Annotated in this window: 206 protein-coding genes and 5 pseudogenes (2 of these 211 only partly in view); 97 read left to right on the top strand and 114 right to left on the bottom strand. The window is 69.3% G+C overall.

All coding sequences use genetic code 11. From position 1 onward, the window contains the following. Positions 1 to 713, bottom strand: the 5' portion of a protein-coding gene (locus OG741_RS03690; protein ID WP_405595086.1) for a PP2C family protein-serine/threonine phosphatase. 409 nt of this gene lie to the left of the window's left edge; only the first 713 of its 1,122 coding nucleotides appear in the window; it begins with the start codon at positions 711 to 713; its stop codon lies beyond the left edge, outside the window. Between the two features lie 367 nt (positions 714 to 1,080). Between OG741_RS03690 and OG741_RS03685 the strand changes: the two genes are divergently transcribed. Beyond that, a complete protein-coding gene (locus OG741_RS03685) occupies positions 1,081 to 1,245 on the top strand; it encodes a hypothetical protein (protein WP_405595083.1) in 165 nt (54 codons plus the stop codon). Positions 1,246 to 2,046: 801 nt separating this feature from the next. Then, positions 2,047 to 3,573 (top strand): SDR family oxidoreductase, encoded by a 1,527-nt coding sequence (locus tag OG741_RS03680; RefSeq protein ID WP_405595081.1) that lies wholly within the window; start codon positions 2,047 to 2,049, stop codon positions 3,571 to 3,573. A gap of 26 nt (positions 3,574 to 3,599) precedes the next feature. Here OG741_RS03680 and OG741_RS03675 read toward each other — a convergent pair whose 3' ends face one another. The 9 genes from OG741_RS03675 to OG741_RS03635 form a co-directional block, all read right to left on the bottom strand. Next, positions 3,600 to 3,917, bottom strand: a complete 318-nt coding sequence (locus OG741_RS03675; protein WP_405595079.1) for an Asp23/Gls24 family envelope stress response protein — start codon at positions 3,915 to 3,917, stop codon at positions 3,600 to 3,602. Positions 3,918 to 3,968: 51 nt separating this feature from the next. Then, positions 3,969 to 4,178, bottom strand: a complete 210-nt coding sequence (locus tag OG741_RS03670; protein WP_405595077.1) for a hypothetical protein — start codon at positions 4,176 to 4,178, stop codon at positions 3,969 to 3,971. Between the two features lie 166 nt (positions 4,179 to 4,344). Further along, positions 4,345 to 4,845: an Asp23/Gls24 family envelope stress response protein gene (locus OG741_RS03665; RefSeq protein WP_405595076.1), complete on the bottom strand. Its 501-nt coding sequence runs from the start codon at positions 4,843 to 4,845 to the stop codon at positions 4,345 to 4,347. 90 nt (positions 4,846 to 4,935) lie between these two features. After that, entirely contained in the window at positions 4,936 to 5,250 is a 315-nt protein-coding gene (locus OG741_RS03660; protein ID WP_405595073.1) for a hypothetical protein, read from the bottom strand. 14 nt (positions 5,251 to 5,264) lie between these two features. Further along, positions 5,265 to 5,696: an Asp23/Gls24 family envelope stress response protein gene (locus tag OG741_RS03655; protein ID WP_405595071.1), complete on the bottom strand. Its 432-nt coding sequence runs from the start codon at positions 5,694 to 5,696 to the stop codon at positions 5,265 to 5,267. Between the two features lie 65 nt (positions 5,697 to 5,761). Then, positions 5,762 to 6,319, bottom strand: a complete 558-nt coding sequence (locus tag OG741_RS03650) for an Asp23/Gls24 family envelope stress response protein (RefSeq protein ID WP_405595069.1) — start codon at positions 6,317 to 6,319, stop codon at positions 5,762 to 5,764. Next, positions 6,310 to 6,900, bottom strand: a complete 591-nt coding sequence (locus OG741_RS03645; protein ID WP_405595067.1) for an RNA polymerase sigma factor — start codon at positions 6,898 to 6,900, stop codon at positions 6,310 to 6,312. Before OG741_RS03645 ends, OG741_RS03650 begins: the two co-directional genes overlap by 10 nt. Before the next feature lie 710 nt (positions 6,901 to 7,610). After that, a complete protein-coding gene (locus OG741_RS03640; RefSeq protein WP_405595064.1) occupies positions 7,611 to 8,684 on the bottom strand; it encodes a fatty acid desaturase family protein in 1,074 nt (357 codons plus the stop codon). 145 nt (positions 8,685 to 8,829) lie between these two features. Next, a complete protein-coding gene (locus OG741_RS03635; protein WP_324978802.1) occupies positions 8,830 to 8,985 on the bottom strand; it encodes a DUF6131 family protein in 156 nt (51 codons plus the stop codon). Positions 8,986 to 9,285: 300 nt separating this feature from the next. Between OG741_RS03635 and OG741_RS03630 the strand changes: the two genes are divergently transcribed. Further along, entirely contained in the window at positions 9,286 to 9,672 is a 387-nt protein-coding gene (locus OG741_RS03630; protein ID WP_405595062.1) for a hypothetical protein, read from the top strand. A gap of 313 nt (positions 9,673 to 9,985) precedes the next feature. Here OG741_RS03630 and OG741_RS03625 read toward each other — a convergent pair whose 3' ends face one another. From OG741_RS03625 to OG741_RS03615, 3 genes are all read right to left on the bottom strand, one after another. Then, positions 9,986 to 10,714 carry an ANTAR domain-containing protein gene (locus OG741_RS03625; protein ID WP_405595060.1) on the bottom strand — a complete coding sequence of 243 codons (729 nt, stop codon included), beginning with the start codon at positions 10,712 to 10,714 and terminating at the stop codon, positions 9,986 to 9,988. A 5-nt stretch (positions 10,715 to 10,719) separates the two neighbouring features. Further along, a complete protein-coding gene (locus OG741_RS03620; RefSeq protein ID WP_405595058.1) occupies positions 10,720 to 11,439 on the bottom strand; it encodes a GAF and ANTAR domain-containing protein in 720 nt (239 codons plus the stop codon). A gap of 283 nt (positions 11,440 to 11,722) precedes the next feature. After that, a complete protein-coding gene (locus tag OG741_RS03615; protein ID WP_405595056.1) occupies positions 11,723 to 12,622 on the bottom strand; it encodes an RNA polymerase sigma factor SigF in 900 nt (299 codons plus the stop codon). Positions 12,623 to 13,393: 771 nt separating this feature from the next. On the opposite strand from OG741_RS03615, the gene OG741_RS03610 reads away from it, so the two are divergent. After that, positions 13,394 to 13,660 carry a hypothetical protein gene (locus OG741_RS03610; protein ID WP_405595053.1) on the top strand — a complete coding sequence of 89 codons (267 nt, stop codon included), beginning with the start codon at positions 13,394 to 13,396 and terminating at the stop codon, positions 13,658 to 13,660. Between the two features lie 225 nt (positions 13,661 to 13,885). Beyond that, entirely contained in the window at positions 13,886 to 14,233 is a 348-nt protein-coding gene (locus OG741_RS03605; RefSeq protein ID WP_405595051.1) for a PRC-barrel domain containing protein, read from the top strand. On the opposite strand, the gene OG741_RS03600 is transcribed toward OG741_RS03605, so the two are convergent. From OG741_RS03600 to OG741_RS03555, 10 genes are all read right to left on the bottom strand, one after another. Next, positions 14,139 to 14,858 carry a diacylglycerol kinase family protein gene (locus tag OG741_RS03600; protein ID WP_405595049.1) on the bottom strand — a complete coding sequence of 240 codons (720 nt, stop codon included), beginning with the start codon at positions 14,856 to 14,858 and terminating at the stop codon, positions 14,139 to 14,141. The two genes, OG741_RS03605 and OG741_RS03600, sit on opposite strands and share 95 nt — an antisense overlap. Then, the gene (locus OG741_RS03595; RefSeq protein WP_405595047.1) at positions 14,846 to 15,172 is read right to left on the bottom strand and encodes a phosphatase PAP2 family protein; all 327 of its coding nucleotides are present in this window, start codon (positions 15,170 to 15,172) and stop codon (positions 14,846 to 14,848) included. Before OG741_RS03595 ends, OG741_RS03600 begins: the two co-directional genes overlap by 13 nt. Before the next feature lie 254 nt (positions 15,173 to 15,426). Next, entirely contained in the window at positions 15,427 to 16,008 is a 582-nt protein-coding gene (locus tag OG741_RS03590; RefSeq protein WP_405595044.1) for a hypothetical protein, read from the bottom strand. Between the two features lie 80 nt (positions 16,009 to 16,088). Beyond that, on the bottom strand, positions 16,089 to 16,514 hold the full coding sequence (locus OG741_RS03585) for an STAS domain-containing protein (protein ID WP_405595042.1): 426 nt from the start codon (positions 16,512 to 16,514) through the stop codon (positions 16,089 to 16,091). A 543-nt stretch (positions 16,515 to 17,057) separates the two neighbouring features. Further along, positions 17,058 to 17,240 (bottom strand): hypothetical protein, encoded by a 183-nt coding sequence (locus OG741_RS03580; protein WP_328678076.1) that lies wholly within the window; start codon positions 17,238 to 17,240, stop codon positions 17,058 to 17,060. Positions 17,241 to 17,486: 246 nt separating this feature from the next. Further along, complete coding sequence (locus OG741_RS03575; protein WP_398511378.1) at positions 17,487 to 17,639, bottom strand: hydrophobic protein; 153 nt, start codon at positions 17,637 to 17,639, stop codon at positions 17,487 to 17,489. Between the two features lie 176 nt (positions 17,640 to 17,815). Further along, positions 17,816 to 18,241, bottom strand: a complete 426-nt coding sequence (locus OG741_RS03570) for a hypothetical protein (RefSeq protein WP_405595039.1) — start codon at positions 18,239 to 18,241, stop codon at positions 17,816 to 17,818. After that, positions 18,238 to 18,858, bottom strand: a complete 621-nt coding sequence (locus OG741_RS03565) for a hypothetical protein (RefSeq protein WP_405595037.1) — start codon at positions 18,856 to 18,858, stop codon at positions 18,238 to 18,240. Before OG741_RS03565 ends, OG741_RS03570 begins: the two co-directional genes overlap by 4 nt. Before the next feature lie 131 nt (positions 18,859 to 18,989). Continuing rightward, the gene (locus OG741_RS03560; RefSeq protein WP_175256302.1) at positions 18,990 to 19,163 is read right to left on the bottom strand and encodes a CsbD family protein; all 174 of its coding nucleotides are present in this window, start codon (positions 19,161 to 19,163) and stop codon (positions 18,990 to 18,992) included. Between the two features lie 118 nt (positions 19,164 to 19,281). After that, entirely contained in the window at positions 19,282 to 19,458 is a 177-nt protein-coding gene (locus OG741_RS03555) for a hydrophobic protein (RefSeq protein ID WP_175256301.1), read from the bottom strand. Positions 19,459 to 20,440: 982 nt separating this feature from the next. Here OG741_RS03555 and OG741_RS03550 point away from each other — a divergent pair. Both OG741_RS03550 and OG741_RS03545 read left to right on the top strand, forming a co-directional pair. After that, positions 20,441 to 20,797 (top strand): PRC-barrel domain-containing protein, encoded by a 357-nt coding sequence (locus OG741_RS03550; RefSeq protein WP_405595035.1) that lies wholly within the window; start codon positions 20,441 to 20,443, stop codon positions 20,795 to 20,797. A gap of 32 nt (positions 20,798 to 20,829) precedes the next feature. Beyond that, complete coding sequence (locus OG741_RS03545) at positions 20,830 to 21,000, top strand: hypothetical protein (protein ID WP_405595032.1); 171 nt, start codon at positions 20,830 to 20,832, stop codon at positions 20,998 to 21,000. 349 nt (positions 21,001 to 21,349) lie between these two features. On the opposite strand, the gene OG741_RS03540 is transcribed toward OG741_RS03545, so the two are convergent. The 3 genes from OG741_RS03540 to OG741_RS03530 form a co-directional block, all read right to left on the bottom strand. Further along, the gene (locus OG741_RS03540) at positions 21,350 to 22,183 is read right to left on the bottom strand and encodes a YhjD/YihY/BrkB family envelope integrity protein (protein ID WP_405595030.1); all 834 of its coding nucleotides are present in this window, start codon (positions 22,181 to 22,183) and stop codon (positions 21,350 to 21,352) included. Between the two features lie 237 nt (positions 22,184 to 22,420). After that, positions 22,421 to 23,872 carry a radical SAM protein gene (locus OG741_RS03535; RefSeq protein WP_405595028.1) on the bottom strand — a complete coding sequence of 484 codons (1,452 nt, stop codon included), beginning with the start codon at positions 23,870 to 23,872 and terminating at the stop codon, positions 22,421 to 22,423. After that, positions 23,872 to 26,487, bottom strand: coding sequence for a glycosyltransferase (locus OG741_RS03530; RefSeq protein ID WP_405595025.1), 2,616 nt, complete (start codon positions 26,485 to 26,487; stop codon positions 23,872 to 23,874). Before OG741_RS03530 ends, OG741_RS03535 begins: the two co-directional genes overlap by 1 nt. Before the next feature lie 251 nt (positions 26,488 to 26,738). Here OG741_RS03530 and OG741_RS03525 point away from each other — a divergent pair, with 251 nt between their 5' ends. From OG741_RS03525 to OG741_RS03515, 3 genes are all read left to right on the top strand, one after another. After that, entirely contained in the window at positions 26,739 to 27,023 is a 285-nt protein-coding gene (locus OG741_RS03525) for a hypothetical protein (protein WP_266485419.1), read from the top strand. A gap of 487 nt (positions 27,024 to 27,510) precedes the next feature. Beyond that, positions 27,511 to 28,866 (top strand): chloride channel protein, encoded by a 1,356-nt coding sequence (locus OG741_RS03520; protein ID WP_405595023.1) that lies wholly within the window; start codon positions 27,511 to 27,513, stop codon positions 28,864 to 28,866. 1,258 nt (positions 28,867 to 30,124) lie between these two features. Further along, positions 30,125 to 30,655 carry a gluconokinase gene (locus OG741_RS03515; protein ID WP_405595021.1) on the top strand — a complete coding sequence of 177 codons (531 nt, stop codon included), beginning with the start codon at positions 30,125 to 30,127 and terminating at the stop codon, positions 30,653 to 30,655. Here the strand turns inward: OG741_RS03515 and OG741_RS03510 are convergent. The 8 genes from OG741_RS03510 to OG741_RS03475 all read right to left on the bottom strand — a co-directional run bounded on the left by OG741_RS03510 (position 30,633) and on the right by OG741_RS03475 (position 40,459). Next, entirely contained in the window at positions 30,633 to 33,032 is a 2,400-nt protein-coding gene (locus OG741_RS03510) for an NB-ARC domain-containing protein (protein ID WP_405605365.1), read from the bottom strand. The two genes, OG741_RS03515 and OG741_RS03510, sit on opposite strands and share 23 nt — an antisense overlap. 97 nt (positions 33,033 to 33,129) lie before the next feature. Next, entirely contained in the window at positions 33,130 to 33,603 is a 474-nt protein-coding gene (locus OG741_RS03505; RefSeq protein ID WP_405595019.1) for a hypothetical protein, read from the bottom strand. A gap of 217 nt (positions 33,604 to 33,820) precedes the next feature. Then, on the bottom strand, positions 33,821 to 35,383 hold the full coding sequence (locus OG741_RS03500) for a SpoIIE family protein phosphatase (protein ID WP_405595017.1): 1,563 nt from the start codon (positions 35,381 to 35,383) through the stop codon (positions 33,821 to 33,823). A 300-nt stretch (positions 35,384 to 35,683) separates the two neighbouring features. Further along, positions 35,684 to 36,145 (bottom strand): ATP-binding protein, encoded by a 462-nt coding sequence (locus tag OG741_RS03495; protein ID WP_405595014.1) that lies wholly within the window; start codon positions 36,143 to 36,145, stop codon positions 35,684 to 35,686. A 388-nt stretch (positions 36,146 to 36,533) separates the two neighbouring features. After that, positions 36,534 to 37,742 (bottom strand): MFS transporter, encoded by a 1,209-nt coding sequence (locus OG741_RS03490; RefSeq protein ID WP_405595012.1) that lies wholly within the window; start codon positions 37,740 to 37,742, stop codon positions 36,534 to 36,536. 534 nt (positions 37,743 to 38,276) lie between these two features. Beyond that, positions 38,277 to 38,507, bottom strand: a complete 231-nt coding sequence (locus OG741_RS03485; RefSeq protein ID WP_405595010.1) for a hypothetical protein — start codon at positions 38,505 to 38,507, stop codon at positions 38,277 to 38,279. Between the two features lie 390 nt (positions 38,508 to 38,897). Continuing rightward, a complete protein-coding gene (locus tag OG741_RS03480) occupies positions 38,898 to 39,308 on the bottom strand; it encodes a VOC family protein (protein ID WP_405595008.1) in 411 nt (136 codons plus the stop codon). Positions 39,309 to 39,481: 173 nt separating this feature from the next. After that, positions 39,482 to 40,459, bottom strand: a complete 978-nt coding sequence (locus OG741_RS03475) for an AraC family transcriptional regulator (protein ID WP_405595006.1) — start codon at positions 40,457 to 40,459, stop codon at positions 39,482 to 39,484. A gap of 313 nt (positions 40,460 to 40,772) precedes the next feature. Here OG741_RS03475 and OG741_RS03470 point away from each other — a divergent pair, with 313 nt between their 5' ends. Next, on the top strand, positions 40,773 to 41,495 hold the full coding sequence (locus OG741_RS03470) for a response regulator transcription factor (RefSeq protein ID WP_405595004.1): 723 nt from the start codon (positions 40,773 to 40,775) through the stop codon (positions 41,493 to 41,495). Here the strand turns inward: OG741_RS03470 and OG741_RS03465 are convergent. After that, positions 41,479 to 42,786 (bottom strand): beta-ketoacyl-[acyl-carrier-protein] synthase family protein, encoded by a 1,308-nt coding sequence (locus OG741_RS03465; RefSeq protein WP_405595002.1) that lies wholly within the window; start codon positions 42,784 to 42,786, stop codon positions 41,479 to 41,481. The two genes, OG741_RS03470 and OG741_RS03465, sit on opposite strands and share 17 nt — an antisense overlap. Positions 42,787 to 42,966: 180 nt before the next feature. Here OG741_RS03465 and OG741_RS03460 point away from each other — a divergent pair, with 180 nt between their 5' ends. From OG741_RS03460 to hypE, 8 genes are all read left to right on the top strand, one after another. Beyond that, positions 42,967 to 44,889: a fatty acyl-AMP ligase gene (locus OG741_RS03460; RefSeq protein WP_405595000.1), complete on the top strand. Its 1,923-nt coding sequence runs from the start codon at positions 42,967 to 42,969 to the stop codon at positions 44,887 to 44,889. Between the two features lie 73 nt (positions 44,890 to 44,962). Continuing rightward, the gene (locus OG741_RS03455) at positions 44,963 to 46,771 is read left to right on the top strand and encodes a fatty acyl-AMP ligase (RefSeq protein WP_405594998.1); all 1,809 of its coding nucleotides are present in this window, start codon (positions 44,963 to 44,965) and stop codon (positions 46,769 to 46,771) included. A 202-nt stretch (positions 46,772 to 46,973) separates the two neighbouring features. Beyond that, a complete protein-coding gene (gene hypA / locus OG741_RS03450) occupies positions 46,974 to 47,369 on the top strand; it encodes a hydrogenase maturation nickel metallochaperone HypA (protein ID WP_405594996.1) in 396 nt (131 codons plus the stop codon). Between the two features lie 3 nt (positions 47,370 to 47,372). After that, positions 47,373 to 48,137, top strand: a complete 765-nt coding sequence (gene hypB, locus OG741_RS03445; RefSeq protein ID WP_405594994.1) for a hydrogenase nickel incorporation protein HypB — start codon at positions 47,373 to 47,375, stop codon at positions 48,135 to 48,137. Then, positions 48,134 to 50,542 carry a carbamoyltransferase HypF gene (gene hypF / locus OG741_RS03440; protein WP_405594992.1) on the top strand — a complete coding sequence of 803 codons (2,409 nt, stop codon included), beginning with the start codon at positions 48,134 to 48,136 and terminating at the stop codon, positions 50,540 to 50,542. The genes hypB and hypF overlap by 4 nt, the downstream gene beginning before the upstream one ends. Positions 50,543 to 50,594: 52 nt before the next feature. Further along, positions 50,595 to 50,918, top strand: a complete 324-nt coding sequence (locus OG741_RS03435; protein ID WP_405594990.1) for a HypC/HybG/HupF family hydrogenase formation chaperone — start codon at positions 50,595 to 50,597, stop codon at positions 50,916 to 50,918. Continuing rightward, positions 50,915 to 52,039, top strand: a complete 1,125-nt coding sequence (gene hypD / locus OG741_RS03430; protein ID WP_405594988.1) for a hydrogenase formation protein HypD — start codon at positions 50,915 to 50,917, stop codon at positions 52,037 to 52,039. Before OG741_RS03435 ends, hypD begins: the two co-directional genes overlap by 4 nt. A 46-nt stretch (positions 52,040 to 52,085) precedes the next feature. Then, positions 52,086 to 53,162 (top strand): hydrogenase expression/formation protein HypE, encoded by a 1,077-nt coding sequence (gene hypE, locus OG741_RS03425; RefSeq protein ID WP_405605363.1) that lies wholly within the window; start codon positions 52,086 to 52,088, stop codon positions 53,160 to 53,162. 39 nt (positions 53,163 to 53,201) lie between these two features. Here the strand turns inward: hypE and OG741_RS03420 are convergent, their stop codons facing one another. Then, positions 53,202 to 53,780 carry a hypothetical protein gene (locus OG741_RS03420; protein ID WP_405594985.1) on the bottom strand — a complete coding sequence of 193 codons (579 nt, stop codon included), beginning with the start codon at positions 53,778 to 53,780 and terminating at the stop codon, positions 53,202 to 53,204. Positions 53,781 to 54,039: 259 nt separating this feature from the next. Here OG741_RS03420 and OG741_RS03415 point away from each other — a divergent pair, with 259 nt between their 5' ends. Then, a complete protein-coding gene (locus tag OG741_RS03415) occupies positions 54,040 to 54,534 on the top strand; it encodes a peptidylprolyl isomerase (protein WP_328681480.1) in 495 nt (164 codons plus the stop codon). Positions 54,535 to 54,678: 144 nt separating this feature from the next. Next, positions 54,679 to 55,824 (top strand): PP2C family protein-serine/threonine phosphatase, encoded by a 1,146-nt coding sequence (locus OG741_RS03410; protein WP_405594983.1) that lies wholly within the window; start codon positions 54,679 to 54,681, stop codon positions 55,822 to 55,824. Here OG741_RS03410 and OG741_RS03405 read toward each other — a convergent pair. Beyond that, complete coding sequence (locus OG741_RS03405; RefSeq protein ID WP_405594981.1) at positions 55,811 to 57,196, bottom strand: aminopeptidase P family protein; 1,386 nt, start codon at positions 57,194 to 57,196, stop codon at positions 55,811 to 55,813. The genes OG741_RS03410 and OG741_RS03405 overlap by 14 nt on opposite strands. Positions 57,197 to 57,383: 187 nt before the next feature. Between OG741_RS03405 and OG741_RS03400 the strand changes: the two genes are divergently transcribed. Together OG741_RS03400 and OG741_RS03395 are read left to right on the top strand one after the other, a co-directional pair. Continuing rightward, positions 57,384 to 59,744 (top strand): collagenase, encoded by a 2,361-nt coding sequence (locus OG741_RS03400; protein WP_405594979.1) that lies wholly within the window; start codon positions 57,384 to 57,386, stop codon positions 59,742 to 59,744. Positions 59,745 to 59,874: 130 nt separating this feature from the next. Beyond that, the gene (locus OG741_RS03395) at positions 59,875 to 60,606 is read left to right on the top strand and encodes a GntR family transcriptional regulator (RefSeq protein WP_405594977.1); all 732 of its coding nucleotides are present in this window, start codon (positions 59,875 to 59,877) and stop codon (positions 60,604 to 60,606) included. 15 nt (positions 60,607 to 60,621) lie between these two features. Here OG741_RS03395 and OG741_RS03390 read toward each other — a convergent pair whose 3' ends face one another. Further along, positions 60,622 to 62,364, bottom strand: a complete 1,743-nt coding sequence (locus OG741_RS03390; RefSeq protein WP_405594976.1) for a phospholipid carrier-dependent glycosyltransferase — start codon at positions 62,362 to 62,364, stop codon at positions 60,622 to 60,624. A 197-nt stretch (positions 62,365 to 62,561) separates the two neighbouring features. On the opposite strand from OG741_RS03390, the gene OG741_RS03385 reads away from it, so the two are divergent. Then, positions 62,562 to 63,170 carry a rhomboid family intramembrane serine protease gene (locus OG741_RS03385; protein ID WP_405594975.1) on the top strand — a complete coding sequence of 203 codons (609 nt, stop codon included), beginning with the start codon at positions 62,562 to 62,564 and terminating at the stop codon, positions 63,168 to 63,170. 51 nt (positions 63,171 to 63,221) lie between these two features. Here OG741_RS03385 and OG741_RS03380 read toward each other — a convergent pair whose 3' ends face one another. Beyond that, positions 63,222 to 63,632: a putative quinol monooxygenase gene (locus OG741_RS03380; protein ID WP_405594973.1), complete on the bottom strand. Its 411-nt coding sequence runs from the start codon at positions 63,630 to 63,632 to the stop codon at positions 63,222 to 63,224. A gap of 173 nt (positions 63,633 to 63,805) precedes the next feature. On the opposite strand from OG741_RS03380, the gene OG741_RS03375 reads away from it, so the two are divergent. From OG741_RS03375 to OG741_RS03365, 3 genes are all read left to right on the top strand, one after another. Continuing rightward, entirely contained in the window at positions 63,806 to 65,335 is a 1,530-nt protein-coding gene (locus OG741_RS03375) for a serine/threonine-protein kinase (protein ID WP_405594970.1), read from the top strand. A 240-nt stretch (positions 65,336 to 65,575) separates the two neighbouring features. Further along, the gene (locus tag OG741_RS03370) at positions 65,576 to 66,355 is read left to right on the top strand and encodes a transglutaminase domain-containing protein (protein ID WP_405594968.1); all 780 of its coding nucleotides are present in this window, start codon (positions 65,576 to 65,578) and stop codon (positions 66,353 to 66,355) included. Next, a complete protein-coding gene (locus OG741_RS03365) occupies positions 66,352 to 67,308 on the top strand; it encodes an aldo/keto reductase family oxidoreductase (protein WP_405594966.1) in 957 nt (318 codons plus the stop codon). The genes OG741_RS03370 and OG741_RS03365 overlap by 4 nt, the downstream gene beginning before the upstream one ends. Positions 67,309 to 67,322: 14 nt before the next feature. Here OG741_RS03365 and paaN read toward each other — a convergent pair whose 3' ends face one another. From paaN to OG741_RS03345, 4 genes are all read right to left on the bottom strand, one after another. Further along, complete coding sequence (gene paaN, locus OG741_RS03360; protein WP_405594964.1) at positions 67,323 to 69,020, bottom strand: phenylacetic acid degradation protein PaaN; 1,698 nt, start codon at positions 69,018 to 69,020, stop codon at positions 67,323 to 67,325. Between the two features lie 6 nt (positions 69,021 to 69,026). After that, positions 69,027 to 70,001, bottom strand: a complete 975-nt coding sequence (locus tag OG741_RS03355) for a hypothetical protein (protein ID WP_405594962.1) — start codon at positions 69,999 to 70,001, stop codon at positions 69,027 to 69,029. Between the two features lie 35 nt (positions 70,002 to 70,036). Continuing rightward, the gene (locus OG741_RS03350) at positions 70,037 to 71,530 is read right to left on the bottom strand and encodes an APC family permease (RefSeq protein ID WP_405594960.1); all 1,494 of its coding nucleotides are present in this window, start codon (positions 71,528 to 71,530) and stop codon (positions 70,037 to 70,039) included. A 247-nt stretch (positions 71,531 to 71,777) separates the two neighbouring features. After that, complete coding sequence (locus OG741_RS03345; RefSeq protein ID WP_405594958.1) at positions 71,778 to 73,667, bottom strand: ABC transporter ATP-binding protein; 1,890 nt, start codon at positions 73,665 to 73,667, stop codon at positions 71,778 to 71,780. 402 nt (positions 73,668 to 74,069) lie between these two features. On the opposite strand from OG741_RS03345, the gene OG741_RS03340 reads away from it, so the two are divergent. After that, positions 74,070 to 76,703: a SpoIIE family protein phosphatase gene (locus tag OG741_RS03340; RefSeq protein ID WP_405594956.1), complete on the top strand. Its 2,634-nt coding sequence runs from the start codon at positions 74,070 to 74,072 to the stop codon at positions 76,701 to 76,703. Positions 76,704 to 76,748: 45 nt separating this feature from the next. Here the strand turns inward: OG741_RS03340 and OG741_RS03335 are convergent, their stop codons facing one another. The 3 genes from OG741_RS03335 to OG741_RS03325 all read right to left on the bottom strand — a co-directional run bounded on the left by OG741_RS03335 (position 76,749) and on the right by OG741_RS03325 (position 79,998). After that, a complete protein-coding gene (locus tag OG741_RS03335; protein ID WP_405594953.1) occupies positions 76,749 to 77,927 on the bottom strand; it encodes a serine hydrolase domain-containing protein in 1,179 nt (392 codons plus the stop codon). 149 nt (positions 77,928 to 78,076) lie between these two features. Further along, positions 78,077 to 78,736: a response regulator transcription factor gene (locus OG741_RS03330; protein ID WP_405594951.1), complete on the bottom strand. Its 660-nt coding sequence runs from the start codon at positions 78,734 to 78,736 to the stop codon at positions 78,077 to 78,079. Continuing rightward, a complete protein-coding gene (locus OG741_RS03325; RefSeq protein ID WP_405594949.1) occupies positions 78,724 to 79,998 on the bottom strand; it encodes a sensor histidine kinase in 1,275 nt (424 codons plus the stop codon). The genes OG741_RS03330 and OG741_RS03325 overlap by 13 nt, the downstream gene beginning before the upstream one ends. A 435-nt stretch (positions 79,999 to 80,433) precedes the next feature. On the opposite strand from OG741_RS03325, the gene OG741_RS03320 reads away from it, so the two are divergent. From OG741_RS03320 to OG741_RS03310, 3 genes are read left to right on the top strand one after another with little or no spacing between them, the layout of a single operon-like run. Continuing rightward, positions 80,434 to 80,679 (top strand): hypothetical protein, encoded by a 246-nt coding sequence (locus tag OG741_RS03320; RefSeq protein WP_405594947.1) that lies wholly within the window; start codon positions 80,434 to 80,436, stop codon positions 80,677 to 80,679. After that, the gene (locus tag OG741_RS03315; RefSeq protein WP_405594945.1) at positions 80,676 to 81,449 is read left to right on the top strand and encodes an ABC transporter ATP-binding protein; all 774 of its coding nucleotides are present in this window, start codon (positions 80,676 to 80,678) and stop codon (positions 81,447 to 81,449) included. Before OG741_RS03320 ends, OG741_RS03315 begins: the two co-directional genes overlap by 4 nt. A gap of 3 nt (positions 81,450 to 81,452) precedes the next feature. After that, positions 81,453 to 83,993: an FtsX-like permease family protein gene (locus tag OG741_RS03310; RefSeq protein WP_405594942.1), complete on the top strand. Its 2,541-nt coding sequence runs from the start codon at positions 81,453 to 81,455 to the stop codon at positions 83,991 to 83,993. Positions 83,994 to 84,039: 46 nt separating this feature from the next. On the opposite strand, the gene OG741_RS03305 is transcribed toward OG741_RS03310, so the two are convergent. The 4 genes from OG741_RS03305 to OG741_RS03290 form a co-directional block, all read right to left on the bottom strand. Then, positions 84,040 to 84,435, bottom strand: a complete 396-nt coding sequence (locus OG741_RS03305; protein WP_405594939.1) for a DUF3592 domain-containing protein — start codon at positions 84,433 to 84,435, stop codon at positions 84,040 to 84,042. 28 nt (positions 84,436 to 84,463) lie between these two features. Then, positions 84,464 to 85,957, bottom strand: coding sequence for an MFS transporter (locus OG741_RS03300; protein ID WP_405594937.1), 1,494 nt, complete (start codon positions 85,955 to 85,957; stop codon positions 84,464 to 84,466). Positions 85,958 to 85,969: 12 nt separating this feature from the next. Next, positions 85,970 to 86,770: an alpha/beta fold hydrolase gene (locus tag OG741_RS03295; protein WP_405594935.1), complete on the bottom strand. Its 801-nt coding sequence runs from the start codon at positions 86,768 to 86,770 to the stop codon at positions 85,970 to 85,972. 87 nt (positions 86,771 to 86,857) lie between these two features. After that, positions 86,858 to 87,316 (bottom strand): cupin domain-containing protein, encoded by a 459-nt coding sequence (locus tag OG741_RS03290; RefSeq protein WP_405594933.1) that lies wholly within the window; start codon positions 87,314 to 87,316, stop codon positions 86,858 to 86,860. 164 nt (positions 87,317 to 87,480) lie between these two features. On the opposite strand from OG741_RS03290, the gene OG741_RS03285 reads away from it, so the two are divergent. Then, positions 87,481 to 88,089 carry a TetR/AcrR family transcriptional regulator gene (locus OG741_RS03285; protein ID WP_405594931.1) on the top strand — a complete coding sequence of 203 codons (609 nt, stop codon included), beginning with the start codon at positions 87,481 to 87,483 and terminating at the stop codon, positions 88,087 to 88,089. 100 nt (positions 88,090 to 88,189) lie between these two features. On the opposite strand, the gene OG741_RS03280 is transcribed toward OG741_RS03285, so the two are convergent. Beyond that, positions 88,190 to 88,594 carry a hypothetical protein gene (locus tag OG741_RS03280; protein WP_405594929.1) on the bottom strand — a complete coding sequence of 135 codons (405 nt, stop codon included), beginning with the start codon at positions 88,592 to 88,594 and terminating at the stop codon, positions 88,190 to 88,192. A gap of 239 nt (positions 88,595 to 88,833) precedes the next feature. On the opposite strand from OG741_RS03280, the gene OG741_RS03275 reads away from it, so the two are divergent. Then, positions 88,834 to 89,529: a L,D-transpeptidase gene (locus OG741_RS03275; RefSeq protein ID WP_405605361.1), complete on the top strand. Its 696-nt coding sequence runs from the start codon at positions 88,834 to 88,836 to the stop codon at positions 89,527 to 89,529. A gap of 281 nt (positions 89,530 to 89,810) precedes the next feature. Further along, positions 89,811 to 90,797: a chitinase gene (locus OG741_RS03270; protein WP_405594927.1), complete on the top strand. Its 987-nt coding sequence runs from the start codon at positions 89,811 to 89,813 to the stop codon at positions 90,795 to 90,797. A 376-nt stretch (positions 90,798 to 91,173) separates the two neighbouring features. Here the strand turns inward: OG741_RS03270 and OG741_RS03265 are convergent, their stop codons facing one another. The 3 genes from OG741_RS03265 to OG741_RS03255 form a co-directional block, all read right to left on the bottom strand. Further along, the gene (locus OG741_RS03265) at positions 91,174 to 91,782 is read right to left on the bottom strand and encodes a GPP34 family phosphoprotein (protein ID WP_405594925.1); all 609 of its coding nucleotides are present in this window, start codon (positions 91,780 to 91,782) and stop codon (positions 91,174 to 91,176) included. Positions 91,783 to 92,221: 439 nt separating this feature from the next. Continuing rightward, positions 92,222 to 93,100, bottom strand: coding sequence for a C40 family peptidase (locus OG741_RS03260; RefSeq protein WP_405594923.1), 879 nt, complete (start codon positions 93,098 to 93,100; stop codon positions 92,222 to 92,224). A 92-nt stretch (positions 93,101 to 93,192) separates the two neighbouring features. Beyond that, entirely contained in the window at positions 93,193 to 93,555 is a 363-nt protein-coding gene (locus tag OG741_RS03255; RefSeq protein ID WP_266485540.1) for a hypothetical protein, read from the bottom strand. A 315-nt stretch (positions 93,556 to 93,870) separates the two neighbouring features. On the opposite strand from OG741_RS03255, the gene OG741_RS03250 reads away from it, so the two are divergent. After that, the gene (locus OG741_RS03250) at positions 93,871 to 95,097 is read left to right on the top strand and encodes a PP2C family protein-serine/threonine phosphatase (protein ID WP_405594921.1); all 1,227 of its coding nucleotides are present in this window, start codon (positions 93,871 to 93,873) and stop codon (positions 95,095 to 95,097) included. A gap of 11 nt (positions 95,098 to 95,108) precedes the next feature. On the opposite strand, the gene OG741_RS03245 is transcribed toward OG741_RS03250, so the two are convergent. From OG741_RS03245 to OG741_RS03235, 3 genes are all read right to left on the bottom strand, one after another. Then, positions 95,109 to 96,230, bottom strand: a complete 1,122-nt coding sequence (locus tag OG741_RS03245) for a glycoside hydrolase family 26 protein (protein WP_405594919.1) — start codon at positions 96,228 to 96,230, stop codon at positions 95,109 to 95,111. After that, entirely contained in the window at positions 96,227 to 97,813 is a 1,587-nt protein-coding gene (locus OG741_RS03240) for a glycosyltransferase family 2 protein (protein ID WP_405594917.1), read from the bottom strand. The genes OG741_RS03245 and OG741_RS03240 overlap by 4 nt, the downstream gene beginning before the upstream one ends. Before the next feature lie 260 nt (positions 97,814 to 98,073). Next, the gene (locus OG741_RS03235) at positions 98,074 to 100,062 is read right to left on the bottom strand and encodes a PQQ-binding-like beta-propeller repeat protein (RefSeq protein ID WP_405594915.1); all 1,989 of its coding nucleotides are present in this window, start codon (positions 100,060 to 100,062) and stop codon (positions 98,074 to 98,076) included. Between the two features lie 248 nt (positions 100,063 to 100,310). Between OG741_RS03235 and polX the strand changes: the two genes are divergently transcribed. Then, on the top strand, positions 100,311 to 102,044 hold the full coding sequence (gene polX / locus OG741_RS03230; RefSeq protein WP_405594912.1) for a DNA polymerase/3'-5' exonuclease PolX: 1,734 nt from the start codon (positions 100,311 to 100,313) through the stop codon (positions 102,042 to 102,044). Between the two features lie 18 nt (positions 102,045 to 102,062). Here the strand turns inward: polX and OG741_RS03225 are convergent, their stop codons facing one another. Then, a complete protein-coding gene (locus OG741_RS03225) occupies positions 102,063 to 102,935 on the bottom strand; it encodes a UbiA family prenyltransferase (protein WP_405594910.1) in 873 nt (290 codons plus the stop codon). A 119-nt stretch (positions 102,936 to 103,054) separates the two neighbouring features. Between OG741_RS03225 and OG741_RS03220 the strand changes: the two genes are divergently transcribed. From OG741_RS03220 to OG741_RS03205, 4 genes are all read left to right on the top strand, one after another. Continuing rightward, complete coding sequence (locus tag OG741_RS03220) at positions 103,055 to 104,110, top strand: type III polyketide synthase (RefSeq protein ID WP_405594908.1); 1,056 nt, start codon at positions 103,055 to 103,057, stop codon at positions 104,108 to 104,110. A 13-nt stretch (positions 104,111 to 104,123) separates the two neighbouring features. Next, positions 104,124 to 104,651, top strand: a complete 528-nt coding sequence (locus OG741_RS03215; RefSeq protein WP_405594906.1) for an isoprenylcysteine carboxyl methyltransferase family protein — start codon at positions 104,124 to 104,126, stop codon at positions 104,649 to 104,651. Then, complete coding sequence (locus tag OG741_RS03210) at positions 104,648 to 105,664, top strand: NAD(P)/FAD-dependent oxidoreductase (protein WP_405594904.1); 1,017 nt, start codon at positions 104,648 to 104,650, stop codon at positions 105,662 to 105,664. The genes OG741_RS03215 and OG741_RS03210 overlap by 4 nt, the downstream gene beginning before the upstream one ends. A 67-nt stretch (positions 105,665 to 105,731) precedes the next feature. Then, the gene (locus OG741_RS03205) at positions 105,732 to 106,496 is read left to right on the top strand and encodes a YqjF family protein (protein ID WP_405594902.1); all 765 of its coding nucleotides are present in this window, start codon (positions 105,732 to 105,734) and stop codon (positions 106,494 to 106,496) included. Between the two features lie 91 nt (positions 106,497 to 106,587). Here the strand turns inward: OG741_RS03205 and OG741_RS03200 are convergent, their stop codons facing one another. Then, complete coding sequence (locus OG741_RS03200) at positions 106,588 to 108,243, bottom strand: IclR family transcriptional regulator C-terminal domain-containing protein (protein WP_405594900.1); 1,656 nt, start codon at positions 108,241 to 108,243, stop codon at positions 106,588 to 106,590. 173 nt (positions 108,244 to 108,416) lie between these two features. Between OG741_RS03200 and OG741_RS03195 the strand changes: the two genes are divergently transcribed. The 6 genes and pseudogenes from OG741_RS03195 to OG741_RS03170 all read left to right on the top strand — a co-directional run bounded on the left by OG741_RS03195 (position 108,417) and on the right by OG741_RS03170 (position 114,309). Continuing rightward, positions 108,417 to 109,172 carry a CoA transferase subunit A gene (locus OG741_RS03195; protein ID WP_405594898.1) on the top strand — a complete coding sequence of 252 codons (756 nt, stop codon included), beginning with the start codon at positions 108,417 to 108,419 and terminating at the stop codon, positions 109,170 to 109,172. Continuing rightward, entirely contained in the window at positions 109,172 to 109,816 is a 645-nt protein-coding gene (locus OG741_RS03190) for a CoA transferase subunit B (RefSeq protein ID WP_405594896.1), read from the top strand. Before OG741_RS03195 ends, OG741_RS03190 begins: the two co-directional genes overlap by 1 nt. A gap of 45 nt (positions 109,817 to 109,861) precedes the next feature. Continuing rightward, the gene (locus OG741_RS03185; protein WP_405594894.1) at positions 109,862 to 111,052 is read left to right on the top strand and encodes a thiolase family protein; all 1,191 of its coding nucleotides are present in this window, start codon (positions 109,862 to 109,864) and stop codon (positions 111,050 to 111,052) included. 101 nt (positions 111,053 to 111,153) lie between these two features. Continuing rightward, positions 111,154 to 112,335: a 4-hydroxybenzoate 3-monooxygenase gene (locus OG741_RS03180; RefSeq protein WP_405594892.1), complete on the top strand. Its 1,182-nt coding sequence runs from the start codon at positions 111,154 to 111,156 to the stop codon at positions 112,333 to 112,335. 81 nt (positions 112,336 to 112,416) lie between these two features. Beyond that, positions 112,417 to 113,770: pseudogene (locus OG741_RS03175) on the top strand (short-chain fatty acyl-CoA regulator family protein). A gap of 317 nt (positions 113,771 to 114,087) precedes the next feature. Continuing rightward, positions 114,088 to 114,309, top strand: a complete 222-nt coding sequence (locus OG741_RS03170; protein WP_405594890.1) for a DUF5999 family protein — start codon at positions 114,088 to 114,090, stop codon at positions 114,307 to 114,309. 32 nt (positions 114,310 to 114,341) lie between these two features. Here OG741_RS03170 and OG741_RS03165 read toward each other — a convergent pair whose 3' ends face one another. The 3 genes from OG741_RS03165 to OG741_RS03155 all read right to left on the bottom strand — a co-directional run bounded on the left by OG741_RS03165 (position 114,342) and on the right by OG741_RS03155 (position 119,134). Continuing rightward, positions 114,342 to 114,488, bottom strand: coding sequence for a hypothetical protein (locus tag OG741_RS03165; RefSeq protein WP_405594888.1), 147 nt, complete (start codon positions 114,486 to 114,488; stop codon positions 114,342 to 114,344). Positions 114,489 to 114,566: 78 nt separating this feature from the next. Beyond that, positions 114,567 to 117,002, bottom strand: a complete 2,436-nt coding sequence (locus OG741_RS03160) for a SpoIIE family protein phosphatase (protein WP_405594886.1) — start codon at positions 117,000 to 117,002, stop codon at positions 114,567 to 114,569. Between the two features lie 2 nt (positions 117,003 to 117,004). Next, positions 117,005 to 119,134, bottom strand: coding sequence for a SpoIIE family protein phosphatase (locus OG741_RS03155; protein ID WP_405594884.1), 2,130 nt, complete (start codon positions 119,132 to 119,134; stop codon positions 117,005 to 117,007). Between the two features lie 266 nt (positions 119,135 to 119,400). Here OG741_RS03155 and OG741_RS03150 point away from each other — a divergent pair, with 266 nt between their 5' ends. Then, a complete protein-coding gene (locus OG741_RS03150; RefSeq protein WP_405594882.1) occupies positions 119,401 to 120,837 on the top strand; it encodes an amidase in 1,437 nt (478 codons plus the stop codon). Positions 120,838 to 121,103: 266 nt separating this feature from the next. On the opposite strand, the gene OG741_RS03145 is transcribed toward OG741_RS03150, so the two are convergent. Beyond that, positions 121,104 to 121,379: an isoamylase early set domain-containing protein gene (locus OG741_RS03145; protein WP_405594880.1), complete on the bottom strand. Its 276-nt coding sequence runs from the start codon at positions 121,377 to 121,379 to the stop codon at positions 121,104 to 121,106. 680 nt (positions 121,380 to 122,059) lie between these two features. On the opposite strand from OG741_RS03145, the gene fusA reads away from it, so the two are divergent. The 3 genes from fusA (at position 122,060) to OG741_RS03130 (ending at position 128,656) form a co-directional block, all read left to right on the top strand. Further along, the gene (fusA, locus tag OG741_RS03140) at positions 122,060 to 124,159 is read left to right on the top strand and encodes an elongation factor G (protein ID WP_405594878.1); all 2,100 of its coding nucleotides are present in this window, start codon (positions 122,060 to 122,062) and stop codon (positions 124,157 to 124,159) included. Between the two features lie 172 nt (positions 124,160 to 124,331). Next, entirely contained in the window at positions 124,332 to 126,263 is a 1,932-nt protein-coding gene (locus OG741_RS03135) for an NAD-binding protein (protein WP_405605359.1), read from the top strand. A 314-nt stretch (positions 126,264 to 126,577) separates the two neighbouring features. Further along, on the top strand, positions 126,578 to 128,656 hold the full coding sequence (locus tag OG741_RS03130; protein WP_405594876.1) for a SpoIIE family protein phosphatase: 2,079 nt from the start codon (positions 126,578 to 126,580) through the stop codon (positions 128,654 to 128,656). A 12-nt stretch (positions 128,657 to 128,668) separates the two neighbouring features. Here OG741_RS03130 and OG741_RS03125 read toward each other — a convergent pair whose 3' ends face one another. Together OG741_RS03125 and OG741_RS03120 are read right to left on the bottom strand one after the other, a co-directional pair. Further along, the gene (locus tag OG741_RS03125; protein WP_266485619.1) at positions 128,669 to 129,289 is read right to left on the bottom strand and encodes an L-threonylcarbamoyladenylate synthase; all 621 of its coding nucleotides are present in this window, start codon (positions 129,287 to 129,289) and stop codon (positions 128,669 to 128,671) included. A gap of 9 nt (positions 129,290 to 129,298) precedes the next feature. After that, positions 129,299 to 129,874 (bottom strand): NAD-dependent epimerase/dehydratase family protein, encoded by a 576-nt coding sequence (locus OG741_RS03120; RefSeq protein WP_405594873.1) that lies wholly within the window; start codon positions 129,872 to 129,874, stop codon positions 129,299 to 129,301. Between the two features lie 6 nt (positions 129,875 to 129,880). Between OG741_RS03120 and OG741_RS03115 the strand changes: the two genes are divergently transcribed. Then, positions 129,881 to 130,405, top strand: coding sequence for a GNAT family N-acetyltransferase (locus OG741_RS03115; RefSeq protein WP_405594871.1), 525 nt, complete (start codon positions 129,881 to 129,883; stop codon positions 130,403 to 130,405). Between the two features lie 36 nt (positions 130,406 to 130,441). Here OG741_RS03115 and OG741_RS03110 read toward each other — a convergent pair whose 3' ends face one another. After that, entirely contained in the window at positions 130,442 to 131,092 is a 651-nt protein-coding gene (locus OG741_RS03110; RefSeq protein ID WP_405594869.1) for a class I SAM-dependent methyltransferase, read from the bottom strand. A 124-nt stretch (positions 131,093 to 131,216) separates the two neighbouring features. On the opposite strand from OG741_RS03110, the gene OG741_RS03105 reads away from it, so the two are divergent. Next, entirely contained in the window at positions 131,217 to 131,792 is a 576-nt protein-coding gene (locus tag OG741_RS03105; RefSeq protein ID WP_405594867.1) for a helix-turn-helix domain-containing protein, read from the top strand. A gap of 206 nt (positions 131,793 to 131,998) precedes the next feature. On the opposite strand, the gene OG741_RS03100 is transcribed toward OG741_RS03105, so the two are convergent. Continuing rightward, a complete protein-coding gene (locus tag OG741_RS03100) occupies positions 131,999 to 133,078 on the bottom strand; it encodes an NAD(P)/FAD-dependent oxidoreductase (protein ID WP_405594865.1) in 1,080 nt (359 codons plus the stop codon). 212 nt (positions 133,079 to 133,290) lie between these two features. Here OG741_RS03100 and bla point away from each other — a divergent pair, with 212 nt between their 5' ends. The 3 genes from bla (at position 133,291) to OG741_RS03085 (ending at position 135,980) form a co-directional block, all read left to right on the top strand. Then, positions 133,291 to 134,211: a class A beta-lactamase gene (gene bla / locus OG741_RS03095; protein WP_405594863.1), complete on the top strand. Its 921-nt coding sequence runs from the start codon at positions 133,291 to 133,293 to the stop codon at positions 134,209 to 134,211. A gap of 61 nt (positions 134,212 to 134,272) precedes the next feature. Further along, positions 134,273 to 134,833, top strand: coding sequence for an HAD domain-containing protein (locus OG741_RS03090; RefSeq protein WP_405594860.1), 561 nt, complete (start codon positions 134,273 to 134,275; stop codon positions 134,831 to 134,833). Positions 134,834 to 135,002: 169 nt separating this feature from the next. Then, the gene (locus OG741_RS03085; protein WP_405594858.1) at positions 135,003 to 135,980 is read left to right on the top strand and encodes a glycosyltransferase family 2 protein; all 978 of its coding nucleotides are present in this window, start codon (positions 135,003 to 135,005) and stop codon (positions 135,978 to 135,980) included. Here the strand turns inward: OG741_RS03085 and OG741_RS03080 are convergent. After that, positions 135,955 to 137,457, bottom strand: a complete 1,503-nt coding sequence (locus tag OG741_RS03080) for a DUF6056 family protein (protein WP_405594856.1) — start codon at positions 137,455 to 137,457, stop codon at positions 135,955 to 135,957. The genes OG741_RS03085 and OG741_RS03080 overlap by 26 nt on opposite strands. A gap of 123 nt (positions 137,458 to 137,580) precedes the next feature. Here OG741_RS03080 and OG741_RS03075 point away from each other — a divergent pair, with 123 nt between their 5' ends. Beyond that, entirely contained in the window at positions 137,581 to 138,474 is an 894-nt protein-coding gene (locus tag OG741_RS03075) for an alpha/beta fold hydrolase (protein ID WP_405594854.1), read from the top strand. On the opposite strand, the gene OG741_RS03070 is transcribed toward OG741_RS03075, so the two are convergent. The 5 genes from OG741_RS03070 to OG741_RS03050 all read right to left on the bottom strand — a co-directional run bounded on the left by OG741_RS03070 (position 138,471) and on the right by OG741_RS03050 (position 144,532). Further along, positions 138,471 to 139,487 (bottom strand): ABC transporter ATP-binding protein, encoded by a 1,017-nt coding sequence (locus OG741_RS03070; protein WP_405594852.1) that lies wholly within the window; start codon positions 139,485 to 139,487, stop codon positions 138,471 to 138,473. The two genes, OG741_RS03075 and OG741_RS03070, sit on opposite strands and share 4 nt — an antisense overlap. Positions 139,488 to 139,513: 26 nt before the next feature. Further along, positions 139,514 to 140,617 (bottom strand): ABC transporter ATP-binding protein, encoded by a 1,104-nt coding sequence (locus tag OG741_RS03065; RefSeq protein ID WP_405594850.1) that lies wholly within the window; start codon positions 140,615 to 140,617, stop codon positions 139,514 to 139,516. Continuing rightward, positions 140,614 to 141,624 (bottom strand): ABC transporter permease, encoded by a 1,011-nt coding sequence (locus OG741_RS03060; RefSeq protein WP_405594848.1) that lies wholly within the window; start codon positions 141,622 to 141,624, stop codon positions 140,614 to 140,616. Before OG741_RS03060 ends, OG741_RS03065 begins: the two co-directional genes overlap by 4 nt. 108 nt (positions 141,625 to 141,732) lie before the next feature. Then, on the bottom strand, positions 141,733 to 143,496 hold the full coding sequence (locus OG741_RS03055) for an ABC transporter substrate-binding protein (protein WP_405594846.1): 1,764 nt from the start codon (positions 143,494 to 143,496) through the stop codon (positions 141,733 to 141,735). A gap of 40 nt (positions 143,497 to 143,536) precedes the next feature. Continuing rightward, on the bottom strand, positions 143,537 to 144,532 hold the full coding sequence (locus OG741_RS03050; RefSeq protein WP_405594844.1) for an ABC transporter permease: 996 nt from the start codon (positions 144,530 to 144,532) through the stop codon (positions 143,537 to 143,539). 360 nt (positions 144,533 to 144,892) lie between these two features. Between OG741_RS03050 and dnaK the strand changes: the two genes are divergently transcribed. Next, positions 144,893 to 146,773 carry a molecular chaperone DnaK gene (gene dnaK, locus OG741_RS03045; RefSeq protein WP_405594842.1) on the top strand — a complete coding sequence of 627 codons (1,881 nt, stop codon included), beginning with the start codon at positions 144,893 to 144,895 and terminating at the stop codon, positions 146,771 to 146,773. 99 nt (positions 146,774 to 146,872) lie between these two features. On the opposite strand, the gene OG741_RS03040 is transcribed toward dnaK, so the two are convergent. From OG741_RS03040 to OG741_RS03030, 3 genes are all read right to left on the bottom strand, one after another. Continuing rightward, positions 146,873 to 148,324 carry an FAD-dependent oxidoreductase gene (locus tag OG741_RS03040; protein ID WP_405594840.1) on the bottom strand — a complete coding sequence of 484 codons (1,452 nt, stop codon included), beginning with the start codon at positions 148,322 to 148,324 and terminating at the stop codon, positions 146,873 to 146,875. Then, positions 148,321 to 149,505, bottom strand: a complete 1,185-nt coding sequence (locus OG741_RS03035) for an MAB_1171c family putative transporter (protein ID WP_405594838.1) — start codon at positions 149,503 to 149,505, stop codon at positions 148,321 to 148,323. Before OG741_RS03035 ends, OG741_RS03040 begins: the two co-directional genes overlap by 4 nt. A gap of 424 nt (positions 149,506 to 149,929) precedes the next feature. Continuing rightward, positions 149,930 to 151,129, bottom strand: coding sequence for an MAB_1171c family putative transporter (locus OG741_RS03030; RefSeq protein WP_405594836.1), 1,200 nt, complete (start codon positions 151,127 to 151,129; stop codon positions 149,930 to 149,932). A gap of 593 nt (positions 151,130 to 151,722) precedes the next feature. Between OG741_RS03030 and OG741_RS03025 the strand changes: the two genes are divergently transcribed. Then, complete coding sequence (locus OG741_RS03025; RefSeq protein WP_405594833.1) at positions 151,723 to 153,471, top strand: S8 family peptidase; 1,749 nt, start codon at positions 151,723 to 151,725, stop codon at positions 153,469 to 153,471. A gap of 103 nt (positions 153,472 to 153,574) precedes the next feature. Here the strand turns inward: OG741_RS03025 and OG741_RS03020 are convergent, their stop codons facing one another. The 3 genes from OG741_RS03020 to OG741_RS03010 form a co-directional block, all read right to left on the bottom strand. Beyond that, complete coding sequence (locus OG741_RS03020; protein ID WP_405594831.1) at positions 153,575 to 154,093, bottom strand: DUF3592 domain-containing protein; 519 nt, start codon at positions 154,091 to 154,093, stop codon at positions 153,575 to 153,577. A gap of 128 nt (positions 154,094 to 154,221) precedes the next feature. Continuing rightward, on the bottom strand, positions 154,222 to 154,644 hold the full coding sequence (locus OG741_RS03015) for a hypothetical protein (protein WP_405594829.1): 423 nt from the start codon (positions 154,642 to 154,644) through the stop codon (positions 154,222 to 154,224). A 74-nt stretch (positions 154,645 to 154,718) separates the two neighbouring features. Next, on the bottom strand, positions 154,719 to 155,348 hold the full coding sequence (locus OG741_RS03010; RefSeq protein ID WP_405594827.1) for a TetR/AcrR family transcriptional regulator: 630 nt from the start codon (positions 155,346 to 155,348) through the stop codon (positions 154,719 to 154,721). A 66-nt stretch (positions 155,349 to 155,414) separates the two neighbouring features. On the opposite strand from OG741_RS03010, the gene OG741_RS03005 reads away from it, so the two are divergent. Then, on the top strand, positions 155,415 to 156,071 hold the full coding sequence (locus OG741_RS03005) for an O-methyltransferase (RefSeq protein WP_405594825.1): 657 nt from the start codon (positions 155,415 to 155,417) through the stop codon (positions 156,069 to 156,071). Here OG741_RS03005 and OG741_RS03000 read toward each other — a convergent pair. The 11 genes from OG741_RS03000 to OG741_RS02950 all read right to left on the bottom strand — a co-directional run bounded on the left by OG741_RS03000 (position 156,055) and on the right by OG741_RS02950 (position 166,996). Next, positions 156,055 to 157,281 (bottom strand): damage-control phosphatase ARMT1 family protein, encoded by a 1,227-nt coding sequence (locus OG741_RS03000; RefSeq protein WP_405594823.1) that lies wholly within the window; start codon positions 157,279 to 157,281, stop codon positions 156,055 to 156,057. The two genes, OG741_RS03005 and OG741_RS03000, sit on opposite strands and share 17 nt — an antisense overlap. Positions 157,282 to 157,432: 151 nt before the next feature. Then, complete coding sequence (locus OG741_RS02995) at positions 157,433 to 158,575, bottom strand: N(5)-(carboxyethyl)ornithine synthase (RefSeq protein WP_405594820.1); 1,143 nt, start codon at positions 158,573 to 158,575, stop codon at positions 157,433 to 157,435. Positions 158,576 to 158,711: 136 nt separating this feature from the next. Further along, positions 158,712 to 159,527, bottom strand: coding sequence for an alpha/beta fold hydrolase (locus OG741_RS02990; RefSeq protein WP_405594818.1), 816 nt, complete (start codon positions 159,525 to 159,527; stop codon positions 158,712 to 158,714). Positions 159,528 to 159,726: 199 nt separating this feature from the next. After that, a complete protein-coding gene (locus OG741_RS02985; RefSeq protein WP_405594816.1) occupies positions 159,727 to 161,232 on the bottom strand; it encodes an AMP-binding protein in 1,506 nt (501 codons plus the stop codon). Continuing rightward, positions 161,229 to 161,654 carry an acyl-CoA thioesterase gene (locus OG741_RS02980; RefSeq protein WP_405594813.1) on the bottom strand — a complete coding sequence of 142 codons (426 nt, stop codon included), beginning with the start codon at positions 161,652 to 161,654 and terminating at the stop codon, positions 161,229 to 161,231. Before OG741_RS02980 ends, OG741_RS02985 begins: the two co-directional genes overlap by 4 nt. Then, positions 161,651 to 161,992: a holo-ACP synthase gene (locus OG741_RS02975; RefSeq protein ID WP_405594810.1), complete on the bottom strand. Its 342-nt coding sequence runs from the start codon at positions 161,990 to 161,992 to the stop codon at positions 161,651 to 161,653. The genes OG741_RS02980 and OG741_RS02975 overlap by 4 nt, the downstream gene beginning before the upstream one ends. After that, entirely contained in the window at positions 161,982 to 162,947 is a 966-nt protein-coding gene (locus tag OG741_RS02970; protein WP_405594808.1) for a hypothetical protein, read from the bottom strand. The genes OG741_RS02975 and OG741_RS02970 overlap by 11 nt, the downstream gene beginning before the upstream one ends. Positions 162,948 to 162,971: 24 nt before the next feature. After that, positions 162,972 to 163,232, bottom strand: a complete 261-nt coding sequence (locus OG741_RS02965; RefSeq protein ID WP_405594805.1) for a hypothetical protein — start codon at positions 163,230 to 163,232, stop codon at positions 162,972 to 162,974. Continuing rightward, positions 163,222 to 163,872, bottom strand: coding sequence for a TIGR03086 family metal-binding protein (locus OG741_RS02960; protein WP_405594803.1), 651 nt, complete (start codon positions 163,870 to 163,872; stop codon positions 163,222 to 163,224). The genes OG741_RS02965 and OG741_RS02960 overlap by 11 nt, the downstream gene beginning before the upstream one ends. A 161-nt stretch (positions 163,873 to 164,033) precedes the next feature. Beyond that, positions 164,034 to 166,301: an aminotransferase class I/II-fold pyridoxal phosphate-dependent enzyme gene (locus tag OG741_RS02955; RefSeq protein WP_405594801.1), complete on the bottom strand. Its 2,268-nt coding sequence runs from the start codon at positions 166,299 to 166,301 to the stop codon at positions 164,034 to 164,036. A 50-nt stretch (positions 166,302 to 166,351) separates the two neighbouring features. Then, complete coding sequence (locus OG741_RS02950; RefSeq protein ID WP_405594799.1) at positions 166,352 to 166,996, bottom strand: TetR/AcrR family transcriptional regulator; 645 nt, start codon at positions 166,994 to 166,996, stop codon at positions 166,352 to 166,354. A gap of 208 nt (positions 166,997 to 167,204) precedes the next feature. On the opposite strand from OG741_RS02950, the gene OG741_RS02945 reads away from it, so the two are divergent. Both OG741_RS02945 and OG741_RS02940 read left to right on the top strand, forming a co-directional pair. Beyond that, positions 167,205 to 168,275, top strand: coding sequence for an alpha-hydroxy acid oxidase (locus tag OG741_RS02945; protein ID WP_405594797.1), 1,071 nt, complete (start codon positions 167,205 to 167,207; stop codon positions 168,273 to 168,275). A gap of 448 nt (positions 168,276 to 168,723) precedes the next feature. Beyond that, positions 168,724 to 170,028: a class I adenylate-forming enzyme family protein gene (locus OG741_RS02940; protein ID WP_405594795.1), complete on the top strand. Its 1,305-nt coding sequence runs from the start codon at positions 168,724 to 168,726 to the stop codon at positions 170,026 to 170,028. Between the two features lie 5 nt (positions 170,029 to 170,033). On the opposite strand, the gene OG741_RS02935 is transcribed toward OG741_RS02940, so the two are convergent. Continuing rightward, entirely contained in the window at positions 170,034 to 170,705 is a 672-nt protein-coding gene (locus OG741_RS02935; RefSeq protein ID WP_405594793.1) for a 4'-phosphopantetheinyl transferase family protein, read from the bottom strand. A gap of 18 nt (positions 170,706 to 170,723) precedes the next feature. Here OG741_RS02935 and OG741_RS02930 point away from each other — a divergent pair, with 18 nt between their 5' ends. The 13 genes from OG741_RS02930 (at position 170,724) to OG741_RS02870 (ending at position 185,759) form a co-directional block, all read left to right on the top strand. Then, positions 170,724 to 170,987: a phosphopantetheine-binding protein gene (locus OG741_RS02930; protein WP_361911779.1), complete on the top strand. Its 264-nt coding sequence runs from the start codon at positions 170,724 to 170,726 to the stop codon at positions 170,985 to 170,987. 182 nt (positions 170,988 to 171,169) lie between these two features. Then, complete coding sequence (locus OG741_RS02925; RefSeq protein WP_405594791.1) at positions 171,170 to 172,819, top strand: class I adenylate-forming enzyme family protein; 1,650 nt, start codon at positions 171,170 to 171,172, stop codon at positions 172,817 to 172,819. Continuing rightward, positions 172,816 to 174,081, top strand: a complete 1,266-nt coding sequence (locus OG741_RS02920; RefSeq protein WP_405594789.1) for a beta-ketoacyl-[acyl-carrier-protein] synthase family protein — start codon at positions 172,816 to 172,818, stop codon at positions 174,079 to 174,081. Before OG741_RS02925 ends, OG741_RS02920 begins: the two co-directional genes overlap by 4 nt. Positions 174,082 to 174,487: 406 nt before the next feature. Further along, entirely contained in the window at positions 174,488 to 175,552 is a 1,065-nt protein-coding gene (gene hppD, locus OG741_RS02915; protein ID WP_405594786.1) for a 4-hydroxyphenylpyruvate dioxygenase, read from the top strand. A gap of 56 nt (positions 175,553 to 175,608) precedes the next feature. After that, positions 175,609 to 176,526, top strand: a complete 918-nt coding sequence (locus tag OG741_RS02910) for a phytanoyl-CoA dioxygenase family protein (RefSeq protein WP_405594784.1) — start codon at positions 175,609 to 175,611, stop codon at positions 176,524 to 176,526. Then, positions 176,526 to 177,422, top strand: a complete 897-nt coding sequence (locus OG741_RS02905; RefSeq protein WP_405594782.1) for a prephenate dehydrogenase — start codon at positions 176,526 to 176,528, stop codon at positions 177,420 to 177,422. Before OG741_RS02910 ends, OG741_RS02905 begins: the two co-directional genes overlap by 1 nt. Positions 177,423 to 177,489: 67 nt before the next feature. Beyond that, the gene (locus tag OG741_RS02900; RefSeq protein WP_405594780.1) at positions 177,490 to 179,463 is read left to right on the top strand and encodes an FAD/NAD(P)-binding protein; all 1,974 of its coding nucleotides are present in this window, start codon (positions 177,490 to 177,492) and stop codon (positions 179,461 to 179,463) included. Positions 179,464 to 179,471: 8 nt separating this feature from the next. Further along, positions 179,472 to 180,911: an adenylosuccinate lyase family protein gene (locus tag OG741_RS02895; protein WP_405594778.1), complete on the top strand. Its 1,440-nt coding sequence runs from the start codon at positions 179,472 to 179,474 to the stop codon at positions 180,909 to 180,911. Further along, positions 180,908 to 181,768, top strand: coding sequence for an alpha/beta hydrolase (locus OG741_RS02890; protein ID WP_405594776.1), 861 nt, complete (start codon positions 180,908 to 180,910; stop codon positions 181,766 to 181,768). The genes OG741_RS02895 and OG741_RS02890 overlap by 4 nt, the downstream gene beginning before the upstream one ends. Positions 181,769 to 181,881: 113 nt before the next feature. Further along, complete coding sequence (locus OG741_RS02885; RefSeq protein WP_405594774.1) at positions 181,882 to 183,318, top strand: DHA2 family efflux MFS transporter permease subunit; 1,437 nt, start codon at positions 181,882 to 181,884, stop codon at positions 183,316 to 183,318. A 93-nt stretch (positions 183,319 to 183,411) separates the two neighbouring features. After that, complete coding sequence (locus OG741_RS02880; protein ID WP_405594772.1) at positions 183,412 to 184,386, top strand: acyl-ACP desaturase; 975 nt, start codon at positions 183,412 to 183,414, stop codon at positions 184,384 to 184,386. A gap of 30 nt (positions 184,387 to 184,416) precedes the next feature. Beyond that, entirely contained in the window at positions 184,417 to 184,848 is a 432-nt protein-coding gene (locus OG741_RS02875) for a PaaI family thioesterase (RefSeq protein WP_405594769.1), read from the top strand. Further along, the gene (locus OG741_RS02870; RefSeq protein ID WP_405594767.1) at positions 184,845 to 185,759 is read left to right on the top strand and encodes a MaoC/PaaZ C-terminal domain-containing protein; all 915 of its coding nucleotides are present in this window, start codon (positions 184,845 to 184,847) and stop codon (positions 185,757 to 185,759) included. The genes OG741_RS02875 and OG741_RS02870 overlap by 4 nt, the downstream gene beginning before the upstream one ends. A 111-nt stretch (positions 185,760 to 185,870) precedes the next feature. Here the strand turns inward: OG741_RS02870 and OG741_RS02865 are convergent, their stop codons facing one another. Genes OG741_RS02865 through OG741_RS02855 form a run of 3 tightly spaced genes read right to left on the bottom strand, consistent with a single transcriptional unit; the run spans position 185,871 to position 187,338 of the window. After that, positions 185,871 to 186,221, bottom strand: coding sequence for a 4Fe-4S dicluster domain-containing protein (locus tag OG741_RS02865; protein WP_405594765.1), 351 nt, complete (start codon positions 186,219 to 186,221; stop codon positions 185,871 to 185,873). Then, positions 186,218 to 187,168 carry a hypothetical protein gene (locus OG741_RS02860; protein ID WP_405594763.1) on the bottom strand — a complete coding sequence of 317 codons (951 nt, stop codon included), beginning with the start codon at positions 187,166 to 187,168 and terminating at the stop codon, positions 186,218 to 186,220. The genes OG741_RS02865 and OG741_RS02860 overlap by 4 nt, the downstream gene beginning before the upstream one ends. Next, entirely contained in the window at positions 187,165 to 187,338 is a 174-nt protein-coding gene (locus tag OG741_RS02855; RefSeq protein ID WP_405594761.1) for a hypothetical protein, read from the bottom strand. The genes OG741_RS02860 and OG741_RS02855 overlap by 4 nt, the downstream gene beginning before the upstream one ends. 148 nt (positions 187,339 to 187,486) lie before the next feature. On the opposite strand from OG741_RS02855, the gene OG741_RS02850 reads away from it, so the two are divergent. Together OG741_RS02850 and fabI are read left to right on the top strand one after the other, a co-directional pair. Next, positions 187,487 to 188,350, top strand: coding sequence for an alpha/beta hydrolase (locus OG741_RS02850; RefSeq protein ID WP_405594759.1), 864 nt, complete (start codon positions 187,487 to 187,489; stop codon positions 188,348 to 188,350). Next, on the top strand, positions 188,347 to 189,126 hold the full coding sequence (gene fabI / locus OG741_RS02845) for an enoyl-ACP reductase FabI (RefSeq protein ID WP_405594757.1): 780 nt from the start codon (positions 188,347 to 188,349) through the stop codon (positions 189,124 to 189,126). The genes OG741_RS02850 and fabI overlap by 4 nt, the downstream gene beginning before the upstream one ends. A 99-nt stretch (positions 189,127 to 189,225) precedes the next feature. On the opposite strand, the gene OG741_RS02840 is transcribed toward fabI, so the two are convergent. Next, positions 189,226 to 189,873 (bottom strand): TetR/AcrR family transcriptional regulator, encoded by a 648-nt coding sequence (locus tag OG741_RS02840; protein ID WP_405594755.1) that lies wholly within the window; start codon positions 189,871 to 189,873, stop codon positions 189,226 to 189,228. Between the two features lie 158 nt (positions 189,874 to 190,031). Further along, the gene (locus OG741_RS02835; RefSeq protein WP_405594754.1) at positions 190,032 to 190,925 is read right to left on the bottom strand and encodes an alpha/beta fold hydrolase; all 894 of its coding nucleotides are present in this window, start codon (positions 190,923 to 190,925) and stop codon (positions 190,032 to 190,034) included. Between the two features lie 111 nt (positions 190,926 to 191,036). Here OG741_RS02835 and OG741_RS02830 point away from each other — a divergent pair, with 111 nt between their 5' ends. The 4 genes from OG741_RS02830 to OG741_RS02815 all read left to right on the top strand — a co-directional run bounded on the left by OG741_RS02830 (position 191,037) and on the right by OG741_RS02815 (position 193,708). Further along, positions 191,037 to 191,489, top strand: a complete 453-nt coding sequence (locus OG741_RS02830; protein ID WP_405594752.1) for a hypothetical protein — start codon at positions 191,037 to 191,039, stop codon at positions 191,487 to 191,489. A 25-nt stretch (positions 191,490 to 191,514) separates the two neighbouring features. Further along, complete coding sequence (locus OG741_RS02825; protein WP_405594750.1) at positions 191,515 to 191,850, top strand: chorismate mutase; 336 nt, start codon at positions 191,515 to 191,517, stop codon at positions 191,848 to 191,850. A gap of 51 nt (positions 191,851 to 191,901) precedes the next feature. Beyond that, positions 191,902 to 193,263, top strand: a complete 1,362-nt coding sequence (locus OG741_RS02820; protein ID WP_405594748.1) for a class II 3-deoxy-7-phosphoheptulonate synthase — start codon at positions 191,902 to 191,904, stop codon at positions 193,261 to 193,263. Between the two features lie 211 nt (positions 193,264 to 193,474). Further along, positions 193,475 to 193,708 carry an Lrp/AsnC family transcriptional regulator gene (locus tag OG741_RS02815; RefSeq protein WP_405594746.1) on the top strand — a complete coding sequence of 78 codons (234 nt, stop codon included), beginning with the start codon at positions 193,475 to 193,477 and terminating at the stop codon, positions 193,706 to 193,708. Between the two features lie 11 nt (positions 193,709 to 193,719). Here OG741_RS02815 and OG741_RS02810 read toward each other — a convergent pair whose 3' ends face one another. The 5 genes from OG741_RS02810 to OG741_RS02790 all read right to left on the bottom strand — a co-directional run bounded on the left by OG741_RS02810 (position 193,720) and on the right by OG741_RS02790 (position 198,227). Then, positions 193,720 to 194,403 (bottom strand): CPBP family intramembrane glutamic endopeptidase, encoded by a 684-nt coding sequence (locus tag OG741_RS02810; protein ID WP_405594744.1) that lies wholly within the window; start codon positions 194,401 to 194,403, stop codon positions 193,720 to 193,722. Positions 194,404 to 194,523: 120 nt separating this feature from the next. Further along, entirely contained in the window at positions 194,524 to 195,462 is a 939-nt protein-coding gene (locus OG741_RS02805; RefSeq protein WP_405594742.1) for a glycoside hydrolase family 16 protein, read from the bottom strand. Between the two features lie 165 nt (positions 195,463 to 195,627). Continuing rightward, positions 195,628 to 195,816: a YbdD/YjiX family protein gene (locus OG741_RS02800; RefSeq protein WP_405594740.1), complete on the bottom strand. Its 189-nt coding sequence runs from the start codon at positions 195,814 to 195,816 to the stop codon at positions 195,628 to 195,630. After that, on the bottom strand, positions 195,813 to 197,933 hold the full coding sequence (locus OG741_RS02795) for a carbon starvation CstA family protein (protein WP_405594738.1): 2,121 nt from the start codon (positions 197,931 to 197,933) through the stop codon (positions 195,813 to 195,815). Before OG741_RS02795 ends, OG741_RS02800 begins: the two co-directional genes overlap by 4 nt. Before the next feature lie 63 nt (positions 197,934 to 197,996). Beyond that, a complete protein-coding gene (locus OG741_RS02790) occupies positions 197,997 to 198,227 on the bottom strand; it encodes a DUF3311 domain-containing protein (RefSeq protein ID WP_405594736.1) in 231 nt (76 codons plus the stop codon). 172 nt (positions 198,228 to 198,399) lie between these two features. On the opposite strand from OG741_RS02790, the gene OG741_RS02785 reads away from it, so the two are divergent. The 5 genes from OG741_RS02785 (at position 198,400) to OG741_RS02765 (ending at position 203,779) form a co-directional block, all read left to right on the top strand. Further along, positions 198,400 to 199,971 carry a sodium:solute symporter gene (locus OG741_RS02785; RefSeq protein ID WP_405594734.1) on the top strand — a complete coding sequence of 524 codons (1,572 nt, stop codon included), beginning with the start codon at positions 198,400 to 198,402 and terminating at the stop codon, positions 199,969 to 199,971. Continuing rightward, entirely contained in the window at positions 199,968 to 200,576 is a 609-nt protein-coding gene (locus tag OG741_RS02780) for a SigE family RNA polymerase sigma factor (RefSeq protein WP_405594732.1), read from the top strand. Before OG741_RS02785 ends, OG741_RS02780 begins: the two co-directional genes overlap by 4 nt. Then, the gene (locus OG741_RS02775) at positions 200,573 to 200,860 is read left to right on the top strand and encodes a hypothetical protein (protein ID WP_405594729.1); all 288 of its coding nucleotides are present in this window, start codon (positions 200,573 to 200,575) and stop codon (positions 200,858 to 200,860) included. The genes OG741_RS02780 and OG741_RS02775 overlap by 4 nt, the downstream gene beginning before the upstream one ends. A 273-nt stretch (positions 200,861 to 201,133) precedes the next feature. After that, the gene (locus OG741_RS02770) at positions 201,134 to 203,014 is read left to right on the top strand and encodes a diguanylate cyclase domain-containing protein (RefSeq protein WP_405594727.1); all 1,881 of its coding nucleotides are present in this window, start codon (positions 201,134 to 201,136) and stop codon (positions 203,012 to 203,014) included. Positions 203,015 to 203,128: 114 nt separating this feature from the next. Next, positions 203,129 to 203,779 (top strand): HAD family hydrolase, encoded by a 651-nt coding sequence (locus OG741_RS02765; protein WP_405594724.1) that lies wholly within the window; start codon positions 203,129 to 203,131, stop codon positions 203,777 to 203,779. Between the two features lie 49 nt (positions 203,780 to 203,828). Here the strand turns inward: OG741_RS02765 and OG741_RS02760 are convergent, their stop codons facing one another. Then, the gene (locus tag OG741_RS02760) at positions 203,829 to 204,185 is read right to left on the bottom strand and encodes a hypothetical protein (RefSeq protein ID WP_405594722.1); all 357 of its coding nucleotides are present in this window, start codon (positions 204,183 to 204,185) and stop codon (positions 203,829 to 203,831) included. A gap of 72 nt (positions 204,186 to 204,257) precedes the next feature. Continuing rightward, complete coding sequence (locus OG741_RS02755) at positions 204,258 to 205,913, bottom strand: LuxR C-terminal-related transcriptional regulator (protein WP_405594719.1); 1,656 nt, start codon at positions 205,911 to 205,913, stop codon at positions 204,258 to 204,260. On the opposite strand from OG741_RS02755, the gene OG741_RS02750 reads away from it, so the two are divergent. Both OG741_RS02750 and OG741_RS02745 read left to right on the top strand, forming a co-directional pair. Continuing rightward, positions 205,914 to 206,186, top strand: coding sequence for a hypothetical protein (locus tag OG741_RS02750; RefSeq protein ID WP_405594717.1), 273 nt, complete (start codon positions 205,914 to 205,916; stop codon positions 206,184 to 206,186). Beyond that, positions 206,183 to 206,569 (top strand): VOC family protein, encoded by a 387-nt coding sequence (locus OG741_RS02745; protein ID WP_405594715.1) that lies wholly within the window; start codon positions 206,183 to 206,185, stop codon positions 206,567 to 206,569. Before OG741_RS02750 ends, OG741_RS02745 begins: the two co-directional genes overlap by 4 nt. A gap of 69 nt (positions 206,570 to 206,638) precedes the next feature. Here OG741_RS02745 and OG741_RS02740 read toward each other — a convergent pair. Next, positions 206,639 to 207,199, bottom strand: a pseudogene (locus OG741_RS02740) (FAD-dependent oxidoreductase); the annotation flags it as partial. Between OG741_RS02740 and OG741_RS02735 the strand changes: the two are divergent. Continuing rightward, positions 207,200 to 207,505: pseudogene (locus tag OG741_RS02735) on the top strand (TetR/AcrR family transcriptional regulator); the annotation flags it as partial. It abuts the pseudogene before it with no gap. 57 nt (positions 207,506 to 207,562) lie between these two features. On the opposite strand, the gene OG741_RS02730 reads toward OG741_RS02735, so the two are convergent. After that, entirely contained in the window at positions 207,563 to 208,033 is a 471-nt protein-coding gene (locus OG741_RS02730; protein WP_405594713.1) for a GNAT family N-acetyltransferase, read from the bottom strand. A 466-nt stretch (positions 208,034 to 208,499) separates the two neighbouring features. On the opposite strand from OG741_RS02730, the pseudogene OG741_RS02725 reads away from it, so the two are divergent. Together OG741_RS02725 and OG741_RS02720 are read left to right on the top strand one after the other, a co-directional pair. Beyond that, positions 208,500 to 208,625: pseudogene (locus OG741_RS02725) on the top strand (IS630 family transposase); the annotation flags it as partial. Positions 208,626 to 208,673: 48 nt separating this feature from the next. After that, complete coding sequence (locus OG741_RS02720; RefSeq protein WP_405594711.1) at positions 208,674 to 209,213, top strand: GNAT family N-acetyltransferase; 540 nt, start codon at positions 208,674 to 208,676, stop codon at positions 209,211 to 209,213. Here OG741_RS02720 and OG741_RS02715 read toward each other — a convergent pair. Continuing rightward, positions 209,198 to 209,323: pseudogene (locus OG741_RS02715) on the bottom strand (IS5/IS1182 family transposase); the annotation flags it as partial. The gene OG741_RS02720 and the pseudogene OG741_RS02715 sit on opposite strands and share 16 nt — an antisense overlap. A gap of 536 nt (positions 209,324 to 209,859) precedes the next feature. Here OG741_RS02715 and OG741_RS02710 point away from each other — a divergent pair. From OG741_RS02710 to OG741_RS02700, 3 genes are all read left to right on the top strand, one after another. After that, positions 209,860 to 210,375, top strand: coding sequence for a GNAT family N-acetyltransferase (locus OG741_RS02710; RefSeq protein WP_405594708.1), 516 nt, complete (start codon positions 209,860 to 209,862; stop codon positions 210,373 to 210,375). A gap of 104 nt (positions 210,376 to 210,479) precedes the next feature. Further along, entirely contained in the window at positions 210,480 to 215,792 is a 5,313-nt protein-coding gene (locus OG741_RS02705) for an SDR family NAD(P)-dependent oxidoreductase (protein WP_405594706.1), read from the top strand. A 111-nt stretch (positions 215,793 to 215,903) separates the two neighbouring features. Next, positions 215,904 to 216,113 (top strand): DUF5988 family protein, encoded by a 210-nt coding sequence (locus OG741_RS02700; protein WP_405594704.1) that lies wholly within the window; start codon positions 215,904 to 215,906, stop codon positions 216,111 to 216,113. A 30-nt stretch (positions 216,114 to 216,143) separates the two neighbouring features. Here the strand turns inward: OG741_RS02700 and OG741_RS02695 are convergent, their stop codons facing one another. Continuing rightward, complete coding sequence (locus OG741_RS02695) at positions 216,144 to 216,341, bottom strand: hypothetical protein (RefSeq protein ID WP_405594702.1); 198 nt, start codon at positions 216,339 to 216,341, stop codon at positions 216,144 to 216,146. A 244-nt stretch (positions 216,342 to 216,585) separates the two neighbouring features. Here OG741_RS02695 and OG741_RS02690 point away from each other — a divergent pair, with 244 nt between their 5' ends. After that, positions 216,586 to 218,052 carry a hypothetical protein gene (locus tag OG741_RS02690; protein WP_405594700.1) on the top strand — a complete coding sequence of 489 codons (1,467 nt, stop codon included), beginning with the start codon at positions 216,586 to 216,588 and terminating at the stop codon, positions 218,050 to 218,052. Positions 218,053 to 218,611: 559 nt separating this feature from the next. On the opposite strand, the gene OG741_RS02685 is transcribed toward OG741_RS02690, so the two are convergent. Genes OG741_RS02685 through OG741_RS02675 form a run of 3 tightly spaced genes read right to left on the bottom strand, consistent with a single transcriptional unit; the run spans position 218,612 to position 222,611 of the window. Next, positions 218,612 to 219,871 (bottom strand): DUF2201 family putative metallopeptidase, encoded by a 1,260-nt coding sequence (locus OG741_RS02685; protein WP_405594698.1) that lies wholly within the window; start codon positions 219,869 to 219,871, stop codon positions 218,612 to 218,614. After that, positions 219,868 to 221,130, bottom strand: coding sequence for an AAA family ATPase (locus tag OG741_RS02680; protein WP_405594696.1), 1,263 nt, complete (start codon positions 221,128 to 221,130; stop codon positions 219,868 to 219,870). Before OG741_RS02680 ends, OG741_RS02685 begins: the two co-directional genes overlap by 4 nt. Positions 221,131 to 221,189: 59 nt before the next feature. Next, positions 221,190 to 222,611 (bottom strand): hypothetical protein, encoded by a 1,422-nt coding sequence (locus OG741_RS02675; protein WP_405594694.1) that lies wholly within the window; start codon positions 222,609 to 222,611, stop codon positions 221,190 to 221,192. 952 nt (positions 222,612 to 223,563) lie between these two features. Here OG741_RS02675 and OG741_RS02670 point away from each other — a divergent pair. Continuing rightward, entirely contained in the window at positions 223,564 to 224,214 is a 651-nt protein-coding gene (locus tag OG741_RS02670; RefSeq protein WP_405594692.1) for a calcium-binding protein, read from the top strand. Between the two features lie 95 nt (positions 224,215 to 224,309). Next, a complete protein-coding gene (locus OG741_RS02665; protein ID WP_405594690.1) occupies positions 224,310 to 225,059 on the top strand; it encodes a calcium-binding protein in 750 nt (249 codons plus the stop codon). 122 nt (positions 225,060 to 225,181) lie between these two features. Here the strand turns inward: OG741_RS02665 and OG741_RS02660 are convergent, their stop codons facing one another. Continuing rightward, positions 225,182 to 226,003 carry an alpha/beta hydrolase gene (locus tag OG741_RS02660; RefSeq protein WP_405594688.1) on the bottom strand — a complete coding sequence of 274 codons (822 nt, stop codon included), beginning with the start codon at positions 226,001 to 226,003 and terminating at the stop codon, positions 225,182 to 225,184. Positions 226,004 to 226,154: 151 nt separating this feature from the next. On the opposite strand from OG741_RS02660, the gene OG741_RS02655 reads away from it, so the two are divergent. Further along, positions 226,155 to 226,433, top strand: coding sequence for an ArsR/SmtB family transcription factor (locus tag OG741_RS02655; RefSeq protein WP_405594686.1), 279 nt, complete (start codon positions 226,155 to 226,157; stop codon positions 226,431 to 226,433). Positions 226,434 to 226,521: 88 nt separating this feature from the next. On the opposite strand, the gene OG741_RS02650 is transcribed toward OG741_RS02655, so the two are convergent. The 3 genes in view from OG741_RS02650 to OG741_RS02640 are tightly spaced (at most 48 nt apart) and all read right to left on the bottom strand, a layout consistent with a single transcriptional unit that may run on beyond the window. Then, positions 226,522 to 227,688: a hypothetical protein gene (locus tag OG741_RS02650; protein WP_405594684.1), complete on the bottom strand. Its 1,167-nt coding sequence runs from the start codon at positions 227,686 to 227,688 to the stop codon at positions 226,522 to 226,524. Next, positions 227,685 to 228,446: a PP2C family serine/threonine-protein phosphatase gene (locus OG741_RS02645; RefSeq protein ID WP_405594681.1), complete on the bottom strand. Its 762-nt coding sequence runs from the start codon at positions 228,444 to 228,446 to the stop codon at positions 227,685 to 227,687. The genes OG741_RS02650 and OG741_RS02645 overlap by 4 nt, the downstream gene beginning before the upstream one ends. A 48-nt stretch (positions 228,447 to 228,494) precedes the next feature. Continuing rightward, positions 228,495 to 228,578: the end of a hypothetical protein gene (locus OG741_RS02640; RefSeq protein WP_266485792.1), read on the bottom strand. 681 nt of this gene lie beyond the right edge of the window; 84 of the gene's 765 nt are visible here — the last part of the coding sequence; the start codon falls outside the window, past its right edge; the stop codon is at positions 228,495 to 228,497.

Here is a 228,578-nt window from a genome sequence, read left to right as displayed (position 1 = left end):
GCGAGAAGAGCGGTGGCAAAGTGCTCCGGCAGGTCCTGGGCGGGGAACGTGGCGCTGTGGCGGGTGATGCTGGTCTCCAGGCGATGGATGATGCCCCTCAGGTCTGGCTCGTCGTACGCGGCCTCCCTGAAGCTGCTGACCACCGCCGCGGCCGCTCCGACCGCGGGCAGGCCCTTGCCGCGTACGTCGCCGATGAGCAGCCGGACCCCGTACGGTGTGTCGGCCGCCTCATAGAAGTCCCCGCCGATCCGGGCCTGCTCTTGGGCCGCCAGATACAGCGACTCGATCTCGATGTCCGCGACGAGGTGCGGCAGGGGGCGTAGCAGCACCTTCTGGGCTGCGTCGGCGACGAGTCGGACGTGGAAGAGTGTCTCCTCCCGCTGGAGTCGGACATGGCTTGCGTATGCGGCCGCCAAGGTGACCGCGACGATCGCAGCCACCGTGTATGGCGTCCCCAGGTCGGTGTAGACGAAGCTGAGGCCGATCATGACCAGCAGGCAGAACGTCCCCAGCAGGATCGTGGGGAGCACAGGCCACATCGCGGCGGCGAGGGCGGGTGCGGCGGGCAGGAGGCGACTGATGGCGATCTCCCTCGGTGTGGAGAACGCCAGGGCGGCGATGAGGACGGTAAGGATCACCGGTGACAGCAGGGCAGGGTCCCACCGGCCGCCGTAGGGAGGACGACGGCGCCGCAGCCGCCCGGGCGTGATCACAATGTGCATCATATCGGGGCGAAGTAGGCCTTTATGTACTCCGAGGTCCGAGCGGCTGGGCTTCGACGTCGGCGATGCGCTTCTTGGCGAATCGGTCCGCAGGAAGCCGTCCGACTCCTCGCCCGCCGCATCCGCGCCCCTCAACGCCACGTGACGAAGAGGCTTTCTATGCTCGGTAAAGCAGAACGTGAGCGGGTACAGACCGCTCCAGCGAGTGATCCGGACACCTTCGACGTGGTCAGTAAAGGCCAGGATCCGGCGCTGTGTCTCGGTGGCTGGCCAGTCGCGTCGGGGCGTGTGGAGGTGACCTCGCACGTGAGTACGTCTACGGATAGCCTGGCGCCGCCGCGATCAACAGGATGGCTTCATGAGTGAGCTCGAGCGTTATCCCCAAGTCCCTGCGGGACCCGCCCGCACCCATCGGCCCGTCCGCAAGGTGATGAAGGCCGTCCTCATCGTGGCGGCCGTAGCGGCTGCGGTCCTGCTGCTCTACTTGGCTCTCTTCATCGGCATCTTCGCCATGGCAAGTTGATCGTTGCACCACCGGCTGCTGATCGAGTGGCTGCCCGACGGCAAGGAGACCGCTGCGGACATTCCCCGCTCTCCAGCCGAAACGACCCATCAGGCCAACAACGCTTCGGGCTGATCGCTGCGGCATCGCCCTCACCTCAAGGCACGCATGGGAGCAAAGCCAGGCTCCCGCTGGCGGCGGCGGCAGGTATGGCCTACCACTCGACACCGTGGCCAGCTATGAGTCGACGTCCGCACATAACTTCGGCTGATGCCCGCCTCGGCGGCCGGCCCGGGCGCCGAGAGGCCGTACGCCTTGCTCGTGGAAGCCCTCGCCTGCACCGGAAAACCGCCGGCCAACTCTCGGACGCATGGTCAACAGGAACCGAACTCGGCTTCGTGGCCTGCTCCGGAGCGAAAACCTGGAACGTCCCCGGGAGCGTGAGGTATCCCGATGGTGGGGGCTGACGGCTGAGGAGCGGGCCCGTCGTGAGCGAGTGCGGTTCGCTGCTGCTGAGGAGGCACGGCCCGCGCAGCGCGATGAGCGGCCGACGTCTCTGACCTGCGCTGATGCAAGCGATCAAGGCTGCGGTTGGCTTATGCGGCGGCGCTGTCGGGCTCGATGCAAGATCGAGGGGACGTACAGGGACGCGGGTGTCGGCAGACGGCGCAGAGCCGCATTCCAGAGACCCTCCGCTCAGCCGACACGTCCCGGTCCCGAGCGCCTACGGAGGGCGGCACCACATCCGCGCTGCCTCACGAGCGAAATCCGTCGACAGAGGCGAGAGTGGCATTGACGTACCCTCGCGGATCGGAGGCTTCCATGAGCGGCCGGGACACGCGAAGCCTGCACTGTCTGGTGACGGGCGCGACGGGGTACATCGGAGGCCGGCTGGTCCCCGAATTGCTGGACGCCGGGTACCGCGTACGGTGCATGGCCCGGTCTCCGGACAAGCTTCGCGACCACCCGTGGGCAAGGCATGCCGAGGCGGTTCGCGGGGATGTGACCGATCCTGATTCGGTCGGGTGCGCTCTGCGCGGTATCGATGTCGCCTACTACCTCGTGCATGCCCTGCGGGCCGGAGACGACTTCGAGGAGACCGACCGGAAGGCCGCCCAGGTGTTTGCCGAGCGGGCCCGCGCTGCGGGCGTACGGCGCATCGTCTACCTGGGCGGGCTGACCCCGGCCGATGTGCCGGAAAGCGGACTGTCGCCCCATCTGCGGTCCCGCGCCGAGGTCGGCGAGATCTTCCTTCGCTCGGCTGTGCCGGCGACCGTGCTCCGCGCCGCGGTCATCATCGGCTCCGGTTCGGCGTCCTTCGAGATGCTGCGCTACCTCACCGAGCGCCTGCCGGTCATGGTCACCCCGAGCTGGATCAGCACCCGCATCCAGCCGATCGGTGTCCGGGACGTGCTGCGGTATCTGGTGGGTAGTGCACGGATGCCCGACGAGGTGAACCGCGCGTTCGACCTCGGCGGGCCCGACATCATGACATACGAGCAGATGATGCAGCGGTACGCGGTTGTGGCCCGCCTGCCCCACCGCTTCATCCTGCGTGTACCGATGCTGACGCCCCGTCTCTCCGGCCTATGGATCGGCCTGATTACTCCCGTTCCCCCCTCCCTCGCGCGGCCGCTGGTCGAGTCGCTGCGGCACGAGGTCATCTGCGGCGAGCACGAGATCGCCCGGTACGTACCCGATCCGCCTGGTGCACCGATCGGCTTCGACCAGGCGCTCACCCTGGCCCTTCGGCGCGTACGCGACGCTCAGGTCGCCACCCGCTGGTCCTCCGCCTCGCTGCCCGGCGCTCCGAGCGATCCACTGCCCTCGGACCCGGACTGGGCCGGAGGCAGTCTCTACGTCGACCGCCGCGCGCTCGCTGTCGACGCCTCACCGAACGCACTGTGGCAGGTCATCGAGGGGATCGGCGGTGACAACGGCTGGTACTCCTTCCCGCTCGCCTGGGCCGTACGAGGCTGGCTCGACCGGCTGGCCGGAGGCACCGGACTCCGCCGTGGCCGCCGGGACGCGGCACGGCTCCGGGTCGGGGACTCGCTGGACTTCTGGCGCGTGGAGGAGATCGAACCGGGCAGGCTGCTGCGGTTGCGTGCAGAGATGCGCCTGCCGGGGCTCGCCTGGCTGGAGATGAACTGCGACCAGGACGAACAAGGCCGGGCGCGCTACCGGCAGCGGGCGCTGTTCCACCCGCACGGTCTGCTCGGGCATGTCTACTGGTGGAGCGTGTCGCCGTTCCATGCGGTCGTGTTCGGCGGTATGGCCCGCAACATCGCGCAGGCCGCAATCCAAGCGGACGCCGCTCATGACGGCCACGGCACGAATCCGGGCTGACTCACCCGTGCGACGGGGTCGGCGTTTCATTGGACTGTCTTGGTGCAGGAGTCCTGAGCGTGCAGCGAAGTTACGGTGATGTCGACGCGGGCCACGGTCAGGCCGGTGAATTCCGCGACGCGGCGCTGCATGTGTGTACGGGCGTCCAGAGTGGCATGGGCGACGGATTGCGGATAGGCGACCGACAGCCGAACGTCGAGAGCGGCTGCACCGTCGCTGACTCTTGCGGTGACACCGACGGAGCCGTCGGCGTGTTCGCCGGTGACGGCGACGCCGAGCATCCGGCCGGCCGTTCCGCCGATGTGCTCGACTTCGGTCAACGCCCGCGCGGCGATGCGTTCCACGTGCGGTCGGAGATCGTTGTACTGCCTCGCTGCGCCGCGCCGGTCTCGGCCTCACCCGGCATGGTGATCGCGCTGTCCATGGAAGTCGCCCCTGTCACGGCCGGTGAGCCGGGCGAGGTCGAGTCTGCCATCGAGGTAGCGCCCCACCAGCAACCCGACCGTCCCGAGAACGAGGACGACGAGGAAGGCGTCGAAACCGCCGAACGCGGCGGCGAGGCCGAGTACGAGACCTGTCAGCAGCCCAATCTGAGTGGACGTCATGTCAATTCTCCTTGGTGCCGTACGTTGTCCTTGCGGTGGTCGTGCGGCGATGAGTCGGGGCGCGCGAGGTCGCACAGATGGCCCTTTCGCTGCACGGAGCTCGTGGTGAGGCACCCTGCGCACCGTGGTGATGCTCGGCGTCCTGCGGCGCGGGGCGTATGGACGGCTACTGGACGCGGTCGCTGGTGCCCAGGTCGTCGCCGTCACTGCCGTCGCCGGGGATGTGTACGTCATTGACGTTGATGTTGACCTCGACGACTTCCAGGCCGGTCATCTGCTCGACGGTGTCGATGACGTTGTTGCGGACGTTCTTGGTCAGCTCGGGTATGGACGAGCCGTACTCGACTACCATCTGCAGATCCACGGCTGTCTGCTTCTGACCGACCTCGACGGAGACGCCCTGTCCGGCGCTGGCGGAGGCTCCGGGGATCCGCCCCTTGACTGCGCCGAACGCCCGTGAGGCTCCGCCGCCCAGGTCGAATACACCGGGCACCTCGCGGGCGGCGACCCCGGCGATCTTCTGGACCACGACGTCGGCGATGCTGGTGGAGCCCTGCCCGGATGCTAGTGCCGGGGAAGCTGCCGTTGTGCTGGTGGCACTCTGGTCTGCGTCACCGGCGGCGAATGTCGAGTGCGGGGCAATATTCGTGGTGGCCGGGTTCGTCATGGTGCTCTCCTCGGGTTTCTGGCTCTGGACGAGGCGGAGCGCGCTCGTCACACCAGAAGGACCCGCTGCGGGGGAGAACGTCACGGCCCCTCAGGCACCGGCGTCACTTGCGTGGTCGAGAGAGGTGAGTGCGGCGGCGTCGATGTCGGTGACGACAAGGCGCAACCAGGCGTCCTCCCACCGAGTCTCTTTCAGCGCCGCGTGCAGGGCGACCTCGGCTTTGCGCAGGATCGGAGGAAGGGGGAGGGCGAGGGCCACGACGCGAATCTCGATGAGTTCGTCTTCGATGCCGACGGCCAGGGTGTCGAGGTTCCACGGCACGCGTGAGCCGATGCGGGTGGTCGACGGGGTCGCCGGCCGCAGGGCGGGGAGCCCGTCCAGGACGGCCAGGAGTGAGTGGGTCATCTCTGTTCTCGGTGTCACCACGCACCAGCCTCGTACGAATCGATGTCCATGATCGACACCGTGACGGCTTGCGGGGTGAGGCCCGTTGCATTGGCGACCGCGCGCGTGATCTCGCGCTGAACGGCCTGGGCCACCACCGCTGCCCGGTCCTGCCCGGAGGTGACCAGGTCGATGGAGACGCGCAGGGTCGATGACACGACTGACCGGTCGAGCGACTGGTCAACGGCGACTCCTACACCCTCGGTCGGGGCTGGGGTGAGGCCGTTGATCTTCTGGCGTGCGGCACGAGCCGCCTGGGAGGCGAGGCCGGTCACACCGGGTTCGAGCCGGACAACGCCTGCGACTCCTGCAGCGGCACGGGCGACGACCGCGGCGATCACGGGCTCGGCGATCACCCATTGGGAGCGGGGAACCCTTGCCTTGTCGTCCGGCACGGTCGTTCTCATAGCGAGCACCATCGTCCTTGTGATTCAGCCCCTCTCAACGGTCTGCTGCCCGATTTCCGGGGTTTTCACTCGTCGTAGAGGTCCTCCACGGCAAGGTCCAGACGCACCAGGGTCATCCCGACCCGTGCTGCAGCGGCTGCCCGGACCCGCTCGCGCACCTCGTCGACAGCGGCGGCGGCGAAGTCGCGGTAGCTGACCGCGAGGCTCATCGACACCTCCACCGCGCCGTCCGTATCCGTGGCGGTGATCTTGCAGCGACGCGCGCGTACACCGTCGACGGAATCGGCGGCGAAACGCAGCACCGCGGCGACCGCTTGTTCGCTGATCCGCACCCCGCCCGGCTCCGAGGTGGGCAGCGCGAGCATGCGGTGACGGCGGACCTCTGCCCGCACCGCGGACATGATCCGACCGGTCAGGCCCAGCGTGGGCCCGATCTCCTCCGAGGCCAACTCGCCGGTCACCTCCCGCAGCACCAGCAGGCTCTGCCGGGCAGCAGAGCAGTACTCACAGTCGGGGTCATGAGTGTCAGCCACGCCGGTGTCGACCCGGTCGAGCCGCTCCCACACCGTCTCGACATCCCGGCCGCAAGGCAGCGTGTAGCCCTGAGCGTCGCTCATCTCCATGGAGCCATCACCTCCGCCAACTGTGCTCGAGCGCGCGCTATGCGTCCACGTACCGCCGTCCGGGTCGTGCCCAGCACCCTTGCGATCTCCTCATAGGAGCGCCCGTGAACCTCCCGCAACAGCCAGCAGGCCCGCTGTTCCGGCGTCAGCCGCCTCAGAGCCACTGCGAGCGCGCTCAGCTGCTCGCTGACCTGCGCCGCCCGCTCAGGCGATCCCGCCGCATCGACGGATTCGCGACTGTCCAGGTCAGCGTCCGCAACGGGTCTGCGTGCCCGGATGATGTTCAGGCACCGGTTGGTCGTCGCCCGATAGAGCCAGCCTACGAATGCGGCGTCTTCCCGTAGCCGCCCCAGCCGCCGCCAGGCGGTGAGGAACACCTCCTGGACCACGTCCTCGGCGTCGCCACGGCTGGAGAGCATACGCAGTGCCAAGCGGTACATCGGCCCCTGATAGCGGCGCACCAGCACCTCGAAGGCGCGCATGTCGCCGTCACGGGCGCGGATCACCAACGTGGCATCGTCCAGCACCACCTCCCGGGCGAGGGCGGCGGGCTGTGAACCGATACCGGCAGGCGATGTCACCTGCGACACCTTCTGGCGCCAGGCATGCTCTCGGGCCCCTTTCTCGGACCTGATGGAACACCGGCCGAACCGCGCCGGGCAGTAGAAGGACACCTCAGCGCCACCGTCGTCACGGCACATCAAGTTTCCGCCGTACACGGCTCCGTTGCAGCGGTCGGCGCCGACGTCCAGTGACGGGCAACCGCGGACTGCCATGGCGGCCCGCCTGGACCAGCGATGAGTGATGGCTCTCGTGCCGAGGCGACGGCCCGTCGTGGCCGGAATCACCGGGCTGCAGATGGCCGGCCCCGCCCGAAGCGAGCAGGGCGATGGCGAGGCTGTTGTTCCGCTTGGACGCGGATTGTCTCCGCCAAGCCCGAGGAGTGGTCCGTGAGTCTCTGACGAGCCGTTGTGGCGGGACTCTCGGTCGGCGTCACGGTCCGACGAGAACGAGCCGCGGGGTCGGACGGCAAGTCCAGAGCGCGGTCGAATGTGCGCGCGGTGATTGGCCACTGGTGCGGCCGGACCGCCGCACACCCCGGCCAAGTCTTCATCCGGTCTGTCGTGACGCCAAGTCGTTCGGTTCACGCCCAGGACCTCGTGGAGCGGATCCGGATGATCGGCTGTGGTCTGGTCGTGCAGCCGGCCCCGTTACTGCAGGGGCAGGCCACGGGAGGCGGGCTGCTCTCTCCACTCGGCCTGCTTCGCAGACTGGAGGCAATGACGAGTATTCAGCTCAGGAGGCCGGATGAGGCATTGGCTGAGCGGTGGCGCGCGTCGCGGATGGGGATACCTGCCTGGTGGAGGCTTGTGAGGGCTTGCCGGTAGGAGGCGATGAGGCCGGTCTCGAGGTAGGGGACGCCCAGTTCCTCGCAGTAGCGGCGGACGATGGGGCGGGCGTCGCGGAGTTGGGGGGTGGGCATGCTGGGGAACAGGTGGTGTTCGATCTGGTGGTTGAGACCGCCCAGCGCGATGTCGGTGAATCGGCCACCGCGCACGTTGCGTGAGGTGAGGACCTGACGGCGGAGGAAGTCGGGGCGGTCTTCGCCGGTCAGAATCGGCATGCCCTTGTGGTTGGGGGCGAAGATGGAGCCGAGGTAGAGGCCGAACAGGCCCTGGTGAACGGCGAGGAAGGCGATGGCCATACCTGGCGGCAGCACGAGGAACAGTGCCGTGAGAAAGAGCGCGAAGTGGGCAAAGAGCAGGGTGCCTTCTTGGGCGCGGTGTTTCAGCGAGCGGCTGGCCAGGGCTTTCACGCCCATCACATGCAGGTTGAAGCCCTCCAGCGTGAGAAGAGGAAAGAAGAGGAAGGCCTGGGAGCGGCCGATGAGTCTGGGAAGGCCCTTGGCGGCGTGGGCCTGCTGCTGGGACCAGACCAGCAGGTCGGGGATCAGATCGGGGTCGAGGGTTTCGTGGTTGGGGTTGGCGTGGTGGCGGGTGTGCTTGTCCTGCCACCAGCCGTAGCCCATCCCGATCCCTGCGTTCCCGGCGATCCGGCCGAACCGCTCGCTGGCCTTGCGAAGCCGGAATACCTGTCGATGAGCCACGTCGTGAGCCAGGAGGGCGACCTGGCCGAAGACCAGGGCGAGCAGGACGGCCACGGCCAGCGTCCACCAGCTGGCCCCGATGAGCACGAAAGCGACCCAGCCGCCCGTGTAGAGCGCGCCCACCGTCGTGATCCGTGCCGTGTAGTAGCCGGGTCGGCGGCCCATCAGCCCCGCGTCGGCGATCTCCTTCGACAGTCTGGCGAAGTCACTGCCGGACGCCTGGGAGGGCGGCGGACGAACGGGAGCGTGCGTTGTCATCGTGACCAGAGTTTCCGTCAGCTGGCGGATGTTGCCCGAGGGGCGGTTCTCGGCGCGACGGAGCAGGACCGATCCATGCTGACATTCGATGCGCGGGGAGGGCATCGCCGAGATGCTCAGGCGTATGCCCTGATGGAAGTTGCGGCTACCAGTAGTGCCGTCGTCCGCCGACCGCGTGTCCTACCGCTCCCAGAATCCACAGCAGAACCCCGATCGCGACCAGGATGATCCCGACGGCCCAGAGAATACCGATGCCGGCCAAGAGACCGATGATGAGAAGAATGACTCCGAGGATGATCATGACGTCCTCCGGTACGGGTGACCCCCTCTCTAATCGCGGGTCCCCGCCTTTTTGCGGGGCAAACCCGGATCGGTGCGTGCGCGTCCCGGCAGCAGCATTTCGATCACGGTCAGTGGGGGCGACCGACCAGCCCTGACGTCCGGCGGGGGCAGTCCGAGGTTGAAGATCGATGAGCACCGCCAGTAACGCCCGTCCGTGGGTCTGATATGACCGCTTCGGGGGTAGGTGGGAGAATTTCCCTACCACCGGCAACGCGTGCGTACCGTGCATGCACCCCCGATAGGACAGGCAGGTGAGGACATGCCCAAGCAGCCGAAGCCGTCCAAGCCCTCGCACGGCGAGGGGCCGAGCCGACACAAGGGCGCTCAGCACGGCTGGTCGCCGGATGTGGACGAGACTCGTCAACAGGAAAACCCGAGCGCCCACCGCTCCTTCCACCCGGATGAATACGCCCCCGCGAAGGGCCCCAGCAGGAAGGTCTCCGAGGAGGAGTCGAAATCCGTCCCCGGTGAAACCGTCGAGAGCACCAGCCGCCGCGGGGAACAGCAGAGCAAGGGCTCTGGCGAGAAGGGTATGCACGACACCGGTCGCAGAGGCCGCTCACAGCGTCCCAGCGGAACCAAGGACGCCTCCGCCTCGACTGGTGTGGATCCCCAGGACCCACCCGGCACGCGCAGTGCCGGCTGAGGTGGCTGACGAAAACGTGAGCCTGTGCGCGCTGCCGACCGGCCTCGGCCTGCTGGCCGACGGTGCAGCAGGCACGGTCGGCCAGCAGGCAGGCCTCCGGGCATTGCGGTCTCTCGCAGTCACCGGCCGAGCAATTGTCAGCACGTCGCCATGCGCCTCGCCAGACGGTAATGGATTTGGGCCTTCGTCGACGATCAACTCGCGCGCCCACACGTCGACGTGAGGCACGGCGGGGCGGTCTCCGATGCCCCGTTGCTGTGCGGGCGAGGGAGGCTTGGCCAAAGCGGCCGGCCATGCCGAGTGGCTTCTCGTTCTACGGGTGCGGGATGTCGTTGGTGTCGAGGGTTTGGTCGATGATTTGGCGTGCGCAGTCCGAGATGCGTAGCTGGTGGGCGCGGGCGTAGGTGCGCAGGGTGGTGAAGGCGATGTCTGGGTTGGTGTTCCAGCGTTCGGCGAGGATGCCTTTTGCTTGTTCGATGAGAACGCGTGTGGTCAGGGCGCGTTGTAGCTGGGCCTTTTCTGCTTGTTCTTGGTCAAGGTCGCGTTGTTGCAGGAGGGCGATGGTGGCGACGTCGGCGAGAGCCTGGGCGAGGGAGGCGTCTTGCGGGCTCAGTGGTTGCAGGCTGGTGTGGAACACGTTCAACGCCCCTACTGCGCGGTTGCGCAGGCGGAGCGGGAAGACGTGGCTGGTACGGAAGCCGCTCCGGCGCGCGCGGGCGGCGAAGGCGGGCCAGGCGCTGGTGGCGTTGGGACTGTTCAGATCAATATTGGTGCGTGCCGTGCCGCTTCGGTAGCACTCCAGGCAGGGGCCTTGGTTGTGCTGGAGAGCGAAGAGTTCCAGAAGGTGTGTTGCCTCGTCGGAGGCCGCGATGGTCTGCATGGTGTCCTTCTCGTTGGCCAGAAGGATGCCGGCGGCTGAGACATCGAGCAGGGTGACGCAGTGTGCGCACAGCTGCTCAAGGAACTCGATGAGGTCGAAGTCATCGATCAGTGAGTCCGCAACTTGGACGAAGACCGCTGACACTTGCTGTTCGCGGGACATGGAAGTCATCCCCTCGTCTCGTCTGGTGCATCGGATTCAGGTCTGTCGCCGTCCAGACGAAGGCGTCGAGACACGATGTCCTCGGCAATATCGATGATGGACCTGTCGTGGCTGTAGGCATAGGCGCGAAGCCGCAGCAGCGCCTGGCCGAGTGAAGTGTTGAGCTGGACACTGAGCATGCCGGTCGCTTGGTGAACGACTGCGCGGTGCAGTTCGCCGTTGGGCTGCTCATCGACCAAGGAATCTACCTGTACTCCGTCACCCCCGAGGAACTGAAGTGTGAGTGCCGCCGCCAGGCCCAGGGCGTCGTCCATCTCCTGTCTGGTCATGGGCCCCGGGGTGGAGCGCAGAGCGGTCAGGACCCCGACGGTGATGCCGCCGAGGGACAAGGGAAGGCAGAACATGGCCTCGATCGGCAGGTGCGCCATGGCGGGGAGCAAAGTGGGCCATCTGCCGGCCCACACCACGGAAACGTCGTGAGCCAGAACGAGCAGGCCAGTGCGGACAGCGTCCGGGCCAGGTCCTTCGCCCAGCATGAACTGAAGGTCTTCGAAGAGCGAGCTTGTCTTGCCGGAAGACCACAACTGCTCCGTGGCGTGCCCCGCGACGGACAGAGACAGCGCCAGGTGATCCATCCCAAGGACGCCGGCGCAATCATCGGAGAGCTGAGGCCTGGCCTCTGCATACAGGAGCCGCAGGATTTCCGTCATTGCGGAACTGATCACTGGTGGCCATCCTCCTCTGCTCCTTGGAGCCGGCGCCGTACCGATGTCCTTGCTGAAGCGGTCAGGGGCCTGCCCCCTTCCCCCGTGTGGCCGACGCCCCCCTCGCCTAGGCCGTGTTTTAGAACTCCCGCCTGGCCCGCGACGCCTGGCACGCACACTCGCTGCGTTGTCGGAGTCATCCAAGTACGTCCAGTACGAGGATGATCCTCCGCCTTGCGATTGCACGCACCAGACGCCGCGAGCCCCGCCCTACGGGCGGACGGCGCTAGTTCTAAAACACGGCCTAGTGGTCGGTGAGCATGCCAGTGCGGAGCTGGGCCAGGATGCGGGTGAGCAGGCGCGAGATGTGCATTTGTGAGCAGCCGAGTTCGTGGCCGATCTCGGACTGGGTCATTTCCTGGCCGAAGCGCAGTTGGATGATGCGGCGATCGCGTTCGTCGAGGTGGGCCAGCAGGGAGGCGAGGGCGTGAAAGTCTTCCACCAGTTCGATGGCGGGGTCGTAGCCCCCGACGGTGTCCACGTACGTGCGACTGCGCTGGTGGGCGAGACCGTCGCTTGTATCGCGGGGTGGGTCGAGGGAGTCGGCGGTGTAGCCATTGGCGGCGACCAGCCCGTCGATGATCTCTTCCACGCTCAGCTGTAACTGCGCGGCGAGTTCCCTGACGGTGGGCTCGCGGCCGAGGTCGCTCTCAAGTTCCTCCTTGGCCCTGGCCAGATCGATACGCAGTTCCTGCAGTCGACGCGGAACATGTACGGCCCAAGTGGTGTCACGGAAGTACCGCTTGATCTCCCCCACGATGCAAGGGATGGCAAAGGAGGTGAACTCGACGCCGCGTGACAGGTCGAACCGGTCGATCGCTTTGATCAGTCCGATGGTGCCCACCTGGACGATGTCGTCCATCTCACCACTCCCGCGGTTTCGGAACCGGCCGGCGGCGAACCGGACCAGGGTCTGGTTCATCTCGATGAGTGTGTTGCGGGCGTATTGGTACTCGTGCGTGCCTTCTTCCAGAAACTGAAGCTGATCGAAGAACAGCTTCGACAGCGCCCGTGCATCGCGCGGTGCGATCTTCGCCACGTCCTCGATCCATGGAAGCGACCTGGTGGACGAAGGAGCCTGAGCCGAGGGACTTGTTGCGGTCAGCGGTACGAGCGTTCCTGTCGACTGCGTGAAGCTGGTCACGTCACTGCCTTTGCCGTTGGGTACTGCAGGGGGCCTCCGTCAAACGAGGGGCGTGCGACGCGTGGCGCAGCACCGGATCAGCCTCGCGTCCACGGGTGCCATGCCTGCCGGCCGAAGTCCGCAATGCGAGAGTGCCAGTGGGTAAATGGGCCTTTTGGAGCGGCCGTTGGGGAGTCCGCTGCCAAGCCGGGCAACGTTCACGGCGGCGTGATCCCGCCTGCCCTGCGCCATGTTTTCACCCCCGCTACGGCCAGATGGTCAGGATCGCCGGGGGCTCGGGCTTGACTTCCAAGCTAGACCCTCGAAGCACAGGATGGCTAGGCGCTCAAAGATCAACTGCGGAGGCAGAAGCCGCGGGGCGTGGCCCGCTGGGCGATCAAACGGGCCGCGGGCGACAAGAGGGCCGGGATACTGCCCGAATGTACTCGCTGCCGTCCTGGCGCCCATACCAAGCCCCGTCGAACCCCGTGGAGACGGATGATGCGTACGGAACGCGGCGTGAGCGCCCCTGTGACTCCGGCCCGTCCCACCGCCCGATGGACCTTGCTCCGCGAGGATCGGATCAGCAGTTCCTTGGCCCGCTAGAGCCGACGGATCTCCGCCCAGCCCTCCACGCATACACCTCGTCGCCTGAGCGGGCCTCAAGTAGACGCCTTCACAAGGCAGTACAAGTCGACGGGGGCGCTATCCGCAACCCTTCGACAGGACTACCCTGTTCAGTGAGGCCCCGGTCCCCGGCAGTGATGACGTGTTCCGTCGCGGGAGGCCGCAGTGTCTGCCTTGTTTCTCCTTCTCTTTCTGGCCCTGTTCGGCCTCGGCTTCCTCGATCCCCTCTGGTGGGTGGCGGCTGCTGTGCTGATCTTCGGGGTCGTTCACTACGGCCGCGGTGGGTACGGACGCGGGAGCCGTGGCAGCGATTCCGACTACGGCGAGTACCGGGACTACCGGGATCGTCAGGACCGCTGGGACCGCCGCTACAGCCGACAGCGCCGGGGCCGCTGGAATCGCCAGGACCGCCGGGACGGCGAACATCAGTGATAGTCCTGGCGCCGTGCCTTGCGCTGCCGTCAGGCGGCGGACCGCCGGTGGCTGCTGGCGGCCTGGCTGTCGCTCCGGAGTGGGGAATCCGCGCGGTGCCGAGTTCCAGGCGTTCGAGGCTCGTTCGGAATGTTTGGTGACATGCGATGGGGGCACTCGGTCGGCGGCAGGGCGGGGAAAGGTATCTGCCCTTCTGTTCTGGTGAGATGTGAGGAGGGGAATTTCGTGAGTGATTTCTGGGGGTACGCTCCGGCCGCCGGCCACAACGCAGGAAATAGCCTGGTCGGCTTCAAGGTAGAAGCCACTGATGGCAGCATCGGAAAGATCGACAGGCATTCCGACGAGGCCGGCTCGGCCTACATTGTGGTCGACACCGGTGTGTGGATCTTCGGCAAGGACGTAATGCTTCCGGCCGGCGTCATCGAGCGCGTGGACGCGTCCGAGCAGAAGGTTTACGTGTCCCGAACGAAGGACGAGATCAAGGACGCGCCGGAGTTCGACAAGGAAAAGCACCTGGGAGACCAGGACTACCACGAGCGTCTGGGCTCCTACTACCAGCACCCGCGTGGCTGACCGCAGTTGCGTGTAACTGCCGCGGTGGCGGCCCGCCCGGAGATCTCGGGGCGGGCCGCCACTGTCGCGAACTCGACTCCCGCCCTTCTGAAACACTAGGTTGAGGTCGGGCAGGATTTCGCCCGTGATTGGATGTCGCATAGCCCGTACGTGCTGGGGCCGGCCGCCCGCACCGCCATCGACGGTGATGCGGCCGAGGTCGACGGTTCCGCCGCAGCCCGCCTCCACGGAGTCGGCGGTGGACTTGAGGGTCGGTAATCCGGAGGTCGGTGGCGAAGTGGTTGAGGGTGCCTGCGGGGAACACCGCCAAGGGCAGGCCGCCTTCAGCGGCCAGGACTGCTGCCGCGTTGACTGTGCCGTCGCCACCGGCGATGCCGAGCGCGCCACCGCGGGCGCCGACGTCCTTGGCTGCCTGGCCGAGCACGAGTTGTAGGTCGCCACCGTCGCAGAGCCGTATGTCCGTCTCTGGCAGGAGGGTCCGCAGTTCGATTTCGGCGGGTACGTCGCTGCCCGCGCCGCTGTTGACGACTGCGATCAGTCCCTGTCCTGCCGGCAGCGCGGGGACGGGGACGTTGGCCTGGCGGTCTCGGCGGGCTCGTCCAGGTGCAGTGGTCACCAGCGGCATGTCGTTGCCGCGATGCCGACGCCGACCGCTACACCGGCGAGTACTTCACCGGGGGAGTGCCCATCGGTGTGAGCGCGGGAGGCGGCGACTCCTGCGGCGATGGGAACGAGGGCAGCTCCCAACCAGGGCGACTCCAGGGTGACGGCGGTAGCGAACGCCGCGGCCGAGGCCGCATGCCCCGACGGGAACTCCCTGGTGATGGGCTGTCGGAGAAACCGGCGGAGGCGAGGACCACTGAGCCGGTGCCGCGCAGGGCGGCGCGACGTGCGCTGCGGTTGCCGGACAGGCCCATGGCGGCCGCCCCGGCCAGCCACAGCAGCATGGGGTGAGCCGAGGCGACGCGTTCGAGGAGCCGCGCGTGGAAGTGCGCCATGCGGGCCGAGTACCCAATGGTGGCGCACACGCGGGCGCCCAGAGGTGAGAGGACGCTTGCCCGACACCCGGCCCCGCCGACCGGCATCGAGGCCACGGCCGCGGGTGCACACATGCACCACGCCGACCCGGGCGCCACGTCGGGCTGCCTGCTTGGCCACGAGCACCCGGAGCCGGGCGGACCGGCCTTGAGCCGTCACCCGGGCCACCGAGTCCAGGCATGGCGAGCGAGTCCGTTCAGTCTCCTGGTCGTTCGTTCCCCGAGGGGAAGAACCAGCGCACGGAACATGGTGGGGCCGGTCGGTCTCCGGACCTCACCGATGTCTCGCCAGCCCCAGGACCGGAAGGCAGCGAGGGACGGATGGTCGGCCTCGTCGACCAGGGTGACACCGAGCAACGCCTGGTGGTCGGTCAGCAGCCTCTGCTGCAGTCGGCGGGCGATGTCATCGCCCTGCTCGTGCGGAGCGACCAGGATCTTGTTGATCGCGAAGACATTGTCGGACTCGGTGAGTTGCTCGATGCTGGGCGGGAGCGCCCCGTCGAACCCGAGCCACCACAAGTCGTCGCTCCGCACGGGAAATCCGAAAGCACATCCCACCAAGGCAGCCGATTCCGCGACGGCCATGGCGAACCCCGGCCTCCGGATGTCGCCACTGAGGCGGTGCAAGAACTCTTCCCGGCTGCGGCTGCGGTGACCTTCACTGGGCCTCAGGTCCGAGGACTCCACGTACAGATCGGCCAGATCCGCACACAGCTCCTCGGCCTGCCAGCGGTTCACGCGGCGTAGCCGCACAGCATCCGTGGCAGACGAATCGGAGCCGTCATCCTTCCGCGGCTGCCTCTGCCGGGACCAGGCCATCACAGCACACCGCCCGAGAGGGCAGGCGTGAGGGGAGCAAGCAGCTGCGGCGGAGCTGGAGCGGTCGGGACGAGTCCGCCCCGGAGAGAAGCCGGCAGGCATCCGAATGGGAGGCCGAGGAGCAGGAAACCGGAGCCAGTGAGGTCGACGAGCCGAGCCACCAGCGGCGGCGGGTAGTGCAGTTGGAGGGATCCACCGGCTGCGGCGGTCTGCTGTGACGCGTGGAGGAAGGCGTTGAGGCCGCTGCAGTCGCAGAAGGTGACAGTGGTGAGGTCGACGTCGATGGTGCGGATACCGCCGCTCAGGCACTTCTCCAGCGATTCGCGCACTATCGGGGCCGTGCCGAAGTCGATCTCACCGGCCAGGGTGAGCAACGACCGGCTCCCTCTGTCGTGCCGGTAGACGTTCAGCTGCGGAATGGGCATAACGCCTCGGTTCAGAAGACCATCCGGGCAGCGGATGCGGCGGTGCCGGACTCCCGGCTCCTCGTGACGCGCTCCCGGCAGGGGGCGTACTTTCGGCGGAGGCAGAGCAAGGGCCGGTCCAACAGCCTGTGCACCAGGACAGGGGACCCACCCAGTTCCCTCCAGGGGATGCGCCGGGCGACCGGACGGAAGACCCGTTCCCCGCAGCCATCTGTGTTGAGCAAAAAACATGCCGCCGGGGTCTAGGACGTCCACACAGCAGCATAGTCCTCAGCCGGTCCAAGAGGGCGGCCTGAAGCCGCCCATTCCCAGAGCCTGGACGGTGCCAAGACGAGGTGCGGGGTGTGCATATCCGTTGCAGTGCACGGTACTTGGACACCCGGCACGAAGTGCGGCCGACGACGGCCGCCCGGGCACGCCAGTCTGCGGAACATCCGAGGAGGTGGCTTCGCATGACGGGAGCGTCACCGACATCGCGCAGATGTCCGCGGGAATGTGTCGCGGGGGTGGAAGGGATAGCGAGTCCTGAAGTCGTAACCTCGCTCAGCGCCGACGTCCGCGGCCCCTGGGGGACCATCCAGACCCCACGCCGCCCGAGTGCACAGCGAGGAGGGCAAGCCCGACAAGCATGAGGCTCGTCGGGCTGAAGATCACCTCGGTCGACGTCTCGGTGACGTGAATGATGAAGGCGATGACGAAGAGCACGGCCGCCGCGAATGCCAGCATCTGACTTCTCCTGCCATTGGACGGCGAACCACACGTGATTCCGGTGGCTGCGCCGCTATCGGTCGTCTTCCCTGCTAAGGGTCAAGCATTCGTGCGAATCATGGACCGGTGGTGCAGACGAGTCCGAGCCCGGTGCGACAACGCTGGAGGCCTGAACGACCGTGCCGACTCGATGTGCGGGCGCATCCTGCGCTTCGCGCTGCCGGTCCGCTGACCTGGCCCGGACGAGCCTCCTGACGTCGGCTTTCACTGGTGGCCGTGGGCGGATCGGCTACCGCCGCGGACGGCGAAGCTGAGGATCCAGATGGCCAGGAGCAGGACCGCGGCGTACCAAAGGATCAGCATCGGGATGCCGAACCCGAGCAGAATCAGTAGGAGAAGAAGAATCCATAACAGCATGGCTGGGCCTCCAGGTGCGGGAATCTCCAGCGTTCCGCGGGGTCCCGGCGAACGGGACGACGAGGACTTCGCCGGATAGTCCGAAGCGTCGTAGCCCTGCGTCGTCGTCAGTCAATGCTGGGCAACGTCTGCTATCAACGGACCAGTAGGACCTGGGAGTTCTGCGCGTCGACCACTCACATGCGCAGCAGCCGCTCGGTGATCTCCCGGTACTGCCGCAGCGCGAGTCGCAGTTCCTCTGTCTCCGCTTTGGTGTCCTGGCCCTGCCAGCTCGCTCGCAGGACGCGCCGCCGTTCGGCGAGTGCCTCGGTGAGGTGGGTGGCGACTTCGTCGAAGGCGCTGTCGGCGTCCTCCACCGCCTGGCGTGGGCTTTCGACGAAGTTGTTGAGGGCCTGCTGGAGTCGGGTGGCCACCTTGTCCTGTGCCCCCTGGGGGAACAACTGCTGCTCCGAGCCCGGGGTGCGGGCGGGGCCTTCGGTGCTGATGACCGGCTCGCGAGGTTGCCGAGCCGGTTCGGTGCGAGGTATGGGCGGGGCGGTCTGCGCAGCGGGAACCGGGTTCTTGGCCTGGGGCTGCTGTGCGTGTTCCGCGTTGTACGTCATCGCGTGTCACTCCCCTTCGTGTGGAGGCGGCCGAGCGTCCACGGTGCGTGGCCTCGGTCGTCACGGGACTTCTGACGGCGTCGGTCCGAGTCGGCCGACTGTTCTGTGATCAGTGCGTCGAAGAGACCTCGGGCCTCGACCATGGCTTCCCGCATCTCTTCCGTGCCGCCCTGGCCACGCACCGCCGTGTGCACCCTGCGGTAGCCCTCGACATGGTCGGCGTGGTGTACCGAGATCGCGGCCGCCTGCTCTTCGAACGGCTCGCCGTCGGGGAAGCCCCGGTCCTTTGCCAGCTGCGCCAACAGCCCGTCGGCCTCGGTGACCGCCTGCTGCGGCGAGTCCACGAACTGCTCCTGGATTGTGGCCCACTGGGCCACGTACTGCTCGCGGGCCTCGGGCGGCAGCGGCTGCTCCGTGAGGGAACCGTGCCGCTTCACTCGCTCGTCGAGTTCCCGCTCTGCCGCCTTGGTGTCGCCGTCGTGGCGGGCGACGACACGGTCGTACTCGGGGCCAAAGTGTCGCTTCAACCCGCGGCCGCCACCGCCCCGGCCGAGTCCGGCGAAGAGGGCGGCGGCCACGACAATGACGGCCACGGTAATGATCACGGCCCTGAACATGGCTGCCCTCTCTGGCTCTCGGCTCGTAAGTCGCTCTGCTGCATTCCCATCAGCCCCTGTCGTTCGTGCCCCGCATCGGTGCCTGCCGGATGATGCCCACGCGACGTGACCACCACCCGGGGCGGTGGTGGTCAGCGCCTGAAGGCGTCCTTGGCCTTGGCGCCGGACTGCTTCAGGTTGCCGACGACTCGGTCGGTCTTCCCTTGCCTCTTCAGCCGCGTGTTGCGGGTGGCTCGGCCAATGCCTTCCGTGATCCAGCCCTTGAGTTCCTGTGCCTTGTTCCTGATCTTCTGTTCGAAGCTCATGACCGTCCTCTACTCGTCTATGGGTGAGGCTTCCGCGCATCCGTCTGGGGTGTGGCTCCCGTGCGTGCTTGACGTACAACTCGCCATTCCCGCGGGTAGGGCGGCGGCCTGGTACGGATTACCCGCGGCTTCGGCCGTATCGACGCCCGCCACGACTGCTGCCGCGGCCGCGCATGGCGAACCCGGCGATCCAGACGACCAGCAGTACTACCGCTACGTACCAGAGGATCTGCATGGTGAAGCCGAACCCGAACAGAGCCAGGATCAGCAGAAGGAGAAGAATCCAGAGCAGCATTGGCTGCGCCTCCACGCGGTCACAGGGACATGTCCTGCGTTCGCGGGGGCTGGGCGAAGCGAAGGTGAAGGCTTTGCCCGGGGAATCCGGAGCACCACAGCCCTACGCCGTCGTTGTCAGTCAACTCCGGTGGCCGACCCCTGTCAACGTGCCAGTGTTACTGGGCAGTTGCGAAGTGGGGTTTGGGGCCTCGGGTGTGAAGGGAGCCTCGGGGGCTTCCGCCGGCTCCTTGGCCGGTGGCAGGACGTGGTCCTCCCACCAGGACAGGCCCATCACTGTGCCGAGCAGGACGAAGGGGACTGCAGCCGGAACGATCAGCGCGTACATGTGTACCGCCAGATGTCGGATACGTGCGATGCCGCGGGCAGCGGAAACGGTGCCCGCTTGGGGCGCATCGAGGCTGCGCCAGGATCACGTAGCGACGGCGACTGGGGAACGGCCACGCTCGTGACGAGGCAGGTTCCGGCATCGATGCGCAAGGTGCGCCCACGAGGGAGCGCGGTAACTTCTCGACGCTGCCGGGGGCCCGGGCCGCACCACACAAGCTAGTCGCCGAGACTTTCCCTGAACAGGCGTCAGGCGGCCATCTGACGCCCGGCAGGGCTGCCTAGCGTCCTACACGCAGGAATCGTCTGGCCGGAGAGTGCCCAGCCCCCGGATGCCATGACCTGTTCCGCTCCGAGGAGCTCGTGCACAGAGGGTCGGTTTCTTCCCCGTCGCCCTTGGGCTCTCCACTTGGCAGGGGAGGCTCGCAGAGGCCAATCCGACGGTCGGGAGCGCAGGGAAGCCCATCCCAGTCTGCCCGGCGCCGGGTGCACGGCTGGACCGGTGCGGCGCCGAGGAGAAGTCACAGGGTGCGCGCTGGTTTCGGGTAGAGGATGGGGGCACACTGAGAAGTGCTGAGGTCACAGGCCCGGGGCGAGGCGCGACCAACGGTCGGCGAGCACGCCCCGAGCGGTCGGGCCTCCGGGAGGGATCCAAGATGATCCACGTGGGCGATATCCGCGAGTGGCGCGGTTACGACGTCACTGACCGCGACGGACACAAGATCGGCATGCTGGAAGCGATCTATGTGGACACCAGCACCGACGAGCCGGCCATGGCGACCGTTCGGACCGGTCTGCCCACCCGGCACCGCCTTGTCTTCGTACCGCTGGACGGCGCGACTATCGGACCCGGCTACGTCAAAGTCGCCCATGACAAGGCGCTGGTGAAGGAATGCCCCTCGATCGGCACGGACGACGTCCTGCCGGCCGAGGAAGAGGAAGCGATCTTCAAGCACTACGGCCTGACCTACCAGCCGGGCACCGGCGGCGAGCGCCAACTCGCCCGGCGCTGAACGCCCGCTCCTACGAAGGAGGCATCCGCGTCATGGTGCTGTTCCTTGTCGTGCTCGTCGTGGCCATAGTGCTGGGCATCATCGGCGTGGCCGTCGAGGGCATGCTCTATCTGCTCTCCATCGGTGTATTGCTCCTCTTGGCCGGGGTGGCGTACCTCGCCGTTCGCTCGGCATTGCGCTCACGCCGACGCTCGGCCCGCTGACGCGCAGGCTCACCACGCTCCCGCCGAGCGCCGACCTCGCCGAGTGCCGCAGGGCGGCCGCGCGCCTCCTGTGCCGGCGCGGCGGCACGGCGGTCGTGCCGACGGGCGGCAGGGCGAAGACCGGTCCGGATGCCGGTTCGTGCTGCCAGGAACGGATATGCGCGGGAGCCTCCATCTACCAGTAGTGCCGTCGTCAGCGGACCGCTTGACCGAGCGATCCCAGGATCCACTGGACGGGCCCGATGACGACCAGAATGAACCCCGATGGTCTACAGGATGGCGATGTCGGCTACGACACCGATGACGAGCCCCTGCCTCGAGCGCGTAGACGTTGACCAGCTCTGAGATCTCACCCTTGCCGTTTCAGTGCATGTGCCGCGCGTGGGATCTCTTCGTGCGCCAGCCGGCCGACCAGGGCACCGCCGAAGACAACGACACCCACACCGACCAGCCAGGACTGGATGACCAGGACGGTTCCGACGGGGCCGTAGGTGATGGTGTTGGATGCGATCAGCGGTGAGAAGACGAGCCGGGAGAAGACCCTCAGGCCGAGCAGCCCGATCACGGTGGCGACCGCGCCGGGAAACAGGGCACGCCAGCGGATCCGCCCGCCGAGCAGGAATCGCTGAGACCACCAGAGGAACAGGAGGGCGCTCAGTGACGCGACGGCCCCACCCGCAAGGGGTTCGCGCCGTAGCGTGGTGGTGGCGGAGACGAAGAGGTATCCGGTGAGGAAGCCGAGCCACACCACATGACGCCACCTGGCCCACCATCGGGCCGGCGGCAGATCCCAGACCTTCTCGTAGCCGGTCTGCACCGCGGCCCCGAAGCTCAGGCCGAACACGGCGAGGGCGGCGATGCCGAAGGCGGTCGTGGTCCGCAGTGCCTGGCCGGGCTGGGTGAACAACTGCTCGACTGCTGCTCTGGAGGCGGTCGACACGCCGAGCCCTTCGCCGAGCCACTGCGCGAACCCCCGCCCGTGCTCGGGATCGGCAGAGGAGACGATGATCAGCAGCGGCACCAGCGTGAGGAGCCCCAGCGCCGCGAAGCCCAGCGCACGCGACCACAGCTCAATCTCTCTGCTCCGCCGCCATCCGCGCCCGACTGGTGAACGGCTGATCACGCGGCGCAGCCGTCCGAACCAGGATGAACGGTCCGCGGCACCGGAAGGCTTCATCGGCATCCCTGTCGACTACCACGACCGGAGCCCTTACCGTGCGAGGGCGCGACGCAGAGGTTCCCAGATAGCCTGGCAGGACAAGGGGCTACCGGGGCTCAGCGGGCTGCGCCTGCCGGTGGGGGCCGTGGGTTCGCGTGAGGGGAAGTGCAGGGGACGCGGGGTGTCGGTGGTGGACCAGCGCCCCCGTCTCGTGTGCCCGTTCGGGGGTGTTTCAGCGGCTGCTGTGTGGTCGTCTGGACGTCAGAGCTCGGTGTTGATGATCGCCTCGATCAGGACTTTGCCCTCCGACGTCATGTTGATCTCCTTGGCCCGGTCGTCCACGGCAGTCAGGCCGCGTTCCTCCAGTGAACGAAATATGTGCCGCCACGGCTCGTCCAGCAGGGACCGTCCGCTGAAGCGCCGCTGGTGGAGCTCGTCTCGCAGTGGCTGGAGGGTCGACAGCGCCATCTTGATCGACCTGGCCTCTTGGGCGTCTTCGGAGAACCGCGTCGCTGACTCCAGCGGAAGTCGGCCGGCCTCCAACGCGGCGGAGTACGTCTTCGGGTTCACCTCGGTGATCGCCTCCGACGTCCGGCAACTGGAACTACCACCCAGTCCGATCGCGACCTCGGCTTCCTGCTTGTCCTGGTCGACCATGATGGACTTCCACTTTTCCGGGCCGAGGCCGTCTCGCGCGAAGTACATGGTGGGATGCTCACGGAAGCCTCCGCGGGTCAGGCCCTCAGTGAGGACCTCGCGCATCTGGTACTGCTCCCCGAGGGACGGCCAGCGATGGCCGGTTTCGGCCAGCTTGCTCCGGTAGGCGGGCAGTTGCCAGGCCGCAGGCTTCATCCCGGACACTCCGGTTCTGGTGTCGCTGAAGGACCTCAGATGCAGCTTGGCGCACACCACGGCCGTGAGATCGTGCTCAGCGACGATGTCGAGGTCCCTGCGGACGCTGTCGACGCTCTGGTCAAGCAGCCCGTACATGAGGTCGATGCTGATCCACTCGAAGCCTACGCGTTGTGCGTTGTCGATGAAGTCCACACACATTTGCGCGGTGTGCTCTCGGCCGCACTGCTGGAGCACCAGGTCGTCGAACGACTGCACCCCGCTGGACAGTTTGGTGCAGCCCAGTTCGGCGAGCAGTTCCAATTTCTCGACGGTGAAGGTGCTCGGATCCCCCTCGAAGCGGATGGCCGTGTCCGGCGTGAAGTTGAAATTCTCGCGATAGAAGTTGATCAATCGGCGGATAGCGCGCGGTGGCAGCAACGATGGAGTGCCGCCGAAGACGTTGAACTCGCCGATCGGCGCGGACCCCAGATGGGGTACCTCACACAGCCACATTTCAGCTTCACGAATGTTCCAGTCGACCCATTGGCCGGCCATCCGTTCGGTGGCGTCCGGCCTTCCCTTGATCAACACCACTGGGTACTGGCAGAACCGGCATCGGTACGCGCAGGTGGGGATGTATGACCACAGGTGGATGGGCGCAGTCGCGGCGAGTTGCGAATTGAGATCGGTCAGGAAGTCCGACGGCGAACAGTCCGGGATGTTGCCAGGGAACACGTGGGCGCCGAAGGGATCCTCCGTCACGTATTCGAGCAGGTGTCGATTCGCTGGGGCAGCCAGCACCTCCAGCACCGAAGGCACCGGATATCGCGGATCAACCTCATACAGAGAGGCCAAAGACTGTCCATTGCTCAGGCTCATCAGAACACCCCTCCATTTCCGAAGTAGTTGTGTGCCTCGCCGGATTCCCTGTCCTCGCAGAAGTACCCGACAAACTCGGAGAACCGCTCGGGCGGCACCTCGCGCAGGCAAGCCGGCAGCGGTGGTGGATAGCCGATGTCCTCACCCACGGTGGCGCGCAGCCTGGCGAACAGCTCGTCGGCGAACTCGAAGTACAACCGGTAGGACGGGGTCTTGTAGGAGTGGATCGGGGCGAAGTCGATCAGCCGCATTTCGTCCTTGATCTCCGCGATCCGGTGACCGAGCCGATGGGCGAGAGAGGGTCCGAAGAACTGGATGACTGCGTCGTTGTCGAGAAGGGAAGGGGTCAGCATGACGGGGAGGATGGTGTTCTTCGGCGTGAAATCCTTGACGGAGAAGTCCCACGCTTGTTGCGCTTCGTCCTCAGTGAGATCTCCCTCACGGTCCAGCGTTGGGTCCTGTACGCGAATGTCCCGCATGACGATGATCCCGTCGGATCCGTAGGCCCGACCGGTGATCACCTCATCGATGGCGTGGTTGACCCTCCGCGGATTGATTTGAACTCGAGACGTGGGAACATAGGTGATCTCCTCCCCGGAGTTGCGAACCCGAATCCCGAAGTCCCAGTCGTCGGAAAGATGGTTCACGAAACGCCCGTCCTGCAGTTGGTAGGCGATCTCGATGCCGCCGACCTTCTCGTAGGCGTCTCTGTCGACCGCAAATCCCTTGCCGTCCGGGAAACCGCCGAACAGCCCGAACGTCACGGCTCGGCAGCGGAGCGTGCGCTGGATGGCCGCCCACAGCCGTGGTCGGCGGGTGAAGTGCTCTGCGGCGTAGTAGTAGTTGCAGACACCGATGGCAGCCTTGCTCGACTCCATAGCGGCGAACAGCTCCCACAACCAATACTCGTCCACCTGGCAGTCAGCGTCGGCCGAGACGATGTAGAACCTCTCCTCGGCGGCGCGGCGCCCGCGTCTTCTACTGCGTACCGACGCGAAGTCCATGCCCTTCTTCCGCGCGCAGGCGACACCCTGCTCGTGTTCCGTGACGACGTGGATCGCCAGATCGGGGTGGTCGGCGGCGAATCGGCGCGCGATCTTCACCGTGTCGTCGGTGGAGTTGTTGTCCACCACCACAATCTCGTACAGCGCCTTGTCGAGCGGTCCATCTGCACCACGCTGTCCGTGGAGTGAGCTCAGCACGGCAGGCAGATTGTCCGCTTCGTTGTAGACCGGCAGTACGACGCTGAGCCGTGTCCGCTCGTCCATCGGGGCCGGGAGCAGCTCGGCCAGCACCTGATCGACACGGGAAGTATCGAACTGTTCCTTGCCGAGCCGGTAGTTGAACTCCGCCGTTTCCTCGCTCCGCTGCTCGTCCAGTACCAACTTGGCCACGCTGTCAACAAATGACTGAGTGGGCAGATCATTTGTGGTGAGTTCCATGACCGGGGCGCGGAAGCCCCTGTCGCCGTACACCGTGTCGTACAGGGCGTAGCGACTCGTGATGTAGGGGACGTGCGAGGCGATCGCCTCCCCAATCGGGTTCCCATAGCTTTCGTAGTCATAGGAGGTGAGGAACGACATCACGTTGGCGTGGGCGAGCAAGTCCCGCACCGAGTATCCGCGCCCGGAGGGACATCCGACATGGGTTTCGTGCGGCGCGAGCCAACCGCCGAAAACGACCCGATCGCGCACTCCGAGCGTCTCGGCGAGACGGATGAGCTTCGCGTGCTCCTCCGGCGATTCTGAGGTGTCGCCGGCAACGAAGAGATAGACGTCCGCGAGGTCCGCGAGCTTGGCCACCAGGTGTATGTCCCGGTCGATCCGCTTCTGCGGGATGATCCTGGTACAACGGGCGATGAGCACGGCATCCTCCGGGATTCCGTGTTCGCGGCGAAAACCGGCGTTGTACTGGTCAACGACTGCCGGCACGTGCGTGAAGCTGTTGGGGAAGACACCGATGTTCTGCAGGCCCGGAATCCACTCAAGAGTCTTGCGCCGCGCCTCCTCGTGCGGCACGACATAGTAGATGTGTGGTGAGTTCACAGGAGCCACAGTGCGCGAGTACGGAAAATCACCGTACTTCTTGATTCCCGGTTCGCTCTGCCACATCAGATCGTGGTCCCGCCACAGCACGAACCGGCCCAGCTTATTCCGCCGCCCGTAGTGCTCGATGGCTCGGTAGAGCGCCTTCGTGTACACGATGTTCTCCGGCAGAGTGCCGTTTTCGACCATCACGAAGGACACGTCGAGGCGTTGCCAGTGCTCCACGATCCGCTGACCCAGCGCCTCGGCGACGGCGTCCACCCGCGGCAGCAACTGCTCGCCCAGGCCGTCCTGAATGTACTCGTGCAGGACGGCGGCAACGAACGATTGGTCGTAGCCCGGGATCTCGTCGATGCCGTCGATCCGGTCGAGTTGAACCCAGTCCGGAAGCAGCGCGGCTTCGTCGGTGTAGGGCCTGAAGAATGAATTCTTGTCAGCTTTGATGTCGTAACCGAGGTCGAGATACGCGCGATAGCCCTGGTCCCGGAACGCTAGCGCGGTCTTCACGAACTCCACCACCACGCCGGAAATCGGAGTGGCGTCGAAGGAGACTCCCCACAGAACGGTCATGGAATCGACGCTCCTGCCCGCTGTCGGACCTTGCGGATTCCTCGACGCTAACGCGCTCGGCGACCGCTGGCGAGGGCACGTCAATGGCCTGCGAGAACGATGGCCCCCTGGGCCGGCTCCGTTGCCGTCTCCCGGCGGGAGCTCGCCTCCTCGGGTGACACCACGGCTGCACGTACCGCCACTTGGGTGGTAAGGCGTCCTGAGCCGTCGGTCGGGATGCGTGGTGGTTCCCTCCGGTGGATGGTGGAGTCATGAACCAGCACCACCATCAGTCCCATGGGACGCTCGAGATCGACACCCGGCTCGTCACGACCGGTGCCGTGCTCACCGCAGCCGGAGCCATGGTGGCGTGCGCCGGCATGGCCATGGCGGCCTTCGCCGTGTTCACGGCAGGTCGGCGCATGATTCGCGACATGGACGTGCCCCCGGCCCAACAGGCGGCCATGAAGTGGCGGCAGGCCAAGGAAGCGTCCCTGGCGGGCATGCGGGCGTGGCAGTCCGCGTCCGACGCCCAGAACGGGTCGCTCGCCCGATAGGTCCGGCGAAGCCGCTCCGCCCACCGGGTCCCGGACCCGGTGGGCGGAGCGATGCCTCCTGTCGGGGACTACGTGCCGACCCGGCGGTAGGGCGGTCGGGTTGCCCGGCCGCGATGCCGCCGGTTCGTGCCGCAGAGCGGGAGGCAACCATGGCGCGTGCGACGCCTCGGAAGATCGCGGGCCACGGGCGCCGGATCGACTGGCTCGTGGATCCCGGCGACCGGCGCCCGACGAGCTGGAGATCTGTCAGCCGGACCGGGACGCCCTCGACTTCGCGAGGGTGTCTCCCTGTCAGACCGGCCGTGACGGGACCGTCCATCCGGTAAATGCCGTGGCTACCCGCTTGGGTGGCTCCGGAGTGCTGGCGTCAGGACTGCGTGCCAGGGTGGAAAAGCGCCGCTCGAAGCCGGTGGCGGGCATTTGGGCATTCGCTGGGAACAACTGGTGAGACCACAGATCAGGTCCGCATCGCGAGGAGGCAGTGCGCATGCCCGTCGCCAAGCCAGGACCGGCGGACGCGTCACCCCAGGATCCACTGACTCTTCTCCGGAGCCGCAGTTATCTGGGGCTTCTGGTGATGGCCGCACTGGTCGGAGTGCCGGTGTCAGCGGCGGCGTTCGGCTTCCTCGCGCTGGTCGGCGAGCTCCAGCCGTGGATCTACACCGATCTGCCCAAGGCGCTGGGGTTCGATGGAACGCCAGTGTGGTGGCCGCTGCCGCTGCTCGCCGTCGGGGGACTGCTGACGGGGCTTGCCGTGCAGTATCTGCCGGGACACGGAGGCCATGAACCGACAGGCGGGTTCAAGAGTGGTGGCACGCCCCGGCCCATCGAACTTCCCGGGATCTTCTTCGCCGCGCTGGCGACTCTCGCCTTCGGTGCGGTCCTCGGACCGGAATCGCCTCTCCTGGCCCTCGGCGGCGGGCTGGCCGTAGCCGCCGTGCGCCTGGTCAAGCGGGACCTTCCGGAGCGGGCGAGCGCGGTGATGGGAGCGGCGGGCAGCTTCGCGGCCATCAGCTCGCTGCTGGGATCGCCACTGCTGGGAGCGTTCCTCCTGATGGAGGCATCGGGGCTCGGCGGGCCGATGCTGGGCGTGGTGTTGGTGCCGGGGCTACTCGCTGCCGGCATAGGTGCGCTCATTTTCGTCGGTCTGGGATCCTGGACGGGCCTGGGCACTTACTCGCTGGCAATCCCGGACGTGCCGAAGGCCACGACCCCGACAGCCGCAGAATTCGGCTGGGCGCTGGTGGTCGGACTGTCAGCCGCCTTCCTGGGCGTGGGAATCCGATGGCTCGCCGTTCGCCTGAAGACGCACGTCGAACGCCGACGCGTGCCGGCCACGGTGGTCCTGGGCCTGGTCGTGGCGGGGCTGGCGATCGGCTATGCGGAGAGCACCGGCAAGCCCGCGACCGACGTGTTGTATTCCGGCCAGGTGGCGCTGAATCCCCTTCTCTCGCAAAACGCTGCGTATTCGGTGGGCACGCTGTTGCTGCTGGTGTTGTTCAAGGGCGTGGCCTACTGCGCATCGCTCAGCAGTTTCCGGGGAGGCCCCATCTTTCCGGCAATGTTCGTGGGAGCGGCGGGCGGCCTCCTGCTCTCCCACGCCCCGGGGCTGTCCCTCACCGCGGGGTTCGCGATGGGCATCGGAGCGATGAGCGCCGCGATGCTGAGACTTCCGTTGGTCTCCGTCCTGCTCGCCACACTGCTGATCGGGTCACAGGGGCTCACCGTGATGCCATTGGTGATCGTCGCTGTCGTGGTCTCGTACGTCGCGACCGCCAGGCTCACACCTCGTCCTGACCCGGAGCCGGGTCGGGAGGAAAAGCCGAGTCTGCAGCACCCCTGAGAGCGCGTCCGGAGCGCTCAGGACGCGAGGAATCGCGAATGCCCTGGAACGGGGAAGGCCGAGTCATGGCGGACCCGTGGTGCTCGGCGCAGCACTGCTCGTGGGCGAGGTGCTGGGACTGCCGGTAGGACTTGCGGAAGGGGGCGCCGTCGGCGAGACCGACTGGCTGGGACGGCCACTGGAGGGACGGGGCGTAGGCCTGGCCTTCACGGGTGGACCGGTGGGGGCTGCGGGAGTTCGGGCAGCCGGGGATTCCCGGTCAGTGGCCGTCGGACGAGGGCGCCGAGTCGCATCACTGTTCCGGTCCCGGGCACTTCCTCTGGCCGGGTGCGTGGCCGGCCGTTCCGGTATACGCGTGGCTCCAGGTGATTCGGTGACGGGGACATCCGGCTCGTCGGAGGATGCCTGTTCCGGGCTCGGCGCTGCCAGTGGTGCGCCGGCGGAGTCCGGAGACAGCAACGATGCAGCGGCGAGGCCGCCGAGCATGGCGAAGGTGGCCGCGGCAAGAGTCCGACCGCCGTACTTCTTCAGTCGCGGCGCAGAGCGGCGCCGGGCTGACGGCGCATCCGCTGAGGGAGCGGGCGACCAGGAAACGTCGGGGGACCCGAAGGAGCCGGGTCCCTCGATGACGAGGGCATCCAGCGCCGCCAGGTCGGATGCCCGTGCACCGCCGCTCCCATCGCTCGGCGTTGCCATGTCGGAGTCGTATGCCCCGCACTCTGGGCATGTCACGGCGCCGTTGAGGGCGCGGCGGCAGGGAAGGCAATAGTCCATGGGTTGACCGCTCAGTACGTGATGCGCAGGACGGAACCGCAGTCGGCCGACCAGGCTGCGGGGCAGCCGGCGGCCGGAAGGCGCCGCTCGGTGTCTTTCGGAAGGACCCTTGGCATGTGCGAACCTCACTCACTCACCGGTCTGCAGGCGGGCACCGGTTACCGAGGTCAACGAGGCTGAGAGAGCCGGCGTTCAATCAGCGGCTGAAACGTGGGCCACGCAACTCCCTTGGAGGTTGCGGCTGGTCACATCAGCGCCATCGGTCCGCCGTCCGGGCCGACAGCCCCGGCCCACTCCGAGTCAACGGCATTCACCTCCGGGGGCTGAACGTCCTCTTCTGCGCGGTGATTCTCTTCGCCGCTGTGATGTACGGAGCAGACTTCGATGGCGGTGTGGACACAGGTATCTGCACAGACGTCCAAAGGACCACGTCAAAGTCTGAGCACTGGCTACCCTTGTGCCCGTCCAAATACAGGGGTGATGCATGGGCAGCGACGGTCGTCCGCAACGCGTCGTGGTGGTCATGGGGGTTGCCGGTTGCGGGAAAAGCACGATCGGTCGGCTGCTCGCCGAGAAGCTGGGTGTCTCCTACGCGGAGGCCGATGACTTCCATCCGCCCGCCAACATCGCGAAGATGGCCGCGGGACAGCCTCTCGACGATGATGATCGGCGCCCCTGGCTGACGGCCATCGCGGGCTGGATCCGGGACCGCGGCAGAGCGGGGGAGGGCGGGGTCGTCTCGTGCTCGGCGCTGAAGCGCCGCTACCGGGACATGCTGTGCGAGGCCGGGTCGCCGGTCTGGTTCCTGCATCTGACCGTGGAGCGCGCACTCGTGGGGGAGCGGGTCGCCGCGCGCGGCGACCACTTCATGCCGGTCTCCCTTGTGGACTCGCAGTTCGAGGCGTTGGAGCCGTTGCAGTCCGACGAGCCGGGCGTGGCGGTCGACGCGTCCGCCACGCCCGAGGAAATCGTGCGGGAAGCCGTCGCGCGCCTCAGTCGCGCCGGAACCGTATGAGCCGTGCCGCGACCTGTTGGCGCGCGGCGGTGGCACCTATCTCGGCGTAGATCTCTGCCGCCATCTCCAGAGCCTGCACGACCATGTCAGGGGTGCTGCCGATCGTCTCCCGGCAGCGGCTGATGCCGTCCCATGCCTTCGCCAGCTCAAGTCGGCTGCCCACCTGCCCGGCCGGCTCGAGGACCGAGTTGAAGTCGGCCAGAGCCTCACGACGGTCACCTGCCTTCTCCAGCAGGATGCCCCTGTGATTGAGCACCTCTACGACTCCGAGCTCGTCGCCGACGTCCCGGTAGCCTTCTCCGGCCGTGTCCAGGTGGCGGAGCGCCGTATCCCTGAGTCGGGCGTCCTGTTGGAGCAGGCCGACATGGAAGAGGGAGACCGCAAGATTCTTGGTGGCGTTGGCGGTGCCGATGCCGTCACTGATGGTGTCGTAGAGCGCCAGCGCCCGCTGGAGCAAGGTTGCTGCGCGGCGGAAGAGGCCTTCGTCGTTGCGCTCGATCCCTACCTCGTTGTGCACGATGCCTTGCTCGTTGAGCGCGTTGGCCTGTCCGAGCTTCTTGTCCTCGGGCGTGATGTGGTCCGGCAGGTCGCCACTGAAGATGACCTCCGCCTCGCTCAGGGCCTTGAGGGCGTCGTCGTGGAGGCGGCGCAGTCGGTTGATGATGCCCAGGTCGTTGAGGGCCACCGCGAGCGCGGGCCGGTCACCGATGCGCCGGGCTGCGTCCGCCGCCGCAGCGTGTCGTTCGGCCGCCTGGTCCCAGGGCCCGTGGCTGCGCAGCGGGCCGGCCATGGCACTGGTGAGTCGGATGGTCCAGCGGTCCAGACAGTCGCTCCACTCCTTGTCCTTGCGCCGGCCCTCGTCCTCCAGTCGCGCGATGTCGAGGCATGCCAGCAGGTGCGTCCGGTGCCGCTGGTACCACGCCAGAGCCTCAGTTCTCGAGGAGGTGACGGGGGCGGTCGTGGTGTTCCCTGCGGTCGGTCCGGGGCGCGACGGGGGCTGGTGCGGTTCGACGCGGGGACGGACGTGGCGGGTCAGCGACGGCTCGGCGCTGGCGGACCTCTCAAGGGCGGTGCGCCAGTAGTGGTCCAGCATCCCGTCGATCGCCTTGTGTGTCGTGGTCGGGCGGACCTTCCCCCTGGCAAAGGGAACGAGCAAGTCGTGCATGGTGTAGCTGACATCGGCGTTGTGGGCCGAAGGCAGGGCGACGATGTCGAGGAGGGACGCGTCGCAGAGGCGCTGGAGGTGGGTGCCGATGCAGGACTCCTTCTTCCTGCGGACGAGCGTGGGTGACAGGTCGGCCAGTGCGGCCGCGGCGCGGACGCTGAAGTCGGATCCGAGTGGATGGAGTCCCAGCAGCCTGAACACCCGCTGTGTGTTCCGTGGCAGATGCCGGTAGGACGCCTCGAAGAGAGCGGAGACCGCCAAGCTCTCCGAGGAGCAGAGGTCGTCCAGGCCTTGGAGAGGGCTCTCGGCCTGGCTGGTCTCGGCCAGTATCCGGTGGAGATCGGCGCTGCTGCCGCGCAGCCGCGCGGCGAGGATTCGGATGGCCAGCGGCAGATGCCCGCACTGCTTGAGCAGACCGGCCAGGGCATCCTGCTCGATGTGGTCGGCGTCCTGGCCGGCCGCGTGGTGGAACATACGCAGGGCGTCGGCTGCCTGCGGCGGCTCGAGGTGCAGCGGGGCGCAGTCCAGGAGGTGGAGCCCGGTCCTGTGACGGGTGGTCACCAAGAGGAGGTGCTTGCCGTCACCCGGTAATACCTGCTGAACGTGGGCGCAGTCCTGGACGTTGTCGAGTACCAGCAGCGTCTGCCGGCCTGACGTCCAGCTGCGCCAGAGTCTGGCGCGTTCGACTTGGCTGGTCGGTATCTGGCTTGCGCTGATTTTGGCCACCTGGCTCAGGAGGGCGGCCAGAGTCTCGGTGGGCGTGGGCCGGGTGTCGGAGTAGCCGCGCAGGTTGAGGAATTCCTTCGGTCCCTGGAAGCGGCCTTTGATTTCGTGCGCGGCGGTCAGGGCGAGAGCGGTCTTGCCCACACCTGCCATGCCCCACAGCACGACGACAGCTACGCCGTGCCTTTCCCGCTCCAACCGGTCCACTTCAGCGCGGATCGAGGCCAGTTCCTGGCTCCTGCCGGTGAAGACCGAGCGGCTGGGAGGGCACGGCAGAAAGTCGTTCGTGAAGAGGGGCTGGGAGCCGGCGCCCCCAGCTTCCGTGCCCTGCCAGTCACCCATTTCCCGAGGCCTTTCTGCAACCCGGTAGTTGACCTCCATGTCGCCGTGCTGTACGAGGAACGACGTGCCGGCCTTGTTCGTCTGGGAGTAGCGCGAACCGGGCACGAGGCTCGGATGGGGGCCGCCGTGCTCGGCCCCGGGAGGCATGTTCACAGCCGACCACCGCGCCCTGTGGCCGGCCCCGACGGCTGTCGCCCGGCGTCCGCCGTGGCGTTGCGCCTCGCGCCGGGAATTGCTCCTTGGTTCACCGGTCACCGCCGCGGTCCGCTCCGGCGCCGGGGGCGCTGCCCCGCGACTGTGACGGGGACACCTGACTCACGTGGATGCTGCCGCCGCCCTGCACAGCGAAGAGCTGACCGCCATCACGGGCGGTGTTGTTCTGCACCCAACTCTGCTGGTGCTGGGGGAGCTCATGGCACACCTCCTCCACCATCGCTCTCAGGTCGTCTTCGGCCTCGGGGTGTTCGCGCAGGAGCGCTGCCAGTCGCCGCCTCCAGGGCCCGACCAACTCCGTGCGGACGCCGTCTGCGTCCTCGTCCTCCTCTACGAGGGCGGCATCACCGCGCAACTGCGCCTCGACGGCGTCCAGCGCGTGGCCGCGGCGATGAAACAGCCGGGCCGCGGCGGCTTGGGCGGACTCCCACGCATTGGTGGCCATCGCCGCGACGATGGTGTGCGCGCCGGCCATCGCCAGGGTCGTCAAGGGATCCGTGTCCAAGGTTTCTCCTTCAATCCGGTTCGGGTGCTCACCGGACAGGACCTGGGCCCGGCGCGTTCACTGGATCTCGCCGAGGGATCCGCCGGTGGCGGGGCATCGCGCTCGACTCCAACATCAACTGCCTGGCCCGGATCCCATGCTGTCCTACAAACGCATCATTCCGGCTGAACTGGCCTAGCGCTGGGCTTGAAGGCAAGTTGTGCAAGAAAGGAAAATCTCAGTCGAAACCGTCTGTAAGTCGATCCATGTCGGACGAATCCTGATCGCGGACGGGAGTCTCCTCGCCTTCTGGACAGGGCCTGGCGCGGGCGATGAGCAGGGCTACGTCGTCGTGATCTCCCGGGTGCCGCAGGCAGCGCAGAAGCATGTCGCAGGTGTCGTCCAGCGAGCGATCGGGGTCGTCGAGGACTTCGAGGAGGGTGTCCAGGCGTGCGTCGATGGGCTGGTCGCGGGTCTCGACCAGCCCATCGGTGTAGAGGACGAGTTGGTCGCCCGACACGACGTCGAGGCGGGTCGTGTCGAAGGGGACGCCACAGCCGCCAAGCGGTGCGCCGGTGGGCAGGTCCAGAAGTTCGCGTTTGCCGTCCGGATGGAAGAGGACGGGCGGCAGGTGCCCCGCGAGGGAGACGTGGCACTGCGCGCTGTGCGGGTCGTAGACGGCGTAGACACAGGTGGCGATGGTGTCCAGGTCCTCGGTGATGTGGTCGAGGTGCTGCAGGACCTGGGCGGGGTCGAGGTCGAGGCCGGCCAGGGTGCGGGTGGCGGTGCGGAGCTGGCCCATGGTGGCGGCAGCGCTGACGCCGCTGCCCATGACGTCTCCGACGACGAGCGCGGTCTTGTCGCCGCCGAGCGCGATCACGTCGAACCAGTCGCCGCCGATCTCGCTGGCTGCCTGCGCGGGCTGGTACCGGGAGGCGACGGCCAGCCCAGGCCTTTGCGGTGGCGGGTGGGGCAGCAGGCTGCGCTGGAGGGTGAGAACGGTGCGGCGTTGTTCTTGGACTGCACGGTGCCGCTCGGTGACGTCCACGCTGGAGGTCACCACCCCCAGCACTTTCCCGTTGGGTGCTTCGAGCCGGTGGAAAGAGATCGACCACGCGTGCTCGTTCTCCGGGTCGGCGGGGGTGCGGCCGACGGTGTACTGGTCCGAGACCGGGGTGCCCGTGGCCAAGACCTCGCGCATCGTCGCTTCAAACGATTCGTCCAAGAAGGGCAGCACGTCATGGACGTGCCGGCCCACATGCTCGGCGGCTGGCACGCCGTTCATCCGCTCCTCCGCCGGGTTGACCGAGACGTACCGAAGGTCGGTGTCCAGTACACCCAGTCCGATCGGCGACTGGGACACCAGTCGGGCGGACAGTGCCAGATCCCGTTCGACCTGCCGTAGCGTTGCCTGATCCGCGGCAAGGCCCAGGGCGTAGTTGTCCCCCTGGTCGTCCTGCAGCCGCATGTTGCGGAACTCCACCAGTCGCGTGCTGCCGTCCTTGTGCCGGACGGGGAAGACGCCGGCCCAGCTGCTGCCCTCTTCAATGACCTGGGCGAACACGCCCAGTACGACCTCCATCTGCTCCTCATGGACCAGCATGTTGCCCGCGTACTGGCCGAGGGCCTCCTCGGCGCTGTAGCCGAACAGGTCCTCGGCCTGCGGGCTCCAGAGATCGATCCTGCCCTCGGCATCGAGTACGACGGCGGCGACGCCCAGCATGTCCAGCAGACCACCTGACGCGACGGAGGCAGACCCAGCCGGTCCCAGGTCGTCCCCGAAGGATCCCGTTGGACTCATCGCAGGCACTCCTTCCGCCCGCCGCCGCAATATTGCTGCCTGCCACGGCTCGGGCCCGCGCGTCGCCCATCGCTCTGGGCTACTCCATGGTCCCCCCGCAGCCGCCGACCACGCACCCCCCAGCTCCGCTGCCCGGGCTACCCGCTGGGCGAGCAGATCGGTGGGCCCGTAGGCGACGGAGGCGCGGCAGGATGCGCGTCCATCAGAGGCTGACCTGGGAAGATGCCCCGCGCGCCTCCACCCTCGGGCGAAGAGGGCAGGGCCGTTGATCGGTACCGCACCTCCGCTGCGCGGACAGAGTCAGCTGGGCCTCTTGTGCTCAAAGTGCATCACCGGGCAGGCGGCGGCCAGACATGCCGCGAGGTCCGAGCTGTCCGCGGAGTGGGCGGCGGGGAAGACCGCCTGGATTTCCTTGCCGTGCGTGTGCATCGGGCGTACGTGCAACGCGCCGCCGGCCTCGCGGGCGAGGCTGTCGACGATCATCAGGCCTCGACCGCAGTCCCGTCCGGGATCGGCCTTGAGCTGTGGGCGCGGCAGGAAGGGGTGGTCGTCATGCACGGCCAGCGCCAGCGTCGTCCCGGTTCTGGTGAGTGTCACCGTGGTCCTGGCCGACTCCGGGACGGCGTGCCGTGCGGCATTGCCGACCAGCTCGGAGATCACGAGCGAAGCCGTGTGCAACCCGTCCTCGTGCAGCCCCCAGTCCCGCAGGACGGCTGTCGCCCTCTTTCGGGCGACCGGGACCTCCGCGGGTACCGCGAGCACGGTGAAGCCGTAGACGCACACAGCGTTGCCCGGCTTTGGGCGAGAGGCCGGGACGCGGTGTGTGTGGGTACGGCGCCGTGCCGCGGACGGATTCAAGACGGTGGTTCGCATGGCGATTCCCGGTGGTTTGCCCGGCAGGGTTACCGGCGGCTGTTGAGTTGCGCCCTCCTGAAGGCGCGGTCTGTGACCAGCGGCCGGCCACGCTGAGTCGACCGCTGCGCACGGTCGGTTCCGCGGGAGCGGAGTGGGAGTGCTACCGACCGATGTTCGACATTGCCGAACCTTAATCGGGTTTCGGTGATGGGACAAGGGTCAGTTCAAGGCATTTGTCTCCACTGGGCAGTCCAGGCGTCGGCTCCCCTCGGGCAGGAGGGCTGGGGCGCCCTGTTTACGCCCCCGTCGGCGGCCGGCGTGCGGCGTACGTTCCCGCGCCCGCGGCCAGCAGCATCACGCAGCCCGTGAAAATCAGCCCGGCCTCGCGCAGCCCGATCCATGTGGCCATGGCGCCGACACCGACCACCGGCAGGGAGATCCCGGCGTAGGCGACGACGAAGAACGCCGAAATGGTGCCGCCTCGTTGCTGTGCCGGGGCCGCGCCGCTGACCAGGGTGAGTGCCGCGCGGAAGGCCAGTCCCTGTCCGCTGCCGCCGCACAGAGCGCCCAGGACGAGCAGCACCAGGGATTCGGCGATCAGCGACGATGCCACCAGCATCAGGCCCACGACGAGGATGCCGCACCCCACGGGGAGCGCGAGGCGCGTGCCGATCCGTTGTGTCAGGGACTGCCCGACGGTCGAGGCCAGGAACACGGAGAACGCCAGCCCGCCCGCGACGGCCAGGTTGTGCACACCCAGCGTCTGCGAGGCGAAGCTCGGTGCGACCGCCGTGAACAGCCCGAGGAGCGCGAAGCCGGCGAACGCCGCCACCGCGGCGGGCGCGAAGACACCCTTCACCTCCGGAGGCACCGTGAGCCCTTGCGGCTTCAGAGGCGGCCATCGCTTCGGCTCCGCCACGGTCTCCGGCAGGAACCAGGTGATGCCACTCGCCACAGCCACCAGCCCCAGGTGGACCCAGAACGGCAGCATCAGCGGCCACGGCGCGTACTCCGCGAGCAGCCCCGAGAGCAGTGGCCCGCAGCCCAGACCACCCATGTTCGCCGCAGTGGCGGCGAACCCGGCTCGCGCCTTCTTGCCGGGAGGGGCGAGCTCGATGATGGCCGCTGTCGCCGCCCCGCTCAGCAGGCCGGCCGCGCCGCCGGACAGCAGTCGTCCCGCGAAGAGCAGAGGCAGACCGCTCTGCAGGAGGAAACATCCCGCACTCGCGGCCGACAAAGCCATGGCGCACAGAAGCACCGGTCTGCGGCCGACCTCGTCGGAGTAGTTCCCCGCCACCAGCAGCACGGTGATGACCGCGACCGCGTAGACGGCGAAGACCACGGTCACCATCAGCTCGGAGAACCCGATCTGTTCCTGGTAGAGCCCGTACAGCGGTGTGGGCAGAGTGGTCCCGGCCATCCCGATGGCGAACACCGCGGCCGCAGCCGGATAGCCCGGTCGCCAACCGCTGACTGCGTTCACTGCTCCCTTGCGAACGATCACGCACGTCACCTTACGAGCGGTGTCACGGTCCGCATCGTTACTCGCGACCCGGCTGGGCGGCCGGGCGCGCGGCGGTCATCGTCCGCGGGTTGCTCCGCGCCGCCGGTGGGCGGGAAGGGGGGAAGCCGGATAGGAGTCGTCTTCCTCCTCGTCCAGTGGCGGCAGTTCGACGGTGTAGCACGGCTGGAGGAACAGTCCCTGATGCTGCGGTGCAGTCGGCGAGCCTGCTGTGTTCTGTATGGGCTGAGCAGGATCGAGGTGGGGAGAGGCAGCAGTCATGTACAACCATCCGGAGTTGAGGGCGGCGCGGACCAAGGCGGAGCTGCCGACCGGTGATGATCGGAATCTGTTTGCTCCGCGTGCGCATGCCCATTAGATCGTATTGGGGGCGGCAGCGGCGGCGATGGCTTCCTGCTCGCGCTCGATGGCGAACTCCGCGCTTTCCCAAAGCCGCCCGTGACCTCACCGCCGCAGCCGCCGTCGGCGCTCTCACCCTCGACATCGGCGAGCGCAGCTCCCGCGCACGATGCCGGGTCAGGCGGCGTCGGTCCGCGCCGCGGTGACCGCCACCGTCGCGTAACGCATCGTGAAGCCGCCCCCCATCGCGTCGATGGCGGCGCCGACACCCTCAAGCACCTCCGCCAGCTTGTCCGACGATAGCTGGGTGAGGGCTCCGAGGGCAGGCATCTGGTCCAGCCACGCGTCCCGGGTGTAGGACCACTCCCAGTCGAATCGCCACTGCTCGGGGTCGCTGAACCCGTCCACCTGTCTGATTCCGCCAGCGGGGCCCTGCTGAACAGCACCTGGTATCCGTCCAGGGTTTGCCGCGCCATCGCCTGGAGGTTGAACGGCGAGTCGGGCATCACCCGCCGGTAGACCGTGGCGAGGGTTTCCGCCAGGTCAGGCGGAAGCTGGAATACGGCCGTGCACATGCTGTTCGCCGACCGGAAAGGCACTCCGCCGGAGGCTGGAGCCGTCCACAAGGTCGTGGCCGCGGTCATCGCCGGGTAAGCGGGATTGTGCAGCTCGGCGGCGGCAGCTCCAGTCCGCCGGTGCCCGTACGCCGGCAGCGGCGGCACGCCCCGCGTGCCCCTAGGGCCTCGCCACAAGTGACGCGCCGACCGCCTCGGGGGAGGCCGGCGCGTCACTGCCCGTTCAGGCCGGCTGCTCGCTGATGTTGACCAGCCAGATGATGCCGAAACGGTCCGTACACATGCCGAAGACGTCGCCCCACATCTGCTTCTCCAGGGGGACCGATACCGTGCCGCCGCCAGACAGCTTGTCCCAGTAGCCGCGCAGTTCGTCGGCGTTGTCTCCGCTCAGGCTCACGGAGATGTTGTTGCCGTACTTGTACTCCATCCCCGGCGGGCTGTCGGCGGCCATGAGCGTGAAGCCACTGTCGGTCTCGAGCATGCTGTGCATGATCTTGTCGGCTCCTGCTTCCTTCTGGCCGAAGTCGCCGAATGTGTTCACCGTCAGGGTGCCGCCGAAGATCCCCTTGTAGAACTCCATGGCTTGCCGGGCGTCGCCGTCGAAGGCGATGTACGGGTTGAGGCGAGAGGGCACGGGGTGTTCCTTTCGTGATGGGGCGTCAGTTCTGGCAGATTAGGCCGCGTGCTGCCGGTCATCGGGGCGACTCCCCGGCAAGTGAACGTCGGCCTGCTGCCGCCCCGCCATTCCGCCCGGTCCCCGCCGCCTTCAGTCTCTGGGACTTGGCTCCGTAGGCGGTCCTGAAATGATCAGAAGCGCCGGGTGGGCACGCCGGTCCGGTAAGCGCCCGGGGTCGCGCCCGTCCACCGGCGGAACGCGCGGATGAATGTCGCTGCATCGGCGTAGCCGAGCCGTGCGGCGATCTGGTCGACTCCGAGTCCGCGGGTGGACAGCATCTCGACAGCGCGAGCGTGCCGCGCTTCGTCCACCAGGCGCCGGTAGGACGTGCCTTCCACAGCCAGACGGCGGTGCAGCGTGCGGGTGGAGACGTACAGCTCGGCTGCGGCAACACCCATGTCGGGGATCCCGTCCGGCCACTGCGTGAGCAGTTCCCGTACCCGCGCTGCGAATCCGGTGTCGGCGCGGCGGGCCAGCAGGAGGTCGCACTCGCGTTCGCATACCTGCATTGTGTGCCGGTCCGCCTGTGGCAGCGACTGATCGAGTGCCGCTGCGAGGGTGACGATCGCGTTGCGCGGCGCCCCGAAGGCGATCGGCGTGTCGGCGAACGCCTCGTACGGTGCGGGCTCTTCAGGTTGTGGGAAGCGCAGGTCCAGCCGGAGGGGTGTGAAGGGCCGGCCCACAATGGTGTCCAGGATGGTGCGGATGTTGGCCATTTCCCGCTCGACGAAGAAGTGCCGGACGGGCTGGGGCACAAGCCCGTCGTCCAGGACGAGGCGGACCTCGTCCCTGTCTTCCTGAAGGTGGATCCCGACCATGGCGAAGGTGAGTTCCAGGTAGCGCAGTCCCACAGCCGCCGCTTCGCGCAGCGTCGGGCTGGCGAGGAGTGCGAAGCCCCACACGCTGTACGTGCGCAGCGGAATCCTGCTGCCGACCTCAAGGCCCAGGCCGGGAGCATCGCCCGTGGCGCGGACCAGGTTCTGAGCCACGACGAGTTCCTGCCAGGCTCGGACATGTGCGGTGTCGTCGGTGAGAGCGTTCCGGTCCACGCCGCTGCCGTCGAGGCAGGCGAGTACGGGCACTCCGTGCTCGACCCCGACGTCGACCATCGCGCGGACGCCAGCGATGCCTCGCTGGAACTGCCGCGGACTGGTGGAGACTTCGGCCGCCGCCGTGTGTCCGGAACGGCCAACAGTATGGCTGCCATTGCCTGAAACCAGCACGACCAATCCCCCTAGCATCGGAAGGGATCGATGCGGCGTATCCCGCCGCAGGCTGCCATTCAGACTATCTGGGACGCGTGTGCGGGCCAGGGCGCGCAGGTGGTATCAGCCATGGTCAGCTGGGGCTCGGCGCATCCCACAGCCATCGCGTGTGCAACCGCTGTACTGGAATTTCCGAATCGCGCAGGCGGAGTGATTGATGGACGAATTCAGCACGGTGGAAGTAATACTGGTCGACAATGAGGATCTTGTGCGCCGGGGATTTCGGCTGGCCCTCGGGGAGGCGCCGGACATCACCGTGATCGCCGATACGAGGGTCGGCGAGGCGGCACTGCGAACGGTCGAACTGCGGCGACCGCAGGTCGTACTCGTCGATGCGGAGTGCGAATTCATTCAGCAACTCGCTCGGCCGGCCCGGGCGTCAGCGGCTGGAATCACGCCCGGAATCATTGTCCTGACCAGTATTGGCCTTGACAGTCATTTGTTCGGGTCGCTCAAGGCCGGTGCGAGCGGGTTTCTGCTCAAGGGCTCAAGCCAGGAGGAACTCACCTCGGCCGTCCGGGCGGTCGCCCGCGGCGCGGCCTTCATCTGCCCCACGATGACCCGGCGGCTGATCGATCGGTTCGAGATCCTCCCGCCGCCGCACGAGCGCTCTCACGCGGCCGCTCTGGCTGCCCTGAGCGGCCGGGAGAGGCAAGTCCTGTGGGGTATCGCCATGGGCAGGTCCAACCAGGAGATCGCCCTCGATCTGCATGTGTCGCCCGCCACCGTGAAGTCCCACGTCTCGCGCATCCTCGCCAAACTCAAGTTGCCGAACCGGATGCACGCGGCGCTGATGGCTCAGCGGAGCGGCCTCGTCCAGTCGCCCCGGCCTCCTGGGCCTCCCGGCCGTCCCGCAGCCGCGGTCAGGCGGGCTTGGTGAACGCGAGGACCACGTTGTGACCGCCGAAACCGAAGGAGTTGGAGATCGCCGCCGTGACCTCGATGCGCCGCGGACGCTTCGTGACGAGCTCCACCTTCACCTCGGGGTCCTTGTCGTCGAGGTTTCTGGTCGCGGGAATCACGTCGGTGAACACACTCAGGGCCGTGAAGATGGCCTCGATCGCGCCGGACCCGCCTATGAGATGGCCCGTTGCCGATTTGGTCGCGGTCACAAGGGCATGCGGTCCGATTGATTCCAGCACTGCCGCTGCTTCGATGCGGTCCCCGACGGGCGTACCGGGAGCGTGCGCGTTGACGTGGACGATGTCCTGCGGGCTGAGGCCACTTGCGCGCAAGGCCCGGCGGATGGCACGGACCTGACCGTCCGTCGAAGGAGCTGTCATGGCGTGCGCGTCGGAGCTCATGCCCGTACCGGCGAGCGTGGCATACGTGCGCGCGTCGCGGGCTCGTGCGGATTCGGCTCGCTCCAGTACGACGACACCGGCGCCCTCGGACATGACGAAGCCGTCGCGGGCACTGTCGAAGGGCCGCGACGCGGCCTGGGGGTTCTCATGCCGGCTGGACAGGGCTCCCATACGGGCGAAGGCCGCCATGGACAGCCGGCCGATGCACGCCTCGGTGCCGCCGGCGACAACGACATCGGCACGCCCCGCACGCAATATGGCGAGCCCCATGGCGATTGCCTCCGCTCCGGAGGCGCAGGCGCTGGTCGGCGCGTGGGCGCCGGCGCGAGCGCCGAGGTCCAGACTCACGGCGGCCGCCGAACCGTTGGGCATCAGCATCGTCACAGCGAACGGCGACACGCGGTCGGGCCCCTTGGTCGAGGAGACATCATGCTGCTCGACCAGCGTCTTTCCTCCGCCGAGGCCGGTGCCGATCACCACGGCCAGCCGCTCCGGCGCCACTTCGGGTGCGCCGGCGTCGGCCCACGCCTGTCGAGCGGCGACCATGGCCATCTGCTGGCAGCGGTCCATGCGCCGCGCCTCGACCCGGCCCAGCACCTCGGTCGGTTCCTGACTCAGCCGGCCTGCCAGCCGTACGGGCAGGTCGCGGGCCCATGGTTCGTCCAGCACGGTGATCGGGGATTCACCGGCCAGCAGCGCCGTCCAGGTGGAGTGGACGTCGGCGCCCAGGGGTGTGGTCATTCCCAGGCCGGTGACCACAACGCCGGTCGTACCGATGACTGTTCCGTTCGGGAGACCGGGGAGAACGGGGAGATCCGGGAGCTTCGGATAACCCGAGAAGTGGTCGTCAGATGCTTCGTAGGACATCACGGTTCCCTTTCTGAAGCCTTCTGGGGAAATGTTCTCCCTTGGACATGGGCCGTTTGTCGTCCACTGCCCTTGGTCATGACGGTAGCCAGTACGAGGCGCTTTCCGTAACGGTCGACGGACGGAACCGTGAGGGCGACCGAAGGCTGAATTTCTGTCCGTCTTCCGGGCTACTGGACAATGGCCTCCGGTAGGGGAGGGACTCCGTCCGACGGCGAATACCCCATATTCCTCAGCCGACTTAGCATCTCTTCGAGTGCAACGGCAAAGGCAACGCCAATGGCCAAGCCGAACAGGAGGACCACGATGTCAGAGGATGCCCTCACAGATTCCCGACCCGAGCCGACGACCTTGGTCGAGCTCTGCAGGTATCGCGCGTCCAGGGAGCCCGATCGACGGATGTTCGCCTTCCTGGAGAACGGCCTCGACGAGTCCGACTCACTCGGCCTCGCCCAACTCGACGCCCGCGCAAGGGCGATCGCCGCGCGTCTGAGCAGGCAGGCCCCGCCGGGCGCTCGCGCCGTGCTGAGTTTCCCGCCGGGCCTGGACTTCGTGTCCGCCTTCTTCGGGTGCCTGTATGCCGGCCTGATCGCCGTGCCCGCTCCTCCGGTGCTGCGCGTCGGCGTCGACGACCGCTATACGCGCTTCCATGCGATCGTCGACAGCTGCCGGCCGGATCTGCTGCTGTCGAACGGGTCCAGGCTCAGCCGTGTCGAGGCGTTGCTGAAGGACATGTCCACATCGCACCGGCCGACCTGTGTGGCGACGGACGAGATAGGTGAGGCGGACGCGGATGGCTGGAACGCCCCCCGGATCGGCCCCGATACGGTGGCCTACCTGCAGTACACCTCCGGTACGACCGGTCCGCCTCGGGGCGTTGTGCTCACCCACGGCAACGTCCTGCACAACCTCTCGCTGATCCTGGCCAACGGTTCCAGTGCCACGGACGACCTCGCACGGCAGCCGCCCGTCGTGTCCTGGCTGCCCGTGTTCCACGACATGGGACTCATCTCCGGAGTTCTGCAGCCGATCTATGTCGGGTACGACGCCGTGCTGATGCCGCCCACGGCGTTCACTCAGCAGCCGGCCAACTGGCTGCGCGCGATATCGGACCGCGGGGCCGGCATCAGTTCGGCACCCGGTTTCGGGTACGAACTGTGCCTGCGGCGGGTGTCGGAGCAGCAGTTGCGTTACGTCGATCTCAGCGGCTGGCGGATCGCGGTGGTCGGGGACGAGCCGGTGCGTGCAGAGATGATCGATCAGTTCAGCGCCATGCTCGCCCCCTTCGGCTTCCGCCGCGAGGCGTTCTTCCCGAGTTACGGGATCGCCGAGTCCACCGTCATGCTGAGCGGCGGGCCGGTGGAGCCCGAACCGGTGATCCGCCGGTTCGACGCGGTGGCGCTGGCGAAAGGCAAGGTGCAGCCGTCCGCGCCCCAGGACGGGGCCCGTCGGCTGGTCGGCCTGGGCCAGTTGCACCCGTCCATGACCATCGCAGTGGTGGATCCGGCCACTGGCGAACCGTGCGCCCCGGACGAGACGGGCGAGATCCTCGCTTCCGGACCGAGTATCGGTACCGCGTACTGGAACGACCCCGAGGAGACCGCAGGTTCGTTCAACGCCGCCGTGCGCGGACACGAGGGCCGCCGGTTCCTGCGCACCGGCAGCCTCGGCTTTCTGGACGGCGGCCAGCTCTTCGTCACCTGCCGGGTGGCCGACCTCATCGTCGTGGAAGGCATGCAGCACTACCCGTACGACATCGAGGCGACCGCGGCAGGAAGCCACGCCGCCATACGGGACGGCTGCTGCTGTGCCTTCGCTGTCGAGGACGGCGGACGCACGCGCCTCGTGGTCCTGGCCGAGATCAACAGCCGATTCCGCCTGGCGGCGGGCCATGCCCCGGACACCCCGCCAGGTGCCCGCGCGATCGTGGGGGCGGATGAGGTCGAAGAAGCCGTCCGGGAGGCCGTGTTCGCAGGCCACGGCCTCCGGGCCGACGACGTTCTCCTCCTCAAGGCCGGTTCGCTGCCCTTCACCACCAGCGGCAAGCTGCAGCGCGCCCAGTGCCGGTCCAGGTACCGGGCGCGGGTGTTCGAGACGGTCTGAATTCGCTCCGTGCAGGAGGCCGCGCATATTGTCCGCCGCCCTCCTTCCTCCTTCCTCCGTTTGGAGTGGTCTCATGCGTACTGATCAACAGCACGGTGTCCGACTGCCCGAGGGGGTGGCCGGCGAGTACGGCGAGCTGCCGACGCTTACCGACCTGTGCCGCGCTCGCGCGGCGGCCGAGCCCGACCGGAAGAGCTTTGTGTTCCTGGGCGACGGGGTCGAGGAATCGGACTCACTCACCCTGGCCGAACTCGACCACCACGCACGGGCGATCGCCGTGACGCTGCGAAAGCAGGTTCCCACCACGCGCGCACGCGCGCTGCTGAGCTACCCGCCCGGACTGGATTTCCACGCCGCCTTCCTGGGCTGCATCTACGCGGGTCTGATCCCGGTCCCGGTGGCTCCGCTCGACGGCACGCGGGGTAACGCCAAGTGGACCCGGGTGGAGTCGATCGCCGCGAGTGCGGAGCCCTCCCTGTTCCTGTCCACCGGCCCGATGCTTGCCGCCGCGGAGCCGGTCCTCACCGGCATCGACGGACTCGCCCGACTCACAGGGGTGGCGACCGACGAGGTCTGCCTCGACCTGGCCCCGCAATGGACCCCGCCGGCGGCCGCCGCCGAGATGGTCGCCTACCTGCAGTACTCCTCGGGATCGACCGGCGTGCCGAAAGGCGTCGCGATCACTCACGGCAATGTGCTGCACAACCTGTCGTTGATATACGACAACACGCGCCGGCCTGCCGACGATGCCGGGCTGCCCCGCCCGTCGTCGGTGTCGTGGCTGCCGCCGCACCACAACATGGGCCTCATCTGCAACGTCCTCGACCCCCTCTTCTCCGGCCGGGACGTCACACTGCTGCCGACGATGACATTCGTACAGCGTCCGCTCACGTGGCTGCGAGCGATCTCCCGGCTCGGACGCGCGGACAGCTGCGCGCCGAACTTCGCCTACGACCTGTGCGTCCGCCGGGTGACCGACACCCAGCGCCGTGAACTCGACCTCAGCCGTTGGGAGATGGCTCTGGTTGGAGGTGAGCCCGTCCGCGCCGACACGCTCGACCGCTTCAGCGCGGCATTCGCAGAGGCCGGCTTCCGCCGCGAGGCGCTGTCCCCCGCGTACGGCCTCGCCGAGGCGACAGTGATGGTCACGGCCTGTCCGGTCGGCAAGGGCCCGGAAGTCCTGCGGGTGGACTCCGAGGCGCTCTCCGCCGGAAAGGTGCGCCCAGCCGCGTCGGCACAGGACAGTCGGGAGCTGGTCGGCTGCGGCCCGATCCATCCGTTGAGCACGGCTATTGCCGTCGACCTGGAGACAGGCAAGCCCTGCGAAGAGGACGAGGTGGGCGAGATCTTCGTGTCCGGCCCGAGCGTCGCGACGGGCTACCTGAACGCTCCCAAGGAGAGTGCCGAGACCTTCATGGGGACCCTTCCCGACCAGCCGGGCGAGCGGTTTCTCTGTACCGGTGACCTCGGATTTCTACACAGCGGGGAGCTGTTCATCACCGGTCGGGCGAAGGACGTCATCATCATCGCCGGTGCCAACCACTACCCGCAGGACATCGAAGCCACCGTTGAGGCCAGCCACCCGGCAGTCCGCGAGTTCGGTACGTGCGCGGTGTCGGTCGACGACGGCGCACACGAGCGGCTCATCGTGCTCGCCGAGACGACGACAGCAGTCGGCGGCGAGAGTGATGAGCCGGTGAACGCCCAGGAGATCAAGCGGGAGATCAGGCGCGCCGTCCATGCCGGTCACCGCATCCAGGTTCACGATGTCGTCCTTCTCAAGCCGGGGACGCTGCCGCTGACGACGACGGGCAAGCTGCAACGGCGCGACAGTCGGGAGCGGTACCTCGGGGGCTCCTTCGAGGCCGCCCTGATCGAGTAGGGACCAGTCGTTGGCGGTGATGTCCGCCGCTGCCCCGAACGGCGTACGCAGCCCGGTCGCGACGGCGCGCCGGGCTCCGGGCCACGTGGTCCCGGCCTGTAATGGATGCCGAACGGCCCCAGCCCTCAGCTTGCACGGGCGGGCGACGCCCACCGGGTCCGGAGCGTTCGGCCGCGGTCGGCCTGTGCCAGGACGGAGAGCGATGCACGAGATGTCCGTCGCGGTGGCTGTCGTCGACCAGGTGGAGCAGGCGGCCGCCGAGGCGGGCGACGTCACCGCCGTGACGTCCGTACGGCTCCACGTCGGCGAGTTGGCCGGAGTGGTCCCCGACGCCCTGTCCTTCTGCTTCGAACTGGCCTGTGCCGGGACCGTCCTGGAAGGTGCCGAGCTGATCACGGAGTTCGTGCCGGGCCGGGCCCGCTGCGCGATGTGCGCGGACGAGTGGGCGGTCGGCATGCCGCCCGAGCTGTGCTGCCCGGTGTGCGGAAAAGCGACCGACGAGCTGCTGTCGGGCCGCGAACTGCAGATCGTCAGCGTGCAGGTGGAGGACGGCCAGGGGCACCGACGCACCCGTGAACCCATTTCCGAGGAGTGCTGAAGCATGTGCCGTGTGGTCGATCTGCAACAGGCGGTCCTCGCCAAGAACGACGCGACCGCGCACGCGCTGCGCGCCGGCCTTGCCGCCCGCGGCACCACGGTTGTCAATCTGCTGTCCAGCCCCGGCAGCGGGAAGACCGCTCTGCTGGAGGGTGAGCTGCTGCGGGCACGGGAGCGGGGAGTACGGGTCGCGGCCCTGACCGCCGACCTCGCCACCGAGAACGACGCCGTGCGGCTGGCCCGTTCAGGCGTCCCGGTCAAGCAGGTGCTGACCGACGGTCTGTGTCACCTGGAGGCCGGGATGCTGGGCGGGCACCTGGAGGGATGGCTGCCCGATGACACCCGGCTGCTGTTCGTGGAGAACGTCGGCAACCTGGTCTGTCCGGCCTCGTACGACCTCGGCGAGACCTTGCGGGTCGTGCTCGCCTCCGTGACGGAAGGGGAGGACAAGCCCCTGAAGTACCCCACCGCCTTCGGTCTGGCGCACCTGGTCGTGGTGACCAAGACCGACATCGCGGAGGCGGTCGAGTTCGACGAGGCGGCGTTCCGGGCGAATGTCGCGCAGGTCAATCCCGGGGTGGAAGTGCTGCTGACGTCGGCGCGGCGGGGCGACGGTGTGGGCGCGCTGCTGGACCGGGCGACGGCGGCGGCCGACGGCGAACCCGTGCACACACCCGTGATGGCCCGTCAGGAGCGGTGCCATCACCACGATCACGGAACGCACACCCCTGCGGCGGCCTCCGCCGCCACGGCGCCGTCCGGCTCGTGAGCGGTCCGCAGCCGCCCGCCGGCGTCGCCGTCGCCGATCAGGCGGTGCAGCGCAGGCGGGTCACCGTCCGGGGCGTGGTGCAGGGCGTCGGGTTCCGGCCGTTCCTGTACACGCTCGCCACCGGGCTCGACCTTGTCGGTCATGTGACCAACACCGGTGAGGGCGTTGTCGCGGAAGTCGAGGGACCGCCCGCCGATGTCGCCCTGTTCTGCGACCGCATCGGCGCGCAGGCGCCGCCTCTCTCGCGCGTCGAGTCCGTCGACCACCATGAGGTCCCCGCCACTGGCGGTGACGCGTTCGTCATTGCCCCCTCCACGACCGGAGGCCCCGCGCGCACCCTGGTCTCGCCGGACATGGCGACCTGCGCCGCCTGTCTCGCCGAGCTGGCCGATCCGGCCGACCGGCGTCACCGCCACCCCTTCATCACCTGCACACACTGCGGCCCCCGCTTCACGATCGTCCGAGGTCTTCCGTACGACCGGGACCACACGACGATGGCCGACTTCCCGATGTGCGCCGACTGCGCCCGGGAGTACGCCGATCCGGCCGACCGCCGCTTTCACGCGCAGCCGGTCGCCTGCCACGCCTGCGGCCCCCGCCTGCGTCTGCTCGCGGGGCAAGCGGATACGGAAGGCTCACCCCGGCCCGCACCCCGGCCCGTTTCCGCCGCGGACCCCGTGGCCGAGGCCCGCAGACTCCTGGCCCAGGGCGCGATCCTCGCGGTGAAGGGGCTCGGCGGATATCACCTCGCCTGCGACGCCTCCAACTCCGGGGCCGTGGCCACATTGCGCAGGCGCAAGGCCCGCGGGAACAAGCCCTTCGCCCTGATGGCCAGGACCGTCGCCGACATCGAGCACCTCGTGCATCTGGGCCTCGAGGAGCGAAGCCTGCTGACGGGCCCGGTCAGGCCCGTCGTCCTGCTGCGGCGGCGCACCGGCGCGGGACTTCCCAGGGTCTCGGAGGAGGTCGCCCCGGGCAGTCCCGATCTCGGCGTGATGCTTCCGTACACACCCGTGCACCATCTGCTTCTCGGCCTGCCCGGCGATACCGGGCCACGGCTGCTCGTGATGACCAGCGGGAACGTGGTGGGGGAGCCGATCGTCACGCAGGACAGCGACGCGCTGACCCGGCTGGCGCACATTGCGGACGCCTGGCTCATGCACGACCGCGGGATCCATGTGCCGTGTGACGACTCCGTTGTGCGGGTGTGCGACGGGGAGGAGCTGATCGTCCGCCGTTCTCGTGGCTACGCCCCGCTGCCCGTCGCACTGCCCGTACCGGTGCCCGCGGCCCTCGCTGTCGGCGGCGACCTCAAGAACGTGTTCTGTCTCGCGGAAGGGCGCAGGGCCTGGCTGTCGGCGCACATCGGGGACATGGACGACCTCGCCACACAGCAGGCCTTCGAGCGCGCCGAGACGCAAATGGAGTCGATCACCGGAGTGCACCCAGAGCTGCTGGGGGCAGACCGGCATCCCGGCTATCGCTCCGGACAGTGGGCCACCCGGCACGCGGCCGGACGGCCGGTCGTACGGGTCCAGCACCATCACGCGCACATCGCCTCCACGATGGCGGAGCACGGACTGGACGGGACGCGCCCGGTCATCGGGGTCGCGTTCGACGGCACTGGCTACGGTGACGACGGGGCGGTGTGGGGCGGGGAGTTCCTGCTCGCGGACTACGACCGGTTCAGCCGCCTCGGACACCTCGCCTACGTCTCCCAGCCGGGCGGCGACGCCGCGGTGCACCGCCCGTACCGCATGGCACTCGCCCATCTGCGCGCAGCAGGCATCGCCTGGTCCCCGGACCTGCCCTGCACCGCCGCTTGCCCGCCCGGTGAACTCCGCGTCCTGGAGCAGCAGTTGGAGCGGAACCTGAATTGTGTGCCCACCTCCAGCATGGGGCGGCTGTTCGACGCTGTGTCCTCGCTCGCGGGCGTCTGCCACCGGTCCGGATACGAAGCTCAGGCAGCCGTCGAGCTGGAGGCGGCCGCCCTGACGGCAGCGGCCGAGGACGACGCGGGCTACGCGTTCGCCGTGCGGCCCGCGGGCGACGGCCGGGCCCCGGCAGCCGCCGACCCCGCTCCCGTTCTGGCAGCGGTCGTCGCCGACGTACGGGCGGGCACATCCCCGGCCCTCGTCGCCGCGCGCTTCCACCGGGCCGTCGCCGGTCTCGTACACACGATGTGCGTCATGGCGCGAGAGGAGCACGGGCCGGACACCGTAGCCCTGACCGGCGGTGTCTTCGCCAACGTCCTGCTCTCCTCGGCGTGCGCGCGGATGCTCCGCGAGGACGGCTTCACCGTCCTGCGCCACCGCCACGTCCCGCCGAACGACGGGGGACTGGCGCTCGGGCAACTGATGGTGGCCGCACACGCCGCCGTGGCCCAGCGGTCGAACAGCGACTGACGATGTGCCCGGTGAGAGCGGGCCACGAAACCCCCACAGCGAGGAGAAGCGCATGTGTCTGGCGGTACCCGGGAGAGTCCTGGACATCGAGGAACGCGACGGCACCCGTATGGCCAACGTCGATTTCGGTGGCGTCGTCAAGGAGGTGTGCCTGGAGTATCTGCCGGACCTCCAGGTCGGCGAGTACGCCATCGTCCACGTCGGGTTCGCACTGCAGCGCCTGGACGAGGAGTCGGCTAAGCAGACGCTGGAGCTCTTCGCCACGCTCGGGATGCTCCAGGAGGAGTTCGGCGATCCGTGGGAGCTCGCGGCACAAGCGGGTGGATCCCCGCTGCCCGTCGCCGGTATCGACACACCCCAGGAGGCACAGAAGTGAAGTACATCGACGAGTTCCAGGACCCGGATCTGGCGCGGCGCCTGCTGGATGACATCCACTCCACCGTGACCAGACCGTGGGCGCTGATGGAGGTCTGCGGGGGACAGACGCACACCATCATCCGGCACGGCATCGACCAACTGTTGCCCGATCAGGTGGAGTTGATCCACGGACCCGGCTGTCCCGTGTGTGTCACCCCGCTGGAAGTGATCGACAAGGCGCTGGAGATCGCCTCCCGTCCGGAGGTGATCTTCTGCTCCTTCGGTGACATGCTCCGCGTGCCGGGCACCGGCCGTGACCTGTTCCAGGTCCGCAGCGAAGGCGGCGATGTACGGGTCGTCTACTCGCCGCTCGACGCCCTGAGGATCGCTCAGCAGAACCCGGACCGGGAGGTGGTGTTCTTCGGCATCGGATTCGAGACGACCGCGCCGCCCAACGCCATGACGGTGTATCAGGCGCGCAGGCTCGGGATCCGGAACTTCAGCCTGCTGGTGTCCCATGTCAGGGTGCCTCCCGCGATCGAGGCGATCATGCAGTCCCCGAGCTGCCGGGTGCAGGCCTTTCTCGCGGCCGGGCACGTGTGCAGCGTGATGGGCGTGTCGGAGTATCCCGAGCTTGCGGAACGGTTCGGTGTCCCGATCGTGGTGACCGGATTCGAGCCCCTGGACATCCTCGAGGGGGTACGCAGGACCGTACGGCAGCTGGAACGCGGCGAGCACACCGTCGACAACGCCTACCCGCGTGCCGTCCGCCCCGAGGGAAACCCCGCCGCCCAGGCCATGCTGGCGGATGTCTTCGAGGTCACCGACCGCGCCTGGCGCGGTATCGGAATCATTCCCGGCAGCGGCTGGCGGCTGTCCACGCGGTACCGGGACTTCGACGCCGAGTACCGCTTCTCGGTCTCCGGCATCCAGACCAGGGAGCCGGCGGAGTGCCGCAGCGGCGAGGTTCTGCAGGGCCTGCTGAAGCCCCATGAGTGCGAGGCCTTCGGCACGCTGTGCACGCCCCGGACCCCGCTCGGCGCCACCATGGTCTCCAGTGAGGGCGCGTGCGCCGCGTACTACCTCTACCGGCGACTGGACATCAAGACCGCATCGCTGGAGGCGAGCCCCGTTGTCTGAGACCACACAAGCGCCCTCGATCGCTACGCCGGTCATCGATACGCCGGTGAACGGTTCGCCGCAGACCACCGAGCTGCCGGATCCCACGGCGTGGACCTGTCCGGCCCCGCTGCGGGACCAGAGCCGGGTGGTGATGGGCCACGGCGGTGGCGGCGCCCTCTCCGCCGAACTCGTCCAGCACATTTTCGCGCCCGCCTTCGGGGGAGAGGTGCTGCGGCAGCTGGGCGATTCCGCGGCGCTCTCACTCGGCGGGGTCCGGCTGGCCTTCTCCACGGATTCCTTCGTGGTGCGGCCGCTGTTCTTCCCCGGCGGCAGTATCGGCGACCTGGCCGTCAACGGCACCGTCAACGACCTTGCCATGAGCGGTGCCCACGCCGCGTATCTCTCCTGCGGGTTCATCCTGGAGGAGGGGGTCGAGCTCTCGGTGGTCTCACGCGTGGCCGGGGCGCTGGGCACCGCCGCACGCACCGCGGGGGTCGAAGTGGTGACCGGTGACACCAAGGTCGTCGAGGCCGGCCACGGCGACGGGATCTACATCAACACCGCCGGGATCGGCATCATCCCGAACGGCGTCGATCTGCGGCCGCAGCGCGTCGTCCCCGGTGATGTGGTGATCGTGAGTGGCGCGATCGGCGTCCATGGCGTCGCGATCATGAGCGTCCGTGAGGGCCTTGAGTTCGGTGTCGAGATCGAGAGCGACTGCGCCGCGCTCGGCGGTCTGGTGCAGACGATGCTCGCTGTCACCCCGGACCTGCACGTGCTGCGCGACCCCACGCGCGGAGGGCTGGCAGCCGCGCTGAACGAGATCGCGGCGGCCTCCGGCGTCGGAGTCGTCATCCAGGAGCGCAGCATTCCTGTCCCGCCACCCGTGGCCAATGCCTGTGCCGTCTTGGGGCTGGATCCGATGTACGTCGCCAACGAGGGCAAGCTCGTGGCGTTCGTCCCGCGCGAGCACGCGGAGCCGGTCCTCGAAGCGATGCGCTCGCACCCTCTGGGCGCTGACGCGACGGTGATCGGCGAAGCCGTGGAGGCGCACCCCGGCATGGTGGTGGCGCGTACCGGACTCGGCGGCACACGGGTGGTGGACCTGCCGATCGGGGAGCAGCTGCCGCGGATCTGCTGACGCCTGTCGGCCGCACGGGGGATGGGCTCCGCGTCGCCGCTATCCCTGGTTGTTGAGGAAGCCGATGGCCAGCGCGCCCCACCAGCAGACCTGGGATATGAGGGCGGTGGCGGCGCCCCACATCAGCGTGCGCGCCGGTGGGGAGGCCGCCGCTGCTCCGGCGATCCGGCGCCGCAGGATCGCGGCCTGCAGGCCGTTGAGGGCGAGGAGCAGTACGAGGGCCAGCTTGATCCGGGTGAGGGGGGAGGCGAGGTCGGGGTGGAGCATGATGCCGCTGGCCACGAGTCCTGCGAGTCCGGCCCAGATCGGGGTGTGCAGGCGCGCCGCGCACCCGACCGCCTCGCCCAGTTCGCACCGGCCGGTGAGCCACAGCAGTCCGTAGTAGTCGGCCACCAGAACGGCTCCGAAGCCGAGAACCAGGGACGCCAGGTGCACGAAGAGGGCCGCTGTGTGCAGGGCGGGGTCGGCGCGCAGGTGCGTGGAGATCCATACGCATGCCGTCCAGCCCAGGCAGATCAGCAGCGCACCCGCGGCCGATGTCCACCAAACCGGCAGGGGGCCGGTGTTGTCCCGGTCGGGCGGGGGGCCGACCGAAGAGATGGAGGGGTGGCTGGACATCGACGGCTCCGAGGACTGAGATCTTACAAGAAATTTAGGTAAGGCTTACCTTGTCTCCATGCTGCAGGTCAATGCGGCCATATCCCTGTCGGATCCACCCGAACATGCCGAGACACGTACAGGTGCCCTCAACTTCCCTGCACGGGACGGCCCTTCGCGATCCTTCGGACCGGCCCAATGGGACTGCAGACGGACGGGATTCTCCGTGTAGGGCGGGTCTGGTGTGCGGTCCGGTGACTGGGGGTGTCAGGATGAAGCCATGAGTAACGTGTTTTTCGACATCACCATCAACGACGAGCCCGCCGGCCGGATCGTCTTCGCGCTGTTCGACGACGTGGTCCCCAAGACCGCGAGGAACTTCCGCGAGCTTGCCACGGGCGAGCACGGCTACGGCTACGAGGGCTCTTCCTTCCACCGCGTCATCCCGGACTTCATGCTCCAGGGCGGTGACTTCACCGCCGGCAACGGCACGGGCGGCAAGAGCATCTACGGCGCGAAGTTCGCCGACGAGAACTTCCAGCTCAAGCACACCAAGCCGGGCCAGCTCTCCATGGCCAACGCGGGCCCGAACACCAACGGCTCGCAGTTCTTCATCACGACCATCGTCACCGACTGGCTGGACAATAAGCACGTCGTCTTCGGCGAGGTCGTCGAGGGCATGGACCTCGTGAAGCGGATCGAGGGCCTGGGCTCCCGCAGCGGTGCCCCCAAGGCGAAGGTCACGATCGCCAAGTCGGGCGTCGTCGAGGGCTGATCCCGACCGCGCGGCGACCGCCGCGCGAGCTCAGGGGCCGGGCGAATCGCCACCGCGGCGGCCGCCCGGCCCCAACCCGAACCCCTTCGGGGTGCAATCGTGGCGGCGTGAGCGCGGAGCCACGGTGCGGTGTATGCAGGACCTATGAGTCATGGACGACTCCGCCGGAGCACTCGCTGGTCATGGGAGCCGGGTCACGCCCTTGTGGCTGTTCCCCTCGCGATGATCGCGATCGTCACGACGGTCGACATCCTGGCTCCCCCCGACGTCCACCTCGGCCCCTTCCTGGTCGCCGCTCCCGCGGTCACCGCGTCCTTCGCGGGGCCTCGGACAACCGCGTTCATCGGTGCGGTCGCCGTCCTGGCTCAGGCAGCGGTCGCGATGGTCCGCACCAGCCTCACCGACCTGAACCACACCTTCCAGATCATCGCGCTGATCCTGATCTCGGTCATCGTGACCTTCTTCGCCTACCTGCGAGAACGGCACGAGAAGGAACTCATCCAGCTCCGCTCCATTGCCGAGGCGGCGCAGCAGGTGGTGCTGCGGCCGCTGCCGCAGCGGATCGGTCCGCTGCGTATCGCCTCCGTCTATCTCGCGGCCGAAGCGGAGGCGCAGATCGGCGGCGACCTGTACGCCGCCGCCCGCACGGCACACGGGACCCGGCTGATCATCGGGGACGTCCGGGGCAAGGGGCTGGAGGCGATCGGGGACGCCGCTCTCCTCCTCGGCGCCTTCCGGGCCGCTGCCCACCGGCAGGCCGACCTGCCGGCGCTGGTGGCCTATCTGGAGGGAACCGTCTCCTCGAACCTGGACGACCCCGGGGCCGATCCCGACGACCCCGACGATCACGGCGAGGCATTCATCACCGCGGCCGTCCTCGACGTCCCGGACAAGGAGTCGACCCTTGACCTGATCAATTGCGGTCACCCCTCGCCCCTCCTGCTGCGCGGTGGGCGGGTCACCGCGCTGGACGTACGCCGTCCGGCACCACCCCTGGGCCTCACCGAATTCATGGACTCCGACGTCGCCCCCGAGGCCTTCGCCTTCGAGCCGGGCGACATCATCCTGCTCTACACGGACGGAGTCATCGAGGCCAGGGACCGGTACGGCACCTTCTACCCCCTTGCGGAGCGGGTGGCTGCGTGGACCGGAGAACATCCTGACGTTCTCCTCAGCCGCCTGTGCCAGGACCTCCTGAGTCACGCCGGCGGAAGCCTGGGCGACGATGCGGCGATGGTGGCCATCGAGCGCATGCCGGGCATGGGGGAGGCGGGAATCAGCCGGCGGTGAGCGTGCCCATCCATTCCTCGATCGCGTCCGGGGTGCGTGGCAGCGCCGCGGACATCAGCCGGGCGCCGGACGCGGTGATGACCAGGTCGTCCTCGATCCGTACGCCGATGCCCCGCAGCTGCGGCGGCAGCGTCTCGTCGTCGGGCTGGAGGTAGAGGCCCGGCTCCACGGTGAGGACCTGGCCCTCCTCCAGTACGCCGTCGAGGTAGGTCTCGGCGCGTGCCTTGGCGCAGTCGTGGACGTCGAGGCCGAGCATATGGCCGCTGCTGCACAGGGTGTAGCGGCGGTGGAGGTCGCCCTCGGGGCTGGTCAGGACGCCCCACTCCGTCAGGCCCTCCGCGATCACCCGCATGCAGGCGCGGTGGAAGTCCCGGAAGCTCGCGCCCGGTTTGAGGGCCGCGATCCCCGCGTCCTGGGCGGCGAGAACCAGTTCGTACACCTGACGCTGCACGTGGGAGAAGCGGCCGGACAGCGGAAGAGTGCGCGTGATGTCCGCGGTGTAGAGCGTGTCGGTCTCCACGCCCGCGTCGAGCAGCAGGAGCTCGGTCGGGTCGAGGGCGCCGTCGTTGCGGATCCAGTGCAGGACGCAGGCGTGCGCACCGGACGCGGCGATGGTGTCGTAGCCGGTGCCGTTGCCCTCGGCGCGGGCCCGCAGACCGAAGACGCCCTCGATGTGGCGTTCGCCGCGCGGATGGGTCAGCGCCCGGGGCAGGGCGCGTACCACGTCCTCGAATCCGGCGGTCGTGTGGTCGACGGCGAGCTGGAGCTGGCCGACCTCCCAGGCGTCCTTGACCAGGCGCAGTTCGGACAGCGCGGTGGCCAGTGCGGTGTCGCTGGAGGCGTCCAGGGCCGGCGGCAGCCGGTCCAGGCCGTCCAGGTGCGCGCAGCGGATTCCGGTGAGGCGTTCGGTCTCCGCGAGGTCGGGACGGCGGCCCACCCAGAATTCGCCGTACCGCCGGTCGCGGTAGAACTCGTCGCCGTCGCGGGGGGAGCGGGGGCGCAGATACAGGACCGCCTCGTGGCCGTGCGGCCCGGACGGTTCGAGGACCAGTGCGTGACCGGGCTGGTCCTCCCCGGTGAGGCCGGTCAGCCAGGCGTAGGCGCTGTACGGGCGGAAGCGGTGGTCGCAGTCGTTGGAGCGCACCTTCAACTGCCCGGCGGGTATCAGCAGTCGCTCGCCCGGGAAGAGCGCGGAGAGCCGGGCGCGGCGGGCCGGTGTGACGGCGTGGGCGGGTACGCGGGTGTCGGCAGGAAGCGGGGTGGCCGCCCAGCCGGTGCGCATGAAGGACGCCAGCTCCGGTGATACGGGCAGGTCATGGCTGCCCGTGCCGGGGCGCGCGGGCAGGTGGGTGAAGCTTTCGTCGGCAGTCACGGGAACTCCTCGAAGACGGACGGGCTCTGAGGGGTTGTCAGTGCAATTTCACATTACTATGTTACGGGTCACATCGTAGACCCTTCGAGCCGGGAAGCGATTCCCGTCCGTGCTCGGTCGGTTCGCGATGACCGCACCGCTGTCACACCGCACAGCCACCTCCCACCTCCCACATCAGGAGTCACCGGTGTCCCAGCTCAGATCCGCGCGCAGACCCCTGCTCGCCGGAGCAATAGCCGTCGCCCTGCTCGCCCCGCTCGGGCAGACCGCCCAAGCCGTGGACAGGGAGTCGGCGACCCTCAAGGCACCCGCCACCTTCGCCGCCCGGCCGGGCCCGGTCGCCACGCCCGCGACCACAGCCGCCGACAACCCCTTCGACGAGGTCGAACACCTTGCCAAGGCGCCCAAGCCCGCCTTCGAACCGGCCTCCGCACCCGGCGGATTGGCGGAAGGCCGCACACCCGGCCGCCAGAGCACGGGCAAGAGCAAGGCTTCTTCGAGCGCCCCGGTCAGCGCCGCCGGAGTCCCCTGCACCCTCGAAGGCATCACGCGCCTCGCGCCGGAGCAGCTCGCCGACTTCCTCGCGGACCCGGCCGTCACCGCCGACGGCTGCCTCCGAGACCTCATCTGGACCTGGGACGCCCGGCTGACGCCGGTGATGTCCGACGCCCACGTCCAGGCCGTCGGCCGCCGGATCTCCTCGCTCGCCGCCGCCCACGACGGCCGCAACAGCACCCACCTGCTGGAGATGTTCACCTATCTCCACGCCGTCGTGTACCACGACTTCTCGCGCCCCGAGATAGACATCACCGACGTCCCGACCACCGAGATCCTCCGGCGCGCCATCTACGACTTCGGCACCGCGGCCCGCACCTTCCAGGTCACGCGGACCAACGCCGAGTCCCTGCGCGAGGCGCTCTACACGGGCAGCGCCCCCGGCCTGCGGCACAGCCAGCTCGGGCTGATCAGAAAGGTCCTCGCCACGATGGACCGCTACCACAAGGGGCAGTACGACAACGCCTCCTGGGGCGGCGCGGCCCTGGCAGCCCTCTCCGTGAACTACCTCGGCATCTACCCGGGCAACCGGGACTCGGCCTTCCACAACGTGGTCACCGAGAACCCCTCGTACCGCGCCTCCTTCCGGGCCTTCGCCGACTACACGCACCTCAAGGGCACCGTCAACGAATGGGTCGCGCGCGACGCCCTCGGTGAATACGGCCGCTTCGGCCAGGTCGACGCCCTGAAGGCGCGGATCGTTCCCGACCTCGGTGCCCTGCTGCCCGTCGCACGCGCCAACTTCGGCGACGGAAGCCGTCCCTGGGCCTCACTCGTGTCGTGGCTCAACTTCTACGAGGCGTGCAAGCCCTACGCCGTGTGCAAGGAGGACATCGAGCGGAAGATCTTCCCGTACACGTACACCTACGACAACGGCGCCATCAAGGTGCGCACCGGTCTCGACCGCGCCACCGTCGACCAGCTCTACTACGCGAGCAAGCAGGTCAGGGCACAATTCCACCGGGTCCTCGGCACCGAGCAGCCGCTGGCCGGCGACACCAACACCTCGCTGTCGATCGTGCTCTACGGATCGCGCGCCGACTACGAGGTCTACCACCCGATCCTGACGGGGATGGGGACCCAGAACGGCGGCATCTACATCGAGCGCGGCGCCACCTTCTACACCTATCAGCGCCGGGTCCCGCAGGACTCCTCGCTCACTCTCGAGGAGCTGTTCCGGCACGAGTACGTCCACTACCTCAACGGCCGCTGGGCCGTGCCCGGTTACTTCGGCGAAGGGCCCTGGTACAGCGGTGACCGGACCACCGCGATGGACGAGGGGACAGCCGAGTTCTTCGACGGCGCCACCCGCGACGACGGGATCAAGGTGCGCAAGTCCCTGGTCCGCGGAATCATCAATGACACCGCGGGCGGCGGCCCCCGCATGACCGTTAACCAGCTGCTGCACGCCACGTACGACGGGGACGGCTTCCGCTTCTACAACTACGCGGGCACCTTCTTCGAGTACCTGTGGACCGAACGCCCCTCCCTGCTCCGCGAGATGTACGGATACCTGCGGGCGGACGACCCCGCGGGCTTCGACGCCTGGCGCACCCGCCTCGGCGGCGACGCGGCGCTGCAGCGGGCGTACGACAGCTTCCTCGACGCGCAGATCGCCAAGGTCGACGACCTGTTCGTGCCCAACACGACCTTCACACCCAACGATCAGCTCAGGGACGCCACTTCGGAAGCCGTACGCCAGGCCTTCGCCACCGCCACGTACGCCGACCCGGTGTGCTCCGAGGGGGGTGAACCCGGCAAACGGCGCTTCACGTGCACCGGGAGGATCACCGCGAATCTCTCCGACGCGGGCAGCCCCGACCGAGTCTTCAAGGACATGTCCGAGACGGTCGACTACTTCATCCTCGACCGGGCGGGGGCGGCGTCGAACAACCTCGCCGACATGAACTGCTCCTTCGGGCCGGTCGACATCTGGAGCAACCGGCAGGCAGGCTCGTCGACATACCGCTGCGAGGGGCCGCTGCGCAGCTGACGCGTCAGCCTCTGGGCGGTCCCGTCGTGGTGCGCACGACGGGGCCGCCCGCACCGAAAGCCCCAGCCCGACCAGGCATTGAAAGGTGACATTGTACGCTGGCACTCCGCATCATCCCGGAGGACATGCCATGGGCGACCTGAAGCAGCGCAACCTGATCACGGCCCAGGAACGGCTGCGCGATCAGGTGGCCCACGCGCTGCGCGCCGCCCTCGTCGCCGGTGAACTGCGTCCCGGCAGCGTCTACTCCGCCCCCGGCCTCGCCGCCGACTTCGGCATCTCCGCAACCCCCGTACGCGAGGCGATGCTCGACCTCGCCCGCGAGGGCCTGGTCGAGCCCGTACGCAACAAAGGCTTCCGGGTCACCGAAGTCAGCGAACGCGATCTCGACCAGTACACCGAACTGCGCGCGCTGATCGAGGTCCCGACCGTCGGCAATGTCACCCGGACCGCGACCGCGGAGCAGCTGGAGGCACTGCGCCCGATCGCCGAGGAGATCGTGACCCAGGCGCGGGAGCACAACCTCATCGGGTATCTGGACGCCGACCGCCGCTTCCACCTCGGACTGCTCGCCCTGGCAGGCAACGACCGTCTCGTCGAGACCGTCGGCGAGCTGCGCAAGCGGTCCCGCCTCTACGGTCTGACCCGGCTCGACGAACGCGGCCAGCTGATCTCCTCCGCCGAGGAACACCTGGAACTTCTGGACCTGATGGTGGCGGGCGACCACGTTGCCGCCGAGGCCTGCATGGCACGCCACCTGGGCCATGTCCGCTCCCTGTGGGCCCAGGCCCGCGACGAGCCGGTCGAACCCCGCACCAAGCGCACCCTCGGCACAGCCGTCATCGGCCGCCAGGCCCGTTGACCGGCACCGACAGGGTCATGGCCGGCGGAAGATCGTGATCGAGTGGCCGACCTCCTCGACCGGCCTGCTGCTGTCGATCAGCGCCTTGAGGCGGCCGCCCGCCTTGGCGATCGAGGAGTCGGACACGACCAGCAGCCCGTGAACCTGGTCCGGGGGCACCGTGCGTGGGTCGGACGCGTCGATGCCGTAGAAGGCAGGCACTCCGCTGCCCTTGTAGACGAGCCAGATCTTCTCCCCCGGATAGCGCTGTCGCAGACGGTCGGCGAGCCTCCCCAGGTCCTGGCCCCAGTCGACGTTGGAGTCGTGCAGACGCAGATGGGTCTTCGACGGGCCGCCGAACGCCTCGTTGGAGTACGGCAGGTAGTACGGGTACGTCCGCAGTGAGGTGACCGCGACGAACAGGACCAACACCGCCGTCACGACGTGTGCCCACCGCCTTCTCAAGGTGACCACGCAGGCCGCCGCGACGGCGAGGAACATCGGCAGGAAGACGGCGTAGCGGACACCGAAGTCGCGGGACCCGCTGAGCGCCGCGGCCAGCAGCACGGCCGGGGGGACAAGCACATACGGTGCCGCGGGCCGCAGCCGGGGCAGCGCCACGACGGCGACAGCACCGGCGAGCCAGAGCGCCAGCATGCCCACGGGGGTCTTGATCAGCAGCGCGGCCGGCAGGTAGTACCAGAGCGAGCCGGCGTAGTGCCTGCCCAGCAGGAAGCCGGTCCACTTCGCGTCCTCGAAGGCGAACTGGACGCGCATGCCGTCCCGGTACGGCTGGGGGAACGGCAGCCAGTCGACGGCAAGTCCCCGTAGCCCGTGGGCGACCGGCACGCCCTCGGGCGCGGCCCAGCGCAGGCGCGGGTCGACGGCGAGATACGTCGCCCACACCACGGCGACCATGACCAGCGCCACCGCGACCGCCGCCGCCACGCCGAGCGCAAGCAGCCGCGCCGTCCCGCGCCTGCCGGTGCCGGGTGTCCGGCGGGCGTACCAGACCGACAGGACGACCAGGAGCAGCAGCACCGGAACCGCGGGCAGCGCGCTCATCTTCGTGGACACCGCCGCGCCGAGCGCCGCCCCGGCGAGCGGGAGATACAGGCGGGGCCGAAGCCGCGCCCGCCAGAGCAACCAGACCGACGTCAGCAGGAAGCCGGCCATGGGTACGTCAAGCGTGGCCAGCGATCCGTGCGCGATGACGTCGGGCGAGAACGCGTACAGGGCGAGCGCTGTCAACCCGCCCACGGAGCCTGTGAGATCACGGGCGAACGCGAGGACGACCAGCCCGAACAGCAGGGTCAGCACGATCACCGGCAGTCGCGCCCACAGCATCACCCGCCAGGGATCGTTGCCCGACTCGTACAGGAGATGCCGCCCGAGCGCCCCTTGGTTGCCGACGAAGGCAGGGTCGAGATGAGGGTGGGCCAATGCGGGTCCGGTCGCGATGATCAGCTTGCCCAGCGGTGGGTGCTCAGGGTTGTACCGCAGGCTGTGCTGCTGTACGTAGACCACCGCCGTGCCCACGTACACGGGCTCGTCGATGGTCGGGGTCTGCTTGACCGCGGTCGTGACCATGGCGAGGGCCATCTGCGCGAGGAGCGCGACCACGGCCAGTGCGAACAGCCACCGCCGGTGGCGCCGCAGGCCGTCGAAGCGGCTCGGCGGTTTCCCGGTGGCCGACGGCGTTCGCGGGTGAGGCACAGCGGGCGGAGCGGCGTGCTCGGCAGCGGCGGGTTCGAGGACCGAGGGTTGATCTTGCGTCATCGGCCGTGTATTCCGGAGAGCGACGTCATGGCCCTACTTTCCCCTATCCACTTCTGTCACCGTGACCCGACGGGTGCGTACCGCATCGCCCTGCGTGGCCCGCGTCCTCACCGGGCCGAAACCGGCCGGAGGTGGAACCGAGCAGGTGCGCCGGTCGTTTCCGGGGTGGATACATACGCACGGTGCAGGGGGCTGCGATGGCAGGCGCGGAAGTCAGCGAGTGGCGCGGGTCGTCCCGGGTCGCGGCCGCGACCAAGCTGATGGTCGGCTGGGTGGCGCTGCTGTGGGCGCTGGAAGCGATCGACGTGGCCACGGGCCATGCCCTCGACTCGTACGGAATCGTGTCGCGCGAGCCGTCCGAACTGGTCGACATCGTCCCGTCCGCCTTCATCCACTTCGGCTTCGGGCATGTCGCGGCCAACAGCCTCCCGCTCCTGGTCTTCGGCTTCCTCGCCGCGCTCGGCGGCATCCGGCGCTTCCTGGCCGTGTCGTTGCTCATCGTTGTGGTGGACGGCCTCGGCGTCTGGCTGATCTCCCCGTCCAACACCAACACGGCAGGGGCTTCGGGCCTGATCTTCGGCCTCTTCGGCTACCTGGTGGTGCGCGGCTTCGTGGACCGCAAGCTGCTGGACGTGGGCGTGGGTCTGCTGATCGGCGCGATCTGGGGCAGCTCGATCCTGCTCGGCATATCCCCGGCGAACACCGAAGTCAGCTGGCAGGGCCACCTCTTCGGCCTGATCGCGGGTGTGGCGGCGGCGTTCGTCTTCCGGCGCCGGGCGGGAAGGCCCAGCCCGGCCGGCGTGTGATGTCCGCAAGATCCGCCTCGGAGCGCGGGCCCGGGTGGGGTGAGGGCGGGGTCAACGGGATGTGTGTCCGGCGATCCGGTTGACGGCATCGGTCCAGTCGACCGGCAGCTCACCGCGGGGCACGGTCCAGCTGATGATGACCGGATCACGCAGCCGTGCGTGGAAGTCCCGCATGATCCGTTCGTGCGGCTGGGCTCCCACGAATGCGTCCAGCGCTGCCTGGTCACGCCAGGCGGAGAGCGTCCAGAAAGTCTTCACAAACGGCTCGGCCCTCAATGACATGCCAAGACACCCGTCGGCCGCGAGGACCTGCCGCCTGATGGACTGAGCGGCCGCGAAGAAGCGGGGAATGTCCCAGGCCCTGCGCAGGATCAGGCGGGATCCGAGGATCAGCACCTCGTCGGGCAGCGGAGCCGCACTTCCGGAGGCGGCCGCCGTGGCGGTCCAGGGCATCGTAGGCATCGCGGTTCCTCCTCAGAATCCGCTGTCCGGCCCGATCGGATCGCGGGCTGTTCCAGCGTGACCCGTTGCCGCGCCCACCGCCTGGCGTGTGAGCCGAACCGGTGTCGCACGCGCGCCCGTGCGCTGCGTACCGTGTGAGCCGACCCGGCGCGCCTTGCCCTAACCTGTCGCCCATGAACACACCGGGGGACCTGGTCGACGGGCGGTTCGAGCTGATCGAGCGGCTCGGGAGCGGGGGCATGGGCACGGTGTGGCGGGCGCGCGACACGGTGCTTCAGCGCGAAGTCGCCCTCAAGGCAGTCCGGTCCGATGTCGGTGTTTCCGAGGCCGCCGGCGAGCGAGTGCTTCGTGAGGCGCGGGCGCTGGCGCGACTCAGTCACCCCCATGTGGTGACGATCCATCAAATCGTGGCGATGGATCCCCACCCGTGGATCGTGATGGAGCTGGTGCCCGGTGTCTCCCTCCACGAAAGGCTCGACCGCGGCCCGCTGACTCCGCAGGAAGCCGCGCGCATCGGACGTCAGGTGCTCTCGGCCCTGCGCGCCGCGCATGCGGCGGGCATCCAGCACCGGGACGTCAAACCCGCCAATGTCCTGCTGCGTCCCGACGGAACCGCCGTGCTCACCGACTTCGGGATCGCCGCACTCCAGGGTTCGACGTCGCTGACGGTCACCGGCGAACTCGTCGGCTCGCCCGAATACATCGCCCCCGAGAGAGTCCGCGGCCGCGACGACGACCCGGCGTCCGACCTCTGGTCGCTGGGGCTCGTGCTGTACGTGGCAGTCGAGGGCGTCAGCCCGCTGCGCCGGACCACGGCGCTGACGACCCTGGCCGCGGTGCTCGACGATCCAGTGCCCCCGCCGACGCGTTCCGGGCCGCTCGCGCCCGTGCTTCAGGCACTGCTCGTACGGGACCCGGCTGCGCGCCCCGACGCGGAACGGCTGGACACGATGCTGGCTCAGGTGGAGTCGGGTGCCGCGCCGCACTGGGCGCAGCCGACGATGACCACTACCGGGCTGCCGCCGATGCCAGGCGGGCCGGTGCCGCCCGTGCCGCCCGTACCGACTCAGCTGGACAGTCCGCGGCCGACCCTTCCGCAACAGCCTCAGCCACTGCCCACCCGGGACGGGCCGCGGAGCCGTACACCGATCCTCCTCGCCGTGATCGCCGCGGCGCTGGCGGTCACCGCGGCGACCGCGCTCGTCCTCACACGGGGCGATCGGGGGGACAACAAGGCGGGCGGCAGCCAGGGTTCGTCCGCGGGTACGTCGTCGTCGGCAGCGACGACAACGGCCCCGGCCTCCACGCCGAAGCCGACGCCCACGCCGACTCCGACGGTTACCCCGGTCACACCGATCACTCCGCCCCCATCAGCAGGCGGCTGGATCGCCCAGCTCTTCTCCGAGCCGGTCGGCTCCGGCACCGTCGCCCGGGACCTGCGGCTCGCCAAGATCCGGCAGTCCGTGCCCGAGGCGGCCTTCGTCCGCAGCGACGACTACGCGTCGCTGCGTCCGGGCTACTGGGTGATCTACGCCCCGGGCCCCTTCGCCGACGGCCGTGCCGCCCTGACCTTCTGCGCAGAACGCGGCAGGACCTCGGCGAACACGTGCATCGGCCGCTATCTGAGTACGAGTTCGGCCGACGCCGGGCTGCTGTGCCGCCCACCGGCGACCAGCCCGGGCGGCCGCTGCACCCGCTCATAGCTGCGGCGAACGGCTCGAGCGAACCGCTCCAGCGCTCTCAGCCGGGGAGTGCGACAGGTCGACCCCGAGCGTGCGCAGGCCGAGTTCGTGCAGATGGCGGGCGGTGTGTCCGGCGCCGCAACCGACATCGGCGACGAGAAGCCTGTCAGGCACCTTGAACAGATGGATCGGCCGACCACTCGATCGCGGAACACCAGGCCACTCACGCACCGGCATCACAAGACTCGTAGCATTCAGGGCATGACAAGCGCTGTGCTGACTCCGTGGTGGCGACACCGGCGACCCGCAACGACCGTTGCTGTCGACGACCTCGGGTCCGCGGACCCCACCCCGATCCTCGACTGGCGTCACCCCCAAGTGCAGCACCTGCTCGCAGCCGCCCGGGAAACCACGCAGCCCGGGGAGCGCGCACTGCTTCAGGCCGCGCACCGGCTCATCAGTGAGACCGTCCGGCCTGTGTACGCGCTCAACGACATACAGCCCGTCTCCCGCACACTGGCGCGAGGCGTCGGTTCCTGCAGCCAGCGGCTGGCCGTGCTCGAAGCGGTCGCCCGCGCGGGCGGCATCTCCACCCGTGTTCGTGGCCTTCTGGTGGACGGTTCGTTCTGGTACTCGCGCTTTCCACGGCTTCGCCGCCTGGTGCCCGACACGGTCCTCCTCGCCTGGCCGGAGTTCCGTACCGGGCAGACCTGGTTGAACGTTTCCGAGCTGTACGCGCCGCTCGACGCGCTGGGTGCCGCCAATCCCCGGGGATTCACCAACACCGGGTCGCAGACACTTTTCGAGGCCCTGGCGTCCACCGCCGTGGACTGGGACGGCTCGACCTGTGGCTCGGACAGCTGCTCGTCCTTCGACCTGTCGGCGCTGGTGCGCGAGGACCTCGGGCGCTTCTCCTCGCGCGACGAGCTCTTCGCCGCGCACGGCCAGACCTTGTGCCCGCCGGCCAGGATCATCGGCGGTGCGCTGCTGGGCCGTCGCGCGGCAGGTGCTGCTGATGCCCGTCGTAAGGTGACCGGGTGACGACGAAGACGGGGACGAGCGGTGGGCGGCTGCTGTACGGGTGCATGGGGCTCGGCGGCAGCTGGGACACCGAGCCTTTCGGCGCGCGGGACATCGCGGAAGCCGAGGCGGCGATCGAGGCGGCGCTGGACAGTGGGATCACTACCTTCGACCACGCCGACATCTACCGGCACGGGAAGGCCGAGGCGGTCTTCGGTGAGGTTCTCGCCCGTACCCCGGGGCTGCGTGAGCGCATCGTCGTCCAGACCAAGTGCGGCATCCGGCTCGCGGACGGTGAGCGGCCCGGCATCTACGACCTGAGTGGGCCGGCCATCGCCCGGCGGGTCGAGGAGAGCCTGGCCCGGTTGCGGACCGATGTCGTCGATGTGCTGCTCCTGCACCGCCCGGATCCCCTGGCAGACCCGGACGACATCGCCGAGGCGCTGATGTCGCTGCACCGGCAGGGTCTTGTGCGACGGTTCGGTGTGTCGAACATGGGCGCCGTGCAGATGGCCCCCCTTCAGGCATGTCTCGATGTCCCCCTGGTCGCCAATCAGCTGGAGATGAGCCTGCAGCGGCGGGACTGGCTCGAAGCCGGTGTCCTCGTGAACACCCCGGAGGCAGCCGCCAACGGCTTTCCGTTCGGGACGGTCGAGTTCTGCAGGGAAAACGGTATTTCGCTGCAGGCGTGGGGCGCACTCGCGCAGGGTCGTTTCACGGGCCGCCAGGAAACGCCGGGCGAGGTCGCGACCGCGCAGCTCATCTCGGCACTGGCCGACAAGAAGGGCACGACGCCGGAGACGATTCTGCTGTGGTGGTTGCAGCGGCATCCGGCCGCGATCGTGCCGGTGGTCGGCAGCGCGCGTCCTGAACGTATCCGCGCCTGCCGTGACGCCGCGCAGCGGGAACCGGATCTCAGCCGCGAGGAATGGTACGAACTCTGGCTCACCGCCCGCGGCGCGCCTCTTCCCTGACGGCGCCACACTTCCTACGCTCCGACGGAGCTCATGTCCCGTACCCGGGCCGCAGGGCGGCGGGCCTGCACGAGGCGGAAGCGGCCGGTGATGAACGACGGGTCCGCAAGCGCGGTTTGAGCACCCGCGGGCGTGCCCGCCTCGCAGAAGTCGCCGTACACCGCCGACTGGTCCACGAAGGCATTCCCGGCGAGGTTCTCCGACAGCTGCACCCCGGCGTCGAGCGCTGCCGCCTCGGCCGCCCCCAGGACCAGCGGGTCCGTCGAGTGGACGGAGGCGTACTGGCCGCCGTGGCCGCGCGCGGTGCGGCGGAAGATGTCCAGGCTCTGCGAGGTCGACTCGGTGGCGATCACGAAGGAGACGGGACCTGCCCACTCGCGTGAGTACACCCTCTCGTCGTGTGCCTCCAGCCGGACGATCAGTGGTGTACGGATGTCCGCCGCCGGATGGTCGGGGTGGCCGACCGGCAGCGATGCGTGCACCACCACTCCGCATCCGGCCGCATGCGCGAGGGAGCTGCGGATACGGTCGCTGCCGATCGCCCCGAGAATCCCCGCCGCACGCCGCGGTTCCGCCAGGAGACGTTTCACGGCGCGGCTCAGGTCGACACTGAACCGCCCTATGGGCTTGTGGCCTTCGTTGGTCGTGATCCCGCGGGACGGCACCAGGATGTTCTGCGGCGCTGTGCAGGTCTGGCCGCTGCACAGCGACAGGGACAGAGCCAGCTCGCGCAGCATGGTGCGGTAGTCGTCGGTGGAGTCCACCAGCACGGTGTTGGCCCCGATCGATGTGGCGAACACGTCGGCCTGGCGGGCGTTGCGCCGCAGCCAGTCGCCGAAACGGGCCGAGCCGGTGAAGTCGATGAGCCGGACCGCGGGGTCGGTGGCGAGTCGGGACGCCAGTTTCTCGCCGGGCTCTTCCGCCGCCAGTGTCACCACGTTGGGATCGTGCCCGGCATTCGCCAGGACGTCCCTGGCGACCTGGACGGTCAGCGCGAGCGGGAGGACCGCCCGGGGGTGCGGCTTGACGATCACCGGATTTCCGGTCACCAGGCTTGCGAAGAGGCCCGGATAGCCGTTCCAGGTGGGGAAGTCGGGGCAGCCGATGAGCAGTGAGACGCCGCGCGGTACCACGGTGCAGGTGCCGTCCATCCCCACTGGGTCGCCCAGCTTGCCTGGCCGCTGCCAGGACAGCTCGGCGGGATTGCGTACAGACTCGGCCAGCGCACGGGCCACGGCCTCAAGTCCCCGGTCCTGCGCCTGCGGACCGCCCGAGCGGTGGGCGGTGGTGTACGCCTGCCCCGTGGTGTGGTGCAGCGCGTGCGCGATCTCATGGCTGCGGTCGTGGAGCCGGCAGAGCATCTCCACGGCGAGCAGGGCCCGGCGCCGCGGTCCTGCCGCCCGCCAGCCCGCCGTCGCCCGCACCGCCGCCTCCACCAACTCGCTTGGTTCGGAACGGAGATAGCGCACGCCCAGGCTGAGGCCGTACGGAGAGCACTCGGTCCCGACCCGTTCACGGGCGCCGGGCTGCCCCAGGCCGAAGTCCTTCCCGAGCATCGACCGGAACACCGCTCCGCCGCTGTGCGCCGCCCCTCTGCGACGGTCGACGGCACCGGCCGGCCCCTCGGTGAACGGAGCGAAACCCGCACCGCTCACCACAGCCTTGACGGCCTGCTCCAGCAGGTTGCCCTCGTCGAAGGAGCCGGTACGCATCAGTGGTCACCCTTTCCGCGGATCCGCGTGCTCCGCGGCCGCTCGGGACGAACGGTCGCGCCAGCGCGCGTACTCCGCTTCCGGCTCGCCCGTGTACGACCACGGCACCCGGGTGGCCCGTCCCTTGAGCAGGTCGAAGACCGTCGCGGCCTCGACGAGAAGTCCTGCATGAGCGAGACCGTGAGCGAGATGGTTGAGGTCGGCGACGTCCTGTGCCGCCTCGACGGGGGACCGGACCGCTATCCAGCGTTCCATGGTCTCCATGAGGTCCCAGCGCTCCCCGGCCCAGTAGCCGACCATCGCGTGCGGGCTGACGCCTTCGTTCTCGGTGCGGTGACGGAACTCCTCGGCGCGGGCGACCTGCGGCATGACCAGCAGCGGGGAGCCGGCCGGGGCATAGACCGCGCAGTCGCGGGCGAAGGCGTAGGCCTGGCCGTGGGAGCCGTGCCAGCGAGCCGTCATGTAGCGCAGAGCCTGATGGTGGGCCTCGCGGTGGTACGGATCGCGGGCCAGCAGTTCCGGCCACCACCGGTTCATCGCCTGGGCGCCGTTCTCGTACAGCCTGCCCAGGGTGATCAGCGACACCCAGGGATGGGGGTCCTGGGGGAAGGCATCGGCGGCGTTGAGACAGATGTGGGCCGTGCGGTCCAGGATGTCCGGGCCCGGGATGGTGCTCGTACGGGCGGCTGCGAAATGCCGCATCACCTCGGTGTCCGCCCGCAGTACGAGGGCGTCCGCGCTGTGCGGCTGCGCGGTCTGCCAGGCTTCGACGATCCGCTTGTCGGCGGCGGTGTGGGCGAGCAGCCGGATGCGGTGACTGCGGCGGTCCCAGTCCCTGTGGGGAGTGGTTGCCAGCAGTTCGTGTGCGCCTTCCCAGCGGCCCATGACCATGTCCTCGCATGCGGCGGACAGGGCCTTGTCGCCGAAGGTCTGGTCGTAATGCGGTGCCGCGGAGCGTCTTCGGTTCCAGGCCAGGGCCATGGCAGGCGTCCTTTGATCAGAAGGCGGAACTGGGGTCAGAAGTCAGTGAGGAGTTCGTCCTGACTCCTGGCCAGGTTGACCGCCTGGGTCTCGCCGGAGTCCGCGCCCCCGAAGGAGTCGTCCATGACGCGCGCCCGGTCGGCGTCGAGACGCCCGCGCTCGAAGTACGGCCGCTGCCTCATCCACGCGGCGAGCATCGGTACGAGCCCCAGGGCGAGGGTGCCGAATCCGATGACCAGCGCTGAGGTGCTCAGGGAGGCCACGGACTCGATCATGATCCAGAGCATGAACAGCGCGCCGGCCAGCGGCCACAGTCCCATGAGGAGGAAGTTGGACACGGAGGCCCGCAGCAGTTTGCGGTGGACGACGACAGCGCCCAGTCCGGCCAGGCTGTAGTAGAAGGTGACGAGGAGACAGACTCCGCTCACGGCGTCCGAGAGCATCGACTCGCCCGGCTCGAGCCGTACGGCCTCGACGATGGCGAGCGTGCCCGATGCCACGGCGATGACGACGGTGGCCAGCCACGGCGTGTGCCGCTTGGCGTGGATACGGCCGAGGACGGGGGGAAGCGTCCTGTCTCGGCCCATGGCGAACAGGGTGCGGCCGGCCTGGATGAGGGCGGTCTCCAGCATGGCGACCGTCGACAGGAGCAGCGCGAGCACCAGCAGGGTGCCGCCCACACCGGGCCAGACCCGCTGGCCGAGCTCGATCAGAATGCCCTCAGGGCTGTGCGACACGGCGTCCGGCGTCATGAGGACATTGACCGCGACGGCGACCAGCGCGAAGAGCAGGAACGCCAGGACCACACCGATGACTCCGCCGAACCCCGATCCGCGTGAGCCGCGCCGGGTCTCCTCGCCGAGATTGCTGGTCACGTCCCAGCCCCAGAACGCGAACGTGGCGATCAGCGCGCCCGTCACGAAGGACTCCTGCCCCTCGAAGTGGCTGAAGCCGAACCAGGAAAAGGAGAACTCCGTCCCGCCGCCGTCGGACAGCAGCGCGGCCAGCGCGAAGCCGATCAGCAGGACCACCTGCACGGCCGTGATGACGGTCAGCGCGCGGGCTCCGATCCGGGCTCCGAACGCCACCACCCCTGCCATCAGGAGGAACCAGCCCGAGCCGACGAGCGCGGCCAGGACCGGGTCACCGACCAGGCTCGGCGCGACGAGTGACAACGTCGCATTGCCGGCGGGCACCGTGCTGGACGCCATGAAGACGGTGCAGGCGACCACGAGCGACCAGCCGCACAGGAACCCGAGGAAGGGGTGCAGCGACCGGGCGACCCAGCTGTACGCGGCTCCCGCATTGGGGTCCACACGGCCGAGTTGCCGGTAGGCCAGGGCGATGCCGATCACGGGTATCGCGCAGTAGAGCAGCGCGGCGGGGCTCGCCACACCGACGGCGGCGATCAGCGCCGGAATCGTTCCGGCGACCGTGTACGCCGGACCGCATCCCGCGACGGCCATGACCACCATGTCCCACGTGCTGAGGGCGTCCGCCCGCAGACCGCCTCCGGTGCCGGATCTCATGCTCAACGGACGTGCCTTTCAAGAGAAACCACCACGGCGCAGCCCACGGCGCCCCCGGGGGAGAGCAGACCCGTCAGGGGCTGACGAAGAGGTCAGGGTGTGTCGATTCAACGACGCAGGGGCCCACGGGCACCCAGAATGTGCGGTTGACCGGCGTGGACTCGGCAGATCCTGCCGAAATGAATGTGAATTTGCAAGACTTCGAGCAGGGGAATATCCACATTCATGCGACATGGTCGCACCGGGGTCAGTGGACGGGGTGCGCCTCCTCCGCTCCCGGGCGCTCGAACTGGGTGCGGTACAGCTCCTCGTAGCGTCCGCCGGCCGTCATGAGTTCGTCGTGGGTTCCGCGCTGGATGATCCGGCCCTCCTCGACGACCAGGATCAGGTCGGCGGCCTGCACGGTCGACAGCCGGTGGGCGATCACCACCGCGGTACGGCCCTCCAGTGCCTCACCCAGGGCTTCCTGCACGGCCGCCTCGGAGGTGGAGTCGAGGTGGGCCGTCGCCTCGTCGAGGATGACGACCCGCTGGCGGGCGAGCAGCAGCCGGGCGATGGTCAGCCGTTGCCGCTCGCCGCCGGAGAGCCGGTAGCCGCGCTCGCCGACGACGGTGTCCAGGCCGTCGGGGAGCGAGGCCACCAGGTCGGCCAGCCGGGACCGGCGCAGAGAGTCCCAGATGTCGTCCTCGGTGGCGTCGGGCCGGGCGAGGAGCAGGTTGGCGCGGACGGACTCGTGGAAGAGATGGCCGTCCTGGGTGACCATGCCGATCGTCTCGCGGATCGAGTCCGAGGTCAGGTCGCGGACGTCGATGCCGTTCAGCCGCACAAAACCGGCATCGGCGTCGTACAGCCTCGGCATGAGCTGCGCGATCGTGGACTTGCCCGCGCCGGATGAGCCGACCAGCGCGACCATCCGGCCGGGTTCTGCGCGGAAGGAGATGTCGCGCAGAACCTCCGTGCCGCCGCGGGAGTCGAGGGTGGCGACCTCTTCGAGGGAGGCGAGGGAGACCTTGTCGGCGGAGGGGTAGCCGAAGCGGACCCCGTCGAACTCCACGGACACGGGCCCCTCCGGCACCCGGCGGGCGTCCGGCTTCTCGGCGATCAGCGGCTTGAGGTCGAGGATCTCGAAGACCCGCTCGAAGCTGACCAGGGCGCTCATCACCTCGACGCGTGCGCCGGCCAGTGCGGTGAGCGGGGCGTAGAGGCGGGCGAGGAGCAGGGCGAGGGCGACGACCGCGCCCGGGTCCAGGCTGCCGCGCAGCGCGTAGTAGCCGCCGAGTCCGTAGACCAGGGCGAGGGCCAGGGCGGACACGAGGGTCAGGGCGGTGATGAAGACCGACTGGGACATGGCGGTACGGATGCCGATGTCGCGCACCCGGCGGGCGCGGGCGGCGAATTCGGCGGACTCGTCGGCCGGGCGTCCGAAAAGTTTGACCAGGGTCGCGCCGGGGGCGGAGAACCGCTCGGTCATCTGGGTGCCCATGGCCGCGTTGTGGTTGGCGGCCTCGCGCTGCAACTTGGCCATGCGGGAGCCCATCCGGCGGGCGGGGACGACGAACACCGGCAGTAGGAGCAGGGCGAGGAGGGTGATCTGCCAGGAGATGCTGAGCATGACGGCCAGCGTCAGCAGCAGGGTGACGAGGTTGGACACGACGCCGGACAGGGTGTTGCTGAAGGCTCGTTGGGCCCCTATGACGTCGTTGTTGAGCCGGCTGACGAGGGCGCCGGTGCGGGTGCGGGTGAAGAAGGCGACCGGCATCCGCTGGACATGGTCGAAGACCGCCGTGCGGAGATCGAGGATCAGCCCCTCGCCGAGGGTGGCCGACAGCCAGCGGGTGAGCAGGCCGAGCGCCGCCTCCGCGATGGCGATGACAGCGATCAGCAGCGCGAGCCGGGTGACCGTGCCGGTGTCCTCGCCCTTGACGATCGTGTCGACGACGCGGCCGGCGAGGACGGGTGTGGCCACGGCAAGCAGCGCGGTGACCACGCTGAGCAGCAGAAAGCGGTAGAGCTGCCGGCGGTGCGGTCGGGCGAAGGCGGCGATGCGGCGCAAGGTGGCCCGGGAGAAGGGCCGTCGCTCCTGTTGGGCGTTCATCGCACTGTGGAGCGATGTCCATGCGGTGACTTCCATGTCCATGCGGTCTCTCCGGATTCTGGTGGGCCGACGCGGTACCCGTCGGCCGGCGTGGCCCGGGGCGCACCCAGAACGCTATGACCTGAACCAAACTTGAGGTCAATGGATTCCTCGGAACGGCCGTGGCTCTGACCGGGCAATCACCCGCCGCGGCGTCGTTGGTCCGGTGGTCGCGGAACATTGCCCGACGTCGTCCGATGTTAGAAATGGGGCATGAAGGGACATTCCCTGCGATCCCGGCTCTCATCGAGCCGTACCTTCGTCGGTCGGCTGCTTCGCGGCCGGGGCGAACGTCCCGTTTCCGGAGGCGAGCGGAGCGCAGGAGCCCGCAGAGCGCCCTCTGCGGCAGAGCATCCGCCGCCGCCCCCGCCTTCCCGACTGGGTCCGCACAGTGCGGCCGGTCAGGTGCTCCTCCTGCAGATTGTGGTCGCGGTACTGCTGATCGCCGGGGCCGTGGTGGCGCTCGTCTTCCAGGCGCGGTTCGACAGTGAGCGGGACGCCGAGAACCGCTCGCTCGCCGCCGCGGAGTCTTTCGCGGACGCACCGGGCACCGCAGCGGCGCTGATTATCCCCATTCGGGCCGACGTGCTGCAGTCCCACGCGGAGGAGGCCCGGCGGGGATCGGGAGTGGACTTCATCGCCGTGATGAGCAGGGACGGTATGCGCTACGCCGACACCGATCGGAGCCTGATCGGCCGGCGTGCCGAGGACATCGAGCGCGCGGCGGCCGGAAGGGCCTTCACGGAGATCTTCGAGGGAGACCCGAACGACGCGGCCCGGGCCGTCGTCCCCGTCATCAACGCGCAGGGCTCCGTCGTCGGCCTGGTGGCCGCCGGCGTACGGATCGAACACGTCGGGAGCGCGGTGGACCGGCAGCTGCCGTGGCTCTTCGGCTGCGCCGGCGCCGCGCTTGCCCTGGCCACAGTGAGCTCCGCGCTGGTGAGCAGGCGGCTGCGACGCCAGACGCACGGTCTCGGCCCCACAGAGATGACCCGGATGTACGAGCACCACGACGCGGTTCTGCACGCCGTGCGGGAAGGCGTGCTCATCATCGGGGGCGACGGCCGGCTGATGCTGGCCAACGACGAGGCGCGCAGGCTCCTCGAACTGCCGCCGGGCGCGGAAGGGCGCCACGTCGCCGACCTCGGCCTCGATGCCGACACGGCGGAGCTGCTTGCCTCGAGTCGTGCCGTGACCGACGAGGTGCACCTGGCCGGGGACCGCCTGCTCGCCGTCAACACGAGGCCCACGGACCCGTACGGCGGCACCTCCGGCAAGGTCGCGACGCTGCGGGACACGACCGAGCTGCGCGCACTGTCCGGCGTGGCCGAGGTGGCCCGGGAGCGCCTGAAGATCCTGTACGAGGCCGGGGTACGGATCGGCACCACGCTGGACGTGACGCGTACCGCCGAGGAGTTGTCGGAGGTGGCGGTCCCGCGGTTCGCGGACTTCGTCACGGTCGAGCTGCTGGACCCTGTGGTGCGCGGCGACGAGCCCTCGGGTGCGGACAGGGAAATGCGCCGGACGGCGGTGAGCGGCATCCGCGGCGACCACCCGTTCCAGCCGGTGGGCGACGTGGTCCGGTTCGTCGTCCCCAGCACGCCGATGGCGGTGGCACTGGCAAGGGGCCATGCGGTGCTCGAGGCCGATCTGACCGTCGCCCACGGCTGGCGCGCCCAGGATCCCGCGGGAGCGGACCGGGCCCTCGCCTACGGCGTCCACTCGCTGGTCGCCGTGCCGTTGCAGGCGCGTGGCGTCGTCCTGGGCATGGCCAACTTCTGGCGCGCGGAGCGTCCCGAACGCTTCGAGGAGGAGGATCTGTCCTTCGCCGAGGAACTGGCCGCCCGCGCCGCCGTGGCCATCGACAACGCCCGCCGGTTCACCCGCGAACACGCCATGGCGGTAACCCTCCAGCGCAGCCTGCTGCCTCGCGTCCTGCCCGAGCAGAACGCACTGGATGTCGCCTACCGCTATCTGCCCGCGCAGGCGGCCGGTGTGGGTGGCGACTGGTTCGACGTCATCCCGCTGCCCGGAGCCCGGGTGGCCCTGGTCGTCGGCGACGTCGTGGGCCACGGCCTGCACGCCGCGGCCACCATGGGCCGTCTGCGTACAGCGGTCCACAACTTCTCCGCCCTCGACCTGCCACCGGACGAGATCCTGGGGCACATCGACGAACTGGTCTCCCGTATCGACCAGGAAGAGGGCGCCGACGGCGAGGGCATCACAGGAGCCACGTGCCTGTACGCCATCTACGATCCGGTTTCCGGCACGTGCAGCATGGCAAGGGCGGGGCACTTCGCCCCCGCGCTGGTCCGCCCGGACGGCACGGTGGACTTTCCCGAGGTGCCCGTGAGCCCACCGCTGGGCCTGGGCGGACTGCCCATCGAGACCGCCGAACTGCAACTGGCGGAGGGCAGCAGGCTCGTTCTCTACACCGACGGGCTCATCGAACACCGCGGCCGCGACATCGAAACCGGACTGCGCCTGCTGGGCGCCACCTTGGCCGAGGACGCGAACCGTACGCCGGAGGAGACGTGCCGGGCCGTGTTCAGCGCCATGGAGTCCTCGCACCGCAGGGACGACATCGCGCTGCTCGTGGCCAGGACCCGCCTGCTGGACTCCGCCAGGGTCGCCGAGTGGGACGTCCCCTTCGACCCCGCGGCCGTTGCTCCCGTCCGCGCCGCGTGCGGTCGTCAGCTGGAGACTTGGGGCCTGGGGGAGATCGGCTTCACCACTGAGCTGATGCTGAGTGAACTGATCACCAACGCGATCCGCTACGGATCCGATCCGATCCATGTGAGATTGCTGCACGAACGCCGTCTGATCTGCGAGGTGTCCGACGGCAGCAGCACATCCCCCCACCTGCGCCGCGCGGCCACGACGGACGAGGGCGGGCGTGGTTTGTTCCTTGTCTCCCAGTTCGCCTCCCGGTGGGGCACCAGGTACACGCCCACCGGGAAGGTCATGTGGACCGAACAGTCCCTGGCCGACGGCCGGCAGCGGGCGGCGGGGCTGCTGCTGGACGATGTGCCCTGGTGACGAATCGGCGCCGCCGCCACCGGACCGCCGGCCGCCGGCGCCCTGCTACTTCCTGTCGGTGGCGCAGAGTTCCTTGTCGATCAGCGCGTTCTGCGCCAGCTCCGTGGAGAGGTCACTCGCCCCGTCGCCCGTCGCCTCCAGGACGACGGCCCGGCGGCCGTCGGCGCTCACCCCGTCGCGGGTGGTGTAGCCGGCCAGGTCGCCGGCGTGGCTGTAGTAGACCCCGCCGCACGAGAGCGGGATCCGCATCAGGCCCAGGCCGTAACTCGCGCCGGGCCAGACGGGGTCCAGTTCCGGCGCCCGTACGGTCGTCTTCATCTCGGCCATCTCGGCCGGGTGCAGCAGTCGGCCGCCCAGGAGCGCCGAGAAGAAGCGGGTCACGTCTCCGGTCGTGCTGATCATGGCGCCGGCCGCGCCGGCCGCGGTGGGGTTGAAGTCGGTGACGTCGATCGTCGGGCCGGAGTTGCCGAAGTGGGAGTAGCCGTGCAGGTGCCGGCCGGGAATGCGGGGATACGTGTTCGGGGCGAAGGTGTTGCGCAGGCCCAGCGGCCGGATGATGCGCCGAGTCACCTCCTGCTGCCAGCTGTTGCCGGTGACCTTCTCGGTGATCATTCCGGCGAGGATGTAGCCGGTGTTCGAGTACGCCCACTTGGCGCCGGGCTCGAAGTCCGGCGCGTGCTTCATCGCGATGGCGACGAGCTGGGACGGTGTCCAGGTGGTGTAGCGGTCGGCCTGGAACCCGTCCACGCTGTTGATCTCGGGGAAGTCCGCGGTGTAGTTGAACAGCCCGCTGGTGTGGTTCAGCAGCTGTCGTACGGTGATCTTGCTGCCGTCGTTGCCGTTGCCAGTCACCACGCCCGGCAGCAGGTCCTCGACGGTGTCGTCCAGGGACAGCCGCCCCTCGCCGGCCAGTTGCAGCACCGTGGTGGCGACGAACGTCTTGGTGGTGCTGGCGATCCGGAACCGGTCACCGGCGCGCACCGCTTCCCCCGTGGCGGTGTCGGCCACCCCGGCGGTGGCGTACCGCTTGCCGCCCGGGCCCGTCGACTGGGCCAGGACCCCGACGGTGCCGGTCTTCTGGATCGCGTTCACGCTGTCCTGAAGCCTGTTCTGGGGCCTGTCGTGCCTCGGCCCGGTGGCGCTCGCGGCGGGAGCCGCGAGGCCCAGGCCGAGTGCGGCCACCGCGGCCACCAGCGTTGTGTTCGTGAGATGGCGGTTCATCATGAGCTGTTGTCTCCTTGGGAGTTGGTGTCGCAGCGCGGCGAGCGGTGCGATCACCAACGTAGAAAGAAGACGCCCGGACCACGATCAAGCCAGCTGGTCACTGGGCGGTACAGCCTGCTGTACCGCCCCGGTCGTGTTCACGGCTCGGCTCATGCCAGCCGGCGGAGATCCTCCAGATAGCGCAGGACGGCGGCGACCCGGCGGTCCACCCGGTCGGTGGGGGACAGGTCGAGCTTGGCGAAGATGCTGCGGATGTGCTTGTGGACGGCGCCCTCGGTCACGACGAGCCGCTCGGCGATGGCGGTGTTGCCCAACCCCTCGGCCATCAGGGCGAGTACGTCCCGCTCGCGGGGGCTGAGCCGGTCGAGCCGGGTGTCCTGGCGGGAGCGGGTGAAGAGCTGCGCGACGACCTCGGGATCGATGGCGGTGCCCCCGGCCGTCACCCGCCGCAGCGCGTCCAGGAACTCCTCCACCCGTCCGACGCGCTCCTTGAGCAGATAGCCGAGGCCGCCCACACCGCCGGTGAGCAGCTCGGTGGCGAAGGTCTGCTCGACGTACGCGGACAGCACGAGGACCGCCAGATCGGGCCGCCGGCGCCGGGCCTCGACCGCCGCGACGATCCCTTCGTCGGTGTGGGTCGGCGGCATCCGTACGTCGAGGATGGCGACGTCCGGTTTGTGTGCGTCGATGGCGTCCAGCGCCTCGTCGGGGGTGCCCGCGGTGGCCACCACGTCGAGGGACTCGGCGCGCAGCAGGAGGGCGAGCCCCTCGCGCAGCAACGGGTCGTCCTCGGCAATCACGATCCGCATGGAAGATCCACCTTCAGGGTTGTCGGGCCGCCGGGCGGGCTGGCCAGGGAGAGGTTGCCGTCGTGGGCCGCGATCCGGCGGCGGATGCCGGTGAGTCCGGAGCCGCCGTCCTCGTCCGCGCCTCCCCGGCCGTCGTCCTCGACGCACAGGTGGAGACGGCCGCCGCGGCTGCGCGCCGTGACGGTGGCGTGTTCCGCGCCGCTGTGCTTGGCGATGTTGGTCAGGGCCTCGGCCACGATGAAGTAGGCGGTCGCCTCGACGGAGGCGGCACACCGCTCGGGGACCTCCACGTCGATCCGGCAGGGCACCGCGCAGTTCGCGGCAAGACCGGCGAGCGCGCCGGCCAGCCCGCGGTCGGCCAGCACCGGCGGCAGGATGCCGCGCGCGACCGTGCGCAGCTCGGCCAGCGCCTGCTCGGCGGCGGACTGGGCGCGTTCGAGGAGTTCGTCGGCGCCCGCGGGGTCGCGGGCCACCATGCGGCGGGCGGCGCCGAGCAGGACGGTGACGGAGACGATCCGGTTCTGGGTGCCGTCGTGCAGGGAGCGCTCGATGCGGCGCAGTTCGGTGGCGTGGGCATCCAGGGCCGCGGCGCGCGTGGCGGTGAGCTCGGCGATGCGCAGGGACAGGTCGGTGTCGGGGCCGGCCGCGAGGAGCCGCCGTCCCGGCCGGGCCTGCAGCCGGGCCATGCCGGGCGTGAGCCCCAGGATGATGGCGATCCAGCCCACGCCCAGCATCGCCACGGCGAGGGCGTCCGGCCAGGAGTGCGCGTTGCCGAGCCCCACGGACGTGGCGGTCGTGTCCTTGGGCATGAGCTTCCAGTACAGCGGAAAGAGGCTGTCGCGCGCGGCGGAGATCGGCAGCAGGACGCCGAGGAACCCCAGGAAGAACCCCAGGGTGGCGTGCCGGACCAGCCAGCGCAGCTCCCGTCGGGCGGTGGGGTCGAGGAGGGCGAGCCGCAGTTGCGTCGGCGGAGGTTCCGGGGCGAGGACATCGGGACCCCAGCGGCCGAGCCGTTGGCGCTCCCGGCCGGCCAGGGCGTGCAGCGCGCGCAGTACGGCGGGCGCCATGAGCAGCCCCACCCCGACCAGGCTCGCCACGGCGGTGAGGGCCAGCCAGAGCAGCAGGAGCAGGGCCGGCAGGGCGGTACTGAGCCCGGAGGCGAGCTGGCCGATCCCGGCGCCCGCGGCACTCGTGGTCCGTACGACGGTGTCCTTGAGACCCTCTCGCCGGTCACCGGCCGTCGCGTCCTGCTGGATCGCCATCCGCCGTCCTTCCCTCCGCTTTGCGAACGACCTTATGCCGCACGCCTGTTTGCCGTCAGCCGAGGGGAGGGGGAGTACAGCCTGCTGTACCTCGAACCTGGCGGTCTGCGGGATCGGCCGGGAGGGGTGCTGATCCATAGCGTCGGTGACGACAGCCGGACCGCAACGGACCCTAGGGCGTGTTTGAGAAGTCGCTCCCCCAGAGCTACGCCTGGGAGGTGCCCCCACCCCGCGACGCCTGGCACGCGCACTCGCGGTGTTGTCGGAGTCGCCCAAGTACGTCCAGTACGAGGGCGATCTCCCCCAGACTTCGTCCGGGGGTGCCCCCACCGCCTTGCGATTGCACGCACCAGACGCCGCGGGGCCCGCCCTGCGGGCGGACGGCGCTACTTCTGAAACACGCCCTAGCGCTCAGCACCCTGGGAGGAAGCCCCCATGACGACCACGGACCCCTACCGCCTCGCCACCCCCGCCGACCACACGCACGGCGCGCCGTCGCCCGCCCTCACCCGCGGGGAGGTCGTCCGCACGCTGCTGTGGATCGTGGTGGTGATCAGCGCGGTCTCCAACATGGCGGCCTCCTACGGCAATGCCGACACCTGGGTGCACCTGGCCTGCGGCGCGGTCACCGTCCTCGGCGCCGGGACCCTCGTCGTGCGCAATCTGCGAGGCCGTCGATGAACGCCGCCTTCGCCCGGACCCGCCGCGCGGCGGCGACCGCACACGACATGCCCGCGCCCGCCATCTCCCTGGACCGGGTCAGCAAGGCGTACCCGGGAGGCGTACGCGCCCTCGACGACGTGTCACTGACCGTGGAACGCGGCATGTTCCTCGCCGTGATGGGGCCGTCGGGCTCCGGCAAGAGCACGCTGATGCACTGCGCCGCCGGGCTGGACTCCCCGACGTCGGGGAGCGTCCGCATCGACGGCCACGAGATCGGCGGCCTGAACGAGACCCGCCGCACCGAACTGCGCCGGGAACGCGTCGGCTTCGTGTTCCAGGCGTACAACTTGATCCCCTCGCTCAGCATCGAGGACAACATCACGCTGCCGCTGCGGCTGGCGGGCCGCGCCCCGGACCGCGACTGGGTGCGGACCCTGGTGGAGCGGGTCGGTCTTGCCGACCGGCTGACCCACCGCCCGGCCGAGCTCTCCGGCGGCCAGCAGCAACGAGCCGCAGTCGTACGGGCGTTGGTGGCCAAGCCGGCCGTCGTGTTCGCCGACGAGCCGACCGGCGCGCTGGATCTGCGCAGCGCCCACGAAGTTCTCGACCTGCTGCGGGATCTCGTCAGCGAACTCCACCAGACGGTGGTGATGGTCACCCACGATCCGGCGGCCGCCGCCCGCGCGCACCGGGTGCTGGTGATGGCCGACGGCCGCGTGGTCGAGGCCCTCGACACACCCACCGCCCCCGAACTGGCCCGCCGTCTCGTCGCGCTGGGAGAGGTCTGAGTCATGTTTCGTCTCGCGATACAGATGGTCAGGCACCGGATCACCGCGCTGATCGCCGTGGCCTGCGCGGTGCTCGGCGGCGCGGCCCTGATCACCGGCACCGGCGTACTTGCCGAGTCCGGCCTGCGCTCCCACCTGCCCGCCGGCCGTCTCGGCGGCGCGGCCGTCGTGGTCGCGGCAGACCAGGAGTTCCATCCGGTCGGGGACCTGCCGATCGCGCTTCCGGAGCGTCGTAGGGTCCCGGCCCGACTGGTCGGTGAACTGGCCGAGTTGCCGGGTGTCACCGCGACGGTCGGCGACATCAGCTTCCCCGCCGCCCTCGTCGACGCCCACGGACAGGTCGTGTCGGCCGGGGATCCCCATGCGGCGGGGCACGGCTGGTCCTCGACGCGGCTGCTGGACGGGACACACGCCGACGGCGGCGGCCCGGCCGGTTCCGGCGAGGTCGCCGTGGACAGCGCCACCGCCGCAGTGGCGGGGGTGAAGGTGGGCGACCGGGTCCAGGTCGTCGCGGGCGCCCGGCCCGCCGCCGGTTACCGCGTCTCGGCGGTGGTCGACGCGCCGGGCGCCGGTGTCTTCTTCGCCGATGCGACGGCCGTACGACTGGCAGGGCGTGACGGCGGCCCGCACGCGGGAACCGTCGACCTGATCGGCCTGCGTACCGCACACGGCGCCGAGGAACGGGTCGCCGCCGAAGTCCGTACGAAGCTGAAGGGCACGGGCCTTGAGGTGACGACCGGCGCGGGCCGCGGGGATCTCGTGTCGCCCGGCGCGGGTGCGTCCCGCTCGCTGCTGATCCTCCTTGCCGGTTCGCTCGCCGGGATCATCCTGCTGATCACCGGTTTCGTCATGGCGAGCGCGCTGGCCGTGTCGATCGCAGGGCAGCGCCGGGACCTGGCGTTGATGCGGGCCGTCGGCGCGACCCCGAAGCAGATCCGCCGCCTGGCCGCCGCCCAGTCCACCGTCGTCGCGGCCGTGGCCCTCGTACCAGGCGTGGCGCTCGGCTACCTGCTTGCCGGGCAGTTCCGCCGGCTGCTGGCGGACCGAGGGGTCATCCCGTCCGAACTCCCCCTGGCCATCAGCCCGTTGCCCGCCCTCGCGACGGTCCTCCTGATGGCAGTGGCCGTGCAGATCTCGGCCCGAGGCTCGGCATGGCGCACCTCCCGGATGCCGGCCACCGAAGCGGTCGCCGAATCACGCAGCGAGCCGCGCAACCCGTCAAGGATCCGGACGCGCATCGGCCTGCTGGTCATCGTCGCCGCGAGCACCATGTCGGTCCTGCCGCTCTTCTCCCGCACGGTCATCGGCGCGACGGCCACGTCCATCGCGGGCATCCTCGGGGCGATCGGCCTGGCTCTGGCCGGCCCGGCCCTTGTCCGGGGCATCGGGAACGCGGCGGCCCGGCGCACACGCTCCGGCGTCTCCGCCCCGACCTGGCTGGCGATGGCCAACGTCCGCGCCTACGCGCTGCGCAACGCGGGGATCGTCAGCACCCTGGCCATGGCGGTCGTGTTCGTCCTGACGTACACCCTCACCCAGACCACCGTGCTGGCCGCGACCGCGCACGACACCCGCACGGGCACGCTCGGCCAGCAGCGCCTGAGCGCGCCCGGTCTGGGCGGACTGCCCGACGGCACGCTCGCCGCCGTACGCAAGACGGCCGGTGTACAGGCGGCGGCCCCGGTCGGCACGACCACCGTGGTGTGGCCCTACAAGCAGTTCGGCGACACGGAGACCGAGTCCGGCTCCGCGATGATCCTCACGCCGGAGGCGTCGCATGTCCTCGACCTCGACGTACGGGAGGGCGGCCTGGACCGTCTCAGCGGCGCCACCATCGCCGTGAGCAGCGATGTCGCCCGCTCGCGCTCCGCAGGGGTGGGCCATCGGGTGAGCCTCGTCCTCGGTGACGGCGTACGGGTCGACGCCACAGTCGTCGCCGTCTACGCCCGCGGCCTCGGCTTCGGCACGGTCGTCCTCTCCCAGGATCTGGCGGCCGGACACACGACGACGGGCCTCGACCAGAGCATCCTCATCCGCACCGACGGCACGGACAAGGCCCTGCAGGGGCTCACCGCCTTCGCCGGGTCCCGCCCCGGCCTGACACTCGAGAACACGAACGCCGGTTCCGTCGGCAGCCTGAAGGACGCCCCGCCCGAGGTGTGGATCAACCTGGTCACCATCGTCGTCCTGCTGGTCTACCTCCTGCTCAGCATTGCCAACAAGCTCGTCGCCGCCACCGCTCAGCGCCGGGTCGAGATCGGGGCGCTGCGCCTCAACGGCACCACACCACGTCAGGTCCGCGCGATGATGCGACGCGAGGCCGCCGTGACCAACGCCACCGCGCTCACCACAGCCCTGCTGCTGTCCGCGCTGCCCCTCGCCCTCCTGGGCCAGGGCTTCCTCGGCCGCCCCTGGCCCGCGGGCCCCGTCTGGCTCCTGCCCGCGCTCGCGCTCACGGTCACCGTCACGGCCTTCCTCACCATCGAACTGCCCACCCGGCAGGCACTGCGTACGCCGCCCGCGGACGCCATCCGCGCACAGTGAGCGCCCGCTCTCGGTCCGGCGGCGGTACTCGTCGCGGTCCGAACCCTCAGCCCGCCACGACGATCCACACAGCGACGCCCAGGAAGACTAGGCCGCCGATGAGCAGGGACACCGCCGGCCCCACCGTGTGCCGCCACATGAGCACCCGAGCCGTCTGCGGGTCGTGCGGCAGATACACCACTTCCACCCCGCGCCCCGTCGCCAGCCCCATCCCGGTCCCCCTGGCCCGCGGTGCGAACTCCACCCGGTGGCCGTTCAGGTCGGTGAAGGCGATGACCGGCACCCATGTCGGGCCTTCGGTGTCGCTGGACCGCACGTTGTCGACCACGACGCCCTGCGTACGCGTCCCGTGCTGCCGCAGCCGCCGTACCACCACGGTCTCCCGCAGCCCGGCCCCAAGGACCAGCACGGCGGCCGCCCCGCACAACAGAGCAGCCAACATGCCGCCACCTCTTTCCTGCTCACGCCCTCTATGTGCCTCGGACGCAAGAGACGCACTGATCGGGTATTCGGTTGGCGGGCCCCGGTTGGGGGCCGCCGGGACTTACCTGCCGGCAAGCGGAACAGGCATTGACTGCTCGGAGTCCCCCGGCGGCGACACGCCCGGCGCCGCCGGGGGAGCGGCGGCCGGCGGTCACGGCGCTCAGGGCGAGGACGGCAAGTCCGCACCCGGCGATGATCCACCAGGCTGCGGTCCTCGCCCCGGCGGCGACCACGGCACCGATCACCGCGATGCCGATCGCGGAGCCGACCTGCCGGCTGGTCGCGGCGACCGCGGCGGCCACCCCCGCCCGGTCGCGCGGCAGGCCGGCGACCGCCGTGTCGGTGATCGGTGCGTTGACAAAGCCGAAGCCGAGTCCGAACAGCGCGTACGTCAGGGCCAGCAGGACGTACGAGGGGTGGGCCGAGCGGGTGACGAGCACGGCCAGCACACCGCTGGCGGTGATACCGGCACCGGCGATCAGCAGCGGCACCCGCGGGCCCCGGCTGCCCACGATCCGCCCGGACAGCGGAGGGCACACCAGCGACAGCACCGCCATCGGCAGCATGCGCAGCCCGGCCTCCAGCGGGCTCAGCCCCAACTCCCCTTGCAGATAGAGCGCGTTGGCGAACAGGAAGCCGCCGAGTGCCGCGAACGCGAAGAGGGCTGTCAGGGTGGCCCCGCTGAAGGGCGCGCTGCGGAAGAGCCGCGGGTCGATCAGCGGTTCGGCGCGCCGCCTCTCGTACGGTACGAGCCCGCCCAGCGCGCCCGCCGCCGCGATCAGACAGGCCACGATCAGCGGTGAGGTCCAGCCCTTGCCGGGGGCCTCGATGACGGCGTACGTCAGCGCGCCGAGCAGGACGATCACCAGCAGCTGCCCCACCGGGTCCGCGCGGCGGGCCCGTGCCGCGCGGGACTCGGGGACGAACAGCGCGGTGAGGACCAGCGCGGCCAGGCCGATCGGCACGTTCAGCCAGAACACCGACCGCCACCCGACCGACTGCACCAGGACGCCGCCGATGACCGGCCCGGCCGCCATGCTGATGCCGACCACTCCACCCCACACGCCGATCGCCCGGGCCCGTTCCCGGGGCTCCGGGAAGGTGTTGGTGAGGATGGCCATGGCGACCGGGGTGAGCATGGAACCGCCGACCGCCTGCACCATGCGGAAGACCACCAGCCACCCCGTGGTCGGCGCCAGACTGCACAGCGCTGAAGCAGCGGTGAAGAGCACCAGACCGAGCTGGAAGATCCGTCGCCGCCCGACGCGGTCGGCCGTGGAGCCGGCCAGGGTCAGCAGCGCGGCCAGCACGATGGTGTACGCGTCCAGCGTCCACTGAAGGCCGGAGACCGAGGAGTGAAGGTCCTGCTGCATCGAGGGCAGGGCGACGTTGAGGATGGTGGTGTCGAGGCTGACGAGCAGGACGCTCAGGCAGCAGACGGCCAGGACCAACGTCCGTCGGCCGTGGCGGGGTCGGTGCACGGGCGCTTCCCTTCAGGGCCGGTTCGTGGCGTGCGAGTCGGCGAAGTCCCGGACCACGGTGAGGAGTTGCTCCGGAGTCTCGATCTGGGGCATGTGCCCGGTGCGGTGGAGCAGCTCGAACCGGGCCTGAGGCATGGCCGCCGCGTAGGCGCGTCCGTATGCGGCGTCGACGACCTCGTCGCTCTCTCCCCACACGACGAGGGCCGGGTGCGTGACCTTGGCCAGCCGCTCGCGGAGGGTGGGATCTTCCATGACGTACGGCCCGGAGTAGACCTGCAGTGCGGCGCGGTTGGCGGCCATGACGGCGCGGGCGGCCTCAGGGAGGGTGGCGGGGTCGACGGCGAACTTCGCGGGGTCGTGGAAGGCGAGCCGCGACAGCTCGGCGGGGGTGAGGGAGGAGGTGTCGGCGATGGGGTGGCCGGGGGCCTTGATGCCGACGGCGTTGACGAGGACGACGCTGCTGATCCGGTCGCTGCCGAGCAGGGCCAGTTCGGCTGCGATCCAGCCGCCGATGGAGTTGCCGACGACGGTGACGTCCGTGAGGCCGAGTTCGTCGAGCAGCCGTATGTAGGCCTGGGCGAGGGCGGGGACGTCGGTCAGCCAGTCGGGCCGGGCGGTGCCGCCGAAGCCGGGGTGGACCGGGGTGATGACCCGGGCCGGCCGCTGTTCGGCGAGCAGCCCGGCAAACGGCGCGACAGTCTGCGGGCCGCCGCCACCGTGCAGCAGCAGGAAGGGGTGGCCCTGCCCCTGGTCGTCGACGGTGACGTCGAGGTCGCCGGAAGCGAGGGAGAGGGTGTGGACGGTGCTGGTCATGGAGGTCCTCAAGGGGGTTGGGCGAACAGAAGATTGGGCGGTCAGAAGCTGTGTGGTCAGAATCTGTGCGGTCAGAGGGCTGGGCGGTCAGGCGAAGTCGGTGGCGGGAACTGTGGCGTAACGGCTCATCACTTCGGCGGTCGACTCGGCGTTCATCTCCCGGCCGCCGGCGATCATGTCCCGCAGGTCGCGGAAATACTGCACGTACAGGTCCGGCGTGAAGGTGTTGAGCATCACCGCCGGCTCGTCGCCGGGGTTCGCGAAGGTGTGCGGGGCGCCGGGCGGGATCATCGCGAGCGTGCCGGCCGGGGCGACGTGAGTGGTCTGGCCGACGGTGAAGTGCACGGTGCCGGAGACGACGTAGAAGCCCTCGTCGTGCTGGGCGTGACGGTGCTGCGGCGGACCTTGGGTGCGCGGGGCGAGGGTGATCTCACCGATCCCGATGCGGTGTCCGGTGGTGCTGCCGTCCTCGAGGATGCGCATCTGGATCGAGCCCAGGCGGATCGTCTCGCCGCCGTCCGGGCCGACCACGGAAACCTCGTTCATTGCCGACTCCTTCGCGTCCTTCACGTCCTTCGTGAGAGCTTGCTCTCACGAGACTAGGGGGCCAGCTCTCGTTATGCAAGTGAACTCTCACGACGAGAGTGAGCGGTGATAAGGTGCCCGCGGAGGGACGGCAGAATGAGCGGGAAAGGGGACGTGACGTACCGATGGCGACCACACAGACGGACACCGGCCGCAGCAACCAGAAGAAGCGCACGCGCACGGCGATCGTCGATGCGGCCCGCGAGCTCATCGGCGCGGGCGGCGAAGTGACCATGCCCGCGATCGCCCGCGCGGCCCTGGTCTCCGACGCCACCGCCTACCGGTACTTCCCGGACCTCCCGTCGCTGATCGGCGAGGCCCTCTCCGGCGTGTGGCCCGCCCCCGCGGACGCACTCCGCCCGGTCGCGGACTCCCGCGACCCCGTCGAACGCGTCGCCTTCGCCTGCGAGTTCCTGCTCCGCGGCATCCTCGTCCGCCAGGGCGCGGTGCGCGCGATGATCGCCGCCACCATCACCCGCCCCGAGGCGGCGAGGGAGCGGCCCGGCATCCGCTTCGGCCTCATCGACCACGCGCTTCTGCCCCTGGAGGGCACGCTGGGGGCGACGGATCCGGACGCGTTCGCCCAGCTGAAGCGGGACCTCGCGGTGGTCGTCAGCGCGGAAGCCCTGTTCAGCCTCACCGATCTGTGCGGGCTCGCCCCCGACGAGGCCGTCGCCAGCGCCGTACGAACCGCGACGACCCTTACCGAGGCCGCGGTGCGCGAGGCCTCGTAGGGGTGAAGCGGAGCCGGACGGCCGGTCGGACAGACATCACGCCGCTACAAGGACGCGTCCTGGCAGACCTCCCGCGCCCACGGCGGGTCGGCCGCGGGGGCTACTTCCACTCGAAGACCTTGCCCGCTACCTTTCCCTCCTCGGTCGTGTCGAACTCGAACACGCCCACGGCCCCTACGAGGTCCGCGAACTTGGCGGCGGCAGTCTCGTAGTAGATGGCGCCCCGCCAGTTCACTCCGCCGGTGTCGGTGAAGTGACCGACGCCCTGACCGTGCCAGGTGACCGTCTCTCCCTCATTGGTCATGATGATCCCTTGGCCGTCGCCGACGAGCGCGCCGTCGGGCCGTACGAACGACTCGTACGTCCCGATGTCCCTGACCGCCGCGTTCAGCAGCGTGCCCACCGCCTGGAAGGAGACTTCCATCGCGGGCTGGCCGTTGTCGCTGGGCAGGACACGCATCGCGGTGGTCTCGCCCAGTTCTTCGCCGAGCAGATCGCCGAGCATGATCGGACTCCTCTCGAAACCCTCTCGGAACTCCTGATCCGCCCCCTCATCCCGGACTACGCCGGAAGCCTCCTGCCGTCAAGCGGAGGCCGATCGGAGCGGACGGCGGCCGCGTCCCCCGGCACCACCTTCCCTTGCGGCCGTTACGGAACCGTCTTCCTTTCGCGTGCAACTACCGGGTCCCCATGGCCGTCTACCAGGCGGAACTCGGACTACGCACGGACAAGGAGCCGACAGACGTGGGGGACATTCGCCGACGAGGAGTCGTCGCACTCGGGATCACCGCGCTGGTGACCCCGTTCACTCTGGCCATGGGGACCACGACCGCTCAGGCGGCGTCGTGTACGGCGCGGACAGGGCCGTACCAGAAGCAGGTCGAGAAGTTCCTCGGACGCCCGGTGGACGGAAAGCAGTCGGCCGCCGACTGCAAGGCGATCCAGGCCTTCCAGACGAAGCATTCGATCAGCCCGAACGCCGGTCTTGCGGGCCCCATCACCTGGGGCGTCATGGATCTGATGAACAAGCAGAAGGCCGTCGGGAAGTACCCGAACAAGGCCGGCAAGTGCCCGGTGAACAAGGGCCGCATCGCCTGCGTCGACCTGACGCTCCAGCTGAGCTGGATCCAGGACGGCAGCAAGCTGGTGTACGGACCGGTGGCGGTGCGTACCGGCCGCGACGGTTACGAGACCCGCACCGGCCTGAAGAAGATCTACCTGCGGGACATCGACCACGTGTCGAGCCTGTACAACGTGCCGATGCCCTATAGCCAGTTCTTCGACGGCGGCCAGGCCTTCCACTCCGTGGGCATCAGCGTCTGGGCACCGCCCGGCTCGCACGGGTGCGTGAACATGACCAAGAGCGACGCAGCCAAGTACTGGAGCCTGCTCCGCAACGGCGACGACGTCTCCGTCTACGGACGCAAGCCCGGAACCTGACCCGCACGGAGAATCTCCGGCGGGTGGCGACCGTGACGTCGCCACCCGCCGGGATGCCGCAGCCGGCATCGAAAAATGCGGCCGGGATCGCGCGCGGGGCCTTGACAGCGACCAATGGTCTGGACCAACTTGTACGTCCAGCGGTGGCCACCGTTCCGATGTGCAATCCCCCCACTCACGCCGCGCGTTCACGCAGTGCGCCTTCCGCGTGCCGCGGTGTGCTCTCCCCCCACGGAGGCCATGCAGTGCACAGGAAAGTACGTCCCCGCACGCTGAAAGCCATGCTCGCCGTCGGCGTTCTCGCGGCCGCCGGTATCGCCGTACCCGCCGCCCATGCGACGGAGGATTCGGCGCCCCGCGACACCTCGGTGGCGCCCGCCGCCGTCCCCGCGCACGCCGTGACCGGTTACTGGCAGAACTTCAACAACGGGGCGACCGTCCAGACCCTCGCGGAGGTCCAGGACCAGTTCGACATCATCGCGGTCTCGTTCGCTGATGCGACGAGCACGCCCGGCGAGGTCACCTTCAACCTCGACTCGGCCGGCCTCGGCGGATACACCGTCGAGCAGTTCAAGGCGGACCTCGCCGCGAAGAAGGCCGACGGAAAGTCCGTGATCATCTCCATCGGCGGCGAGAAGGGCGCGGTCGCCGTCAACGACTACGCCTCCGCGAGGGCCTTCGCCGACTCGGCGTACCGACTGATGCAGGAGTACGGGTTCGACGGCGTCGACATCGACCTTGAGAACGGTCTCAACTCCACGTACATGACACAGGCGCTCAAGTCGCTGTCTGCGAAGGCCGGTTCGGGCTTCGTCCTGACGATGGCGCCGCAGACCATCGACATGCAGTCGACGTCGAACGAGTACTTCAAGACGGCACTGAACGTGAAGGACATCCTGACCGTCGTCAACATGCAGTACTACAACAGCGGTTCGATGCTGGGCTGCGACGGCAAGGTCTACTCGCAGGGGTCGGTCGACTTCCTCACCGCCCTCGCCTGCATCCAGCTCGAAGGCGGCCTCGACCCGTCCCAGGTCGGCATCGGCGTGCCCGCCTCAACGCGGGGCGCGGGAAGCGGTTACGTCGAGCCGTCGGTGGTGAACAACGCGCTCGACTGCCTGACGCAGGGCACCAATTGCGGATCGTTCAAGCCGTCGAAGACCTACGCGGGGCTGCGCGGCGCGATGACGTGGTCCACGAACTGGGACGCGGCTGCGGGCAGTGCCTGGTCGAATGCCGTCGGACCGCACGTCCACAGCCTGCCGTAGAGCAGGAGAGCCGTCCGTCAGCAGCGCCGCCGCTCCACCTGGCGGCGCTGCTGCACGTGGCGGATCGGGGCGAGGTGCCTGGTAAACCCTGCTGCTTCACGGCACGATCAGGGTTATGTGGTTCTTCCTGGTGCCCCTCTTGTCGCTTCTCGCGCTGGCCTCTTGGATCGACTGGAGAGCGCGACGCCGCAGGAGGCAGATGCGCGACGGAACAGTCATGTCGCGGGATGTACGGGATGCCCGCCGCGATGCGCGCGCCTGGGAGGCTGGTTCCCTGGGGCACAGCGGCGAAGACACATCCTGGATGAAGAAGCGGGCACCGTGAGACGCGGCAGCGTTCGACGCCCGAGGAACGCAGAACACTGACGCGCCGCCGTCATTCGCCTCGCCAGATGTTGTCGAAAGCCGCGTCCTCGATGACTCGCCGCTGCCGTTCGCCGTCCAATTCCCTTACCGCGTCGTGGACGGCGGCGAGCACTGTCGCCACCGCGTCGTCGGACACGCTCGGGAGGTCAGTGGTCCCCTCGTCGCGGATCCCGACGGCCGCGGCAAGGGCCGCGAGGACGGGATCACCTGATGACCAGCGTTCCTCCGCCTGGCGGCGGGCAGCCGAATCGAGCAGCTCCGTCGCGCTGTTCCGGGAGGGCATCCAGCGGTGGCGGCGTGGCTGAGTGAACTGCCCTTCCGTCTCAAGGGCGGCCAGATAGGCCGGGGACAGTCCGCGCCCCCGGCGCCACAGCCAGTCGTCGACCGACTCGTACGGTGCTTCGACGGCAATGGACGACGCGGCCTCATCCAGCAGGCGATCGGGGATCGCGGGCCGGAGGCTCGGCACGAGGTGATCGCCGTCCAGCCTGACGGCTTCGGCGCCCAGGAGGTCGATCACTTCGGCTCCTGCGAGCGCAAGGGAGAGATCGCCTTGCTCCACCGGCCGACCGGACGCCCTGTCCACGGCAATGATCAACAGGTCCCGCGGTGTGGTCATGAATGGCTCCCCATGCCCGGGGCATCAGCCACCGGCCTGCCTCTGTCCTTCGGCCGCAATCTCATCTACCCCCTCAACGTCCCACAGCCGGACCTGCCTGTCCTCCCGGCAGTGCGGAACACCCATCCTCAGCACGACGTTACGGCAGTGAGGGAAGGGACAGGATGACGAATACGAAGAAGGACGTTCAGGATGCCGCCGAGATGGCGCGTCGTGCTCGGTTCGGCAGTCTGCCGGAGCCAATCCGTCTGGAGGACACCGTTCAAGAGCTCCCTGCCACGGCACCGGACCCGTCGAAGGATACGTACGACTCCAACGAGTGGCTGACGCGTAACGCTCTGTAGCGCAGTCGAGTCGGTGTACGTGGCGTGGTCGTCCAACGCCGTTCGCACCAGTGGCCGACCCCCGTGACGGTCACTGGTGCGAACAGCGCGCGGCGTCAGAAGGTGCAGGTCGGGACACCGTCCAGCCACGCGGGCCCTTGGATGTAGATGTTCGTGACCCACGCCTTGTAGTCGGGCAGGTAGGACCAGGCGTCGTTGGTGTAGCCGTCGGAGGTGACCAGTTCGGCGTGCTTCTGGCACTCGACGCGGATGGTCGTGGCCTGCGGGAAGGCGTAGACGCGCGCGGCCTTGGTGGACGGCTGGGCCTTGGTCCAGACGCCGGTGCCCCAGGTCTGGAAGATGTGCCCGCTCACCGGTCCGGTGTTGACGCGGACCGCCCCGAAGTAATCGCCGTTCAGCCGCACGTCGCTGACCATGAGTTTGGTGCCGGACTGCTTGGCCTCCACCATTTTTCCCGCGCCGAGATAGATGGCGATGTGGTGCAGCTGCCGGGAGTTGCCCCAGGCCAGAAGATCGCCGGGGAGCAGCGGGGCGAGGCCCTGTGCGGCGGTGAAGCGTTCGGCCGCCCGATGTGTGTAGTACTGGGCGCTGGCGACGCCGTTGAGGATGTCGGACCCGGTGGCCTCGGCGTAGGCGTGGCGGACGAGACCGGAGCAGTCGAAGCCGAGCCGCTCGGGATCGTGCTCGCTGGCCGGGTCGGTGGGATCCACCTGGCCGTACGTGGCACCGGGCTGCGGGCCGTGGCCGCCGCCCCACGTGTACCAGACGTCGGCCGCGACCTGCGCGCACGCGGCGGCGACGGCGCGCTCGGCCGCCGCGGAGGCTCCCGGCGCCAGGACGTCACACTCGCCGGCGGCGGCCGTACGAACGGCCGTGGCTGCGGTGGTGGTTGAGGCGGCCGCGGACGTGGGCGCCCAGAGGAGGAAAGCCAGTAATCCGATGAGTGAGCCGATGAGACCGGATCGGCGGAGCATGCAGGGACCCTCGTTTCTTGTTGCCGCAAGGAATGCACGAACTTCCGGAGCCGCCGTCAGGCGGCTCCGGAAGGTGTCCACGCGGGGAGGAACTACGGCTGGAGGGTGATCGAGTTGATCGGCGTCATGTCCTTGTCGATGTACCAGCCGGCCGGCAGGTAGCCCTGACAGCCCGTGCCGTTGTACCCGGTGCACGTCCGCACAGTCGCACCGCCGGTCTGGTTGTTGAAGATGCGGTATGTCCCGTACATGTTGCTGAGGTTGTGGGCCCCGTAGGTGTAGAACGTGTGGGTCGGGTGGTCGTTGTTCCAGCCCGCGCCCGGGTACATGCAGACGTACCCGGACTGGCACCCGTGGCTGCTCGCCGCCTGGGCCTGGGTTGCGGTGAGTGTCGTCATGGTGCCGACAGCGAGCGCGAGCGCCGCGGCGGTCCTCATCATCTTGATCTTGCGCACGATTCCCCCTGGGAAGGTCTTGTTGCGTGCTGACGACTTCAGCCTGTCGCCGGGTGCGCACCGGGGTCGATGGGTTTCCTGTTGCCCGTCGGGCGAGCGGCCGGGAAACCGCCGGTGAGCAGGCCGGACACCGGATCAAGGTCAACAGCCCGAAGCCGTTGACAGCGCAGTACCAAGTCCGCGCGGCTCCGAGCAGAGCACTGAGCCGGACCGCGACCGTGACCTGCCCGTTTCTCGGCGAGCGGATCACCGCCGCAGCCCCCGCGCGCTCCTATCGTGAGGGAACCAGACGATGGCGGCGAAAGCGGGCGGACGATGACGGACACAGTGATCGACTATTCGGCGGTGTTCCAGGCCCTGCCCGGCATGGTGGCGCTGCTGACCCCGGAGCTCGTGTACGCCGACGCCAACGAGGAGTTCCTGCGTGTGTCGGGCCGCAGCCGCGAGCAGCTGGTGGGCCGCTACCTGTTCGACGTCTTTCCCGACAACCCGAACAACCCGGCCGCGACCGGTGCCCGGAACCTTCAGGCGTCGCTGCTGCGCGTGCTGGCCACCGGCGAGCGGGACGCCATGGCGTTGCAGCGCTACGACGTCGCATCGCTGGAGCGGCCGGGCGAGTGGGAGGAGCGGTACTGGAGTCCGGTCAATGCCCCCGTGAAGGACTCCGACGGCAGGGTCGTCCTGCTCGTGCACCGGGTGGAGGAGGTCACCGAACTCATCCGCGCCCGCGGCGGTCCCAGCGGAAACCGCGCCCGTGTGCTGGAGGCCGAGCTCTACACCCGTGCCCGCGAACTGCAGGAGGTCAACGAACGTCTGCGCCAGGCCCACGCCCGCGAACGCGAGGTGGCCCTGGCTCTTCAGCAGGCGATGCTGCCCGCCCCCAGCCCGATGGGGCACCACCGGACAGCCGTGCGTTACTGCCCGGCCGCCGGGGCCCTGAATGTGTGCGGGGACTGGTACGACCTGGTCAACCTGCCCGGCGACCGGATCGGGGTCGCGGTCGGCGACGTCGTCGGCCACGGCCTGGCGGCCGCCTGCGTCATGGGTCAGCTCCGCAGCGCGCTCAGTGCCGCCTCCCGCGTTGCGGACGGCCCCGCCCCGGCTCTGGACGTCCTCGGCCTGTACGCCCGCTCGGTCGACGGTGCCGAGAACACCACCGCCGTGCAGACCTTCATCGACTGGGACAACCGGACCATCAGCTACAGCAGTGCGGGCCACCCGCCGCCCGCACTGCTGCGCGCCGATGGAACCGTCCAGTTCCTTGACGAGGCCACCGACCCACCGCTCGGCGCCCGCCTCGAACACGTCCCCAGACCGCAGGCCACCGCGGGCTTCACTGAAGGCGCAACCCTCGTCCTCTATACCGACGGCCTGATCGAACGCCGGCGTGAGGACATCGACACCGGAATGCGCCGTCTCGCCGACTCCCTCGCCCGCCACCAGGGAGCCGACCCCGAGGCAATGGCCGACGCCCTCCTGCTGGAGCTGCTTCCGTCGGGCGGTGTCACCGATGACACCGCCCTGGTCATCGTGCGGCTCTGACGTCTCGGGGTTCAGCGAACGCGTGGCGTCATACCCGGCTCCCACTTCTGCTGGTACCGGCTCGCCGACGCCCCTGCCGTGAAGGCCGCTGAGGATGCGCGGGACGTGCCCACGCGCCAGTCGATCTCCTTCACCGCCTGGTACCAGACGATGCCGATGATGTCGCGGTGGCGCGGCAGCGAGCGGAACATCTCGGTGATCCACTCTGCTTTGCGTCCGGCGGCGTCCGTGGCGCCGAGTTCGGTGATGACGAGCGGTTTACGGGTGAAGCGCCGTATCTCGGTCCTCGTGGGCGTGAAGAGGCGGTCGAACGACTGGTAGTTCTCCTTGCCCACGGTGCCGTAGTAGCCGGACAGGCCGACCCAGTCCACGTACGCGTCTCCCGGGTAGAGCCGGGTGAGCGGCGTGGAGTTGGCGTAGCTGACGTTGGGGCTCCACACCCACAGGGCGTTATGTGCTCCCACCTCGTCAAAGATTGTGTGGACATGACGCCACGCCCGGACGTACTCCCCGCGGCGGTTGCCGTTGGACTGCTCGCACCAGGGGTACCAGTAGCCGTTCATCTCGTGGGCGAGGCGGATGGCCACCGGGTAGCGGAGTGACTTGATGCCCCGCGCCCATGACCGTATGTACGGATCGAAGGAGCCGTGGATGATTCTCGACAGCCGGTACTCGGACTGCTCTCCGCGCAGGGTGGGTTCCTCGGCCTCGGCCTTGTGGTCCCACGGCTCCCAGGCGACCAGGGGCAGCATTCCTCGCCTGGCGACGCGGTTGATGGCATCGGCGTCGAACTGATCGCTCTCCCAGTCGGCCGAGAACTCGTACACCTGCGGGCGGTGCCCGGTCTGCCGGGCGAAGGCGGCCGCTTCGGTGAAGTCATGGGCCCCCGCCGACGTGAAGACGCCGATGAACGCCGCTCCCGCGGCGGGGAAAGCGGCCGTGGGCCGCTTGGCGGTGGGATGCGGGGCCGGCTGCTCGTCCGGCAGTACGGTCGTCGGCGGCAGCACGGCATCGGCGCGCGCGGCCGCCGCTCGGCGTTCGCGGTCCGCCAGGCCCGGCGCCACCTGGAAGGTGTACCAGAACAGCAGGGCGGCACACAGCAGCGCGAGCACCCGTGGCGTGGTGATCCTCACTGCTCTGCCCTCGCGGTGCGCAAGCGGGTGGAGACATCCTGCGCCAGCGCGAGCAGCGGCGGGGCCGAGCCGGCCGCAAGAGCCAGCAGCGTCCAGATCCGCATGCCGGTGTAGTCGTGGTTGTTGAGGAAACTGACGATCAGCAGGCACCCGGCCAGCAGTGCCCACATCAGGTGCAGCCGGAAGGTGCGCAGGGACTCCGTGCTGCGCAGTTCGCCCTTGGCGGTGACCACGTACGCCAGCGGCCGGCGCAGCAGGGCGTTCGCCGCGGCCGCGATGTAGACAGGACCGGCGAAGAGCGACAGCAGGATGCCCGCCATGCCGATCTCCCGCCTCTCGTGCTCGGCGAGGTTGAACCGGCGCAGCCACAGCCAGAGGGCGAAGGAGCCGCCCATGCCCGCCGACCACAGCAGGAACCAGGGGAGCCCGGGCAGTTGGATGGAGGAAACTCCGAGCAGCATGTACAGGGCGGTGGCGAGGGTGCCGAGCGCCAGGCTCATGGCGACGCTCGGGTAGTAGAACTGAACCAGGTCGTACAGCAGCCGCTGGCGGGGCCGGAGCCGGATACCCTGCCTCAGCTTCGGGTTGAGCTTGATCTCCCAGATGCCATAGGCCCAGCGCCGCTGCTGGTTGAAGTAGTCGGTCCAGGTGGTCGGGCCCTCGCCCACGGCCACGACGTCGGGGGTGTAGACGCCCTTCCAGCCGTTTCCGGTGGCGGGATTGACCGTGCCGTGGATCCTCATGCTGGTCAGGTGGTCCTCGATGATCGAGTCCTGGTAGCCGCCGATCTGCTGCCATGCGGCGACCCGGTAGAGGTGATTGGTGCCGATCAGCAAGGGGGCGTCCAGACCGTTGCCGCCGCGTTCGACGATGCTGCTGAACAGGTACTGCTGCACCGAGGCGCCGTGGGCTACCCAGTTGTCGTAGGCGTTTCCGTACACCTGGGGGGCCACCACGAACGCCGTGTCCGGGTCGTGGAAGTAGCCCAGGGTCCGCTCCAGGAAGCACGGCAGCGGCACATGGTCCGGGTCCATCTGGGCGACCACGTCGTAGTTGTTCTCGTGCTCGGCGCGCCAGGCGTTGTGGTTTCCGGACTTGGTCCGTGCGCGGAAGGGGCCGGACTGCTGGTTGTACTCCGGCCGGTCCTTGCGGCTGAAGTGGTGGACCCCCAGGCGCGCCGCCATCTGGCGTACGGTCGGGTCGTTTCCCTCGTCCAGGATCCAGACGTCCACGGTGCAGTCCCAGCGTTCGACCTCCAGCATGGCCCGAAGCGTCCGCTGTACGACGGCTATCGGCTCCTTGGACGGCACGATGGTGGTCAGCATGGCGACCCGGAGCCCCTGCGGCGGCACCATGGGGATCGGGTCCTTCGCCCGGAAGGCGAACAACCAGATCGCCACCGCCTGCACGACTTTGATCGTCTCGACAGCGATGACCAGACAGAAACCGGTCCGGGCCAGGAACAGCCAGCCGTTGCCGACGCCGGTGATCCCGGGGCCGGGGACGTGTTCGGGCAGCAGCAGCCAGCCTATGAACACGATGTCGGCCAGGGCTGTGGCGACGGTGAGAGCGGTGAGCGACACGCGGTCACCCGGGCGCAACACGGAGAAGTACTCCACTTTCCGGCCCGGGTTGGCCAGCGGGCCGCATTCCCGTGCGGCACGAGCGTAGGCAGCGACGGCTGAGGCGTTGCGGCGATTCCTCTTTTCGACGCGCCGGTCCAGGCGGCATGAATATCTAGACATTTCCCCCCTTGCTGACCAACAGCGTCACTCGGACGTGAATAAGCCGCTAGCTGCGGTGAGTAGGACTGCGTGCGTCGCCCGCCCGGTTCCCGGTTGGTTCAAATGCGAACGGCGTAGAGCGTGCTGTCGTCGCTGCCGAAGTACACCGTGTCCTGGGTGACGGCCGGTGAGTGCACCGGAGCGGAGGCGGAGTAGGCCCACAGCTGCTCTCCTGTCGCGGCGTTCACCGCGTACAGCTTGGTGTCGGCGCTGCCCACGTACACCACCGCGCCTGCTGCGGCCGGAGCGTGGACGTCTCCCGTGGCGGTGAACTCCCATGTGGGCTTGCCCGTGTTGGCGTCCAGCGCGTGCAATGTCTTGCCGCCCCCCACGTACACCACTCCTTTGACGATCGCCGGGTTGGATCCGACGGAGGCGCCCTCGAATCGCCAGACTTGCTTCCCTGTGCCTGCGTCGACCGCGTAGAGAGCGCCGTCGGTGCTGCCGAAGTAGACGAGGCCGCCCGCTACGGCCGGGATGCCGGACACGGCCCCGCGAGTGGTGAAGGCCCACCGCTTCTCGCCGGTGTTCGCGTTCACCGCGTAGAGGCTGGTGTCGCTGCTGCCCACGTACACCGTCTCGCCGGACACGGCGGGGGAATGCGTGTCGTTGCCCGTGTCGAAGGTCCACCGGCGCTTTCCGTCGGCCGCGTCGATGGCGTACAGCCGGTGGTCCGCGCTGCCGACATAGGCAACGCCCCCTGTCACGACGGGGGTATGGACGATGCCCCCTGTGGTGACCCGCCAACGGACCTTGCCCGAACGCGCGTCGAAGGCGTACAGGGTGCGGTCGTCGCTGCCGAGGTACACGCTGCCGCCCAGCACGGTGGGTGCGGAGCCGATGGCCGCGGCGGTGGTGTACTTCCATCGCTGCTGCCCGTCGGCGGTGGTCAGCGCGTACAGCGTGCCGTCGTTGCTGGCCGCGTAGACCAGATCCCCGGCCACCCTCGGGTAGGACAGCACCGTGCCGGTGGTCGTGAACCGCCAGCGCAGCGACCCCGCGGCGGGCGACTCGCGATCCCGCGTGAGGCCCCAGCCGGCGGCTGCCAGCCCGCCGGCCCCCAGGGCGCCGGCCGCGGCGTACAGCAACCGGCGACGGCTGACCGGCCGCTCCGGATCAGGCTCCGGGGCCGGCTCCGGCAGGCTCGGCTGCCGCTCGGGCACGGGGGAGTGGTCCGCCGAAGTCGACGTCGGCAGGTCCGGGAAAACGAGCGTGCCCGATGTGTCTTCGTCCTGCCAGGGCTTGGGCAGCCAGCCCGCGCCGAGCAGTTCCACCGGGGAGCGGCCGCCGGTCAGAGCGGGCATCAGGGCCGACAGGGCCGGGCGGTCGGCAGGCCGCTTCGAGAGGCACCAACCGATCAGCTCGCGCAACCCGGCCGGTATCGCCTGGAGTTTGGGCTCCTCGTGCACCACGCGGAACAACAGGGCCGGTACGGAGGCTTCGCCGAAGGGACCGGCACCCGTCGCGGCGAAAGCCAGCACCGAGCCGAGCGAGAACACGTCGGACGAGGCCTCGATCGGCAGTCCCTGGATCTGCTCGGGCGACATGTAGCCCGGAGACCCGATCGTGGTGCCGGTGAGCGTCAGTCCGCTGTGCTCGGCGAGCCGGGAGATCCCGAAGTCGATGACGCGAGGCCCGTCCTCGGCAAGCAGCACATTGGCGGGCTTGAGATCCCGGTGGATGAGTGCCGCACCATGAATCGCCGTCAGCGCTTCCACCAGCGCCGCACCGAGCGCCCGTACGGACCGCTCCGGGAAGGGGCCGCCCTTGTGCACCGCTTGCTGGAGCGAGGGGCCGGGAATGTACGCGGTCGCCAGCCACGGCCGGCTTCCGTCGGGGTCCGCGTCGACCACCCCGGCCGTGAAGAAGCCACTCACGGCGCGCGAGGCGATCACCTCGCGGGCGAAGCGCTGCCGGAAGGCGGGGTCTTGTACGTAGTCGGGACGGATGACCTTGATCGCGACCCGCCGACCGCTCGGCGAGTACCCGAGGTAGACCCGGCCCATGCCGCCACTGCCCAACTGGGCAACCAGCCGGTATGGCCCCACGACGGTGGGGTCGTCAGGTCCCAATGGCTCCAAGGCGCCCCCCCCGGGTCACATCCTGGACAAACAACCGTGTCACTTGCGGCGGCAGTGTATCGGGTATTCATGGACATCAGATGGCTAAGGCGATCATCTCAATAAGTAAGATGAGATGAAGGGATCTTGTGTTCAATCTGCCCGGTACGAGCAGGTGAACCCGGGTGGCCATGCCCAGGCGTGCCTCCCCGGCCGTACCGGAGCACCATGAAGGTATGGTCCGAGCGAACGAGGACGTCGAATCACTCCTCCAGGAGTACGCCGACCTGATCGCGATCAGCGGCGGGGACGCCTTCAAGGCACGTGCCTACGAGAAGGCCGCCCGCGCCGTCGGCGGCTACCACGCGGACGTCTCGAAGCTCGACGCCAAGGCCCTGCGGGAGATCCCCAACGTCGGCAAGTCGATCGCCGACAAGATCGCCGAGTATCTGCAGTCCGGCCACGTCGCCACCATCGAGGAGACCCGGGCCTCGATTCCCGCCGGGGTGCGCGAGCTGATCACCATCCCCATGCTCGGGCCCAAGAAGGCCATGGTGCTCTACGAGGAGCTGGGCATCTCCTCCGTGGACCAGCTGCTGGAAGCCATCGATGCCGAGAAGCTGCGCGACCTGAAGGGCTTCGGCGAGAAGACCGAGGAGAACATCCTCCACGGCATCTCGCTGATGCAGAAGGCCGGCGAGGGCCGGATCCTCATCGGCGCGGCCATGGACATCGCCGAACAGATCGTCTCCGACCTGTCAGGCATCCCCGGATGCGAACGGTGCACCTACGCGGGATCGCTGCGCCGCATGCGGGAGACGATCGGGGACATCGACATCCTGGTGGCGGCCGAGCGATCGGCGCCGTTCATGGAGGCCCTGAGCGGCCTTCCGCAAACGGCCGAGGTCATCGCGCACGGCGAGAAGAAGACCTCCATCCGCACCACCAAGGGCCTCCAGGTGGATCTGCGAGTCCTTCCGCCCGAATCCTGGGGAGCGGGCCTGCAGTACTTCACCGGATCCAAGGCGCACAACATCCGCACCCGTGAGATCGCGGTACGCCACAAGCTCAAGCTCTCCGAGTACGGGCTCTTCCACGCCAAGAGCGGCAAGCTGATCACCTCGGAGTCGGAGGAGGACATCTACGACAGGCTAGGCCTGCCCTGGATACCGCCGCCCCTGCGTGAGGACCGGGGGGAGATCGCGGCAGGAATGCGCGGCGAACTCCCCGACCTGCTGGCCGAGAAGGACATCAGGGGCGACCTGCACACCCACACCGACCTCACCGACGGCCTCGCCCCGCTGGAGGACATGGTCGCCGCCGCTGCCGCGCGGGGCTACGCGTACTACGCGATCACCGACCACGCCCCGAACCTCTACATGCAGCGCATGACCGACGAGAAGATCCTGGCGCAGCGCGAGCGGGTGCGCGAACTCGACCGGAAGCACCACGGGATGCGGCTTCTGCACGGAACGGAGCTCAACATCGGCCCGGACGGGGAGGTCGACTGGCCCGACGACTTCCTGGAGGGCTTCGACCTGTGCGTGGCCTCCGTCCATTCACACTTCAACCAGAGCCGGCAGGCGCTCACCCGCAGGCTCGTCCGTGCCTGCGAGAATCCGCACGTTGCTGTCATCGGCCACCCCACCACCCGCAGGATCGGCAAGCGCCCCGGGATCGACGCCGACTTCGACGCGGTCTTCGAAGCCTGCGCGAGAACGGGCACCGCCCTGGAGATCAACGCGCATCCGGAGCGACTCGACCTCTGCGACGAGGACATCCTGCGCGCGAAGCGGTACGGCGTGAAGTTCGCGGTGAACTCGGACGCGCACTCCACCACGCATCTGCCCTACATGCGCTACGGGGTGGGCACGGCGCAGCGCGGGTGGCTGACGAAGGACGACGTCATCAACACCTGGCCGCTGACGAAGCTGCGCCGGTTCCTGCGCAAGGGCGGCGCGGGGGCGTAGTGCCTGTCGAAGCCGGCGTCACGAAAGGGCGGTGCCCCGCGCCAGGAGCAGTGCCACATCGGCCGCCGCCACGGCTACCGTCCCGGCGAACGCCGCCTTGCGCCAGTACCGTCCAAGTGCGAGCCCCGCGACCGCTGTCGGCACTGCCGCGAACAGCGTGGCCGCTCCCCATGCGCCCGGCGGTCCCGCGGGGCCCAGCACCAGTACCGCCGTTGCCGCCACCAGGGGGACCGGCACCAGCAGCCGGGTGCCGGTGACGCCCAGCCGGTGCGGCAGTCCGCGTACCCCGGTCCGCAGATCGTCGGGGATGTCCGGGAGTACGTCGCCCAGATGGGCCGCGATGCCGAGGAGTGCTCCGGCCGTCACGGCCCACCACGCCGGCCAGGGACGGCCGGGCATGCTCAGCGTGACGAACGCCGGAAGACTGCCGAATCCGGCCGCGTACGGGAGCCAGGACAGCACCGTCGCCTTCAGCTTCACGTTGTACGCCCATGCCGCGGCGACCGCGGCGAGGTGCACCGTACCGGCGGCAAGGCCGCAGGCCAGCGACAGCGGCACACACAGCAGGAGGGCGGCGAACGCCGCGGCCCACACCGCGCCCGGTCCCACGGAACCGTCGGCCACCGGTTTCCCCCGGCGGCCGACCGCGGCATCGCGCCGGGCGTCGAAGGCGTCGTTGCACCAGCCCACCGAGAGCTGGCCGGCCAGGACGGCCGCGCCGATCAGTGCGCAACGGGCGCTGCTGAGGCGGGCGCTGACGGCCAGTCCGGTGGCCAGGACCGTCACCGCGACCACCGGTCCCGGATGGCAGGACAGAACCAGCCCGGCCGCGCGGCGCAGGGGCCGGCACGAGGCCGGGGCGTATACGGGTGACCGATCCGTGGTGCCCATCGTGTGATCGTAGGCACTCCGAGGCGTACGGGTGTGACAGCCGCACGGGCTACTTGAGGTGTCCCGTGCCCGCGCGCGGGTTAGGAATGGGCCATGATGCCTCCCAGGCGGGAAGCCGGATGACCCGGATCGCAGCCGTTCACGGCGCCCTGGCACCGCACCGCCACCCCCAGCGCGACATCACCGACATGGTGGCTCGCACCTGCCTGCCACCGGGCGCCGACCGCCGTGTCCTCGATCGCCTTCACGAGAACGCGCAGGTGCGTACGCGGCACACGGTGCTGCCCCTGGAACGCTACGGCGAGCTGGACGGCCTCGGCGCCGCCAACGACGTGTTCATCACGGCGGCCACGAGCATGGGCGCAGAGGTCGTTCGCGGTGCGCTGCGGACCGCGGGGCTGCGGCCCACCGATGTGGACCTGCTGATGTTCACCTCCGTCACCGGAGTGGCCGCGCCCTCCGTCGACGCCCGGCTCGTGGGACGTCTCGGCCTGCGGCCCGATGTGAAACGGCTGCCGGTCTTCGGCCTGGGCTGCGTCGCCGGAGCGGCCGGCGTGGCCCGGCTGCACGACTACCTGCTCGGCCGGCCCGACCACGTGGCCGTGCTCCTCTCCGTCGAACTCTGCTCGCTGACCTTCCAGCGCAACGACACGCGGCCCGCCAACCTGGTGGCGACCGCGCTGTTCGGCGACGGGGCGGCGGCCGTCGTTGCCGTCGGCGACAACGCGGCCCGTACGACAGGCCCCGAGGTGGTGGCCACCCGCAGCCGCATGTACCCCGACACCGAACACCTCATGGGCTGGGACATCCAGAGCTCCGGCTTCGGCGTGGTGCTCGACGCGGCCATCCCCGACGTCGTGCGCCGCCATCTCAAGGGCGACGTCGAGGGATTCCTGGAGGAGCACGGCCTCAAGCCGAAGGACGTGGCCCACTGGGTGTGCCATCCCGGTGGACCGAAGGTCCTGGAAGCCGTCTCCGACGTTCTCTCCCTGCCCGACGGTGCCCTCGACGTCACCTGGCGCTCGCTCGCCAATGTCGGCAACCTGTCCTCGTCCTCGGTCCTGCACGTCCTTCGGGACACGCTCCAGCAGAAGTGTCCCGAACCGGGAACGCCCGGTCTGCTGCTGGCCATGGGACCGGGATTCTGCTGCGAACTGGTGCTGCTGCGCTGGTAGTTCGGAGAAAACGATGATCTGGTACACCGCCGGGGTGCTCGCTGTCGCCGCCGAGCGACTCGCCGAACTCGCCGTGGCGCTGCGCAACACCCGCTGGAGCCGGGCACGCGGCGGCATCGAAACCGGCAGAGGCCACTACCCCGCCATGGTCGCCCTGCACACCGCCCTGCTGGCGGGCTGTCTCGCCGAAGTCCGGCTGGCCGGCCGCCCGTTCCTGCCGCTGTTCGGCTGGACGATGGTCGCCGTGGTCGTGGCCGCCCAGGCCTTGCGCTGGTGGTGCATCCGTACGCTCGGACATCAGTGGAACACCCGCGTCATCGTCGTCCCGGGCCTGCCCCTGGTGACCGGCGGGCCCTACCGATGGCTGCGCCACCCCAATTACGTCGCGGTCGCCGCGGAGGGGCTTGCCCTGCCACTGGTCCACGGTGCGTGGGTGACAGCCCTCGCCTTCACGACGCTCAACTCCGTGCTCATGGCGGTCCGCATCCGGTGCGAGGACGGGGCCCTGGCTCTCGCGACAGCCGCGGGAGTACGGACGTGATCGACGTGCTGGTCGCGGGCGGAGGCCCTGCCGGTCTGGCGGCCGCCATCCATGCCGCCGGGGCGGGAATGGAAGCCGTGGTCGTCGAGCCGCGCCCCGCTCCCGTCGACAAGGCGTGCGGCGAGGGAATCATGCCGAGCGGTGTGGCGGCGCTGCGTTCGCTGGGCGTCGACGTGTCTGGCCGTGACCTGCGCGGGATCCGCTACCTCGACGGTGCCCGTCGTGCGGAGGCAACGTTCCGGGACCGCCCAGGGCTCGGCGTACGGCGGACGGAGCTGCACGACGCCCTGTATCAACGCGCCCTGGACATCGGGGTGAAGATCGTCCCGGGCAAAGTGGGGGAGATCCGCCAGAGCCACGACCGGGTCAGGGCGGCGGGGCTGACGGCGCGTTGGCTGATTGCCGCCGACGGCCTGCACTCACCGCTGCGCCGCGCGCTCGGCCTGGACAGTCCCGGGGGAGCGGGACACCGTCGCTACGGCCTGCGGCGCCACTATCGCATCGCTCCGTGGGCCGACTTCGTGGAAGTCCACTGGTCCCGCCACGGTGAGGCGTACGTGACGCCGGTCGGGGACGACCTGGTCGGGGTCGCCGTGCTCAGCCGCCACCGTCGCTCCTACGAAGAGCACATGGCGGGATTTCCCGTACTCGCCGAGCTGCTCCGGGACCGGGAGGCGAATTCCGTACGCGGCGCAGGACCGTTGCGGCAGCGGGCGCGGACCCAGTGGTCCGGGCGGGCTCTGCTCGTCGGTGACGCGGCCGGCTATGTCGATGCCCTGACGGGTGAGGGTGTCGCCCTGGCACTGGCGACGGCCGCGGCCGCCGTTCGGTGTCTGGCCGCCGCCCGCCCTCAGGACTACCCCGCGCAGTGGGCGCGGCTGACCCGGCGCCACCGTCTGCTCACCGAGGGCCTGCTGCGGGCCGCCCGGTACCCCGGCACAGCACGCCTGATCGTTCCCGCGGCCCACCGCATGCCGGCCGCCTTCAGAGCGGCGGTGCACGCACTGCAGTAGGCGCAGCTCAGGAGCCCGGCCGCGCCCCCGTCCCGGCTGCCGAGGGGGACTCTGAGATCCTGACAGGGTGCTGCACACACCACGTCCTCCCCAGTCCATAACGGCGGACTCACCCCACCCCGACGTGAGCCCCCTGCTCACCCAGTCCTGGCTGGACCTGGCATTCGTGCACTGGGCCGCCGATCCGGCGGACGTGGCACCGCTCCTGCCGCCCGGCACGACTCCCGACACTCTCCACGGGGTCACCTACATCGGACTTGTGGCCTTCCGGATGCACCGCGTGGGCTGGTTCCGCCTGCCCGGTGTCCCCTACCTGGGCACTTTTCCCGAGACCAACGTCCGTCTCTACTCGCGCGATGCCCATGGGCGGCGCGGGGTGGTCTTCCGGTCGCTCGACGCCTCCCGGCTGATACCGGTGGCCGTCGCACGAGCGGCTTTCCGGCTGCCGTACCTGTGGTCTCGCATGTCGATCCGGCGGGACGGCGACGTGCTCACCTACACGAGCACGCGGCGCTGGCCCGGACCGCGAGGCGCGCACAGCCGGATTGCCCTGCGGATCGGTGAGAGGGTCGAGGACCCCAGCGAGCTGGAGCACTTCCTGACCGCCCGCTGGGGCATGCACAACACGTTCTTCGGCCGGTCGGTATACCTGCCCAACACGCATCCGCGCTGGCCCCTGCACCGCGGGGAGCTCATCGAGTGCGACGAGGACCTGGTGAGCGCGGCGGGACTGCCCGAACCGGAGGGAGAGCCGGTGAGCGTGCTGTATTCGCCGGGGGTCCCGGTCCGCTTCGGCCGCCCGGCCCGCCCCGGCGGTATCCCGACCCCTTAGGTCCTGTCCGGCCCGATCTTGCCGGGCTGAGCGTCCCCGTAGGCGCGGGCGGGCAGGTCCGCCGGGGCGACCGGCCGCCCCAAAGCCCGGCTCAGGCCGTCGGGATCCTTGTGAAGCGCCCCGCGATGTGCAGATCGGCCTCGATCCCGGCGGCGGTCGCCCGCAGCTCGGGAAGGACCTCGGCCAGGCACTGCTGAACCGTGCGGCGGCTGCTGTGCATGGCGACGTTCACGGCCGCGACCGGCTGTCCGTCGAGATCGCGCACCGGTACGGCGAGTGAGCGCAGGCCCTCCTCGAGTTCCTCGTCGACCAGCGCGTACCCCTCTTGTGCCACGCGCTCCAGGACCGCTTCGAGTTCCGGCAGGCCGGTGACGGTCCGGGGCGTCAGCGCCCGCCGTTCGGTGCGCTCCAGCCGGGCGGCGCGTTCCTGCGGCGGCAGGCCGGCCAGCAGGACGCGGCCCATGGACGCCGCGTACGCCGGAAATCTCGTACCGATCTGGATGTTGACGCTCATGATCCGGCCGGTGGCGACGCGGGCCGTGTACTGGATGGCGTCGCCGTCGAGCACGGCCAGGGACGCCGAGTCGTGCACCTGCTGGACGAGGGCGACCAGATGGGGCGAGGCGATCTCGGAGAGTGTGGTGCGCGACAGCGGCGGACAGCCGAGTGCGAGCACGCTCGGGGTGAGGCGGAAGGTCCGCTCCCGCGCTTCGACGTACCCCAGGTGCTCCAGCGTGATGAGGGCGCGGCGGGCAGTGGCGCGGGCGAGACCGGTGGCCTCCGCGACGGCGGCGAGAGTGAGTTCCGCCCTGCCGTCCCCGAAGGCGGTGATCACCGTGAGGCCGCGCGCGAGCGACTCCACGAACTCCGCGCCGAGCTCCTGCTTGGAGGCGTTGGTCCAGTCGGCGAGTCCACCGGCGGGCGGCTCGTCGGCCTGATCTTCCCCTGCCGGGTGACTCAGGCGCTGTTCCATCGCGGCAACGGCATCGCGCGCGCGTGGCAGCAGTGACTCCCGCAGCGACTCGGCGCTGTGGCGGCTGGTGTGGCTCACCAGGCTCACGGCGCAGACCACTTCGCCGTCGGGGGCCCGGACCGGCAGCGCGAGGGCGATCAGTCCCGGCTCGATCAGCTGGTCGTCCACGGCCCAGCCCTGCGCGCGTGCCTCGGCCGCGCTTTCTACGAAGGCGGGCGCGTCCTCGGCCGCGCGCTCTTCGAAGGCGCGGCCGTGCGGGTCGGCGGTCCTCCGTGCGTGCCAGTGCGCCCACTCCTCCTCGCTCCAGTACGCGGCGAACACCGTTCCCTGCGCGGTGCGTTCGGCAGGCAGCAGATCCCCGATGCGGAGGGTGAGGGACATGGCCCGGCGCCGGGTGGTCTGATGGACGAAGCGGATGCCGTCACGGTCCGGTACGGCCAAGGACACGGACTCGTCGAGTTCGTCGGCAAGCTTCTCGGCGAGCGGGCCGAGCAGTCGCGGCAGCCGGACGGCGGCCAGATAGGCGTTGCCGAGTTCCATCAGGCGCGGCGCCAGGACGACGCGGTGGCCGTCGAGCCGGAGGTAGCCCATGCGTGCCAGGGTGGCGGCGATCCGGTCGACGGTGGAGCGGGCGAGGCCGGTGGAGCGTACGAGCTCGCTCACGGTCATCACGCCGTCGGCCTCGCTGATGATGCGCAGCACGGAGATGCCGCGCATCAGCGGCCCCACGGCTTCGGCGGGTGCCGTGTCGTGGGTCGGCGTCGTGACGGCCATCGGCCCTCCGTGCGGTTGCGGAGCGGAGTCCTTCTGACTTCCCTCGGCGTTCCGTGCAGCCGTTGACATTGCGTGGCCGGTGAACGCACACTCTCGAGTAGAAGTGAACTGTAGTTCATCTGGCGAACAACAGCCTCCCGCAGGTTCTGTCGGCCGGCGACAAGGAACCCTCCATGGACAAGGCCAAGCAGAGCGCCGCCGAGGCGATCGCCGACATCGGCGACGGCGCCTCGCTGGCCGTCGGCGGCTTCGGGCTGAGCGGTGTGCCCAACACGCTGATCGCGGCGCTCCTGGCTCGTGGTGTCCGCGGGCTGCAGGTGGTCTCCAACAACTGCGGGGTGGACGGCGCCGGGCTGGGCACCCTGCTCGCCGCGGGCCGTATCGCCCGCGTCACCGGCTCGTACATCGGCGAGAACAAGGAATTCGGCCGCCAGTACCTCGGCGGCGAGCTGGAGGTCGAGCTCGTCCCCCAGGGCACTCTCGCCGAGCGTCTGCGGGCCGGTGGCTGCGGCATCCCCGCCTTCTTCACCCCCGCCGGAGTCGGCACCCAGGTCGCCGACGGCGGTCTGCCCCGCCGGTACGCAGCGGACGGCCGGGTGGCCGTGCCCAGCCCCGCCAAGGAAATCCGCACCTTCGACGGACTCGAGCACGTCCTCGAGTACGGCATCACCACCGACTTCGCGCTCGTACGGGCCGCAAAGGGCGACCGCCACGGCAATCTCGTCTTCAGCAAGACATCCCGTAACTTCAACCCCCTCGCCGCGATGGCAGGCCGAGTGACCGTCGCCGAGGTCGAGGAACTCGTCGAACCCGGCGAGATCGACCCCGATGCCGTCCATCTGCCCGGGGTGTTCGTCCAGCGCGTGGTGGCGCTCACCCCCGGGCAGGCCGCCGACAAGCCGATCGAGAAGAGGACGGTACGAGGCTGATGGCCTGGACACGAGACGAGATGGCTGCCCGCGCGGCCGCCGAGCTGACCGACGGCTCGTACGTCAACCTCGGCATCGGGCTGCCCACGCTCGTCCCGGGCTTCCTTCCCGAGGGCATGGATGTGGTGCTCCACTCGGAGAACGGGATCCTCGGCGTCGGGCCCTACCCGACTCACGACGAGATCGACCCCGACCTCATCAACGCGGGCAAGGAGACCGTCACCGTCCGGCCCGGAGCCGCGTTCTTCGACTCCGCACTCTCCTTCGGCATGATCCGCGGCAGCCATATCGACGCCGCAATCCTTGGCGCCATACAGGTCTCCGCCACCGGCGACCTCGCCAACTGGTCGATCCCCGGCAAGATGATCAAGGGTATGGGAGGCGCCATGGACCTGGTCCACGGAGCCCGCCGCGTCATCGTCCTGACCGACCACACGGCCAAGGACGGCTCACCGAAGATCGTCCAGGAGTGCACCCTGCCGCTCACCGGCAAGGCCTGCGTGCACCGCATCATCACCGACCTCGCCGTCCTCGATGTCACCGAGGACGGGCTGCACCTCGTCGAGACCGCTCCCGGGGTCACTCCCGACGAGGTGCGGGACAAGACCGCCGCGCCCGTCCGCATTCCCCTCCCCACCAGCTGACTCCCCCTGACCGTCCCTCTCCCTCCGCCCGCACCAGGAGCTGACATGACCGACCGCCTTCGTGATGTCTATGTCGTCGACGCCGTCCGCACGCCGATCGGCAAGTACGGCGGCGCCCTGTCCGGCGTACGCCCCGACGACCTCGCAGCCCATGTGCTCGGCGCGCTCGTCTCCCGTACGCCCGACCTCGACCCGGCGCGTATCGACGACGTCTTCTTCGGCAACGCCAACGGCGCGGGGGAGGAGAACCGCGACGTGGCCCGTATGGCAGTGCTGCTGGCCGGGCTTCCCGTCACCGTGCCCGGCGCCACGGTCAACCGGCTCTGCGGCTCCGGCATGGAAGCGGTCATCCAGGCGGCCCGGGCCATCGCCGTCGGGGACGCGTCCATCGCGGTCGCGGGCGGCGTCGAGTCGATGAGCCGCGCACCCTGGGTGGTACCCAAGCCCGAACGCGCCTTCCCCGCGGGCCACCAGGAGATGTTCTCGACCACGCTCGGCTGGCGCATGGTCAACCCGCGTATGCCCAAGGAGTGGACGGTCGCCCTCGGCGAAGGCGCCGAACTGGTCGCCGACCGCTACGGCATCGACCGCGAGGCACAGGACGCCTTCGCCCTCGAAAGCCACCGGAAGGCCGCGCGTGCCTGGGAGGCGGGACTGTACGACGCGGAGATCGCCCTGGTCGACGGCGTCGATCTGGCCCGCGACGAATGCATCCGCGACACCACGTCGACCGAGGCCCTCGCCAAGCTCAAGCCCGTCTTCCGCCAGGGCGGCACCGTCACTGCGGGCAACTCCTCACCGCTCAACGACGGCGCCGCAGCCCTGCTGCTCACCGACGAGGACGGCCTGCGCGCCACCGGGCGCGAGCCGCTGGCCAGGATCGGCGCCACGGCCGTGACCGGAATCGAGCCGCAGTACTTCGGAGCCGGACCCGTCGAAGCGGTCCACCGCGCACTCAAGAAGGCCGGCCGCGGCCTCGGGGACCTGCACACCCTCGAACTCAACGAGGCGTTCGCGGCCCAGGCGCTTGCCTGCATCGGACAGTGGCCAGGACTTGACCCGGCCGTGGTCAACCCGCGCGGTGGCGCCATCTCCATCGGCCATCCGCTCGGCGCGTCGGGCGCCCGCATCACCGGAGCCGTCGCCCACCAGCTCGCCGCGGCAGGCTCCGGCACCGGAATCGCCGCACTGTGCATCGGCGTCGGCCAGGGCCTGGCACTCGTACTGGAGAAGTGACCGGGTTACTGTCACCCGGTCAGCTGACCCGGCAGCAGGTCAGCGCCAGTGCCCGGAGATGGGGGCACAATGTGAACCACCCCCCGGAAAGAAGGCTGCTGATGCACACCACCGTCGGCATCATCGGCGCAGGTCCCGGCGGACTGCTGCTGGCCCGGCTGCTGCGCAACGCCGGCATCGACAGCGTGACCCTCGAATCACGCGACCGCGTCCACGTCGAGAACCGCCAGCGGGCAGGCATCCTCGAACAGGGCACCGTGGACGCCCTGCGCTCCGCCGGAGTCGCCGAGCGCATGGACCGCGAGGGCATGGTCCACGACGGCATCGAGCTGCGCTTCGACCGCGGCGCGCACCGGCTCGACTTCCTCGCCCTCACGGGTGGCAGGAGCGTGACGGTGTACGCGCAGACCGAGGTGGTCAAGGACCTGATAGCCCGCCAGCTCACCGACGGCGGACCGCTGTTGTTCGACGCCCAAGTGCGCTCGGTGGAGGACGCCGACAGCGACCGGCCGCTCATCCGCTACCTCCACGAGGGGCGGGAGCAGACACTCACTTGTGACTACGTCGTGGGCTGCGACGGCTTCCACGGGGTGACGCGCAACGCCGTCCCCGAGTCGGTCCGCACGACGTACGAGCGGATCCATCCCTACTCCTGGCTCGGGATTCTCGCCCAGGCGCCCCCGGTCTACGACGAGTTGATCTATGCCCATTCCGAGCGGGGCTTCGCCCTGGCCAGCATGCGGTCGCCCGCCGTCAGCCGCCTCTACCTCCAGGTGCCGAACGACACCGATCCCGCCGACTGGCCGGACGAGCGCGTCTGGGACGAGCTGGACGCCCGCTTCGCCATCGACACCGACCCGGGCTGGAAGCTGGAGAGGGGCTCGGTCACTTCCAAGTCCGTTCTCCCGATGCGCAGTTCGGTGACGGAGCCGATGCGGTTCGGCAGCGTCTTCCTGGCCGGGGACGCGGCCCACATCGTCCCGCCGACGGGCGCGAAGGGCCTCAACCTCGCGGCATCCGACGTCATCGTCCTGGCTCGCGCACTGATCCACGAGCAGAACACGGGCTCGACGGAACTGCTCGACGCCTACTCCGACACGTGCCTGCGCCGGGTCTGGCGAGCGGAGCACTTCTCGTACTCGATGACGACGATGCTCCACACGGATCCGGCCCAGTCCGCGTTCGACACCCGGCTGCAGCTGTCCCAGCTGCACCGCCTGGCGAACTCGCGGCACGCGGCGGCGGAACTGGCGGAGAACTACACGGGGTTGCCGATCGTGTAGGTGCAGGCAACCGGCCTCAGCGCCGGTCGTACGTGTGGAACCCCGGCCGGTCTTGCGGTCCAGGAGTCGGATGAACGGCGCATGAGCCAGGCCGAGCTGGCCCGGGTCCTCGCGATCTCGCCCAGTTATCTGAACCAGATGGAGCACGACTCCCGGCCGCTGACCGTGCCCGTACTGCTGCGGCTGACCGAGGCGTTCGGCGTGGACGCCGGATTCTTCTCCGAACGCGATACCAGCCGCCTCATGGCCGACCTGCGCGAAGCGATGGCCGACGAGGTGGCCGCCGCCCGGGTGTCGGCCTCCGACCTGTCGGATCTCGCGTCCCGACTGCCCGGTGTCGGGGAGGCGTTGCTACGTCTGAGCCGCCGCAATCAGGAGCTGGGTGAGCGGCTCGCCGAGGCGGCCGACGGCCGTGCCGTCTCCGCAGAATCGCCCATGCCGCGCACTCCGCACGAGGAGATCCGTGAGTTCTTCTATCGGCGCCAGAACTACCTCCACGACGCCGATACCGCCGCCGAGGAGCTGGCCGCCACTGTCGGCGTCAGGCCTGGCGAGGTCCGTCAGGCGCTGGCTGCCCGTCTCTCCCATCAGCACCGCGTGCGCGTCACCTCCGACGGCGACAGGCCGCACCAGTTCAATCCGCGGGACCGCACGGTGCACCTCTCGCCCCGACTGCGCCCGGGCCAGCAGGCGTTCCGTATGGCCACACAGCTGGCGCTGCTGGAGTACGGCGACGGAATCTCCGGGCATGCGTCCGAGGATTTCGACGAGGGCACCCCAACCTGGAAGCTGGCGCGGATCGGCGTCGCCAACTACTTCGCCGCTGCGCTGATCCTGCCGTACCGCGGCTTCCATGCCGCGGCCGAGGAATTGCGCTACGACATCGAGCGCCTCACCGACCGCTTCGGCCTCGGCTACGAGACGGTCTGCCACCGCCTGAGCACACTCCAGCGACCGCGGCTGCGCGGGGTGCCGTTCTCCTTCGTACGCGTGGACCGCGCGGGCAACATGTCCAAGCGGCAGTCCGCGACCGGTTTCCACTTCTCCCGGGCGGGCGGCACCTGCCCCCTGTGGAATGTGTACGAGGTGTTCGCCGCCCCCGGCCGTATCCATGTCCAGATCGCCGCGATGCCCGAACGGCCGGCGGTATCTGTGGACAGCCCGCGCGGTCACCCGCAGCCGCGACGGCTGGGGCGAGCCCGGCAAGACCTTCGCGATCGGCTTGGGCTGCGAGGTCCGGCACGCCTCGCGGCTCGTCTACTCGGACGGCCTCGACCTCGACAACGCCTCGGCTGCGACACCGATCGGCACGGGCTGCCGCGTCTGCGAACGTCTCGACTGCCCACAGCGCGCCGTGCCCCCGCTGGGGCAGCGGCTCGCCATAGACGAGAACAGCACGACCTTCGTTCCCTACCCGATCGCGCCCTCACGCTGAACCGATCAAGGGCAGGCCGGAAGAGCGATGGCCACCGGCTGGGGCGAGGGTTCGAGCTCGCCGGACTGGGACCGCCGGGTGGACCAGCCCGCGGCGGAAGGGGAGTAATCGGCAATCGGGCATCACGACGGCCGACCCGCCCCCGGTCCGTGCCGCACAACGACCGCCGCGGGCCGGTGAGTTCTCGTTTCCGGCCCGGTCATATCCGGTGACACAAGCGGTACGAACAGAGCGCATCATCACTTGTGAGACTGCGAAGCCGGAATCCAGCAGCAAGGATCAGCGAGTACCGGACGATCAAGAATCGGAGACGTGAGATGTGTTCACATCGGCCCGCGTGCCCCACCGCCGACCACCCCGACCGTGACGCCGCCCGCGTCGTCGCCGCGCATCCCGAGCAGGGCTGGAGCCTTCTGTGCAACGGCACGGTCGTCTTCGACGACACCGGCGAGCTGTTGCCGGGCGGTGAGATCATTCCGCCGCATCGGCCTGTCGTCACGACAATGCCCTCCCGCGGGCGGCTGGCCGTCGCGGCCTGAGGCCCCTGTGAGTCGGGCGGCGCGGTCCGTGGTCAGGTGCTCAGGTCCTGGCAGAAGGGGCAGAGCTGGTAGCGGCCATCGTTCACCACGCTTCCCCAGCCGCGGCACTCGTCGCAGTCGCGGGCCAGGGCGATGTTCGCGCGGGGGGCAGGAGCGTGGGGGTGGGCTCCGGTGTTCATCAGGTCATGTTCCTCGGGTAGAGGGCTATGCATAGCAAAAGTATGCCATTTAGTGCATAGGCATGCAAATGCGAACTCTCACACCCGCTGCTCGGTCCAGATCGTCTTGCCGTCGCGCGTGTACCGCGTCCCCCACCTCTCCGTGAGCTGGGCCACCAGGAAGAGTCCGCGGCCGCCCTCGTCGGTGGATCGGGCCCGGCGGAGGTGCGGTGAGGTGCTGCCGGTGTCGGACACCTCACAGATGAGGTGGCCGTCACGGATGAGCCGCAGGGTGATCGGCCCGCCGCCGTACCGGTAGGCGTTGGTGACCAGCTCGCTGACGATCAGCTCCGTGGTGAAGGCCATCTCGTCCAGTCCCCACTGGGCCAGTTGGGACGCCACCAGCGCCCGGGCCCGAGCAGCTGCGGTCGGCTCGACGCGCAGCTCCCACGTGGCCACTTGCTCCGCCGCCAGGACGCGGGTACGGGCGATGAGCAGGGCCACGTCGTCGGCGACGTCATCGGTGGGCCGGTCGCGCAGCAGCGCGACCTCGATCGCCCTGCACGTGTCCTCCAACGAACGGGCGGGTGCCGCCAGCGCCCCCGACAGATCGGCCAGACTCTCGTCGACGTCTCGCTTCCGGCCCCGGATGAGGCCATCCGTGTAGAGGGCCAGGAGGCTGCCCTCGGCCAGTTTCAGTTCGGCGGCCTCGAACGGTAGCCCGCCCAGGCCCAGCGGCGGACCTGCGGGGATGTCGAGGAGGTGGACCTGCCCGCCCGGTGACACCACCGCGGGCGGCGGGTGGCCGGCCCGGGCCAGGGCGCAGTGCCGCGAGACCGGGTCGTAGACCGCGTACAGACAAGTCGCGCCGACGACTTGAGGGGAACGTTCGTCGGTCGGCTCCTGCTCGGCGGCCAGTCGGTCCACCAGATCGTCGAGGTTGGAGAGGACCTCGTCCGGGGTGAGGTCGAGATTCGCCAGGGTGTGTACGGCCGTACGCAGCCGGCCCATAGTGGCCGCCGCGTGGATGCCATGGCCGACGACGTCGCCGACGACAAGGGCGACGCGCAGCCCCGAGAGCGGGATGACGTCGAACCAGTCGCCGCCGACACCGGTCGTGGCGTCGGCAGGCAGGTAACGGTGGGCGACTTCGACCGCCGGGTGCCCGGGAACCTCGTGGGGGAGCAGGCTGTGCTGCAGGGTCAGCGCCGCCTCGTGCTCCTGGGTGTAGCGGCGCGCGTTGTCGATGCAGACGGCGGCGCGGGAGGCGAACTCTTCGGCGAGAGTGAGGTCGTCCTCCTCGAACGACTCCAGCCGCCGAGACCGCCACATACTGATCAGGCCGAGCACGAGCCCCCGCGCGACCAGCGGCACCACCATCAGCGAGTGGATGCCCAGTGCGAGAGCGCGCTCAGCCCGGTCCGGGTCCATGGTGAGCCACGTGTTGGCGCCCTCCAGATGCGCGTCGAGGATGGGACGCCTTTCGGCCAGGCACCTCGCCTGCATGGTTTCCGGCGGGATGTGAATCGTGTGTCCCAGCGGATACATCACCTCCGCCGTGTCCGGCAGAATGCTGCGGACCGCCGTCCGGCGCAGCGGGCCGAGCACTCCCCCCTGAGTGGGCTCTTCCCCGCGGGTCACCGTCTCCAGCAGGTCCACGGAGACACAGTCGGCGAGGCCCGGGACCGCCACCCCGGCCAGTTCGTCCGCCGTCTTCGCCACATCCAGCGTGGTTCCGATGAGGGCACTGGCTTCGTTGAGCAGGGCGAGCCGTCGCCGGGCCTGGTAGCGGTCGGTCACGTCCTCGACCGTCTGCGTCACGCCGAGGATCCGCCCGGAGGAGTCGTGCATCCGGAATGCCGATACCGACACGACCAGTTCACGGCCGGGATCCCGCCGCAGACGGGCGGGCTGCTCGGTGAAGATCGACGACTGGCCCGTCTGCAGGACCTCCCGCAACTGCCTCTCCACCGTGTCGGTGTCCTGCTGGATCAGGAAGTCGCTGGTACGCAGCCCGCGGTGCTGCTCGACCGATATCTCGCTGAACCTCGCGATCGCCCGGTTCACACGCAGGATCGTCAAGTCCGGGGCATGGACGGACAGACCGATGGGGGAGCGGCGGAACAGTCCGTCCAGGACCGACCGGTCCGTCTCCCACTGGATCACTTCCTCCGCGGGCGCGGCAACGAGAAACCACTCGCGTGGGGAGTCGTCGCCCCTGGCGACGACCCTGGCGCGACAGCCGAATTCCATGCGACGGCCGTCGCGGTGCCGGACGGGCACGATCCCGTACCACCCCAGGTCCCGTACGCATTCCGCCACCGCGTCCATCACGAACTCGTGGTCACGGGGGTCGAGCAGGAAGCCGACCGCGGGCCGCCCGAGCGCTTCCTCGGGCCGATAACCGAGGAGCGCCTCGGCCCGCCTGCTCCAGCCCACGATCCTGCCGCGGTCGTCCAGCACGCCACACGCCGCGCGCCGCACCGCGAACGGGTCATCCGGGCCCTCGTTGAACGTCGTCACCGGTGTGTCCATCACTACCACCCTGGCACTACCCGGGCTGGACCGCCCATGCGATGGGGCTCGGGGTGATCCCTCACCGGCACCGGTCGAGGCAGCGTTCTCGCGAGGAGCACCGCCACATCGTCCTGCGCCGCGGAGGGCAGCAGTTGGCCGAGTACACGGTCGCAGATCTCCTCCAGAGGGTGGTCGAGGTGCCGCAGCGCCTGGGCGAGTTGCTGCATGCCCTGGTCGAGGTCTCTGTCGCGGGCTTCGATGAGGCCGTCGGTATAGAGCACCAGCAGACTGCCCGGGGGCAGGGGCACCTCCTCGGTCCGGAAGTCCTGTCCGCCCGTTCCCAGGGGCGTACCCGAGGGGCCGTCGAGGAACGCGATCGTCCCCCGGGCATCGACCAGGGCCGGAGGCGGATGGCCCGCCCTGGCGATCAGGCAGCCGCCGGCGGCCGGGTCGTGGACCGCGTAGACGCACGTAGCCATTTCGTTCTCGCCGAGATCGGCCACGGCGGCGTCCAGGGAACGCAGCATCTGAGCCGGCGGGATGTCGAGGCGTGCCAGCGTTCGCACCGCTGTGCGCAGCTGGCCCATGACAGCCGCCGCATGGATTCCGTGCCCCATGACGTCCCCGATGACAAGACCGGTCCTGCCCTCGGGCAGGGTGATGACGTCGAACCAGTCGCCGCCGACCTCGTGGTCGCTGGCGGGGAGGTAGCGCCCGGTGAGTTCCAGGCCGCTCACGTCCGGCAGCGCATAGTTCGTCAGGCTGCGCTGCAGAGTGAGGGCCGCCTCCCGCTGGCTGGTGTACATGCGGGCGTTGTCGATGTTCAGCGCGGCCCGGGCGACCAGTTCGTCCATGAGTACGCAGTCCTGCTCGTCGAACGGCTCACGGCTGCGGGTACGCGTCACCACGACCGCGCCGAGCACCTTGCCGCGAGCCACCACGGGGATCAGCCGCGCGCACCCTATGCGGGCACTGAGGTAGGCCCGCAGTCGCTCGGCCTGCGGATCGGGGATCAGCTCGGGGATGTCGGCCTGGTAGAGGTTCATGGGGCGCCCGTCCGCGATGACCTGCTCGTACACCGAGCCGAGGGGGACCTGGAAGGTCATGCCCGGCGACAGTTTCGCGGTGGGGGCGGACGGATCGGGGAAGGCGGCCGCCATACGACGCACCACACCCTGGGTGGATGCGGCGGCGTCATCGGGCTCGAGCACCGCCTCCAGCAGCTGTACGTCGGCCGAATCGGCCAGCTGGGGCACCAGCACCTGCACCACTTCCTCGGCGGTCTGGCGCAGGTCCAGGGTGGTCCCGATGCGCTCGCCGGCCTCGGCCAGCAGGGCGAAGCGCTGCCTCGCCCGCTCGGCCTCGGCCTGCGCCTGCTGCCCGTCGGTGATGTCGATCAGGGAACCGATCAGTCCCAGGGGCCGCCCGTCGTTGCCGAGCAGCGGAGCATAGGAGCAGGACCAGGTCCGGTCGTGATCGGGATCGCCCGCGGTTCGACCGGTGCGGCGCACGTCGACCACCGCCGTGCGGCGGTCCAGCACCTGCCGCATCACCCTCTCCAGCGCGGCGGCGTTGACTCCGGGTGTGACCTCGGCCGGCCGCCTGCCGAGGTGCTGGGCCGCGGAGACGCCATTCATCCGCGCCAGAGCGTCGTTGACCCGTAGAAAACGCAGATCGGGACCGAACATGGCCAGACCGATGGGGGACTGGGTGAACAGGCCTTCCATGGCCGCCAGCGAATCCCGCATTCTCAGCACCGCGGAGGTCTCCACCGCGATGGCCAGAATGCCCGTGCCGCCCCGCGGGTCCGCACTCGGGCAGATCCACATCTCCATCGGCACGAGGTATCCGTCGCGGTGCACCAGAGGGAGGGCTCCGACAACCGCCTCACCCGCCATGACCTTCTGCGTCAGCTGATCGGCGAGCTCTCGGTTGGGCTCGGGGACCAGCATCGGGATCCCGTACCGGCCCAGCAGCTGCTCCGGCGCGTAGCCCAGCAGCTCCCGGGCGGCGAGCGACCACTCCACGACGCGGCCCTGCGCATCCGCCCGCCACAGTGCGATGGGGAGCAGGTCACGGAGCACACCGGCGTATCCGACCGCCGACAGGGGGTGGTCCGGTACATCACTCGTCGACTGGTGTGTGTCCACGCGATGACCTCGCACCGGGGTGTGGGGGCCTCTGCCTGCCGACCACTCCCTGGCGATCTTCCGGTGGGGGTGCAGCTTTCGGGTGCCGCTATGCACATATCAGCCTATCCGAGGCGGTGGACGGTCGATCGGTGCCGGTGCCGGTGCCGGTGCCTGTGCTGGTGCCCGGTGCAGTCGCCATCGGCCAAGAGGCTTGGGACTCGTTGTGGCCGGGGCCCGCGCGGCATAGCGTTGATTGCGTCCCGACAACCGTGGCGGAGGCCTGTGTGAGCGATCCCCTGAGCGCGACCGTTGTCCATGCCTTTGGTGACGATGTGCTGGGAGAGCACGATGCCGTGAGCCTGGCCCGGCTGATCCGCGACGGAGAAGCCGATCCGGTCGAGGTGGCGCGGGCCGCCGTGGAGCGGGTGCGGAAGGCCGGCGGGGATCTGCACGCCGTACAGGTACCTGCCTACGAGCAGGCGGTCGCCTCCGCCACGGGCGGGCCGGGGACCTTCGCGGGGGTGCCGACCTTCATCAAGGACAACATCGACTACCGCGGTCTGCCCACGGGCTTCGGCAGCTCCGCGTACGTGGCGCGGCCCGCGCGGCGGCACGCGCCGTTCGCCCGGCAGTTCCTGAGCACCGGCGTGACGGTGCTCGGCAAGACCCGGCTGCCGGAGTTCGGTTTCAACGCCACCACCGAGTACGAGAACGCGCCACCGGTGTGCAACCCCTGGCACACGGGGCACTCCTCGGGCGGCTCATCGGGCGGCAGCGCCGCGCTCGTGGCCGCCGGCGCCGTGCCGATCGCGCACGCCAACGACGGCGGCGGCTCGATCCGCATCCCCGCCGCCTGCTGCGGGCTCGTCGGCCTCAAGGCCACCCGCGGCAGGCTGGTCGCCAACGAAGAGGGCCGCACCCTGCCCATCAACCTGGTCAGCGACGGGATACTGAGCCGGTCCGTACGGGACACCGCCGCGTTCTTCGCTGCCGCGGAGCAGTACTGGCGCAACCCGAAGCTGCCACCACTCGGCCTGGTCGAGGGGCCGTCCCAACGCCGTCTGCGTATCGGGCTGTTGCTCGATTCCCCGAGCGGCGTCACCACGGACGCGGCCACCCGCGCTGCCGTGACGGACACCGCGACCGCGCTGGAGAAGCTGGGCCACACGGTCGAGCCGGTACGGATCGTGCTGGACGAACACTTCGCCGAGGACTTCATCACCTACTGGGGCCTGCTGTCCTTCCTCGTGGGCGCCACGGGCAAGCGGCTGGACCGCCACTTCGACCGGCACCGTATGGACGGTCTCAGCCGTGGCCTGCGCGACCACTACCGGCGCCGGCTGGGCAGCACTCCGGCGGTGCTGCGCCGGCTGGGCCGTTCCCGCGAGGCGTACGCGGCGGCCTTCCGCGACCACGACCTCGTCCTGTCGCCGGTCCTTGCACACACCACGCCGCGCCTTGGCCATCTCAGCCCCGGTGTGCCGTACGAGACGCTCATCGAGCGGCTCACCTCCTACGTCGCCTTCACCCCGCTGAACAATGTGGTCGGCAGCCCCGCGATCTCCCTGCCCGCGCGCATGGCGACCGAGGACGGTCTGCCGATCGGGGTGATGTTCTCCGCCAGGAACGGCGACGAACGCACGCTGCTGGAAATCGCGTTCGCGCTGGAGGCCGACCAGCCCTGGCGCCGTATCCAGGACATCCGGGCGGCCACGCCTTGAGGAACGGGCCGGCGAGCAGGGCGGGCGGGGCGTGGGGCGTGCGGGGACGTCGGCGAGAGCGGTGATCCGGGCGGCGAGCCGGCGCAGGTCGGCCGCGTTGCCGCGGGCCAAGCGCTCGGCGTCCCGGTGGCCGGTGACGCCGAGGAGCGGGAGAGGTCGCCCAGCCGGCGCCTGCCTCGCGGGGCGATTCCCGGCCACCTACGGACGGTGGCCGGACTTCGCCGCCCCCGCGATTTCGCGGCGGCGGGCACAAGGGGTGGCGGGGATCAGGTGTGCAGAATGCTGTTGTGGCCGTCGTGGGCGTCGGCGTGTTCGTCGTTGAACCAGTAGTCGCCGGCTGCCAGATAGCGGAATCCGTAGCTGTGCTCAGGGGGCAGATTGAGCGTGACGGCGCGGGTGCCGTCCTCTCTCGCCACCAGAGGATGGGCGCCGGGCTGCCAGTCGTTGAAGTCGCCGACGACACTGACGTGGCCGCAAGGCTGGTCCGCGGGGATGACGAACGTGATCTCTGTGTCGTTCTTGCGGCGGGAACGCTCCAGCATGGAGAAACCTTCCTCTTCGGAGAACAGTGGGGGCCAGCATTGCCCTGTTCGTGCTCTCCCGTCTCGCCCGGCTGCGCCAACGGCGCCGCCGGTCGCCCGTATGGCCCCCGGGATACGGTGTCTCCCTCGCCGTGGAGTGCCTTGGGCGCCGTTCGCGCGAGTGTCGCGACCGGCTGGGCGGGCGCGCGGCGGCGAAGCCTGAGCCGGTCTCCTTGAGGCTCGGACGCCGCCGTCGCTCCTGTTCGTACGAGCATCCCGTGGGTGAAGGCCGCCGCTGCGTGCGGAAAGTCGGCGCAGCGGCCGCATCGCAAAAAACCCCGTGCTCCCGCCACACCAAGTTCCCTACACTCACGAGGAATCGCGCGCTACAAGATCGCAGCGCGCGCCTTGACGAGTGAGGGGAGCCGGGCCGTGCGTGACCGCACCGCTGTCGTTGTTCCCCCGTCACGGTACGAGGTGATCCTGGTGTCTTCGTCTGTCCGGCGTCGGCTGCGCGGCCCACGCCGGATCTCCGCGACGAACACCTGACCCCCTGTCTGTTCGGCCTGAACCAACGCCCTCGGAAACTTCACGGGACGTTGCTCCGCCTTGAGGGGTTTGTGCCTGGCCTGAGTGCAGGTCGTGGTCCGTCCGGGAAATCGCGCTGACTTGCTGTCGGTCATTCCTGAAAGGCCAGAGTTGTGCGCACCGAAAACCGTCACTTCGACAATCCGCTCACCGGCGTCCGCAATCTGGGCATCCTCGCCCACGTCGACGCCGGCAAAACGACCGTCACCGAACGGATCCTCTATGTGACCGGCGCAACGTACAAGCGTGGCGAGGTCCATGACGGTACGACCGTCACCGACTTCGACTCGCAGGAGCGAGATCGCGGGATCACGATCTTCGCTGCTGCGGTGAGCTGTGACTGGGACGGTCACCGGATCAATGTGATCGACACTCCCGGCCACGTCGACTTCGCCGACGAGGTGGAGCGCTCGCTGCGCGTGCTCGACGGCGCCATCGCGGTGTTCGACGCCGTCGCCGGGGTCGAGCCCCAGAGCGAGTCGGTCTGGCGGCAGGCCGACCGCCACGGGGTGCCGCGTATCGCCTTCGTCAACAAGCTGGACCGTACCGGTGCCGACCTGGACCTGGCGGTCGAGTCGATCCGGGCAAGGCTGCATACGGTTCCGCTGGTGGTCCAGCTGCCGATCGGTCAGGAGGACGGGTTCACCGGCGTGGTGGACCTGCTCCGTATGCGGTCGCTGGTCTGGTCCGACGGGTGCGACACCTTCGAGGACGGTCCCGTACCGGAGGACTTGCAGGACGAGGCACGCCGGCGCCGTCGGCTGCTCGAAGAGGCGGTGGCGGAACTCCACCCGATCGCCCTGGAGGAATTCTGTGCACAGTCAACGGTCTCCGCGCAGACGCTGGCGGCAGCGCTGCGGGATCTGACACTCGCCGGTGACGCCGTGGTCGTGCTGTGCGGATCGGCCTACCGCAACCGCGGGATCGAGCCGCTGCTGGACGCTGCCGTGGCCTACTTGCCCTCGCCGCTGGACGTACCGGCGGTGCGCGGCACCGTCGACGGCTCGGAGCAGGAGCGGGCCGCCGACCCGTCCGCGCCGTTCGCCGCGCTCGTGTTCAAGGTGAACGCGACCGCCACGGGACGGCTGACCTACCTGCGGGTGTATTCGGGAACGATCAGCAGAGGAGAGGCGGTGTTGGACGTGCAGGCGCGACGCACCGAGCGGGTCGGCCGGATCCTGCGCGTGCAGGCGGACCGGCACGCGGAGGTGGAACGGGCAGTGGCCGGAGACATCGTCGCGGTGGTCGGAGTGAAGGCGGCACGCACCGGTGCCACGCTGTGCGCACCGGCGGCGCCGCTGATCCTCGAACCGCCGACGGTGGCTGATCCGGTGGTCTCCGTGGCGGTTGAGGCCCGCAGGAGCATCGACACCGACCGTTTGGTGTCGGCGCTGGCACGACTGGTCGAGGAAGATCCGTCGCTGCGGGTCCGCACCGACCGCGAGACCGGTCAGACGGTGCTGTCGGGCATGGGCGAGCTGCATCTGGAGGTCGCGGCGGAGAAGATGCGCCGTGCGCACGGGCTGGATGTCAGCGTCGGCCGGCCGCAGGTGGCGTACCGGGAGACGGTTTCCCGTGGGGTGTCCGGGCTGGTGTACCGCCACGTCAAGCAGGATGGTGGCGCCGGGCAGTTCGCCCATGTCGTCCTCGACGCACAGCCGTTGGACGTCGCGGAGTTCGACGGCGGCAGCAGCAGTGCGGTCGACTTCGAGTTCGCCTCGACAGTCGTCGGCGGACGCGTGCCGGCGGAGTACGTACGGGCGGTGGAGGCCGGATGCCGGGACGCTCTGGCTGAAGGGCCGCTCGGCGGCAACCCGGTCACCGGGCTGCGGGTCACCCTGACGGACGGGGCCACCCATCCCAAGGATTCCTCGGAGATGGCGTTCCGTACGGCAGGTCGGCTCGCGCTGCGGGAAGCACTGCGCGCCTGCGCGATGGTGCTGCTGGAACCGGTGGCCGAGGTCACGGCCACGGTGCCCGAAGACGCCGTCGGCGGAGTCCTCGGCGACCTGGCGGCACGGCGCGGCCGGATCTCGGGCTCGACCGCCCGGGCAGGCACGGCAGTGATCACCGCGACCGTGCCGCTGGCCGAACTGTTCGGCTATGCCTCCCGGTTGCGCAGCCGAACCCAGGGCCGGGGCACCTTCACCAGCCGGGCCACCGGCTACGCCCCGGTACCGGGCAGCGTGTTGAGCGCGATGCCGTCGCGGTAGTACGCACTGGTGGCCCCGCCCTCGTACGGGCGGGGCCACCACCGGAGCCGCGTCGTAACGACGGGCCGACCCCGATACCCCGGGTTCAACCCCGCGGGCCCGGCAGGGGAGTCTTGGGGCTGTGTCCTCACTTCTTCCTCAGCAGCCTCAACACGGCGTCCCCGAAGGGCAGATGATTGTCTGCGGTGACGACGCGCTGGCCGCCCGTCTCGCCTCCGAACTGCACGACGTCTACGGGGAGCGGGTGACGCTGGTCGTCCCGCCCGCCCGCTCCTCGACAGGTGGGCAGCCCGCTGTGGCGCCGAACCGCATCCGGACGTCTGCGCTCTTCGGGCGGGTGTCCGCCGCGATGAACCGGCCGGGTGGTGCCGACGAGGTCGGTTCCAGTGGCCAATTCCTCCTTCCGGTACGGGAGGTGGAGGCTGCCGAGCCCTCGGAGGAGGCACTGCGTCAGGCCGGTGTGGAGCGGGCCGCGGCCCTGGCCCTCGTGTACGACGACGACGAGATGAACATCCGGGCCGCGCTGGCCGCCCGGCGGCTCAACCCCCGGCTGCGGCTGGTGATCCGGCTCTACAACCGCAAGCTGGGCCAGCACCTGGAGGGCCTGCTCGACCAGGCTGCCGTCGTCGCCATGCCCGGTCTGGACGTCACCGCGCTGGACGCCTCCACCACCGTGCTGTCCGACGCGGACACGGCAGCGCCCGCCCTGGCCGCCACAGCGGTGGCCGGTACGAGCAAGGTCGTGCAGGCCGGCGGGCTGCTGCTGCGGGCCGTTGAGCGCACCCCGCCGGGGCCCGGCGAGGTACCCGATCCCGGCTTGTGCACGCTCGCCCTGCTGTCGTCCACCACCAACGACCCTGCGGGCGCCGAGGGTTCGGACAGCAGCGGCCCTCAAGGTCCGAGTCTGCTGCCCGACGACGCCACGGTCGCGGCGGCCACCGGACGGGGGACTGTTGTGCTGGAGACGATCTCGTACGCCGGGCTGCCGGTGCCGTCCCGTCGGCTGGCCGGCCGGGGCGCCCCACTGAGGGAGATCTTCTCGCGTCGGCTGCGCCGTGCGCTCGCCGGTGCCGCCGCGGCCGTGGTCGCCCTCGCCGTCGCGTCCTGGCTCACGACCGGCGATCATCCGTTGCACGCCGCGTACCTCACGCTCCTCGACCTGTTCGCGATCGGGGACCCGGCCGTCGGTGAACCCACCGCCCGCCAGGTGCTCCAGCTCCTTTCGGGACTGGTGGGGCTTGCGCTGCTGCCGGTCCTGGTCGCCGGATCACTGGAGGCTCTCGGCGCGTTCCGCGGAGCGGCGGGCCTGCTGCGTCCGCCGCGGGGACTGTCCGGGCACGTCGTGCTGCTCGGCCTGGGCAAGGTCGGCACGCGGGTGCTGGCCCGGCTGCGTGAACTCGGCATCCCGGTGGTGTGCGTGGAGGAGGATCCGGAGGCGCGGGGCATCCCGCTGGCGCGCCGGCTGCGCGTGCCCGTGGTGCTGGGCGATGTCACCCACGAGGGTGTGCTGGAAGCTGCCAAGATCCATCGGGCCCATGCCCTGCTGGCGCTGACCAGTGCCGACACCACGAACCTCGAAGCGGCGCTGTACGCCCGTACCGTCAAGCCGGATCTGCGGGTCGCGCTGCGGCTGTACGAGGACGACTTCGCCACCGCCGTCTACCGCACCCTGCGGGCCGCGCACCCCGACGCGCTCACCCGCAGCCGCAGTGTGTCCACGCTCGCGGCCCCCGCGTTCGCCGGGGCGATGATGGGCCGTCAGATACTCGGCGCCATCCCTGTGGAGCGCAAGGTTCTGCTGTTTGCCGTGCTCGATGTCGCCGGGCATCCGCGGTTCGAGGGCCGCACCGTCGCCGAGGCGTTTCGGCCCGGCGCGTGGCGGGTGATCGCTCTGGACACGGCGGAGCCCTCGGGGCGCCGGCCGGACCTCGCCGCATCCCGTCCGTACGGAGCCGACCGGACCGGCGCCGGGTTGCTGTGGGACCTCCACCCTGGCTACGTCCTGCGGCCCCAGGACCGTGTCGTTCTCGCCGCCACCCGCCGAGGGCTGGCGGAACTCCTGGGACGGCGCACCGGGTCCCGCCCCGGCCCTCACCCGGCCTGAGCGCTCAGAGAACCTGGGCGGGCCGGTCCAGGAGCCGGGCGCCGACGACCGCGTCGGCTGCACATCCGGGCCCACCCGCCGCAGCCAAGAAGCGCGGGCCTGAGGCTCGGGACTCCTTCGGTGGCAGAACGGCTCTACCTGCGGGTCATCGGCATCGTGACCGGCACCGCGGCCTGACCGGCCCGGTCGGGAAGGCGCCACCCGTACACAGTCGCCCTGAACCCTGCACAATGTAGGACAAAGGCGCCTGAGCCTCGTCCGGCCTTCCCTGTGCGGTCGAGGGGGTGCGTGCCGCGGGTGGAAGGCGATGGTCGGTGGCGTCCGTTCGGTCGGAGGGCGAGAAGGCTCCTGGTCCGCTCTGGTCCGAGCCCGGGACGCTGCTGGAGCACGTGTCGATCGCCGTCTTCGCCATCGATGAGGAAGACAGGGTCTGCTACTGGGGGCCCGGCGCGCAGGACCTCTTCGGGCACGACGCCGCGGCTGTACTGTCCCAGCCTGCCGGTGTTCTCTTCGCGGATCCACCGCGAGGCGCCCCCGACGCTTCGGTACGGCTGGCGGAACGGGGCCGCAGGCTGGGGTACTGGCGCGGCCGGCTGGCGGCACGGCACCGGGACGGCGCAGATTTCGACTGCGGATTCAGGGTGTTTCCCGTGACCGGCGCCGGGGGCCGTTCGGTGGTCATGGCCCTGGCGAGCCGCAGTGACGAGCTCGATCGGGTGAAGACGAACCTGGCCTTCCTCGATGCCCTCTTCGAGACCTGCCCCATCGGCCTGGTCATGCTCGACGAGGAGTTGCGCTACGTCCACCTCAATCAGGCGCTCGCCGACATGGACGGCCTCCCCATCGAGGAGCACCTCGGGCGGCGCATGGAAGAGATCATGATCACGTCCGACGGCGGCGAGTACCAGCGGATGCTGCGTGCCGTCGCCGCGCGGGGACAGCACGTCGTGGGCGCTTTGGTCGGCGTACGGACGCCGGGGCACCCGGATCGCGATCAGGTGCGGTCGGTGAGCCTCTTCCCGCTCAGCGGCGCGGTCGGCTCCCACTCGGGAGTGGGCGGACTGCTGGTGGACGTGACCGACCGGGAGCAGGCCATCATGGAGGCAACCGCCGGCCGTCAGCGGCTGGCCCTGCTGGACCGTGCCGCGGCCTCCATCGGCACCACCCTGGACGTGGATGTCACCGCCCGGGAGCTGGTCGCGGCCGCCGTGCCCGACTTCTCGGACGCCTCCGTCGTCGAAGTCGTGGAGTGGATGGACGAACCCGAGGTGTTCAACCCGCAGCTTCCGCTGGTCACCCGCCGGATCGCCTCCGGTACCGTCCTGCCCCCTCCCGCCACGGAACTCGTGAGCGGGCTGGAGACCGTCACCTACCCGCCCGGCTCGGCCATCCACCGGATGCTGCAGACGGGCCGCCCCGTCTTCGTCCTGGTGAACGACGAGTTCATGACACGGACCGTCATTCACCAGGCCCGCGCCCAGCTGCTGAGAGACAGCGGTCTGGTCGGCATGATCATCGCCCCGCTCATCGCCCGGGGCACGGTCCAGGGCCTCACCATTTTCGGACGCTCCGCCGCCCGGCCCGTCTTCACCGACGACGACCTCAGCCTGGCCGGTGAGCTCGCCTCCCGCGCCGCACTCTGCCTCGACAACGCGCGCCTCTTCAGCCGAGTACAGGACATCGCCCTCACCCTCCAGCGCGCGCTGCTTCCCAGTGCGCCGGCGACCAGCCCTTACGTGGAGGTCGCCCACCGCTATCTGCCCGGCAGCCACATCACCGAGGTCGGCGGCGACTGGTACGACGTGATCAACCTGTCCGGCGACCGGGTCGCCCTGGTCGTCGGCGACGTGATGGGACACGGAGTACCGGCAGCCGCGGCCATGGGCAGGCTGCGCCTCACCGCCAAGGCGCTGGCCAGGCACAATCAGCAACCGGACGACCTGCTCGCCGAACTCGACGCCTGCGCCCAGGAGGCGGGGATCGAGCTGGCGACCTGCCTCTACATCGTGTACGACCCCACGACCGGCCGCGCCCGCATCGCCAGCGCCGGGCATCCCCCGCCTCTCGTGCGCCATCCGGACGGCACGGTCGAGACCATCAGCGAGGTCCTGGGAATTCCGCTTGGGGTGGGCGGTCAGCGCTTCAGAACGATCGAGATCACTCTGCCTGAGGGTTCCGTTCTCGCCCTCTACACCGACGGCCTCATCGAAACACGCGGCAAGGACATCGAAGTGGGCCTGGCGGCCGTACGCGCCGAACTCCGAGGAGCTTCGGGCCAGTTGGAAGAGACGGCGGACCGTATGCTCGCGAGCCTGCTGCCCGACCCGCCGGACGACGACACGGTGCTCGTCCTCGCCCGCGTCCGCCGTACTCCGCGTAACCAGCGAGGGTGACCAACGGCGCGGCTACTCGAAGCGCGCGGTGTCGCCTGCCCCTCGGCGTACGATCTCGAGTTCGCCGCCGGAGAAGTCGATGACGGTCGTCGGCTCGGTGCCGCAGTCGCCCGAGTCGACGACCGCGTCCACCACGTGGTCGAGTCGCTCCTTGATCTCCCAGCCCTGTGTCATCGGCTCGTCCTCGTCGGGCATCAGCAGGGTGCTGGAGAGCAGCGGTTCTCCGAGCTCGGCGAGGAGAGCCTGGGCCACGGCGTGGTCAGGAATCCGCACTCCGACCGTCTTCTTCTTCGGGTGCAGCAACTGGCGCGGCACCTCTTTCGTCGCGGGCAGGATGAAGGTGTAACTGCCGGGTGTCGCCGCCTTGATCGCGCGGAACACGTCGTTGTCGATGTGCACGAACTGACCCAGCTGCGCGAAGTTCTGGCACACGAGGGTGAAGTGGTGACGATCGTCGAGGTTCCGGATCGACCGGATCCGGCTGATGCCGTCACGACTGCCCAGCTGGCATCCCAGCGCATAGCAGGAGTCCGTCGGGTACGCGACGAGCGCCCCGGACCGGATGCTGTCAGCCACACTGCTGATCGTGCGCCGCTGAGGGTTGTCGGGGTGCACGTCGAAGTACTTCGCCATTCGCCGAGTCTAGAGGCCCGTCCGGCAAATGATTTCCGACTGGACTTCGGACTGGTCAGTCGGTGGGCCGCGCGGCCTTCCATCCAGAGAGATCTCGCCGGCGTGGCCGGCGGCGCGGACTGCGGCGTACTGGACGTCCAGGGCGCGCAGCCGCTGTTCGTCGGCGATGACGAAGGTCTCGCCGTCGACTGTGGCGGGGTTGCCGAGGATGCGTACGTACGCCTGGGCGAGGTCGTCGACGTGGACCCAGCTCCAGCGCTTCTCGGTGTCTCCGTAGAAGACCGGGTGGCCGGCCTCGGCGGCGGCGAACCACTGGCCGGTCATCGAGGTCGTGGCGGGCCCGCCGTACAGGAAGCCGGGCCGGACGACGGTGTGGGCGAGGCCGGAACGCCACGGCGTCGACGCCCGCGGCATCGACACCGGCCTCACGACACCGGCCGAGCCCGCGTCGCAGCGGCCCAGCCCGCCCACCTCGCCAGCGCCCGGCGCCGCGTCCTCGACCACATTCCCGGCGACCTGGTCCCCACCGTGGCGGGCGTCCTGCAAGCCCTCACCGAAGCGACGCCGCGTGAGCGTGCGTAACATCGCGGCATGCCTCAACTCCAACGCCTCCGCTTCGACCACGCCCCGGAGCTGCTCCGGTTCGAGCAGGAGAATCGGGCCTACTTCGCCGCGTCGGTTCCCGACCGTGGCGACCACTACTTCGCCCACTTCGATGCGCGGCACCGTGAGCTGATGGCCGAGCAGGCCGCCGGGCTGCACTTCTTCCACGTACTGGTGGGCAGCAGCGGTGAGGTCCTGGGGCGGGTCAACCTGGTTGATGTGGAGGACGGTTCGGCCGAGCTCGGATACCGGATCGCGGAGAACGCCGCTGGGCGGGGACTGGCTACTGCCGCCGTTCGTGAGGTCTGCGCCCTGGCTGCCGCAGAGTACGGACTGACCACGCTGCGAGCTGTCACGACCCTCGACAACCCCGGCTCGCGAGCCGTGCTGGCCCGTACGGGATTCGCTCCTGCCGGCGAGATCGAGCTGGACGGTCGCCAAGGCCTCCGCTTTGTACGGGACATGCGGGACGCTCGCGTCGGCGCCGACCCGGCGCCGGGCGTGAGCAGATGACGAGCGCGCCGAGCGCGAGGAATTACCCGCCGTCCGTCAGGTGGTTCGCCGGATGGCGATGACATTGTCGGTCACGGTGGCGGTCTGCCCGTCCGGGCCGGTGGCCAGGCGTTGCGGGCGGTCGAGGCGTTCGGCGTGCCAGTGGGCGGGGTTCAGTTCAAGGCTTTTGTAGACGTGTTCGGGGGTGGGGAACTGGGTGTGCGGGTCGGGGTTCCATGCCCAGGGGCGGACCGAGCCGTGGTCGACGATGAGCAGGAGACCGCCGGCGGTCAGGGCCTGGGCTGCCGTACGCAGGACGCGTGCCCGGGGGAAATCCAAGGGTGTGTGCAGATACTGGGCGGAGATGAGGTGGAAGCTGCCGGTGGGGAACGTGCGGGCCAGATCGTGCCGTTCGGTCGTGAGAAGGTCGCCGACTCCGGCCGCGCGGCCGTGATCGGCCGTGCGCTGCAGGGCAGTTGAGGAAACGTCGACGGCGGTGACCCGCCAGCCGCTGCGGGCGAGCCAGACCGCGTCACCGCCTTCTCCGCAGCCCAGGTCGAGCGCCTTGCCGGGTGCCAACGGCTGTGCGGCTGCGGCCAGTACGGGGTTTGGCGTGCCCTTCCACACGGGTTCGCGGCCGCTGTAGTGGCCTTCCCAGAAGCGTTCGGCTTCGCTGGTGTCGTTCGCTTCGTGCGTGCTGTCGGTCATGGTGATGCCTTTCTGTTCGCTGGGCGAGGTGTGCTGCGTGTGCGGCGGGAGGCTTTCGCGCTCGAGAGTGATCCGCCGACGGACCGGCTTGCAAAGCTTCATGCCGTTTCGGCAAGGTGGCGGCATGGACGAGCTGAACGACGTGCTGGCCACCGTGGGGCCGCGCCTGCGGGAACTCCGCCGTGAGCGCGGCATCACCCTGGCCGCTCTGGCGGAGACGACCGGCATCTCGGAGAGCACGCTGTCGAGGCTGGAGAGCGGCGGGCGGCGGCCGAACCTGGAACTGCTGCTGCCGCTGGCACGTGCGTACGGCGTCCCGCTGGACGAGCTGGTCGGCGCGCCGCACACCGGCGATCCGCGGGTGCATCTGCGTCCGGTGCGCCGTTACGGGATGACGTTCGTGCCGCTGACCCGCCGGGCCGGAGGGATGCAGGCGTACAAGCTGGTCATCCCGGCGGTGGGGCCTGCGGCCGACCCGGATCCCAGGACGCACGAGGGCTACGAATGGCTCTACGTCCTCAACGGCAGGCTGCGGCTGCTTCTCGGGGACCAGGACCTGGTCCTGAAACCCGGCGAGGTCGCGGAGTTCGACACGCACGTACCGCACTGGCTGGGGGCAGCGGGCACAGAAGCCGTGGAGCTGCTGGTCCTGTTCGGCCTGCAGGGCGAGCGGGCTCATCTGCGGGCCCGCTCGACCTGACGGAGGGTGCGCAGGCCGCGTCAGCCTACGAGGCGGAAGGATTCCCGGAGTTCGGCGCTGAACAGGCCCGGCTGCTCGGCGGCCGGGAGGTGCCCGCCCCGGTCGGGCTCGTTCCGGTACCGGATGTCGCGGTAGCCGCGCTCGGCCCATCGCCGTGACGGGGGGAGGATGTCGGCGCAGGTTGTCGCAGACAGCGCCGAGCCGGATCAGCCGTGGGAGCGGTGTCCGGGGCGGAGCAGGGCTTCGCTGCCGTCGCGGCTGTCGCGCACGTCTCGCTCGCAGTTGGCGGCCTCCGCGGCCGGGCTGAATGTCTGCCGGCCCTGAGCGCCGGCGCGGCTGGCGACCGCCGCCGCCGTATCGGCGGCCACGAGGTCGGCGTTGATCGCCGCCGCAGCCTGCACACCGGTGGCCGCGGCCACGGCGACACCGGCCATGAGGTCGGTGACATTGCCCGCCACCCATACCCCCTGGACGCCGGTGAAACCGCTCGCGTCCGATTCCACGTAGCTGCCCACGCCCAGCGGGTGTTCCACGCTTGCCAGGCCGAGACCCGACAGCACTTCACCGCGCGCCTCGAAGCGCGGCGCCACCGCCAGGGCCCGTACGGGCACACACGTCCCCGAAGCCAGCCGCACTCCCGTGAGACGGTCGTCGTCGACATCGAGCCCGACAACCTCACCGTCGACCACGTCGATACCGCGCGCGGCAAGCTGCTCCCACTGTTCCTCGGCCGGGTTGCCTGCGGTGTGCAGGAACACGGTCACATCCGCCGACCACTGCCGGAACAACAACGCCTGGTGCACTGCCCCCTGACCGGTCGCCAGCACGCCGATCGGCGTGTCGCGCACCTCCCAGCCATGGCAGTACGGGCAGTGCAGTACGTCACGGCCCCACCGCTCGCGCACACCTGGCACGTTGGGAAGCTCATCGACCAGCCCCGTGGTCACCAGCAGACGCCGCGCGCCGTAACTCCGGCCGCTCGCGGTGTCCACGACGAAGCCTTCGCCGGTACGACGGGCGCCGGTGACCAGATCCGGCACGATCTGCCCGCCGTATCCGGTGACCTCCTCCCGGCCGGCCCGCAACAGCTCGCCGGGCGCGACGCCGTCCCGGGAGAGGAATCCGTGAACCCCGGAGGCGGGAGCGTTGCGCGGCTCCCCGGAGTCGACCACCAGCACCGAACGCCTGGCCCGGGCCAGAGTCAGCGCCGCCGACAGCCCGGCTGCGCCGCCCCCGACCACCACAGCATCCAGATCGGCGATGTCTCGCTTGTTCATCTCAGTCATGCCGACACCCTGCGTCCGACGCCGTGGGCACGGCAATGTTCCTTGCCGTTTCAGCAAGGAGGAATCGGTATGAGGTGACGGGTCTCGGCCAGCGGGGGCGTAATGACGTCACATGGCGCCTCTGGGGGAACCGAAGGAACTGCCCGGCTTGTCTGGATCTACGAACCGTCTGGATCTAGGAACGCTGGTCGTCGTCAGAGGAGAGAGTGATCTTGGAGAGCTTCACAACGCGCCCGAGCCGCCGCGCGATTCTGACCCTGGGTGCCGCGACGGCGCTGGCGGTTGCTGTGTCCACGGACGCTCAGGCCTCGGCGGTGCCGCCCGGCGCGGAGGACGACCTTTCTCGGGCCCTGGCCAACCTTGAACGGGAGCACTCCGCCCGGCTCGGCGTCTTCGCGCGCAATACAGTCACAGGCAGGACCGTGCTGCACCACGCGGACGAGCTCTTTCCGATCTGCTCGGTCTTCAAGACGATCGCGGCCGCTGCCGTCCTCAGAGACCTCGACCGGCACGGCGAATTCCTCGCCAAGCGCATCCGGTACACCGAGAAGGACGTCGCCGAATCCGGCTATGCCCCCATCACGGGCACGCCCGAGCACCTGGCACACGGCATGACCGTCGGCGAACTGTGCGCGGCCGCCATCGAATACAGCGACAACACCGCGGCGAACCTCCTGCTCCACGAGCTCGGTGGCCCGACGGCCGTCACCAGCTTCTGCCGCTCGATCGGGGACCGGACGACCATGCTCGACCGGTGGGAGCCCAAGCTGAACTCGGCCGAACCGTGGCGCGTGACGGACACCACGAGCCCGGGCGCCATCGGGCGGACCTACGCCCGGCTCGTACTCGGCAACGCACTCGCACCCCAGGACCGGCAGCAGCTGACCGCATGGCTGCTCGCCAACACCACCAGCGGGTCTCGCTTCCGCGCAGGCCTCCCCAAGGACTGGACCCTCGCGGACAAGACGGGCACCGGCGACTACGGGACCACCAACGACGTCGGCGTCGCCTGGACGCCCGACGGAGCACCCATCGTGCTGGCCGTCCTCTCCACCAAACACGACGCCCGCTCACCGGCGGACGAACCGCTCGTCGCCAAGACCGCGGAATTGCTGGCGGCAGCACTCGCATGACGGGCGCGGCGGGCGCCCGGCGCCCCACGTCGGAGCACCGGGCACGGGATATCGTGCGGTCGTGACCGGTTCTGCCCAGCGCCCATTGCTCTTCCTCGATGTGGACGGACCACTCATTCCCTTCGGCGGGGCGCCGGAGCGGTATCCGGACGGGTATCCGACCTATCACTCGGGTTCCGAACCACTGGGCGCCGACTCCCATCCACTTGTGGCCAGGATCAATCCCGGGCACGGGCCCCGATTGACGGCGCTGCCGTGCGAACTGGTCTGGGCCACGACATGGATGGGCGACGCGAACGAGTGCATCGCCCCGCGGATCGGCCTGCCGCAGTTGCCGGTGGTGGTCTGGCCTGAGCCGTCCGAGGCTGATGAGCGGGACGAGAGGAAAGGGCTGCACTGGAAAACCCGCGCCCTTGTCGACTGGGCAGCTGGTCGCTCGTTCGTCTGGGTCGACGACGAGATCACCGGCACCGATCGGCTCTGGGTATCCGCACACCATCGAGGACGGGCTCTGCTTCATTGTGTCGACCCTCGCCAGGGCCTCACCGAAGCGGACTTCCTCGCTCTCGACGAGTGGCTGCGCAGGACTCACGGGACGCCGACGTCGCGTGGCGTGACGTAAGGCCGCCCGAGAGGCAGGCTGTCGGCGCACGCCGAACACTCTCCCCGGGGTGACATCGGGGCCCACGGCGAGTGCGGGGAGGCAACCTCCGCGGCCTGCCGACCATCCTCCATACGCGACGAGTTGCACCGCTACGCAGCCCGCCCCGCACCTCAGCGCATGGAGAGAGATGACAACGGTCCATACATCGGTCGTCGTACCCTGCTTCAACGAGAGTGAGGTGATCGGCGCCTTTCACGCGGAACTTGTCGCCGCTCTCGAGCCCACCGGGACGGTCTTCGAGATCTGCTACGTCGACGACGGCAGCAGCGACCGGACCCGTATCCACCTCCTGGACCTTGCGGCCGCCGACCCTCGCGTGCGCTACACCTCCTTCAGCCGTAACTTCGGCAAGGAGGCGGCGATGCTCGCCGGGCTGAGGATGTCCTGCGGCGAAGTGGTCGTCCTCATGGACGCCGATCTCCAGCATCCTCCGGAGCTCGTGCCGCGCATGCTGGAGCTGCACCGGCACGGCTTCGACCAGGTCATCGCCCAGCGCGACCGGTCAGGAGAAGGCCCTGTCCGCAGGACGCTCAGCCGGGCGTACTACGGTCTCGTGCGCCGGTTCATGGAGGTCGAAATCGTCGACGGGGCAGGCGACTTCCGGCTCCTGTCGCGCCGCGCTGTCGACGCCGTCCTCTCCCTCCCGGAGAGCAACCGGTTCTCCAAGGGGCTCTTCTCCTGGATCGGCTTCGACACCGTCAGCTTCACCTACCAGAATGTGCAGCGGGCGGCAGGGCAGTCCAAGTGGGGCGGCCGGCATCTGCTCAACTACGGCATCGACGGTCTGCTCTCCTTCAACAGCCGCCCTTTGCGCATGGCGATCCACACCGGACTCTGGCTCTTCCTTTCCGCCGTCTGCTACGCACTGTGGATCATCGCGAACGTCCTGCTCGACGGTGTGGACACCCCGGGCTACGCGACCCTGATCACCGCCATCGTCGCCCTCAGCGGCATCCAGCTCGCCACGCTCGGTGTCATCGGCGAGTACGTCGGCCGCATTTACCACGAGGCCAAGAGGCGGCCCCACTACGTGGTCCGGGAGACCAACACCTCCCGCGCGGCCGCCTCCGCCCGCGAGCTCACGGACGCCGCGTCGCGTCAGTGACCTTGTCCAGGTGGTAGTAGTCGGCGACACACTGCGCCGGCCAGATCCTGCGGCCCTGGTTGCTGAACGGCTCCAGCATCTGGGCGACCGAAACGGGCGTGTACGGCGCGACCTTGGCGCCGTGTGCCGCCTGCTCGCGCAGATACCGGTCCTGGCGGTCCCACTTCTCGGCCCGTACCTGCATCGCGTCCCCGAGCCCGTTCAGCGGACCGACCAGTCCCAGCACCGCCAGGGCGCACACCGCCGCGGCCGCAAAGGACGCCACGCCAGTACGCCCCACACGCTGCCGAAGCGAGCGCCCGATGAAGGCACCTGCGCCGACCAGCAGCATCACGTAGAGCAGGAGGTAGTCGTTCCATGTGCGTTCCGTCGTCACGACGTCTGCTCCGAAGACGGGATACGTGATGACGGTGCACAGGTAGCCGGAGACCAGGAAGGCCGCGGCGCCGAGACTGGTGAGCAGCACAGGGCGGCAGGGGAGCAGGGCCGCGGGCCGCCGGGCGCGGCCGCGTGCCAGCAGGCCGAGGAGTACGCCGGCGGCGACTGCTCCGGTGTACTGCCAGGTGGTCAGGATCGTCTCGAGGATCTGCCCGTACCCGCGCAGGGAGCCCAGCAGCGATTCGGGGGCGAGCATGGACGCGCGGTCGGCGCCGTAGTGCTCGCGGCGGTTGCGTGACCCGGGAGACGTCATCAGCACGACGGTGCCGACGACGATGCCGGCCATCCCGAGGAGCGACCAGCGCCGTGCGAAGGCCCTGACCCGTACGGCGAAGACGCGGTGCGCGAACAGCACCACACAGGACAGCACCACCAGCGCGACGACCGACGCCTCCTCGGAGAGCGTGCCCATGAAGACGCCTGCCGTGAACACGACTGCCAGGGCGGCCATACGGCTGCGGCGGCCACCTGCGCGCAGCAGCGGGATGACGACAGCACAGGCGAGCACCGGTGCGACGGTGTGCGAGACGGAGGCCGCGGGCCAGTAGAACGTCTTGTACGTATTGGGCGTCGCGAAGAGGAACACCGCCGTGATCATGGAGGCCACGAGCAGGGGGAGACCGCGCGGCACCTCCAGGTCGGCCCTGCGCAGGAGTTGAACCGCAAGCGCCCACAGCAGCGCCAGCATGAGCACGCCGCTGATCAGCCCGAACCACTGGTGCCCGGCGACCGGGAACCGGGCGTAGAGACCCACCAGCAGACCGTTGCCGACCCGTCCATTGTCGGTGAAATAGAACTTGCCGATCAACCCGGATATGCCGTGGTCGCGCACGCTCGGCAGGAAGCACCACTCGTCCGCACTCGGGCGCACGTACCGGCCGATCCACGACGCCATGACGAGCAGACCGAGGGGCAGCAGCGACAGTGCCAGGGGCCAGGCGGTCCGCCATGACGACGAGGTGCCTCGGCCGCCGATACCTCGCTCATCACGTGACTCGTGGTCCCGCTCTTGTGTGACGCTCGATGAATCGACGGCCATATCAACATTGCCTTTCGGGAAACGACTGGTGCGAATCCCTAGAGGCGATTCCGGGATGTGCCGTTCCACTGCCGGCGGGCAACCCAGTTGCCCTGTCCGAAGGCTGCTGACAGGGTCTTGGCCATGCCTACCTTCTCCGCCCCTGACGGAACCGAGCTTGCCTACCACGTGTCCGGTGGCGGCGCTCCTGTGGTCTGCCTGCCCGGGGGGCCGATGCAGGCCTCCGCATACCTCGGCGACCTCGGCGGCCTTTCCGCGCACCGGCAGTTGATCATGCTGGATCTCCGGGGCACCGGCCAGTCCGCGATACCCGAGGACGCCGCCTCCTACCGTTGCGACCACCTTGTCGCTGACGTGGACGCTCTGCGCGAGCACCTCGGCCTGGAGAAGATGGACCTGCTCGGGCATTCCGGCGGCGCGAATCTGGCCGCGCTGTATGTGGAACGCCACCCGGAACGGGTCAGCAAGCTCGCGTTGATCACGCCGGGTCCCATGGCCGTCGGGGTCGCGGCCTCAGGAGACGTCCGGCGCGAGACTGCGCAGCTCCACAAGGACGAGCCGTGGTTCCCCGCGGCGTTCGCGGCCTTGGAGGCGATCATTTCCGGCAAGGCGACGGACGACTCCTGGCAGGCCATCGCGCCCTTCGCCTATGGCCGCTGGGACGAGGAGGCTCAAGCCCATCAGGCTGCTGAGGCCGGGCAGAAGAACATGGCGGCGGCGGCCGCCTTCGGCGCCGAAGGCGCATACGACCCGGCAGCCACCCGGGCCGCACTCGCCCTGTTCGAGGCGCCGGTATTGCTGCTCGCCGGAGAGGGCGATCTGAATTCTCCGCCTCCCGCGATGGCCGAGTTCGCCGGGCTGTTCCCGAACGCCGAGCTCGTCATTCAGCCCGGAGCCGGACACTTCCCGTGGCTCCACGATCCCGACCGGTTCGTGGCGACTGCCGCGGCGTTCCTGGGACAGGCAGCCGCGACTGGGCATCAACCGCGCGATAGCGCCCCACTGGACACTCCCTAGTCGGCTTCGTCAGAGATGTTCTCCGGGAAGTGGCAGGCCACCAGGTGTCCCGACTTCAGCTCTCGCAGCGGCGGTTCCTGCATCCGGCAGATGTCCTGCGCCTTCCAGCAGCGGGTGTGGAAACGGCACGCGGGCGGTGGGTTCACGGGCGAGGGCACGTCGCCGGTGAGGAGGATCCGTTCGCGTTTGGTGCGGCGCTCGGGGTTCGGGACGGGGACCGCGGACATCAGTGCCACCGTGTAGGGGTGCATGGGCCCGCTGTACAGCGACTCCTTGCCGCCGATCTCCACCACCTTTCCCAGGTACATCACCGCCACCCTCGTGGAGACGTGCCGGATGACCGACAGGTCGTGCGCGATGATCACGTAGGTGAGGCCCAGCTCCTCCTGGAGATCGTCCAGCAGGTTGACCACCTGGGCCTGGATGGAGACGTCCAGCGCCGATACCGGCTCGTCGGCCACGATCATCTTCGGCCGCAGTGCCAGCGCCCTGGCCACGCCGATTCGTTGCCGCTGGCCGCCGGAGAACTCGTGCGGGTAGCGGTTGTAGTGCTCGGGGCTGAGCCCGCACAGTTCCAGCAGGTCCTGGACGGCGCTTTTCACTCCGTGCTCCGTCTCCACCTTCTGCAGCCGGAAGGGGGCGCCGACGATCGTGCCGACGGTGTGCCGGGGGTTGAGGGAGGAGTACGGATCCTGGAAGATCATCTGGATGTCCTTACGCAGGGGCCGCATCGCGCCCGGCGACAGGTGCGTGATGTCGTGCCCCTCGAACTCGATCTTCCCTGCGGTGGGCTCGAGGAGCCGGATGATCAGCCGCCCGGTCGTGGTCTTGCCGCAGCCCGACTCACCGACCACGCCCAGCGTCTCCCCGGGCAGCACGCTGAAGTCGATGCCGTCCACGGCCCGCACCGCGCCGACCTGACGGCGCAGCAGGCCCTGGGTGATGGGGAAGTGCTTCACCAGTCCCTGGACGTTGAGCAGGGGCTCGTGATCGGTGGTCTGCGTGGGACCCATGAGTCCTCCACCTCCTTCGTCCGGCCTCACAGCCGGGGCGCCACTTCCTTGGCGAAGATCCGGCGCCGTTCCTCGGGCAGCAGATGGCAGGCCACGAGATGGCCGGTGCCCGACGCGTCGGTGAGCTCGGGGACCTCCGTGAGGGACTTGTCACCGTTGCGGTCGGCAAAGGGGCAGCGCGGGTGGAACGCGCATCCGCGCGGCAGTCTGATCAGGCTCGGCGGGTTTCCGGCGATCGGGATCAGCCGCGCCTGCATTTCGCGGTCCATGCGCGGCATGGAGCCCAGCAGGCCCCAGGTGTACGGATGCTCGGGCGCCGTGAACAGCTGCTTGGCCTGGCCCTTCTCCACGCACTTGCCGGCGTACATCACCAGGATGTCGTCGGCCAACTCGGCCACCACCCCCAGGTCGTGGGTGATGATGATCACTGCGGAGCCGAACTCCTGCTGCAGCTCGCGGATGAGGTCCAGGATCTGCGCCTGGACGGTGACGTCGAGTGCGGTCGTCGGCTCGTCCGCGATCAGCAGCGAGGGATCGTTGACCAGAGCCATGGCGATCATGGCTCGTTGGCGCATACCGCCGGAAAACTGGTGCGGATAGTCGTCGACGCGGGTCGCGGGCTGGGGGATGCCCACCCGTTCGAGCATCTCCACCGCCCGCAGGCGGGCCTCCTTGCGGCTCGCTTTGGGGTGGTGCACCCGGTAGGCCTCGGTGATCTGGGCGCCGATTGTGTAGAAGGGGTGCATCGCGGTCAGCGGGTCCTGGAAGATCATCGCCATCTTGCGGCCCCGCAGGTGCTGCACGCGTTCGGGAGGGGCGGAGATGAGTTCTTCGTCGTCCAGCCAGATCTCGCCGGAGATCTTGGCCTTGAGCGTGCGGTGCAGGCCCATGATGCCCAGTGAGGTCACCGATTTGCCGGACCCGGACTCGCCGACGATCCCCAGCGTCCGGCCGCGCTCGAGCTCGAAGGAAATGCCGTCCACCGCCCTGACCAGGCCGTCGTCGGTGTCGAAGTGGATGCGCAGGTCGCGAACTTGGAGAAAGCCGGTACCGGGCGGGGCGCCGCGGCCAGCCTCCACACCGCCGATGGGCACCCCCATCGGCGGCTGTTCGCGAGGTTCGCGGCTCATGAGTACCTCACCCGGGGGTCGACGGCGACGTAGAGCACATCCACCACGAGGTTGGCCACGACGATGAAGAAGGCGGCCAGCGTGGTCACGGCCATGATCTTCGGCAGGTCGTTGTCGGTGATCGCCTGCACCGCGTACTGCCCGACGCCGGGCAGCGAGAAGGCGGTCTCGGTGAGTACGGCGCCGCCGAGCAGCAGACCGATGTCGAGGCCGAAGATCGTGATGATCGGGGTGAGCGCGGAGCGCAGACCATGCTTGATGACCACCGTCCGTTCGCTCAGCCCCTTGGCTCGTGCGGTGCGGATGTAGTCCTCGCTCATCGTCTCCAACATGCCTGCCCTGGTGAGCCGGGCGTACAGCGCCGAGTACAAGAAGGCGAGGGTGACCCAGGGCAGCACCAGATTCTTCGCCCACATCAGCGGGTCCGAGGTGAAGGGCACGTACTGCAGGTTCGGGAAGATCGACCACTTGTAGCTGAACAGTGCCAGCGAAACCAGCGCGGTGAAGAAGATCGGCAGCGAGACGCCTGCGAGCGCGATGCCCATGGAGAGCCGGTCGAAGATCGAGCCGCGCTTGAGCGCCGACAGCACGCCGATCGACACACCGCTGATCAGCCAGATGATCGCCGCCCCCACCGCCAGTGACAGCGTCACGGGGATGCGTTCGGTGATCTGCGGCCAGACCGGCAGGTGGCTCTTGAACGAGTAACCGAAGCACGGCACCTGGCAGTAGGACGCGTCTGGCCCGTAGTGGAACGTGCGGCCGGCGAAGATCCCGTGCACGAACTGCCAGTACTGCGTGTACAGAGGCTGGTCGAAGCCGAGGTTCTTCTGGACGGCGGCCAGCGCCTCAGGACTGGGGTCGCGGCCGACGTACTGAGCCGCCAGCTGGGTGCTGGTCTCGCCGGCCAGCCGGGGCACCAGGAAGAAGATCGCGAAGGTGATGGCCGTTACGACGAACAGCAGGATCACCGCCGCCGCTACGCGCCGGATGATGTACGCACCCACGGTTGGGCGGCGCGGCCCCTGCCGGCCGGACCTCGGCCCGGTCGGCGGGCGCCTCGCCCTTCACCTCCTCAGCTCCTCCGTTCCGGTACGGTGGGCGTCCGCCACGGGCTACTTGACGCCTACGTTCAGGTAGTCGTACATGCCGTAGGCCGGGGTGACGAACACATTGGTCGCGTCGGCCGGGCGGTAGAGCGGGCCCTTGCGGTACAGCAGAGGCACCAGGGGTGCCTGCTGCATCGCTGCCTTGTCGATGTCACCCCACGCCTTGATGCGGGCCGCGTTGTCGGTGTTGCCGATGGCCACGTCGAGCATCTTGTTGATGGCGGGGTCATTCAGCTCGGACAGGTTGCTGTTACCGGACGCCTTGATGGCCGTGCCGTCGATGATCTGCTGGAGGAAGCCGTAACCGGTCGGCCAGTCGGCGGCCCACGCCATCATCATCAGGCCGAGGCCGTGCGAGTGGACGAACGCGGGAGCGCCCGCGTTGTCGGTGAAGTACTTGCCCGACGGGTACTGCTGGATGCCGACGTTGACCCCGATCTTCTTGAGCGATGCCTGGACGGCCTGGGCGATCGCGACTTCGTTGGGCCGGTCGGCCCGGGCGGAGAGGTTGGTGGAGAAGCCGTTCGGGTGACCGCACTGGCTGAGCTCGTTCTTGGCCGCGGCGAGGCCCTCCGGCGAGTTCGCTCCCTTGTTGCCAGGGGTCTTGTACAGGTCGTACGTGACATGTCCGGAGACCGTGGGCGGCAGGATCGTCGTGGCGATGTCACCGCGGATGTCGCCGCCGGTCGCGGTCTGCGCGGAGACCTTGTCGATGGCGTACTCCATCGCCTTACGGCAGTGAACATTGTCGAACGGCTTCACGGCGGTGGATATCGCCACATAGGCTAGGGCGCCATTCTGCGCGTCGTCGACGTGGCCTTTCTGGGTCGGGTTGGTGAGGACGGTGGCCTGGGTCTGCGCCGCTATGCCTGCGCCCGCGATGTCCAGCGTCGCGTTACCGGCGATCAGGTTCTGGTCGATCGTGGTCTGGGCGATGTTGAACTGGACGGTGATCTTGTCCGGGAGCTGCTTGCGGATCGGGTCGGATGATGCGTTCCACTGCGGGTTCCTCACCAGCGTTGCGCCCTTGCCGTCCTGGTAGCTCTGGAACATGTACGAGCCGGAGGAGATCACGTTCTTCACATAGTCCGAGCCGGTGTCCTTGGCCCGCGGGACCGGAGCCGTCTGCGGACTGCTGACCAGGTAGTCGAAGTCAGCGAACGGCTGGCTGAGGTGGAACACGATGGTGGTGTCATCAGGCGTCTCGATGGACTTCACGTCGCCGGTCTTGTCCTTGTACGGCCCCTGGTACTCGGGGGTGTTGTTCACCAGATACGCGTTGAAGTACGTGGGCCCGTTGGACAGGACCTCGGGCGCGTAGTTGCTGCGCTCGATGGCGTACTTGACGTCCTTGGTCGTGATCGGTGTGCCGTCGGAGAACTTCAGGCCCGGACGGATGTGGTACGTCCAGGTCTTGCCGTTGTCACTGGGCGTGCCGAGCTCCGCCGCGAGGTCCGGCACGAGCTTCAGACCAGCGTTGCCGGGTGCCGGCTGGAAGGTGGTCAGCGCCCTCGCGTAGATCCGGGAGAAGTCCCACATGAAGGCGTAGTAGGTGTTGCCGGGGTCCATCGAGTCCGGTGTGCTCGACAGCTGGTACGCCACTGTCCCGCCCTTGTGGTCGGAGGGATTGACCACGCCGGTGATGCCGGCGTTGTAGGCGGGGGCTTTCTCCGTCGATCCCCCACCGCCATTGCCTCCGCCGCACCCTGACACAACCAGCGCCGCGACTGCGGCCCCCGCAAGAACGACTGTGGACTTTGATGTCCTCATGACGAGCTCCCCTCGCCTGAGACGGGATTCGGTACGCGCATCACTTGCTCCGCGGGTCCAGGGCGTCCCGGAGTCCGTCGCCGAGCAGGTTGAATGCCAGGACAGTGATGAAGATCGCCAGACCCGGGACCAGCATGAACCACGGATCCGCCTGGTAGAGGCTGATGGCCTGGTTGAGCATGCCGCCCCAGGACGCCTGCGGCGGCTGGATGCCGACGCCGAGGAAGCTCAGACCGGCCTCGAAGAGGATGTTCGTCGGGATCAGCAGCGTCGAGTAGACGATGATCGGTGCGACGAGATTCGGCAGCAGTTGCTTGAACAGGATGTGCGGCCCCCGGGCGCCGAGGGTGCGTGCCGCGTCGACGAACTCGCGCTCGCGCAGCGAAAGCGTCTGGCCGCGAATGATGCGGCCCATATAGGGCCAACTGAAGAAACCGATCACGAAGATCAGCACGCTGATGTGGAGCGTCAGCCCGTGCAGTCCGAAGGCGCCGCCCTGCAGCGAGGCTGACAGCGCGATCGCGAAGAGCAGCAGCGGGAAGGCCAGGAAGATGTCCATGAGGCGGCTGATCACGGTGTCGACCCAGCCCCCGTAATAGCCGGCGGCCACGCCCAGCACCGTGCCGAGGGTCACCGACAGCACGGTCGCGCCGAACGCGACCGCCAGCGACACCCATGCGCCTTCGATGATCCGCGCGAGCAGGTCGCGGCCGAACTGCGGCTCGACGCCGAGGGGATGGTCCCAGCTGATCCCGCCCCAGGCCCCCTTGGGCCTGAGCAGCACCGGGTCGATCAGATTCTGGTGGAAGGCGTTCGGATCGAGCTTGAAGACGGATTCGATGACCTTGGCGAAGACTGCCAGCACCATCAGGCAGAGAACGACGATGCCGCCCGCGACCGCGACCTTGTCACGCTTGAACCGCATCCACGCGATCTGCCCGAGCGACCGGCCCTCGATCGCCTCGCCCATCCCGGACAGCACGGACTCCGGCTGCGCCTCGGCGGCTGAGCCGGTGACCTCTATGGGGGCCGTCATGGCGGTGCACCCCCTGTCCGGTGGTGACCGGTTCCAGGTGCAGCCGTGACGGACGATGGCCCGGTGGGCGGTGATCATCCATCCAGCACCGGTCCGAAGGGTCGCCAGACCAGGGCGGATCAGAACGCCTCATTATAGGTCGAATTAGGCGAAAGAGATGTAAATAGAAGGGGAGAAGATTACCTGCGGCGCACCCAATGACACGAGGGGGTCGGAGCGGCGGGGTTGCCTATATGCCCTGAACGGGGACATCTTGACAGGCGCACGATGACGTCTTAAGCAGGATCTGAGGAGGTTTGCTCCATATCGGCAGGTGAGAGCACCTGTGACCTGCACGGACGGCTGGGTGAGGAGAAGGCCATGGCGCGCGCGGTAGGTATCGACCTGGGAACCACGAACTCGGTGGTCTGCGTTCTGGAGGGCGGTGAGCCCACCGTCATCACCAACACCGAGGGCGCCCGCACGACCCCGTCGGTGGTCGGCTTCGCGAAGAGCGGCGACGTACTGGTGGGTGAGGTCGCCAAGCGGCAGGCGGTCACCAACATCGATCGCACCGCACGGTCGGTCAAACGCCACATGGGCGAGGCGGACTGGCGTTTCCCCGACAGCGGCGACATCGACGGCAAGCGCTACACGGCGCAGGAGATCTCCGCCCGGGTACTCCAGAAACTCAAGCGCGATGCCGAGGCGTACTTGGGCGAGGACGTGACGGACGCCGTCATCACTGTCCCGGCGTACTTCAACGACTCCCAGCGCACCGCCACCAAGGAGGCAGGCGAGATCGCGGGCCTGAAGGTGCTGCGCATCATCAATGAGCCGACCGCGGCCGCGCTGGCCTATGGCCTGGACAAGGAGAACGACCAGACCATTTTGGTTTTCGACCTCGGTGGCGGCACCTTCGACGTGTCGCTGCTGGAGATCGGCGAAGGGGTCGTCGAGGTCAAAGCCACCAATGGCGATACGCACCTGGGCGGTGACGACTGGGATCAGCGCATCGTGGATCATCTGGCCAAGCAGTTCAAGAACGCGTACGGCATCGACCTGTCCAAGGACAAGATGGCCACGCAACGGCTGCGTGAGGCCGCCGAGAAGGCGAAGATCGAGCTGTCGGCGGCGACCGAGACGAACATCAACCTGCCGTATCTGAGCGCGTCGGCCGAGGGCCCGCTGCACCTGGACGAGAAGCTCACACGTTCTCAGTTCCAGCAGCTCACCGAGGATCTGCTCGAGCGCTGCAAGACCCCGTTCCACAGCGCGGTGAAGGATGCGGGGATCAAGGTCAGCGACATCGACCATGTGATTCTGGTCGGCGGCTCGACCCGGATGCCCGCCGTGACCGAGCTCGTCAAAGGGCTCACGGGCAAGGATCCGCACAAGGGTGTGAACCCGGACGAGGTCGTCGCCATTGGCGCTTCGCTGCAGGCGGGTGTCCTCAAGGGTGAGGTCAAGGACGTCCTGCTCCTCGACGTGACCCCGCTGTCCCTGGGTATCGAGACCAAGGGCGGCATCATGACCAAGCTGATCGAGCGCAACACCACGATCCCGACCAGGCGCTCGGAGATCTTCACGACGGCCGAGGACAACCAGCCGTCCGTGCAGATCCTGGTCTATCAGGGCGAGCGTGAGATCGCGGCGTACAACAAGAAGCTCGGGATGTTCGAGCTGACCGGTCTGCCGCCGGCCCCGCGCGGGGTCCCGCAGATCGAGGTCGCCTTCGACATCGACGCCAACGGCATCATGCACGTGACCGCGAAGGACCTGGGCACGGGCAAGGAGCAGAAGATGACCGTCACCGGCGGCTCCTCGCTGCCGAAGGACGACATCGACCGGATGGTCCGCGAAGCGGAGCGGCACGCGGAGGAGGACCACCGACGCCGCGAGGCCGCCGAGTCCCGCAACCAGGGCGAGCAGCTCGTCTACCAGACCGAGAAGTTCCTCAAGGACAACGAGGACAAGGTCCCCGGTGACGTCAGGACCGAGGTCGAGACCGCGCTCACCGAGCTGAAGGAGAAGCTCAAGGGCGAGGACACGGCCGAGATCCGCACTGCGACCGAGAAGGTCGCCGCGGTCAGCCAGAAGCTCGGCCAGGCGATGTACGCCAGGGCGCAGGCCGAAGGCGCCCCCGCCTCCGGCACCCCCGCCGGCGAGCAGGCCAAGGCCCAGGACGAGAACAAGGCTGAGGACGAGGTCGTCGACGCCGAGATCGTCGACGACGACAAGCAGGAGGGGAGCGCGGGATGAACCGCCCGGATGACGTTCATGGCCTCCCCGGCCCGCAGCGACATCGGCGACCACGTCCTGCGCCCCCCACAGGTGGCGGTCGCCGAACCGCGGTCCGACTCAGCGGTTCTCCGCGACCGGCGTGGCGCCCGAATCGCGGTCGCCGGGTTCCAGCGCTGCGAATTCCTCGTTGGTGAGGGGCGGTTTCTCCAGTTGCGGTCTGCGGGGACCGCGCAGGGCCGAGAGGATCACGCCGGGGCGGACCAGGCGCTCGACACCGGCCTGTAGCGTCATGACGTCGCTGAGCGCCTTGGCCATGTAGAAGGAGCCGGTGGCCGTCTCGATGAGCCGGTTGACGTAGCGGCTCAGGACCCGGTCGACCGCGTTGGGGGTTTTGCCGCGCGAGCCGGGGAAGTAGATGTCCTGTCCGGTGGCGAGGGTCCACGCCGCGCTCGTGGGCCGTGAGATGGCGCGCTGGGCCCGGCCGGCCAGGCCCGGGGCGGAGATTCCTGTCCGCCGGAGCTCGGCGCGCAGTGCGAGGGCGCCCAGCGCGGCGACGGACATGCCGTGCCCGTAGACGGGGTTGAGCGCGGCGACCGCGTCGCCGATCGCCACGTAGCCTTCGGGGGCCTTCTTGAGCTTCTCGAAGAGGCGGCGCCGGTTGATGGTGCTGCGCGTCACGACGATGTCGCTCAGGGGCTCGGTCCGGGAGAGGATGTCACCCACCAGGGGATGCCGGACGCCACGGGCGAAGTCGAGGTAGGCGGAGTCGTCGTCGGTGGGCTCACCGCCGCGGGTGCCTGAGAGGCTCACCAGCCATCGCTGGTCTTCGATCGGGATGATCGTGGCGACCTGTCCCGGCTGGGGGAGTCGGGCATCGGCCTGGATATTGACGACCGGGAATGCCTCGGTGCCCTTCGGGGCCCGGTAGACCCGGCTCGCATACACCACGCCCGCGTCGATGGTGAGCTCGCGCACGGGGCCGACCCCGAGGTCCTTCAGCCAGTGCGGACCGCGGGAGGAGCGGCCGCTGGCGTCGACGACGAGGTCGGCGTCCAGGCGCTGCTCGGATCCGTCCGTCAGCCGGACGCGGACTCCGTCAACGCGCCCCGCACTGCCGGTCAGACCCAGCAGTTCGGCCTGGGACAGTACCCGGATGCGCTTGTCGCGCAGGACCCGGTCGCGTATCGCCCAGTCCAGGAGGTCTCGGCTGCAGGCGATGAGATAGTGCGATTCGGGCCAGCGCCGGTACCAGCCCTCCGGCGAAAGCGACACCATGTCGGTGGGCAGGGCTATGCGCCGGGCGCCTGCGTCGCGCAGCTGGCTCATCACGCCCGGGACGAGGGTCTCGATGGCGTCGGCTCCACCGGACCACAGCATGTGGGCGTGGCGTGCCTGGGGGAGACCCTTTCGCGGGGCGGGCCGGCTGGGCAGCAAGTCGCGTTCCACGACGGTGACTTCGTCGACGTGGGAACTGCAGGCCGCGGCGGCGAGCATGCCGCCGAGCCCTCCTCCGATCACCACGGCCCGGCGGGGGGCGCCGGCCCGGCGGGGTCTGGAAGGTTCGCTCATGGGGTGCTGCTCTCAGTCAGGGCCGCACGGCGGCACGCTTCATGGACGAGTGGCGAGCGGCGCACGGCATGGGACATCTGCACGAGATCGTCCGCTGTCCTGGACGGCTGCCGGGCCCTTTCGGGCGTGGCGAGGCTGTTGCGGCCCGGGTTCGCTGCCTGTGCCGTGCTGGCCGCCGCGATCATGGCGGCGTCCGCCACGCTCTGTGCAAGATCGTCTGTCTGTCCCTGCGCCAGTGCTGCGGCGTAGGTGTCGGTGTGGATGCTGTGGTCGAAGTAGGGCGTCAGGGCGAGAATCCGGTCGTGGATGGCGGCCTCGCGTTTCATGAGGCGCAGGTCCAGGGACGCCCATCGCCCGATGGTCACGCTTGCCGACATGGAGCTGGCCGCGCTGTTCAGCGCGCGGGCCAGGTACCCCAGCCGCCGGTAGCGCACGGCGCTGCTCCAGCCGACGCTGATCCGGTGACCGATGAGGGGGAAAACGAAGCCGGTGCCGATCAGGAGTGCGGACACCTGCGCCAGGGGCGGGGCGACGTTGGTGCTGAGCCCGTCCCAGTCGTGGCCGGCCCAGCGGGCGCCCATGGCGGCGAACTTGACGCCGTCGAAGCCGAGGTTGAGCAGATAGCCGAAGACGATGAGCCTCAGTCCGTACCGCAGCATGCGTCCGACGCGCCGTGACCACCGCCAGCACAGCACCGTCATGACGACGGCCGCGACCGTGTGGGCCAGCAGATACAGGACGATCATCTCGCGGATGAACGGCGTGTTGGCGTAGTACGTGTCCAGGTCCCGTAGCCGTTCCACCGGCGCGTCCCCGAGCGCGAACAGGACGATCAGCGCCACGACCACGAGGCTGTAGGCCGCAATGCTGAGGCGGGAGGTGCGTCGGGTCTGTTCGGGAGGCCCGCCCCGCCAGTTGATGACGAGGACCAGGCAGGCGCCGCTGAACGCGGTCAGGATGCAGTAGACCAGCGGTGCGGAGAAGTTCGGTATCCCGGTGATGCGGTTCACGGCCGCGATCGTGGACGGTGCGGCGAAGAGAAAGACGAAGCTGGCAACCAGCAGCAGGCCGGACACCGAGCGCAGGAGCGTGTCGTCCGGGTTCCGGCGCAGGGCGGGCAGCTTCAGGAGAAAAGCCGTGAGCATCACTGCGCCCGGTATGTAGAAGCTCAAGCCCTCCATGGTCGGCCGACCTCCTTCGCGAATCGTAGGTGATGAGACGAACTGCCCCGTCCTGCTTGGCTGGTGGGGCGTTGCCTGAATGGTGCCAGGGCTAGGCCGTGTTCTAGAACGAGCGCCGTCCGCCCGTAGGGCTGGGCTCGCGGCGTTTGGTGCGTGCAATCGCAAGGCGGTGGGGGCACCCCCGGACGAAGTCTGGGGGAGATCATCCTCGTACTGGACGTACTTGGATGAATCCGACAACGCAGCGAGTGTGCGTGCCAGACGCCGCGAGCCAGGCGGGAGTTCTAAAGCACGGCCTAGTGGCCGGACCACACTCGTCGTGACTGTCCTCACGACGCGGGCCGGCGCTGCGCGGTCAGCAAGACGAGGCCTGTCGGCATCGGAATGCGCCGTCCGTCGGCGCGCGGCGCACCCTTGGGTCGTCTCATACGGACAGACCTTCAGGACTCGCTGCCGGCCGACGGGCAGCGGCGACGACGGGCGACGTCGCGAAGGCACGCGACACCCGCGCCAGATGCCGGCGGCCCGAGCCGATCGCCGCGCTCAGGCCGGGCCCGGAAGTATCCGACGCAGTCTCATGTGGGTGCGGCTCCTGGCGGAGACCGGCGTGCAGGGTGGCGGCCACCATCGCGGCCACGGCGATGACCTCTGCGTCCTCGGCGGACTTGCCTCGCTCCAGTGCTGCGTCGTAGGCCCTGACGCGTGCCGTGGTGTCGAAGTACGGGGCCAGGACGAGCAGCATGTCGTAGATCGCCGCTTCTCGGTGCGTCACGCGCAGATCCAGCGACGACCAGCGGGACAGCCGCAGAGACACGGTGGAGCCGCTTGATGTGGCCCGCAGCTCGCGCCAGAGGGGCCCCAGCCATCGGTAGGCACGCCAGGCGTCCCAGGTCTCCGACAGCCGGGGCGCCATGAGCGGAAGCAGGAAGCCCACAGTGGTCAGCAATGCCCCGGCCGAAGCCACCGGTGGCGCGATGCTCGTGCTCCAGACGTCCAGATTGTTGCCGGTCCACCGGGCAATGACAGCAATGAACTTGGCGATGCCGAAGCCGAGGTTGAGCAGGAACCCGACCACCAGAACCACCAGGCCCGCCCTCAGCCACCGGGTTACCTTGCGCGACCAGCGCCAGCACAGTGCCGTCACCATGACAGCGGACACCGTGTGACCGGCCAGGTAGACCAGGATCATTTCGCGGATGTAGGGCGTCGTGGCGTAGTGCGTGTCGAGGTCCCGCAGTCGCTCCTCGGGAGCGTCTCCCAGCGCGAACAGGACGAACAGAGCCACGATGACAACGCTGTAGCCGGCGATCCAGACGCGGACGGTGCGACGGATTCTTTCCGTAGGGCCGCCGCGCCAGTTCACCAGCAGTACCAGAGAGGCACAGCTGAAGGCGCACAAGATGGCGTAGACCAGCGGCGCGGAGACATTGGGGATGCCAATGACGCGGTTGACGACCGTGATCGTGGGCGGCGCGGCGAAGAAGAACCCCGCGCCGGCCATCAGGATCAGTGCGCACACCGAGCGCACCAGGGGATTGCGCCACCCGTGCCGCAGCGCGGGCACCTTCGCGGCGAACGCGATGCCCAGAGCTGCAGCGGGATAGTAGTAGTCCGTCCCGTTCATGCCTCAGCCCCAGAGCTCGCGGCGCCCCGGGGAAGCCTGAATCCGCCCCCTCCGCTCACCGGTCTCCCCGTCCATAGCCGTCGTCAACGATGCAGCCTCCTACCGGAGTCCACGTCCTGCAATCGCGCCCTGTACGCGGTCCGGAAGAACGAAGGATCGTCGCCCGGCGGCGCCGTTTCCTTTGCTTCTGGCCTACTTGACGTTGCTGAGCACGATGATCTCTCACCTGTCACCTTCCGACAAACATCATCTTGGGACGGTGCAAGAGCCTGAGGGGGTTCGAATGCGGATAGGGGTGACATGGGGAGACATATGCGCGTCGACGGGGGTCCAAGTCTCAGCCGCTCACCATCGAAGCCGGGCCCCCGATCGCACCGGAACCTCGTACACCGTTTTGCGGGACGGCGGATTCGTGGCCAATCGCCCTTCCTGCAAGGGCACTTGTGTGATCGAACTCTTCCCATGTGGGGCCGATTTCTGACATCTTGCGTTCACCACTTCCCACACTCGGCCCGGTAGGCGCCACCAGCGCCACCGGGCTCTCGGAGGATGCCTTGCATACCCTCATATCCAGCCGACTGAGACGCTCGGTCGTGGCCGCTGTTGCCCTTGGAGCGGCCGTCGTGTTCGCGACTCCCCTCGGGGCGGCGCACGCCGCCCCGATCGCGTCCGAGACCTCAGCGGCCTCCGTAACGTCCCCCGCCGCGTGGGCCGCCGGTACCCGCGCCTACCTGGTCATCACCGCGCCGGGCGACAGCTCGGCCGTACGGACGGCCATCACGAGCAACGGCGGCACGGTCTTCGCGAACTACGACGCGATCGGCGTGATCGTCGCGCACTCGACCTCCTCGGCCTTCGCCGGCACCATGCGCGGCGTCAACGGCGTCCAGATGGTGGGCGCCACCAGGACCTCGGACGTACCGGCCGATGCGTACAGCCCCGCGCTGCCCGCGACTCCCACGCAGGCCACGACCACCCTCACCGAGTCCAACCGCTGGGACATGACCCAGATCAAGGCCGACAAGGCCTGGGCCGTCACCACGGGCTCCCCGGCCGTCAAGGTCGGCGTCCTCGACACCGGCGTCGACGATCTTCACCAGGACATCGCGCCGAACTTCAACGCCGCCGACTCGGTCTCCTGCGCGTACGGCAAGGCGGACACCCGCACAGGTGCCTGGCGACCCTTCGGCGACCACGGCACGCATGTGGCGGGCACGATCGCGGCCGCCAAGAACGGCAAGGGCGTCATCGGCGTCGCCCCGAGCGTGAAGATCTCCTCGGTCCGGATCGCCGAACCGAACACCAGCATGTTCTTCGCCGAGAACACCGTCTGCGGGTTCATGTGGGCCGGTGACCACGGCTTCAAGGTCACCAACAACAGCTATTACACCGACCCGTGGATGTTCAACTGCCCGGACAACGCCGACCAGGCGGCCATCATCGAGGGCGTCAAGCGGGCTCAGGAGTACGCGGAGAACAAGGGCTCGCTGCAGATCGCGGCCGCGGGCAACTCCAACTACGACCTGGCCAACAAGCGGACCGACACCTCGAGCCCGAACGACTCCACCCCGGTCACCCGCACCATCACCAATGCCTGCATCGACATCCCCACCGAACTGCCGGGCGTGGTGACCGTCGCGGCGATGGGCAACGGCAACGTCAAGGCCTCGTACTCCAACTTCGGCCGGAGCATCATCGACGTCGCGGCCCCGGGCGGCGACGGCGCATCCGGTGTCTACTCGACGCTGCCCGGCGGCAAGTACGGGACCATGAACGGCACGTCGATGGCCTCCCCGCACGTCGCGGGTGTGGCGGCGCTGCTGGCGAGCACCGACCCTGCCGCCACGCCGGCCGACCTGCGGGCCAGGCTGTCGTCCCAGGCCACCGACACCGCCTGCCCCTCCGACAGCCGTTGCACGGGCACGACCGCCGTCAACAGCTTCTTCGGCGAGGGCCAGGTCGACGCGCTCAAGGCCGTCGGCGGCACCCCGCCGCCCGGCGCGTACTTCGAGAACACCGCCGATGTCGCCATCGCCGACAACAGCACGGTGGAGTCCCCGATCGCCGTGACCGGCGTCAGCGGTAACGCACCGGCCACGCTCAAGGTGGGCGTGGACATCAAGCACACCTACCGGGGCGACCTCGTGCTGTCCCTGGCGGCCCCCGACGGCACGGTCTACACCCTGGAGGACTTCCCGAACAACGACGGCACCGACAACGTCGCCAAGACGTACACGGTGAACGCCTCTTCGGAAGTGGCGGCGGGAACGTGGAAGCTGCGCGTCAGTGACGTGGCCTCCCAGGACATCGGCAAGATCGACGCCTGGAACCTGACCTTCTAGCACGCGCGTACAGGGTCCCGGGTGGAGCTGTTCGAGGTTCCCCCCGGGACCCGGTTCCGATCGCCGGCGACGCCATGGTCGTTGGGCTTCTGCTGGGCAGAACCTAGGGTTCGGAAGTCCAGTACTGCCCGGGACTGGTCTCGCCGTCATCGGCCGACGAGTCCGTGAACACAGCGAGACCGAAGCCGATCGCGGCGAAGCAGAGGCCCATGAACGTGAAGACGACCAGCACCCCGACGGCGAGGCACGAGGCGACTCCCGGCCCGGGCGACGCCCCGGCCGGCACCGCCCGCTCAGGGCGCTGCGGCAGATACCGCACGGGCACGATGTCCCCTGCCACATACGGCTGCGGCGAGGCGATCTCGGCCCGCACATCCCGCCCGTCCGACGTCCGGAACTCGAGGATCAGACGCCGCTGGCTGTGCCCAAGCCCGTCCGGGGAACGCCGGTGCACAACGAACGTGTCCAGACACTGAGCCTCGGCCACCAGCCCTTCGCGCAGGGTCCGCCTGTACTCGGCAGCCCTTCGCACCATCCAGGTGAGCATCCCGATTCCGAGGGCGGCAAACAGCAGCCCGAGGGCCCCGAATACAAGCCCGAACGCCCCATCCACAGCAGACATCTCGCATACCCCTCCTGACGGCGGGCCGGCCCCGCAAACCCTGCACGCCGGGCCGACGACGCCGGTGAAGATGGAAAGCGGGGCGCAGCGGTTCCCATTCCCGGTACTCGCAAGCCCTGATCTGCGGTCTACCTGGCCAGCAACGCCGCAAGGTTGGTGGCGGTCTGCTCGCCCGCCCGCTGCTTGATCAAGCCTTCCTTGGCAGCCGCACGAAGCCTGACCTCCGAGTTGGTCTCCCCGCCCCTTTTCACCAGCGCAGTGACCAGGACAGGGTTCATGCCGCCATACCCGCCGCGGGCAAGAACACGGATCGTCTGCTGGTCCGGGCCAGGTTCCACCGGCAGGGGATCGACTGTTCGTCCCGCTCGCCCGAGCACACGGACGACGTAGGCGACGGCCTCTTCGAAGGGCAGGGGGACGACCAGGTCGATCTCCCCAACGTTCTTCTTCATCAGCTTGGCCACGAACCTGGTCAAGCGACCGCCGTCCCCGGCAAACGCAGCCACAGCTGCAAGCTCCTCGGCCAGGATCTCATCCTCGCTCTGGTACACGCGCCCCCCACCCCGTTGCTTCCTGTCTGCGCTCTTCATGCAATCAGTTGCTGGACGCCCACGAGGGCGTGTTGTCACTGCGTACGGCGGAGAAAAGCGTCGACCAGCCGGTCGGTGAAGTCCTGGCCGATCGCCTCGTCCGTCACCAGGACGCGGTAGTAGAGGGGGCCTACGAGCTGGTCGGTCTCGGCCGCCAGGTCGAGGTCGGCGGGCAGTTGGCCCCGCCGTACGGCGCGTTCCAGAGGCAGCCGGTCGCGGCGCCGCTGTTCGTCGAGGTACCTGGCCCGGAAGTCCTCTGCGAACGCCGGATCGTGCTGCGCCTGTGCGATCAGGGCTTTGAAGACCGCTCCGGAGTCGGACTGGCCGAGGAAACAGGCCAGTTGACGCAGGTGGGCGCGTACGTCGAGGGCGATGTCGCCGTGATCGGGCGGGATCAGCTCCTCGGTCATGTCCTGCAGGAAGGCGTCGACAAGGACGTCGGTCTTGGTGCTCCACCAGCGGTAGATGGTCTGTTTGGCGACACCGGCTCTCGCCGCGATGCCCTCCATGGTGATGCCCGCGAAGCCCTTCTCGGCGAGCAGGTCGTCGGCCGCCTCCAGGACCGCTTGCCGGGCCTTTTCGCTGCGCCCGTGCCGGTTGCCGTGGTGCCCCCGCCCCGGCCGGCTGGTGGAGCTGTCCTCTGCGGTTCCTGTTGCGGGTCCCATGTCGCCTCCCTGGTCTCAGGTTAGCGACTCTAGACTCAACGCAACGGTGCGTCTATTCTAGTGTTTATGACGATCACTCACGCACTCGCCGACCCCCGGGTCGAGGTCGCCCTCAGCCGGATGTTCGCGCAAGCCGCGCACGACGAAGCCACCGAGGCGCGCGTGCAGGCACAGCGGCCGGGAGGCTTCGGAACGCCGCAGGAACACGCCGACGCCGCGGCGGAGATCTACATGCCGATCTCCGCCGCCGGCGGGCAGTTGCTCTACAACCTGGTCCGGGCCGTCCGGCCTGCCACGGTCATCGAGTTCGGCATGTCCTTCGGGATCTCCACGCTGCACTTGGCTGCCGCCGTGCGGGACAACGGCGCCGGACGCGTCATCACCACGGAGCTGAGCAGGGACAAAATCGCCGCAGCCCGCCGCACCTTCGTCGAGACCGGTCTGGCCGACGTGATCACCGTGCTGGAGGGAGACGCCCGCGAGACTCTCGGCGGCATCGACGGCTCCGCGGACTTCGTCCTGCTCGACGGCTGGAAGGACTTGTGCCTGCCCGTACTGCGCCTGCTCGAACCGCAGATGAAGCCCGGCACCCTTGTCGTCGCCGACGACGTCGACCTGAGCAGTCTGCAGCCCTATCTCGACTACGTTCGCTCCCCGGCGAACGGATACCAGAGCGTGACCTTCCCCGTGGAGGACGGCATGGAGATCAGCTGCCGCCTCTGACGGCGGGCCGAGCGGTCTCGTTGACCGCGACTTGAACGAGGGCATGTGTGCCGCTGGTACGCCAGGCGCTGCCTGTTGCCTCCAGCTCCGTCAGCGTGTTCGGGGCGAGGCCGGTGATGACGTCGGACTTCAGCGTCCGTAGTGCGGCGACCGGCCCGGGGAAGTACGCGGTGACCTCTGAGAAGGGAGTGGTGGCAGGCCAGTGGCGGTCGCCGACGAGCCGGCGGTAGTTCAGGTCGCCCTTCATGACGGTCAACGTTGCCGAGGCGAAGTCCTGCCGGAGCTCGACCGGCATGTCCGTGTAGGGGAATGGAGCGCACGCGAAGGGATGGGCGCGCAGGACGAGACGTCCGTCGGTCACCGCCTGCCGCAGCCGCTCACCGATCTGCGAGGCTCGTCCGGAAGCCGCGGACATACTTGCCAGGCAGTCGAGCACGTCGGACGTGGTGGCGTCGGAGACGTAGTACGGATACGGCTTGATGTGCAGACTCACGGACGAGGCGCGGTCCGTGGCGAGCAGATGGTCGGCGAGCACCAGATCGGGCAGCAGCTCAGGCCCGGCGTTGTCGGCGACCAGGCATACCTTGCCCGGTCGTCCGCTCTTCAGCAGCTCCCAGAGCGTCGCCGTGTCGTCGACGACGAGCCCTGTGACGCGCTCGCCCAGACCGGACTTGCCGGTCGACAGTTGGAAACCGAGGTCGGCCCTGTTCCCCCACAGGGACGCGTGCAGCAGTGCCGTGTCCTGTTCTGCTCTCGGCAGGAGGGGAGTCTTGTCGAGGGCAGCGAGCTCCGAATCGACGGTCGTACCCGTGAGTTCGGCGCGTTTGAAGGGTGCGAACGGGTCGATGCCCTGCCACGGCCCGGGCGCGAAGTAGCCCAGTGCGGCCAGCAGCTTCCGGTAGAAGTAGCTCTCCGCCCATAGGAACGGCACGTCTGCCCAGCGACGCCCGATGTGGCCCTCGCCCCACTGCCGCCACAAAGCGGCATCCGGTTCGGCGGCGTCGAGAGCCTCGATGACGCCGCCCTCGTCGATCTCGCTCAGCAGGGCATCCAGTGCGTACTGCGCTTGAACGGGATAGGCGGTCGCCTTGCGTACGCGCTCGATCAGGGCGGGGTGCCGCTCATGCAGTACGCCCCAGGCGAAGGAGCCCGCGATGTTGCTGACTACCACGGGGGCTTGGCCAGCGTCGGCGGGGTGTGGCTGCGACATGCTCGACGGGCTCCTTCGCATAGTTCAAGTGTCGGGCACCACCCGCTCAAGCCGAAGCCTGAGCGGGCCGAACTCGCCGTCGGCGATGCAAGTAGCCAGGTGCGACAGACCACTTGACGAGCTGCCGGGCAGGGGTTCTGCGACCGCTTTGTCAGTCGGGCAGGTGCGGGTACTGAGCCGAACGGTGCTGGAACGCCAGGATGCTGGGGTTCTGGATGACACCGTCGCGGATCTCGATGGCGCGACGGATGGTCTCGTTGGACTCCCAGGTGGTGGGTCCGGTGAGCACGGCCCGCAGGAAGGGGAGCAACGCCTCGCTGTTCTCCCAGGTCGCGGAGTTCCACAGGTAGGACGGGCTGTGGTCGACGCCGTAGTAGAGGACGTTCTCGCCGACCACGAACGTCGGCTCGATGAACGATGTCGGCCGCGCCCAGCTGAAGCCCATGCCCTCGTCGCAGGAGACATCGACGATGAGGGTGCCCGGTGTGAGCAGACCGAGGTCGTCGTCGCTGAGGAACATCAGCGGCGCCGCGGTGTCCTGCAGTACGCAGTTGACGATGATGTCGTGCTCGGCGAGGAATCCGGCCAGTCGTACCCGGCCGGCATCGGAGTGGACGTAACTGAGGCTGGGATCGGCTTCGTCGCGGTCGAACTGGATGATTCGCGCGGAATGGATCGGCGAGCTGACGGCTGTGACGCCACGTTGGGTGAGGACGTCGACATCGTGCACACCCAGGGCGCTCAGAGCTGTCACGGCTCCGCGGGCGGTCGCGCCGAAGCCCAGCACGGCCGCTCGGAGCCGCCGGCCGTAGTCGCCCGTCGAACCGCTGATCTGCAAGGCGTGAAGTACGGAGGAGTAGCCGGCCAGCTCGTTGTTCTTGTGGAAGACGTGCAGGTTGAACGAGCCGTCGTTGGTCCAGTGGTTCATCGCCTCGAAGGCGATCAACGTCAGCTTCCGGTCGATCGCCAGCTGAGTGAGCCTCTCGTCCTGGACGCAGTGCGGCCAACCCCAGAGGACCTGTCCGTCGCGCAGTTCCTCGAGATCCGCCTGAAGCGGTTTGGCCAGCAGGACGACATCGCACTCAGTGATGAGCTGCTCACGGGAACGGAACCCGGCGACGAGGGGCGCCAATTGTGCGTCGGGGATGCCGAAGCGCTCCCCGTACCCGCGTTCAAGGAAAATACGTTCCCGGAGGTCCGGGTCGATCCGGTCGAAGTGTGACGGGTGAATCGGCAGTCGACGCTCGTTCTCTTTGCGCGACTGTGCCATCACTCCGAGAGTGAGAAGGTGCACGTGAACCCCTTTGAGTGATGCTGCCCAGCATAGATCGCCACGTTCACAAACGCGTGATCATGGCAGGGGGAGCTGCTCGCAGGCCGAAGCGGGCCGACAGATGCCCGTACGAGGCGAGGATCCGTCAACGCCCGCACTATGGCCGGGGCCGGGTCAGGAACTCCGCGATGCGCTGCCCCCATGTACGGATGTCGGCGCGCGTCCGGGACACGTACAGATCGCCGTGTGGCAGCCAATGGGCCAGCGTTTCCGCGGTCGACAGGGGGTGGCCGAGGTCGTCCGCCCAGGCCAGGATCAAGGCCGGCCGGCGCAGCGCGGCGATTGCCGTGGGGGAGGGCAGGTCGGAGAGCGCCAGGCCCCGCAGGATGGACGGCAGTACCCGCTCGGTGGGTGTCGGTGGGAATTCGGGAACATCGGCTACGACCGCGGGGCGAGGCTGTTGTGCCCTGGCGGCGAGCCAGACGTCCACTCCCTCTCTTTCGATGGTGTCAGCGGATTCCCGGTTGGCCTGCGCATGTGCCTGGCGCGTCCTCCAGGCGTTGGGTGGGATGAGCAGGACCAGTCGGGAGAAGCGGTCGGGCGCTTGGACGGCGGCGTGCAGCACGGTGCCGCAGCCCATCGACGCGCCCATGGCGGTGACGGGCTCGGTGGCGCCCAGGTGGTCGAGCAGGGCCAGCAGATCGTCGGCCAGAGCGGCATAGGTGTAGTCGGTGTCCACGGGGTCGCCGGTGGATCGCCCGTGCGCGCGGGCGTCGTAGCGGACCAGGCGCTGCCCCGCGTCCAGTAGCGGCGCCCAGTCGAACAGGCCCATCCGGTCCTCGGTGGCCTGACTGACGTACCCGCCGTGCGCGTACAGGGCGAGAGGTCCCTCACCGGCGTCGTAGTAGACCAGCTCGGCGTGGCGATGCCAGAAGCGGCCTTCCCTGACCGTGTGCCCTCCCACTGCCCTCATAGCGCGCCTCGTCTCGGCCGCGTCAGCGCAGGAGCTTCTTGGGGCGGGACCGGCGAACGGAGCGCCGGTCCGGCCACCTCTGGCAGCGGCTCGTCGGGATGGATTGTCGGATGGGGACAGTAGGCGATGTTTACGGGGTATTGCGGTACCCCGTGGACCGTGCCGGGGCCTTACCCGACTTCGTCGGCGTCGACGGTCGTCATCCCAGCAGTCCCTGTTCGAGTTGCTCGGCCATGTGGGTGCGGGCGGGCTTTCCGCTCGCCGTCCGGGCGACGCTGCTGTGCGAGACCTCGATCACGGTCTCCGGGGCCGTGCCGAAGGCTGCGGTGACCTGGGCGGCCAGCTGACTGGTGTCCATGTGCTGCGCCCGTTCCGGCACGACGACGACGGCGAACGAATCTCCGTGCGGGAGGACGACGCATTCAGCGACGCCGGGAACCGTCGTCGCCACCTGCTCGACATCCGTCGCAAAGATGTTCACCCCGTTGACGGAGATACGGTCGCCTCGCCGGCCGCTCAGATAGAGCCGCCCCGATCGCTGACACCCCACGTCACCGGTGTCGAACCAGGTGGTGCGGTGATCGGTGGCTCCGTCGTAGCCGTCGAAGAGGGTGTCACCCCGCAGTTGTACGGAGCCGACCTCCCCCTCCGCACAGTCGACGCCCGACTCGTTCACGATCCGCAGGTCGAGCCCGGGCATGGTGGTGCCGAGGCACGCGGCCGTGGCCGGCCCGTCCGTCCGGAAACTGCTGGCGGCGTCCACGTAGCGGTGCCAGGTGGCCATCAGCGCTGCCTCGGCGAGTCCGTAACAGAACACCAGGGCCGTCGAGTCGAACCCCCAGGACCTGGTCGCGTCGAGGAAGGCGTCGACCGACGGCTGGCGGATGGGTTCGGCGCCGCAGAAGACGGTGCGCCAGGCATGGAACAGTTCCGGATCGGGCCCCGCCGAATCGCCGATCCGGGCCGCGAGGTAGCGCAGCATGAAATCGGGGAACGCGCTGTGCGTGGCTGCCGCGTCCCGGAGCAGCTGCAGGGCTGCCATCGGTCTGCGCAGGAAAGTGCCCGGCTCCTCGACCACCAGGTCGATGCCCTGGACCAGGGAGGTCAGTACCCCTATGAGGCCCATGTCGTGATGGAGCGGCAGGGCGATCAGTCCGGCATGGCCGGGCTTCATGCCGGCGACAGTGCGGATGGCCTCGATGTTTCCGAGTACGGCTCGGTGGCTGAGCGGTATGGGCCGGGGCATGCCGGTGGAGCCACTCGTGTACTGGACGAACGCGAGGTCCTCCAGGTCCCCCGGCGCGGGTTCGGGCAAAGCCCCCCGGCGCAGTACCAATGCGAGTTCCCGCAGGCCGTGCCCGGTGATGCGGAAGGCATGGCTCACGCCCTGCTGCCGCATCACCATGGCGAAGTACTGCCCGGTGATCGCCCCGGGGACGCGAGGTTTGACGGAGACGGGAATCGCGCCCAGGTGCATCAGCCCCAGGAGAGCCAGCACGTCCGCACGCGAGCTGCCGATGCGGAGCATCACCCGGTCTCCGGGACCTACGCCCTGGTGCGCGAACCCGCCGGCCGCCGCCGCGATCTGTTCGGCGAAGGCGGGATACGTCAGGCTCTCCCGCTTGGCGGAGGTGCCGAAGGTGACGGTCGCGCTCTGCCGGTGGGCCTGCCCGGCGATGGCCTGCCGCAGCGTGGTCCCGGTCATGCCGCCTGCCCGGGAATGTTCAGCAGGGCGTCCAGGTCGACCCGGTGAATGCGCTTGGTCTCGCGGTCCACGAGCCCCAGGCGGACCCGGCCCCGGGCCACCACCGTGCCGTCGGTCCGTTCGATGTCCTGGGCGAGGCTGAAGCTGTACGCGGACCGTCCCGCGAGCGAGGTGCGCACGACGAGGCGCCCCAGCGGGTCCCAGTCGACCGCCTTCAGATAGTCCAGCTGGAGCTGAAGGACCACGGCGACCAGCGAACCGTCCCGCAGGTCGCCGCCACACGCGATCCCCCACTCCCAGCGGCCTGACTCGAGGAGCTGGACGTACACGCTGTTGTTCAGGTGTCCGGCCCAGTCGAAGTCGTTGGGACGCAGGGCGACTTCGCAGGCGTGCTCGAGTTCCGGCAGGGTGCCTGTGTTCATGCGGTTCGCTCACTTCCGCTCCCTGCCGACCCGGCCAGGAGTACGACGACCGCGCCGGCCAGCTCGCCGGTGTGGCTGATCGACAGTTCGACACTGATGCGCCGCTCCCGGCACCACTCCGCGATGCTTCCGTGCAGCCGTACCCGGGGCTGTCCCGCGGGACCGTGCACGACCTCCATCTCGGGAAAGGTGTGCGCCGGTGCGCCTCCCATGGAGCTGATCGCCTTCACGATGGCCTCCTTGGCCGAGAACAGCCCGGCCAAGGAGGCAACCGGGTCGGGACGGGAGCGGCAGTGCGCGCGCTCTCCCGCGGTGAACAGCGCACCGCTATCGAGCAAGTGCGGCTTCCCGCGCAGCTCCGTCACGGACTGCAGATCGAATCCGGTCGACATCGTTCGTGCGCAGGCTGGCGAAGTAGGCACGCTTGAGGTCCTCATACGACTGGGTCTGGATTCCGGTCACCTCGCGGACCAGTGCGAGCACGCTGGTCCGCTTCTTCGCGTGCACCGATCCCTCGTGCAGCGCGTCGTCGCCGAGGCCGAACTCCTCCTCGCCGGTGCGGGTCCGCTCCCACCAGTTGACGTAGCCCTGGCGCTCGGTCTGGGCGTCCCGGGCTGAGCCGAAGGTCTCGCCGCCGTCGGGGCGGATCCACGTGTACGCCATCGACAGGACGTCCTTGAGGGGGTAGACCCCGGACTCCACCAGGGCCTTGGCGAAGGAGGCGAAGTACTGCCGGTGCTGCACCTCGTCCTTCATGATCGTGTGGAAGACGTCGCGCACCAGCCCGTCCTCGGTGGTGCGGGACTGCCAGCCGTACGACACACAGGCTTCGATCTCGACGCACGCCTGCAGGATGCAGACCCGCGCGTAGTTGTCGGTCGGGAACGGCCCCCGGTGTTCGACCACCTCGCCCTCGTCGATCGGGTCGACCCCCGCCATCTCCATGAGCCGGCCGAAGGCCACCTCGTGATGGGCCTCCTCCTCCAGCCAGTAACGGGCCGACCAAGCGGCGGCGACATGCAGGACGTCGGCCCCGAGCGGGTTGGACTCGCGGATCTCGCCGGCGAGTTTGACGCCGTCGACGGCGAGCCGGATGCCCGCGGGCTGTGTGGTCAGCTCGGCGCGGGCGGCGTGCCACAGAGCGGCCTTGTCCTCGGGGCGCGGCCGGGAGAGCCGGCGGCCGTCGAAGAGGGCGTCCGTCCCCCAGCGGCGCTGTTCGTGATAGCTCTGCTGGACGCGCAGTACGTCACTGATGGTGGCTCCGTCGCGGAGCTCCCTGACAATGTCGGTCATGATCAGCACGGTCACGCCTTCCGTTCAGGAGGAGCTGGGAACGAGCTGCTTGCCCAGCGCCGCGACGACGTCCTCGGCGGTGTGGTCGAGCGTCATCGTCGGCAGTTCGACGTCGTCGTCGACACCGGCGTCGGCCAGCGCGCCCGCGAACGCGTCGAGCAGGTCGATGGAGTTGATGGCGGTCGGCGAGGCGACCAGGACGGCCGACAGCGGCTGGCCGGCGAACACCTCCTCCTGCGGCAGGCCGAGGCGTCGTGCGACATTCGTTCTGAGGTCAGCGAGCATGGGCATCTCCCTGTGTGGGTCGGTGCAGCTGTGGTGACACGGAGGCGCTCGGAGCGGACCAGGTGGGCAATCTGCCGAGCGTCGTCAGTACGAGGTCGAGCGTGTGCGCGCCGGCAGCCGGGGAAAGGGCGGGCCGGAACTGTGCGGCGGGTCCGCGACGGCGTTCGTCGTCCGGCACCCGTAGCGCGATGACCAGTGCGGCCTCGGCGGTCTCGTCGTCCAGGTCCAGGGACACACCAAGTGCCCTGGCCACGTCCCAGCCGTGGACCACGTAGTCGAGGAAGTGGAACCCGATCGCGACGGAGGCGGGGAAGCGGGTGCTGGTACTGATCTCCGGGATCGTGAACTCACGGGTGAGAACGCCTGGTTGGGTGAAGGCTTCGAGGACCGACTCGGCCGCGGTGCGATAGGCCTTCAGTGGATCGTCGCCGAGTTCGCCGGCGCGCCACACGGAGAGGTCACTTCCGCCCCCCGCGGCGGCTGCCGCGAAGCCGTGATGCTGGCCCGCCATGTGAGCCACCAGCTGGTGGAGCGTCCAGTCGGCGCAAGGGGTGGGTGCTGCCCAGTCCTTGGGGTCGGCGTGCTCCAGGATGCGTACGGTCTCCAGCACAGCCGCCCGGTCGAGCTTCCGGATATCCATGCGGATCCTTTCGGCGTGTGGTTGTCCCTCGTGTCCTCGGACGGAGAACCTGAGGCAAAACAATAGCACGACCGTCCGTTCAGTTAGTGGTGGCGGTGGACGGCTGAGGGGCCCGCCGTGGACGCACCGGCCGGGCCCCTCGTGCTCGTGTCCGCTCGGAGCTACTCGCCCGCCTGAGCGGCTTCTTCTGCCTGTTCGGCGATGAAGGCGGCCAGTCTGCTCACCCCTTCGGCAATCCCATCGGGATCCAAGGCGCTGCAGGACAACCGGAGTTGCGTGTCGCCACCGCCGTCGAGGTAGAAGCTGCTCATCGGTGTCCAGAGCACGCCGTAGTTCTGCGCCGAGTGTTCAAGGGCCTTGGTGTCGGCGACGAACGGGACGTTGACCACGAGGAAGAAGCCGCCGTCGGGCTGGTTCCAGTCGATTCCGAGGTCACGTCGGCGCTCGGCGGGGAAGTGCCGCTCCAACTCGCCCAGCAGGGTGTTCAGATTGGTGCGATAGAAGGCGATGGCGTCGGCGTTGGCCGCGCGGAGCCGGCAGTCGGACTCAATGAGCAGTCCGCCGATGACGGCCTGGCTTACGGCCGAGGTGTTGACAGTGGTCATGCTCTTGATCTTGGACAGCTGGTCGGCGAGGAGTGACCGTTCGCCCGCGGGCCCGATGACCTCCTGATCGGCGATCACATAGCCGACGCGCGCGCCGGGGAGCGCGGTCTTGGAGAACGATCCGAGGTGGATGACCCGCCGGTCGCGGTCCAGAGCCTTGAGCGTGGGCCGGGCCGATCCGGCCCGGACGAAGAACCCGTAGGGATCGTCCTCCAGGATCAGCAGATCCTCCTGCGAGGCGATCTCCAGCAGCCGTTCACGGGCTGCGACGGTCATGCTGGCGCCGGACGGGTTGGCGAAGTCCGGCACCACATACAGGGCGCGCGGGCGCCCGCCGGCGGCCCGGGTCTCACGCACGGCGGCCAGGACCGCGTCAGGATCCGGCCCGGCGGCGCCCTCCGGGACGGAGCGCATCGCGACCTCGAGCAGGCGCGCCGCGCCGGTGATCCCGACGTAGCAGGGCGAGCTGACGAGCAGCGTGTCCTCGGGCCGCGCGAAGAGCGCGCGCAGAGTGAGCAGCATCGCCTCCTGGCAGCCGGTCGTCACGACCACCGACTCCGGGCGGACGTGGATTCCCTCGTCGTTGGCCAGGGAGCGGGCGATGAGGTCGTGGATGATGCCGTTGGTGCGCCCGTACTGGAAGAGCTGGGTGCGTACCTGATCGTGCGACCACCCGAGCCCGTGCTCCAAGTGATCGGTGTAGGCACGGAGATACCGCGCCAGATCGTCCGGCTCGAACGTGCCCTCGGACGGCCTGCCGGGGGCGAAGGAGATCGCTTCCGGGAAGCGCGAGACGACCTCGTTGAGGAAGTTCATCGAGTCCAGCACGGGATCGCTGAGGGACCCGTGCAGTTCACCGAGGTCCAGCACGGCAGGGGCTCTCGTCACCGGGGTGGCCAGCGTCGTACGCAGATATGCGGCCGCCTGCTCGATGGCACGGCGTCCCGCGTCGAGAGTCCCGGCCATGGCGAAGAAGCCGTGCGCCACGCCGGGGTAGCGGGTCGACTCGACGGGTACGCCGTGGTCCCGCAGACGCTGGGCGTACTGCTCACCTTCGTCGCGCAGCGGGTCGTACTCGGCGGTGATCACCAGCGCCGGCGGCAGCCCGGAGTGATCGGACGCCCGCAGCGGGGAGGCGAGGGGGTCGGTTCCGTCCTGCGGGGAGGCGAGGTAGTTGTCCCAATACCAGTGGACGGACTTGTCGTTGAAGAGCAGCGGATCGGTGTTCTCACGGCGTGACGGCGTGTCCGCGAGGTAGTCCGTGTTGGGGTAGACGAGCAGCTGGGCCTGGATGTCCGGGCCACTTGCGTCCCGGGCCATGAGGGTCACGGCGGCGGCGAGATTGCCTCCCGCGCTGTCGCCGCCGACGGCCAGGCGGGTGGCATCGCCCCCGAGCCGTTCGGCGTGCTCGGCGGCCCAGCGTACGCCCGCCAGACAGTCCTGCGGCGCGGCCGGGAACTTGTGCTCGGGTGCGAGGCGATAGCCCACGGCGATCGTCAGGCAACCGGCGGCGTTGGCCAGGCTCCGGCAGATCGCGTCGCTTGTCGCAATGCTGCCCAGCGTCCAGCCGCCGCCGAAGAAGTAGACGAGCACGGGTAACGGGCCCTCGCCGGCGGGCCGGTAGATCCGGACGGGGAGGGCTCCGGCCGGGCCGGGTATCGACTCGTCGAGCACCTGCTCCACGGGCTCGGTAGTTCCCGCATCGGCCTGGATGGCAGCGAGATCGGCTGCCCGCGCTTCGTCGAGGGACATGGTGTACAAGGGGCGGACACCCTGCGCCGAGCGCCGGTCGTGCAGAGTTTGGAGCTGTGGATCGAATGCCATGGTGCCTCCGGACGATGGCCGCGGTCCGGCAGGACCGCGGACGGTGTCTGTCAAGGTGTGTCGGGCAGCAGCGACGGGTCCGTCGAGATACCGCGGAGGCGGTTCAGGATCCCGTTGGCTGCCTTGCCGTAACTGGTGCGGTCGTGGTGCAGGACGGACTCGGCGTTGGCCATTTCGAGGAGGGCGACGAGCTCGAAGGCGAGCTGGGGGATGTCGATGTCGTCCCGGACTTCCCCCACTTTCCTGGCGTCCTCGATCGTCTGCTCGACGAAGGAGAACCAGTTGCCGTGGGCGCCTGCGACCGTGTTGTGGACCTTGCCCTCGCGTGCGTCGTACTCGGCCGAGACTGAGTAGAAGAAGCAGCCTCCGGGAAAGACACGCCGCTCGGAGTAGGTCAGCCAGCTGCGGCACAGGCACCAGGCCCGGCCGATGCCGGCAGGCAGTTCACGGGTCGGCTGCACCACATGCTCGATGTAGACCTTGATGGCAGCGCGCACGGTGGCGAGCTGCAGCTCCTCCTTCGAGCCGAAGAGGGCGAACACCCCGCTCTTGCTGAGGTTGAGCTCGCCGGCCAACCGGCCGAGCGCCAGCCCCTCCAGGCCCTCCACCGATGCGATCGCCACAGCCCTCTCCAGGATCAACTGCCGGGTCCGGTTTCCGCGTGCGATCCGTCCATCGGCGTGCGTCGCAGTCACGCGACACCTCCTCTGTCTCCTGCGGGGGACGGTCCCCCGGCGGCTCCTCTGTCTCCCTGCGGCGGGCGGTCCTGCGGCGACGCGCCCATCCGCCGCACTAAGTGGACGACCGTGCAGTTATTGTGTAAGAGTACAGTTAGTGTACGGCCGTGCGGTTAGTTGGTGGGGCGCGAGGCGAGCGAGGACGGGGGCAGGAAGAGTGACCGGGATGACGCTTCTCGAGTACGAGACAGCGGCCAGAGAGCGGCTGTCCGGGCCTGTCTGGGACTTCCTGGAGGGCGGCAGCGGCACCGAGTCGATGGTGCTGGCCGGCCGCGCGGCACTCGACCGGATCCAGCTGCGCCCACGTGTCCTCGTCGACGTCTCGACCTGCGACTCCCGGTGCTCCCTGCTGGGCACGCAACTGATGGCTCCCGTGGGCATCGCCCCCATGGCGTACCACCAACTGGCCCACCCCGAGGGTGAGGTGGCGACCGCGCGAGCGGCGGGCGAGGCGGGTGCGCTGCTCACCGTCAGCATGTTCGCGAGTCGCACCTTGGAGGACATCGCCGCGGCGGCGACCGGGCCGCTGTGGCTTCAGCTCTACTGGCTGAGGCAACGGGACCTGCTGGCCGGCCTGATCCGACGGGCGGAAGACGCCGGCTATCAGGCACTGGTGCTGACGGTGGATGCTCCGAGAGTCGCTCATCGCCCGCGGGATGCGCGCAATGGGTTCGCCGTCCCGGCGGGGATCCGCGCAGTGAATGTCAGCCCCTCCGTCATGTCCGCCTCCCATGGCGGGCAGGCGGGCGAGTCCGCCATTGCGCGGCATTCCAAGGAGCAGTTCGACCCCTCGATCACCTGGGAAGATCTGGCATGGATTCGTGAGCGCACCCGACTGCCTCTGGTACTGAAGGGCGTACTCACGGGCGAGGACGCCAACCTCGCCGTAAGATACGGCATTGACGGGCTCGTCGTCTCGAATCACGGAGGACGTCAGCTCGATTTTGCGCAACCTGCCGCCGACGCCCTGCCAGAGATCGCCGAAGCCGTGGCCGGCCGATGTCAGCTGATCCTCGACGGGGCGATTCGGCATGGTGCCGATATCGCGAAGGCGCTGTGCCTCGGTGCGGATGCGGTGTTTATCGGCCGTCCCGCGCTCTGGGGACTGGCGCATTCCGGCACCAGTGGCGTCTCGGCCGTCCTTCAGGTGCTGTTGGACGAGTTTGCCGAGGTCATGGCACTGATGGGTGTCGCTCGAGTCCAGGACTTCAAAAGTTCAGGAATTGTTCATCGCTGAATTGAACCCTCGCACGACCTCACCCTTTCCCGTTCATCGGTTTCTCCAAGATGAATGGGACTTCGGCATGCCCGAATGCCGGTGTGTCCGAATGCCTAAACGGAATGCCCGAATGCTTAATCGGCGCGCCTGAATACTTAATTCCGGTGCGGTCTGTCGAGGTCGCTCGTACGTGTGGGATCTTGCGGAAAATGTTTACTTGATTTCTCGATGGCAGTAAGCAACGATGGTTCTGCGGCCCCGGAAATGGGGCTGCGTGCCTGACCGTCACGGGACAGAGCCGTCCCTGAGGCGGTTACGGTCTGGTTGTTCTGGCATTCTGGATGGGGTGGGGATTCCTGTGGGCGAAACGCCGTTAAAGAGGCCCGCTTGCACCGAGGGCGCCTGGGTCGATGACATATTGCTCCAGGGAGACGAACAGAACGTCGCTCTGCATGTGGGCGGGCCGGTGAGCCGAGCGGAACTCCGGCGGCTCGTCGTGGAGCAGCAGGCGCACTTCGAGGCAGCCGGCCTGACCGCCGGATGTACGCTCGCGGTGCGGCTTCCTCCCTCACTGAGCTGTGTGGTCGCGATGCTCGCCGGATGGCGCTCGGGCGCCCAAGTGGCCCTGCTCGACTACCGGTTGACGACGCACGAGGTCGGCAAGGCGGTCGCGCGGATCACACCGCAGCTGGTCGTCGAGCCGGTCGGTGAGGTCACCGGCACGCTGCGCGGATTCTTCGACGTAGACACCCGCGTCGTGCCGCTGCGCGGCGGCCGGCCGGCCGATTCGCCGCACGTCCTGCTGCAGTTGAGCTCCGGCTCGACCGGCCCCTCCAAGGTCATCGGCCGCACCGTCGCCAGCCTCCTCGCGGAGCTGGACCGGTACGGACAACTCGAGAATTTCCCCCGCAGAGGCGAACGCATCGTCGTCCTGGCCTCGATCGTCCATGTCCTCGGCCTGGTCGGAGGGTTGCTGTACGGACTCGCCAGCGGCGCGCAGGTGGTCCTGCCCTCGAGGCTGACGGTCGACGGCATCCTCAAGGCCGTTGCGGCGGAGGGCGAGCCGACGACCCTCCTCGGAGTCCCGTCCCAGGCCGCGGTGCTGGCTGCCGCTCAAACGCCTCCCCAGCTTCCCCAGTTGCGCCGGATGATCACTGGCGGCGAACTCGTCAAGCCGACGGTCCGGGAACGGTTCACCAAGGGCTACGGCGCCGACCTCGGCGTCATGTACGGCATGACCGAAGCCGGTGTCATCGCCACCGACCTCACCGGAACCACACAGCCCGGCCTCGTTCCGGCGCCGGGGATGCAGGTGCGGGTCGAGGACGGCCAGATCCTGCTCGCCCTGCCGGAAACCCCTTATGTCGGACAGTCCGATCCGACTCGCTACGTGGACGGCTGGCTGCGCACGAAGGACGCCGGCAGCTTCGACGAGGCCACGGGCCTGCTGACGGTCCATGGCCGGCTCGACTCACAGGTGTCCGTCGGCGGACTCAAGGTGGATCTCTCGGAGGTCGAGGCGTCCATCTCCGCGCTGCCGGGAATCACCGAAGCCGTCGTCGTGCACGGCACCGGGATCGAGGCCTTCGTGACCGCGGCGGAGAGAGCCGCGTTCGACGGCCTCGCCGACTGTCTGGCGGCCCGGCTCGCTCCGTACAAACGACCGCGTACTCTGCATTTTCTTCCCGAACTCCCCCGTACCGCGACCGGTAAGCCGGTGCGCAACGCGGAGATCCTCCGTGCCGCGGCGCGGTCGGCGGCCGGTGTGTGACCGGCTCAGCCGCACGCGGCAGGGGGTACCTGATGCACTTCGAGGCGGACACCGCCGGCGCGCGAACCGCCCCCGGCGTCACCGCGCAGAGCCACACCGACAATGTGACGCCCTTCATCGACCATGACCGCGGCGGACGCGAGGTCCGGTACGCCCGGCAGGGGGTGCAGCACGAGCCGGCCGCCGCCGTTGCCGGGGGGCCATTGCTCCGGAAGCGGCACCTGACGGCTCATGCCCCCCTGTCGCAGACCCTGGCCCAGCGCCTTGCCGACCGACTCCTTCTGTGTCCAGAGCCACAAGAACGCGGCTGACTGCTCACCTTCCGGCAGCCCCGTCACCCAGGCCGCCTCGGCCGGGTCGAGCCAGGCCCGAGCCATCGCGCGGGCGCGCAGCCCACGCACAGCTTCCACGTCAACCCCCACCGGGGCCCGGCTGGTCAGCGCGACAGCCAAAGCCCCACGAGCGTGAGTGACGCTGACCTGCAGCGCCTTGCCGACTCCGCCGAGGAACGGGCGGCCGCCGGCCTCGTGCTCCAACCAGATCTCGGATAGCGGGACATCGAGCATCTCGGCCGCGCTCCGCACCAGCAAGGCGTGCGCCTTCCGACGTTCGTCGCCATCCGTGGTGCACCACAGCACCGTCACCGTGTCCGGGGCCAGTCCCGGGTGCCTGTCCATGAATCAGGAGTCAATCAAATGTCCGCAGAGATTGAGAAGTTCATCATCGATGCCCTCCAGAACATGAACTACGACGTTTCGGACGTCACCGGCGACACCCCGCTCGGCCCGGCCGGACTGGACCTGGAGTCCCTCTCCGTCGCCGAGGTCGCCATCCAGGTGGAGGACGAGTACGGCGTGAAGTTCGAGGAGGACGAGATGGAGACAGTCGCGCTGCTGACCGTCGCCGGCCTGGTCAAGGAGATCGTCGAGCGGGCGTCCCGCGCTGCAGTGGCCAAGTGAGGCCAGATCCGGACGGGCCCTGTCGGCCCTCCCTGCCCGCGTGCCTGAGGCAGCGAGCGGGAGGGCGGCGGGGACGGGTGAGGCGGGCCCGCCCACACGCCTCGGATCCCCACCGCCGTACGCAACGAGCCTGATCCGGAAAGCCCGGAAAGAGCAGCCCAGAAGAGCGGAGACAACCGGGAATGAATCCCAAGAACGAGCGCGCGGCACTCGCAGCCGATCAAGGGCTGGGCGTCGGCAACGCGCTCACCACACTTCTCGCGCAGGGCACCGGTCTTGATGCACCGACCCTGACGTTCGACACCGAGGTGGACGGGCACCCGGCCTGGCAGTCCCTGACGCTGGCCGAGTTGGGCGACCGGGTGGCGGCCCGGGCGGCCGCACTGCACAGTCTCGGGGTCAAGCCCAGGGACCCGGTCGCCGTTTTCGTGACCGCCGGCGCCGATCAGGTGCTCAGCTACCTCGCACTGGCACGGCTCGGAGCGATCCCCGCCCTGGTCAACGGCAGGCTCCCCGCCGAACAGGCCGCCGAGTACATCAAGCGGCTGCGTGCGGTCGGCGTCATCGCCGATGCCGCTCACTGGGACGCGCTGTCGGGCTTCGCCTCCGAGACGCCGCTCCTCGCGGATCCGGCCGATCTGGGCAAGGGCGATCCCGCCTCGGCTCCCCAGCCCTACCGGCACCACGGAAACGAGCCCGTGGTCATCACGCACTCCTCCGGAACCACCGGCCTGCCCAAGGCCGTGACCCACTCGCACCACAGCCTCTTCGCAGCCATCCGCCACCGTCTGTCGCTGCCCAAGGGCCAGGGACTCGACCGGATGCTGGGAGCCCTGCCGTCGGCTCACGCGGCCATGGTCATCGCGGTCAATCTCGCGCTGACCAACCGCGCGCAGCTCGCCGTACTGTCGCAGCAGACCGGCGGCCCCGTACTCGACGCGATCGAGTCCTGGCAGCCGCAGAGCGTCCTCGGCTTCGCCACCACCTGGTCGGAACTGGCGGGCGAGGACCTCTCGACCCGCAACATGGACTCCGTGCGCATCTGGTGGAACACCGGGGACTGCGCGCACGAGGCACACATACGCAAGCTCATCGCCGTGGGCAGGCGCGAGTCCGTCTCGTCGCAGGGTCGCGTCAGCCGCCCCGGCTCGTTCTTCGTCGACGGCCTCGGCTCGACGGAGATGGGGCACTCCCAGTTCTTCATCACCCACACCCCCGACACCACCAGGTACGGACGGTGCATCGGCAAGCCGCACGCCTTCTCGGACGTGGCGGTCGTCGACGACGACGGGGAGAAGCTCGGCCCGGGGCAGGTTGGGCAGCTGGCCGTCAACGCGCCCACGCTCTCCCTCGGTTACTGGAACGACTCGGTGACCACCTTCCGCACCCGCAGGGACGGCTACTTCCTCACAGGGGACCTCGTCTTCCGCGACGACGACGGGTACTACTACCACGTCGACCGTGCCGTCGACGCCGTCGACCTCGGTGAGGGCAGGAAGCTCTTCACCATGCTGTGCGAGGAGAAGGTCCTCGCGGACTGCGCCGAGGTGCTGGAATGCACCGTTGTCGCCGTGCAGACGGACAGCGGGGTCGTCACCTCCGTCCTGCTGCTCCTCGACCCGCAGGCGGATCAGGACACCGACCGAACCGCCGAGGTCCTGGCCGCGCTGGAGCCCCATGTGGCGAGCACCGTCGAGCGCGTGGTCGTCGTCAGCCCGGATCGCATTCCGCTCGGGGCGACCGGGAAGGTGCGCAAGATCCTGCTGCGCCAGCGCTTCCTCGACGGTGAGCTGCTCGGTACGGAGCCGACCGCCCGGCAGGTGGCGGCATGAGCTTACGAACCGCGGACTCAAGCGCCGTCATCACGGGACTCGGCACCTTCTCCCCGCTCGGCCGTGGCGCGGCGGAGACCTTCGACGCCCTGTGCCACGGCAAGTCCGGGCTGCAGAAGCCGCCGGCGGGCCACCTGCTGGACGGCACCGTGGACGTGGCCGGCATCGCACCGGACATCGAGGCCCGCGAGGTACTGCCGCCGAGCGAGGGCCGGCTGGTCGACCGCTACGCCCTGATGGCCCTCGCCGCTGCGGACGATGCGCTGGCCGACGCGGGGCTCGTCGTCGGCAACGATGTCGACCCGCACCGGGTCGCGGTGATCGTCTCCAGCGGCGCGGGCGGCCTGACGACCTACGAGGCACAGACCCAGGCACGAGCGGAGCGGGGTCCGACCGCGGTCAGTCCCTATCTGCTCCCGGGCATGCTGCCGAACATGGCGGCCGCCCGTATCGCCATCAAGCACGGGATACGCGGCTGGAGTTCGGCGATCGCCACCGCGTGCGCGGCCGGCGCCCATGCCGTGGCGGAGGCCGCCCGGCTGATCCGGTACGGCGAGGCCGACGTGGTGGTCTGCGGCGGCGCCGAGGCGCCGCTCAACCCCACCTCCGCCCTGGCGTTCTCGCACGCCCGGGCGCTGGCCCACGGCTGGGAGGACCCCGAAGCGGCCAGCCGCCCCTTCGACCGGCGACGCAACGGATTCGTTTTGGCCGAGGGAGCGGGTGTGCTCGTCGTCGAGCGTGCCGGGCACGCCGACGCGCGCGGTGCGGCGGGCTACGCCAACCTCCTCGGCTGGGGCGCCACGACCGACGCGCACCGGCCCACGGCGCCACGGCCGGACGGTGAGGGAGCCGCGCTGAGCATGCGCGGGGCGCTCGCCACGGCCGGGCTCGAACCCGACGACATCGGTTACGTCAACGCGCACGGCACGGCGACCAAGCTGGGCGATGTCGCGGAGACCAAGGCCGTCCGGGCCGTGTTCGGGGACCGGTCGCCGGCCGTCAGCAGTACGAAGTCGATGACCGGCCACCTCCTGGGCGGATCCGGCGCGGTGGAGGCGGCCATCTGCGCTCTCGCGATCTCACGGGGCCTGCTGCCGCCGACCCACAACCTCGACGAGGTGGACCCGGCCTGCGACCTGGACCACGTCCGGGGCGACGCCAGGCAGCAGCGGGTCGAGGCCGTGATCTCCAACTCGTTCGCCTTCGGCGGCCACAACGTCAGCCTGCTGCTCGGCGCCGCGACCACCCTCAAGAAGCGCTAGGCCGTGTCTGACAAATCTCGCCTGGCGCGCGACGCCCGGCACGCCCACTCGCTGCGTTGTCGGAGTCATCCAAGTACGTCCAGTACGAGGATCATCCTCCGCCTTGCGATTGCACGCACCGGACGCCGCGCACCCCGCCCTGCGGGCGGACGGCGCTATTTGTCAGACACGGCCGAGGCCCTGTCCGGCCGATCTTGCCGGGCTCGCGTGCCCTGGCACGCTCGCTCGCCGCGTTGTCGTCAGTCGCCGACGCGCCGCGTCGGCTCTCCCCCTGCCTTCGGCGGGGGGACCCCCATCCTTCGCCCTGCGATCGCACGCACCGCAGTGACATCAGCCGCTCCGCGGCGGGCCGCTCACTGATCCGGCCTGATCGACCGGACAGGACCTAGAGGAAAGGAAATTGCACGTGAATATCGGAGCTGTAGACCATATCGAGTTCTACGTCGGGGATGCCCAGCACTCGGCGTTCTATCTCTGCACCGCGTTCGGATTCCGTGTGTGCGGCCAGGCGGGTCCCGAAACGGGACTGCCCGGCCGGCGCTCCCTGCTGCTGCGCCAGGGCGGCATCGAGATCGTGCTCACGTCCGCGCTGACCTTCGATCACCCTGTGGCCGAGTACGTGGCCCGGCACGGCGACGGCGTGGCCAACATCGCCTTCGAAGTCACCGATGCCGCCAAGGCGTTCGCGGAGGCGGTCGAGCGTGGCGCGACCGCCGTCGAGGAACCCGTGGTGCACAGCCAGTGCGGCACCGAGGTCGTCACCGCCTCCGTGCTCGGTTTCGGTGATGTCGCCCACCGGTTCGTGCAGCGGACCGGTGACCGGGCCGCGTTCCTGCCCGGGGTGATGGACATCTTCGCCGAAGACCCCGACGAGGGCGAGCAACTGCTGAGCACCGTGGACCATGCGGCGATATGCCTGCCCGCGGGTCAGCTGCGCCCGACGGTCGCCTTCTACGAGAAGGTCTTCGGTTTCAGCCAGATCTTCGAGGAGTTCATCGAGGTCGGCGAGCAGGCCATGGACTCGAAGGTCGTGCAGAGCCCGTCGGGGAAGGTCACCTTCACCCTCATCGAGCCGGTTACCGACCGCAAGCCCGGCCAGATCGACGACTTCCTGGCCCGTCACGGCGGCGCCGGCGTGCAGCACCTCGCCCTCCTCGCCGATGACATCGTCGGCGCGGTGCCGGCTCTGGAGGGCCGCGGCGTGAAGTTCCTGGAGACGCCCGACGCGTACTACAACGAGCTGGAGGAGCGTCTCGGCAGCCCGGATCTGAAGATCGAGGATCTGCGGCGCACCAACGTCCTGGTCGACCAGGACCACTGGGGCCAGGTCTTCCAGATCTTCACCCAGTCGCTGCACATCCGGAAGACCTTCTTCTGGGAGGTCATCGACCGGCACGGTGCCCGCACCTTCGGCAGCGGCAACATCAAGGCCCTCTACGAAGCGGTGGCGCGCGAAAAGGCCACCGCCTGACCCTCGGCACCACCCTTCACCTCCCACGCCCGCACGACTCGCACCGAAGGAAGACCGTGACTGTCCAGCACTCTGCTCTCTTCGCCCTGACCGAAGAGGAACAGCACCTCCTCCCCTCCGACGACGATGTCGCCTTCTACTTGGAACACGGCTGGTATCTCTCGAAGAAGCTCTTCACCGACGAGGAGACCGATCTCCTGGAGTCGGCGAGTGAGCGCTTCTACGCCGGCCACCGCGACAGGACTCTGCCGGTACGGCCGCCCAAGCTCGCGTACTGGGAGCCGGAGCACGGGGACGTGCAGCGGCACAACGACTACATCCACTACGAGGACGACACGATCGGCCGCATCCTGCACAAGCCGCTGCTCGGTGCGGTGGCCGCACGGCTCGCCGCAGCCGAGGAGATACGGGTGTTCCAGTCCACCCTGATCTTCAAGCCGCCGGTGGCCGGCGAGCAGTCGAACATCGTGCCCTGGCACTTCGACCGGCACTACTGGTCCACGTGCACCTCCGAGCGGATGCTGACCGCGTTCATCCCCTTCCACGACTGCGGTGAGGAGATGGGCACCATCACCATGGTGGACGGCAGTCACCGCTGGCAGGAGACCGCGGAGAACGACGCGACCTCGCTGCACTTCGCGGAGCGCGACCGCAGTGAACTCGAGGTCATGCTGGAGGAGAACGCGCACCACAACGGGGTCGAGGTGAACAAGATCCCCGTGCACATCCCGAAGGGCCACGTCAACTTCCACCACTGCCGCACCTACCACGGCAGCGGGGCGAATGTCAGCGACCGTCCGCGCCGGGCCATCTCCTTCCACCTGCAGGACGGCGACAACCGCTACCGGGACTTCCGGCGCTCGGACGGCACCCCCGTCGCGTACAACCACGACGTGCTGGTGCGAAAGACCGCCGAGGGCACTCCGGACTACAGCGACCCCGAGTACCTCCCGGTGCTGTGGAGCAGCCGCTGATGCCCAGTGCCGCCGTGGTCGGAACCGGCCTGATCGGTACTTCCATCGCCCTGGCCCTGCGGGGCCGGGGTGTGACCCCCTTCCTCCTCGACCAGAACCCCGATGCGGCACACACCGCGGCCGGCCTCGGCGCCGGCGTGGTGGGTGTCCCGCGCACGCCTGTGGACCTGGCCATCCTCGCGGTGCCCCCGCAGCATGTCGCCGCGACGCTGCGTGAGCACCAACTGCGCCGTCTGGCCCATGACTTCACCGATGTGGCCAGCGTCAAGGTCCGTCCGCTGCAAGAGGCGGCCGAGTTGGGCTGCGATGTGACGCGCTATGTGGGTGGACACCCCATGGCGGGCCGGGAGCAGTCGGGCCCGCTCGCGGCTCGGGGCGACCTCTTCCACGGCAGGCCTTGGGTGCTCACCCCGCACGCGACAGTCCGTGAACAGGCCGTCGGCCGGGCGAGGGAGCTGGCCGAGCTCTGCGGTGCCGAGCCGGTCGTGATGGAACACGCCGAGCACGACCGGGCGGTGGCTCTCACCTCGCACGCCCCGCACGTGGTGGCGAGTCTGCTGGCCACCCGTCTCCTGCACGGGGACGAGTCGCAACTCCGGCTCGCCGGGCAGGGGTTGCGCGATGTCACCCGGATCGCCGGGGGTGACTCCGAGCTGTGGACCGACATCCTCGCCTCGAACGCGCACGCCGTCGCGGAAGTGCTGGCCGAGTTCGCCCTGGATCTGCACGACGTTGTGGATGCTCTGCGGGACCTGGGCACGTGCGCACCGGCACGGCACCGCACCAGCAGGGCGCACCTGACCACGGCCCTGGTCCGCGGCGTGCAGGGGCGGAGCCGGATCCCGGCGCGGACCGCCGGCGGGCTGCGCCTGAGCGGTGTGGCAGCCGGCAGCTGAGGGGTGGCCGCGAGCGGCCGAGTGAAGCGGGCCTACAACGACTTTCGATTCAGTGGAGAGACTGACTATGACCAGCCGACGGCTCGACGTCTGCCTCATCGGTGCCGGGCCCCGCGGCCTATCGGTCCTTGAACGGCTCTGTGCGAACGCCGAGTCGGCCCCGGAGGACGTGCCGATCACCGTGCATGTGGTCGACCCGTATCCGCCCGGGGCCGGACAGGTGTGGCGTAGCGACCAGTCCGAACTCCTGCTGATGAACACGGTGTCCTCCCAGGTCACCATGTTCACCGACGAAAGCGTGGAGATCGAGGGAGTACGCGCCCCGGGGCCGAGCCTGTACGAATGGGCGCGCTTCCTCACGCTCATCGGGCCCATGGACGACCGGCAGTACGACGAGCGGGTGCTGGCCGAGGCGCGCGCGCTCGGCCCCGACTCCTATCCGTCCCGTGCCTTCTACGGCCACTACCTGGAGTGGGTCTTCCAGCGGGTGACGCAGACGGCACCGAGCCGGCTGAGCAGCGTGGTGCACCGCGCACGCGCGGTTGCGCTCGAGGACGAACCGGGCCGCGACGGCGAACCGGGCGGCGCACAGAGCGTCGTGCTGGACGACGGCACGCGCATCGACGGGCTGGACGCCGTCGTCCTCGCGCAGGGCCATCTGCCCGTACGGCGCTCCCGCCGCCAGGGCGAACTCGCCGACTTCGCGCGGACCCGCGGCCTCGGATACATCCTGCCCGCCAACCCGGCCGACGTGGACCTGTCCTCGGTGCGGCCGGGCGAGACGGTCGCCCTGCTCGGGCTCGGCCTGAACTTCTTCGACTACATGGTGCTGCTGACCCTCGGCCGGGGCGGAGAGTTCGTCCGCAAGTCGTCCCGGCTCGTCTATCTGCCGTCCGGCCGGGAGCCGCGCCTGGTGGCGGGCTCCCGGCGCGGCCTGCCCTTCCACTCGCGGGGCGAGAACCAGAAGGGCCCGCACGGCCGCCACATGCCGGCCGTGCTGACCACCGAGGTGATCCGGGACCTGCAGGAACAGTCCCGGCAGCGCGGCGGGATCGACTTCCGCGGTTCCCTGTGGCCGCTGGTCTCCAAGGAGGTCGAAACCGTCTACTACACCGCACTGCTCACCGCCGCGGGCCGGGCCGGGGACGCGAAACGGCTGCGGGACCGCTACCTGGACGCCGAGCCGGGCAGTCGCCAGGAGCAGGACGTGCTGGGCGAGTTCGGAATCGCCCGGCAGGACCGCTGGGACTGGACCCGCATCGCCCGCCCGCACACGGGCCGGAACTTCTCCTCGCCGCAGGACTTCGAGGACTGGCTGCTCGACCATCTCCGCGAGGATCTTCAGGCGGCGCGCACCGGCAACGTCGAGGGTCCGCTCAAGGCGGCGCTCGACGTCCTGCGCGATCTGCGCAACGAGCTCCGGCTGATCGTCGATCACGGCGGGCTGACGGGGAGTTCGCACCGGCAGGACCTGGATGCCTGGTACACGCCGTTGAACGCCTTCCTGTCCATCGGCCCGCCGGCCCGGCGTATCGAGGAGGCGATCGCGCTGATCGAGGCCGGAGTGCTGGGTGTTCTCGGCCCCGACATCGAGGCCGGGACCGACGAGGCGGCAGAGGCGTTCACCATCGAGTCCGGCTCGGTGCCCGGCTCGCGCACCTGGGTGACCACCCTGATCGAGGCCCGCCTGCCGGAGATCGACCTGCGGGTGACGGCCGACCCGCTGCTGCTGCAGCTCCTCGAGGACGGGCAGTGCCGGTCGTACGAGATCACCGACCCGGACGGCTCGGTGTACGAGACCGGTGGACTCGCCGTGACCGACGCGCCGTACCGCCTGATCGACGCCGAGGGCCGCCCGCACCCGCGCCGCTTCGCCTTCGGTGTCCCCACGGAATCCGTGCACTGGGCGACGGCGGCAGGCATACGTCCCGGGGTGAACTCGGTGACCCTGCAGGACTCCGACGCCATCGCCCACGCCGTACTCGACCTGGCCCAAGGGCTTCGCCAGGACAGCGAGATGATCAGAGAGCTGACGAGGTGAGCGCCCCCATGCCCCCTTCACTCATGCCCGGTGCCATCGACGCCGGGCTGCTCAGCCCGGTGCGGGCCGGCACTCCGGCCGAGGCCGCCACGTCCGACGGCGCATGGCTCCAGGCGATGCTCGACGCCGAGGCGGCGCTGGTCCGCGCCCAGGCGTCGCTGGGCAACGTGCCCGCGGCGGCGGCCCGTACGATCAGCGATCTGGCCCGCGCCGACGGCCTGGACCTGCGCGAACTCGCCGTGCTCAGCAGGGGAGCGGCCAACCCGGTGGTGGCCGTGGTCCAGGCGTTCACCGCTCTGGTGGCCGCGAAGGACCCGGAAGCCGCCGACCATGTGCACCGCGGCTCGACGAGCCAGGACATCTTCGACACCGCGCTGATGCTGGTGGCCGGCCGGACCCTGGACATCCTGGTGGCGGATCTGGACGACATCGCCGGGTCCCTGCGCGCGCTGGCCGAGGAGCACAGGCGAACGCTCATGGCGGGGCGCACGCTCGCGCTGCACGCCGTGCCCACGACCTTCGGTCTCAAGGCGGCCGGCTGGCTGGCCGCGGTGAGCGAGGCCGCGGACCGGCTGCGCCGACTGCGGGCCGAGGGCCTTGTCGTCCAACTGGGAGGCGCCGCAGGCACGTTGGCGGGCTACGTCGAGTACGAGAAGCTTCACCGCGGCGCACGGCACGAGACGGTGCCCGAGAGCTATGCGCAGCGGTTGACCGCCCGGTTCGCCGCGGAGACGGGCCTGAGCGCCCCGGTACTGCCCTGGCACAGCCACCGTGCGCCAATTGCCTCTCTGGCCGCCGAACTCGCCCTGGCCACCGGCGTGCTGGGGAAGATCGCCGTGGATGTGCAGTCGCTGGCCCGTACGGAGACCGCGGAGGTGGCGGAACCTGCCGCGGCCGGCCGGGGTGTCTCCTCGGCGATGCCGCAGAAGCGGAACCCCGCGCTCGCCACGCTGATCCGTTCGGCGGCCCTGCAGGTACCGGCGTACGCCAGTGTGTTGACGCACAGCATGCTGTCCGAGGACGAGCGTTCGGCCGGCGCCTGGCATGCCGAATGGCAGCCGCTCCGAGAGTGTCTGCGGCTGGCCGGAGGGGCCGCGCACACCGCACGTGAGCTGATGGCCGGTCTTGAGGTGGCGCCCGGGCGCATGCGGGCGAATCTGGATCTGACGGGGGGCCTGATTGTCTCGGAGCGCCTGGCGGCCGTGCTGGCTCCGGTGCTCGGCAAGGCAGCCGCGAAGCACGTCATGAGCCGGGCTTCGTCTCAGGCGGCAGCCTCCGGTCTGCCCCTTGCCGTGGTGCTCTCCGGGGAGCAGGTGATCGCCGAACGGTTCGACGTCCGCGAACTCGAGCGGCTGCTGGATCCGGCCGGATACACGGGCGCCGCCGACGAGTTGGTGCGAAGCGCACTGGAACGGTACGCAGGCCGCTCCCGCGCGGAGTGCGAATGAGCCGTGGTGCGCCGTTCGTCGGCGCGGTCCTCAACGCGGTGTCCGGCCCGGCTCCCCGCCTCGCGGGCGGGGCGGCCTTCCGTCTCTTCTGCAATCCGCTCCGGCGCGGCAAGATCCTCCCCCGCGAGCGTGCCGTCCACGAGCGGGCCGTGACCGAGGAACTGACCGTCAACGGCAAGCGGGTGCGAGGCTACCGCTGGGGCAGTGGTGAACATCCCGTCCTGATGGTGCACGGGTGGCAGTCCAGGGCCTCGCGGTACGCCGGCTTCGTACCGCGGCTGGAGGCGCTGGGTCTGAGCCCGGTCTCCTTCGACGCCCCGGGTCACGGGGATTCGGGGGGCCGGGACACGACGATCCTCGAGTTCCGCGAGATCATCGGCCAACTCCAGGACAAATATGGCGCGTTCCATTCGGTGATCGCCCATTCGCTCGGCGCCACCAGCGTGTTCCTGGCGCTCCGCGGCGGCATCAAGGCGGGGCGCCTGGTCACCGTCTCGGCGGTCAAGGACTTCGGGCACTTCCCCGACGAGTTCAGCCGGATCCTGGGACTCCGCCCCGACCTGCGGCGGGATCTGCGCGACCGGATCGAGCACCGGCTGTTCGGGGACGTACGGGATCCCTGGGAGCTCTTCGACGCCACGCACCGGCCCGGCGAGATCGAAGTGCCGATGCGGATCATCCACGACGAGCACGACGACATGGTCCCGGTCGAACAGGCACACGCGCTGAAGGAGGCGTACGGAGACCAGGCGGAGCTGGTCATCACGGCGGAGCTCGGACACCGCAAGGTGCTCGGCGAGCCGAGGGTCATCGACGTGGCCATGGACTTCATCGCGCCATCGTCGCCACAGGATTGAGCATCTTCGCGCCGTGTCCACCGGCTTCCCTCTTTTAAATGCACGTACGGTCGTTTAGTTTTACTCCGAGGATCCGCCGCCGACCCCTGGATCCAACGATGAAGGGACCACTCATGACCACCGCTTCACCTCAGTCACCCGGGGCAAGCCCGGCGGACGCCGCAGAGCCGGACGAAGAACACGCACGGCACAGCTCCGCGGAGCGGACGGCCAAGATGGCGCTGTTCGTCGCGTCCGGCGCCACCTTCCTGGCCGTGCTGGACACCACGGTCGTGAACATCGCCTTCGCCGACCTGCGCGTCGACTTCCCCGACGCCTCGCTGTCCCAGCTGACTTGGGTCGTCACGGCGTATACCGTGGTCTTCGCGGCGCTGCTCGCCGTCGCCGGTCGGGTCGCCGATGTCATCGGGCGCAAGAAGCTGTTCCTCTGGTCCACGGTCCTGTTCACCGTCGCCTCGCTGCTGAGCGGGCTCGCCACGGGCGTGCCGATGCTCGTCGGAGCCCGTGCCCTGCAGGGTGTTGCGGCGGCCGGGATGATCCCCTCGGCGCTCGGTCTGGTGCTCCAGCACACGCCCCCGGCCCGTCGGCAGGTCGCCGTCGGGGTCTGGGGAGCCGTCGGCAGCATGGCCGCGGCCGTGGGGCCGAGCCTCGGCGGCCTGCTGGTCGACGTGTGGGGCTGGCGCAGCGTGTTCCTGATCAACCTGCCGATCGGGCTGGCCATCGTGGTGATCGCGGCGCGGCTTGCCGGCGACGCGCCGAGCGGACGCCGACTGCCCGACCCGGTGGGCACTCTGGCCCTGGCCCTGGGCATCGGCGGGGTCGTCTTCGGCGTGACCCAGGGGACGGAGTGGGGCTGGGGGAGCGGCCGCGTCCTCGCGCTGCTGACCGGTGGCGCCGTGCTCGTCGTGGCCGCCCTGCTGCTCTCCCGACGTCACCCGTCGCCCGCCATCGAGTGGGACCTGTGGCGCAGCGGCGCCTTCGCCGCCACCAACGTCGCCTCGCTGCTCTTCGGTGCAGCCATGTACTCCTACCTCCTGGGCTCGCTGCTGTTCCTCAACGCGGTCTGGGGCTACTCGGAGCTGAAGGCGGGCCTGGCAGTCACTCCGGGGGCCTTCGCCGCGGCGGTCGGCGCCATGGTGGTGGGGCGCCGGGTCGCCCCCCGAGCCCAGTGGGCGGCGGCGGCCATCGGCTCCGTGCTCTTCGGCGCCTCCTGTGCCGCGATGTATCTGCTGCTCGGTCCCGAGCGCGAGTACGCGGCCGTGTGGCTGCCCATCGGCATCGTGGCCGGCATGGGAATCGGCGCGGCGCTGACCGCGATCTCCAACGCGGCCACCGCTTCGTTGGCACCGCAGCGCTTCGCCTCCGGTACCGGCCTGCTGATGACGACACGTCAGATCGGCGGGGCGCTGGGCATCGCCGCCCTGGCGGCAATCCTCGAGCGGTACGACATCCTCGACGACCAGGGATATCTGAACGTGTTCCTCGCCTGCGGCATCGGATCCGTTGCGGCCGCTGCGGCCGCACCGATGATCCGCTCCCGGGCCGAGTAACCCCTATCGCATGGATTCACGGCGAGAGCGCCGCAGCCGGCTCATCGCCCTGCTCCTTCCCCCGCCCGTCAACAACGCGAAAAAGAGAGCGCAATGCCACCCATCGACCGCTCTGACCGTTCCGTCGCGCGCGCGGAGTACTCCCTGCTGGCCGAGCTCCAACCAGTGGTGGAAAGCAATCTCAACCGCCACCTCGGGGTGGCCAAGGAGTGGTTCCCGCACGAGTACGTCCCCTGGAGCGAAGGCCGGGACTTCGAGGGCCCGCTCGGCGGTGAGGCCTGGACTCCTCAGGAGGCCAAGCTCCCGGACGTGGCTCGTACCTCACTCGTGGTCAACCTTCTGACCGAGGACAACCTGCCCGGATACCACTTCGCGGTCGCCGAGTTCGGCAAGGACGGCGCCTGGGGCAACTGGGTCAATCGCTGGACGGCCGAGGAGGCCAGGCACGGTATCGCCCTGCGCGACTACCTCCTGGTCACCCGGACCGTCGACCCGAGAGCCCTGGAACGCGCCCGGATGGCACACATGTCGCTGGGTTACGACCGTCCCGACGGCTTCAGCGCGCTGCACGCGATCGCGTACGCGGCGTTCCAGGAACTCGCCACCCGGATCTCGCACCGCAACACCGGACATGTGAGCACCGATCCGGTCTGCGACGCGCTGCTGGCGCGGATCGCGGCGGACGAGAACCTCCACATGGTCTTCTACCGGAACCTGGTCGACGCGGCCTTCGAGCTGGCTCCCGACACCGCCATGGCGGTCGTCCGCGACGTGGTGACCGGCTTCGAGATGCCGGGTTCGACCATCAAGGACTTCGGGCGCAAGTCCGCCGAGATCGCCATCGCCGGCATCTACGACCTGCGGCTGCACCACGACAGCGTCGTCATGCCGATCCTGCGCAAGCTGCGCGTGTTCGAGAGAGAGGGGCTGGGTGCGGCCGGCGAGGCCGCCCGGGAGGAACTGGCCGATTTCCTGGCGAAGTTGGACACCCAGGCGACGTCCTTCACGGACCGGCGCGAAGGAATCCGGGAGTCACGTGCCCGGCGGGCGGCGGCTGTCGCGGCCTGACGGCACGTGTGAGGCACAAGGAGAATCGCGATGAAGCAGCCGCTTGACCGGATACTGACCGACCTGCCCGCCGAGTTGGCGGCCGAACAGCTGGTTGACCGGCTGGGCATAGAGATCAAGGAATGGTCCCAGGACCGGGTGGTCGCGACGATGCCCGTGGCCGGTAACCGGCAGCCGTTCGGTCTGCTGCACGGTGGCGCGAGCGCCGCGCTCGCCGAGACGCTCGGCTCCCTCGCCGCTACGGCATACGTGGCTCCCGACGGGATGCTGGTCGGGATCGAACTGAACTGCACCCACCACCGGGCGGCCCGCGAGGGCCTCGTCACAGGTGTCTGTGAACCGCTGTACCACGGCACCCAGGTCGGCACCTACCAAGTGACGATCACGGACGAAAACGACCGGCTGATCTGCACCGCACGTCTGACGTGCCTGCTGCGCAAGAGTGGAGGCACCGACCAATGACGTCTGCCGTGCAAACCCCGGAGGACTACGGCGTGTTGACCGGCTTCCAGACGGTGTCCGCGGTCGATGTGCGGCGGTTCCGGGACATGCTGGGCATGGCTGAGGGTGCGCGGCACGAGGGCGGGCAGCCCGGGGCCGGGACCGTCCCGGTCCCGCCGTCGCCGTCGGCCCCGCTCGGTCTGGTGGCGGCCGCCGCTCTGCGCGCGACTGCCGACCTGCTGACCCGCAGCGCCCCTCCTGACGGCATGGTGCTGATTCACGGAGCACAGAAGCTGTGTGTGTACCGGCCCGTATCCGCCGGGGCCGAACTAGCCTCCACTGCCTCCGTCCGTTCGGTGCGGCCGCTCGGCGGGGGCATCGCCACGGAGGTGCTCGTGCAGTTCGCCACACCGGTAGGCGAACCGGTGGCCGAGTCCACCTCGCTCGTCGTACGGACCCCTCCGACAGCCCCTCCACCAGCCCCCCGGGCCACCGCCGCGGGGGCGCCCGCAGCCACCGGAGAGCCTTCCGGCCAGGAGCCGGTCCGGCCGGACAGGACAGCCTCGTTCACTGTGACGCGCGAACTCGTGGGGGAGTACGCCGCGGTGTCCGGCGACCACAACCCCATTCACCTCTCGGAACTCGCCGCACGTGCGGCGGGGTTCCCCGACATCATCGCCCACGGCATGCTCACCTTCGCCCTCACCGCTCATCACCTCGCCGGCCTTGCCGGAGACGACCGGGTGAGTGAGATCCAGTGGCGCTTCTCCAAGCCCTTGACCGTCCCTGCCGAGGGCGCGGCTCTCGCACTCTCATGCCGGCCGTTGCCCGCCGGTACCGAGGAGAAGGGCGGCCTCCTGCTGACAGCCACGGACGGCGCCGGTTCGACGATCGCCAGAGGGCGGGCCGTGGTGGCGCCGCCCTCGGGGTGACTGCCCAGATCTCCCTTTGCAGTCCGCCCGATCCCACGCTCAGTCGCTCAGCGGCTGGGCGTGTCCGGCTGAGTGTGACGCCGCGCCGGCGCGACGCCGAACCGCCCCGGGTCACCGACCGGGGACCCCTGGAGCCCGTTCCGCCGGCAGGGTGCCCCACTTGCCGGGCTTCCCCTGCCATTCGTCGGCGTCCGCGCGCGGCACAACGCGCGAGGTTGCCAAGGGGAGTTCGGTGGCGAGCCGGGCGTTCCATTCGAGGGCGGGCGCGAGGTCGTCGGGCAGTTCGCCCTCCGGGTAGATCGCGTCGGCGGGGCACGCCTCTACGCAGTTCCCGCAGTCGATGCACTCGTCGGGGTCGATGACCAGGAATGTCTCGGCCTCCCGGAAGCAGGCGACCGGGCAGTAGGTGACGCATTCCGCGAACTTGCAGTGGACGCACTGCTCGGTGACCACGTGCGTCACGCGACGCCTTCCTGAGCATCGGCCGGGGTGTCGAGCGGCGCCGAGACGGCCGAACGGAGCAGTTCGGCGTGAAGGTCCATGAAGCGGTGCCCGGCGTCGAGCCCGAGTTCGTAGGCCTTGACGAGCCCTTCCGCGGTCGCCGCCGCATAGTCGACGCCCAGGTCCTTGAGGTCCTCGTCCGGCTTGATCACCAGGACTCGCGCACGGTGCAGGACGGAGCCTTCGACGATCTCCTCGGATGCGTAGAGGTCACGGAAGAGCGGGAAGGGGTCGCAGCCGATCGCGATCAGTACGGTCACGTCCTTGGCCGCGACCTCCCGTGCCGGACAGGAGCAGGTGTACGAGGCGTCGACGTACGCCTCCCCGTCGATCTCCGCCGGAACGTCCCAGGCGTGCAGCATGCGCGTCGAGGCATAGGACACGGCGTTGTAGTTGTCCGGCGTCAGCAGACGCTCCTCGTGCCCGGACCCGGTGCGCGAGGAGAACACGACCGTGGACAGGTTCTCATCGACCCAACTCCGGTCCCCGGCGAAGACGTTGCGCAGGAGCTGCTTGCCGAGTGCCTTCGCGCCCGGGCCCTGGGTGGTCTCCGCGGCGGCCGGATTGGTGACCTTGCTGGTGGCCAGCAGGAACTCCGGGGCTTCGGGACGGAAGAGCCCGTCGCGAAGCGTGGGACTGTACTCCTTGATGCTGTCGAGTACGACGCTGCTCATGCCCTTCTCCGCGGCGGCCGCGGCGGCCTTGAGCCAGTACCCCACGCCTGTCCGCCGCGCCCGCCCGACCGCGGCGAGACCGCCGGAAAGGCCGGAGGACGAGGCGGTGCCGTACACATGTGCGCGCAGTCCGCGCTCCTCGAAGGCGGACAGCACACCGTGGCCGTAGACGCCTTTGAGCATCCCCGCCGCGACGGCGATGCCGATGCGCTCTGTGGTGGCGGTGTCAGTCATGACAGCAGTCCCTTCTCGGACCGTTGTGCCGTGTGGGTGGGGGCCTCGGGCCGGCCCGTCAGGAGATACGCGTCAATCAGGTCGTCCAAGTGGTCCTTGAACCACTGGTTCGGGCCGGGCCGACTGTCCTCAGCTTTGTCCGGGACGGATGAGGAGTGCGGGAGCGTCATGTCGTCCTCCAGGAGGGAGAGTTGACCGAGAGAGACAATAGCACGACCGTACGTGCAGTTTCATTGTTCCGGACCCTCGAAGGAGGAATCAATATGAGCGAACGGTCGTGCTAACATCTCCTATTCCTGATCGATCTGGAGGCGTGGAATGGATCCCGCTACGGCAGCTGTCAGTGCGGTCCCGAGCGACACGTGCAAGGAATTGGTCGACCTCTTCCGGCGGCCTCAGGGCCGAAGCAGGGCCAGGCCCGACGAGCGGGCGGTCATCGAGGACGCACGGACCGGCGAGATGACGGTCAACGGCAAGGTGGTGATCACCTATCGCTGGGGCAGTGGGGAGCGTCCGGTGCTCCTGCTCCACGGCTGGGAGTCGCGCGCATCGCGTTACGCGAAGGTCATCGCCCGGCTGACGGAGCTGGGATACAGCCCGGTGGCCTTTGACGCACCGGGGCACGGTGAGGCCACCGGCGACACCACCACCCTCGTGGAGTACCGCGACATCATCGCCGAACTTCACCGCACACACGGCGAGTTCGAAGCGGTCGTTGCCCACTCCTTCGGTGTCCTCGCGACCTTCGTGTCCCTGCAGAGCGGCATGCGCACGAGGCGGATGGTGGCAATCAGCTCGGTTCCCGACTTCGCCTATCTGATCGACAAGTTTTGCACCCGGCTTCGGCTCTCGGCGCAGATGAAGGATGAACTGCGCAGGCAGATCGAACGGGAGGTGTACCCGGGGGAAGAGGACATGTGGACACGCTTCTCGGTCTTCCACAAGTCCGCCGGCGTTCGGATTCCGCTGCTCGTCATTCATGACGAGGAGGACGCCACGGTCGACGCCGGGCAGGCGGCGCGCATCGTCGAGGCCTTCGGTGACCGCGCCCGGCTGGTCACTACGCGCAGGTTCGGCCACCAGCGCATTCTCGGCGCGCCCCAAGTCGTGGCGGAGATCGCGGAGTTCGTCGCATCCGGTGCCACGGAGCCCGGACAGAAGACCGCGGCGGTGGCGGGATGAACGGCATACTCGCGGGCAAGCGCGTTCTGGTGACGGGGGTCCTGATGGAGTCCTCGATCGCCTTCCATGCCGCCCGGCTCGCCCAGGAGCAGGGCGCCGAAGTGGTCCTCACCGGATACGGCCGGCTCGGCCTGGTCGAACGCATCGCCAAGCGACTGCCGCGGCCCGCTCCACTGATCGAACTCGACGTCCAGGACAAGGGGCACCTCGAAAGCCTCGCGGACCGGATCCGGGAGAGCGTCGGCAACGACGCACGGCTGGACGGCGTGGTGCATTCCATCGCTTTCGCCCCTCAGGACGCACTCGGGGGCAACTTCCTCGAGACCGGGTGGGACTCCGTGGCGACCGCGGTCGAGGTGTCCGCGTACTCCCTGAAGGCCCTGGCCGTGGCCTGCCTGCCGCTCATGAAGGAGCGGGGCGGGGCGATCGTGGGGCTGGACTTCGATGCGCAGATCGCCTGGCCCGCCTACGACTGGATGGGGGTGGCCAAGGCGGCCCTCGAATCCACCTCGCGCTATGTGGCCCGGGATCTGGGCCCCCGGGGGATCCGCTGCAACCTGGTCGCGGCCGGACCGATCAAGACGATGGCGGCCAAGTCCATCCCGGGGTTCGAGACGTTCAGGGAGGTGTGGAGCACGCGTGCCCCCATCGGCTGGGATCTGTCCGACCCCGAGCCGGCGGCCCGTGCGGTCGTCGCGCTGCTGTCGGACTGGTTCCCCCGAACGACGGGAGAGATCGTGCATGTCGACGGAGGCGTGCACGCCGTCGGGGCGTAGGCACCGCCTGCGGTCGAACCGTGCGAGGGGCCGCCCTGCGGGGCGGCCCCTCGTTTCGACGTCTGCCCGCGTGCCGCGGTGTCCAGGGCGCCAGGGGTGTCAGGCAGCAGCGTCAGGCAGCAGCGCCGGGTCGGTGGCCACGCCGCGCAGGCGATTCAGGATGGCCTTGGCCGCCCTGTCGTAGGAGGTGAACTCGTCGTGCAGAACGGATTCCGCGTTGGCCATTTCGAGGAGCGCGGCGAGTTCGAAGACGAGTTGCGGGACGTCGATGTCCTGTGCGACGTCGCCCGCCTGCTGTGCTTCCTGCACGGTCTGCTCGAGGAAGGTGAACCAGTTGGTGCGGGCCGCGGCAAGCGTGTCGTGGACCTTGCCCTCGCGGGCGTCGTACTCGGCCGAGGCCGAGTAGAAGAAGCAGCCCCCCGGGAAGACCCGGTCCTTGGAGTAGGCGAGCCAGCCGGTGCAGACATGCCACAGGCGGTCGATCCCCGGCGGCAGTTCACGGGCCGGCTGGACCACGTGCTTCAGATAGACCTTGATGGCCGCGTGGACCGTGGAGAGCTGCAGGTCCTCCTTGGAGCCGAACAGGGCGAATACGCCGCTCTTGCTGAGGTTGAGCTCCGTCGCGAGCCGTCCGAGGGACAGGCCCTCCAGGCCCTCGACGGATGCGATCTCCACGGTTCTTTGGAGGATCAACTGACGCGTCTGATTTCCTCGTGCGATCCGCCCGTCGATGTGTCCGGCTGCCATGCTCGCGCCTGCCTATCTCTCGGGCCGGGCGCTCGTGCTCGTGTTGCCCAGGCCCTCGTGGTGCTCGGTGAAGTGCCCATTGTACCGACTAAGTGGACGACCGTGCGGTCAGTGAGCACGGGTGGGCAGCGGAAGGGCGGGGGCAGTGAGGCCGGCCCTCACTCCGCCGTGACCGTCTCCGTTGCCGCTTCCGCGGACCGAGTCCTCCCGTGCTCCACGAAGTCCAGGACGGTACGCACGACTTCGGGGTCGCCGAGAATCCGGCGGTGGCCGAGGCCGTTCGTCGTGATCAGCCGCGCCTGGGCGCCGAACGCTCCCGCGAGCCGGCGCCCCTGAGCCACCTCGATCCTGGTGTCGTCCACGTCATGGATGACCAGGATCGGAGACGCGATGTCCGCGGTCGTGTCCACCACGGAGAAGGGCGTCCGGTCGACCGGCAGAGCGGGGAAGAGCTTCTTGTCGATCTCTCCGCACAGCTGGGCCTTCAACCGGGGGCGCAGATTGAGGGCGGAGGAGAACTCCTCGATCAGGTAGCTGAAGTCGCAGACAGGGCTGATGGTGACGATCTTCCCGACCCGCACTCCGTGCTTCAGCGCGAAGAAGGATCCGAGGGCGCCCATGGAGTGCGCCACCAGGGCCTCGAAATCACCGTACTGCTCGTGCAGTTCGGAGAGGATGTCGCGATATTCGAGGATGGTGGTGCTCCGGCCGGTGGCGTCGCCGTGGCCGGGAGCGTCAAAGGTGACGACGCTGTAGCCGCGGTCGAGGAGTCCCGGGACGAAGTCGGAGAATCGCGAGCCGCGCGACTGCCAGCCGTGCACGAGCAGTACGGGCCTCTCACCGCTGCCCCACAGGTAGGTCACCGCGGACTTGCCGTTGACCTTCACCCGTCCGGTGCGCGCCGCTTCGAACAGCTCGCGTTCCGCGGACCGCAACGTGCTCCGGGTGAGCGGCATATGGAACAGGGTGAAGGTGCCCGCACCCGCCAGCCGCCCCGAGACGCGGGAGATGCTGTTCAGGGCGGCGCTCGCGACTGCCTCGATTGGCCCCATGCTCAGTACTCCTCGATCGACATCAGTATGTCGAAATGTTAGCACGAACGACCGTGCTCTTATAGTCTCTCCTGGAGAGGACCGCCCCCGCTCACTCGCGAGGAGAACGGCATGTCGGCCACCATCTGGTTCACGCCATGGAAGCCCGGCCCGGCCGGGGACCCCGCGCCCGACACCCCCGCGGACAACGCGGCCGTCGTCAGCGTCACCGAGTTCACCCCGCACCGGCCGTGGACCGCCGTAGGTGTCTACGTCGCAGGCGTGGCCCTGCGAGAGGCCTGGCACGAAATCGACGGCGCGGTCGGACAGTGGCTGTGGATGGCCCCGGATCCCCTCCGCCCCCGATCGGGTTCGGTCTCCGTCTGGCGCGACGAGAGCGATCTGCGGGGCTTCGTGGCGCGCCCCGACCATGCGCGGATCGTGCGCTCGTACCGTCACCGGGGCACCATGCGGTCGACCCTCTGGCGGACCGAGCACTTCAGCATGAGCGCAGCCCAGGAAGCCGCGCGTTCGATTCTCACCGGCCGGTCCGCCTGGCCCGGCGCGTCTGACCGAAGAACTTGATCTCTTCCCCCCCGAAGGAGAATCCGTGCCAAGCCCCCTTGCCCATTCTGTGATCGGCGTGCCCGTCGACACCGGAGTGCCCGCCGACGCTCCGGGCGCGGCCAACGCCGTCGTCGCCGTCGGCCGGCACCGGGCTCGCATCGACGAGATCGACCGGCAGCTGATCGGACTGATCGAGCAGCGCATGGCCCTGTCCTCCCAGGTGCAGGCAACCCGCATGTCCACCGGCGGACCTGCCCTCGCCCCAGCCCGCGAGACCCAGATCATCAGCCACTACCGCGCGACACTCGGCGACATCGGCGCCGAAGCCGCCCTGCTCATCCTGCGACTCTCCCGCGGTGGCGGGGCCGATGAACAGTGAGCTCCGCATGACTAAGTCCGAGGTGGCGACATGGAGTGGTGGCGGTCGGACATGAGCGTGTCGAAGACGGATTCCTGCGCGTCCCTCCCCGCGAAGAACTCCTATCAGTCCTTCCCCGCTGCGCAGCAGCCGACATGGCCGGACCCCGAAGCCCTGCGCGCCGTACTCACGGAACTCGAGTCCTGTCCGCCCCTGGTGTTCGCCGGTGAGTGCGACCTGCTGCGCGAGCGGCTCGCGTCGGTGGCGAAGGGCGAGGCATTTCTCCTGCAGGGCGGAGACTGCGCCGAGACCTTCGACGGGGTCTCCGCCGAACAGATCCAGAACAAGCTGAGGACGCTGCTGCAGATGGCAGTCGTCCTGACGTACGCGGCCTCGGTACCCGTGGTCAAGGTGGGCCGGATCGCCGGTCAGTACTCCAAGCCCCGCTCCAGGCCCACCGAGACACGCGACGGCGTCGAACTGCCCGTGTACCGAGGCGACTCGGTCAACGGCCTCAAGTTCACCCAGCAGTCCCGGACTCCGGACCCGCAGCGGCTGAAGCAGATGTACCACGCCTCGGCGGCGACGCTGAACCTGGTCCGCGCCTTCACCACCGGTGGTTTCGCCGATCTGCGCCAAGTGCACTCCTGGAACCAGGACTTCGTGGCACTGTCACCGTCGGGCAAGCGCTACGAGCGGCTGGCCAGGGAGATCGACAACGCGCTGTCCTTCATGCGGGCCTGCGGGACCGATCCGGAGGAGTTCAGGACGGTCGAGTTCTTCGCCAGCCACGAGGCGCTCATCCTGGACTACGAGTCGGCGCTGACCCGGGTGGACTCCCGCAGCGGCCGGCTGTACGACGTCTCCGGCCACATGGTGTGGATCGGCGAGCGCACCCGCCAACTGGACGGCGCACACGTCGAGTTCGCCTCCCGGATCCACAACCCGATCGGCGTCAAGCTGGGCCCGGGCACCACGGCTGACGAAGCGCTGGCCCTGATCGACAGACTGGACCCGAACCGGGAGCCCGGTCGGCTGACCTTCATCACCAGGATGGGGGCGGACAAGGTACGTGACCGGCTGCCGTCACTGGTGGAAAAGGTCACTGCGTCGGGTGCCCGGGTGGTGTGGCAGTGCGACCCCATGCACGGCAACACCCGCGAGTCGGCCAGCGGATACAAGACCCGCATGTTCGACGACGTACTGGACGAGGTCAAGGGCTTCTTCGAGGTGCACCACGGGCTCGGCACCCACCCGGGCGGCATCCATGTGGAGTTGACCGGTGACAACGTCACCGAATGCGTCGGCGGCGGCGACAAGATCCTCGACGCGGACCTGAACCGGCGGTACGAGACCGCCTGTGACCCGCGGCTCAACCGTACGCAATCGCTGGACCTGGCCTTCCTGGTCGCGGAGGTGTACCGCGACCACTGACACGGACCGCTGAGCAACAGCCGGGGCGCTCCGCTCCACCCACCCACGCTTTTCTGGGTGGAGCGGAGCCCGCTGTCCGCAGCGACGCCCTGATACCCGGCCCCTTGGTCACGCGGCCCGCGACGGCGCACACTGGCCTTGACCGCGAGGGCACAGCGCCGCAGCGCCCGCCCCGCGGGAGTACCTGCTGCGAGGCGCAGGGAGGTTCGTCATGGTCGAGGCCTACATCTTGATCCAGACCCGAGCGGGCACGGCACGTGATGTTGCCGCGGCGGTGTCGGCCATCCCCGGCGTGCTGCGGGCCAAGGCGGTGGCCGGCCCGTACGACGTGATCGCACAGGCCGAGGGGGAGACCGTGGATGACCTGGGCCGTCTGGTGATCGCCCGGATCCAGAAGGTCGAAGGCATCTCCCGCACCCTTACCTGTCCGGTGGTCGAGCTCTAGCCACTCGCACCTCACCAGCGGGCGACCGCCCAGGCGAGCGCATAGCCCGCGCTGCTCAGGGCGCAGTGCAGCGCGACGGGAGGGATGAGGCTGCCGGAGCGGCGGCGGAGTTCGCAGAAGAAGACACCGGCGATGGCGGTGCCAAGGACCACCGCCGCCACGGACAGGGCGACGCCGGTACTGCTCGTGCCGAAGACCGACTCGGCGGCCGCGTTCGCGCGCGTGAGCCCCCGCGCGGGCTGCACGTGCCAGAGCCCGAAGAGCACCGAGGAGGTGGCGGTGGCCCAGGTGGTTCCCCGCCGCCGCTCGATCATGGCCCAGAGAACTCCCCGGAACGCGATCTCCTCGAGCAGCACGGTGCCGAGCGGTACGCGGACCAGCACGCGGAATTCCAGCTGTTCCGGGGACAGCTCCGCTGCGCGCTCGTCGAGGAAGGCGTCCCGGGTGAACGGCATGGCCAGACCCAGCAGATAGACCACCAGAACGGCTCCGACGAGGACCAGTCCCCAGCGCAGGCCCCGGCGGGCGGAGGCGGCGCCGAGTCCCAGGTCCGCCCAGGTGAGGCCGTCCCACCGGGCGATCAGCAGGAGAACCGCGGTCGTGGCGGCGCAGAGGGGGACGTACCAAGCGGCCGCCAGCTGGTTTCCCCACACCTGCACGGCAGCGAGAATCGCGATGACCAGAGTGAGCCGCATCGTCGTACCAGGATCGCGAATCCCGGTTGCGGTCCCCAAGCAACGCGCCGGGCGGCGTTCTCATGGCCGGGCTCCGTGGCGCCGGCGACACGGCACGGCAGGATCCGTACGCGAGGTCCGTCAGGCCGTGCCGCTGGTGAGAACGGTGACGTGGTCGACGAGCATGGGACTGCCGGGGCGGGTCCTCTGGGTGGGTGTGCTCTTCCCGGCGAGCGCGTTGGGGAAGCCGCCGCCGATGGCCAGGTTGAGGAGGATGAAGTGCCCGTGGCCCGTGGCGGCGCTCCAGGCGGCCTCGTCCACCTGTGCCGAGCTGACGGTGTGGTATTGCCTGCCGTCGACGTACCAGCTCAGCCTCTCGGGCTGGGTGCTGCGGTCCCAGTCGAGGGTGTACGTGTGGAAATGGCCGGTGCAGCGTGTGCGGGGGCAGCTGGTGGTGGCGGCGATGCCGGTGCTTTCGTTGCACGGGCCGCCGGTGGGGGTGCCGCAGTGCATGACGCCCCAGATCCGGTTGAGGCCGTTCACGTTCTCCATGATGTCGAACTCGCCGGCGGTGGGTGAGGGCGCCTGGCCCGTGCGGAAGGGCGCGCCCATGGTCCACAGGGCGGGCCAGTAGCCTTCGGCGGCGGGGCCGGTGACGGCGGGGAGTTGGATGCGGGCCTGGATGCGCAGTCTTCCGCCGGCGGGAGGCTGGAAGTCACTGCGGCGGGTTTCGATACGTCCGGAGGTCCATCGCCCGGCACGGTCCCGCAGCGGTGTGATCCGCAGGTTGCCGTTGCCGTCGCGGCTGAGGTTGGCCGGGTCCGCGGTGTAGGTCTGGACCTCGCCGGTGCCCCACTGGGGTGGACCGCCGGGGTATCCGGTGCCGAGATCGATGATCCACTTGTCGGCGTCGGGCAGACTGCCCGCTGCCCCCTCGAAGTCGTCGGCCAACTCCAGCCTCCACACGTGTGTGGCAGACGCCGGGGCGCCTGCGTTCACCGGTGCAAGGCTCACGCAGCAGGCGGCCAGCGCGACGGCCACCGCGCGGCGTGTGCGGCCCTTGAGCAGCGGCAGCTTCATCGAGACCCGCTTCCCGCGCCGTGGTGGCGACCGATCCCAGATCCGACATCCATGCTTCCGCACCTTATGTGCGGTGATATTCGGTTGGTGCGTGGCGCGCCGGGACAGTCCAGCCAAGGGGAGCGGGGTGCCGCGACCTGGCAACGGCGCGGCACCCCGGGTCGGTCAGCAGCAGCGGCTGCTCGGGTGGGCCTCTTGGTGCGCGATGCGCAGCTTCTCGTACTCCGGGCGGGTGGGGACAGGGGCGTCGGGGTGGTTGCGGAGGTGGCGCTCGCAGTATCGGTCGTACGCGGCCTCGCCGGTGAACTCCCGTACGTACCAGCGCAGTTCGTCCAGCACGTGACGGAGCGTCATTCGCGGGCTCCGGCGAGCTCCTTGCGGGGCCCCGGCACCGGCACCTTGAGCTGCGAGACGACGTACGGCGCTTCCGTGGTGGGCAGCTGGGCGGGCGAGCGCAGAGCGCGGGCGCACACCACGGCCGCGTTGGCGATCACGGTCACGACCAGCAGGAGGAAGACGGCGATGAGGACGCCGTCGACGGTGGAGTTGGTGACCACGGTGTGCATGTCGTCCATGGTCTTGGCGGGGGGAAGCACGGTGCCCGCGTCGATACCGTCGGCGTACTTGTGCCGCTGGGCGAAGAAGCCGACGCGCGGGTCGTCGGAGAAGATCTTCTGCCAGCCGGCGGTGAAGGTGACGGCGACCACCCAGGCCAGCGGGACGGCGGTTACCCAGGCCCAGCGCAGCCGTCCGGACTTGACCAGGACGGTGGTGCAGACGGTGAGGGCTACCGCGGCGAGCAGCTGGTTGGCGATGCCGAAGAGCGGGAAGAGCTGGTTGATTCCGCCCAGCGGGTCGGTGGCGCCGGTGTAGAGGAAGTAGCCCCAGGCGGTCACGACCAGTGCGCTGGTGATCCAGATACCCGGCTTCCAGTTGACGCGGCCGATCGGCTTGTAGACGTTGCCGAGCATGTCCTGGAGCATGAAGCGGCCCACCCGGGTGCCCGCGTCGACCGTGGTGAGGATGAACAGTGCCTCGAACATGATCGCGAAGTGGTACCAGAAGGCCTTCAGGGCGGCCCCGCCGAAGACCCCGGAGAAGATCTCCGACATGCCGACCGCCAGTGTGGGTGCCCCGCCTGAGCGGGCGATCAGCGTCTGTTCCTCCACCGCCTTCGCGGCGGCGGTCAGTTGCTCGGGTGTGATCGTGAAGCCGAGGCCGGCGACCGCCTGGGAGGCGGATTCGACGGTGGTGCCGAGCATCCCCGCGGGGGCGTTCATCGCGTAGTACAGCCCCGGGTCGAGGACGGAGGCGGCGATCAGGGCCATGACGGCGACGAACGACTCCATCAGCATCGCGCCGTAGCCGATCATCCGTACCTGGGACTCCTTCTGGATCAGCTTCGGGGTGGTCCCGGAAGCGACCAGGGAGTGGAAGCCGGACAGCGCGCCGCAGGCGATGGTGATGAACAGGAACGGGAAGAGGGAGCCGGCGAAGACCGGTCCGGTGCCCGAGGTGGCGAAGTCGCTCACCGCCTCGGCCTGCAGCTTGGGTGCGGCCACCAGTACGCCGACCGCGAGCAGCGCGATGGTGCCGATCTTCATGAAGGTGGAGAGGTAGTCGCGCGGCGCGAGCAGCATCCACACCGGCAGAACGGAGGCGACGAATCCATAGCCGGCCAGGCAGAAGACGAGAGTTGTCGGGCTCCAGGTGAAGGCGTCGGCGAGTGAGGAGTTCTCCACCCAGCCGCCGCCGACGATGGCGAGGAGCAGCAGTGCGACACCGATCAGGCTCGTCTCGGCCACCCGTCCCGGGCGCAGGTACTGCAGATAGAAGCCCATGAAGAGGGCGATGGGGATGGTCATGGTGACCGAGAAGGTCCCCCACGGGGAGTGCGCGAGGGCATTGACGACGACCAGCGCCAGCACACCCAGCAGGATGATCATGATAACGAAGACCGCGATCAGCGCCGCGGCCCCGCCCACCTTGCCGATCTCCTCACGGGCCATCTGACCGAGCGACTTGCCGTCCCGGCGCATGGACAGGAACAGCACCACCATGTCCTGCACCGCCCCGGCGAAGATCACGCCGACGACGATCCAGATGGTCCCCGGCAGATATCCCATCTGGGCGGCCAGCACCGGCCCGACCAGCGGCCCGGCCCCTGCGATCGCCGCGAAGTGATGTCCGAGCAGCACACGGCGGTCGGTCGGCTGGAAGTCGACCCCGTCCTCGAGCCGCTCGGCGGGTGTGGCTCGAGTGTCGTCGAGCTTCAGCACGCGCCGGGCGATGAAGCGTGAGTAGAAGCGGTACGCGATGGCATACGACCCCAGGGCCGCGACCACCAGCCATACGGCGGAGATCTCCTCGCCCCGGGCCAGGGCCACCATGCCCCAGGCGAAGGCGCCGAGTAGGGCGACGAAGGTCCACAAAGCAATCGATTTCGGACGCACTTGGACGTTTTTTGGCATGGAGGATCCTCGGCTCGGCGGGTCTGGGGTGAAGGGTGACGGTGAAGGAGAAGCGGGTGCGGGTCAGGGCTTGGGCGGACGCCGGGTCAGCAGATACGCCGCGAGCAGGGCGAGGCTGCACACCGGCACCCAGGCGAGCTGGTACCAGTAGAAGAACGGCACCCCGGCCAGCTCCGGCCGGTCCTGCGCGTACCAGGGCACCCACAGCAGGGCAACGACGGGAGCGACGAGGCAGACCCCGGCCGCTGTCCGGCGCCAGGCATGGTGGTGGCGGGGGAGCGGGATCCGTACCACGGGTGACCTCCTCATTCCTGTCGGTCTGTGCAAGAGTTGCCGGCGTCCGTGATTCGGTTGACAGAAGATTTCAGAGAGATTTCCCTGGTTTTCCTGTCATCGCAGCCGGCCCTACGCGCAACTCGTATGCGACAGGGCTCGCGCACTCCCAGGACACCAAGGACGGTGACCGATGACCGAAGGTCCCATGGTCGCGGCGTTCCTCGCCGTCATCGGCGGTGCGTCGCTGCTTGCCGTCACCGCGCGCCGCCTGCACGCCAACGACAATCTGCCCTCCTTGGAGGGCTGGGCGCTGGCCGACCGCAGCCTCGGCACCGTCTGGACCTGGTTGCTGCTGGGCGGCACCATCTTCACCGCGTACACCTTCGCCGCCGTACCCGGCCTGGTGTACGGGAACGGGGCACCCGCCTTCTTCGCCCTCCCGTACACCGTGATCGTCTGCCCGCTCGCCTTCGTACTGCTGCCCCGGATGTGGAGCGCGGCACGGGACCACGGCTACGTCACCGCCGCCGACTTCGTCCGCGGACGCTACGGTTCGGGCCCGCTGGCCCTGGTCGTCGCGCTCACCGGCATCCTCGCCACCATGCCCTACCTCGCCCTGCAGCTCCTGGGCATCCGCGCCGTACTCACCGCGGGCGGGCTCTACCCGAGTGCCGCCACCGGCGACCTGGCAATGGCCGCGATCTTCGCCGGTCTCGCGGTCGCCACCTACCGGCACGGTCTGCGCGCGCCCACCGTCATAGCGGCGCTCAAGGGTGTGGCGGTCTTCTGCTCGGTACTCGCCGTCAGCTGGCTCGTGCTGGCCCGCCTCGGCGGCCCCGGTGCCGTCTTCGACCAGGCCGCCCGCCGGCTCTCCGGCCCGGACGCCGGCCACGCCTCCCTCGTCCTCTCTCCGGACCAGCAGCCCGCCTTCGCCACCCTGGCCCTGGGCTCGGCGCTCGCCCTGCTGATGTACCCGCACGTCCTTACCGCCGCCTTCGCCGCTTCCAGCCCGCGCGTCCTGCGCCGGGTCGCCGTTGCCCTGCCCGCCTGGACCGCGGTGCTCGCACTGTTCGGGCTGCTCGGCATCGCGGCGCTCGCCTCGGGCGTCGAGACCCCCGAAGGTGGCGCCGAGGCCGCGGTCCCCATCCTGGTGGACCGCCTGATGCCGGGGCCGCTGGCGGGTCTGGTCTTCGGCGCGATCACCGTGGGTGCGCTGGTCCCGGCCGCGGTCATGTCGATCGCGGCCGCGACCTCGTTCGTACGCAATGTCTACACCGAGTATTTCCACCCCACCGCCACGCCCAAGCGTCAGGTACGGATCGCCAAGGCGGTCTCCCTCACGGCCAAGGCGGGAGCCGTCGCGTTCGTCTTCGGGCTGCGGGACCAGGACGCCATCAACCTCCAGCTCCTCGGCGGTGTCTGGATCCTCCAGATCTTCCCCGCTGTGGCCATCGGGCTGTTCACCCGCCGGCTGCATCACCGGGCGCTGCTCGCGGGGTGGGCCGCCGGGATGCTGTTCGGCACGGTCATGGTCGTACGGGAGGGCTTCTCGCCCGTCGTACCGCTCGGCCTGCCCGGCATCTCCGGTCATCCGGTGGAGATCTACGCGGGGCTGGCCGCTCTGATCCTCAACCTGGCAGTCTCGCTGGCCGGCACGGCCGTACTGGACCGGATCGGCACACCCCGGGGCGCGGACTCCACCGCGCTGCCAGGCCGGCTGACAGTCAGGCACCGTCCTGAGACGGGAGCGAGCAAGGCATGAGCACAAGACGGACAGTCCGGCCCGTGACCACCGGCGTCCCGTCACCACCGCCGCAGGTGGCCGGGCCGGCAGGCGTGGCAGAGGCAAGTACAGCCGACCTCGCCGGAACCGCGGAAGCGGAGCGGGAGGCGGCCGTAGCCCGGCTCTTCGATCTTCACTACACCTCGATGCTCCGCCTCGCCGCGCTGCTGGGCGCCGACGATCCGGAGAACATCGTGGCCGAGGCGTTCTACCAGATCTACCGGAGGTGGCGGAAACTGCGCGACGCCGAATCAGCGGAGGCGTATCTGCGCTCCACCGTCTGCAATCTGACCCGGATGCGGATACGTCATCTCCAGGTGGCCCGTCGGCACGCCGAGGCACCGCCGGCCGACCCGGTCGCCTCGGCCGAGAATTCGGCCCTGCTCCGTGACGACCAGCGGGTGTTGGTCGACGCCCTCCAGCAACTGCCCGCCCGGCAGCGCGAAGCCCTCGTGCTGCGGCACTGGCTGGGCCTGAAAGAAAGCGAGATCGCTGACGCGATGGGCATTTCGGCAGGATCGGTCAAGACCCATACCGCGCGCGGCCTCGCCGCTCTCACCCAGGCGATGGAGACACGGCGATGAGCACCACCCCGGGTGCCCCCGGCACTGAGAAGCAGCTCCGCGAGACTCTCGAGGCCCTCGCCCACCAGGTGCGGCCCGCCCCCGACGCCTATCGGACCGCCCGTGGCGACTGGCTCCGCCGCGAACGCAGGCGCCGCCTGGTCCTGGCGGTCCTCATCACGGTCGTCTTCGCCCTCGCCGTACTGATCGGTCTCTGGGTACTCAACCAGACGCCTTCCGGCTCGGGCGCGATCTTCAACGGTGCCCGCAGCGCGGTTGCCTCCGCACCCCCACACGGTGGCTGAACTCGGGGTCGTGCATACCAGCTCGACGACACCGACGTCATCGGCGCACAGAAGCTGTCGTTATTTCAGGTGAAACCCCCTCGCGGTCATACGCCTCGGGCATAGATCCCCCTACCCTCTTATCGCACTTGATGTAGACCACGGAGCTGTCCAGGGAGCTTGTGTCTGCCCTTCTGAGCTCGATCACCCGCGGGGGTTCGCATGATGCAGGGAGGGGCCGGTCGGGGTGGTTCGATTCACCCCACCTCTGGCGGCCGGCGGCAGGTGGCAGGGGTGGGCAAGGCGCTGTGCATCGGGTCTGCGATCACCGCCGCAGGGGGAGTGGGTGTGACGGCGGCCGCGTTACTGGGGCCAGGCATCGGCGTGCCGGCAGCGCACGCGGTGGCTGTCTTCTCTCTGCTCGCCCGTACCCGAACGGCGCCGGACAGGGTGCGTCCTCGCATGATGCTGCTCGCCGCTTCGGTGGCAGGGGGCGGTCTTCACCACCTGGTGCTGGGGCAGCTCGCTTCGTCTCCAAGAGGCTCTTCTGTTCTCTCTTCTGTGGTTGAGCTACTGGCAGTTGCGGGGCTCTGCGTTTGTCTATGCCTGGGCGTCGCCGGACTGGTGGTGGCAGCCGCGGACGGCGGCACGACCCTGGTCTGGTTTCGGCGCCTCCTGGACGGATGGATGATCGCAGGATCGCTGCTCACGCTGAGCTGGGTGCTGCTCATGCATCGCGCCGACCAAGGCGGAGATGTGTCGGGGTCGCTGTTGGATCTCGCCCGCGTCGTGACGGACATCCTCGTCCTGGGACTACTGGTCGCCTTGCGCTTCGGCATGAGACGCGGGGAGCGCACATCGGTCACCGTGTCGACCGTGGCCCTCGTCCTCCTGGCGATGAGCGACATGCTGCGCATCCTCTTGACGGCGCCTGGCACCTGGTGGGGGATGCCTCTCGCGGCGACATGCTCGATGACCGGACTGTTCCTCGTCGCCGCCGCGCCGTGGCTGCCCGGCGGCGCCAGCGTGGTGGGAGTCGACCAGCGGGAGATGCCAGTCGTCGGGGTAGTTGCGGCCTTTGTGCCCGTGATCGTCTGCGTGCTTGCCATGGCGGCGCACACCCTTGCCGGCGGCCACACCGATGTCGTGATGGTCGTCCTGGCAGGTTCTGTGCTTCTCGGGCTCGGCATCCGACAGGGCGTCACCCACGCCGACCATCTGCGCATCACGCGAGAGGCCGCAGCACGTGAAGCCCATTACCGCACGCTGGTCGACGGGTCGAGCGATGTGATCACCATCGTCAGTCTGGAGGGTCGCGTGCTCTACATCAGTCCGGCCGTCCGCCAGGTTTTCGGATACCAGCCCGAGGATCTCGTAGGCGCCCGCCTGCCGCTGTACACCCACCCCGACGACCTGGACGAGCTGATGCAAGCCGTCGAGACACTGCGCCAGGAGGCCGAGTCGGGTGCCCGCGGCCCGGGCAGCTACGTGTCCTGTCGGGTTCGGGCCGCCGACGGGCGATGGCGCCACGTCGAGTCGACGATCAGCCACCACTCCGACGGGCTGATCTTCAACAGCCGGGATGTGACCGAGCGGGCCGCGGTGCAGGCAGAGCTTGAGCACCTGGCATTCCATGACGCGCTGACCGGCCTGCCCAACCGAGCGTTGTTCGCCGACAGAGTCACGCACGCACTACGGAAGAGGACCACTGCCACGACCCCGCCCGCGCTGCTCCTCCTGGACCTGGACGGTTTCAAGGCAGTCAACGACTCGGCCGGACACGCCGCGGGAGATGCCGTGCTCGTTCAGGCTGCCCGCCGGCTCCAGGCGTCGGTACGTGCTGAAGACACGGCCGCCCGTCTGGGCGGTGACGAGTTCGCCGCACTGCTGGAGGGAGAGGCGGGAGCATGTCAGTTCCGGACCAGGGAAGTTGCGGAGCGGATCCTCACCGCCCTGGCGAAGCCCTACGGCATCGGCAGCACTGATGCCGCAGTCTCGGCTTCCATCGGAATCGCGGTAGCCACTCCCGGGATCACGCCCGACGAACTCCTGCACAACGCCGACGTGGCCATGTACGAAGCCAAGGCCGCCGGAAAGGGTCGCATCCGCATCCACCGCCCGGAGCCGCGCTACATCCACTGCGAGACCTCGCTTCCCGCCACCACGGGAAGGTAGGCGCCCACCCCGTCCCGCTCGTCCGCGCCGGAGCCCGCGTGGGACACGGCCGGCTCTTCGAACGCCCCGAGAATCTCGAGGCAGCCTGACCGAACAGGCTCCTATGCTGCGGGGATGATCAAGCCGATTGAACTCGTGATATTCGACTGCGACGGGGTGCTGGTCGACAGTGAACGCATCGCGGCACGCGTCCAGGTCGCCCTGGGAGCGGAGCTGGGCCGGCCGCTCACCGAGGACGAAGTCATCGACCGGTTCATCGGGCGCTCCAGCGCCTCCATCCGCGAGCAAGTCTCGGCCAGGCTCGGCCATGAGACGGCCGCAATCTGGTGGGAGCGGTTCGAACAACTCCACCGTGAGGCTGTGGATGCCGGGTTGTCCCCCGTCGAGGGACTGTCCGATGCACTCGACGCGATCACCTTGCCGACCTGCGTCGCCTCCAGCGGCTCCCACGAGAAGATGCGCCACACCCTGGGCCGCACCGGCCTCTACGAACGCTTCGCGGGCCGCATCTACAGTGCCACCGAAGTCGCCCGCGGCAAGCCGGCCCCGGACTTGTTCCTGTATGCCGCACAGCACATGGGCGTCGACCCAGCAGCGTGTGTGGTGGTCGAGGACAGCCGGCCCGGCGTCGAGGCTGCCCGCGCCGCCGGCATGCGGGCCTTCGGCTATGCAGGCGGACTGACCCCGGCCGAGCGGCTCGAAGGCGCCGACACCGTCGTGTTCCACGACATGCGCAAACTGCCCCATCTCTTCGCCGAACAGTGACTGTCCCTTGTCTGCACAGACAAGGGACAGGTCGGCGTCATGTTCTGGGTCACTGGGATGCGGCCTCTCGACGATGCATCATCGGCACCGTAGCCAGACCGAGCGGCCGCTCGCTGAACGCCGGCTCGGCCGCGACCTCGAAGAACGTGTTGGTGCTCGAGTCGCCCAGGGCCGCGTCGACGTACTCCTGGACCGTCGCCAAGGAAGGCGACTCCCACAGGCAGACCACCTGCGAGGCGTCCGTGCTGGGGTAGAACTGCAGGACCCGGACCCCCTCGGGAGCGCCGTCCCCGGTCTGCAGCCGCTCTCCACGCGGGAAGGCGGTGTGGGGGTCCTGGATCGCATGCTCGGCCACGACGTACATCTCGGCCTCCTTCGCCCTGCGGCCCCGGGCGGGGCCGGTCATGGCTTTGACGCTACGGAGACGGCGCGGGGTCCGGCATCGCTCGAACCCACCATTCGGTGACGCGACCCGTGGTCAGGACCGACCACCGGCGCGGACCAGGCCATGTTCGAACGCAAACGCGCTTGCCGCGGTCCGCGACGTCACGTCGAGCTTGGCGAAGATGTTCTGGAGGTGCCGGGCCACGGTGTGCTCGCTGATCACGAGCCGCTCGCCGATCTCCTTGTTGCTCAGCCCGCCCGCCAGCAGCCCCAGCACCTCGACTTCCCGCGCAGACAGGCCGTGCCGGTCCCGAGGCGGGGTGCCGAGCGCCTCGACGGCAGCCAGGTCGGGCGCCGCACCCAACCCGGCGAAGGCCGTCCTCGCGGACTCCAGCTCCAGCGCGGCCGACTCCTCGTCACCGAGGGCCCGGCAGGCCCGGCCCACCAGCACCCTCGCCCGCGCCGCGTCGTACGGCGCCCCGAGGTCGGCCCAGCCCTCGAACGCCCTGCGGGCGCCCCGCAGTGCCGGCTCGACCTCGCCACGGGCGAGATCGAGTGACGCGCGGGCATGGGCATGGGCGGCAACAAAGGCCTCGGTGCGATGGCGCCTGAGGATCAGCTCGAACTGCTCGCAGGCCGCCCGTGCCGCGTCGAGGTCGCCCAGCGCCAGCATGATCTCGACGTACGCCGGGAGGAGGGCCGCCTGCTGCAGCGGCTCCACCTGCTCGACCAGGCCCCGCCGGATCGCCGCAGCCGCGGCGTCGACCCGGCCCTGGACGAGGTTGAGCAGGGCCAGCCCGGGCAGCGGGTCGCAGCCCAGCCCGCTGGCCGCGCGGTAGCACGCTTCCGCCGCGTCGACGTCCCCGCGGAGGCGGTGGATCTCCCCCTGCCGGTAGTGCGCCTTCCCGGTCGCGATCCGGTTGAGCATCCCGTCGGTGAACCGCTCCGCGGCCACCCCGGCCTCGCGTGCCGCCTCGTCCCAGGCACCTTCCATCTGGAGCATCTCCGCGCGGTGCACCAGGCACAGGCCGTTGTGGGCGACCATCTGCGGGCGGTCCGCGCACCAGGCCGTGAGCGCGTCGGTCCACTCGCGCGTGTGCCGGATCTCGTGTGCGTCGTGGCAGAAGTCGATCGTGTTGCAGAAGACGATGCCGCTCACCACCGGGGAGAGCGCCCCGGAGGTGACCACCACGAGGATCTCACCGGCGAGACCGAGGCCCTCCTCCGTCCTGCCCTGCTTGACCAACGCCCGGGCCTGGTCGTCCCTCGCCAGCCAGGCGAGGTCCGCATCGCCGAAGCGGTCGCCGATGGCCGCCGCCTCGGCGGCGGTGGCGAACCCGTCCTCCCAGTCGCCCCTCCCCATCTGCCGCAGCCAGACGGGGATCAGCAGGTAGCCGCGCTCCACACAGTCCTCGCCCGCGTCGTCGACGAGCCGTCGGCCCAGATCGAACCAGCCCGCCGCGCGCGCACCCTGCCCGCGGAACAGCAGACTGTGCCCGATCCAGAACGCGGCCCGGGCCGCCGAGGGGGCGCGCCCGGCCTCAAGATGGGCTCGGTGCGCCGCTTCGAGCGCGGCCACGTATTCCTCGTCGCGCCCCAGCATGTACGCCGCGCGGGCGAGCGTCTCGAGGTCAGCGGCGGCCGGCTCCCGCGCGGCACGGGCGCGACTCAGCGCGTCGTAGGCCTCGAGCCACGCCTCGCGCTGCGCGCACGCGCGACCCTGCTCCAGCAGGACGTCGGAATCCGGCACATGTCGATTATCGACCCGCCGCCCCGCGCTGTCGCGCGCTCTCCTTCAGGCCAAGGTCCGCGGCCCCGTGAGCCGCCGGCGCGCCGTGCCCGACGCGGGCGCCCACAAACCAATGGCGTAGTCGAGTGGTTCTTCGGCACGCTGAAGTACGAACATCTCAACCGCGCCACCATCGGCGACGACAACCACGCGCGGTTCACCTCGCCGTCGAACACTGCGATGAGCGTGTGGCCTTTGGCGGACCGGCTACCTGACCGGGAGGTCCTGACGTGACCAGTAAGTTCACCGAGCTTGCGATCGACTGTGCCGATCCCGACGGTCTCGCCCGGTTCTGGTGCTCGGTCCTTGACTACGAGGTGCAAGACGAAGGCGACGGAATAGTCACAATTGGCTCCCCTATGGCGCCTGAAGGCAAGAACCACCTTGGCCCAGTGCCACCGACGTTGACATTCGCGCACGTGCCCGAGGGCAAGACCGTCAAGAACAGGCTCCACCTCGACATCAACCCAACCGACAGGGAGCAGGACGAAGAGGTCCGTCGTCTGCTCGACCTAGGTGCTCGACGCGCCGACGTCGGCCAGGGTGATGAGAGCTGGGTCGTACTTGCGGATCCGGAGGGGAACGAGTTCTGCGTCCTTGCGGACCGCGGCCCCTGATCGTGTTGGGGGTGAGGGTCTGGGCGCCCAGGCCGCGACAGTGCGTAGCTGGGCTGGCGTGGTCGAAGTTCACCCGGTCTGCGCGTAGTTGGTGAAGAGGTCGACGAGGCCCTGCGGGGCGTTGTCGTCGAAGCAGAGCTTGTGGTTGCGGGAGGCCTCGGTGGCGGCTGCGGCGCTGCGCGGGAAGAGGGCTTCCTCGTACGCGGTGAGCGCGGCCTCGGTGTCGCCGGGGTGCGTCGCGAGGGCCTTGCCGAGTTCGGCGCCGTCGTACATGGCGAGGTTGGCGCCCTCGACGGCGAACGGGGACATCAGGTGGGCGGCGTCGCCCAGCAGCGTCACGCCGGGCACGCGGTCCCAGCGGTGTCCGATCGGCAGGGTGTTGATGGTGCGCGGGACTGGGGCGGTCTCGCCGTCGGTGATCAGCGCGATGAGCTCCGGGGCCCAGCCGCGGAACTCCTCGGCGACGCGGGCGATGGCCGCGTCGGCGTCGGTGAAGTCGATGGAGGCAATCCACTCCTGCGGCTTGTTGAGCGCCACGTAGGTGTGCAAGGTGCCGTCGGTCTCCCGGTGGGCGAGGATCCCCTTGCCGGGTGCGAGTGCGTGCAGTGCGCCGCGGCCGACCGTCTGTGAGCGCTCGGAGTACCCCACACCGCCCAGTTCACCGCCGCGTCCGCGCTGCTGAACTACATCCTCGGAGTGGGCGGACAGAACGCCGCCAACGCCCGCGGACACCAACCGGACACGAACCGGACCGAGTTCCTCGACGCCGCCTCGGTCGCGTGGGCAAACCTCGATCCTGACGAGTACGCGTTCACCCGAAACGTCGCGGGCCAACTACGCGATCACGACGACCGAGCAGAGTTCCTCGCCGGCATCGACCTGATCCTCGCCGGAATCACCGCCCGTCAATGGCCGACTGACCCGGCGCCGTCCTAGCCGGCCTCGCGCAGCCTCGGGACTCTGGCTCATGGACTCGGTGCGGCAGGGCGCTTGTCACGGACGCCAGTACAGGGAGGGGTCTGGGTGATCGGCGAAGCCGAGTGCACGGTAGAGCGGTTCACCGTCGGAAGAGGCGTACAAGTCCACCCGGGCGACCTCACGTTCCCGGAACCAGTCGAGCAGGGCCTGCATGATTGCTCGGCTGTGGCCGCGTCGTCTGTACGCCGGATCGGTGACCACGCCGATCACGTGTCCGATCCGGCCGTTGCGGAGGTGCGGGCCGGGCAGCCGCTGTTCGATGGTGCCGATGCCACAGGCGGCGAGCCCGTTGTCGCCGCGTACAACGAGGATCCGCGCGGCGTCCGCGTTCACCTGTTCCTTCAGCACGGCGGCAAGGGCGTCCCGCCAGTCGTCACCTGTTGATGAGGGGTTGAAGAAGTCGCCGCCGAGGGTCTCGAACAGCAACGCCCGCAGGCGTACGAGCTCCGCGATGTCGTCCTCTGCTGCCTGCTCTACACCTGCCATGTAATAACCCTATAGTCAATAGGGGTCTTACGGCTAGCTGGTTCGAGTGCAGTGCCGTCGACGCCCACTGCACTGCTCAACCGGGCTGGCCAGCACGGGGATTGTGCAGTGCACGTGGAGCCGGTCGAACTGCCAGCCGACTTTGTCGGGCAGCACGACACTCCACATCCACGGCAACGGCGCAGCCGAGTAACAGCCGCTGAATCTGCCGGCGCGGGCGCTAGCCTGCGTACGGCGGGGCTTGGAGATCACATACGTACTGTGCAGGGCGTGCTTGCTGCTGACAGCGCCAGGTGACGGCCCTTGCATATTGAACTAGCACTTCGCCCCGCCAGTGCGATGTCGGCGGCGTAGGCTCGAAGCTGGGTGCCGGGTCGCGCCTCCCCCGTCGCGATCCGGCACCCGTCCGTCCCATGCCATCACGTCGGTCTCCCGGCGGGTGCGGGCTGCGCCCGCCCAACACTAGGTCGCCACCGGCAAGGCCATCGGCTCCCTGCACCGGCGGCACCGGGCCGTCGAGTTGAAGAAGTTCCTGGCCAAGCTGGACAAGGAGGTTCCCGCACGTCTCGACGTGCACCTGATCCTCGACAGTTGCCTTATTGGTTTGCCGTCGGCGAACCCGGTCGGATAGGAAGACTGCATGCTTAGAGGCAGCAAGGTCGGGCTCAGGGCCCGCCACGAGGACGACATCCCGATCCTGCGGGCCGAGCTCTACGACGACGTGGTCAACGCCTCGCGGGCCGAGGGCGGGCCGTGGCGGCCGATCACGCCCGGCTCGAAGGACCCGCGGCTCGTGGTGGACGACAAGGAGCAAGGGCACGTCCCGTTCTCTGTAGTGGAGCTGGACGGCGGCACGCTGGTCGGCTCCGCGACGCTGTGGAGCATCGACAACCACAACCGGTCCGCGCACATCGGCCTTGGACTGCTGCCGTCCTCCCGCGGCAAGGGCTACGGCACCGACGTGGTCGCGGTGCTGTGCCACTACGGTTTCATCGTGCGCGGCTTGCAGCGGCTGCAGATCGAGACGCTGTCGGACAACGCCGCGATGCTGCGCTCAGCCGAGCGCAACGGCTTCGTCCGCGAGGGCGTGCTGCGCTCCTCGGCCTGGGTGATGGGCGAGTTTCTTGACGAGGTGCTGCTCGGGCTCCTCGTCCAGGACTGGAAGCCGGACTCGAAGTAGGCCCGCTTGTCGAACCTCGTGGCCACGGCCCGGGAGTTCTTCAACGCGTTGATCGTTCGCTCGACTTCGTTCCTTCGCTTGTAGATCGTCTTGTCGAAGCCTGCGAGTCGCGGTCTGATGCAGCAGCTGGGTGCCATCGACGAGGAAGTCGGTGTTCGCCTTCACGTCGTGTTCGAGTGTGATCTCGTGGCGGGGCAGGCCGTTGAGGGCTTGAGCGAGGGCTGCGCGCAGCATGTGACTCGCGGCCGTCGGCCCGTCCTGCGACAGGTCCACCCGGGTACAGCTCGTTGGCCGGCCAACCGGCCAGCCACTCCTGGTCCTCCTCGGTGTTGGCGCGGAACCCGTACGCCGCCCCGGATCTCCCTGGCACCCGTGCTCCTCCGCGCCAACCCAACTTTTCGATCCGGTGCTGGGTGGGCGGCCCGGACTCCTCGCCGGCACAGAGAGCAAGGCGAACGCTGGGCAGGGGAGTTCGCTTCCGATGCGTTCCGTAATGCAGCGTGTGCGATCTGTGATCAGTATGGCGTGAACCCCTCTTGAGGCAGCCGGGACAGTGGCAAAGACTTGCCGTGCGCCAACGGCGGACCGGCGCTCCGCTGTACTCCGTGGCACATCAGTCAGGTTCGCGAATTGAGGAGACTGCCGAATGCCCGACGCCGGGCCCCGAGGCACCGCACACCCGATCACGCTGACCGACGGCACTACCACTCGGACCCGGGAGGTGACACCCGATGACCTCGGACCGGTTCAGGCGCTGCACCGCCGTTGCTCGCACGGCAGCCGAGCCCTGCGCTACCACGCGGGTAAGCCCGAGTTGTCTCCGGCAGGCTGGCGGCTCTTGTCCGACCCGGAGCGCGGTACCACCTTGGTGACCACCACCGCCGAGTGCCGGGACCGCATCATCGCCATGACCAACGTCATGCGGACCGACCGGCCGGGGGTGGGCGAACTCGCCGTGCTGGTCGAGGATGAGTGGCAGTACAAGGGACTGGGCACCGCGCTGGCCGTACACGCGGCGGATGTGGCTCGCCGAGCTGGCCACCACACCCTGACCGCCGCGGTCGCCGCGGTCAATACGCCGATGCTTCACGTCCTGGAGAGCCTGGACGTACCGCCCGTCCGCGTCTCCGGGCCAGTCCTTGACGTCCACATTCCGCTGTAGCGGAGCCCCACGGCCCGCGCGGGAACGGTGCAGCTCCTGATCATTGATCGGCCGAACGGCTACGGGGTCGGCTCTGGAGGGCGAAGTCACCGGTCACCTCGGCTATGGCTGACACGGTCCCGGTCGGGAAGAGCGGCGGCCACGGCGGCAACTCCCGCAATGGCACCCGCTCCAGGATGGTGCCGACGCATGTCAGACCGCTGGCGAAAGCCGCACGTGCGCTCTGCGCCTGGCCGACCCGGAAGAGACGCTTCTTCGTGCCCACCGCGCTGACGGAGTGGCCCATTGGCTCCCGCTCCCGGCTCGCGGCGGTCTCGTCCTTCGGGTACTCCGGCACCAACGCCCACGTCGTACTCGAGCAGGCACCGGCCGGTGCTCCCCAACGCCCGCACCTCCCGCGCCGGCAGCAGATGCCAACGCCGGAGGTCTTCCTCGTACCGGCTGGATCCGCCAAGGCCCTTCCCGCGGCGGCGGAGCGGCTCGCCGACTGGCTCGAGCAGGACGGGGCGAACGTCCCGCTGCGCGACATCGCCCACACACTCGCGCTGAGGCGCTCGGCCGGCCGTGGCCGCCTCGGTGCGGTGGCCTCCTCACGCGACGCCCTGGTCGGCGCCCTGAGGTCCTTCGCCGCCGGAAGGGCCCAACCCGGCGTGGTGTCGGGGGCCGTGGCCGCCGGGGTCTCACGGCGCCCGGTGTGGGTGTTCTCCGGACAGGGCTCGCAATGGCCCGGCATGGGACGCGCCCTGCTGGAGCAGGAACCAGCCTTCGCCGCGGCACTGACCGAAGCCGACGCGCTGATCGCCGCCGAGGCCGGCTTCTCCGTCCTGGACATGGTGTCCCGGGGAGTGCCGGTCACCGAAAGCTCGCGGGTGCAGCCGCTGCTGTTCGCCGTGCAGACCGCGCTCGCCGCCCTCTGGCGGGGTTACGGAATCGAACCGGCCGCCGTCGTGGGGCACTCCATGGGTGAGGTCGCGGCGGCGGTCGTGGCCGGAGCGCTGACCCTCGCCGACGGCGTCAAGGTCGTCTGCCGCCGCTCCTCGCTGATGACCAGGATCGCGGGTGCCGGCGCGATGGCGACCGTGAGCCTGGACCGTGCCGCGGTGGAGCGGGAACTCGACGAGGCAGGGGTGAGCGGAGCGGTCTCGGTTGCGGTGCTGGCCGCGCCCGGCTCGACGGTCGTCGCCGGCGGCACCCGGGATGTTGAACGGCTGGTCGCCTCCTGGGACGTCCGGGCCATACCCGCGCATCTGGTCGCCGTGGACGTCGCTTCGCACTCGCCCCAGGTGGACCCGCTGCTTCCCGGTCTGCAGGAGGCCCTGCGGGATCTGACGCCGCAGCAGCCCCGCATCCCGTTCTATTCGACCGTTCTCGACGACCCCCGCCAGACACCCGCCTTCGACGCCGAGTACTGGTGCGCGAACTTGCGCCGTCCCGTCCGGTTCGCCTCCGCGATCGCCGCCGCTGCCGCCGACCGGCACCACGTCTACGTCGAGGTCTCCCCCCACCCCGTCGTCACCCGCTCCGTCACCGACAGCCTGCCACGCGTCCTCGACAACCCGGTCGTCCTGCCCACGCTCCGCCGTGACGAGGAGGAAGCGGCCACCTTCCGCACCCAGCTCGCCGCCCTGCACTGCGCCGGCGTCCCTGTCGACTGGTCGGCGCTCTACGCGGACGGCGAGCTCTGCGACGTACCGTGCCTCACCTTCGACCGGCAGCGCCACTGGGCGGACCACACCGCCCCCGCACCGGCGCCGGTTGAGCCGACGGTCACGGGCCTGCCCGGCACCCACGCCGAGATCCCCGGGGAACAGGTCCGCCACTACTGGCGCGCGGACGCGGGCACCGAGGCAGTGCCCTGGCTGGCCGACCACCGAGTGCACGGGGACCCGGTGTTCCCGGGCGTCGGCTACTGTGCCCTCGCCCTCACCGCGGGGTGCGCGGTGTTCGGCGCGCCCCCGCAGGACATCCAGGTGACCGGCCTGCGTTTCCTGGAGTTGCTGCGGCTGACCGCGCACACCGAGGTAGTCACCACGGTCACCGCGACCGCGACGGACCGCGCCGGCTGTGAGATGCATGCCCGCGGTGACGAGGGAAGCTGGGTACTCCTGGCGACCGCCGAACTGCACCACGCCGGTGCCGGTCCGCTGCCGCCGGTTCAGACACTGACGTCGCTGACGGCCCAACACCCGGTCGTGCTCGACCCGGCCACGCTCTACGCGGGCATGCGCGCCCGGGGCATCGAACACGGCCCGGCCTTCACCGGCATCACCAGCCTCCGGGTCTCACGCGACGGTGACAGCAGCTGGGCCGGCGTGGCATTACCGCAGGCGGCGGCATCCGCGCCGCAGGACCTGCGGATCCACCCGGTCCTCATCGACTGCTGCGCCCAGGTGCTCGTGGCGGGGCTCCTGCGGGATCCCGGCCGGGGCCTCGTACTCCCGGTCGGAGTCGGTGCGTTACGCATCCTCAATGACCCCATGACGGCCGTGTACTGCCACGGCCGCATCACGCAGGAGCGAGCCGACGGTGTCACCGGAGACCTCCGCCTGCTGGACGAGGCGGGCAGGCCGGTGCTCGCCATCGATGGGCTGGAGCTGGTCCGCCATGGCGCGCCGGATGTCGCTGGATCAGGGGGAGTCGACGGCTGGTTCCTCGAGCCCCGGTGGCACGGCACCCCGCGAGCGGGGTCGATCGCTGCGCCCTCACCGGGCAGTTGGCTCGTCATCGGGGAGGGTGACGGCTCCTCGTGGGAGCTGGCCGGTCTGCTGCGCGCGGCGGGGGCGGAGGCGGCTGTGCTCGACACCCCGGTGGGCGACCATCCGCTGGCAACGGTCAAGGACGCGCTCGCGGACTGCTGGGCCGGCCGCCCGGCGAACGCCGACGCGGTGGCCGTCCTGTGCGCACCGCCCGCGGAAGGCCCGGAACCGGCCGTGGACGGTCTGGGGCGCACGCGTCGGCTCATCGGCGCCGTCCAGGCGGTCCTCGCCGGCTTCCCCAAGCCCCCACGCCTCTTCCTCGTCACCCGTGGCGCCCACAACGTGCGTGCCGGCGAGACCGCCGACCCCGGCCAGAGCGCCCTGCGGGGAGTGGTACGCGTCCTCGCCTACGAGCACCCGGAGCTGCGCGCCACCCTTGTCGATGCCGACCCGGCCGACACGGCACTGCACGACGTGGCGGCCGAACTGCTCAACGCGGGGCCCGAGGACGAGATCGCCCTGCGCGGCGGCCGCCGCCACGTCGCCCGGCTGGAATACGCGCCGCTCACCAAGCCCGAACACACCGCGGCCACCACCCGTAGCGTCCACTACGGCGCCGACCGATTCCGCCTGCGCATCGGCCGCTTCGGCGACCTGGACAGCCTCCAACCGGCCGTCGTCGCCAGGGCGGAGCCGGGCGCCGGGGAAGTGGAGGTGCGGATCGCTGCCGCAGCGGTGAACTTCAGGGACGTACTCACGGCCATGGGCCTGCTCGGAGACGGCGAGGAGGCGAGGCACCGCATCGGGTTCGAGTGCGCGGGGACGGTCACCGCGGTGGGGGAGGGCGTACGCGCCGTCCGCGCCGGCGACCCGGTGCTCGCCGTCGACCTGCGGGGCGGTGCCTTCGGTACGTTCGTCACCGTGCCCGACCACGCCGTCGCGCCCCTTCCGGCCGGGATCGGACCGGCAGCGGCCGCAGCGCTGCCCGCCGCGTACATCACCGCCTGGTACGCCCTGCGGCACGTGGCCGGGCTCACCGCCGGCGAACGGGTCCTGATCCACTCCGCGAGCGGCGGTACGGGACTGGCCGCCGTCGCGGTCGCCCGGATGCTGGGGGCCGAGGTCCTGGCCACGGCCGGTTCGGCTGAGAAGCGCGCCTATCTGCGCGGCATGGGGATCGAGCACGTCATGGACTCCCGGTCGGTGCGTTTCACCGAGCAGACGCGCGCCGCCACGGCTGGCGAGGGCGTCGATGTCGTCCTCAACTCCCTGTCGGGCGCCGCGATCCGGGCCGGTCTCGAAGCCCTGCGGCCCTTCGGCCGTTTCGTCGAGCTCGGGGTGCGCGACATCCTCGCCGACGCGTCCATCGGACTGGCGCCGTTCCGGAACAACATCACCCTCAGCACTGTCGACCTCATCCAACTCCAGCACGACAGGCCCGAGGTGTTCACCGCCGTGCTTCGCGAGGTGCTCGCCGAAATCGCGTCCGGCCGGCTGGCACCCCTCCCTCACCGGACCTTCCCTCTGGCCGACGCCACGGAGGCGTTCCGTCTCATGGCCGGTGCGAGCCACATCGGCAAGCTCGTGCTGACCGTCCCGGACCAGGGCGACACCACCGCGCGTATTGACGGGGAACCATCGGCCGTCCGCCCCGGTGGCGCCTACATAGTCACCGGCGGGCTGCGCGGTGTGGGGCTCGAGGCCGCCCGCTGGCTCGCCGGGCAGGGCGCGGGACATGTCGTCCTCAACGGCCGCTCGCCCGGCCCTCGGTCCACCTCACGGACCCTTGAGGAGCTGAGGGCCGGCGGCACACGGATCACCGTGGTTCTGGGCGACATCGCCGATCCGGGCACCGCCGAACGCCTCGTGGCCACCGCCACCGCGAACGGCCTGCGGCTGCGGGGGCTCGTGCACGCCGCCATGGTGCTCGACGATGCCGCGATCACCAACATCTCCGACGAACAGCTCTCGAAGGTCTGGCGCCCCAAGGCGACGGGTGCGTGGAGGCTGCATGAAGCCACTGCCGGTCACAGCCCCGACTGGTTCGTCGTGTTCTCCTCCATGGCGTCCCTCCTGGGCAACCCGGGTCAGGGTGCCTACGCCGCCGCGAATTCCTGGCTCGACGGATTCGCCGGCTGGCGTATCGGTCGGGGTATGCCGACGCTGTCCGTCAACTGGGGCGCGTGGGGCGAGACCGGAGCCGCCGTGGACTTCGCCGACCGCGGCTACCGGACCATTCCCACGAAGAAGGGACTCCAGGCGCTGAACGCCCTGCTCGTGCACGGGCGCATCCGCACCGGCGTGATCCCGGGTGAACCGGAGGCGTGGATCCTCCCGGCGGTCCGGAACTCCTCGCTGTTCGGCCTCCTCACCGACGACCGGCCCACGACCACCGGACCGGAACCGGTCCCCGACATTCGCGGCGAGTTGGGCGCCCTCCCGGCAGGTCTCGCACGGCGTACCGCTCTCGAGGCGTACATCGCCGGTCACATTCGCGCGGTGCTCCGGCTGGGAGAGGGCACCACTCTCGATCCACAGACGCCCCTGAAGTCCCTCGGCTTCGACTCGCTGCTCTCTCTCGAACTGCGCACCCGCCTCGAAGCAGGCCTCGAAATCAAGATCGCCGCCAATTTCGTCTACCAGCACCCGACGCTGGCGGCCCTGGCCACCGGCCTCGCCGAGCACATGGGCCTTGTGCTCGAGGACCACACCGCGTCGTGAGCCCGCGAAGGGACGCGGAGCCCGTTGCCGGGCCGCGGGAACGGGGCCCGGCAACGCCCCTTCGCCTCCTGCTCCGTTTCGAGTCAGCCCAGGCTGCTGGAGGCAAGAATCATGAACCCGTCGAACCTCGTGCTCCTCCAAGGAGGCCCCGACGACCTTCCCCAGCTCTGGGCAATGCCCCCCGGGGGGTACGGAGAACCGGTCAAGATCCTGCGCCACAACGCCTACGAGCACTTCGAGTTCGCGCACGAATACCGGATCTTGCACGGTGAGACGATGCCGGTCTACCGATGGACCTACCGCACGTACATCGCGGAGTGAAGCTGCCGATGTCCACATCGAGCTCAGGGTTCAGGTCTCGGTGGTGGCGACAATGCACCACTGGCCGACCTCGCGGTACTCCGAGTCGTAGATGGCCGAACCATCGCCGGGCTTCAGGGGGTAGTGGTGGAGGTTCCCGCCCCAGTATCGGAGGATGCGGCCCAGCTCACCTGCGGCATCTTCCGCCAACCGCCCGTCAACCATATTGACCTCGAGAATGAACTTCACGTTCCTCGCTTCCCCATCAGCGATACTCCTACTTGAACTGCCTCGGACATGCCCCATGATGCCCAACGCGACGTAAACGTTGTGCCGTTGGACGACTCTCCGCGGCTCAAGCGCCGCGTGGGAGCGCATCGAGCTCCAACTCGACCCGTCCATCGACGCGGCCAGGCCGGGGCGCATCGCGGGGCTCCTTTGGAGTGCCACTGCGCTGGATGTTCCTGCTGGAGCCTCATTAGGGTTCGGCCCTATGACCGACCGTGTTCTGGAACTCCTGCGCACCCGCTCTGATCTGGCCGAACTGGCCGCGTTTCCCTTCGACTTCGATGTGGACCGGGCGTACCACGTCGAGGCCGTGCACCTGGCGTCCGGTGTGTCGCTGGAGCCGATCGCCGGTGACGACACCGGCGGCACGTACTTCCTGTGCGGGGGAACGGCCGTGCTCCACGCGTCCTCCGAGGGGGACGCCTCGCTCCTCGCCGACAGTGTCGGCGAGGCGCTCGAGATTCTCGTCCGGCTGCCCGGGTGGTGCGACCACATCTCCGCCGAGCTGGACGAGGAGGAGCTGCTCGCCGAAATACGTGCGGCGGACGACGAAGCACGGGAGGAGTTCGCCCCCGAACTGGACGTGCAGCGAGCGGCGTTGATCAGCGGTCTGGGTCTGCCGGACCGGCCGCTGGTCGAACTCTTCGCCATGTCGGAGTCGGCCGCCGGGCGCACCGAGCCGGACTACGTCCTGCTCAACTCCCGCGAGCTCTGCGCGTACCGGCTGGACGAGTTTCTCCGGCAGCCCCTGCGCGACATCGTCCTTGGCCCGGGACGGGAGGCGCTGGAGCGGATGCGCTCCGGCGACCTCGGCGCGCGGGAGGAGGCGGCCGCGGATCTGGTGCTGCGGGCGGGGGTGCTGCGGGCGGCTCAGTACGACCGCCGCGACGGCGACCTGCCGCTGCTGCGTTTCCTTCTGGAGCACGAGAATGCCGCACGGACCGAGTGGTTCGAGGAGCGGCGGCTGGCCGCGGTGCTGGTGGCGCTGCACGGGCAGGACGAGGACGTTCCGCTACTGCGTTCGGCCACTGCCTGGCAGGTCATCGACAGCGCCGGAGCCGTGGAGTGGGCCCGCGCCGAGGAGGCGGAGCGGCACGGGCGGGATATGGCTGCGGAGAGCGAGTTCACCTGGATCGAGCTGGCCCACCGGCAGGGTCGTGTCGAGCACGCCCGGGTCGCGCTCATCCGCATGCTGGACGACACGGGCCCGGACGCGGACCGGCTCCGGGAGCTGAGCCGCGCGCTGGAGCGCATCGGCGACCACGCACAGGCGGCCCGCGCCCAGTTCAACCTCCTCTCGCTTCAGGACACGGCATGGGACCGGGCCTCGGAGGCGTACGTCCTGGCTCGCCTGGAGCGCCGCAAGGGCGACCTCGCGGCAGCGTGGCGGGCACTGGAGCGGGCAAGGGCGGCGGTCGGCGCCGATGGCTCCACGCCGGACGGAGCGGTTGCCCAGTGGCACCGCCGGGGGCTGGGCCGGCTGATCACGGAGCAGCATTTGGAGTTGGTGCTCGCCGCGGTCGAGGCGGGTGACGCGGAACTCGCGCGTGCGACGATGGCGCACGGCAGGGTCCTGCTGGACAGGATCGGCAAGGAGTCGGCGAAGGCACTCAGCCGGCTGTCCACGCGGGCGAAATGGGCGGTGGCTGGGCTTCGCCCGCCCGGCGCCTGACACCTGCGAACCGCCACGGCGGAGGGGGCACGGCCGTATCCGGGGTCGGTCGTGCCGACCGGGGCGACCTGCTCGGCCTGGGCGTTGGTACGAATGCGGGCGCCGGCGGGTGTCGGCGTTATCGAAACACCACCTGGCGCGAGTCCGGCCTCGGCGGCCACCCGGTCCGGGGCGCGAAGTAGGTGAGTCTCCTCGGTCGAGGAAAACGGACGGCCCGTCAACCGACACAGGGCCAACAGCCGACGCTCAGTGCGGAGGCCGCGCCGTCTCCCGACGAGGGGGCGGACACGGCGGCGGGTGGTACAGGCACCCGCCGGTACCGCCCGCGCATAGCCGGTGAACACCGCCCCGGCGCAGGGCTCGCTGTCTGCGGTGACGGTTCCCTGCGCCTCGACGCGCTGCCGGACGGTGGACAGGCCCGTCCGCTGCCGCCGGTGAGGCCGACGTTCAGTGGAACCCGACCGACCAGCGCAGGGCCACCGCCCGCCGACACCGACCTGGAGCCGGACGCTGCCACCCCGCCAATGGTGATCCGGCCGGGGGAGTGGGGGCAGGCGGCTCACCGAGCAGCGGGGGCAGACCCGATGACCACCACTCGTGCCCACTCGGGCGGCGAGTCCGGCACGTAATCGGGATCGTCTTCGTCCCACGACCGGGCCGCCAGTTGCCGAGGGAACAGGCCCACCACCGTCCGGCACGGTGGTCGTGTGCCCGGCCAGGGTGTCTGACCGTCGGTAAGGACCACGATGACATCGGGGCGGGGCTGCGCTCGGAGCGCCCTGGCGAAGCCCGTACGCAGATCCGTACCGCCGCCGCCCACCAGCGATATTCCCTCGGCACGGCACAGCGGCTGCACGACGCGGGCCGCCGCGTCGCACGACAGCACGGTGACCAGGTCGCGACGGCCGCCCACGGCGCGGGAGATCGCGGCAACTTCGAGGAGCGCGCTGCCCAGTTCGGTGTCACTGACCGAGCCGGATGTGTCGATGACCACGGAGACCCGAGGCGGCCTGCGCCGCAGGCTCGGCAGAACAACGCCGGGCACCCCGGCCGAGCGCCGCGACGGCCTGCCGTAGGTGTAGTCCTCGCCCGCGCCGGAGCCGGAGGCCGCCGAGCGGACCGCCGCTCCGAGCAACTCCCGCCACGGCTGCGGCGGGTGGAACGCCTCGTCCGCCCACCGCTGCCACCCCTTCGAAGCGTTTCCCGGGCGGCCGGTGATGCCGTGCGCCACCCGGAACCGGACCGCGTCCCGTTCCTGCGCGCTGAGGCCGTGCGCGCCGTCCGGTCCCAGGTCCCACTCCCGTTCCAGTCCGTCGGCGCCGCTGCCACAGTCCAGCCAGGCCAGATTCTGCGTATGCGGCCCGAGCCGGAACTGGCGCAGGTAGTCCTCCATGAGCTCCCCCTCGGGCAGCCCCAAGGACACCGGTTCGACAGCGCCTTCGGGCCGGACCAGCCCGTCACCGAACGCGTCGTCGTTGATCTCGCAGTCTGCGGCGATGTTCATCCGCAGCCGTTCCGCCGGGCCGGTCAGCGCGTGCTCCCGCGCGACCCGGTCACTGCGTCCGTGGTGGTCGCGGAGAAGGTGCGACACCTCGTGCACCCATACCCCCGCCAGTTCCTCCACCGGTGTCCGATCGACGAACCCCGGCGAGACATAGCACCGCCAGTGCCGGTCGACGGCCATCGTCGGTACCAGCCGGGACTCGACGGTGTGCAGGGCGAACAGGGCTGTCGCCAAGTAGGGCCGGACCCGGGCGGCGTGCAGTCGGGCGGCGAACAGCTTGTCGCGGTCCAGTGTCCCCGGTGTGCCCGGGCTCATCGTCCGGCCTTCGCGGCGACCGCGGCCCGGGCCGCCGCGTGGTCTGCCCGCCGGGACAGGGACACCGCTCCGGCAAGCCCTTCAATCGTTGCCGGAACGTCCCAGTCCTCCTGGCGCAGCGTGGCGAGGGTGGTTGCGGGGACGACCACCAGGTCCGGGGCTCCGGTCTCCACCGCCCGGACCAGGAGCGCCCACGCCGCGTCCCAGCGGGACTTCTCCGGGCGTTGGCGGACCGCCGCCACCACACCGTCGAGCACGGCTTGGCGCAGATCCCCCCGCTCGGGCAGGGCGGCACCCGCAGGGTCGGCGAGAAGCACCTCGGGGTCCGGGAGGTCCATCCGGTCCAGGCTCGCCAGCAGTTCCAGCCCCGGTCCGTCCCCGACAGTGCCCCTGACCAGCAGGGAAAGTACGTCCCGGGAAGAACCGGCCGCGGTCGCGAAGGCGATCAGGCACAGGGCCGTCTCCCAGCTTCGGGGGGACGGCCAGGGGCCGCCCCGGCGCGTTTCACTGCTGGGCAGTTGGTGCACGAGTTTGGGGCGGGCGGTGAGGAGCCCGCACACCGCGCGGCGGGCGAAGTCCACGGCCTCCGACAGCTTCTCCGGAGCGAGCCGTGGCAGTGTTGCCCGGGGCCAGGTCCCACCGAGGCCGCGTACGACGACCTCGTGGTCGTGAGTCCACTGAAGGTGAACGAACCGGTTGGCCAGCGGCGGGCTCAGCTCCCAGCCGTCGGCCGCCGAGGACCGCGGATTGGCGGCAGCCACGATCCGGACCCCGGGCGGCAGTTGCAGGGTGCCGATCCGCCGCTCGAGCACCAGGCGGAGCAGGGCGGACTGAACGGCTGGTGGTGCGGTGGACAACTCGTCGAGGAACAGCAGCCCTCGGCCGGCCCGTACCAGTCGCACCGCCCAGTCCGGCGGGGCCATCGGGACACCCTGTTCCGCGGGATCGTCTCCGATCACCGGTAGTCCCGAGAAGTCGGACGGCTCGTGGACGCTGGCGATCACTGTGGTCAGCGGAAGGTCCAGGGCCGCGGCAAGCTGTGTCAGGGCTGCGGTCTTGCCGATACCCGGCTCACCCCACAGAAGCACGGGAAGGTCGGCGGCCACGGCCAGCGTCAGGGCCTCCAGTTGTGTGTCGTGGCGCGGTTCGGTGGTGGCATCGCGCAGTAGGGCCAGCAACTCGCCGGCGACATCGAGCTGGGCGGCGTGGGCCGTGTCGGAGGGGGCGCGTGTGGCTGTGAACGGGGTGCATGTGGGCATGTTTTTTCACCTATGGGTTTCGTGGCGAGCAGAGTGGGTGCGGGGACGGACGTCCCAGGTCAGGCGGAGTTCGCGTGGCGCGGGTGCGAGCGGAGGTCACGGGGACGGCGATCCCCGGGGCGGCTGCGGCCAGATCGTGGTCCGGGTCCGACCATGCCTGCCCTGAACAGTCCGTAGGTGATCCGCCGTAGTGCGGCCGCCTCCAGCTCGTCCCGTAGAGCGCCGGTGCGCAGCAGTGCCTCGGGGCCGAGCAGGCCCTCGACGACGGCCAGCGCACCGCTGGTGTCGCCATGGTCCAGTCGTTCGCGGACACCGGCGAGGCAGTCGGGACGACGGTGCGCGTCGTCGATGGCTCGCAGGCAGGGAAGCGGAGTACCGGTCAGTGCGGCCAGCAGCTCCTCCCGGCGGATCTCCGCCGGGTCGTGGTCCAGCGCCGCCAACACGCCATCGACCAGGCCGATCCGGTGCTGAGCTCCCCGGCACTCCACGAGGCGCGATTGCCCCGCCCGGTCCGGAATCCGGGACGGAGTCCGGGAGGAATCGGCCGGCGAACAGTCCGGTACGAGTGCCGAGGCGACCAGCGGGTGCAGCCGGTCGGGCTCGATCGAACCAGTGCGGATCAGTTCCAGGTCGGGCAGCACCCACGTCGCCGCGTCGGGCAGGACCGGCAGTGCGGAGGCGCCGTCATCGGTGGATGCCGCCGCGATCCGCAATGCGGGCGGCCCGACGCCGTCTCTGTCCGCGACCAGGTCCAGGACCAGCCGATGCCGGCCCCCGAACCGCAGGAGGACGGTGCCGGTGAGCCGCCCCTCGGCGTGGAGCAGGATCCCCGCCTCGGCCGCCCACCGGTCAACTGCACAGCGTCGCCCCTGCGGCACGGCCCCCAGCAGATCCGCGTCCCTTACAGAACAGCCGTCGGCGGGCGGCCGATCGGCTCCGGACCGGATCCGCAGCTCGTGGGTCCTGCGCGCGTCCCACAGGTGGCGGTGCAGGTCGAGGCGGAAGCGCCGGTCGGGATGGGGATGCGGATGGCGGCGGGCGCTCGCCTCGGAGTGGGATCCGTCCCACAGCGCGAGGCTGATCCGCTGACCGGCATCCGCCCACGCCGGCGGAGTCCGGACCACGAGGTGCACTGGGCTTTCGCCGTTACCCCCCGCAGCCTCGTACCGGGTCAGAGCGATGGTCAGACCTGGGCGCAGCAGCCCGTCAGGAGCGATCCTCGGCATCTGCCAGCGCAACAGATCAGGTGCCAGATGGCGGAGATCGGCCCGGACCTGGGCTGCAAGTTCCTGGCCATGGGTACGGGCCACGGAACGCAGATTGAGATCGACATCGATGCCTGCGGCGGCACACGCCCCCGCCCAGTCCCCGGCGAGGCGTCGGGCGGTCGCAGTCTCGATCATGGACGGCGGCACGGCGAACTCGCGCACGCGCAGCCAGAAGGAAAGGCGGGAATCCCCATTCGCGATCTGAGTGAGCATCAGCACTCACCTTGCGCGGACGGGACCCCCAATCTGCCAACAGAATGAGTCATCATCGCGGCGAGCATAACGCGCCTGACCGAGATCTGTCAGGTTGATCCCGATCGGAGCGCCGCCCGGGCCGAGGACGTCCTCATGCGCGTGTGCGACAGGGGGCATAGGTCCCCGCCGTACGCCGTCGGGTCGGTGTGACTGCGCCAGCTTGTCCAGATACGCATCATTCCAACTCATCCGCAACAGCTTCCGCTAGAGATGCCTGGCGAACCTCGGACACCCCACTGGGCAAGGACCGACGTCGCCGGGCCACGCATGGGGCGGCGCCCCTCGATGCCTCCAGATCGTTTTGCGAACGCCGGTCGCCCCGCGTCTGGGAAATAGTTCAATGCAGTACGGACCAAGCGTTTCAGTTTGCACTCCCGATTGATGAGAATCCGACCGTCTGCGCGTCCAGAGGTTGATCCCTGACCCGGGCCGTAGGGCGGTCCACGCGCGGAGACCGTGAATGCGGTATTGGCGCTAATTCGCCTTCAGTTGGGTTTCGTGTCCCGACATGCTCTGGTGGCCGGACGTTCCTGATGCTTCGTCGGCAAGTAGGCGCCGGCGCATGAGCAGGAGAGGGAGTGGATGATCGACGACGGCTGAAGGCTGCCAGGGCATCCGGGCATCGAATCCCGATGGGCCGGATCCATCGGACGCCGGTGACCTGGCTTTTACCCGCCCCCTCGCCGCGTTTGGCGAGCCGTTCCGCCACCGCGGCCGTCCCTCCGGGAGGCAATGCGGCCGGCCGCACGACCGAATTCAACCATCACAACTCTTAGGGGGGTTGGCCATGCGTAGAGGGCATTTTCGCACCGTCGCACTTCTGGCAACGTGCGGTTCCATTCTGTGCCTCACGGGTGGGGCTGGTGCGGCCTTCGCCGCACCGTCGCCAGGCATTCTCGCCACGACGCTCGTGAACAAGACCGGCACGACCATTACTGTCGTCGCCGGCGTGGGACGGGGGAACACCATCACCGTCTGGCAGACCGGCACCAGCATCAGGATCAGGGACACCGGAGACACGGTCGCACCCTCTGGCGACTGCACCGCGATCAGCGCGACCGAAGTCGCCTGCCCGGCCGCCGACACCACTGAACTCGTGGTCAACGCAGGCGACCAGGCCGACAACGTCACCTCCTCCCTGGCGAACCTCGGCGTCACGCTGATCGGCGGCCCGGGCGACGACAGCCTCTCTGGCGGGTCCGGCAACGACACCCTCCAAGGCGACGAGGGCTCCGACTTCCTCTCCGGCGGCGCAGGCAACGACACCCTGACCGGGGGAGCCGAAGCGGACAGGATCTTCGGCGGCGGCGGCAACGACTCCATCGAGGGACGCGGCGGTGCGGACATCATCAACGGCAACGCCGGAAACGATGTGATCGACGGTGGCAGCGGCAATGAGCAGATCGTCGCCGGCGCCGGCAACGACTACGCGGACGGCGGAAGCGGTCGGGACTCGATCGACGCCGTGGACAACGTCAGCGGCAACGACTACGTCGAAGGGGGCCCTCACATGGACGACTGCCGGGCCGACCTGGGCGACAACGTCAGCGGTTGCCCGTGATGAGTGCGTGTGAGCAGCACAGCAGACCCCGGTATGCGGCAGGACGAAACGAAAGGCGGACACCGATGAAAGCCCGGCGTATCTGCATCATGTTGGTGGCAATCGGCGCACTCGCCTTCGCCCCGCAGGCCGGCGCATCCGCCGCGGCCGGTGCGGTGCCCGGCGGCGGTGTCCTCGCCGGCACCACGGTCGTCGAGGAGGTCGGCGACAGCTTGGTCGTCACGGCCGACGAGGGTGTGTCGAACGACATCACCGTCCGGCGGCGCGGCAACGTTGTCGTGGTCACGGACACAGGGGACACCGTGGCCGCCGTCGCTCCTTGTCAACTGACGTCGGCGCACACAGCCGAGTGCCCGTTGCCCATTACGGCGGTTCGGGTCAACGCCAAGGACGCCGATGACGATGTCACCATCTCTCCGAACCTCGACGTTACGGGGACAGTGGTCGGTGGCGATGGCGACGACCGGCTCAACGGCGGTCCCCGGGCGGACCGGCTCGTCGGCGACGACCCGGCCGCCTTCGGACTGCAGGCGACTCCGGGCAACGACACCATCAACGGCGGCCCGGGCAACGACACCATCTCCGGGCTGGCGGGCAACGACACCATCAACGGCAATGCCGGTAACGACACCCTCAACGGCGACGACGGCAACGACACCCTCAACGGCGACCAGGGCAATGACACGGTCACCGGAGGCAGAGGCAACGACACGCACAACGGTAACGAGGGCAATGACACCCTCAACGCCGTGGACAACCTGATCGCCAACGACAGCCTCGACGGCGGCCTGGGCTTCGACACCTGCAATCGCGATACCGGCGACACGGCAATCAACTGCCCGTGAGAATCGCCTGTCATCCGACGGATCCGCCGCATGACCGAAAGGTGTCGGGCCACGCAGCTGCGTGGCCCGACACCGCGTGGTGCCGACGGCGACCGCACGCCTTTCGCGGGCGCCGCCCGCAATCAGCGCGGCAAGAGGAAGTCGAACACCGCCTGACGGCCCTTGTCGCTCACCGCCCTGGTCTGCACCGAGTGCGCTGCCCCTGGCACCACCACGACCCGGGCTCGCGGCGTCAGCTTCTTCTGGTCGTACAGCCATTCCAGCGGCGTCGACAGATCCCGGTCCCCGCCGAGCAGCAGTACCGGTATGCCAGGGAGCCGGCGGTGCTCCGGCGGCAGCTGCGGGGCAGGGGTGCGCGGCCAGTGCAGACAGCTGAGCATCGAGCCGAGGCCTGTGGCCGTAGTGGCGTCGAAGGGGCCGTAGTCGGCCGGTGTCAGCTCAGCGCCCGCCTTCTCCAGAGCTTCCTGGCGCGCTGCCACCGGCGTGTCCGACCTGCCCCACGGATAGCGCCCGTCCAGGCACAGGGTCGAGGCGTGCAACCCCTGGCTGAGCTCCGCCGCGGTCGCCGCGCTCCCTTGCCGTACACCCGCGATCAGGCCCCGCAGCGGTCCGGGATCGCCGCCCGCCGCCTTGTGCAGAGCGTCGATCATCGCCGCGTAGTCCGGGTCCACGAACTCCCAGGTGGTCAGCGCGTCCAGGACGTCGACGCCGTTGTCGTACGTTTCCACCACCTTGGCCAGATCGGCCGCCGGATCGTGCGGCGGGCGGTGGCGCGGGGCGGCGAGTACGTAGCGCGGCAGGCCGCGGACGAACTGCGGCGCTACTGGGGCCTGGCCTTCGCCCCGCACTGGGAGGCCGCGAAGGCCGCCCTCGACGCGGAGGTCGACCGGTGCGCCGGCGTGCTGGCCAGGCGCGGCGCGGCCGGGCTCTTCAACTGCCTGCATCCGGGCATCCGTTGGGCTGACGGCACGCTGTACGTCGAGAGCCGGTTCACGATCGAGCTGACCGTGCCCCTGGTGGTCGTGGTGCCGTCGCTGGTGGCGCCGGAGCCCGCCGTGGCCCGTGGATCCGGTACGGGCCGGACGGAGGCCGCCGATGGTGGTCTGTCCCGTGCGCGACAAGCCCACCGCGCCGGTGGCACCCTCCGCCGAACTGGCCAGGCTGCTCGGACCCACCCGCGCCGGACTGCTCGCGGCCCTGGCACAACCGGCTTCCACCGCCCAGCTCGCGGAACGTCACTTCCTCAGTCCCGCCACGGTTTCGTACCACCTCGGCGTGCTCCACCAGGCGGGTCTCGTCGTCCGCGCCCGGTCCGGACGCGCGGTGCTCTACCGCCGCACGCCGGCGGGTTCCCGTCTGTCGGGGAGCCGGTAGACACGGCAGGCGGTGCCGCCGCCCGTCCGTGTCCGCATTCGCCTGCGGCTGCTCGGCGATGGCTGCCAGCCCTGGGTTGGGCGTTACTTCACAGCACCGCCACCAGGATGATCAGCACGAGGACCGCGACGAGGACCGCCACGGTCTTCGCCGAGGGCTTCCACCCCTCCTGACCGTGCGGCACGGCGCCCGCCGGGGCTCCAGTGCCTCCGGGAACCGTCGACGGCGGGTTGAACACATCCTGGCCCGTCGCCGCCGCGCGGGCGCACCACGGGCACGCGCCCAGATGGGAGCCGTAACTGTGACGCGGCCGCTCGGCACAGTTGCGTATCTGCGAGCGTTCGCCGTCCAGCGCTTTGAGCCACTCCTGCGCAGACGGCCGCGCGGGCGGACTCTGCACCCCGGGACCGAACGCGCGACGCGCCAGCTCGAGCAGCGAGGGCGGCAGCACGGTCGGTTCGATCACGGCCCGCGGCACGATGACCCGGTCCGGCCACACCACGTAGGAGCAGCTGGCGGCGATGTTGTCCTTGACCGTGGCCTCGGAGTCGCTGTCGTGCGGTACGCCGCCGAAGGGATGGTTCCCGGCGGTCAGCAACTGGTAGATGAGCACGGCCAGCGCGAAGTCGTCACTGGACCGGGTGGCGGGACCGCCGGCCTGCCGCTCCGGAGCCGAGTAGTCCGCGGTCTGCATCAGGGACGGGAAGAGCTCGCCCGAGGCCGGATCGTTGAACGCGATCGAGTCGCAGTCGAGGAAGGTGACGAAGCCGTTCTTGTCGACGACGACGTTGTTGCTGGAGAAGTCGCCGATGATCAGGCCCTGGTGATGCATGCGCGCGGTCATGAACGCCAGATTCCAGGCCACCCCGAGCAGGAACTTCCAGTCCGTCTCCGGCGGGAAGAGCCGCAGCCGCTGCGACCGCGTGAACAGCCCGATCAGCTGCACATGGTCCGGCTCGCCGAACCGCCGCATGGCGTACCCCAGGAACTCCCCGCCGGACCCGTGGGCCAGTGCGGTGGGCCAGGCCAGTTCCGGCGGCTGGCTGCGGTCCGTGGGGCGGCCGCCCAGCGGTGACACCGTGAGCATGCTCTCCAGCCGCCGCTCCTGCTCCGCGCCCGGCGGCTCCCGGTAGAGCTTGACCACGAGATCGGCACGGCCGAGCAGGGGGAACACGGCTGCCTGGCCGCCCCCCTTGAGGGGTTCCTCGGCGAGTACGACGTGTTCCGCGCCCAGATATACGCGTGGCCCTGTCATGGCCGTACCGCCCTCAGCAGGGTCTTGTCGTCGCCGTTCAGTGCGGTGAGCCGGTCCGAGCGCAACAGCGTGGCCAAGGCCTCGTCATCCTCCTCCGGGACGGGCCCCGGCTGGTCCAGGGAGCGCAGCACCGCCGAGGCGAAGGAGGCGTTCGGCGCCTGCGGACGCCCGCCGGACCAGGACAGCGCCGCCTGCGCCAGCCCGTCCGTCGACAGCAGCACACCGTCGATCCCGTCGTCGCGCACACAGTCGACCTGCGTCCGCTGCTCGGCGTCGGGCGAGGTGAGAAACACGGTCTCGTTGCTGTACTCGCTCACGATGTCCGGCTGGGGGAGCAGATGGAACTGCGGTTCGCCGTCCTCCGTTCCCGCACGCAGGATCACGAAGCCGTCGCCGACGCTGACATGCCCGAGCCAGGACGGAGTGAGCACCACCACGGTGAGCGTCGTGGCGAAGTCGTCAGCCTCGCCCCGTGTCTGCCGGAAGAACTCCTCACGCACCTCGCGGAAAGCGCCGGCCAGCAGCGCGCGCACCGCCTCCCCGCTCTCCGCGGAACGCCCGGGCGCCCGCCGCCCGAACCGTGCCGTCGCCAGTTGTACGGCGAGCTTCGAGCCCTGATCGGAACGCGGGCGGCTGCCTGCCCCGTCGGCGACCGCCAGGACCTCCACGGGCGCATGGGGCGGACCCGTGACGACGTGGTGCCAGGCATCCTGGCACGGGACCCCCTCCCGCCGGTGGCGGTACCCCTCCACGCTCATCCCGTGCAGCCTCCACCCGGCCCGCCCGTCCACGATCCCCGCCCCCGCTCAGGATTCCCAGGCCGGGCGCTGTGTCTTGAACTGGCTGAAGATCTTCTCGAAGACCTCGTCGCCGGCGCCCTTCTGCTCGGC

This window comes from Streptomyces sp. NBC_01410 (assembly GCF_045040195.1).
In the GTDB taxonomy this organism is placed as follows: Bacteria; Actinomycetota; Actinomycetes; order Streptomycetales; family Streptomycetaceae; genus Streptomyces.
The sequence above is the reverse complement of the archived record's forward strand: the minus strand, read 5'-3'. Positions and strand labels throughout refer to the sequence as shown.

Bases quoted from the DNA above. Each gene is read 5' to 3' on its own strand.
- OG741_RS03685 (WP_405595083.1), top strand. From the start codon at position 1,081: ATGAGTGAGCTCGAGCGTTATCCCCAAGTCCCTGCGGGACCCGCCCGC.
- OG741_RS03680 (WP_405595081.1), top strand. From the start codon at position 2,047: ATGAGCGGCCGGGACACGCGAAGCCTGCACTGTCTGGTGACGGGCGCG.
- OG741_RS03670 (WP_405595077.1), bottom strand. From the start codon at position 4,178: ATGACGTCCACTCAGATTGGGCTGCTGACAGGTCTCGTACTCGGCCTC.
- OG741_RS03665 (WP_405595076.1), bottom strand. From the start codon at position 4,845: ATGACGAACCCGGCCACCACGAATATTGCCCCGCACTCGACATTCGCC.
- OG741_RS03660 (WP_405595073.1), bottom strand. From the start codon at position 5,250: ATGACCCACTCACTCCTGGCCGTCCTGGACGGGCTCCCCGCCCTGCGG.
- OG741_RS03655 (WP_405595071.1), bottom strand. From the start codon at position 5,696: ATGAGAACGACCGTGCCGGACGACAAGGCAAGGGTTCCCCGCTCCCAA.
- OG741_RS03650 (WP_405595069.1), bottom strand. From the start codon at position 6,319: ATGGAGATGAGCGACGCTCAGGGCTACACGCTGCCTTGCGGCCGGGAT.
- OG741_RS03640 (WP_405595064.1), bottom strand. From the start codon at position 8,684: ATGACAACGCACGCTCCCGTTCGTCCGCCGCCCTCCCAGGCGTCCGGC.
- OG741_RS03635 (WP_324978802.1), bottom strand. From the start codon at position 8,985: ATGATCATCCTCGGAGTCATTCTTCTCATCATCGGTCTCTTGGCCGGC.
- OG741_RS03630 (WP_405595062.1), top strand. From the start codon at position 9,286: ATGCCCAAGCAGCCGAAGCCGTCCAAGCCCTCGCACGGCGAGGGGCCG.
- OG741_RS03625 (WP_405595060.1), bottom strand. From the start codon at position 10,714: ATGTCCCGCGAACAGCAAGTGTCAGCGGTCTTCGTCCAAGTTGCGGAC.
- OG741_RS03600 (WP_405595049.1), bottom strand. From the start codon at position 14,858: ATGCCGCTGGTGACCACTGCACCTGGACGAGCCCGCCGAGACCGCCAG.
- OG741_RS03585 (WP_405595042.1), bottom strand. From the start codon at position 16,514: ATGCCCATTCCGCAGCTGAACGTCTACCGGCACGACAGAGGGAGCCGG.
- OG741_RS03580 (WP_328678076.1), bottom strand. From the start codon at position 17,240: ATGCTGGCATTCGCGGCGGCCGTGCTCTTCGTCATCGCCTTCATCATT.
- OG741_RS03575 (WP_398511378.1), bottom strand. From the start codon at position 17,639: ATGCTGTTATGGATTCTTCTTCTCCTACTGATTCTGCTCGGGTTCGGC.
- OG741_RS03570 (WP_405595039.1), bottom strand. From the start codon at position 18,241: ATGACGTACAACGCGGAACACGCACAGCAGCCCCAGGCCAAGAACCCG.
- OG741_RS03565 (WP_405595037.1), bottom strand. From the start codon at position 18,858: ATGTTCAGGGCCGTGATCATTACCGTGGCCGTCATTGTCGTGGCCGCC.
- OG741_RS03560 (WP_175256302.1), bottom strand. From the start codon at position 19,163: ATGAGCTTCGAACAGAAGATCAGGAACAAGGCACAGGAACTCAAGGGC.
- OG741_RS03555 (WP_175256301.1), bottom strand. From the start codon at position 19,458: ATGCTGCTCTGGATTCTTCTCCTTCTGCTGATCCTGGCTCTGTTCGGG.
- OG741_RS03550 (WP_405595035.1), top strand. From the start codon at position 20,441: ATGATCCACGTGGGCGATATCCGCGAGTGGCGCGGTTACGACGTCACT.
- OG741_RS03545 (WP_405595032.1), top strand. From the start codon at position 20,830: ATGGTGCTGTTCCTTGTCGTGCTCGTCGTGGCCATAGTGCTGGGCATC.
- OG741_RS03540 (WP_405595030.1), bottom strand. From the start codon at position 22,183: ATGCCGATGAAGCCTTCCGGTGCCGCGGACCGTTCATCCTGGTTCGGA.
- OG741_RS03535 (WP_405595028.1), bottom strand. From the start codon at position 23,872: ATGAGCCTGAGCAATGGACAGTCTTTGGCCTCTCTGTATGAGGTTGAT.
- OG741_RS03530 (WP_405595025.1), bottom strand. From the start codon at position 26,487: ATGACCGTTCTGTGGGGAGTCTCCTTCGACGCCACTCCGATTTCCGGC.
- OG741_RS03525 (WP_266485419.1), top strand. From the start codon at position 26,739: ATGAACCAGCACCACCATCAGTCCCATGGGACGCTCGAGATCGACACC.
- OG741_RS03520 (WP_405595023.1), top strand. From the start codon at position 27,511: ATGCCCGTCGCCAAGCCAGGACCGGCGGACGCGTCACCCCAGGATCCA.
- OG741_RS03515 (WP_405595021.1), top strand. From the start codon at position 30,125: ATGGGCAGCGACGGTCGTCCGCAACGCGTCGTGGTGGTCATGGGGGTT.
- OG741_RS03510 (WP_405605365.1), bottom strand. From the start codon at position 33,032: ATGCCTCCCGGGGCCGAGCACGGCGGCCCCCATCCGAGCCTCGTGCCC.
- OG741_RS03500 (WP_405595017.1), bottom strand. From the start codon at position 35,383: ATGAGTCCAACGGGATCCTTCGGGGACGACCTGGGACCGGCTGGGTCT.
- OG741_RS03475 (WP_405595006.1), bottom strand. From the start codon at position 40,459: ATGGTCGACGTCGGGGTCGAGCACGGAGTGCCCGTACTCGCCTGCCTC.
- OG741_RS03470 (WP_405595004.1), top strand. From the start codon at position 40,773: ATGGACGAATTCAGCACGGTGGAAGTAATACTGGTCGACAATGAGGAT.
- OG741_RS03465 (WP_405595002.1), bottom strand. From the start codon at position 42,786: ATGTCCTACGAAGCATCTGACGACCACTTCTCGGGTTATCCGAAGCTC.
- OG741_RS03460 (WP_405595000.1), top strand. From the start codon at position 42,967: ATGGCCTCCGGTAGGGGAGGGACTCCGTCCGACGGCGAATACCCCATA.
- OG741_RS03455 (WP_405594998.1), top strand. From the start codon at position 44,963: ATGCGTACTGATCAACAGCACGGTGTCCGACTGCCCGAGGGGGTGGCC.
- hypA (WP_405594996.1), top strand. From the start codon at position 46,974: ATGCACGAGATGTCCGTCGCGGTGGCTGTCGTCGACCAGGTGGAGCAG.
- hypB (WP_405594994.1), top strand. From the start codon at position 47,373: ATGTGCCGTGTGGTCGATCTGCAACAGGCGGTCCTCGCCAAGAACGAC.
- OG741_RS03435 (WP_405594990.1), top strand. From the start codon at position 50,595: ATGTGTCTGGCGGTACCCGGGAGAGTCCTGGACATCGAGGAACGCGAC.
- OG741_RS03420 (WP_405594985.1), bottom strand. From the start codon at position 53,780: ATGTCCAGCCACCCCTCCATCTCTTCGGTCGGCCCCCCGCCCGACCGG.
- OG741_RS03415 (WP_328681480.1), top strand. From the start codon at position 54,040: ATGAGTAACGTGTTTTTCGACATCACCATCAACGACGAGCCCGCCGGC.
- OG741_RS03410 (WP_405594983.1), top strand. From the start codon at position 54,679: ATGAGTCATGGACGACTCCGCCGGAGCACTCGCTGGTCATGGGAGCCG.
- OG741_RS03395 (WP_405594977.1), top strand. From the start codon at position 59,875: ATGGGCGACCTGAAGCAGCGCAACCTGATCACGGCCCAGGAACGGCTG.
- OG741_RS03390 (WP_405594976.1), bottom strand. From the start codon at position 62,364: ATGACGCAAGATCAACCCTCGGTCCTCGAACCCGCCGCTGCCGAGCAC.
- OG741_RS03385 (WP_405594975.1), top strand. From the start codon at position 62,562: ATGGCAGGCGCGGAAGTCAGCGAGTGGCGCGGGTCGTCCCGGGTCGCG.
- OG741_RS03380 (WP_405594973.1), bottom strand. From the start codon at position 63,632: ATGCCTACGATGCCCTGGACCGCCACGGCGGCCGCCTCCGGAAGTGCG.
- OG741_RS03375 (WP_405594970.1), top strand. From the start codon at position 63,806: ATGAACACACCGGGGGACCTGGTCGACGGGCGGTTCGAGCTGATCGAG.
- OG741_RS03370 (WP_405594968.1), top strand. From the start codon at position 65,576: ATGACAAGCGCTGTGCTGACTCCGTGGTGGCGACACCGGCGACCCGCA.
- paaN (WP_405594964.1), bottom strand. From the start codon at position 69,020: ATGCGTACCGGCTCCTTCGACGAGGGCAACCTGCTGGAGCAGGCCGTC.
- OG741_RS03355 (WP_405594962.1), bottom strand. From the start codon at position 70,001: ATGGCCCTGGCCTGGAACCGAAGACGCTCCGCGGCACCGCATTACGAC.
- OG741_RS03350 (WP_405594960.1), bottom strand. From the start codon at position 71,530: ATGAGATCCGGCACCGGAGGCGGTCTGCGGGCGGACGCCCTCAGCACG.
- OG741_RS03345 (WP_405594958.1), bottom strand. From the start codon at position 73,667: ATGGACATGGAAGTCACCGCATGGACATCGCTCCACAGTGCGATGAAC.
- OG741_RS03335 (WP_405594953.1), bottom strand. From the start codon at position 77,927: ATGATGAACCGCCATCTCACGAACACAACGCTGGTGGCCGCGGTGGCC.
- OG741_RS03330 (WP_405594951.1), bottom strand. From the start codon at position 78,736: ATGCGGATCGTGATTGCCGAGGACGACCCGTTGCTGCGCGAGGGGCTC.
- OG741_RS03325 (WP_405594949.1), bottom strand. From the start codon at position 79,998: ATGGCGATCCAGCAGGACGCGACGGCCGGTGACCGGCGAGAGGGTCTC.
- OG741_RS03320 (WP_405594947.1), top strand. From the start codon at position 80,434: ATGACGACCACGGACCCCTACCGCCTCGCCACCCCCGCCGACCACACG.
- OG741_RS03315 (WP_405594945.1), top strand. From the start codon at position 80,676: ATGAACGCCGCCTTCGCCCGGACCCGCCGCGCGGCGGCGACCGCACAC.
- OG741_RS03310 (WP_405594942.1), top strand. From the start codon at position 81,453: ATGTTTCGTCTCGCGATACAGATGGTCAGGCACCGGATCACCGCGCTG.
- OG741_RS03305 (WP_405594939.1), bottom strand. From the start codon at position 84,435: ATGTTGGCTGCTCTGTTGTGCGGGGCGGCCGCCGTGCTGGTCCTTGGG.
- OG741_RS03295 (WP_405594935.1), bottom strand. From the start codon at position 86,770: ATGACCAGCACCGTCCACACCCTCTCCCTCGCTTCCGGCGACCTCGAC.
- OG741_RS03290 (WP_405594933.1), bottom strand. From the start codon at position 87,316: ATGAACGAGGTTTCCGTGGTCGGCCCGGACGGCGGCGAGACGATCCGC.
- OG741_RS03285 (WP_405594931.1), top strand. From the start codon at position 87,481: ATGGCGACCACACAGACGGACACCGGCCGCAGCAACCAGAAGAAGCGC.
- OG741_RS03280 (WP_405594929.1), bottom strand. From the start codon at position 88,594: ATGCTCGGCGATCTGCTCGGCGAAGAACTGGGCGAGACCACCGCGATG.
- OG741_RS03270 (WP_405594927.1), top strand. From the start codon at position 89,811: ATGCTCGCCGTCGGCGTTCTCGCGGCCGCCGGTATCGCCGTACCCGCC.
- OG741_RS03265 (WP_405594925.1), bottom strand. From the start codon at position 91,782: ATGACCACACCGCGGGACCTGTTGATCATTGCCGTGGACAGGGCGTCC.
- OG741_RS03260 (WP_405594923.1), bottom strand. From the start codon at position 93,100: ATGCTCCGCCGATCCGGTCTCATCGGCTCACTCATCGGATTACTGGCT.
- OG741_RS03250 (WP_405594921.1), top strand. From the start codon at position 93,871: ATGACGGACACAGTGATCGACTATTCGGCGGTGTTCCAGGCCCTGCCC.
- polX (WP_405594912.1), top strand. From the start codon at position 100,311: ATGGTCCGAGCGAACGAGGACGTCGAATCACTCCTCCAGGAGTACGCC.
- OG741_RS03225 (WP_405594910.1), bottom strand. From the start codon at position 102,935: ATGGGCACCACGGATCGGTCACCCGTATACGCCCCGGCCTCGTGCCGG.
- OG741_RS03220 (WP_405594908.1), top strand. From the start codon at position 103,055: ATGACCCGGATCGCAGCCGTTCACGGCGCCCTGGCACCGCACCGCCAC.
- OG741_RS03215 (WP_405594906.1), top strand. From the start codon at position 104,124: ATGATCTGGTACACCGCCGGGGTGCTCGCTGTCGCCGCCGAGCGACTC.
- OG741_RS03200 (WP_405594900.1), bottom strand. From the start codon at position 108,243: ATGGCCGTCACGACGCCGACCCACGACACGGCACCCGCCGAAGCCGTG.
- OG741_RS03195 (WP_405594898.1), top strand. From the start codon at position 108,417: ATGGACAAGGCCAAGCAGAGCGCCGCCGAGGCGATCGCCGACATCGGC.
- OG741_RS03190 (WP_405594896.1), top strand. From the start codon at position 109,172: ATGGCCTGGACACGAGACGAGATGGCTGCCCGCGCGGCCGCCGAGCTG.
- OG741_RS03185 (WP_405594894.1), top strand. From the start codon at position 109,862: ATGACCGACCGCCTTCGTGATGTCTATGTCGTCGACGCCGTCCGCACG.
- OG741_RS03180 (WP_405594892.1), top strand. From the start codon at position 111,154: ATGCACACCACCGTCGGCATCATCGGCGCAGGTCCCGGCGGACTGCTG.
- OG741_RS03170 (WP_405594890.1), top strand. From the start codon at position 114,088: ATGTGTTCACATCGGCCCGCGTGCCCCACCGCCGACCACCCCGACCGT.
- OG741_RS03165 (WP_405594888.1), bottom strand. From the start codon at position 114,488: ATGAACACCGGAGCCCACCCCCACGCTCCTGCCCCCCGCGCGAACATC.
- OG741_RS03160 (WP_405594886.1), bottom strand. From the start codon at position 117,002: ATGGACACACCGGTGACGACGTTCAACGAGGGCCCGGATGACCCGTTC.
- OG741_RS03145 (WP_405594880.1), bottom strand. From the start codon at position 121,379: ATGCTGGAGCGTTCCCGCCGCAAGAACGACACAGAGATCACGTTCGTC.
- OG741_RS03135 (WP_405605359.1), top strand. From the start codon at position 124,332: ATGATTGTCTGCGGTGACGACGCGCTGGCCGCCCGTCTCGCCTCCGAA.
- OG741_RS03125 (WP_266485619.1), bottom strand. From the start codon at position 129,289: ATGGCGAAGTACTTCGACGTGCACCCCGACAACCCTCAGCGGCGCACG.
- OG741_RS03120 (WP_405594873.1), bottom strand. From the start codon at position 129,874: ATGTTACGCACGCTCACGCGGCGTCGCTTCGGTGAGGGCTTGCAGGAC.
- OG741_RS03115 (WP_405594871.1), top strand. From the start codon at position 129,881: ATGCCTCAACTCCAACGCCTCCGCTTCGACCACGCCCCGGAGCTGCTC.
- OG741_RS03110 (WP_405594869.1), bottom strand. From the start codon at position 131,092: ATGACCGACAGCACGCACGAAGCGAACGACACCAGCGAAGCCGAACGC.
- OG741_RS03105 (WP_405594867.1), top strand. From the start codon at position 131,217: ATGGACGAGCTGAACGACGTGCTGGCCACCGTGGGGCCGCGCCTGCGG.
- OG741_RS03100 (WP_405594865.1), bottom strand. From the start codon at position 133,078: ATGACTGAGATGAACAAGCGAGACATCGCCGATCTGGATGCTGTGGTG.
- OG741_RS03085 (WP_405594858.1), top strand. From the start codon at position 135,003: ATGACAACGGTCCATACATCGGTCGTCGTACCCTGCTTCAACGAGAGT.
- OG741_RS03080 (WP_405594856.1), bottom strand. From the start codon at position 137,457: ATGGCCGTCGATTCATCGAGCGTCACACAAGAGCGGGACCACGAGTCA.
- OG741_RS03075 (WP_405594854.1), top strand. From the start codon at position 137,581: ATGCCTACCTTCTCCGCCCCTGACGGAACCGAGCTTGCCTACCACGTG.
- OG741_RS03070 (WP_405594852.1), bottom strand. From the start codon at position 139,487: ATGGGTCCCACGCAGACCACCGATCACGAGCCCCTGCTCAACGTCCAG.
- OG741_RS03065 (WP_405594850.1), bottom strand. From the start codon at position 140,617: ATGAGCCGCGAACCTCGCGAACAGCCGCCGATGGGGGTGCCCATCGGC.
- OG741_RS03055 (WP_405594846.1), bottom strand. From the start codon at position 143,496: ATGAGGACATCAAAGTCCACAGTCGTTCTTGCGGGGGCCGCAGTCGCG.
- OG741_RS03050 (WP_405594844.1), bottom strand. From the start codon at position 144,532: ATGACGGCCCCCATAGAGGTCACCGGCTCAGCCGCCGAGGCGCAGCCG.
- dnaK (WP_405594842.1), top strand. From the start codon at position 144,893: ATGGCGCGCGCGGTAGGTATCGACCTGGGAACCACGAACTCGGTGGTC.
- OG741_RS03040 (WP_405594840.1), bottom strand. From the start codon at position 148,324: ATGAGCGAACCTTCCAGACCCCGCCGGGCCGGCGCCCCCCGCCGGGCC.
- OG741_RS03035 (WP_405594838.1), bottom strand. From the start codon at position 149,505: ATGGAGGGCTTGAGCTTCTACATACCGGGCGCAGTGATGCTCACGGCT.
- OG741_RS03030 (WP_405594836.1), bottom strand. From the start codon at position 151,129: ATGAACGGGACGGACTACTACTATCCCGCTGCAGCTCTGGGCATCGCG.
- OG741_RS03020 (WP_405594831.1), bottom strand. From the start codon at position 154,093: ATGTCTGCTGTGGATGGGGCGTTCGGGCTTGTATTCGGGGCCCTCGGG.
- OG741_RS03010 (WP_405594827.1), bottom strand. From the start codon at position 155,348: ATGGGACCCGCAACAGGAACCGCAGAGGACAGCTCCACCAGCCGGCCG.
- OG741_RS03005 (WP_405594825.1), top strand. From the start codon at position 155,415: ATGACGATCACTCACGCACTCGCCGACCCCCGGGTCGAGGTCGCCCTC.
- OG741_RS03000 (WP_405594823.1), bottom strand. From the start codon at position 157,281: ATGTCGCAGCCACACCCCGCCGACGCTGGCCAAGCCCCCGTGGTAGTC.
- OG741_RS02990 (WP_405594818.1), bottom strand. From the start codon at position 159,527: ATGAGGGCAGTGGGAGGGCACACGGTCAGGGAAGGCCGCTTCTGGCAT.
- OG741_RS02985 (WP_405594816.1), bottom strand. From the start codon at position 161,232: ATGACCGGGACCACGCTGCGGCAGGCCATCGCCGGGCAGGCCCACCGG.
- OG741_RS02980 (WP_405594813.1), bottom strand. From the start codon at position 161,654: ATGAACACAGGCACCCTGCCGGAACTCGAGCACGCCTGCGAAGTCGCC.
- OG741_RS02970 (WP_405594808.1), bottom strand. From the start codon at position 162,947: ATGACCGACATTGTCAGGGAGCTCCGCGACGGAGCCACCATCAGTGAC.
- OG741_RS02965 (WP_405594805.1), bottom strand. From the start codon at position 163,232: ATGCTCGCTGACCTCAGAACGAATGTCGCACGACGCCTCGGCCTGCCG.
- OG741_RS02960 (WP_405594803.1), bottom strand. From the start codon at position 163,872: ATGGATATCCGGAAGCTCGACCGGGCGGCTGTGCTGGAGACCGTACGC.
- OG741_RS02955 (WP_405594801.1), bottom strand. From the start codon at position 166,301: ATGGCATTCGATCCACAGCTCCAAACTCTGCACGACCGGCGCTCGGCG.
- OG741_RS02945 (WP_405594797.1), top strand. From the start codon at position 167,205: ATGACGCTTCTCGAGTACGAGACAGCGGCCAGAGAGCGGCTGTCCGGG.
- OG741_RS02935 (WP_405594793.1), bottom strand. From the start codon at position 170,705: ATGGACAGGCACCCGGGACTGGCCCCGGACACGGTGACGGTGCTGTGG.
- OG741_RS02930 (WP_361911779.1), top strand. From the start codon at position 170,724: ATGTCCGCAGAGATTGAGAAGTTCATCATCGATGCCCTCCAGAACATG.
- OG741_RS02925 (WP_405594791.1), top strand. From the start codon at position 171,170: ATGAATCCCAAGAACGAGCGCGCGGCACTCGCAGCCGATCAAGGGCTG.
- OG741_RS02920 (WP_405594789.1), top strand. From the start codon at position 172,816: ATGAGCTTACGAACCGCGGACTCAAGCGCCGTCATCACGGGACTCGGC.
- OG741_RS02905 (WP_405594782.1), top strand. From the start codon at position 176,526: ATGCCCAGTGCCGCCGTGGTCGGAACCGGCCTGATCGGTACTTCCATC.
- OG741_RS02900 (WP_405594780.1), top strand. From the start codon at position 177,490: ATGACCAGCCGACGGCTCGACGTCTGCCTCATCGGTGCCGGGCCCCGC.
- OG741_RS02895 (WP_405594778.1), top strand. From the start codon at position 179,472: ATGCCCCCTTCACTCATGCCCGGTGCCATCGACGCCGGGCTGCTCAGC.
- OG741_RS02890 (WP_405594776.1), top strand. From the start codon at position 180,908: ATGAGCCGTGGTGCGCCGTTCGTCGGCGCGGTCCTCAACGCGGTGTCC.
- OG741_RS02885 (WP_405594774.1), top strand. From the start codon at position 181,882: ATGACCACCGCTTCACCTCAGTCACCCGGGGCAAGCCCGGCGGACGCC.
- OG741_RS02880 (WP_405594772.1), top strand. From the start codon at position 183,412: ATGCCACCCATCGACCGCTCTGACCGTTCCGTCGCGCGCGCGGAGTAC.
- OG741_RS02875 (WP_405594769.1), top strand. From the start codon at position 184,417: ATGAAGCAGCCGCTTGACCGGATACTGACCGACCTGCCCGCCGAGTTG.
- OG741_RS02870 (WP_405594767.1), top strand. From the start codon at position 184,845: ATGACGTCTGCCGTGCAAACCCCGGAGGACTACGGCGTGTTGACCGGC.
- OG741_RS02860 (WP_405594763.1), bottom strand. From the start codon at position 187,168: ATGACTGACACCGCCACCACAGAGCGCATCGGCATCGCCGTCGCGGCG.
- OG741_RS02855 (WP_405594761.1), bottom strand. From the start codon at position 187,338: ATGACGCTCCCGCACTCCTCATCCGTCCCGGACAAAGCTGAGGACAGT.
- OG741_RS02850 (WP_405594759.1), top strand. From the start codon at position 187,487: ATGGATCCCGCTACGGCAGCTGTCAGTGCGGTCCCGAGCGACACGTGC.
- fabI (WP_405594757.1), top strand. From the start codon at position 188,347: ATGAACGGCATACTCGCGGGCAAGCGCGTTCTGGTGACGGGGGTCCTG.
- OG741_RS02840 (WP_405594755.1), bottom strand. From the start codon at position 189,873: ATGGCAGCCGGACACATCGACGGGCGGATCGCACGAGGAAATCAGACG.
- OG741_RS02835 (WP_405594754.1), bottom strand. From the start codon at position 190,925: ATGGGGCCAATCGAGGCAGTCGCGAGCGCCGCCCTGAACAGCATCTCC.
- OG741_RS02830 (WP_405594752.1), top strand. From the start codon at position 191,037: ATGTCGGCCACCATCTGGTTCACGCCATGGAAGCCCGGCCCGGCCGGG.
- OG741_RS02820 (WP_405594748.1), top strand. From the start codon at position 191,902: ATGAGCGTGTCGAAGACGGATTCCTGCGCGTCCCTCCCCGCGAAGAAC.
- OG741_RS02815 (WP_405594746.1), top strand. From the start codon at position 193,475: ATGGTCGAGGCCTACATCTTGATCCAGACCCGAGCGGGCACGGCACGT.
- OG741_RS02810 (WP_405594744.1), bottom strand. From the start codon at position 194,403: ATGCGGCTCACTCTGGTCATCGCGATTCTCGCTGCCGTGCAGGTGTGG.
- OG741_RS02805 (WP_405594742.1), bottom strand. From the start codon at position 195,462: ATGAAGCTGCCGCTGCTCAAGGGCCGCACACGCCGCGCGGTGGCCGTC.
- OG741_RS02800 (WP_405594740.1), bottom strand. From the start codon at position 195,816: ATGACGCTCCGTCACGTGCTGGACGAACTGCGCTGGTACGTACGGGAG.
- OG741_RS02795 (WP_405594738.1), bottom strand. From the start codon at position 197,933: ATGCCAAAAAACGTCCAAGTGCGTCCGAAATCGATTGCTTTGTGGACC.
- OG741_RS02785 (WP_405594734.1), top strand. From the start codon at position 198,400: ATGACCGAAGGTCCCATGGTCGCGGCGTTCCTCGCCGTCATCGGCGGT.
- OG741_RS02780 (WP_405594732.1), top strand. From the start codon at position 199,968: ATGAGCACAAGACGGACAGTCCGGCCCGTGACCACCGGCGTCCCGTCA.
- OG741_RS02775 (WP_405594729.1), top strand. From the start codon at position 200,573: ATGAGCACCACCCCGGGTGCCCCCGGCACTGAGAAGCAGCTCCGCGAG.
- OG741_RS02765 (WP_405594724.1), top strand. From the start codon at position 203,129: ATGATCAAGCCGATTGAACTCGTGATATTCGACTGCGACGGGGTGCTG.
- OG741_RS02760 (WP_405594722.1), bottom strand. From the start codon at position 204,185: ATGACCGGCCCCGCCCGGGGCCGCAGGGCGAAGGAGGCCGAGATGTAC.
- OG741_RS02750 (WP_405594717.1), top strand. From the start codon at position 205,914: ATGTCGATTATCGACCCGCCGCCCCGCGCTGTCGCGCGCTCTCCTTCA.
- OG741_RS02730 (WP_405594713.1), bottom strand. From the start codon at position 208,033: ATGGCAGGTGTAGAGCAGGCAGCAGAGGACGACATCGCGGAGCTCGTA.
- OG741_RS02720 (WP_405594711.1), top strand. From the start codon at position 208,674: ATGCTTAGAGGCAGCAAGGTCGGGCTCAGGGCCCGCCACGAGGACGAC.
- OG741_RS02710 (WP_405594708.1), top strand. From the start codon at position 209,860: ATGCCCGACGCCGGGCCCCGAGGCACCGCACACCCGATCACGCTGACC.
- OG741_RS02705 (WP_405594706.1), top strand. From the start codon at position 210,480: ATGGCTGACACGGTCCCGGTCGGGAAGAGCGGCGGCCACGGCGGCAAC.
- OG741_RS02700 (WP_405594704.1), top strand. From the start codon at position 215,904: ATGAACCCGTCGAACCTCGTGCTCCTCCAAGGAGGCCCCGACGACCTT.
- OG741_RS02690 (WP_405594700.1), top strand. From the start codon at position 216,586: ATGACCGACCGTGTTCTGGAACTCCTGCGCACCCGCTCTGATCTGGCC.
- OG741_RS02685 (WP_405594698.1), bottom strand. From the start codon at position 219,871: ATGAGCCCGGGCACACCGGGGACACTGGACCGCGACAAGCTGTTCGCC.
- OG741_RS02680 (WP_405594696.1), bottom strand. From the start codon at position 221,130: ATGCCCACATGCACCCCGTTCACAGCCACACGCGCCCCCTCCGACACG.
- OG741_RS02675 (WP_405594694.1), bottom strand. From the start codon at position 222,611: ATGCTCACTCAGATCGCGAATGGGGATTCCCGCCTTTCCTTCTGGCTG.
- OG741_RS02660 (WP_405594688.1), bottom strand. From the start codon at position 226,003: ATGCAGGCAGTTGAAGAGCCCGGCCGCGCCGCGCCTGGCCAGCACGCC.
- OG741_RS02655 (WP_405594686.1), top strand. From the start codon at position 226,155: ATGGTGGTCTGTCCCGTGCGCGACAAGCCCACCGCGCCGGTGGCACCC.
- OG741_RS02650 (WP_405594684.1), bottom strand. From the start codon at position 227,688: ATGACAGGGCCACGCGTATATCTGGGCGCGGAACACGTCGTACTCGCC.
- OG741_RS02645 (WP_405594681.1), bottom strand. From the start codon at position 228,446: ATGAGCGTGGAGGGGTACCGCCACCGGCGGGAGGGGGTCCCGTGCCAG.